The 230,686-nt window shown below is 64.0% G+C and carries 201 protein-coding genes, 6 pseudogenes and 1 riboswitch; of the genes and pseudogenes, 92 read left to right on the plus strand and 115 right to left on the minus strand.

All coding sequences use genetic code 11. The features are described 5' to 3' along the window. The 4 genes from U5768_RS21900 to U5768_RS21915 all read right to left on the minus strand — a co-directional run. Window positions 1-897 (minus strand): ABC transporter transmembrane domain-containing protein (locus tag U5768_RS21900; RefSeq protein ID WP_322032486.1); only part of this gene is annotated, 897 nt, incomplete at its 3' end. Window positions 898-1,082: 185 nt separating this feature from the next. Beyond that, a complete protein-coding gene (locus U5768_RS21905; RefSeq protein ID WP_322032487.1) occupies window positions 1,083-1,349 on the minus strand; it encodes a hypothetical protein in 267 nt (88 codons plus the stop codon). Window positions 1,350-1,830: 481 nt separating this feature from the next. Beyond that, window positions 1,831-2,307, minus strand: a complete 477-nt coding sequence (gene bfr, locus U5768_RS21910) for a bacterioferritin (RefSeq protein WP_322032688.1) — start codon at window positions 2,305-2,307, stop codon at window positions 1,831-1,833. 155 nt (window positions 2,308-2,462) lie between these two features. Continuing rightward, complete coding sequence (locus U5768_RS21915; protein ID WP_322032488.1) at window positions 2,463-3,692, minus strand: MFS transporter; 1,230 nt, start codon at window positions 3,690-3,692, stop codon at window positions 2,463-2,465. A gap of 87 nt (window positions 3,693-3,779) precedes the next feature. Between U5768_RS21915 and U5768_RS21920 the strand changes: the two genes are divergently transcribed. Beyond that, window positions 3,780-4,415, plus strand: a complete 636-nt coding sequence (locus U5768_RS21920; protein ID WP_322032489.1) for a TetR/AcrR family transcriptional regulator — start codon at window positions 3,780-3,782, stop codon at window positions 4,413-4,415. Here U5768_RS21920 and U5768_RS21925 read toward each other — a convergent pair. The 10 genes from U5768_RS21925 to U5768_RS21970 form a co-directional block, all read right to left on the minus strand. Beyond that, a complete protein-coding gene (locus tag U5768_RS21925) occupies window positions 4,412-5,035 on the minus strand; it encodes a DAK2 domain-containing protein (protein ID WP_322032490.1) in 624 nt (207 codons plus the stop codon). The genes U5768_RS21920 and U5768_RS21925 overlap by 4 nt on opposite strands. Beyond that, the gene (locus tag U5768_RS21930; protein ID WP_322032491.1) at window positions 5,032-6,060 is read right to left on the minus strand and encodes a dihydroxyacetone kinase subunit DhaK; all 1,029 of its coding nucleotides are present in this window, start codon (window positions 6,058-6,060) and stop codon (window positions 5,032-5,034) included. Before U5768_RS21930 ends, U5768_RS21925 begins: the two co-directional genes overlap by 4 nt. A 57-nt stretch (window positions 6,061-6,117) precedes the next feature. Beyond that, on the minus strand, window positions 6,118-7,122 hold the full coding sequence (locus U5768_RS21935) for an ABC transporter permease (protein ID WP_322032492.1): 1,005 nt from the start codon (window positions 7,120-7,122) through the stop codon (window positions 6,118-6,120). After that, window positions 7,119-8,645, minus strand: coding sequence for a sugar ABC transporter ATP-binding protein (locus tag U5768_RS21940; RefSeq protein WP_322032689.1), 1,527 nt, complete (start codon window positions 8,643-8,645; stop codon window positions 7,119-7,121). Before U5768_RS21940 ends, U5768_RS21935 begins: the two co-directional genes overlap by 4 nt. Window positions 8,646-8,730: 85 nt before the next feature. Then, complete coding sequence (locus tag U5768_RS21945) at window positions 8,731-9,840, minus strand: sugar ABC transporter substrate-binding protein (RefSeq protein WP_322032493.1); 1,110 nt, start codon at window positions 9,838-9,840, stop codon at window positions 8,731-8,733. 103 nt (window positions 9,841-9,943) lie between these two features. Then, on the minus strand, window positions 9,944-10,621 hold the full coding sequence (locus U5768_RS21950) for a class II aldolase/adducin family protein (protein ID WP_322032494.1): 678 nt from the start codon (window positions 10,619-10,621) through the stop codon (window positions 9,944-9,946). Further along, window positions 10,618-11,694, minus strand: a complete 1,077-nt coding sequence (mtnA, locus tag U5768_RS21955; protein ID WP_322032495.1) for an S-methyl-5-thioribose-1-phosphate isomerase — start codon at window positions 11,692-11,694, stop codon at window positions 10,618-10,620. Before mtnA ends, U5768_RS21950 begins: the two co-directional genes overlap by 4 nt. Before the next feature lie 46 nt (window positions 11,695-11,740). Beyond that, window positions 11,741-13,000, minus strand: a complete 1,260-nt coding sequence (mtnK, locus tag U5768_RS21960; RefSeq protein ID WP_322032496.1) for an S-methyl-5-thioribose kinase — start codon at window positions 12,998-13,000, stop codon at window positions 11,741-11,743. Window positions 13,001-13,037: 37 nt separating this feature from the next. Next, window positions 13,038-13,727, minus strand: coding sequence for a GntR family transcriptional regulator (locus U5768_RS21965; RefSeq protein WP_322032497.1), 690 nt, complete (start codon window positions 13,725-13,727; stop codon window positions 13,038-13,040). A 137-nt stretch (window positions 13,728-13,864) separates the two neighbouring features. After that, complete coding sequence (locus U5768_RS21970; protein WP_322032498.1) at window positions 13,865-14,545, minus strand: MarC family protein; 681 nt, start codon at window positions 14,543-14,545, stop codon at window positions 13,865-13,867. A 165-nt stretch (window positions 14,546-14,710) separates the two neighbouring features. Between U5768_RS21970 and U5768_RS21975 the strand changes: the two genes are divergently transcribed. Further along, the gene (locus U5768_RS21975) at window positions 14,711-15,808 is read left to right on the plus strand and encodes a serine hydrolase (protein ID WP_415913955.1); all 1,098 of its coding nucleotides are present in this window, start codon (window positions 14,711-14,713) and stop codon (window positions 15,806-15,808) included. Between the two features lie 15 nt (window positions 15,809-15,823). Here the strand turns inward: U5768_RS21975 and U5768_RS21980 are convergent, their stop codons facing one another. The 6 genes from U5768_RS21980 to cyoA form a co-directional block, all read right to left on the minus strand. Further along, window positions 15,824-16,441, minus strand: coding sequence for a histidine phosphatase family protein (locus U5768_RS21980; protein ID WP_322032500.1), 618 nt, complete (start codon window positions 16,439-16,441; stop codon window positions 15,824-15,826). Between the two features lie 396 nt (window positions 16,442-16,837). Further along, complete coding sequence (locus U5768_RS21985; protein WP_322032501.1) at window positions 16,838-17,026, minus strand: CsbD family protein; 189 nt, start codon at window positions 17,024-17,026, stop codon at window positions 16,838-16,840. 136 nt (window positions 17,027-17,162) lie between these two features. Next, window positions 17,163-17,525 carry a cytochrome o ubiquinol oxidase subunit IV gene (gene cyoD / locus U5768_RS21990; protein ID WP_322032502.1) on the minus strand — a complete coding sequence of 121 codons (363 nt, stop codon included), beginning with the start codon at window positions 17,523-17,525 and terminating at the stop codon, window positions 17,163-17,165. Continuing rightward, window positions 17,522-18,121 (minus strand): cytochrome o ubiquinol oxidase subunit III, encoded by a 600-nt coding sequence (gene cyoC, locus U5768_RS21995; RefSeq protein ID WP_322032503.1) that lies wholly within the window; start codon window positions 18,119-18,121, stop codon window positions 17,522-17,524. Before cyoC ends, cyoD begins: the two co-directional genes overlap by 4 nt. A 3-nt stretch (window positions 18,122-18,124) precedes the next feature. Beyond that, window positions 18,125-20,134, minus strand: coding sequence for a cytochrome o ubiquinol oxidase subunit I (gene cyoB / locus U5768_RS22000; RefSeq protein WP_322032504.1), 2,010 nt, complete (start codon window positions 20,132-20,134; stop codon window positions 18,125-18,127). A 7-nt stretch (window positions 20,135-20,141) separates the two neighbouring features. Beyond that, window positions 20,142-21,143: a ubiquinol oxidase subunit II gene (gene cyoA / locus U5768_RS22005; protein ID WP_322032505.1), complete on the minus strand. Its 1,002-nt coding sequence runs from the start codon at window positions 21,141-21,143 to the stop codon at window positions 20,142-20,144. 172 nt (window positions 21,144-21,315) lie between these two features. Here cyoA and U5768_RS22010 point away from each other — a divergent pair, with 172 nt between their 5' ends. The 3 genes from U5768_RS22010 (at window position 21,316) to U5768_RS22020 (ending at window position 24,675) form a co-directional block, all read left to right on the plus strand. After that, entirely contained in the window at window positions 21,316-22,710 is a 1,395-nt protein-coding gene (locus U5768_RS22010; RefSeq protein WP_322032506.1) for a PLP-dependent aminotransferase family protein, read from the plus strand. Between the two features lie 202 nt (window positions 22,711-22,912). Then, the gene (locus tag U5768_RS22015; RefSeq protein WP_322032507.1) at window positions 22,913-23,809 is read left to right on the plus strand and encodes a fructose bisphosphate aldolase; all 897 of its coding nucleotides are present in this window, start codon (window positions 22,913-22,915) and stop codon (window positions 23,807-23,809) included. A 140-nt stretch (window positions 23,810-23,949) separates the two neighbouring features. Beyond that, a complete protein-coding gene (locus tag U5768_RS22020; RefSeq protein ID WP_322032508.1) occupies window positions 23,950-24,675 on the plus strand; it encodes a transglycosylase SLT domain-containing protein in 726 nt (241 codons plus the stop codon). A gap of 199 nt (window positions 24,676-24,874) precedes the next feature. On the opposite strand, the gene U5768_RS22025 is transcribed toward U5768_RS22020, so the two are convergent. Further along, entirely contained in the window at window positions 24,875-25,822 is a 948-nt protein-coding gene (locus tag U5768_RS22025; RefSeq protein ID WP_322032509.1) for a ProQ/FINO family protein, read from the minus strand. A gap of 211 nt (window positions 25,823-26,033) precedes the next feature. On the opposite strand from U5768_RS22025, the gene U5768_RS22030 reads away from it, so the two are divergent. Further along, window positions 26,034-26,810, plus strand: a complete 777-nt coding sequence (locus tag U5768_RS22030; RefSeq protein ID WP_322032510.1) for an SDR family oxidoreductase — start codon at window positions 26,034-26,036, stop codon at window positions 26,808-26,810. Window positions 26,811-26,826: 16 nt separating this feature from the next. On the opposite strand, the gene U5768_RS22035 is transcribed toward U5768_RS22030, so the two are convergent. The 10 genes from U5768_RS22035 to U5768_RS22080 all read right to left on the minus strand — a co-directional run bounded on the left by U5768_RS22035 (window position 26,827) and on the right by U5768_RS22080 (window position 36,838). Then, window positions 26,827-27,915: an OpgC domain-containing protein gene (locus tag U5768_RS22035; RefSeq protein ID WP_322032511.1), complete on the minus strand. Its 1,089-nt coding sequence runs from the start codon at window positions 27,913-27,915 to the stop codon at window positions 26,827-26,829. 519 nt (window positions 27,916-28,434) lie between these two features. Continuing rightward, window positions 28,435-29,160 (minus strand): amino acid ABC transporter ATP-binding protein, encoded by a 726-nt coding sequence (locus U5768_RS22040; protein WP_322032512.1) that lies wholly within the window; start codon window positions 29,158-29,160, stop codon window positions 28,435-28,437. Window positions 29,161-29,196: 36 nt separating this feature from the next. Beyond that, the gene (locus U5768_RS22045; protein ID WP_322032513.1) at window positions 29,197-30,168 is read right to left on the minus strand and encodes an amino acid ABC transporter permease; all 972 of its coding nucleotides are present in this window, start codon (window positions 30,166-30,168) and stop codon (window positions 29,197-29,199) included. 36 nt (window positions 30,169-30,204) lie between these two features. Further along, entirely contained in the window at window positions 30,205-31,491 is a 1,287-nt protein-coding gene (locus tag U5768_RS22050) for an FAD-binding oxidoreductase (protein WP_322032514.1), read from the minus strand. A gap of 79 nt (window positions 31,492-31,570) precedes the next feature. Further along, complete coding sequence (locus tag U5768_RS22055; protein WP_322032515.1) at window positions 31,571-32,404, minus strand: transporter substrate-binding domain-containing protein; 834 nt, start codon at window positions 32,402-32,404, stop codon at window positions 31,571-31,573. Window positions 32,405-32,590: 186 nt separating this feature from the next. Next, the gene (locus tag U5768_RS22060) at window positions 32,591-33,481 is read right to left on the minus strand and encodes an amino acid ABC transporter permease (protein ID WP_322032516.1); all 891 of its coding nucleotides are present in this window, start codon (window positions 33,479-33,481) and stop codon (window positions 32,591-32,593) included. Further along, window positions 33,478-34,122: an amino acid ABC transporter permease gene (locus U5768_RS22065; protein WP_322032517.1), complete on the minus strand. Its 645-nt coding sequence runs from the start codon at window positions 34,120-34,122 to the stop codon at window positions 33,478-33,480. Before U5768_RS22065 ends, U5768_RS22060 begins: the two co-directional genes overlap by 4 nt. A gap of 28 nt (window positions 34,123-34,150) precedes the next feature. Then, window positions 34,151-34,990: a glutamate ABC transporter substrate-binding protein gene (locus U5768_RS22070; protein ID WP_322032518.1), complete on the minus strand. Its 840-nt coding sequence runs from the start codon at window positions 34,988-34,990 to the stop codon at window positions 34,151-34,153. Window positions 34,991-35,069: 79 nt separating this feature from the next. Continuing rightward, window positions 35,070-35,822 (minus strand): amino acid ABC transporter ATP-binding protein, encoded by a 753-nt coding sequence (locus U5768_RS22075; protein ID WP_322032690.1) that lies wholly within the window; start codon window positions 35,820-35,822, stop codon window positions 35,070-35,072. Then, on the minus strand, window positions 35,819-36,838 hold the full coding sequence (locus U5768_RS22080) for an asparaginase (RefSeq protein ID WP_322032519.1): 1,020 nt from the start codon (window positions 36,836-36,838) through the stop codon (window positions 35,819-35,821). The genes U5768_RS22075 and U5768_RS22080 overlap by 4 nt, the downstream gene beginning before the upstream one ends. A gap of 99 nt (window positions 36,839-36,937) precedes the next feature. Here U5768_RS22080 and U5768_RS22085 point away from each other — a divergent pair, with 99 nt between their 5' ends. From U5768_RS22085 to U5768_RS22135, 11 genes are all read left to right on the plus strand, one after another. Next, window positions 36,938-37,876: a LysR family transcriptional regulator gene (locus tag U5768_RS22085; protein WP_322032520.1), complete on the plus strand. Its 939-nt coding sequence runs from the start codon at window positions 36,938-36,940 to the stop codon at window positions 37,874-37,876. Window positions 37,877-38,322: 446 nt separating this feature from the next. Beyond that, a complete protein-coding gene (locus U5768_RS22090) occupies window positions 38,323-39,336 on the plus strand; it encodes an alpha/beta hydrolase (protein WP_322032521.1) in 1,014 nt (337 codons plus the stop codon). Window positions 39,337-39,590: 254 nt separating this feature from the next. Beyond that, entirely contained in the window at window positions 39,591-41,951 is a 2,361-nt protein-coding gene (locus U5768_RS22095; protein WP_322032522.1) for a bifunctional salicylyl-CoA 5-hydroxylase/oxidoreductase, read from the plus strand. A gap of 2 nt (window positions 41,952-41,953) precedes the next feature. Continuing rightward, window positions 41,954-42,733 (plus strand): SDR family NAD(P)-dependent oxidoreductase, encoded by a 780-nt coding sequence (locus U5768_RS22100; RefSeq protein WP_322032523.1) that lies wholly within the window; start codon window positions 41,954-41,956, stop codon window positions 42,731-42,733. Beyond that, a complete protein-coding gene (locus tag U5768_RS22105; RefSeq protein WP_322032524.1) occupies window positions 42,730-43,293 on the plus strand; it encodes a MarR family transcriptional regulator in 564 nt (187 codons plus the stop codon). Before U5768_RS22100 ends, U5768_RS22105 begins: the two co-directional genes overlap by 4 nt. Window positions 43,294-43,326: 33 nt before the next feature. Further along, window positions 43,327-44,181, plus strand: coding sequence for an enoyl-CoA hydratase family protein (locus tag U5768_RS22110; protein WP_322032525.1), 855 nt, complete (start codon window positions 43,327-43,329; stop codon window positions 44,179-44,181). A gap of 1 nt (window position 44,182) precedes the next feature. Continuing rightward, on the plus strand, window positions 44,183-45,370 hold the full coding sequence (locus tag U5768_RS22115) for an acyl-CoA dehydrogenase family protein (RefSeq protein ID WP_322032526.1): 1,188 nt from the start codon (window positions 44,183-44,185) through the stop codon (window positions 45,368-45,370). Between the two features lie 31 nt (window positions 45,371-45,401). Further along, window positions 45,402-45,818, plus strand: a complete 417-nt coding sequence (locus tag U5768_RS22120) for a RidA family protein (RefSeq protein ID WP_322032527.1) — start codon at window positions 45,402-45,404, stop codon at window positions 45,816-45,818. 50 nt (window positions 45,819-45,868) lie between these two features. Then, the gene (locus U5768_RS22125) at window positions 45,869-47,506 is read left to right on the plus strand and encodes an AMP-binding protein (RefSeq protein WP_322032528.1); all 1,638 of its coding nucleotides are present in this window, start codon (window positions 45,869-45,871) and stop codon (window positions 47,504-47,506) included. Window positions 47,507-47,717: 211 nt separating this feature from the next. Continuing rightward, window positions 47,718-47,993: a helix-turn-helix domain-containing protein gene (locus U5768_RS22130; protein WP_322032529.1), complete on the plus strand. Its 276-nt coding sequence runs from the start codon at window positions 47,718-47,720 to the stop codon at window positions 47,991-47,993. Next, entirely contained in the window at window positions 47,990-49,225 is a 1,236-nt protein-coding gene (locus U5768_RS22135; RefSeq protein ID WP_322032530.1) for a type II toxin-antitoxin system HipA family toxin, read from the plus strand. Before U5768_RS22130 ends, U5768_RS22135 begins: the two co-directional genes overlap by 4 nt. Before the next feature lie 39 nt (window positions 49,226-49,264). Here U5768_RS22135 and U5768_RS22140 read toward each other — a convergent pair whose 3' ends face one another. Next, the gene (locus U5768_RS22140) at window positions 49,265-51,946 is read right to left on the minus strand and encodes an ATP-dependent Clp protease ATP-binding subunit (RefSeq protein WP_322032531.1); all 2,682 of its coding nucleotides are present in this window, start codon (window positions 51,944-51,946) and stop codon (window positions 49,265-49,267) included. A 198-nt stretch (window positions 51,947-52,144) separates the two neighbouring features. Next, window positions 52,145-53,242, minus strand: a complete 1,098-nt coding sequence (gene ydiK, locus U5768_RS22145) for an AI-2E family transporter YdiK (protein WP_322032532.1) — start codon at window positions 53,240-53,242, stop codon at window positions 52,145-52,147. 159 nt (window positions 53,243-53,401) lie between these two features. Here ydiK and surE point away from each other — a divergent pair, with 159 nt between their 5' ends. Continuing rightward, complete coding sequence (gene surE, locus U5768_RS22150) at window positions 53,402-54,190, plus strand: 5'/3'-nucleotidase SurE (RefSeq protein ID WP_322032533.1); 789 nt, start codon at window positions 53,402-53,404, stop codon at window positions 54,188-54,190. Window positions 54,191-54,204: 14 nt separating this feature from the next. Here the strand turns inward: surE and U5768_RS22155 are convergent, their stop codons facing one another. Next, the gene (locus tag U5768_RS22155; RefSeq protein ID WP_322032534.1) at window positions 54,205-54,642 is read right to left on the minus strand and encodes a thioesterase family protein; all 438 of its coding nucleotides are present in this window, start codon (window positions 54,640-54,642) and stop codon (window positions 54,205-54,207) included. 55 nt (window positions 54,643-54,697) lie between these two features. Continuing rightward, window positions 54,698-55,288: a YSC84-related protein gene (locus U5768_RS22160; protein ID WP_322032535.1), complete on the minus strand. Its 591-nt coding sequence runs from the start codon at window positions 55,286-55,288 to the stop codon at window positions 54,698-54,700. Window positions 55,289-55,667: 379 nt separating this feature from the next. Here U5768_RS22160 and U5768_RS22165 point away from each other — a divergent pair, with 379 nt between their 5' ends. Together U5768_RS22165 and U5768_RS22170 are read left to right on the plus strand one after the other, a co-directional pair. Next, window positions 55,668-56,111, plus strand: coding sequence for a hypothetical protein (locus U5768_RS22165; RefSeq protein WP_322032536.1), 444 nt, complete (start codon window positions 55,668-55,670; stop codon window positions 56,109-56,111). 184 nt (window positions 56,112-56,295) lie between these two features. After that, window positions 56,296-56,958, plus strand: a complete 663-nt coding sequence (locus U5768_RS22170; RefSeq protein WP_322032537.1) for a response regulator transcription factor — start codon at window positions 56,296-56,298, stop codon at window positions 56,956-56,958. Between the two features lie 24 nt (window positions 56,959-56,982). On the opposite strand, the gene U5768_RS22175 is transcribed toward U5768_RS22170, so the two are convergent. After that, complete coding sequence (locus U5768_RS22175) at window positions 56,983-57,306, minus strand: hypothetical protein (protein ID WP_322032538.1); 324 nt, start codon at window positions 57,304-57,306, stop codon at window positions 56,983-56,985. Window positions 57,307-57,579: 273 nt separating this feature from the next. Here U5768_RS22175 and U5768_RS22180 point away from each other — a divergent pair, with 273 nt between their 5' ends. Next, the gene (locus U5768_RS22180) at window positions 57,580-57,939 is read left to right on the plus strand and encodes a hypothetical protein (protein WP_322032539.1); all 360 of its coding nucleotides are present in this window, start codon (window positions 57,580-57,582) and stop codon (window positions 57,937-57,939) included. A 27-nt stretch (window positions 57,940-57,966) separates the two neighbouring features. On the opposite strand, the gene U5768_RS22185 is transcribed toward U5768_RS22180, so the two are convergent. Together U5768_RS22185 and U5768_RS22190 are read right to left on the minus strand one after the other, a co-directional pair. Then, a complete protein-coding gene (locus U5768_RS22185; protein WP_322032540.1) occupies window positions 57,967-58,677 on the minus strand; it encodes an SDR family NAD(P)-dependent oxidoreductase in 711 nt (236 codons plus the stop codon). A gap of 107 nt (window positions 58,678-58,784) precedes the next feature. Beyond that, window positions 58,785-59,705 (minus strand): sterol desaturase family protein, encoded by a 921-nt coding sequence (locus U5768_RS22190; RefSeq protein WP_322032541.1) that lies wholly within the window; start codon window positions 59,703-59,705, stop codon window positions 58,785-58,787. 341 nt (window positions 59,706-60,046) lie between these two features. Between U5768_RS22190 and U5768_RS22195 the strand changes: the two genes are divergently transcribed. The 5 genes from U5768_RS22195 (at window position 60,047) to U5768_RS22215 (ending at window position 64,422) form a co-directional block, all read left to right on the plus strand. Next, entirely contained in the window at window positions 60,047-60,937 is an 891-nt protein-coding gene (locus U5768_RS22195; protein ID WP_322032542.1) for a hypothetical protein, read from the plus strand. A 102-nt stretch (window positions 60,938-61,039) separates the two neighbouring features. Next, window positions 61,040-61,342 (plus strand): EF-hand domain-containing protein, encoded by a 303-nt coding sequence (locus U5768_RS22200; RefSeq protein WP_322032543.1) that lies wholly within the window; start codon window positions 61,040-61,042, stop codon window positions 61,340-61,342. 16 nt (window positions 61,343-61,358) lie between these two features. Beyond that, window positions 61,359-62,072: a response regulator gene (locus tag U5768_RS22205; protein ID WP_322032544.1), complete on the plus strand. Its 714-nt coding sequence runs from the start codon at window positions 61,359-61,361 to the stop codon at window positions 62,070-62,072. Then, the gene (locus U5768_RS22210; protein ID WP_322032545.1) at window positions 62,072-63,466 is read left to right on the plus strand and encodes an ATP-binding protein; all 1,395 of its coding nucleotides are present in this window, start codon (window positions 62,072-62,074) and stop codon (window positions 63,464-63,466) included. Before U5768_RS22205 ends, U5768_RS22210 begins: the two co-directional genes overlap by 1 nt. Window positions 63,467-63,654: 188 nt before the next feature. Continuing rightward, a complete protein-coding gene (locus U5768_RS22215) occupies window positions 63,655-64,422 on the plus strand; it encodes a DUF4410 domain-containing protein (protein ID WP_322032546.1) in 768 nt (255 codons plus the stop codon). A 69-nt stretch (window positions 64,423-64,491) separates the two neighbouring features. Here U5768_RS22215 and dld read toward each other — a convergent pair whose 3' ends face one another. The 5 genes from dld to U5768_RS22240 form a co-directional block, all read right to left on the minus strand. Continuing rightward, window positions 64,492-66,225 (minus strand): D-lactate dehydrogenase, encoded by a 1,734-nt coding sequence (gene dld, locus U5768_RS22220; RefSeq protein ID WP_322032547.1) that lies wholly within the window; start codon window positions 66,223-66,225, stop codon window positions 64,492-64,494. Window positions 66,226-66,350: 125 nt separating this feature from the next. Further along, window positions 66,351-67,250: a LysR family transcriptional regulator gene (locus U5768_RS22225; protein ID WP_322032548.1), complete on the minus strand. Its 900-nt coding sequence runs from the start codon at window positions 67,248-67,250 to the stop codon at window positions 66,351-66,353. Window positions 67,251-67,365: 115 nt separating this feature from the next. After that, complete coding sequence (gene hpnR, locus U5768_RS22230) at window positions 67,366-68,910, minus strand: hopanoid C-3 methylase HpnR (protein ID WP_322032549.1); 1,545 nt, start codon at window positions 68,908-68,910, stop codon at window positions 67,366-67,368. 99 nt (window positions 68,911-69,009) lie between these two features. Beyond that, entirely contained in the window at window positions 69,010-70,500 is a 1,491-nt protein-coding gene (locus tag U5768_RS22235; RefSeq protein ID WP_322032550.1) for a GntP family permease, read from the minus strand. Next, window positions 70,497-71,525 carry a patatin-like phospholipase family protein gene (locus U5768_RS22240; protein WP_322032551.1) on the minus strand — a complete coding sequence of 343 codons (1,029 nt, stop codon included), beginning with the start codon at window positions 71,523-71,525 and terminating at the stop codon, window positions 70,497-70,499. The genes U5768_RS22235 and U5768_RS22240 overlap by 4 nt, the downstream gene beginning before the upstream one ends. Window positions 71,526-71,744: 219 nt before the next feature. On the opposite strand from U5768_RS22240, the pseudogene U5768_RS22245 reads away from it, so the two are divergent. Together U5768_RS22245 and U5768_RS22250 are read left to right on the plus strand one after the other, a co-directional pair. Further along, window positions 71,745-72,362, plus strand: a pseudogene (locus tag U5768_RS22245) (uracil-DNA glycosylase family protein); the annotation flags it as partial. A gap of 42 nt (window positions 72,363-72,404) precedes the next feature. Continuing rightward, window positions 72,405-72,773, plus strand: coding sequence for a DUF488 domain-containing protein (locus tag U5768_RS22250; RefSeq protein ID WP_322032691.1), 369 nt, complete (start codon window positions 72,405-72,407; stop codon window positions 72,771-72,773). A 48-nt stretch (window positions 72,774-72,821) separates the two neighbouring features. Here the strand turns inward: U5768_RS22250 and U5768_RS22255 are convergent, their stop codons facing one another. Continuing rightward, entirely contained in the window at window positions 72,822-74,144 is a 1,323-nt protein-coding gene (locus U5768_RS22255) for a TIGR00366 family protein (RefSeq protein WP_322032552.1), read from the minus strand. A 267-nt stretch (window positions 74,145-74,411) separates the two neighbouring features. Between U5768_RS22255 and U5768_RS22260 the strand changes: the two genes are divergently transcribed. Continuing rightward, window positions 74,412-75,113: an SH3 domain-containing protein gene (locus U5768_RS22260; protein ID WP_322032553.1), complete on the plus strand. Its 702-nt coding sequence runs from the start codon at window positions 74,412-74,414 to the stop codon at window positions 75,111-75,113. Between the two features lie 35 nt (window positions 75,114-75,148). Here the strand turns inward: U5768_RS22260 and U5768_RS22265 are convergent, their stop codons facing one another. The 8 genes from U5768_RS22265 to U5768_RS22300 all read right to left on the minus strand — a co-directional run bounded on the left by U5768_RS22265 (window position 75,149) and on the right by U5768_RS22300 (window position 81,098). Continuing rightward, on the minus strand, window positions 75,149-76,105 hold the full coding sequence (locus U5768_RS22265; RefSeq protein ID WP_415913958.1) for a hypothetical protein: 957 nt from the start codon (window positions 76,103-76,105) through the stop codon (window positions 75,149-75,151). Window positions 76,106-76,401: 296 nt separating this feature from the next. Continuing rightward, entirely contained in the window at window positions 76,402-76,563 is a 162-nt protein-coding gene (locus U5768_RS22270; RefSeq protein WP_322032555.1) for a hypothetical protein, read from the minus strand. Window positions 76,564-76,721: 158 nt separating this feature from the next. Beyond that, window positions 76,722-76,934, minus strand: a complete 213-nt coding sequence (locus tag U5768_RS22275) for a hypothetical protein (RefSeq protein ID WP_322032556.1) — start codon at window positions 76,932-76,934, stop codon at window positions 76,722-76,724. A 233-nt stretch (window positions 76,935-77,167) separates the two neighbouring features. After that, entirely contained in the window at window positions 77,168-77,599 is a 432-nt protein-coding gene (locus tag U5768_RS22280; RefSeq protein WP_322032557.1) for an Hsp20/alpha crystallin family protein, read from the minus strand. Between the two features lie 254 nt (window positions 77,600-77,853). Further along, window positions 77,854-78,600 (minus strand): acetoacetyl-CoA reductase, encoded by a 747-nt coding sequence (phbB, locus tag U5768_RS22285; RefSeq protein WP_322032558.1) that lies wholly within the window; start codon window positions 78,598-78,600, stop codon window positions 77,854-77,856. Beyond that, the gene (locus U5768_RS22290) at window positions 78,590-79,126 is read right to left on the minus strand and encodes a hypothetical protein (protein ID WP_322032559.1); all 537 of its coding nucleotides are present in this window, start codon (window positions 79,124-79,126) and stop codon (window positions 78,590-78,592) included. The genes phbB and U5768_RS22290 overlap by 11 nt, the downstream gene beginning before the upstream one ends. 356 nt (window positions 79,127-79,482) lie before the next feature. After that, entirely contained in the window at window positions 79,483-79,944 is a 462-nt protein-coding gene (locus U5768_RS22295) for a universal stress protein (protein WP_322032560.1), read from the minus strand. Window positions 79,945-80,111: 167 nt separating this feature from the next. After that, entirely contained in the window at window positions 80,112-81,098 is a 987-nt protein-coding gene (locus U5768_RS22300; protein ID WP_322032561.1) for a zinc-dependent alcohol dehydrogenase family protein, read from the minus strand. Window positions 81,099-81,432: 334 nt separating this feature from the next. On the opposite strand from U5768_RS22300, the gene U5768_RS22305 reads away from it, so the two are divergent. Beyond that, the gene (locus U5768_RS22305) at window positions 81,433-83,868 is read left to right on the plus strand and encodes a phosphoketolase family protein (RefSeq protein WP_322032562.1); all 2,436 of its coding nucleotides are present in this window, start codon (window positions 81,433-81,435) and stop codon (window positions 83,866-83,868) included. A 16-nt stretch (window positions 83,869-83,884) separates the two neighbouring features. On the opposite strand, the gene U5768_RS22310 is transcribed toward U5768_RS22305, so the two are convergent. Continuing rightward, window positions 83,885-84,862, minus strand: coding sequence for an acetyltransferase (locus U5768_RS22310; protein WP_322032563.1), 978 nt, complete (start codon window positions 84,860-84,862; stop codon window positions 83,885-83,887). Window positions 84,863-85,021: 159 nt separating this feature from the next. Between U5768_RS22310 and U5768_RS22315 the strand changes: the two are divergent. Next, window positions 85,022-86,754: pseudogene (locus U5768_RS22315) on the plus strand (AAA family ATPase). A gap of 47 nt (window positions 86,755-86,801) precedes the next feature. On the opposite strand, the gene U5768_RS22320 reads toward U5768_RS22315, so the two are convergent. Next, window positions 86,802-87,206, minus strand: coding sequence for a transposase (locus U5768_RS22320; RefSeq protein WP_158760179.1), 405 nt, complete (start codon window positions 87,204-87,206; stop codon window positions 86,802-86,804). Between the two features lie 184 nt (window positions 87,207-87,390). Here U5768_RS22320 and U5768_RS22325 point away from each other — a divergent pair, with 184 nt between their 5' ends. Together U5768_RS22325 and U5768_RS22330 are read left to right on the plus strand one after the other, a co-directional pair. Then, complete coding sequence (locus U5768_RS22325; protein ID WP_322032564.1) at window positions 87,391-88,209, plus strand: DUF72 domain-containing protein; 819 nt, start codon at window positions 87,391-87,393, stop codon at window positions 88,207-88,209. 158 nt (window positions 88,210-88,367) lie between these two features. Beyond that, window positions 88,368-89,735, plus strand: coding sequence for a cation:proton antiporter (locus U5768_RS22330; RefSeq protein WP_322032565.1), 1,368 nt, complete (start codon window positions 88,368-88,370; stop codon window positions 89,733-89,735). Here the strand turns inward: U5768_RS22330 and U5768_RS22335 are convergent. The 3 genes from U5768_RS22335 to U5768_RS22345 form a co-directional block, all read right to left on the minus strand. Beyond that, on the minus strand, window positions 89,705-90,340 hold the full coding sequence (locus U5768_RS22335) for a TetR/AcrR family transcriptional regulator (protein ID WP_322032566.1): 636 nt from the start codon (window positions 90,338-90,340) through the stop codon (window positions 89,705-89,707). The two genes, U5768_RS22330 and U5768_RS22335, sit on opposite strands and share 31 nt — an antisense overlap. 222 nt (window positions 90,341-90,562) lie before the next feature. Further along, complete coding sequence (locus U5768_RS22340) at window positions 90,563-92,095, minus strand: RNA polymerase factor sigma-54 (protein ID WP_322032567.1); 1,533 nt, start codon at window positions 92,093-92,095, stop codon at window positions 90,563-90,565. A 60-nt stretch (window positions 92,096-92,155) separates the two neighbouring features. Continuing rightward, window positions 92,156-92,434 carry a hypothetical protein gene (locus tag U5768_RS22345; RefSeq protein ID WP_322032568.1) on the minus strand — a complete coding sequence of 93 codons (279 nt, stop codon included), beginning with the start codon at window positions 92,432-92,434 and terminating at the stop codon, window positions 92,156-92,158. Here U5768_RS22345 and U5768_RS22350 point away from each other — a divergent pair. Next, window positions 92,433-92,777: a BON domain-containing protein gene (locus U5768_RS22350; protein ID WP_322032569.1), complete on the plus strand. Its 345-nt coding sequence runs from the start codon at window positions 92,433-92,435 to the stop codon at window positions 92,775-92,777. The two genes, U5768_RS22345 and U5768_RS22350, sit on opposite strands and share 2 nt — an antisense overlap. A gap of 82 nt (window positions 92,778-92,859) precedes the next feature. Here U5768_RS22350 and U5768_RS22355 read toward each other — a convergent pair whose 3' ends face one another. Next, entirely contained in the window at window positions 92,860-93,903 is a 1,044-nt protein-coding gene (locus U5768_RS22355) for an aldo/keto reductase (protein WP_322032570.1), read from the minus strand. A 259-nt stretch (window positions 93,904-94,162) separates the two neighbouring features. On the opposite strand from U5768_RS22355, the gene U5768_RS22360 reads away from it, so the two are divergent. Further along, entirely contained in the window at window positions 94,163-98,788 is a 4,626-nt protein-coding gene (locus U5768_RS22360; protein WP_322032571.1) for a DEAD/DEAH box helicase, read from the plus strand. Between the two features lie 42 nt (window positions 98,789-98,830). On the opposite strand, the gene U5768_RS22365 is transcribed toward U5768_RS22360, so the two are convergent. Beyond that, on the minus strand, window positions 98,831-101,302 hold the full coding sequence (locus U5768_RS22365) for a heavy metal translocating P-type ATPase (protein WP_322032572.1): 2,472 nt from the start codon (window positions 101,300-101,302) through the stop codon (window positions 98,831-98,833). An 82-nt stretch (window positions 101,303-101,384) separates the two neighbouring features. Here U5768_RS22365 and U5768_RS22370 point away from each other — a divergent pair, with 82 nt between their 5' ends. Next, window positions 101,385-101,870, plus strand: a complete 486-nt coding sequence (locus U5768_RS22370) for a Cd(II)/Pb(II)-responsive transcriptional regulator (RefSeq protein ID WP_322032573.1) — start codon at window positions 101,385-101,387, stop codon at window positions 101,868-101,870. Between the two features lie 15 nt (window positions 101,871-101,885). On the opposite strand, the gene U5768_RS22375 is transcribed toward U5768_RS22370, so the two are convergent. Beyond that, a complete protein-coding gene (locus U5768_RS22375) occupies window positions 101,886-103,346 on the minus strand; it encodes a M20 family metallopeptidase (RefSeq protein WP_322032574.1) in 1,461 nt (486 codons plus the stop codon). 171 nt (window positions 103,347-103,517) lie between these two features. Between U5768_RS22375 and U5768_RS22380 the strand changes: the two genes are divergently transcribed. Both U5768_RS22380 and U5768_RS22385 read left to right on the plus strand, forming a co-directional pair. Beyond that, entirely contained in the window at window positions 103,518-103,838 is a 321-nt protein-coding gene (locus tag U5768_RS22380; RefSeq protein WP_322032575.1) for a superinfection immunity protein, read from the plus strand. 121 nt (window positions 103,839-103,959) lie between these two features. Next, window positions 103,960-104,592, plus strand: a complete 633-nt coding sequence (locus U5768_RS22385; protein WP_322032576.1) for a LysE family translocator — start codon at window positions 103,960-103,962, stop codon at window positions 104,590-104,592. Window positions 104,593-104,689: 97 nt separating this feature from the next. On the opposite strand, the gene U5768_RS22390 is transcribed toward U5768_RS22385, so the two are convergent. From U5768_RS22390 to U5768_RS22415, 6 genes are all read right to left on the minus strand, one after another. After that, window positions 104,690-104,977 (minus strand): YodC family protein, encoded by a 288-nt coding sequence (locus tag U5768_RS22390; RefSeq protein WP_322032577.1) that lies wholly within the window; start codon window positions 104,975-104,977, stop codon window positions 104,690-104,692. Window positions 104,978-105,577: 600 nt separating this feature from the next. After that, complete coding sequence (locus U5768_RS22395) at window positions 105,578-106,144, minus strand: carboxymuconolactone decarboxylase family protein (RefSeq protein WP_322032578.1); 567 nt, start codon at window positions 106,142-106,144, stop codon at window positions 105,578-105,580. 115 nt (window positions 106,145-106,259) lie between these two features. Continuing rightward, complete coding sequence (locus U5768_RS22400; protein ID WP_322032579.1) at window positions 106,260-107,606, minus strand: aspartate aminotransferase family protein; 1,347 nt, start codon at window positions 107,604-107,606, stop codon at window positions 106,260-106,262. Window positions 107,607-107,634: 28 nt separating this feature from the next. Next, window positions 107,635-108,729, minus strand: a complete 1,095-nt coding sequence (locus U5768_RS22405; RefSeq protein WP_322032580.1) for a C45 family peptidase — start codon at window positions 108,727-108,729, stop codon at window positions 107,635-107,637. 233 nt (window positions 108,730-108,962) lie between these two features. Beyond that, window positions 108,963-109,823, minus strand: coding sequence for a MurR/RpiR family transcriptional regulator (locus tag U5768_RS22410; protein ID WP_322032581.1), 861 nt, complete (start codon window positions 109,821-109,823; stop codon window positions 108,963-108,965). A 91-nt stretch (window positions 109,824-109,914) separates the two neighbouring features. Continuing rightward, window positions 109,915-110,658 carry an H-NS family nucleoid-associated regulatory protein gene (locus U5768_RS22415; RefSeq protein ID WP_322032582.1) on the minus strand — a complete coding sequence of 248 codons (744 nt, stop codon included), beginning with the start codon at window positions 110,656-110,658 and terminating at the stop codon, window positions 109,915-109,917. Between the two features lie 189 nt (window positions 110,659-110,847). Here U5768_RS22415 and U5768_RS22420 point away from each other — a divergent pair, with 189 nt between their 5' ends. Next, complete coding sequence (locus tag U5768_RS22420; RefSeq protein WP_322032583.1) at window positions 110,848-111,066, plus strand: hypothetical protein; 219 nt, start codon at window positions 110,848-110,850, stop codon at window positions 111,064-111,066. Window positions 111,067-111,132: 66 nt separating this feature from the next. Here U5768_RS22420 and U5768_RS22425 read toward each other — a convergent pair whose 3' ends face one another. Genes U5768_RS22425 through U5768_RS22440 form a run of 4 tightly spaced genes read right to left on the minus strand, consistent with a single transcriptional unit; the run spans window position 111,133 to window position 115,243 of the window. Next, window positions 111,133-112,494, minus strand: a complete 1,362-nt coding sequence (locus U5768_RS22425) for an MFS transporter (RefSeq protein WP_322032584.1) — start codon at window positions 112,492-112,494, stop codon at window positions 111,133-111,135. Between the two features lie 36 nt (window positions 112,495-112,530). Beyond that, complete coding sequence (locus U5768_RS22430) at window positions 112,531-112,848, minus strand: RidA family protein (protein ID WP_322032692.1); 318 nt, start codon at window positions 112,846-112,848, stop codon at window positions 112,531-112,533. A gap of 52 nt (window positions 112,849-112,900) precedes the next feature. Further along, entirely contained in the window at window positions 112,901-114,229 is a 1,329-nt protein-coding gene (locus U5768_RS22435) for an FAD-dependent oxidoreductase (RefSeq protein ID WP_322032693.1), read from the minus strand. A 51-nt stretch (window positions 114,230-114,280) separates the two neighbouring features. Continuing rightward, window positions 114,281-115,243, minus strand: a complete 963-nt coding sequence (locus tag U5768_RS22440; RefSeq protein WP_322032585.1) for a LysR family transcriptional regulator — start codon at window positions 115,241-115,243, stop codon at window positions 114,281-114,283. A 296-nt stretch (window positions 115,244-115,539) separates the two neighbouring features. Here U5768_RS22440 and U5768_RS22445 point away from each other — a divergent pair, with 296 nt between their 5' ends. Both U5768_RS22445 and U5768_RS22450 read left to right on the plus strand, forming a co-directional pair. Further along, window positions 115,540-121,023 carry an AAA family ATPase gene (locus U5768_RS22445; protein ID WP_322032586.1) on the plus strand — a complete coding sequence of 1,828 codons (5,484 nt, stop codon included), beginning with the start codon at window positions 115,540-115,542 and terminating at the stop codon, window positions 121,021-121,023. Window positions 121,024-121,116: 93 nt separating this feature from the next. Then, window positions 121,117-122,358, plus strand: a complete 1,242-nt coding sequence (locus U5768_RS22450) for an MFS transporter (protein ID WP_322032587.1) — start codon at window positions 121,117-121,119, stop codon at window positions 122,356-122,358. A 44-nt stretch (window positions 122,359-122,402) separates the two neighbouring features. On the opposite strand, the gene U5768_RS22455 is transcribed toward U5768_RS22450, so the two are convergent. The 4 genes from U5768_RS22455 to U5768_RS22470 form a co-directional block, all read right to left on the minus strand. Next, the gene (locus U5768_RS22455) at window positions 122,403-122,957 is read right to left on the minus strand and encodes a phosphoglycerate mutase family protein (protein ID WP_322032588.1); all 555 of its coding nucleotides are present in this window, start codon (window positions 122,955-122,957) and stop codon (window positions 122,403-122,405) included. Between the two features lie 73 nt (window positions 122,958-123,030). After that, window positions 123,031-123,342: a hypothetical protein gene (locus tag U5768_RS22460; RefSeq protein ID WP_322032589.1), complete on the minus strand. Its 312-nt coding sequence runs from the start codon at window positions 123,340-123,342 to the stop codon at window positions 123,031-123,033. Window positions 123,343-123,560: 218 nt separating this feature from the next. Further along, window positions 123,561-123,818: a CsbD family protein gene (locus U5768_RS22465; protein WP_322032590.1), complete on the minus strand. Its 258-nt coding sequence runs from the start codon at window positions 123,816-123,818 to the stop codon at window positions 123,561-123,563. A 127-nt stretch (window positions 123,819-123,945) separates the two neighbouring features. Beyond that, window positions 123,946-125,781 (minus strand): ABC transporter ATP-binding protein, encoded by a 1,836-nt coding sequence (locus U5768_RS22470; RefSeq protein ID WP_322032591.1) that lies wholly within the window; start codon window positions 125,779-125,781, stop codon window positions 123,946-123,948. A gap of 305 nt (window positions 125,782-126,086) precedes the next feature. Between U5768_RS22470 and U5768_RS22475 the strand changes: the two genes are divergently transcribed. From U5768_RS22475 to U5768_RS22490, 4 genes are read left to right on the plus strand one after another with little or no spacing between them, the layout of a single operon-like run. After that, on the plus strand, window positions 126,087-129,581 hold the full coding sequence (locus U5768_RS22475; RefSeq protein WP_322032592.1) for a response regulator: 3,495 nt from the start codon (window positions 126,087-126,089) through the stop codon (window positions 129,579-129,581). Between the two features lie 25 nt (window positions 129,582-129,606). Next, complete coding sequence (locus U5768_RS22480) at window positions 129,607-130,455, plus strand: CheR family methyltransferase (protein ID WP_322032593.1); 849 nt, start codon at window positions 129,607-129,609, stop codon at window positions 130,453-130,455. A gap of 30 nt (window positions 130,456-130,485) precedes the next feature. Beyond that, window positions 130,486-131,151: a chemotaxis protein CheB gene (locus U5768_RS22485; RefSeq protein WP_415913956.1), complete on the plus strand. Its 666-nt coding sequence runs from the start codon at window positions 130,486-130,488 to the stop codon at window positions 131,149-131,151. 4 nt (window positions 131,152-131,155) lie between these two features. Next, complete coding sequence (locus tag U5768_RS22490) at window positions 131,156-132,265, plus strand: hybrid sensor histidine kinase/response regulator (RefSeq protein ID WP_322032594.1); 1,110 nt, start codon at window positions 131,156-131,158, stop codon at window positions 132,263-132,265. An 18-nt stretch (window positions 132,266-132,283) separates the two neighbouring features. Here U5768_RS22490 and U5768_RS22495 read toward each other — a convergent pair whose 3' ends face one another. Further along, window positions 132,284-133,201, minus strand: a complete 918-nt coding sequence (locus U5768_RS22495) for an AraC family transcriptional regulator (protein WP_322032595.1) — start codon at window positions 133,199-133,201, stop codon at window positions 132,284-132,286. Window positions 133,202-133,330: 129 nt separating this feature from the next. Here U5768_RS22495 and U5768_RS22500 point away from each other — a divergent pair, with 129 nt between their 5' ends. The 3 genes from U5768_RS22500 (at window position 133,331) to U5768_RS22510 (ending at window position 136,513) form a co-directional block, all read left to right on the plus strand. Next, window positions 133,331-134,116: a class II aldolase/adducin family protein gene (locus U5768_RS22500; protein ID WP_322032596.1), complete on the plus strand. Its 786-nt coding sequence runs from the start codon at window positions 133,331-133,333 to the stop codon at window positions 134,114-134,116. Between the two features lie 52 nt (window positions 134,117-134,168). Then, window positions 134,169-135,365 (plus strand): DNA polymerase IV, encoded by a 1,197-nt coding sequence (dinB, locus tag U5768_RS22505; protein ID WP_322032695.1) that lies wholly within the window; start codon window positions 134,169-134,171, stop codon window positions 135,363-135,365. Between the two features lie 191 nt (window positions 135,366-135,556). Further along, complete coding sequence (locus U5768_RS22510; RefSeq protein ID WP_322032597.1) at window positions 135,557-136,513, plus strand: AraC family transcriptional regulator; 957 nt, start codon at window positions 135,557-135,559, stop codon at window positions 136,511-136,513. 17 nt (window positions 136,514-136,530) lie between these two features. On the opposite strand, the gene U5768_RS22515 is transcribed toward U5768_RS22510, so the two are convergent. From U5768_RS22515 to U5768_RS22530, 4 genes are all read right to left on the minus strand, one after another. Continuing rightward, window positions 136,531-137,772, minus strand: coding sequence for an MFS transporter (locus U5768_RS22515; RefSeq protein ID WP_322032598.1), 1,242 nt, complete (start codon window positions 137,770-137,772; stop codon window positions 136,531-136,533). A gap of 150 nt (window positions 137,773-137,922) precedes the next feature. Then, window positions 137,923-138,726 (minus strand): methylmalonyl-CoA decarboxylase, encoded by an 804-nt coding sequence (scpB, locus tag U5768_RS22520; protein WP_322032696.1) that lies wholly within the window; start codon window positions 138,724-138,726, stop codon window positions 137,923-137,925. 4 nt (window positions 138,727-138,730) lie between these two features. Then, window positions 138,731-139,984 carry a CoA transferase gene (locus tag U5768_RS22525; RefSeq protein WP_322032599.1) on the minus strand — a complete coding sequence of 418 codons (1,254 nt, stop codon included), beginning with the start codon at window positions 139,982-139,984 and terminating at the stop codon, window positions 138,731-138,733. A 39-nt stretch (window positions 139,985-140,023) separates the two neighbouring features. Further along, window positions 140,024-141,343: an MFS transporter gene (locus tag U5768_RS22530; protein ID WP_322032600.1), complete on the minus strand. Its 1,320-nt coding sequence runs from the start codon at window positions 141,341-141,343 to the stop codon at window positions 140,024-140,026. Between the two features lie 153 nt (window positions 141,344-141,496). Between U5768_RS22530 and U5768_RS22535 the strand changes: the two genes are divergently transcribed. From U5768_RS22535 to U5768_RS22545, 3 genes and pseudogenes are all read left to right on the plus strand, one after another. Further along, window positions 141,497-142,438: a LysR substrate-binding domain-containing protein gene (locus tag U5768_RS22535; protein WP_322032601.1), complete on the plus strand. Its 942-nt coding sequence runs from the start codon at window positions 141,497-141,499 to the stop codon at window positions 142,436-142,438. Between the two features lie 11 nt (window positions 142,439-142,449). After that, window positions 142,450-142,733, plus strand: a pseudogene (locus U5768_RS22540) (proline racemase family protein); the annotation flags it as partial. A gap of 70 nt (window positions 142,734-142,803) precedes the next feature. Next, on the plus strand, window positions 142,804-143,157 hold the full coding sequence (locus tag U5768_RS22545; protein ID WP_322032602.1) for an H-NS family nucleoid-associated regulatory protein: 354 nt from the start codon (window positions 142,804-142,806) through the stop codon (window positions 143,155-143,157). Between the two features lie 6 nt (window positions 143,158-143,163). Here the strand turns inward: U5768_RS22545 and U5768_RS22550 are convergent, their stop codons facing one another. Together U5768_RS22550 and U5768_RS22555 are read right to left on the minus strand one after the other, a co-directional pair. Continuing rightward, window positions 143,164-143,844, minus strand: a complete 681-nt coding sequence (locus tag U5768_RS22550; RefSeq protein WP_322032603.1) for an NUDIX hydrolase — start codon at window positions 143,842-143,844, stop codon at window positions 143,164-143,166. A 1-nt stretch (window position 143,845) separates the two neighbouring features. Continuing rightward, window positions 143,846-145,024, minus strand: a complete 1,179-nt coding sequence (locus tag U5768_RS22555) for an MFS transporter (protein WP_322032604.1) — start codon at window positions 145,022-145,024, stop codon at window positions 143,846-143,848. Window positions 145,025-145,128: 104 nt separating this feature from the next. Between U5768_RS22555 and U5768_RS22560 the strand changes: the two genes are divergently transcribed. Beyond that, on the plus strand, window positions 145,129-146,034 hold the full coding sequence (locus tag U5768_RS22560; RefSeq protein WP_322032605.1) for a LysR substrate-binding domain-containing protein: 906 nt from the start codon (window positions 145,129-145,131) through the stop codon (window positions 146,032-146,034). A 12-nt stretch (window positions 146,035-146,046) separates the two neighbouring features. On the opposite strand, the gene U5768_RS22565 is transcribed toward U5768_RS22560, so the two are convergent. The 4 genes from U5768_RS22565 to U5768_RS22580 form a co-directional block, all read right to left on the minus strand. Then, window positions 146,047-147,267 carry a PLP-dependent aminotransferase family protein gene (locus U5768_RS22565; RefSeq protein ID WP_322032606.1) on the minus strand — a complete coding sequence of 407 codons (1,221 nt, stop codon included), beginning with the start codon at window positions 147,265-147,267 and terminating at the stop codon, window positions 146,047-146,049. Window positions 147,268-147,290: 23 nt separating this feature from the next. After that, the gene (locus U5768_RS22570; protein ID WP_322032607.1) at window positions 147,291-148,463 is read right to left on the minus strand and encodes an FAD-binding oxidoreductase; all 1,173 of its coding nucleotides are present in this window, start codon (window positions 148,461-148,463) and stop codon (window positions 147,291-147,293) included. A gap of 106 nt (window positions 148,464-148,569) precedes the next feature. Then, the gene (locus U5768_RS22575; protein ID WP_322032608.1) at window positions 148,570-150,069 is read right to left on the minus strand and encodes an aldehyde dehydrogenase family protein; all 1,500 of its coding nucleotides are present in this window, start codon (window positions 150,067-150,069) and stop codon (window positions 148,570-148,572) included. Window positions 150,070-150,173: 104 nt separating this feature from the next. Next, entirely contained in the window at window positions 150,174-151,325 is a 1,152-nt protein-coding gene (locus U5768_RS22580; RefSeq protein ID WP_322032609.1) for a branched-chain amino acid ABC transporter substrate-binding protein, read from the minus strand. Window positions 151,326-151,557: 232 nt separating this feature from the next. Between U5768_RS22580 and U5768_RS22585 the strand changes: the two genes are divergently transcribed. After that, the gene (locus U5768_RS22585) at window positions 151,558-152,181 is read left to right on the plus strand and encodes an XRE family transcriptional regulator (protein WP_322032610.1); all 624 of its coding nucleotides are present in this window, start codon (window positions 151,558-151,560) and stop codon (window positions 152,179-152,181) included. A gap of 10 nt (window positions 152,182-152,191) precedes the next feature. Here U5768_RS22585 and U5768_RS22590 read toward each other — a convergent pair whose 3' ends face one another. Beyond that, on the minus strand, window positions 152,192-153,217 hold the full coding sequence (locus U5768_RS22590) for a DUF1338 domain-containing protein (protein WP_322032611.1): 1,026 nt from the start codon (window positions 153,215-153,217) through the stop codon (window positions 152,192-152,194). A 132-nt stretch (window positions 153,218-153,349) separates the two neighbouring features. Here U5768_RS22590 and U5768_RS22595 point away from each other — a divergent pair, with 132 nt between their 5' ends. From U5768_RS22595 to U5768_RS22610, 4 genes are all read left to right on the plus strand, one after another. Next, window positions 153,350-154,261 (plus strand): LysR family transcriptional regulator, encoded by a 912-nt coding sequence (locus U5768_RS22595; RefSeq protein WP_322032612.1) that lies wholly within the window; start codon window positions 153,350-153,352, stop codon window positions 154,259-154,261. A gap of 103 nt (window positions 154,262-154,364) precedes the next feature. Then, window positions 154,365-155,606 carry an FAD-binding oxidoreductase gene (locus U5768_RS22600; RefSeq protein ID WP_322032613.1) on the plus strand — a complete coding sequence of 414 codons (1,242 nt, stop codon included), beginning with the start codon at window positions 154,365-154,367 and terminating at the stop codon, window positions 155,604-155,606. 60 nt (window positions 155,607-155,666) lie between these two features. Continuing rightward, the gene (gene lhpI, locus U5768_RS22605) at window positions 155,667-156,575 is read left to right on the plus strand and encodes a bifunctional Delta(1)-pyrroline-2-carboxylate/Delta(1)-piperideine-2-carboxylate reductase (protein ID WP_322032614.1); all 909 of its coding nucleotides are present in this window, start codon (window positions 155,667-155,669) and stop codon (window positions 156,573-156,575) included. 114 nt (window positions 156,576-156,689) lie between these two features. Continuing rightward, window positions 156,690-157,757, plus strand: coding sequence for an asparaginase (locus tag U5768_RS22610; protein ID WP_322032615.1), 1,068 nt, complete (start codon window positions 156,690-156,692; stop codon window positions 157,755-157,757). A gap of 33 nt (window positions 157,758-157,790) precedes the next feature. Here U5768_RS22610 and U5768_RS22615 read toward each other — a convergent pair whose 3' ends face one another. Both U5768_RS22615 and gltA read right to left on the minus strand, forming a co-directional pair. Beyond that, entirely contained in the window at window positions 157,791-160,070 is a 2,280-nt protein-coding gene (locus tag U5768_RS22615; protein ID WP_322032616.1) for an amylo-alpha-1,6-glucosidase, read from the minus strand. Between the two features lie 251 nt (window positions 160,071-160,321). After that, a complete protein-coding gene (gene gltA / locus U5768_RS22620) occupies window positions 160,322-161,623 on the minus strand; it encodes a citrate synthase (RefSeq protein WP_322032617.1) in 1,302 nt (433 codons plus the stop codon). Between the two features lie 412 nt (window positions 161,624-162,035). Here gltA and U5768_RS22625 point away from each other — a divergent pair, with 412 nt between their 5' ends. Beyond that, the gene (locus U5768_RS22625; RefSeq protein WP_322032618.1) at window positions 162,036-162,437 is read left to right on the plus strand and encodes a hypothetical protein; all 402 of its coding nucleotides are present in this window, start codon (window positions 162,036-162,038) and stop codon (window positions 162,435-162,437) included. A gap of 82 nt (window positions 162,438-162,519) precedes the next feature. On the opposite strand, the gene U5768_RS22630 is transcribed toward U5768_RS22625, so the two are convergent. From U5768_RS22630 to U5768_RS22640, 3 genes are all read right to left on the minus strand, one after another. Further along, window positions 162,520-163,305, minus strand: a complete 786-nt coding sequence (locus tag U5768_RS22630) for an alpha/beta hydrolase (RefSeq protein WP_322032697.1) — start codon at window positions 163,303-163,305, stop codon at window positions 162,520-162,522. Between the two features lie 167 nt (window positions 163,306-163,472). After that, complete coding sequence (locus U5768_RS22635) at window positions 163,473-164,528, minus strand: rod shape-determining protein (protein WP_322032619.1); 1,056 nt, start codon at window positions 164,526-164,528, stop codon at window positions 163,473-163,475. A 374-nt stretch (window positions 164,529-164,902) separates the two neighbouring features. Further along, window positions 164,903-165,553 (minus strand): alpha/beta hydrolase, encoded by a 651-nt coding sequence (locus U5768_RS22640; protein WP_322032620.1) that lies wholly within the window; start codon window positions 165,551-165,553, stop codon window positions 164,903-164,905. Window positions 165,554-165,756: 203 nt separating this feature from the next. On the opposite strand from U5768_RS22640, the gene U5768_RS22645 reads away from it, so the two are divergent. The 19 genes and pseudogenes from U5768_RS22645 to U5768_RS22735 all read left to right on the plus strand — a co-directional run bounded on the left by U5768_RS22645 (window position 165,757) and on the right by U5768_RS22735 (window position 186,575). Further along, entirely contained in the window at window positions 165,757-167,328 is a 1,572-nt protein-coding gene (locus U5768_RS22645) for a DHA2 family efflux MFS transporter permease subunit (RefSeq protein WP_322032621.1), read from the plus strand. Window positions 167,329-167,439: 111 nt separating this feature from the next. Next, on the plus strand, window positions 167,440-168,366 hold the full coding sequence (locus tag U5768_RS22650; RefSeq protein ID WP_322032622.1) for a glutaminase: 927 nt from the start codon (window positions 167,440-167,442) through the stop codon (window positions 168,364-168,366). A 123-nt stretch (window positions 168,367-168,489) separates the two neighbouring features. Next, complete coding sequence (locus tag U5768_RS22655) at window positions 168,490-168,822, plus strand: DUF2282 domain-containing protein (RefSeq protein ID WP_322032623.1); 333 nt, start codon at window positions 168,490-168,492, stop codon at window positions 168,820-168,822. Window positions 168,823-168,892: 70 nt separating this feature from the next. Beyond that, entirely contained in the window at window positions 168,893-169,780 is an 888-nt protein-coding gene (locus U5768_RS22660) for a DUF692 domain-containing protein (protein ID WP_322032624.1), read from the plus strand. After that, a complete protein-coding gene (locus U5768_RS22665) occupies window positions 169,777-170,754 on the plus strand; it encodes a hypothetical protein (RefSeq protein WP_322032625.1) in 978 nt (325 codons plus the stop codon). The genes U5768_RS22660 and U5768_RS22665 overlap by 4 nt, the downstream gene beginning before the upstream one ends. 7 nt (window positions 170,755-170,761) lie before the next feature. Next, window positions 170,762-171,679 carry a DNA-binding domain-containing protein gene (locus U5768_RS22670; RefSeq protein ID WP_322032626.1) on the plus strand — a complete coding sequence of 306 codons (918 nt, stop codon included), beginning with the start codon at window positions 170,762-170,764 and terminating at the stop codon, window positions 171,677-171,679. After that, a complete protein-coding gene (locus tag U5768_RS22675; RefSeq protein ID WP_322032627.1) occupies window positions 171,676-172,179 on the plus strand; it encodes a DoxX family protein in 504 nt (167 codons plus the stop codon). Before U5768_RS22670 ends, U5768_RS22675 begins: the two co-directional genes overlap by 4 nt. A 173-nt stretch (window positions 172,180-172,352) precedes the next feature. Next, window positions 172,353-172,625: a YtcA family lipoprotein gene (locus U5768_RS22680; RefSeq protein ID WP_322032628.1), complete on the plus strand. Its 273-nt coding sequence runs from the start codon at window positions 172,353-172,355 to the stop codon at window positions 172,623-172,625. A gap of 30 nt (window positions 172,626-172,655) precedes the next feature. Continuing rightward, entirely contained in the window at window positions 172,656-173,696 is a 1,041-nt protein-coding gene (gene mdtN, locus U5768_RS22685; protein ID WP_322032629.1) for a multidrug transporter subunit MdtN, read from the plus strand. 8 nt (window positions 173,697-173,704) lie between these two features. Further along, the gene (locus U5768_RS22690) at window positions 173,705-175,798 is read left to right on the plus strand and encodes an FUSC family protein (protein ID WP_322032630.1); all 2,094 of its coding nucleotides are present in this window, start codon (window positions 173,705-173,707) and stop codon (window positions 175,796-175,798) included. Further along, the gene (locus U5768_RS22695) at window positions 175,782-177,254 is read left to right on the plus strand and encodes an MdtP family multidrug efflux transporter outer membrane subunit (RefSeq protein WP_322032631.1); all 1,473 of its coding nucleotides are present in this window, start codon (window positions 175,782-175,784) and stop codon (window positions 177,252-177,254) included. The genes U5768_RS22690 and U5768_RS22695 overlap by 17 nt, the downstream gene beginning before the upstream one ends. A 98-nt stretch (window positions 177,255-177,352) precedes the next feature. Beyond that, the gene (locus tag U5768_RS22700; protein ID WP_322032632.1) at window positions 177,353-178,381 is read left to right on the plus strand and encodes an AraC family transcriptional regulator; all 1,029 of its coding nucleotides are present in this window, start codon (window positions 177,353-177,355) and stop codon (window positions 178,379-178,381) included. 231 nt (window positions 178,382-178,612) lie between these two features. Continuing rightward, window positions 178,613-179,671, plus strand: coding sequence for a helix-turn-helix transcriptional regulator (locus U5768_RS22705; RefSeq protein WP_322032633.1), 1,059 nt, complete (start codon window positions 178,613-178,615; stop codon window positions 179,669-179,671). Window positions 179,672-179,888: 217 nt separating this feature from the next. Then, a complete protein-coding gene (locus U5768_RS22710) occupies window positions 179,889-180,209 on the plus strand; it encodes a hypothetical protein (RefSeq protein ID WP_322032634.1) in 321 nt (106 codons plus the stop codon). 119 nt (window positions 180,210-180,328) lie between these two features. Continuing rightward, window positions 180,329-181,429 carry a hypothetical protein gene (locus tag U5768_RS22715; protein WP_322032635.1) on the plus strand — a complete coding sequence of 367 codons (1,101 nt, stop codon included), beginning with the start codon at window positions 180,329-180,331 and terminating at the stop codon, window positions 181,427-181,429. A gap of 240 nt (window positions 181,430-181,669) precedes the next feature. Continuing rightward, entirely contained in the window at window positions 181,670-182,404 is a 735-nt protein-coding gene (locus U5768_RS22720) for a helix-turn-helix transcriptional regulator (protein WP_415913957.1), read from the plus strand. Window positions 182,405-182,456: 52 nt separating this feature from the next. Then, window positions 182,457-183,266, plus strand: coding sequence for a siderophore-interacting protein (locus U5768_RS22725; protein ID WP_322032636.1), 810 nt, complete (start codon window positions 182,457-182,459; stop codon window positions 183,264-183,266). Window positions 183,267-183,326: 60 nt separating this feature from the next. After that, the gene (locus U5768_RS22730) at window positions 183,327-184,592 is read left to right on the plus strand and encodes an MFS transporter (protein WP_322032637.1); all 1,266 of its coding nucleotides are present in this window, start codon (window positions 183,327-183,329) and stop codon (window positions 184,590-184,592) included. 821 nt (window positions 184,593-185,413) lie between these two features. Then, a pseudogene (locus U5768_RS22735) lies at window positions 185,414-186,575 on the plus strand (IS30 family transposase). Between the two features lie 7 nt (window positions 186,576-186,582). Here the strand turns inward: U5768_RS22735 and U5768_RS22740 are convergent. Next, window positions 186,583-186,765 (minus strand): annotated as a pseudogene (locus U5768_RS22740) (transposase); the annotation flags it as partial. 245 nt (window positions 186,766-187,010) lie between these two features. Then, a riboswitch (FMN riboswitch) is annotated at window positions 187,011-187,178 on the plus strand. Window positions 187,179-187,253: 75 nt separating this feature from the next. Here U5768_RS22740 and U5768_RS22745 point away from each other — a divergent pair. Further along, complete coding sequence (locus U5768_RS22745; RefSeq protein WP_322032638.1) at window positions 187,254-187,751, plus strand: 6,7-dimethyl-8-ribityllumazine synthase; 498 nt, start codon at window positions 187,254-187,256, stop codon at window positions 187,749-187,751. A gap of 66 nt (window positions 187,752-187,817) precedes the next feature. On the opposite strand, the gene U5768_RS22750 is transcribed toward U5768_RS22745, so the two are convergent. The 9 genes from U5768_RS22750 to U5768_RS22790 form a co-directional block, all read right to left on the minus strand. Continuing rightward, the gene (locus tag U5768_RS22750; RefSeq protein ID WP_322032639.1) at window positions 187,818-188,612 is read right to left on the minus strand and encodes a glucose 1-dehydrogenase; all 795 of its coding nucleotides are present in this window, start codon (window positions 188,610-188,612) and stop codon (window positions 187,818-187,820) included. A 25-nt stretch (window positions 188,613-188,637) separates the two neighbouring features. Beyond that, on the minus strand, window positions 188,638-190,107 hold the full coding sequence (locus U5768_RS22755; protein ID WP_322032640.1) for an FGGY family carbohydrate kinase: 1,470 nt from the start codon (window positions 190,105-190,107) through the stop codon (window positions 188,638-188,640). A 21-nt stretch (window positions 190,108-190,128) separates the two neighbouring features. Further along, complete coding sequence (locus U5768_RS22760) at window positions 190,129-191,211, minus strand: ABC transporter permease (RefSeq protein ID WP_322032641.1); 1,083 nt, start codon at window positions 191,209-191,211, stop codon at window positions 190,129-190,131. 19 nt (window positions 191,212-191,230) lie between these two features. Continuing rightward, window positions 191,231-192,787 carry a sugar ABC transporter ATP-binding protein gene (locus tag U5768_RS22765; protein WP_322032642.1) on the minus strand — a complete coding sequence of 519 codons (1,557 nt, stop codon included), beginning with the start codon at window positions 192,785-192,787 and terminating at the stop codon, window positions 191,231-191,233. After that, a complete protein-coding gene (locus U5768_RS22770) occupies window positions 192,784-193,443 on the minus strand; it encodes a DUF2291 family protein (protein WP_322032643.1) in 660 nt (219 codons plus the stop codon). Before U5768_RS22770 ends, U5768_RS22765 begins: the two co-directional genes overlap by 4 nt. A gap of 66 nt (window positions 193,444-193,509) precedes the next feature. Then, window positions 193,510-194,454, minus strand: a complete 945-nt coding sequence (locus U5768_RS22775; protein ID WP_322032644.1) for a D-ribose ABC transporter substrate-binding protein — start codon at window positions 194,452-194,454, stop codon at window positions 193,510-193,512. Window positions 194,455-194,529: 75 nt separating this feature from the next. Beyond that, entirely contained in the window at window positions 194,530-195,327 is a 798-nt protein-coding gene (locus U5768_RS22780; RefSeq protein WP_322032645.1) for a GolD/DthD family dehydrogenase, read from the minus strand. A 53-nt stretch (window positions 195,328-195,380) separates the two neighbouring features. After that, window positions 195,381-196,325 (minus strand): transketolase family protein, encoded by a 945-nt coding sequence (locus U5768_RS22785; protein ID WP_322032646.1) that lies wholly within the window; start codon window positions 196,323-196,325, stop codon window positions 195,381-195,383. Then, window positions 196,318-197,172 (minus strand): transketolase, encoded by an 855-nt coding sequence (locus tag U5768_RS22790; RefSeq protein WP_322032647.1) that lies wholly within the window; start codon window positions 197,170-197,172, stop codon window positions 196,318-196,320. The genes U5768_RS22785 and U5768_RS22790 overlap by 8 nt, the downstream gene beginning before the upstream one ends. Before the next feature lie 184 nt (window positions 197,173-197,356). Here U5768_RS22790 and U5768_RS22795 point away from each other — a divergent pair, with 184 nt between their 5' ends. Beyond that, complete coding sequence (locus U5768_RS22795) at window positions 197,357-198,124, plus strand: DeoR/GlpR family DNA-binding transcription regulator (RefSeq protein ID WP_322032648.1); 768 nt, start codon at window positions 197,357-197,359, stop codon at window positions 198,122-198,124. 372 nt (window positions 198,125-198,496) lie between these two features. Beyond that, window positions 198,497-198,778, plus strand: a pseudogene (locus U5768_RS22800) (substrate-binding domain-containing protein); the annotation flags it as partial. A gap of 25 nt (window positions 198,779-198,803) precedes the next feature. On the opposite strand, the gene U5768_RS22805 reads toward U5768_RS22800, so the two are convergent. The 14 genes from U5768_RS22805 to vgrG all read right to left on the minus strand — a co-directional run bounded on the left by U5768_RS22805 (window position 198,804) and on the right by vgrG (window position 219,119). Further along, complete coding sequence (locus U5768_RS22805; protein ID WP_322032650.1) at window positions 198,804-199,820, minus strand: DUF4139 domain-containing protein; 1,017 nt, start codon at window positions 199,818-199,820, stop codon at window positions 198,804-198,806. Continuing rightward, a complete protein-coding gene (locus U5768_RS22810) occupies window positions 199,789-200,403 on the minus strand; it encodes a DUF4140 domain-containing protein (protein WP_322032651.1) in 615 nt (204 codons plus the stop codon). The genes U5768_RS22805 and U5768_RS22810 overlap by 32 nt, the downstream gene beginning before the upstream one ends. 70 nt (window positions 200,404-200,473) lie before the next feature. Beyond that, window positions 200,474-202,645 carry a hypothetical protein gene (locus U5768_RS22815; RefSeq protein ID WP_322032652.1) on the minus strand — a complete coding sequence of 724 codons (2,172 nt, stop codon included), beginning with the start codon at window positions 202,643-202,645 and terminating at the stop codon, window positions 200,474-200,476. Window positions 202,646-202,778: 133 nt separating this feature from the next. Beyond that, entirely contained in the window at window positions 202,779-203,279 is a 501-nt protein-coding gene (locus U5768_RS22820; protein WP_322032653.1) for an OmpA family protein, read from the minus strand. Between the two features lie 86 nt (window positions 203,280-203,365). Further along, the gene (locus tag U5768_RS22825) at window positions 203,366-204,379 is read right to left on the minus strand and encodes a hypothetical protein (RefSeq protein WP_322032654.1); all 1,014 of its coding nucleotides are present in this window, start codon (window positions 204,377-204,379) and stop codon (window positions 203,366-203,368) included. A 49-nt stretch (window positions 204,380-204,428) separates the two neighbouring features. Beyond that, window positions 204,429-205,058 carry a type VI secretion system lipoprotein TssJ gene (gene tssJ, locus U5768_RS22830; RefSeq protein ID WP_415913959.1) on the minus strand — a complete coding sequence of 210 codons (630 nt, stop codon included), beginning with the start codon at window positions 205,056-205,058 and terminating at the stop codon, window positions 204,429-204,431. A 32-nt stretch (window positions 205,059-205,090) separates the two neighbouring features. Further along, entirely contained in the window at window positions 205,091-206,185 is a 1,095-nt protein-coding gene (gene tssG, locus U5768_RS22835; protein ID WP_322032699.1) for a type VI secretion system baseplate subunit TssG, read from the minus strand. Window positions 206,186-206,196: 11 nt separating this feature from the next. Continuing rightward, on the minus strand, window positions 206,197-207,996 hold the full coding sequence (gene tssF / locus U5768_RS22840; protein WP_322032656.1) for a type VI secretion system baseplate subunit TssF: 1,800 nt from the start codon (window positions 207,994-207,996) through the stop codon (window positions 206,197-206,199). Further along, window positions 207,974-209,113, minus strand: a complete 1,140-nt coding sequence (locus tag U5768_RS22845; RefSeq protein ID WP_322032657.1) for a hypothetical protein — start codon at window positions 209,111-209,113, stop codon at window positions 207,974-207,976. Before U5768_RS22845 ends, tssF begins: the two co-directional genes overlap by 23 nt. After that, window positions 209,113-212,712 carry an ImcF-related family protein gene (locus U5768_RS22850; protein ID WP_322032658.1) on the minus strand — a complete coding sequence of 1,200 codons (3,600 nt, stop codon included), beginning with the start codon at window positions 212,710-212,712 and terminating at the stop codon, window positions 209,113-209,115. Before U5768_RS22850 ends, U5768_RS22845 begins: the two co-directional genes overlap by 1 nt. After that, window positions 212,709-213,866 carry a hypothetical protein gene (locus U5768_RS22855; RefSeq protein WP_322032659.1) on the minus strand — a complete coding sequence of 386 codons (1,158 nt, stop codon included), beginning with the start codon at window positions 213,864-213,866 and terminating at the stop codon, window positions 212,709-212,711. Before U5768_RS22855 ends, U5768_RS22850 begins: the two co-directional genes overlap by 4 nt. Before the next feature lie 138 nt (window positions 213,867-214,004). Beyond that, window positions 214,005-214,607 carry a hypothetical protein gene (locus U5768_RS22860; RefSeq protein ID WP_322032660.1) on the minus strand — a complete coding sequence of 201 codons (603 nt, stop codon included), beginning with the start codon at window positions 214,605-214,607 and terminating at the stop codon, window positions 214,005-214,007. A 3-nt stretch (window positions 214,608-214,610) separates the two neighbouring features. Further along, window positions 214,611-216,392 (minus strand): peptidoglycan-binding domain-containing protein, encoded by a 1,782-nt coding sequence (locus tag U5768_RS22865; RefSeq protein WP_322032661.1) that lies wholly within the window; start codon window positions 216,390-216,392, stop codon window positions 214,611-214,613. 12 nt (window positions 216,393-216,404) lie between these two features. Beyond that, entirely contained in the window at window positions 216,405-219,119 is a 2,715-nt protein-coding gene (vgrG, locus tag U5768_RS22870; protein ID WP_322032662.1) for a type VI secretion system tip protein VgrG, read from the minus strand. Between the two features lie 294 nt (window positions 219,120-219,413). Between vgrG and tssC the strand changes: the two genes are divergently transcribed. The 12 genes from tssC to U5768_RS22925 all read left to right on the plus strand — a co-directional run bounded on the left by tssC (window position 219,414) and on the right by U5768_RS22925 (window position 229,917). Further along, entirely contained in the window at window positions 219,414-220,769 is a 1,356-nt protein-coding gene (gene tssC / locus U5768_RS22875) for a type VI secretion system contractile sheath large subunit (RefSeq protein WP_322032700.1), read from the plus strand. Between the two features lie 43 nt (window positions 220,770-220,812). Then, window positions 220,813-222,159 (plus strand): type VI secretion system baseplate subunit TssK, encoded by a 1,347-nt coding sequence (gene tssK / locus U5768_RS22880; RefSeq protein WP_322032663.1) that lies wholly within the window; start codon window positions 220,813-220,815, stop codon window positions 222,157-222,159. Further along, window positions 222,156-222,821: a DotU/TssL family secretion system protein gene (locus U5768_RS22885; RefSeq protein WP_322032664.1), complete on the plus strand. Its 666-nt coding sequence runs from the start codon at window positions 222,156-222,158 to the stop codon at window positions 222,819-222,821. Before tssK ends, U5768_RS22885 begins: the two co-directional genes overlap by 4 nt. Window positions 222,822-222,828: 7 nt before the next feature. Next, window positions 222,829-223,260 (plus strand): type VI secretion system baseplate subunit TssE, encoded by a 432-nt coding sequence (gene tssE, locus U5768_RS22890; protein ID WP_322032665.1) that lies wholly within the window; start codon window positions 222,829-222,831, stop codon window positions 223,258-223,260. A gap of 40 nt (window positions 223,261-223,300) precedes the next feature. Continuing rightward, window positions 223,301-223,576: a PAAR domain-containing protein gene (locus U5768_RS22895; protein ID WP_322032666.1), complete on the plus strand. Its 276-nt coding sequence runs from the start codon at window positions 223,301-223,303 to the stop codon at window positions 223,574-223,576. Window positions 223,577-223,871: 295 nt separating this feature from the next. Further along, window positions 223,872-225,563 (plus strand): hypothetical protein, encoded by a 1,692-nt coding sequence (locus tag U5768_RS22900; protein WP_322032667.1) that lies wholly within the window; start codon window positions 223,872-223,874, stop codon window positions 225,561-225,563. A 38-nt stretch (window positions 225,564-225,601) separates the two neighbouring features. Then, a complete protein-coding gene (locus U5768_RS22905) occupies window positions 225,602-226,783 on the plus strand; it encodes a hypothetical protein (protein ID WP_322032668.1) in 1,182 nt (393 codons plus the stop codon). Between the two features lie 31 nt (window positions 226,784-226,814). Next, window positions 226,815-227,396, plus strand: a complete 582-nt coding sequence (locus U5768_RS22910; RefSeq protein ID WP_322032669.1) for a hypothetical protein — start codon at window positions 226,815-226,817, stop codon at window positions 227,394-227,396. A gap of 77 nt (window positions 227,397-227,473) precedes the next feature. After that, a complete protein-coding gene (locus U5768_RS31995) occupies window positions 227,474-227,671 on the plus strand; it encodes a putative peptidoglycan-binding domain-containing protein (RefSeq protein WP_415913960.1) in 198 nt (65 codons plus the stop codon). Between the two features lie 35 nt (window positions 227,672-227,706). Continuing rightward, window positions 227,707-228,327 (plus strand): hypothetical protein, encoded by a 621-nt coding sequence (locus U5768_RS22915; RefSeq protein ID WP_322032670.1) that lies wholly within the window; start codon window positions 227,707-227,709, stop codon window positions 228,325-228,327. A 242-nt stretch (window positions 228,328-228,569) separates the two neighbouring features. Then, complete coding sequence (locus U5768_RS22920; protein WP_322032671.1) at window positions 228,570-229,109, plus strand: hypothetical protein; 540 nt, start codon at window positions 228,570-228,572, stop codon at window positions 229,107-229,109. 19 nt (window positions 229,110-229,128) lie between these two features. Beyond that, window positions 229,129-229,917 carry a hypothetical protein gene (locus tag U5768_RS22925; RefSeq protein ID WP_322032672.1) on the plus strand — a complete coding sequence of 263 codons (789 nt, stop codon included), beginning with the start codon at window positions 229,129-229,131 and terminating at the stop codon, window positions 229,915-229,917. Window positions 229,918-230,686 lie beyond the last annotated feature (769 nt).

Here is a 230,686-nt window from a genome sequence, read left to right on the forward strand (position 1 = left end):
GAGCGTGAGCCACACGCTGTAAAGACACATGACACCGATGAACACGAACGAGAACGCAATGTCGATGACGGCGGTCAGCGCCTGGCCGGTGAGGAAATTGCGGATGTTCTCGAGTTCGCGCACGCGGGCCACGGTGTCGCCCACGCGGCGTGCATCGAAATAACCGAGCGGCAGCGCGACCAGATGGCGGAACAGGCGCGCGCCCAGTTCGACGTCGATGCGGTTCGTGGTGTGCGCGAACACGTAGTTGCGCAGGCCCGTGAGCAATACTTCGAACACCGAAGCGACGAGCAGCGTGAGGCACACCACGTTCAGCGTGCTGTAGGTGCGGTTCACGAGCACCTTGTCCATGACGACCTGGAACATCAGCGGCGAGACCAGGCCGAAAAGCTGCAGCACGAGCGAGACGCCCAGCGTTTCGAGCAGCAGCCTGCGGTAACGCACGATGGCCGGAATGAACCACGAGAAGTCAAAACGCGCGAGTTCGCCCGCGAGCGAGGCGCGTGAGGCGAACAGCAGCATCTCGCCGGTGCTGCGTGCGGTGATTTCCTCCAGCGGCCGGATGACGGGTGCGGGCGCACCGGGTTCGAGGATCAGCGCGGTCTTGCCGTCGGATTTGGCGAGGATGAAGTGGTTACCTTCGCGGTCAAGCACGAGCGCAGGCAGCGGCGTGCTGCCCAGCCGCTCCACACGCAGGGCAACGATGCGCGCCTTCAGGCCCAGGCTGCGGGCCGAGAGCACGAGGTCTTTTGCACTGAAGCGCGCCCTGCCTGTGGCGGCAGCGTGTTTGAGCTGCGCCGCATCGGCGGCGAGGTTGTGGAAGCGGGCAATGGTCACAAGGGCGGCCAGGCCCCGATCCTCTTCGACCCTTGCTTCGTTATCCTGATTATTATTCATTAGACTGCCACACGACGATACGACACGATCTGTTCCCTGTGGTCATGCTGTCGCAGAGGGGATTGCATCCAGGCACTTCACGAGGAAAACATCAGGAACTGTAGCGGGAGATACCGGTCCCCCACCCTGTTCAACGCAAGCAGACAGCGGCGCTCACTCAGGTGAGCGCCCGCCTGAAGCGCCTGTTAATGCGCGCAGGCCAGCAGGATCGGCGATTGTGCGGAAGCCACCACGGGCGATGCAACACAGCAGCACGAGGCCGTGCTGTACGTTGCCATGGCAGACACGAGTTGCGTCACTTCAGTGGCAGGCGTGGTGTTTGCCGTGTTCGGGCCGGAACCGGGCATATTCGAAATGACGGTGGTAGCACCCGGGGCCACGTTCCCCGTAAAACCGAAATAGTAGACCGGGGCACCGATCGTTGCGCTGGTTTGCATGACTGCATTATTCATAAGGATTCCTTGACGATTTTGGGGATAACTCATTGCGAATGGGGAACGGCAACCCCGTACCCCGACGAGACGACGCGAATTGAATACATGCCAAACAACGGCAGCAGAATAATCGAACCCCAATTAAATGGGAACCGCGGAGCGATGAAAAATACAGACACGTCGGAAATATTCCACCGATGATTCAACATTGATCAAAGTCTGCCTGATCGCGCAAGCCGTTTGCAATGCAAGGCTGTCAGATAACTTCTGACTCGATCGCGGGAAGTGGCGCCCTGTGATCGCGGGGGACGGCGCCCCGGGGCGCAGGAACCGGATGTCTTGTCGAATCGATGCGACTAAAGAAGCGCCCGCGCGGGTCCCGGCGTAAACGTTCCGCCATGCTTGCTCACAAGATTACAGTCGAAGTCCTCACCAACGAAAACGTGCACGCCAAAATCGCCAATACGTTTTGGCCGCAAAAACAAGCACGGACTCCTCGTTAGCTAACCGAGCCCATCGCAGACTGCTGATAGTTTTCCAGGCCGATCTTGTCGATCAATCCAAGCTGGATTTCCAGCCAGTCGATGTGATCCTCGGTATCGTCGAGAATTTCGACGAAAATTTCTCGCGTCACGAAATCACGAACGGTTTCGCAGTATGCAATCGCTTCCTTGCACTGCGCCTGCGCAATGCGTTCGAGCTTGAGATCGCATTCGAGCGCTTCGCGCACGTCCTCGCCAATCAGTAGTTTGCTAAGGTCCTGCAGATTCGGCAGGCCGTCGAGCATGAGAATCCGCTCGATCAGCTTATCGGCGTGCTTCATCTCCTCGATCGACTCGTCATATTCATGTTTGCCGAGTACCGCGAGGCCCCAATGGCCGTAAAGCCGTGCGTGCAAAAAGTACTGATTAATCGCCGTCAGTTCGTTCTTTAGTTCCGCATTGAGATATTCGATAACTTTTGGATCGGATTGCATGGCTCCCTCCAGATTAATGCGCCGCTGCCACGTCGGGACAGTTAAAACGAGAATAGACATTTGGCAAGCGCATCGCACGAATGAGAGCGTCAATGAGAAGAATTCCGTGTTTTATCTGCGCGATTAACGCAGAGGAATGACGCCCGACACGCGCCTTAGCCCAGCTCGATGTCGATGCGGTCCGCTTTTCTGATGGCGGGAAACGCGATCATCCAGGCCGCCGCGGCAACGATCGCTGCAACGCCGCCAAGCGCCACGGCGGGCACCGTGCCAAGCCACGCGGCGGCCACACCCGACTCGAATGCGCCCAGTTCGCTTGATGCGCCGATGAACAGCGCGTTGACCGCCGACACGCGTCCGCGCATCGCGTCAGGCGTCGCAAGCTGGATCAGCGATGTGCGGATATTGACGCTGACCATGTCGCTCGCGCCCACCACGGCGAGTGCCAGCCACGACACCCGGGCGGAGCGCGAGAACGCGAACACCAGCGTCGCCGCGCCGAACACGATGACTGCCGCAAAAAGCTTGGGGCCGACGTTACGTTCCACCGGAAAGCGGGTCAGCAGCAGTCCGACGAGACATGCGCCAACGGCGGTTGCGCTGCGCAGCATGCCGAGTCCTTGTGGCCCCACCTTGAGAATATCTTGCGCGTAGACCGGCAGCAAAGCCGTCGCGCCGCCTGGCAGCACCGCACACAGGTCGAGAGAAAGCGCGCCGAGCACAACCGGTTGAGAGCGCACGAACGCAAACCCCTCCTTCACGCGTGCGATTCGCCCTTGAAGCGGCGTCCGTTCACGGCGCGACTGCCGTCCACGCAAAGTGGCCGCGCCCGCCATCGCCGCGAAGAAGGCAAGCGCGCACACCAGATACGCGACGAACGAGCCCACTGCATAGCAGAGGCCACCCGCGACCGGCCCGAGGACCACCGCCATCTGCCAGACGGTGGAACTGGATGCGACCGCGCGCGGCAACCGGTGCGGTGGCACGAGCAGCGGCAACAACGCCTGTGCGGCCGGTTCGGCGATCGCGCGCGCCGTGCCGAGCAACAACAGCACGCCGTAGAAAAGCCACAGCCCCGCATGCAGCATGGCCAAAACGAGAAACGCGAGTGCGCAACCGCATTGAAGCGCAAGACCTGCCATGAGGAGCGGGCGCGGCGACAGGCGATCGCAAAGCTCTCCGGCGGGCAGCATCAACAACACGGCCGGAATGAATTCGACGATGCCCACGATGCCGAGCGCGAGCGGCGTTTGCGACACCGTGTAGATGGTCCATCCGATGACGACGGACAACGCGAGCGTCGACGCCTCCGCAAGGAACCGCACGCCGAGGCATACCGGCAGATCTCGTTGTCGATAGGGTTCTGTGCTGGCGTGCGCGTTCATCGATCTCTCCGGGCGCCACGAATCGCGTGCGCTGGACTCGCACCGGGAATGCGAGCATATTGCTCATGTTCTCACCGGAGCCCGCACATGGCTACTCGCATAACCCGAACCTCCGGCGCCATGCGCAAAGCCCCAAAACAGGCGCGTTCGCGGGCCACCATCGACGCCATTCTCGACGCGGCGGCTCACATTCTGGGCGAGCGCGGCTGGCCCGTATTCACGACCAACGCGGTGGCCGAGGCAGCGGGCGTGAGCATCGGCTCGCTCTATCAATACTTTCCCGACAAGCTCGCGCTGATCGACGCTGTACGGCGGCGGCATTTCGACGACGTGCTTGCGGTGCTGCAATCCGCAGCGAACCCGGAGGTTCCGCGCACGCGCCGAATCGCGGCGCTCGTGGACGGCATGATTGCCGTGCATAGCCGCCATCCGGCAGCGCATCGGGTATTGATGGAGGAAAGCCCGCGTGGCGACACGTCGCGCGGCGCGCACGACCGCTTCGAAATCGAGTGCCGGAAAGCCTATGAGGCGCTGTTCGTCGCGAACGCAGGGGGCACGCCCGATCACGTTCGCCTCGCGGCCCAGGTGCTTGCGGGCGCGCTCGCGGGCGCCGTTCACGAGGCGGCGCGACAGGGGCAGCTTGCGTCGCCGGTACTAAGATGGGAACTCGTTACGCTCGTGAGTGCATACCTGTCGCGAGCGCGGCCGGTGAAGGCCGCCTAACCACGCCACGCTTCGAGAAATCTGAGCCACGCCGTCGCGCCCGGGTCGGCGTGGCCGATGCTGCGTTCCTGCACCCATGCCGCGCGCCCTTTCTTCGACTGCAAGGCAGCAGTGGCGCGCACCTGTTGATCAGCAGTCCCGATCATTGCGTCGAGTAGCGCGCGCTCATCGCCACTGTCCGGCGCGAATGCTTCGAGTGTGTCGAGACTCGGCACGAGCGCATCGAGCACGGTCTTGTCGCCGAGCTGCGTTTTGCCCCGCTCCGCAATGCGCGCGGCCGCCGCGCGGCCTATGGCAACGGCTTCGGCCCTGCCGGCCTCCTGCCGACCTGCCACCGTCTTCGCAGCCGCGAGCAGGCCGCCGCCTGCGAGCGCGCCGAACGTCGAGGGATTCGCCGTGGAAAATGCCTTGCCCGTGGCGATCAACACGTCGCCTAGCGCGGCGTCGGGCGGCAGTTTCGCAATGGCGTCCGACGCGGCGAGCGAGCCCGCTTTCACGGTCACGCCCAGGTCGCCGTCGCCAAGCGCCGCGTCGAGTTCGCGCAGTTCTTCGGCGCACGCAGGCATCGCGTTCAACGCGCCGATGAGTCTCACCCTTATTTCGTTGACCGAAAGACTCATCGCGCGCCTCCCGCATCCACGCGCCACCCTTCGCGCCAGAACGGCGAGCGCGCGGGCGCGTCGAGCAGCGTGTCGAGTTCTTCGTCGAGTTGCATCACGGAAATCGATGCCCCCGCCATTTCGAGGCTCGTCACGTACTCGCCGACATAAGCGCGCGTCACGCGCAGTCCTGCGTCAGCCACGGCCCGCGCGGCGCGCCGGTACAGCAGATACAGTTCTTCGAGCGGCGTCGCGCCGAGCCCGTTGACGAGCAGCGCCACGCTCGTCCCCGCCCGGGCCTGCAAGTCGCCCAGGATCGCGCCCGCAAGACGCTCGGCGATCGCGTCCGCGCTTTCCAGCTTGCCGCGGTGCGTGCCCGGCTCGCCGTGTATGCCAATGCCAATCTCCATCTCGCCATCTGGCAGCGTGAAAGTGGGCTTGCCCGCCGCCGGCAGGATCGTGGGCGAGAGGCCCACGCCCATCGTGCGCGTCGCGCCGTTCGCCTTCGCGGCAATGCGCGCGACTTCGTCGAGCGTGTCGCCGCGTTCTGCGGCTGCGCCCGCGCACTTGAAGCCGAACACCATGCCTGCCACGCCGCGACGGTCCGAGGCGCGTTCGGGCGGCGCCGAAGCGACATCGTCGGCGACGAGCACGGTGCGGGTCTCGATGCCGTCCGCATCGGCGAGGTCGGCGGCGAGATCGAAGTTGAAGACGTCGCCGCCGTAATTGCCGTACAGGTAGAGCACGCCCGCGCCGCCGTGCACCGCCTTGGTCGCTTCGTAGATCTGCTCCGACGAAGGCGAGGAAAACACATTGCCTACGGCCACGCCGCTTGCGAGCCCCTTGCCCACGTAGCCGAGAAAGCCGGGCAAATGCCCTGAGCCGCCGCCCGTCACGATGCCGACCTTGCCCGCGTTCGGCGCGTCGGCGCGCACGAGCGCGCGGCGGTCGGCCGTGACGGGCTTGAGCCAGCCCGGATGGGCGAGCAGCAATGCATCGACCATCTCGTCGACAAAATGATCAGGATGATTAATTATCTTTTTCACGTGCCGCGTCTCCTGTATGGATGGCCTTCGCACCATCGCTCACGTTGACTTCTGCGTTCAAAGCTTGCGCCGTTGGCTCAGCGCGTCGAGCAACACCGCCGCGAGAATCACGCCGCCCTGAATGAACTGCGTCCAGAACGGATTGACGCCAAGGAGCGAGAGGCCGACATTGATCACGCCGATCAGCACGACGCCGATGAATGTGCCCACGATCGAACCGCGCCCGCCCGCAAGCGAGGTGCCCCCGATCACCACGCCCGCGATCACCTGGAGTTCGAGCCCGTTGGCCGCCGAAGGCAGCGCCGAATTGAGCCGTCCCGCGAGAACGATGCCCGCAATCGCAGCGGTCACGCCCGCGAACATGTAGGTGAGAAAGATCACGCGGCTCACAGGAATGCCCGCGAGCCGCGCCGCCTCCTTGTTGCCGCCCACGGCGAACACCTGATGACCAAATTCGGTCTTGCGCAGCAAGACATGGCCGATGACGAATACGGCCAGCATCACGAGCATCGGCGCGGGCAGCCCTGCAAACGTCTTCGCGCCGAACGCGGTAAACACGTTGGGGAAATCGAATTTCGTGCGTCCGTCAGAAATCGCGAGCGTGAGGCCGCGCCCCATCGCCATCATCGCGAGCGTGACGATGAACGGCACGAGCCGCAGCCACGCAATGCCGAAGCCGTTGAGCGCGCCTACGGCCGCACCGGTGATTAGCGCAATGACGAGCCCTGCCACACCGAGACCAACGGCGTCGGGACTCGCGCCGGCCATCACGGTCGCGGCCACCATGCCGCTCAACGCGACGAGCGAACCTACGGAAAGATCGATGCCCGACGTGATGATCACGAACGTGCCGCCTACCGCCGCGATGCCGACCACGGACACCTGCACCATGATGTTGGTGAGGGTGCTCGTCGTGAGAAATTCGGGCGAAGCCAGCGAGAGCGCGATGCAGATAAGCACGAGCGCCGCAATGAGCGGCCCGAGGCCGCTGCGTAGCTGGCGCAACACGCGCTGCTGAAGGGTTTGTGCTTCTTCATGCGGTCGAACCGTGGTGGACGTCATGCTGCAACTCCAGTGGTAGCCCATTGAATGATCGTTTCGGAGGTGGCGTGTTCGCGCGCAACCTCGCCGACGATGCTGCCGCGATACATCACGAGCACGCGGTCGGACATGCCGAGCAGTTCGGGCAGTTCGGAACTCACGAGCACGACGGCCGCGCCCGCGCGCGCCATGGCGACGATATGCGCGTAGATCTCGGTTTTCGCGCCTACGTCGATGCCGCGAGTAGGTTCGTCGAGCAGGATCACGGCGGGCGACGTGGCGCTCGCGCGGCCCAGAATCACCTTCTGCTGATTGCCGCCCGAAAGATTGCCCGTGAGCGAAGCGACCGAAGGCGCGCGGACCGCAAATCGCTCGACCGCCTCGCGTGCAAGCTTGCGCTTTCTCGCGGCGCTCACGAATCCACCGCGTACCAGCGCGCGCAAGCTGGAAAGCGCGACGTTTTCTTCGATGCTCGCTTCGAGCACGAGCCCTTCGAGCTTGCGGTCCTCGGCGGTGTAGACAATGCCTGCGCGCATGCCTTGCGCGGGCGAGCGCAGCGCAAGCCTGCGTCCGCGCAGCCGCAATTCGCCGCGGGTGAGCGGAAGCGCGCCGCATAACGTCTTCAGAAGCTCGGTGCGCCCCGCACCCGCAATGCCGCCAATGCCTACGATCTCGCCCGCGCGAATGCTCAGGCTCGCGTCGCGCAGCACGGGCGCGCTCGCCACGTTGTGCGCTTCGAGCACCACGTCGCCATAAGGACGCGCCTCCCACGGGTAGAACGAGTCGAGATTGCGCGCGACCATCGCCTGCACGAGCGCGGGTTCGTTCCATTCGGACATCGGCCGCGCGCCGACCGTTGCGCCGTCACGCATCACCACGGCCGAATCGGCGAGTTCGAACACCTCTTCCAGATGATGCGAAATGAAGATGATGCCCATGCCCGCCGCGCGCAAGCGACGCACCACCGCGTAAAGGTGCTCGATATCGTGATGCTGGAGCGCGGCCGTGGGCTCGTCCATCACGAGAATGCGCGCATTGCGCGCGAGCGCCTTCGCCACCTCCACGAGCTGGCGCTTGTTGAGCGGCAGATCGCCCAGGCGCATGGCCGGCGGCACGCCTTCGAGCCCGACCTGCGCCAGCGCCTCGCGCGCCATGGCGTTCGCGCGGCGGTGATCGACGAGACCATGGCGCCGCGGCATGCGGCCAAGAAAGAGGTTCTCGGTCACCGTCATGTCGTTGACGAGCGAAAGCTCCTGATAGATCACCGCCACGCCCGCGTCGATCGCGGCCTGAGTGCCGCGCGCGAGACGTATGCCGTCGATCTCGATCGTGCCTTCGTCGGGCTCGTATGCACCCGAAAGCGTCTTGATGAGCGAGGACTTGCCCGCGCCGTTTTCGCCGACGATCGCCATCACGTGGCCCGCGTGCAATTCGAGGCTCACGCCGCGCAGCGCTTTCACGCCGGGAAAACTCTTTACGATGCCGCTCATGCGCAAAAGCGGCGGCGCGCCTGTATTCGTGGCTGTTTCCTGCGATACGTGCATTGCCGAACCCGATTCGCGTTTCATCTGTTCATTCCGCGCGCCGGCGCGCGCTGTGCGCGCGACCGGCGCTTAAGACCACTACCTGTCATTGCTTGACTTCGAGCGCCCACAGACCGTATTGCTTCACGCCGTCCGAATCGATATTCGATTTATCGATCAGATATGTCGGCCATGCGTAATTCGCGGGCACGTCCTTCTTCGCCTCGTAGTCGGTGATGAACGTCATCGCCTTCGCGGACATGCCGATCGGGTTCTGCGAGATCGTGGCGTCCTGCTTGCCCGCGCGGATCGCCGAAAGCGCCTGCGCCGTGCCGTCCGCACCGATCACCATGATGTGGCCCGGGTCGCCGAGCGGCTTGTAGCGGCCTGCGTTGTCGATGGCCTTTTCGGCGCCCACGGTGTTGTCGTCGTTCGCGCCGAATACCGCGTCGATCTGCGGATACTTTTGCAAGATGCTCGTCATCGCGTTGAGCGACTTTTCCTGGTCGAAGCCGCCTTCCTGGCGCGCAACGACCTTGATGTCGGGATACTTCGCGATCTCCTGCGAGAAGCCCTTCTCGCGATCCGTCGCCGCTGTGGTGCCGATCAGGCCGATCAGGTCCACCACGTTGCCTTTGGGCGAACCGTAACGCTTGCTCAACTGGTCGGCGATCCACTTCGCGCCGGTCGCGCCAAGCGCTACGTTATCCGAAGCAACGAACGAGGTGACCTTGCCGCCGTCCGAGCCGCGGTCGAGCATGAAGACTGGGACGTTCATCGAGTTGGCCTTCTCGACAGCCGGAATGATCGCCTTCGAATCGATCGGATTGAGCACGATCGCCTGCACGCCCTGGCTCAGCAGGTTGAGCGTGTCGTTGACCTGCTGCTGCGCATCGCCGTTTGCGTTCGTCTGCACGAGATCGAAGCCCTGCTTTTCCGCGCCGCGCTCGACACCATTCTTCAGTCCTACGAAGAATGCGTTGTTGAGCGTGGCGATCGAAAAACCGACCTTGATCTTCGTGACGGGCGCCGCCGCGGCCTGCGCCGGCGCGCTCGCGGCCGCGGCGTCCGAAGCCGCAGCCGTGGTCGAGGGCGACTCGCTCTTCGAACAGCCTGCCAGCATTGCCGCCGCCGCGAACATCGTCACGCCCGCTGTTGCGCCCAGGCGCGCGCCGCGCGCCACCCATCCGTCGAATCCTGCTGAACTCCACGCCATCACCGTCTCCTGTCTTTGATCTGCTGGTTTTTGACCGACCTGCGAACCGCCAACCGACTGCGTAATCCTTTCTACCGCGCTTTCCACCGCGTGCGCCCGCGTATTACTTGCGCGGGCCGTAGCCCTTGAACTTCTCGATGACCTCCTCCATTTGCGCGTCCGAAAGCAGCGGCGGCTCGCCCAACTGGCAAGCCAGCAAATACTGCTTCGCGAGCACTTCCACTTCGTTGGCGAGCCACAACGCCCGCGCGAGGTCGCGCCCAAGCGCAATGACGCCGTGATGCGCGAGCAGGCATGCAAGGCGCTCGCGCAGCGCTTCGAGCGCGTGATTGGAGAGTGCCTGACTGCCGAAGGTCGCATACGGCGCGCAACGGATCGAATTGCCGCCCGCCGCGGCCACCATGTAGTGATGCGCGGGAATGCCGCGGCCGTGAATCGCGAGCGCCGTGGCGGCATGCGAATGCGTATGGACCACGGCGTTCACGTCGTCGCGCGCGCGCAGGATGTCGCGATGAAAACGCCATTCCGAGGACGGGCGCTGCGCTTCGAAAAGCGGATCGTCGTCGTTCACGTCGAGCGGCATCCACACGATGCGCTCGCCTGCAAGCGCCGCGCCCGGCACGCCGCTCGGGGTAATCAGGAGTCCGTCATGCCAGCGCGCGCTCACGTTGCCCGACGTGCCCTGGTTGATGCCGAGGCGCTCCATTTCGCGCGCGGTATCGACGATCTGCTGACGCAGTTCGGTCTCCCCAACGCGGCGGCTATCGTTTTCGCCGCTCACGCTGCCGCTCCGGTCGCGAAAAGCGCCGCGAGATTCGCCTCGAACGGCGCGCGCACGATACCCCGCTCCGTCACGATGCCGGTAACGAGCGCATGCGGCGTCACGTCGAAGGCCGGGTTGCGCACCTGAATGCCCTCGGGCGCGGTGCGCTGCCCCGCGAGATGCGTCACCTCCGCCGCGCCGCGCTCCTCGATCACGATGTCCGTGCCGCTCGCGGTGCGCAGATCCAGCGTGGACGAAGGACAGGCCACGTAGAAGGGAATGCCGAAGTGCTTTGCCGCTATCGCCACGCCGAGCGTGCCGATCTTGTTCGCCACGTCGCCGTTCGCGGCCACGCGGTCCGTGCCGACGATCACGAGATCGATGAGCCCTTGCGCCATCAAGGTGGGCGCCATGCTGTCGGTGATCAGGGTCACGTCCAGCCCTCCCTGCTGCAATTCGTAAGCGGTGAGCCGCGCGCCTTGCAGGAGCGGCCGCGTCTCGTCCGCATAGACGCGAAACGCCACGCCGTCGCGATGCGCGCAGTAGAGCGGCGCGGTGGCCGTGCCGATGCCCGCCGTAGCCAGCGCACCGGCATTGCAGTGCGTGAGCACGCCGCTGCCGGGCGCGATCAGGCTGCGCCCGGCTTCGCCTATCCGCGCACAGAGGTCGATATCTTCTTGATGAATGCGCTTCGCCTCGGCAACGAGCGCCTCGTAAAGCGCGGACCCCGTCGCGCTCGACGCCGCGCGTGCATGCGAGAGCATCCGCTCGAGCGCCCAGCGCAGATTCACCGCAGTGGGCCGCGCGCTGTCCAGATACGCGGCGTGCGCTTCGAGCCGCGCGAGAAACGCCTCGCGCGAACCGGCTGGCTCGCGCCGCATCGCCACGCACAGGCCATAGGCGGCCGCGACGCCAATCGCGGGCGCGCCGCGCACGCGCAATTCGTGTATCGCGCGCCAGACCGCCTCCACGCTTTCCACGGCTTCGACCACGCATTCGCGCGGCAAACGCGTCTGGTCGAGCAGATAAAGAATGCCGTCGCGCCACTCGATGGTGGGCGGCAAACTCGATTGTTGCGCATGCAACGTCATACGTTCTCCGTCGATGCTGGTTGTATCACGCGTCAGTCCGTTTCGCTTACGCCGGCTCCGCGAGCACCTGAGCGGCCAGCGCGGTGACCGCCTCGATCGAAGCCAGCTCGCGCCGCCGCACCAGCAGCGCTTCGGCCAGTTTCAGGCAACGCACTTCGATCCGCGCGCGCACCGCTTCGTCCTTGATGCTCGTAATCTCCGCCACCTTCGCCATGCCGACGATGCGCCGGATCATCTTGCAGCCCGCAAAGCCGAGCGTATCGGCGAAGAGCCGCTTAATGAAGTCCTCGCGGAAGGCTTCCGCCGCACGCGCGCCCGGCGGGCCGCCGATGTACGCGTGGCCGGCCTCGTCCTCGTGCGCGCGCCAGATCGCGCCGAATTTTTGCGCGAAGGCGTTCCACACGGCGTCGACCTGATCGAGCAACCAGCGTTGGTAAGCTGCCGGGTCGCATCCCGCCTCGCGGTCATGCCAGTCGCGCGCGTAATACGCGAGCAGCAGGTTGGCGATGAATGCGCCCGTATCGAAGCCCATCGGTCCGTAGAACGCGAACTCGGGGTCGATCACATACGTCTCGTGCTCGTTCGCCATGATCGAGCCGGTATGCAGATCGCCGTGCACGAGCGTTTCGGCATGGTTCATGAAGGCCCACTTCATCTCTGCGGCCGCGAGGCGCAACGGTTCGTTTGTGCGCAGCCGTTCGACCGCCGCAGCGGGCAGCGCCGGACTGTAGACATTCGAAGGATGATCTTCGAACGGAAAAGTGAAGACCAGTTCTTCTGTAATCCTGCACAATTCCGTGTTGATGTCGCCGCCCACGGCCGCTTTCTTGGCATCGGGCGCCAGATACAGATCGGAGCCGTGGAACAGCGTGCGGGCGAGATACGTGGAAATGTGATCGGCCAGGCGCGGATACACAATGCCGTCGATCAGCCCGCCGCGCAGCACGCGATGCGCGTCGAGCCGCTGCATCACCATGAGGAATTTCTCGCTGTCCGCGTGAAAAACGCGCGGCACATGCTCCGGGCACAGCGCGCCGAAGCGCCTCAACGCCGCCACTTCGCGTTCCATGCGCTCGCGCGGCAAGGGCCACGCTTCGCCTACCAGTCGCAGATACGGCGGCGCCTGCTTCACCACGACGCCCCGGCGCGGGTCGCGCACGCTGCTCACGAAGTAGACGTAATTCAGGTTGCCGTCGCCCACCTCGACGACCTGCAATTCGCTGTCGTCGCCAAGCCTTGCGCGAACGGCCGGAATGCCCAGCAGATACGCAGTCAATTCGGCAGAGCTGAAAGCTTCGAAGTGCATACGTTTTTCCTGTCCGGAAACTGGGCGCGAGGCCCGCCTAACGTCGTTTTCGCACGAGATCGAACTTGAAAATGCTGGCGTTGTAATAGTCGTTGCTATAGCAGACCGCGCGGCCTGTTTCGTCGAAATCCACTTCGTCGATCAGCAGAAACATGCCAATGTTCTCCTGCAGTTCCGGCAAATCCCGCGGCGTGAGAATGGTCGGCTGGATCGAACTGTGGGTGTGGGAAAGCCGAACGCCCGCGCGCTCCAGCGTGCCGAACAGCGACTCGCCCAGTTCCTGCCCTTCGAGCAACGCCTTCGGCACGATGTCGATGCAGTACGCGGCAATCGCGTCGTCGGCGCGGCGCACGCGTTCGAAGCGCACGCAGGGATCGCCTTCGGCGAGGCCGAGTTTTTGCGCGAGACTGCCGGAAGCCGCGATCGTCCTCACCTGCAAACGGCTCGTGGAAGGCACTGCGCCGACACTACGTATCATGTCCGTTACAGACATCAGATCATCCAGACCGCCTTGCAGCTTGAGCGTGATATGTCTGACGAAGGTCCCCCTGCCGTGCACGCGCGTGAGAAGACCGTGGGAAATCATCTGCGCGACCGCTTCCCGCAGGCTCGAGCGGCCCACGCCCAACAGTTCGCAAAGTTCCGGCTCCGGGGGAATTTGATCGCCCGGCTTGAGCGAGCGCTCGCGGATCATTTCCAGCAGCGAATCCTGGATTCGCTCGCACATCGACTGATCGACGCTCAGGCGCATGTTTGCCGCAGGGTTGCGTAAGTTGGATACGTTGGGCTCCAATCTACATCAGACGTCTGATGTCAAGCGCTCGTGGTTTTCCCTTTCATGCAGCGCAACATGCACGCGCGGCGCTATTTGATGCTCATCGAAAGCGGCACCGAGCCGAGCAGGTCTTCGATCCCGAGCCACAAAATCTGCAGGCCGATGCACAGCAGCACGAACGCGAGCAAGCGCATCATCACTTCGGTGCCGACCGGGCCGAGCCGCTTGCCGACGTGTCCCGCGAAACGCACGCACAGGTAGATGCAGCCGCAAAGCGCGATCAACGCGAGCAGCACGCCGACGATATTGACGAGTTGCACCTCGCCGCGCGGCCGCCCCGTGCCAAGCGCAATCGCGACCGCAATCGACCCCGGCCCAACGGTGACGGGCAGCGTCAGCGGATAAAACGCTCGCGCGTGCAGCGACGCTTTGCGCACTGAATCCGGCGGTGCCGGCGAGGCCGAGCTGTCGCCGCCATCGGACGACTTGTGCAGCAGGTTCCAGCCGGCGAACGCGATGACCAGGCCGCCCGCGACGCGCAAAACCGGTATCGATATGCCAAAGAACGAGAGCACGTACGCGCCCATGATCAGCGAACCGAGCAGGATGAAGAGGCTGTTGATCGCGATGACGCGCGCGAGAAATGCGCGTTCGCTGGCCGTTGCATGCGGCAGCATGCTCAATACGATGAATCCCGCCGCGGGCGGATTGAGGACGGGAAAGAGTCCGGCGAAGACGAGCAGGAAGCTGTCGGAGAGGTGATTGAGCATCTATGTTTCCCTTGGCATCACGGTATATGCGGGCCCTACGACGGTGGCCCCTGCGAATGACGATTATGGAGCCGCGATGGAACTTCATCGGCCAAGGTGGCTCGAACAAAGCCGCCAAAATTCCGACGCGCGCCGCGCCGATCCAACGTTCGAGCCCCTCTGTCGATGCCCCCTGCTTCCCGACTTCGATTGCTGCCCAGTCTCCTCGTCCTGGTTGTTGCGGGCCTCGCGGCGGGTGCGCCTCCCGCGTTTGCCCGCACCGCCGCTCAACACACGGCGACCGAAAAAACCGTCCACGCAACGCCCAAAAAGAAAAAGCGGGTCGCGCGCAAGCCCGCGCATCGCTCGACGCCTGCGCACGCGCCCACCACCCGAATTTCCGGGCCGAAGCGCCGTACCAAACGCGCGAAGCCGGGGCATGACTCGCCGCCCTCCGCGCAACACGACGCCCACGCGAGCGCCAGAAATACACACGCTCCGCGCCTGCTCGCCCGCTGCGGCTTCACGCCGGCGTCGCGCAAACAGCTTTTTTCGCATGCGATCTACGTCGTAGACGAAAACACTCACACGCCGCTTTACGCGCGCCATGCCGACGCGGTCGCGCCCATTGCATCGGTGTCGAAGCTCATGACGGCCATCGTCTGGCTCGACAGCGCGCATTCGCCCCTGCAACAACGGCTCCCGGTCACGACCGCCGATCTCGACACGCTCAAATTCACACATTCGCGCCTCGACGTGGGCGCGTCGCTCACGCGCGCGGACATGCTGCACGTGGCGCTAATGTCCTCGGAAAATCGCGCGGCTTCTGCGCTCAGCCGCGACTACCCCGGCGGCCGGCCTGCGTTCGTCGCGGCGATGAATGCGAAAGCGCAGCGCCTTGGCATGACGCACACGCAATTCGTCAACGCGACAGGGCTCTCGCCGCAAAACGTTTCAACCGCGCGCGAACTGGCGACTCTCGTGCGCGCGGCCAATGGCTATCCGCTCATTCGCCGCTATTCGATCGACCATCAGAAACGCGTGACCACCGGACGCGGGCAATTGCAGTATGTGAACAGTAACCGGCTGGTGCGCTACGGGCAGGTGCGCGCGAGCGTGCAGAAAACCGGCTTCATTAACGAGTCCGGTCACAATATGGTGATGCGCGTAATGGTGCACGGACGGCGGCCCGTGATCGTCACCCTCCTCGGAAGCGCCACGCCGGAGGGCTCGCGACTGGACGGCGTGCGGATCGCCCACTGGCTTTCGTGCTCGCTGCGCTAAGCGGGCGCGCAAGATTTACATCAACGCGCGGCGCTCGCCGAGCGCATTCCAGCGGCGTAGGGCGCGGCTTTCGTGATCGAAGCCGAGAATGCTCACCGAAGCCGTGTCGAGATACAGGTGCTCGCCTAACGCCGCCGAACTGGAAATCCAGCAGCCCCCCAATGCGCGCAGAAAATGCGCGTGCGAAAAAAGCGCCACGCGGCCTTGCATGGCCAGCAGACCCTCGATCACCGCCGCCGCACGCGCCTGAACGCGCGCGAGGTCCTCGCCCTGGGCGACGGGGGAATGCCACACGCTCCAGTTGGGTTCGGTCTTGCGGATATCCGCTGTCTTGAGGCCTTCGTAAATCCCGTAGTCCCACTCGTGCAGATCGGCAGAAATCGTCATTTGGCCGCCGAGGCCCGCAAGCTGGCACGTCTCGATGGCGCGCGACATCGGACTGCTGAGCACCGCGTCGAAGCGCTGCGTGGCGAGCGATGGGGCCAGCGAGCGCGCCTGTTCGCGTCCGTGTTCGGTGAGCGGGATATCGGTGCGCCCGGTGTGCTGCCCGGAGAGACTCCATTGCGTTTCGCCATGACGAATCAGCCAGACTTCGCGCAGTCCGGAGGACATACCGGCAGGATTGACAGACATCGGGAACTCCACGTTCGTGTCCCGCGCGGGACTTGCGGGCTGCCAGCAGCATACCTGTTTCGGGTCGATTTCGCCGCGCGTGTGTCTTCTCGCGTGGGGCAACATGAGGGCAGATTGAAAGCGGCGCGGATGGCGTGCCACGCGGCCCTACCATTGCCTGGCACTCCCTGGGATTTGCCTGAGAAGGCGTAGGAGATGGCTCGTACCGCGAGCGTCTGCGAAGGATCAGGCGTCATGACGGAAAGAGTCACGACGAAAATACCGGGCCCGCGCATCGTCGCCTGGCCGTAGTTACTCATTCCGATAAGGAGTCTGGCAGGAAACCCCTGCCACGTACACAGCATGACGCCGCCGCCTCTTGCGAGGCGGCGGCGCTCTATCAGTCAACCATCGTTATCAGTGATGGCGCTTCGTCGTGTCCTTCACGGCCTCCTTCATGTCGCCAACGTTCTTGCGAGCCTGGCCGGCTTCTTGCTGGAGGTCGCCCTTCAATTCACGCGCCGGGTTGTCGGTTGCGCGGCCCACGGCCTCATTGACCTTGCCCTTCACCTTTTCAGCCGTGCCCTTCACCTGGTCCTTGTTCATGGTCACACTCCACGTAAAAGCGACGGTACGTCGCGACGCCCTCTATACCGCATGTGCCGTGCCCGAGGTGTGTGACGGCCGCAAACGGCGGCATTCCGGAACGTGCCTATTGAGGGACGCAACATGGAATCGCCCGTCAATCGTGGGCCATGGCGCGGTCGATGGAGATTTGCGTGGGCATCATATTGACGTTCGCGTTATGCATGACCCACAACGAAAGCCCGACGATCACTGCAATCAGAAAGGCCGTGCAGATAAAGATTGCCGTATTCGAACGCTGCTCGCGCGACGCACCGATTTGCAAGAAATACACGAGTTGCACGACGAGCTGCGCGATGCAGAGCACGACAATGGCTGCGAGCCCGATGCCCGGCGAAACGACTCGAAACATCACGACGCCGAACGCCGCGAGCGTAAGCACGAGCGAGAGCGCCGTGCCGGTCATGTAGCCAGTGAGGCTGCCGTGCGACGCGTCGTGAGTAACATGAGATTGGCTCACAGAAAACCTCGCAGATAAACGAATGTAAACACGCAGATCCACACGAGATCGAGAAAGTGCCAAAAGAGGCTCAGGCACGCGAGGCGGCGGCGAACCGTGCCGCTCAGGCCAAATTTGAAGGTCTGGTGCATCATGATCGCGATCCACAACAGACCCGCCGTGACGTGCAGGCCGTGCGTGCCGACCAGCGTGAAGTACGCCGAAAGATACGCGCTGGTGCTGGGCCCCGCTCCATCGGCGATGAGTTTGGCGAACTCGTTCACCTCCATCGCGACGAAGCCCGCGCCGAACAGGAATGTAACGGCGAGCCACACGATCACCTGGCCGCGCCGCTGCGCGTGAAGACTCAGCATCGCCATGCCGAACGTGACGCTGCTTGCGAGCAGCAGTAGCGTTTCGCCTAGCACGTACGGCAGTTCGAACAGATCTCTCGCGCCCGGACCGCCTGCCGTCGCGTTCGCGAGCACGCCGAAAGTGGCGAAGAGCGTCGCGAAGATGAGGCAGTCGCTCATCAGATAGATCCAGAAGCCCAGTGTGGTTTTGGCGCTGGCGTCGTGACCGTGGCCATGGGCGTGAGTGGTAGCAGCGTGAGCCATGGTTTAAGCCATCTCCTCGATTTGCCCGGATCGATCGAAACACTGGATGCCGAGTTGCCTGAAGCGCGCGTTCTCGATGCGCTCGACCTCGGCGGCCGGAACCCAGTAATCCACGTCCTGGTTGTAACTGCGCGCGATGAACGTGGCGATCATGCCCACGAGTCCCACCGCCGCGAACGGCCACATGTGCCACACGACCGCAAAGCCGAACAGCAGGCTGAACGCCGCGATAATGAAGCCCGCGCCCGTATTGCGCGGCATGTGGATGTCTTCGTACTTGCGCGGCTGCACGTAGGCACGGCCCGCTTCCTTGTTGTCCCAGTGCTGCTCCATCGAGGTGATTTCCGGCAGCACGGCGAAGTTGTAGAACGGCGCGGGCGAAGCAGTCGACCATTCGAGGCTGCGGCCATCCCACGGGTCGCCGGTCAGGTCGCGGCTCGCTTCCCGCTCGCGCAGGCTCACCACGATCTGCACGATGAACGCGAAAATGCCCAGCCCCACGAACACCGCGCCCACGAGCGCCACCACGAGCCACGGATGCCATTCGGCCACTTCATAGTGGTTCATGCGGCGCGTCATGCCTTCAAAGCCGAGAATGTAGAGCGGTGTGAACGCGAGCCAGTATCCGGTCAGCCAGCACCAGAACGACACCTTGCCCCAGAACTCATTGAGCGTGAACCCAAACACCTTGGGGAACCAGAAACTCACGCCCGCAAGACAACCGAACACCACGCCGCCGATGATCACGTTGTGAAAATGCGCGACGAGAAAGAGCGAGTTGTGCAGCACGAAGTCGGCGCCCGGCACGGCGAGCAGCACGCCGGTCATGCCGCCCACGGCAAACGTCACCATGAAGCCGATGGTCCAGAGCGTGGCGCTGTGGTAACGAATGCGGCCGCGATACATCGTGAAGAGCCAGTTGAAGAGCTTCACACCGGTCGGAATCGAAATAACCGTGGTCATGATGCCGAAGAACGCGTTGACGTTCGCGCCCGAACCCATCGTGAAGAAGTGGTGCAGCCACACGAAGAACGAGAGAACGCCAATCGACGAAGTCGCGTAAACCATCGACTTGTAGCCGAACAGCGGCTTGCCCGAGAACGTCGCGATGATTTCGGAGTACGCACCGAATGCGGGCAGAATGAGGATATACACCTCCGGATGACCCCAGACCCAGATGAGGTTTATGTACATCATCGCGTTGCCGCCCAGTTCGTTCGTGAAGAAGTGCATGTCGAAGTAGCGGTCCATCGTGAGCAGCGCGAGCGTGCCGGTCAGCACCGGAAACACCGCGACGATCAGGATGTTGGTGATGAACGCCGTCCACACGAACACCGGCATCTTCATCATGTCCATGCCCGGCGCCCGCATGCGCAGGATCGTCACAATGAAGTTGATGCCCGAGAGCGTGGTGCCGAGCCCCGATAGCTGAAGCGACCATATGTAGTAATCCATACCAACGCTCGGGCTGTAGCCGGGTTCCGAGAGCGGCGGATACGCCACCCAGCCCGTGGCCGCGAAGTCGCCCACGAACATCGAGACCATCACGAGCACCGCGCCCACTACGGAGAGCCAGAAGCTCAGCGAGTTGACGAACGGATAGGCCACGTCGCGCGCGCCGATCTGCAAAGGCACGACCACGTTCATCAAACCGAGAATGAGCGGCGTGGCCACGAAGAAGATCATGATGACGCCATGCGCCGTGAAGATCTGGTCGTAGTGATGTGGCGGCAGATAGCCCGCCGAGTCGCCATACGCGATGGCTTGTTGCGCGCGCATCATGATCGCGTCGGCGAAACCGCGCAGCAGCATGACGACCGCGAGAATGATGTACATGACGCCAATGCGCTTGTGATCGACCGACGTGATCCACTCGCGCCACAAATAGCCCCACTTGCCGGCGATCGTAATCGCGACGAGCAAGGCGAGGCCGCCGAGCGCCACGGCGGCGCCCGTGCCCATGATGATGGGCTCGTGCCAGGGAACGGCGTCGAGCGTGAGTTTTCCGAACATGGTGTGATTACTCCGCTGCCAGAATGGCGCTACGGTTGAGCGTGAGCGAAGGAGCGCCCGTGCCTGGGACTGCGCCGCAAATCGGATTGCCGTGCACGTCGCGCATGTATTTGCCGACCACGCCGTCGAACAGGCCGGGCGCGACGTTCGAATAGAGCGTCACCGGCGTTTTCTCGCCGGGCAGTGCGAGCCGTTCGTAGGCCGCGCGGCTGAGCATCGCGGGCGACGCCTTCGCCTGTGCGATCCACGCGTCGAAGCCGGCGCGGCTCTGCGCGAGCGTTTCGAAATGCATGTCGGAAAAGCCTGGTCCGCTAAAGGCCGCCGAGCGCCCCGCATAAACGCCGGGTTCGTTTGCGATGAGATGCAGCTTCGTCTGCATGGCCGGCATCGCGTACACCTGGCTGCCCAGTTGCGGGATGAAGAAGGAGTTCATCAGCGACTCGGCGGTGAGATTGAACTCAACGGGCGTATCCACGGGAATCGCGAGCTGGTTCACCGAGGCGACGCCGTAATCCGGATAGATGAAAAGCCACTTCCAGTTGAGCGCCACTACGTCCACGCGCACCGGCTTCGTTTGCGATTCGATCGGGCGATACGGATCGAGCGAGTGCGTGGTGCGCCAGATCAGCACGGCGAGCGTGAGCACGATCACGCAGGGAATCGTCCACACCACCACTTCGATGGCCGTGGAATGCGACCAGCGCGGCGCGTAGATCGCGTTCGTGCTGGAAGCGCGGTAGCGCCACGCGAACCACAACGTGAGCGCGATCACCGGAATCACGACAAGCAGCATCAGACCGAGCGCGATCAGGATCAGATGCTTTTCCTGCATGCCGATGTCGCCCTTCGGAGCGAGCAGCGCCATGTTGCAGCCGCTCAGCAGCAAGAGTGGCGCGCCTGCCGCGCCGAGGCAGGCGGGGCGCAGGATGCGGACGACAAAAGAGGGAAGGTGCGAACGAGGCGGCCCGGCCGTAGAGGGCCGTCCCGAGCGAGGGTCTGGATTGCGCATGTCTGGTTCCAAGGTTGACATTCGCGCAAACCCATCCATACGTGCTCGCTCTGTAGCCGCACGAACGGCCCGGGAAGACCGGTCCAGACGCCATACATAGCCTATATGTATGGATTTACGCGCTTCATGGACGCATGCTAAAGTAAGACATAATGCATACATCCGCGACGGAATGACACACAACCAGGCTGCCGAAGGCGGCGGAAAAATCAATGCGTGGACCACGGCGATGCAGGCAAACAACGGTCCGCGCTACTTGCGGCTCGCCGATTTCATAGAAAGCGCGGTGGCGCAAGGCACGCTACGCCCCGGCGAACGCGTGCCCGCCCAGCGCAGTCTCGCCACCCTGCTTTCGGTCGATCTGACCACCATCACGCGTGGTTTCAACGAGGCCCGGCGGCGCGGATTGATCGAGGCGCGCGGGCCGCTCGGCACGTTCATCGCCGCGCCGCGCGCCGAGTTGCTGCAGCGCGTGGACCTCAGCATGAACATCCCGCCCGCGCCCGTCGGCCTCGACATGAATGCGCTGCTGCGCGAAGGCATGGCGCGCGTGCTGACGCGCAGCGACGCCGATCTGCTCATGACCTACCACGTGGGCGGCGGCGGCCGCGCCGACTGGCAAGCGGGCGCGAAGTGGCTGCAACCCATGCTGGGCGCGGTGGAACCCGCACGCGTGGTGGTCTGTCCCGGCGCACAGGCGGCGCTGGCCGCGCTCATCGTCGCCTTCACGCAGCCGGGCGACGTCATCCTCGCCGAGCCGCTGCTCTATCCGGGCCTGCCGCACGCGGCGGCGCAACTGGGCCGCCGTATCGAACCCGTTGCCGTCGATGCCCACGGCATGCGGCCCGACGCGCTGGAAGCGGCTTGCCGCGCGCACGCGGCGCGACTTGTCTACCTGAATCCCACGCTGCAGAACCCGACCACGGCGACCATGCCCGAGGCGCGCCGCCTCGATATCCTGAAGGTGGCCGAGCGCTGCGGCGCGCGTATCGTCGAGGACGATCCGTACTGGCGCTTCGCGCCCGATGCGCCCCCGCCGCTCGCGCGCCTCGCGCCCGCGCAGGTCTGCTATCTCGCGACGCTGTCCAAAACGCTCTCGCCCGGTTTGCGCACGGCCTATCTCGCGCTGCCCGACGAGGAGGCCCATACGCGCCTCGTGAGCGCGCTGCGCACGTTCTCGCTCATGGCCGCGCCGCTCACCAACGCGCTCGCCACGCACTGGATCGAGGAAGGCGTGGCCGAGCAGCTTTTCGCCGGCGTGAAGGCCGAGGCGCGCGAGCGTCAGCGCATCGCGGCGCACACGCTGGGGTCGTCGGCGGCCGCGGGCATTCACCTCTGGTACGCGCTGCCGCGCTACTGGCAGGCGCGCGAGCTGGCTGCCGCGGCGAGCACCGAAGGCCTGGCCGTCGCGCCCTCCACGGCGTTCCAGCAAGGCCCGGAAACCGCGAACGCAATCCGCATCTCGCTCGGCGCGACGGGCGGCCGCGAACCGTTGCAGGCCGCGCTGCGCAAACTTTCGGCGCTACTCGCGGACGACCGCAGCGCGCAGGCGCAAGTCATCGTCTAACGGCGCGTGTGACGGCGCGAGCGGCGATTTATCCGCGGCATCGCAATTGCTATCGTTTCCCTTCTTCAGTGCGGCTGCGCGGGCGAGCCCACATAATGGCAAAGACGCGGCCGGGCGGCGCAAGTACACTCGTCGCAGCAGCCGGCGACCGGATTCGAGTAACCGCGCCCGCGAGGGCGCTCCAAATGCGGGAGATACGACGATGGCAAACGAGCAAATGCTTGCGCAGATGCGCGACAAACCGGGCTTTATCGCGGCGCTGGACCAGAGCGGCGGTTCGACGCCGGGCGCGCTGCGCCAGTACGGCATCCCCGAAAGCGCGTATAGCGGCGACGCCGAAATGTTCCGCCTGATGCACGAAATGCGCGTGCGCATCATCAGCGCGCCTGCGTTTACGGGCGAAAAGGTAATCGGCGCGATTCTCTTCGAAGCGACCATGGACGGCCAGGCGCAAGGCAAGCCCGTGCCCGCCTTCCTCTGGAACGACCGCAACGTCGTGCCCTTCCTCAAGGTCGACAAGGGACTGGAAGCCGAAGACGACGGCGTGCGCCTCATGAAGCCGATTCCCGGCCTCGACGCCCTGCTCGAACGCGCCGTGAAAGCCGGCATTTTCGGCACCAAGATGCGTTCCGTGATCGAGCACGCGTCGCCCTCGGGCATCGCCTCGATCGCCGCGCAGCAGTTCGCATTCGGTTCGCAGATCGCCGCGCACGGACTCGTGCCGATTCTCGAACCCGAAGTCTCGATCAAGGCTCCGGACAAGGCCAAGGCCGAAAAGCTCCTGCGCGACGAACTGCTCAAGGGCCTGGACGCGCTGCCCGAAGGGCAGAACGTGATGATCAAGCTCACGATTCCCGACACGCCCGACTTCTACTTGCCGCTCATCGAACATCCGCGCGTGGTGCGCGTGGTGGCGCTCTCCGGCGGCTATTCGCGCGCGGATGCGTGCGCGCGTCTCGCCACGAATCATCGAATGATTGCAAGCTTTTCGCGGGCGCTGATCAACGACCTCACGAAGTCGATGAGCGACGCCGAGTTCGACGCCGCGCTCGCCGCGAGCATCGACGAAATCTGGAAGGCGTCGGTGCAAAAGACTTGAACCTGGTGTCAAGCCGCGCCGGGCGCGAGGCCCGGGCCTGACGCCGGTCAGGAATGTGAAAACGAGATGACACGCAGCCGGCCTCATTAATCGGGGCCGGTTATACTTGCGCCTTCTTTTTTCTTTCCTGTGCACCGGCCATGAGGCAGTTACTCTGCCTGCTCGCCCTGTTGCCGGGCCTCGTGCAAACCGCGGCCGCGCAGGCGCAGCAGGCGCCCGCAAGCGAAGTCGTCAGCGCATCGGCTGCGAGCGATGTTGATCCGGCGAGTTCACCCGCTGCTTCCAGCGCCGTTTCGAAATACCTGACGCGGAAGTTCGGCATCGCGAAAGAAAAGGCCGCGCTCATTTCGCAAGCCGTCACGGGCGCCGCGGAGAAGTATTCGTTGCCGCCTGCCGTGTTGCTCGCCATCATTTCCATCGAGTCGCGCTTTCGCGAGAAGGCGCATGGCGCGAACGGCGCAACGGGACTCATGCAGGTCGTGCCCTCGGCGCATCGCAATATCCTGCATAACAAGGACCTCACCGATCCCGAGGTCAACATCGACGTCGGCTCGTCGATCCTCTACGGCTACCAGCGCGCCGCCGGCGGCGACCTCAACGCCGCGATGAAGAATTACGGCGGCTCGAAGGCCTATGCGGAAAAAATCCGCACGCGCGCCGTGGAGTTCAGCCATGTGCTCGATACCGCTAGCGCGCCTGCCGCGAGCGATCCACCCGCAACCGCCGGACTCGCGGCTTCGGCGGCTTCCGCCTTTGCGGTTGCGGCGGCTTCGGCTGCGCTTGGGCCGTCCATGCCTGCCGTTGCGTCTTCCGCCGCCTCCGCGCAGGCTCCTGTACGAGACGCTGCTTCAAACAGCGCGCGTTAAAACCGCTTCCTGCTTCGCTCAGTCCTGCCTTGCGCCGAATCGGCGGCTGCGTATACCCCGAAGAACGCCGAAGATTGCGTGCGCATCGATCGGCTGCGCGTTAGTTCGGCGCGCGCCGAAACTCGCGGACGTGCAAAAGCCCTCGCGCGGCGGTGCCGCGAGAGGGTTGTTTCTGCAGGGAAAATTCCGGCGTTGGGGCTCAGGCGCCCGTCGCGGGCGTCTCGCCGTTTTCCGGCTGCTGCACCGCCGCTTCCGGCGCGTCGGACGCGGCCTGCGATTCTGCGCTCGGCGCTTCGGACTGGGGCGCGGCTTCGGCCTTCGCTTCGGCCTTCGCCTCGGCCTTGACCTCCGGCTGGGCCTTGCCCTCTTCGCGCGCCTTGGCTTGCGCCTCGGCCTTGGCCTTCTGACGCGCAAGCGCCGCATTCGCACGGCCCACGTGCGACGGATCGATGCCCGGGCCTTCCGAGGCCGCACCGTCGAGCTCGTAGCGCGAGCCGCCCGCGGCCACACGCTCGTGATAGCGCGGATGATTCACGTGGCGCTTGAGCACGGCGACGATCATCGTGCGCTCGTACTCGGGATGGCGCGCAACGAGATCCTCGGCCACGCCGATCTTCAGCGGCAAGCGGTCGCGGAAAGCCGGATAGTGCTTCGCGAACACGTTCCAGACCGTGTTGAGCTGGCGGTTGCGCTCGATGCGCGCCTTTTCGGCCTCGCTCAGATTCGCGGCCGGCGGCTGCTGGGGACGCGCCGGGCGGCGACGCTGCTGGGCGCCGCGCTCACCCGCCTCCGGAGCGCGCGCGGGCTTCGCCTGCTGCGGCCGGCGCGGCTGCTGGGCGCGCTGCCCCGCTTCGCCCGGGTTCTGCTCCTGCGCTCTCGCGCCCTGAGGCCGGCCATGGCGCGAGCGCGAACGCTCGTCCTTGCCGCCGGCCGCACCCGCAGCCGCCGAACCGTCCCTCGGAGCACGCGGGCCCTTGGGCGCGTGCGAGCCGCCATGGCCCTTCGCGCCCTTGTGAGCGGGCTTGCCTTGCGATTTTTGCGCCTGTTCTTCGGCGGGCTGGCCTGAGCCGCCCCCCATGCTCTTCTTGATCTCAAGAAGACCTTCCTTGAAGCTCAGGGTACGGCGTTGTTGCGATGCGGCTTTCACGTCCAGATCACTCTTCCATATGGAACCGGACGCTATGATACCGAAAACGCGACCGCCCCAACCGGGCAATCACTGGCCGGGCCCGGTTTTGGGTCTGCCATCGCGCGCCGCGTCACGCCGCGAGTCCCTGCGGCGCGCGGCAAAATCCCTCGAATTTCATGCGCCCAGCCCTTGCACGTGCGGGGATCGCATCCTCTTTCATGACGACACCATGACGATTTCGACTTCCGCCCCCCGTTCCGCCATTCGCGCCATCGTCACCGGCCATACGCGCGGATTGGGCGCCGCGCTCGCTCAATTGCTGCTGCAACGGGACATCGACGTGCTCGGCCTCGGCCGCGGCGCCCACGAAGAACTGGCCGGCCGCCATGCCGCGCGGTTCACGCAAGCTGTCGTGGACCTCGCCGACCCGAGCGCGCTCGAACGCTGGCTGGCCGGCGACGCACTCGACGCTTTCGCGCGCGGCGCGCAATGCGTGCTGCTTTTCAACAACGCGGGCACCGTCGAGCCGATCGCGCCGCTCGGCGAGCAGGACGCGCTCGCCATTGCGCGCGCCGTCACGCTCAACGTCGCGGCGCCGCTAGTACTCGCCAATGCGCTCGCTGCCACGGCCGCCCTCGACGCGACTGCGTCGCGCCGCATCGTGCACATTTCGAGCGGCGCGGCGCGCAACGCGTATCCGGGCTGGAGCGTGTATTGCGCGACCAAGGCCGCTCTCGACCATCACGCGCGCGCCGTCGCGCTCGACGCGCCCGCGGGCGTGCGCATCTGCAGCATCGCGCCGGGCGTGATCGACACGGGCATGCAGGAGACGATTCGCGCGACGAGCGTCGACCAGTTCCCCATGCGCGAGCGCTTCGAACAACTCAAGCAGAATGGTTTGCTGTCCACGCCCGAAGCCGCCGCGCAACAACTGATCGACTATGCGTTGAGCGACGCATTCGGTTCGGCGCCAACTGCCGACGTGCGGGAACTCGGCAAGGCGTGAGCGCGCCGCAGCGCTTTCACGTGAGCGCGACGCGCGGCCGTACGGCTTTCAGCCGACGCACGCCACCGGCTAGCACGAGCAGCGCGCCGACCGCGAGCACGTCGCCTGCGAGCCGTGCGGGCAACGAGGCCGTGACGTGCGTGGCACGCAACAACGTATCGATCGCATTCGAAACCACCGCACCGCCCACAAAACATACGAGGCCTTGCTGCCCCACGGTGACGACGGCGGGCAACCGTTGCGCGAGCCATGCTATCCAGCCCTTGCGCACGGCCTGCGCGGCGAGCCACGCCACAGCGGCGAAATTCACGATGCGCACACTCGCGAGGTTCTGCTTCATGTAGCCGGGCTGAGGCTCCAGATCGGCGAATAGCTGGACGAACGCGAAAATGGCAACGAGCACCAGTGCGAACGCGGTCAAGGCGCGGCCTGTCAACGAGACCTGAAACGCGCGCGGCACAGGATAGATGCGACACAACAGGCCCAGCATGAACATGGCCTGCCAGGCAAACGGGTTGAAGGGCCAAATGGCGCCCGGCGCGGCCGGCAGATAACCCACCAGCCAGCATCCGCCGAGCCACAGCACGAAACTGCCGACAAGCACGAGATCGGGCGAACGGCGCGCAAGCGGCATCACGAACGGCAAGACCATCACGAGCACGATGTACATCGGCAGCACGCCAGCCAGATAGGGCTGATCGCGAAAGATGGCGATATTGGCGAGCATCGCGAACGGTTGCGCGGCGAAGCGCGGATAACCCGATGCGGCGACCAGTGGCGAGTCCACGCGCAGCATGACCGCGGCGGCGCCCGAAAGCAGCATGAGCGCAGCCGTGCACAGGTAAGCGCCGTAGATCTCGCGCCCGCGACGCCAGAATCGCCGGTTGGCCGCGTCGTCGCCCTTGCGCCCGGCAATGGCGAGCCAACTCGCCGCGCATACATAGCCGCTTACGAACACGAAAATTTCCGCGGAGTCGCAGAACGCGAAGTTGTGCAGCATCGCGTGCGAAAGCACGCTGGACGGAATGTGATCCAGCGCGATGGAGATCAATGCGAAACCCCGGAAAAAGTCGATTTCGATCGATCGCTTCGCTGTCTGGCTCATGGATGACGACTCCCGTTCGTGTCGAAGATTACGATTGAAGGGGTGTGCGACCGCGACTCGACCTGGCTGTCAGCTTGATTGATGTTTTTGTAAGGACGCCTGATCGATTCGTGGTCACACGTGCTACGCATGAAAGGGAGCCGTAAAGGCTACGCGCATGTGCTGCGTCGCCATGCGACTTTCATGCCTGCTCGACACGAATTGTGGCTGCGTGACCCATGGTAAGCATTTCGCGCGCTTGATGCCTTCGCGCGGTCGCACGCAATCCCTCTGGATGGTGCGCGTTATGCACAGTGAGTCGGCGACCGCCCTTTTCTGGTGCCACATCCGGTGCGCTCCCTTTGCTCGCGTCATGGCGAGTTGACGCCGGGCGGCGCCAAGGGTTCCGGAAAAATTCAGATGTTAGCGGCCGCGCCCAGAGTCGACGAGGAAAATGAAAGGTTCGTGGAGGATTGGGGGGGGCGCGGCGCGATGCGCTTAAGCAGGGCGCTTGATGAGTTTGATGATGCCGGGAGCCTGCTAGTGAAGAATCTTCTCCAGAAATTCCTTGGCGCGCTCCGACTTGGGATGCGCGAAAAACGCATCCTTACTATCGTTTTCGACAATCGCACCTTTGTCCATGAAGATCACGCGATGCGCCACCTTTCTCGCGAAACCCATTTCGTGGGTCACGCACATCATGGTCATCCCTTCCTGCGCGAGTTCGACCATCACGTCGAGCACCTCGTTGATCATCTCCGGGTCGAGCGCCGAGGTCGGTTCATCGAACAGCATGGCCACCGGGTCCATGGATAGCGCACGAGCGATCGCCACGCGCTGCTGCTGACCGCCCGAAAGCTGCGCAGGAAATTTGTCGGCATGCGCACGCAGACCGACGCGGTCAAGCAGTTTCAGCCCCTTCACCGTCGCTTCGTCCTTCGAGCGGCCGAGCACCTTGATCTGCGCGAGCGTGAGATTTTCGGTAATCGACAGGTGCGGAAACAGTTCGAAGTGCTGAAACACCATGCCCACTTTCGCACGCAGTTTCGAGAGATTCGTTTTTCTGTCACCGACGGATTGCCCGTTGACGATAATCTCGCCCCGCTGAAACGGCTCTAGCCCGTTGACGGTCTTTAGGAGCGTAGACTTGCCCGATCCTGACGGCCCGCACACAACCACCACTTCGCCCTTGTTCACTTTCGCCGTGCAGTTGTTCAGCACCTGAAAGTGACCATATGCCTTCGATACGTTTTTAATCTCGATCATTTTCGCCTCTGTTTAGCGTCTCGTTCAAGGCTCTCGCTAGCGCACCGCCTTGCGAAACTTCTTCTCGATGCGCGACTGCACGAGTTCGAGTGCGAGCGACATCACCCAATAAACCAGTGCCGCGCTGATCAGCATCTCCATGTGGCGGAATTCCTTTTGCCCTTCCGTCGTGGCAACGTACGTCAGTTCCCAGACACCGACAACCGACACCAGCGCGCTGTCCTTGAGCATGGCGATGAACTGGTTGCCAGTGGGCGGAATGATCACACGCATGGCTTGGGGCAGGATAATGAGCCGCATCATCTGGCGCGGGTTCAAGCCGAGCGCGCGCGCTGCGTCCCATTGGCCGCGCGGAATGCTCTGAATACCCGCGCGGAAGATCTCGGTCATGTAGGCGCCGTAACACAGCGAAAGCGCCGTTACGCCGGCTGGAATGGGATCCACGATATACCCGAGCTGCGGAAGCCCGAGGTACAGAATGAAGATCTGCATGAGCAGCGGCAAACCGCGAAACAACGACGTATAGAACGTAGCGATGCCGATGGCGATGCCGCTCGACGACAGCTTGGCGAGCGCCCCCATCAGCGCAAGCACGAACGCAATGGCGATGGAGACGGCGGACACGAACAGCGTCGTCGTCGCGCCCTGAGTGATCAGGTATCCGAATTTTCTGTGAATGAACTCGAAGCTCAAGTCGAACGTCGACAGAAACGCCGCGAGCAGGAGCAACAGCTCGCACCAGACAATACCGATCTGCACGCGCGAAGGCAGGCGTGAGAGCAGGTATCCATTCGCGACGAGCGCCGCGATAATGCCTGCGAGCACCACGAATTTGCGCGACGCCCCTGTCATCGCGTCGAAACCGGAAAAGCGCGGCAGATTCAATGCGGACGCCCAGTCGGGTGCGATGTGGGCAAAAGCAAAAACGGCTGCGGCCAGTACGACGATGGCCGCAATCGCGGTCCCTCGCCAGCCCTTTTGTTCGCGCGGCATCGGTTCGACAAGCATGATTCCTCCTGATCCTGAGAATGGGCGCAGCGCCGCTCAAGCAGCGCGCTCGCGCATGTAGTCCATCACCTGGTAGCTCCAGTACGTGAGCTGAGCCGCAGCGACCCCCGCATAGCCGCCATTCCATGGCAGCCCGAAAGCCGAGAACAACTGGTAGCGACCGGATTCGCCGGTAATGCCCTGCGCGATCACCCGGCCACCAATTGCCGTCGTGTTCATGCCGTGGCCGCCAAATCCCATGCAGTACCAGATGCCGGTTTGAAGTCGTCCGATCAAGGGCATGAGATGGCGCGCGTAGGCCATCTTTCCCGACCAGGCGATCTGCACCTCGAGATCGGCGAGTTGCGGGTACGTATCGACCATGCGTGCGCGCAGATGATTCGCAAGCTGGCTCGGGTCTGAGCGGCGTGTCGTGATCATGCCGCCCCACAGCACGCGCTCTCCCCCATCCACGAGCCGGTAGTAGTCGCTCGAGCGGCGACTGTCTCCAATCGACGCGCGCGTACGGATTGCCGAAGCGATGACACCGCCGGCCTTCTCCGTGAGCATCATGTAAGTCGAAATGGGCAGATAGCTGCGTGCCAGTTTCGGAACCAAACGCCCCGTATAACCGCCCGACGAAAGCACGACATCGCGTGCGGTCACGCTCCCGCGCGCCGTCATCACGCGTTTGCGGCTACCCTGGTCGCGAATCGCTACGACTTCCGAGTCCTCGAACACGCGCCCGCCCAGCCGTTCGATCTCACTCACCAGCGCGCGCGCATAGTTCAGCGGATGAAAATGGAACGCACGCTCGTCGAGCAGGCCCTGGCGATATTTATCTGTAACGAGTAGTTGGCGCACGTCAGGGGTCGAAAGATACTCGACCTCGTAGCCGAACTCGCGCGCAAGCCACTGCCGCTGGGTGATCATTTCCGTGGCGCTGTCGTGGCGCGAGAGGCGCAAGACGCCGTGGATTCGATCTGCTTCACTGATCTTGAGTTCGCGGATGTTCGCGTCTACCATATCGACGCCTTCAATCGACATCTGGTAGAGCTTCTTCGCATTTTCAGCGCCGATATGCCGCGCAATGCTGTCGAAGCCGGTCGAATAGCCGGGACTCACCACCCCGCCGTTTCGCCCCGACGCTCCCCACGAAACGCGATTCGCTTCGACAAGCACCACGGGGCGGCCACGCCGAAGCAGTTCGAGTGCGGCCGTGATGCCCGCCATGCCCGCACCGACGATGCAAACGTCGGCAGTGAGATCGCGGTCGAGCGACGCTCTTGCTTTTTCGTTCTGGAGCGTGCGCGAATAATACGTATCCACGTAGGCGGCGTTCATTCAAATCCCCAAGTCGTGCTTTCGTACAGACGTGAGCGCACCGCATTCGTCATCACGAATGCGGTGCGCCACGGTGACTTTATTTCGTATAGTCTTTGCCGAACCACTTGACGCTGATCTGCGCCAGCGTGCCGTCCTGCTTCATCTGGCCGACTGCGTTGCCGACCGCCTTGTCCCAGTCGGCGTCGCCCTTGTCGGCGACGATGGCGAGCGGTTCACGGAATGCATAGTCGCCCGGCACGATCTTCACGGGGAAGCCATTCCTGATCGCATTGAGCGCGGTTTGCTCGGGCGTCACGATGGCATCGAGACGTTTTCCGTCTCCAAGACGCAGGTCTTCATACGGCAGCATCGAATTGCCATACGTCTTGACCTGTTTCGGCGGCTGCGGAAGGTACTGGAATGCGGGAACTTCAGGCCCCGCGATATTGAGGCTATGGTTGACGTAGTCTTCCGACGTAGTGCCGCCTTCCACGCCAATCACCTTGCCGGCCAGGTCAGTGCGCGAAGTCACCTTTGAATCTTTGTTGACGACGAACACGTACGGGCTGTAGTAGTAGACCGCCGGGAAATCGAGCAACTTCTCGCGCTCTTTCGTCGGCGTGACCGACAATACACACAGGTCCCAACGGCCATGCCAGTGGCCTCCCGTCATCAGATTGAATTGCGGCGTTTCGAAGGCCACCTTCACGCCGAGGCGGCGGCCAATCTCCTTCGCGACGTCGATATCGAATCCTTCGAATTCGTGCTTGTCGTTCAGATACGCCTGGGGCGGCCACTTCGCGCTCGTCACCACCGTCATGCTGCCGTGCGCTTTCACGCGATCGAGCGTTTCGCCGGCATGGGCGGCGCTTGCCGCGTACACAAGCGTTGCCACCCACGCGAGATGTTTCAGTGCTGTACCGAATTTCATCTATTTCGTCTCCTTTGATTTTCTTTATATAAGCACTACCCATATCTTGACGAGAAATCTATCACGCCCCCATTCCCCCTAATATTGATGAAATCTCAAGACTTCGTTCCTTCAGTGCATCAACATTAATATAGCTATCCTAAATATATGGGATATGAAAAAAGGCGCCTCCTCAGGCGCCTCTCTTCACGCTTTCTGCGTACCACCCGACGATACGCTCCCGGCCGCTCCGTCCGCCGTGGCCGGCAACGCGGGTGTCGGGCCAGCGCGCCGCACCGGGCGGCTCTGGCGGCGCACCACCCATCGCTTCACATAGAGCAGCAAAGCGCTCACCACGCCATACATCATCGTCACGACGAAGGCCGCCTGCAGCAGCGATTCCGGCGCGTAGCTCGACACGTCCTGCGAACGGTGCAGTAACTCGTCATAGGGAATGACGTAGCCGAGCGACGTGTCCTGAACGATCGCGAGCAGCGAGCTGATCAGCGCCGGCAACATGTTGCGCAGCGCCTGCGGCAACACGACGTGCAGCATGGCCTGCCAGGGGCGCATGCCGAGCGCGAGCGCTGCCTCGCGTTGGCCGCGCGGCAGCGAAAGAATGCCCGCACGGACCACTTCCGCCGTAAGCGCGCCATGGTGAAGCGCCATCGCCACGACAAGAAAAGCGAGCGCGGGCCAATCGAAGCCGAGTGCGGGCAGCTCGATCACCATGAAGAGAATCAACAGCAGGAGCGGCACCGCCCGAAACAGTTCGACATAGGCGCCCGCGAGCGTGCGAATCCATCGGTGCGCCGAGAGACGGCCCAGCGCGAGCGGCAACGCCAGCAAGAACGCGAGGAGCGCCGAGCATGCCGCGGCTTCGATCGTCGAGAGCAGCCCATCGAGTAGAAACTTCGCAGTGCCCCAATGCCAGAAGATCGCCCATTTTTCGGCGTCGAACTGTCCGGTCGATTGCAGGCGCATGCCCGTAGCGGCAAGCAGACCCAGCACGGCGAACGCGCTCAGCACGGAAAAAACCCGTTGACGCATGCGTGCACGCGGGCCCGGCGCTTCGTAGAGCGTAGTCGAGCGCATCATCGCGTCACCGCCATTTTTTGTTCGAGCCGACGCATCAAGAGGCCGAGCGGGACCGTCAACACCATGTACGCGAACATTGCGCTCGCGAACGTCGGCACGGCTTGCGCCGTTTCGAAGTTGACGCGCTGCGCCGTGTAAGTGATATCGAACACGCCGATCGCCGCAGCAATCGACGACGCCTTGATCTGATTCACGAAGAGATTGCCGAGCGGCGGAATCACCGTGCGCACGGCCTGCGGAATGACGATATTGGCGAGCACCTGCGTAAAGGTCATGCCAATGCTGCGCGCGGCTTCGATTTGCCCCGGCGGCACGGCGTTGACGCCGGCACGCAATACCTCGGCAATCCACGCGGCTGTGTAGAAGCCAAGCACGAGCACCGAGGAGGTCACGAGCGAATACATGAAGCCGAGCTTTGGCAAGCCGAACACGAACAGCAGCAGCAAAGCGAGCAGCGGCGTCATCCGCATGATTTCGACGTAGGTCGCCGCGAACCAGCGCAGCGGCGCGAGCGGGCCGACTGCCATCACGGTCAGCGCGACGCCGAGAACGAACGCCATGGCGAACGACAGTAACGACAGCTCGATCGTGACGCCCATCCCCTGGACGAAGCGCCACGCAAACGATAGCAAGGCATCCATGTATTACGTGTTTCGCGTCAGGAAAGCATCAAGGTTCGATCGCCGGCACTTGCGGCTTGCCCAGCGTGCCTTCGAGATTCTTCGCGTAGAGCTTGTTCCACGTGCCGTCCTTGATCGACTGCTCGAGTTGCGCGTTGATCCAGTTGCGGAACGCCGGATCGTCCTTCGCCACGCCCATGCCCCACGGTTCCTGCGTGAACGGCTTGCCGACAATGCGGAACTTGCTCGGCTGGCGCAGCGCTTCGCCCGCGAGCGTCGCGCCATCATCCACGTAGGCGTCGAAGCGGCCGTCGGCCACGCCTTCCACGCACGCTGCGGTGTCGTTGAACGTCACGAACTTCGCCTGCGGCACAAGCTTCTTCACGTTGTCCTCGACAGTCGTACCGTTGAGCACGCAAGCGGTTTTACCCGCCAGGTCGGTCACGCTGCGGATGCTGGTGTCCGCGTGGCGCGTGAGGATGTCCTGGCCTGCGACGTAATACGGGCCCGCAAAACCAATGACTTTCCTGCGCTGATCGTTGATCGTGAGCGTTGCGATCACCACGTCCACGCGGCCGTTCTGGACGAACGGCAAGCGGTTCTCCGTTGTCGTCTTGACGAATTCGACGTTATCGGCCGAGCCCGTGAGCTTTTTCGCGAGCATGCGTGCGAGATCGGCCTCGAAGCCTTCGGTCTGCCCTGACATCGGGTTGCGAACCGAGAACATCAGCGTGTTCAGCGATGTGCCCACCACGAGCTTGCCGCGCTTCTGGATTTTCGCCATCGTCGAGTCGGCGGGAAAGCTGTCCGCTGCGTGTGCGGGAACCAGCGCAGCGAAAAACGTACCGGCGACGCAGGAGGCCATGACGGCAAGTTGTTTGAGTTTCAAGGTAGTCTCCTCTCTATGTAAATGAGCGGCCGGGCTGTGGCCCGCGAGCACGAAAACAGCGTAAAAACAGGCAAAAAAGCTAGTGAGCCAGAATGCTGGACAGAAAATCCCGGGCGCGCCCGGAACGAGGTCCGGCAAAAAACGCCTCGGGTTCCGCGATTTCGACAATGCGTCCGCCGTCCATGAAAACGATGCGATCTGCCGCCTGGCGTGCGAACCCCATTTCGTGCGTGACGACGATCATCGTCATGCCGCTCTTCGCAAGTTCCAGCATCACGGCGAGCACTTCGCTGACCATTTCCGGATCGAGCGCCGAAGTGGGCTCGTCGAACAGCATGAGTTTGGGGCTCATCGCTAGCGCACGGGCCAGCGCGACGCGCTGCTGCTGGCCGCCCGAAAGCTCCGCAGGCGCGGCATCGGCCTTGTGCGCGAGCCCGACGCGCGCAAGCAGACGCCGCGCGTTGGCTTCAGCCTCGGTGCGCGAGTGGCGCAGCACTTTACGCGGCCCCATCGCCACGTTTTCCAGCACAGTGCGGTGCGAAAACAGATTGAACTGCTGAAACACCATGCCGATCTGCGCGCGCATTGCCGCGAGCGCTCGCCCTTCCTGCGCAAGCGGCTCGCCGCCAATGAGGATATCGCCCGAGTCGATCGTTTCGAGCCGGTTGATGCAGCGGCACAGCGTGGATTTTCCCGAGCCCGACGGCCCGATGACCACTACGACCTCGCCCGGCACGACGTCGAGATCGACGTCGAACAACACCTGTTGCGCGCCAAACGACTTGTTCAGACCACGCAGCGAAACGAGCGGCGTGGCCGCGCCGTCCGTCATGCCCATGTCAGTTCCACCGTCGACTCGAGCTGCCCCACTTCGGCGCCGCGCACGTTGCGCAGCGCCGGATCAGCCCATTTGGCGAGCGCCGTGCCTTCCGTTTCGAGCGGCAGGCCGAGTTGCTTGAGCACCGCAATCGTCGTTGCATACACGGCGCCAAAGTCGCCATCGGCAATCTTCACCGCCACGCCGATGCCCTTGCTGCGTACGCCGATGCCGTGCACGCCATCTGCGCCGACCTTGGCGACCCAGTCGCCATCCGAGGCCTGCGCGAGCGCGAGGTCGCAGCGACCGGTGCCCGACACCATCATCGGATGCGCGGCCATGGCGGAATAAATGCGCTTCAATGCGGACTCGGTGCCGGCGCCCTCAGGCGAAGTGCCCGTTGCGAGCCGTGCCCACATGAGCGCGAGGCGATTGAGCGGCATGCCGAAATTGGGCGCGCTGCAACCATCGACGCCGAACCACATTTCCTTTTCCGGCATGCCGGCGAGGCTCGCCACGTCACGCGAAATTTGCTGCTGCAACGCGTGCTCACGGTCGAGATACTGCGCGCGCGGGTAGCCATGCATGCAGCAATAGCCGAGAAAACCCGTGTGTTTACCCGAGCAATTGTGATGGCGCTGATCGAAAACACTCCCTCGCGGCGGCAGATTGTTTTCGTTGTAGTAGTCGGGAATATGCACGCCGCAACGCAGGTCCGACTCCGGCACGCCGATCCTGGCGAGCATGCTTGTGACCGCATCGACATGTACCTGTTCGCCGCCATGGCTCGCGCAGGTCAGCGCAAGCTCCGCGTCGGTGAAACCAAAATGGTCCGGTCCGCCATCGCGCACGAAGGCGAGCGCCTGAAACGGCTTGAGCGTGGACCGGGAAAACACGAAGGCATGCGGGTCGCCGGCATAAGCCAGCAGCGCGCCATCTGCGTCGACCACCGCCACGGAACCCCAATGTACCCGCTCGACGTGAGTATTCCGGGTGGCGACGGCAAGCGGGACATGCGAAGGGAGAGTCATTGCGTTGTCAGGTTGAGGCGTTGCTGCGAGTTTAATTATTGCAAAAAACTGTGTTCCAGAGTAATTTCGAAAACCATTTTGCACTGGACGCAACACCAAATGACCCGAAAAAAGGTGACGGATAACGGCATTGATCACCTGGGTGCGATGCGCGCGCTGCTGCGCATTGTCGAGCTAGGCAGCCTTTCGGCCGCGGCGCGCGAACTGAAGGTTGCGACCTCAACGATTGCGCGCAAGATAACGGCGCTGGAGGAGATGCTGGGCGTGCCGCTGCTGCACCGCTCGACCCATCACGTCGCGCTCACCGAGGCGGGCAGCCTGTATCACGCGCGGGCCGTTTCGATGATCGCGGACCTCGACGACACGTTGCGCGTGGTGGCTGAACTCGACGCCGCGCCGAGCGGACCGCTCAAACTGACCGCACCCGTCGCATTCGGAAGGCGCTACCTGGCGCCGCTCGTCGCGCCGTTTCTGGAGCGCTATCCCGGCATTCAGCTCGATTTGCGCCTCACCGACAATCACAACGACATGGTGTCGGGCGGCTTCGACCTCGACATTCACGAGGGCGAGAATTACCTCGATAACCTGATCGTGCAGCCGATCTCGCGCAACGACAGCATTCTGTGCGCGTCGCCCGCCTATCTCGCGCGGCGCGGCAGACCTTCGAGCCCCGGCGATCTCGCACAGCACAATTGTCTGCGCTATCTGCACCCGGAAGGCGACCCGCGTTGGCACCTGACGACCGGCAAGCGGGCGGAGTCCGTGCTTCCGCTCGGCAACCTGCAATCGGATCATTCGGAACTGCTGCTGGAAGCGACGTGTGCGGGGCTCGGCATTGCCGAGTTCGAAATCTGGCTGATACGCGACCTGCTGGTGAGCGGCACGCTCGAAGTTGTATTGCCCGACTACCGCCTCGATAACGCGCTCACGGGCAAGCAGATTTACATGGCCTATCTGCCGAACCGGCGCTTTTCGACCAAAGTGCGCGTGCTGCGCGAGTTCCTCGCGGAACGATTGAAGGGCATCGGCGAGTTGTAACGCCGTTGCACAACACCTTGCACATTGCATTGGCCTCTTGTGAGGGCACCCCGATTGAACTGACGAATGGGCGGCCCGCAGCGCGATCCGCCGCGCCGCCCAGGGTTGATGGCAAAAATAAAAACTGTCAGTGATGCACACAGACGTACCGCAGTTTTGAAGTCGGTACGAAAGTGTCAAAGCGCCCATTTTATTGCGGCTCACAGCGAGAATTGGCCGAAAGAGCGACGGCGAGCCCGGCGCCAAAACCATCTGGCGCGGCTTTGACCAAGTTCTCACTGCCGCCGACACGTTACGTGCGCTTCGCGAATGGCTCAACTGACTTATGTCTAACGCTATGGTTTATCGCGGTTCTCAAGCGTGAATTTGGCCGCAATATCTCGTGTACACTCCAACAACTCAAATTGAACTAATCACGGTTCAGCAGCTTGAGGAGACGCATGCCGATGGGTTATGCAATCGCCGCATTTCTGTCGCATTATCTGATTTTCCCGCTCATTGTCCTCGCCTGCATCCTGTTCGGTGGCCCAAGGAAGTCCCGCGTCATGGCTAGCATGATCGAGAAATGCCAGACACAAGATTATTCAGATTTGCCCGAGATTCAGTCATTTCACGCGCGCGACCAGTCGGCCCTGGCCTACCGCGCCTATGCGGCGAGCGGCGGCAGCGCTCAACCCCATGCCTCCATTGTTCTCGTTCATGGCTCGTCGGCAGACAGCCGCAGTCTGCATGTGCTGGCCAAAGCCATTGCACGTGCAGACTTTGCCGTTTATGCGCTCGATATGCGCGGCCATGGGCAGTCTGGCCAAAAAGGCCTGATCGATTATGTGGGCCAACTGGAAGATGACATTGAAGATTTCCTGCAGTGCATCTCCGAAGACGGACCGCGCGCGCTGGTAGGGTTTTCGTCCGGTGGCGGCTTTGCACTGAGGATTGCGGGTGGAAAACTGCAGTCGCAATTCGACAACTACTTGCTGCTTTCCCCATTCATCAGCCACGACGCACCTAGTTCCCGCGCAAGCAGCGGCGGCTGGGTCAGGATCGGCCTGCTGAGAATTGTCGGACTCACTATCCTGAACAAGCTGCACATCCGCGCGCTGAACAAATTGCCAGTACTGCGCTTTGCTATCGACGACGCGAACCCAAGCAACCTGACGACCCAGTATTCCTTTAACCTCGCGACCAATTTCCGGGCCTTGTCGAGCTATCGGGAGAACATTCGCCGGCTCAAGCAACCGATGCGCATTCTTGCTGCGCAGAACGATGAGTGTATTGTTCCGCAAGCATACGAAGGCATATTCGGCCAGGCCCCTATCCACGTTCCCGTGACGATCGTCGCCGATGCAAGCCATATCGACATGATCGTCGACAGCGCGCCGCTCAATGCGGTCGTTACCAACCTGCAGGACATGTTCGCAGTGGCTGAAATGGATACGACATCTCGTCTTGTCAATAGCTAGATCTGCCGTTTCTCAGCACAACCGTTCGCGACGCATTTGTCTTCGCTACCAAGATCTCTGCGACCAGCAAAGCGCGCCCCGGGCTTGACCATGACGAGGTCATCTGTCCGCTTCTTCTAATCCTGCGCTTGCTGACACTTCTTGTTTCCAGGCCCAGCGTAATCCCGCCCTCGTCCGCAAAACACCGGCAAATTACTTGACATCTAAAGTAATTAGACCTACATTGCCCTTGCAGACCGAACGAAGGAGCGAGCATGCGCATTGTTTGTATTGGCGGTGGCCCGGCCGGCCTCTATTTCGGCCTCTTGATGAAACGCCGTCACCCCGACTACGAGATCACCGTGATCGAACGGAACCGCCCGTACGACACGTTCGGCTGGGGCGTGGTGTTCTCCGACCAGACGCTGGGCAACCTGCGCGCGGCCGACCCCGAAAGCGCCGACGAAATTCTCGACGCCTTCAATCATTGGGACGACATCGAGATTCACTTTCGCGGCAGCGCGGTCCGCTCTTCCGGCCACGGCTTCTGCGGTATTGGCCGCAAACGCCTGCTCAACATCTTGCAGGCGCGTTGCGAAGCGCTCGGCGTAAAGCTCGTATTCGAGTCGCAGATCACCGACGACGACGTCGCCAACGCCGACCTCATCATCGCCAGCGACGGCCTGAACAGCGCAACGCGCCAAAAATACGCGGCCACGTATCAGCCTGATATCGATTTGCGCGATTGCCGCTTCGTGTGGCTCGGCACATCGAAACTTTTCGACGCCTTCACGTTCGCCTTCGAAGAAACCGAATGGGGCTGGTTCCAGGCGCACGCTTACCGTTTCGACGACAACACGTCGACGTTCATCGTCGAAACGCCCGATCACGTGTGGCGCGCGGCGGGCCTCGACACCATGAGCAAGGAAGAGAGCATCGCATTCTGCGAGAAGCTGTTCGCGCGCTATCTCGACGGCCACGCGCTGCGCTCGAACGCATCGCATCTGCGTGGCTCGTCGCAATGGATCCAGTTTCCGCGCGTGGTCAATCGCGAATGGGTGCACTGGAAAACCGCGGCCGGCGGCAAGGAAATACCCGTCGTGCTGATGGGCGACGCGGCCCACACCGCGCACTTCTCGATCGGGTCGGGCACGAAGCTGGCCCTAGAAGACGCGATCGAACTCGCCAACAGCATGGAAGCGCATCCGGCCGATCTGCGCGCGGCGCTCACGCACTATACGAACGTGCGCAGCGTGGATGTCCTGCGTATCCAGAACGCCGCGCGCAATTCCACCGAGTGGTTCGAGCACGTGGACCGTTACGCGAAGTTCGATCCGGAGCAGTTCGCTTATTCGCTGCTTACGCGCTCGCAACGCATCTCGCACGAAAATCTGCGCGAGCGCGATGCGCGGTATCTGTCCGGCTTCGAGGCGTGGCTCGCGCAGCGCGCGGGCGGCGAAGCGCGTGCCGTGCCGCCCATGTTCACGCCTTATACGGTGCGTGGCGTAACGTTAAAGAATCGCGTGGTCGTCTCGCCCATGGCGCAGTATTCCGCGCATGACGGCGTTGCCGGCGACTATCACCTGATGCATCTGGGCGCGCGCGCCATGGGCGGCGCGGCGCTCGTGATGACCGAGATGACCTGCGTCTCGCCCGAGGCGCGCATTACGCCCGCCTGCCCCGGCATGTATGCGCCCGACCATTTGCAGGCGTGGAAGCGCATCGTGGATTTCGTGCACACGAACTCGGACGCGAAAATCGGTATGCAGATCGGCCATTCCGGCGCCAAGGGCTCTACGCGCGTGGCGTGGGAAGGCATCGACCAGCCGCTCGACAACGGCAACTGGCCGCTCGTTTCCGCCTCGCCGCAGCAGTATCTGCGCGGCGTGAGCCAGTGGTCGCACGAAGCGAGCGCCGAGGAGTTGCGCGAGATAACGGCGCAATTCGTGCAGGCCACGCAAATGGCCGATGAAGCGGGCTTCGACTGGCTCGAACTGCACTGCGCGCACGGCTATCTGCTTTCGAGCTTTCTCTCGCCGCTTACGAATCAGCGCACCGACGAATATGGCGGTTCGCTCGAAAATCGTCTGCGTTATCCGCTCGAAGTTTTCAAGGCGATCCGCGCGGTGTGGCCCGACGACAAGCCGGTTTCGGTGCGCGTTTCGGCGCACGACTGGGTGGAAGGCGGCAACACGCCCGACGACGCCATCGAGATCGCGCGTGCATTCAAGCTGGCGGGCGCGGACATGATCGACGTTTCTTCAGGTCAGGTCAGCAAGGAGGAAAAGCCCGTGTTCGGCCGCATGTTCCAGACGCCCTTCGCCGACCGCATCCGCAATGAAGCGGGCATCGCGACGATTGCCGTAGGTGCGATTTCCGAAGCGGATCACGTGAACGGCATCATCGCGGCCGGGCGCGCAGACTTGTGCGCCGTGGCGCGGCCGCATCTGGCCAACCCGTCGTGGACGCTCACCGAAGCCGCGCGCATCGGTTATCTCGACATCAAGTGGCCGAATCAGTACACAGCGGCCAAAACGCAACTCGAACGCAACCTCGAGCGCGAACGCGCGGCCGCGGCAGCAGCAGCCGGACTTTCGCCGATCGAGCGTGCGCAACGCGCCGAAGGAACCGTGTGAGCATGAACCTGGCAATCCTTAACGATCGACATGCGGTCGTGACCGGCGGCGGCAGCGGCATCGGTGCGGCAACGGCCGCCGCGCTTCTGCATGCGGGCGCCCGGGTCACGCTGATGGGCCGCGACGCCGCGCGGCTCGACGCGCAGCGCACGGCGCTCGGCGGCGGCGAGAACGTGGCTTGCGTGAGCGTGGACATCACCGACGAAGACGCCGTGAACGCGGCGTTCGCGCAGGCGGCCGAAATGCTCGGCGCCGTCGATATCCTCGTGAACAACGCGGGCCAGGCCCAGGCCGCTCCCTTCGCGCAAACCGACCTCGCGCTGTGGAAGCGCATGCTCGACGTGAATCTCACCGGCGCGTTTCTGTGCACGCGCGCGGTGCTGCCCGCCATGCTTGCGCGCAAGGCGGGCCGCATCGTCAATGTGGCGAGCACGGCGGGTCAGGTCGGCTACCCGTATGTGGCCGCCTATTGCGCCTCGAAACACGGCGTGATCGGCATGACGCGCGCGCTCGCGCTCGAAGTGGCCACGCAAGGCGTGACCGTGAACGCCGTGTGCCCCGGCTACACGGAAACGGAACTGCTGCAGGCGTCGCTCGAACAGATCACGCGCAAGACTTCCCGTAGCGAAGCCGAAGCCCGCGGCATCCTCGTGCGCCACAATCCGCAGCAGCGTTTCGTCACGCCGGAAGAAGTCGCCAACGCGGTGCTGTGGCTCTGCGCGAGCGGATCGTCGGCGATCACGGGCCAGTCCATATCCGTTTCCGGTGGAGAAATCACATGACGTCGCCCGCATCCGTTCGCAAGAATGCCGCCGCGAAAGCAGCAACGAAAGCACCGCGCAAGGGCGTTGAAAAGCCGGCAGAGAATGTCGTCGACATGGAGATGAGCACGGGCGCCGACAGCCACATGGGCCTGCGCCTGTGGCTGCGCCTGCTCACCACGACGAACCTCGTGCAGGCCGAACTGCGCCGCCGCCTGCGCGTCGAGTTCGACACCACGCTGCCGCGCTTCGACCTGATGGCGCAGCTCGAACGCCATCCCGAAGGGTTGCGCATGACGGAACTTTCGCGCCGCCTCATGGTGACGGGCGGCAACGTCACGGGCATTACCGATCAGCTCGAAAAAGAAGGCCTCGTCGTGCGCGACGTCGCGCCTGACGACCGCCGCGCCTTCGTCGTGCGCCTCACGCCCGAGGGCCGCGCCCTCTTCGACCGCATGGCGGCCGCGCACGAGCAATGGGTGGTCGAATTGTTCGGCGGCCTCTCGCTCGACGATAAGTCGAAGATGCACGAGCGGCTCGGCAAGCTCAAACAACATCTGCGCAACGGCCTCGAAGGCTGACGCGGCATAGAGCCAACATCCGGGAGACTTATCTTGACGACACGTTCCAGCGCCGCGGCGCTCCTGGCGGGCAACCGCATAACGCTTGCCGGCTATGAGGCGAAACACTTCGGCTGGTCGGTGCAAGGCCGTGTGGCGACCATCACGCTCAATCGCCCCGAGCGCAAAAATCCGCTCACGTTCGAATCATATGCAGAACTACGCGATCTGTTTCGTCAGCTTGCCTATGCAACCGATGTAAAGGCCATCGTGCTGCACGGCGCGGGCGAAAACTTCTGTTCGGGTGGCGACGTGCACGACATCATCGCGCCGCTCATCGATCTGCCGATGCCCGACCTGCTGATGTTCACGCGCATGACCGGCGACCTCGTGAAAGCCATGCGCCACTGCCCGCAGCCGATCATCGCAGCCGTGGACGGCGTGTGCGCCGGTGCGGGCGCCATTCTCGCCATGGCTTCCGACATGCGCTACGCGACGGCGCGCAGCAAGCTCGCGTTTCTCTTCACGCGCGTGGGGCTCGCGGGCTGCGACATGGGCGCGTGCGCGATCCTGCCACGCATCATCGGTCAGGGCCGCGCGGCCGAACTGCTCTATACGGGCCGCTCCGCAAGCGGCGAAGAAGGCCACGCCTGGGGTTTCTACAACCGCATCTGCGAACCGCAAGCGCTCCTCGCCGACGCGCAGAAGCTCGCCGCCGACCTCGCGTCCGGCCCGACCTTCGCGCACGGCATCACCAAGACGATGCTGCATCAGGAATGGACCATGAGCATCGACGAAGCCCTCGAGTCCGAAGCGCAGGCGCAGGCAATCTGCATGGCTACGCGCGATTTTGGCCGCGCCTATGAGGCGTTCGCGGCCAAAACGCGTCCGGTTTTCGAAGGGGACTGAATTGAACGCTGCCGTTGAAACCAATCTGCACGACGCACTTGCGTGGCCGTTCTTCGAAGATCGCCATCGCACGCTGGCCGTGGGAATCGAAACGTGGGCGCGCGAACATCTGGCGCACGTGCCGCACGACGATGTCGATGCGACCTGCCGCGCGCTCGTGCGCAAGCTCGGCGAAGCCGGCTGGCTGCGCTACGGCGTGGGCGGCACCGCTTACGGCGGCCATGGCGATACCATCGATACGCGCGCGGTCTGTCTGCTCCGCGAAACGCTCGCAAAGCACTCGGGCCTCGCCGATTTCGCGCTCGCCATGCAGGGCCTGGGCTCCGGCGCCATCTCGCTGGCAGGCAGCGACGCGCAGAAGTCACGCTATCTGCCGCGTGTGGCGCGCGGAGAAGCGATCGCCGCGTTTGCGCTTTCCGAACCGGAAGCGGGCTCCGACGTCGCCGCAATGGCGCTCGCCGCACGCGCCGAGGGCGACGGCTACGTGCTCGACGGCGAAAAAACGTGGATCTCGAATGGCGGCATCGCCGACTTCTACGTGGTATTCGCCCGCACCGGCGAAGCGCCGGGCGCGCGCGGCATCAGCGCGTTCGTGGTCGATGCCGATACGCCTGGGCTCGAAATCGCCGAACGCATCGATGTGATCGCGCCGCACCCGCTCGCGCGCCTGCGCTTCAGCGGCGCGCGCGTGAAGCGCAGCCAGATGCTCGGCGCGCCCGGCGAAGGCTTCAAGATCGCCATGCGTACGCTCGACATTTTCCGCACGTCGGTTGCCGCGGCATCGCTCGGCTTCGCGCGCCGCGCGATGGCCGAAGGACTCGCTCGCGCGGCTTCGCGCAAGATGTTCGGCCAGACGCTCGGCGATTTTCAGTTGACCCAGGCAAAGCTCGCGCAAATGGCGCTCACCATCGACAGCAGCGCCCTGCTCGTGTATCGCGCGGCGTGGCTGCGCGACCAGGGCGAGAGCGTCACGCGCGAAGCGGCCATGGCGAAATGGCACGCGAGCGAAGGCGCGCAGCAGGTAATCGACGCCGCCGTGCAGCTTTGGGGCGGCATGGGCGTGCAAAGCGGCAATATCGTCGAGTCGCTTTATCGCGAGATTCGCTCGCTGCGCATTTACGAAGGCGCGACGGAGGTGCAACAACTCATCGTCGGGCGCGATCTGCTCAAGGAATACAACGCCGCGTAAGCGAGTGCTTTTCTAAAGAACTGGACGAGACATGAAACAAGCCCTTCTTCCCGCAGGCTGGGTCAAGCCGCGCGGTTATGCCAATGGCGTCGCCGCGGCCGGCACCCAGGTTTATATCGCCGGCCAGATCGGCTGGGACGAAAACGCGCGCTTCACTAGCCGCGAATTCGGTGCGCAAGCCGTTCAGGCGCTGCGCAATATCGTCGCCGTGCTCGCAACGGCGGGCGGCAGGCCCGAGCATCTCGTGCGCATGACGTGGTATGTCACCGATAAGAAGGAGTACCTGGCATCGCTAAAAGAGATCGGCGCTGCGTTTCGCGAGCTGATCGGCGACTACGACATCGCCATGAGCGCGGTGCAGGTGGTGGCGCTCATGGAAGACGACGCAAAGGTGGAAATCGAAGCGACGGCTGTGATTCCGGACGACGCACGGCTCACGCGCCAATAGACCGCCGCCCACGCAACACACGATAGCTCATACAGACAGCCGGAGACGCCATGCAACCCACCGCCCATGTCGATACGTTCGCACGCGATCATCTGCCGCCCGAGTCGCAGTGGCCCGACATGCTGCTCGACAATCCCGACGTCGCCTACCCCGCGCGCATGAATTGCGCGGTCGAGTTGCTGGACCGCGCGATCGAGGCCGGGCATGGCGAGCGCCCGGCCATCTGGTCGGAAATCGACGGCAAGCCGCAAGCCACCACGTATGGCGAGTTGCTCGCGCTCGTCAATCGCAGCGCCCGCGTGCTGGTGGAGGACATGGGGCTGCAGCCGGGAAATCGCGTGCTGTTGCGCGGGCCGAACACGTTACAGATGGCGGTGGCGTTTCTCGCGTCGCTCAAGGCCGGCCTCGTGGTGATTCCCACCATGCCGCTGCTGCGCGCGAAGGAACTCAAGCAGATCGCCGACAAGGCGCAGGTGTGCGCGGCGCTTTGCGACGTGCGGCTTACCGAAGAACTCGCGCGCTGCATGGATCCCGCCGACGAATTCTTTTGCGCAGGCATCAAGCAGGTCTGCTACTTCCACGACGAAACGCCGGGGTCGCTGGAGGCACGCGCGGCCGGCAAGCCCGCCGACTTCACCGCCTGCGACACGGCCAGCGACGACGTCTGCCTGATCGCCTTCACGAGCGGCACAACAGGCATGCCCAAGGGCTGCATGCACTTTCACCGCGACGTGATCGCCATGTGCGACCTGTTCCCGCGCCACATCCTGAAGCCCACGGCCGAAGACGTTTTCTGCGGCACGCCGCCGCTCGCGTTCACGTTCGGCCTGGGCGGCCTGCTGTGTTTTCCGTTGCGCGTCGGCGCCTCGACGGTGCTGATTGAAAAGCTCACGCCGGCGCTGCTGCTCGGCACGATCCAGCGCTTTCACGCGACGATCGTTTTCACGGCGCCCACGTTCTACCGGCAGATGGCGGCACTCGTCGCACAGTACGACCTCGCGAGCCTGCGCAAGACGGTATCGGCCGGCGAGGCTCTGCCCCAGGCCACGCGTGACCTCTGGCGCGACGCGACGGGCATCGAGATGATCGACGGCATTGGCGGCACCGAACTGATTCATATCTTCGTCTCCTCGGCGGGCGCCGATGTGCGCCCGGGCTCGATCGGCCGCGCGGTGCCCGGCTACATCGTGCAGGCGCTGGACAATGACCTGCAGCCGGTGCCGCCCGGCGTGACGGGCAATCTCGCGGTGCGCGGCCCGACCGGCTGCCGCTATCTCGCGGACGAACGCCAGGCGGTCTTCGTGCGCGGCGGGTGGAATTTGCCCGGCGACGCCGTATCCATCGACGCCGACGGCTACGTGTTCTATCAGGCCCGCTCCGACGACATGATCGTTTCGTCGGGCTACAACATCGCGGGGCCCGAGGTCGAGACGGTGCTCATGCAGCACCCCGCCGTTGCCGAGTGCGGCGTAACGGGCGTGCCCGACGAACTGCGCGGGCAGGTGGTGAAGGCGTTCGTCGTGCTGCGCCCCGGCTTCAGCGCGGGCGACGCCCTCGTCGGCGAGTTGCAGAACTTCGTGAAGAACGCCGTGGCGGCGTACAAGTATCCGCGTTTGATCGCGTTTATCGACGCACTCCCGCGCACGGAGACGGGCAAACTCAAGCGGTCCGCGTTGCGCTCGATGTGACGCCTGTGCAATGAAAAATATTACGTAAACCGGTTAATTCTTAATCATCGACGTCCCCGATCATCCCTCGACATGCGCATGATTTTGCGCATGTCGAGGGATGATCGCTAGTTTGCGCAAAATTATGCGCATTCCCCCGTAGAAGCCCGCTGCATTCGATGCGCATAATTATGCGCAAACTCGTCGCCCGCGACCTATAATGCGCAATATGATGCGCAAAAATCCCGCGAACCTCTCGATTTCCAATGTCGAGCGCCTGTCCGAAGACCTGCGAGCGACGCGTCGCGAGCGCAAGCTGACCCAGCAGGCGCTGGCCGAGCACGCGGGTGTCGCGCGCCGCACCGTCACGAACGCGGAACACGCGGGCAATGTAGGAATACGCGAACTCTGCCGTCTCGCGAACGCGCTCGGCTATGAACTCGTGCTTCGCCCCACGGCCGCCGTGGTTCTGGAGGAGCTAAACGACATATTCAGGGACGACGAATGACAGCCAGCGCCTCATTCGACCTCGAGCGGCTCCTGCGCGAAATCCGCACTCTGGAAGTCCATACGCCGCAGGGTCCGAGCGGTTTGCTAGCCCGCGAAAGCCGCTTTGTCTTCAATTACGGCGACGTGCCGGACATGGCCGCCGTATCGCTAACCATGCCGGTGCGGCGACAAAGTTACGCGAGCGGCGACCTGATGGGCATCTTCGCGATGAACCGGCCAGAGGGCTATCTGCGCTTCGTCATCGAGGAGCGGCTCGCGCGTTACGGCGCGCCGAGCGACATGTTTCTGCTCTTTCTCGCGGGCACCAATCAAATCGGCCGGCTCACCTACTCCGTGCCGGGCGAGCGCGTGCCGCAAAGCGAAGGCGAGCGTCTCGACGAACTGCTTTCCTCGCCTTCGGGCCGGCTGTTCGAGCGCCTGATCGACCGTTACGCGCTCGGTTCGGGCATCTCGGGCGTGCAGCCGAAAGCGGTCGTTCCGCTCGCGGCGCAACCCGCCTCGCGCCCCGCCGAGCACACGGCGCTGCCCCTGCACACGGTGATCGTGAAGGCCGAAGGCGACGACTTTCCCGGCCTCGCGCGCAACGAATACTTCTGCATGTCGGTGGCGAAAGAGGCGGCGCTCGAAGTCCCCGACTTCTGGCTTTCCGACGACGGCCAACTCTTCGTGATGTCACGCTTCGACCGCGAGGCAAACGGCGCGCCACTCGGCTTCGAGGACATGAGCGTGCTCACCGGCAAGGCCAAGTACGAAGGCAGCTACGAGATGATCGCCAAGGCCGTAGACATCTATACGCGATCGGACCCGGCGCAAAAACGCCGCCTTTTCGAACGCATCGCCCTCTCGTGTCTGTTGCGCGATGGCGATGCCCACATGAAGAACCTGGGAATCCTCTATATCGATCCGACTGGACCGCGCCGTCTTGCTCCCGTGTTCGACGTGGTCTGCACGGACATCTATCCGGATCTCGACGGGCGCATGGCGCTGAGCCTCAACCGGAGCAAGACGTTCCCGCTGCCGGCGGAACTCCATGCCTTTGCCCGGCGCCTCGATCTGCGGCAGACCGAGAGTGAGGAGATCATGAGCCGCCTGCACGACGCCTATCTCACCGTTGCCGAGCGCCTCGCCGACGACAGCCGCTTCCACGAAGGCGACCTGCTCGCGAAGATCCGGCGCGCCGTCGAACGGCCGGGCGTCAAACCCGTCTCACGCCCCAAAGTGGTTCGCTAGGCGCGCGAGCAGCGGCGTCGACAGCCCCTGCCGCCCGCATCAGCCGTTACCCGCGTCCTGCAACGCGAACGCCATGCGTTTGTCCGCCGCGTCGTAGCGGCACACGACCTTCGCGCCCTCCTTCACACCGCCCTTGAGCATTTCCTTCGCCAGTTCGTTTTCCACCGCCTGCTGCATCTTGCGCTTCAACTCGCGCGCGCCGAATTCCGGCCGATACCCTTCCGTCGAGAGGTAATCGATCACGCTCTCGTCGAACGTCAGGTCGATGTCCTGGCTGCGCGCCATGCGCCGGACCTGGTCGAGTTGCAACCGCACGATCGAGCGCAACTCGTCGCCGCTAAGCGGCTGGAACACGATGATCTCGTCGATGCGATTCAGGAACTCGGGCCGGAAATGCTGGCGCAACTCGCCCATCACGGCGCCCTGCATCGACCCTTCGGCGCTCGACAAAAAGCCCGGTCCCGAGCGCTTCTGCCCCGAGGCGGCGTCGGAGCCGAGATTGCTAGTCGCGATCACGACCGTATTGCTGAAGTCGACCACGCGTCCCTTGCCGTCGGTGAGGCGCCCGTCGTCGAACACCTGCAGCAGCACGTTGTAGACATCGGAGTGCGCCTTTTCGATCTCGTCGAGCAGGATCACGCAATAGGGGCGGCGGCGCACCTTCTCGGTCAACTGGCCGCCTTCGTCATAGCCGACATAGCCCGGCGGCGAGCCGATCAGCCGCGACACCGCATGGCGCTCCATGTACTCGCTCATGTCGATGCGCACGATGGCGTCTTCGTCGCCGAACACCACTTCGGCCAGCGCCTTCGCAAGCTCGGTCTTGCCCACGCCGGTCGGCCCGAGGAACAGAAAAACCGCCGTGGGCCGCCGCCCGCGCCGCAGCCCGGCGCGCGAGCGGCGCACTGCGTCGCTTACCGCGACGATGGCCTGGTCCTGGCCGATCACGCGTTCGTGCAAGCGCTTTTCCATTTCGAGCAAGCGCGTGCGCTCCTCGGCGGTCAGTTGCGTGACCGGCACGCCCGTGAGTTTCGAGACGATCTCCGCCACATCTTCGCTCGTCACGTCGGAAGTCACGGTGCCGAGCTGCCCTTTCCAGTCGCTGGTGGCTTGCCCGAGCGCCTTTTCCTTGCCGGCAATCGGTTCGTCGAGCGTATGGGCGCGCTCGAAATTCTTGCGCGTCGCCGCGTAGTCCTGCTCGCGCCGCAACTGTGCCAGTTCCGCTTCGAGTTCGAGGATGGCCGCGGGCCGCGAGGTGGCCGAAAGATGCACGCGCGCCGCCGCCTGATCGACCAGATCGATGGCCTTGTCGGGCAGGAAGCGCCCCATCACGTAACGGTCCGATAGTTCGGCCGCCGAAACGAGCGCGTCGTCGCGAATGGTGACGTGGTGATGCACTTCGAGCTTGTCGCGCAGCCCGCGCAGGATGTTGATCGTCTGGTCGACGCTCGGCTCGGAAACGAACACGGGCTGAAAGCGCCGTTCGAGCGCCGCGTCCTTCTCGATGTACTTCTGGTACTCCGAGAGCGTCGTCGCGCCAATCAGGTTCAGTTCGCCGCGCGCCATGGCCGGCTTGAATACGTTCGCGATGTCGAGGCCGCCTTCGCCGCCGCCCTGACCCGCGCCCACGATCATGTGCACTTCGTCGATGAAAAGCACGAGGCTCTCGCGCTGCGCCGCGATTTCCTCCATCACGCCCTTCACGCGCTCCTCGAATTCGCCGCGATACTTCGCGCCCGCAATCAGCGCGTTGACGTTGAGTTCGACGAGCCGCCGCCCGCGCAGCGATTCGGGCACGTCGCCGTTGAGCATGCGTTGCGCGAGCCCTTCGGCAATCGCCGTCTTGCCCACGCCCGGTTCGCCGATGAGCACCGGATTGTTCTTGCGCCTTCGCGCGAGCACTTCCACCACGGTCTCGATCTCGCTCGAACGGCCGATCACGGGGTCGAGCTTGCCCTCGCTCGCAAGCGCCGTGAGATCGCGGCTGTACTGATCGAGTTGCGGCGTGGCGCTCTGGCCTTTCGCGGCGGGACGCTCGCGCTTGTCGCCCTGAGCTTCCACGAGTCCCTGCAACACCTTCTGGGGCGTGACGCCGTAGCGGCCCAGCAGATGGCCCGCAAAACTTTCCGGCACCTGCGTGAGGCCGAAGAGCAGATGCTCGGGCGCGACGTAGCTGTGGCCCAGTTCGCGCGAGACGAGGAATGCGCGGTCGAGCGCGCCCTTCAGCCGTGGCGACACGCCGATACGGCCGTCCTCGGGACCCCGCGCGCCCTCGCGCTTCTGCGCGTTGGCGTCGATGAAGGCGCGCACGTCGTCGGGCTGAACGCCCAGACGCTTGAGGATCGCCGCGCCGGCGTCGTTGCCCGCGAGTTCGTAAAGCAGATGCTCCGTGTCGACCTCGCTGCGCCCGAACTGCACCGCGCGCTCCGCCGCGCGCTGGAGCAATTCACGCGCAACGTCGCTGAAATAACGCTCGACAATGGCGCCGTCGCCCGCTTCCACCGCCTGCGGCGCGGGCTCGCCCGTGGGGGCGCCGGCGTTGTCCGCCTGCTGCGAGGCGCGAAACAGCGCCTCCAGCGGGCTCAAGGTGCGTTGATGCCGCGTAAGTTGCGCATAGTGATAGTCGCAGACATCGAGAAAGCGCCGCCTGCCGTCCTGCAATACGGCGACCCGCACCGTCGCGGGGCGCACGCCGCAGATATCGCAGTTGAACTGAGCCATTTCGTCTCCTTGAAAGCCGTGCGCGGCGCGCGCGAGTGCGCCGCCCGCCGCCAGGAATGGCACGAGGCACGCGCAAGCGAGCGCTGCTTGAATGCTCTAACGAATGCCGAAGCGAAGTTCAGACGTCATCGTAACGTCGAATCGAACTGCGCGTCGTCAAGGAGACGTTTGCTAATCGGGCATGTCGGCTGCACGGACTCAAACGTCCCGGCCGGCCGCCGCATTCGCTTCATCGCGGGCTTGCGGCGCCGGGTCGCGTATCCACGCCGTGAGCAACGTGGACGACACCGCAAGGATCACCGGTCCGATGAAGAGCCCGACGATCCCGAAGGCGAACAAGCCGCCGAGCACGCCGGAGAGAATCAGCAGCATCGACAGATTGACGCCGCGCCGGATCAGCACCGGACGCACGAGGTTGTCGAGCATGGCGACCATCACGGACCATACCGCGAGCAGGATGGCCGCGATATGCGCGTCGTGCATGAACAACCAGATCACGCCGCCGAGCAGCGGCAAGGTAGGACCGATCTGCGCGAGACACAGCATGAGCATCACGGCCGTGAGCACGCCCGCGCCAGGCACGCCGGCCACCCACAGGCCAATGCCGCCGAGCGCGGACTGCAGGATCGCCGTGACGACGATGCCGAGCGCCACCGCGCGAATCGAAGCGCCCGCGAGCTTGACGGCCTGCTCGCCGTAAGCAGGCGCCACGCGAACGGCAAAGCGCGTGACGTAGTCGGCGGCATGCTCGCCCTTGCTGTAGAGAATGCCCGTGATGATGACCGTAATGAACATGTGCATGACGAACACGCCAACCGAGGCGGCATGGCCGATCAACCAGTGCGCCGCGATCGACACGTACGGTTCGAGCTGCGCGAGCAGGCCGCCCGGCCCGGCATCGGAAAACTCCTGCCACTTGCCGGCAATGCGGGAGCCGACCACGGGAATGTCGCCGACCCACTGCGGCGGCGCCGTCAACGCGTAGTCGGGCAGCTTGCGGATCAGCTCCATGATTTCGCCGCCATGCAACGCGAGCGTCGAGATGGCTTCATAGAGCGGCAGCACGATCACGACCAGCAGGATCAGCAGCATCACGAGCGTGGCGAGCCAGCGGCGGTTGCCGCAGCGCCGCTCGATGGCTTTCATGGCGGGCCACGTGGCGACGACGATCGTCGTCGCCCAGATCAGTCCCGGGAGGAACGGGCGCATGACGTAGAGGCTGCCGACCGTCAGCGCGCAGAGTATGGCGACAACAAACAGAATGCGGGCTATGTCCGGCGTGGCTTGCGGCTTCACGTACTTCTCCTCACAGAGGGGCGCGCCTCATTGGCGCCGACGCGCTAGTCTATATCGGATACGTTACGAATCCGTTTTAAAAGTACCGCAGCGCCGCCGCCCGGAACGGCCTCTGGAATAATGACCTTTCCCCGATCTTGCAACGAACACGAGCCAGCCATGACCGTAACCGATACGAAACTGCCCTGCGTGCTCCTCACCAACGACGACGGCATCGACGCGCCCGGCCTCGCCGTGCTCGAAGCCGTGGCCGCCGAACTCGCGCACGAAGTGTGGGTCGTCGCGCCCGAACACGACCAGAGCGGCACCTCGCACTCGATCAGCCTGCATACGCCGCTGCGCGTCTCCCGGCGCGGCGAGCGGCGCTTCGGCGTGCTCGGCACGCCGGGCGATTGCGTGGTGATGGCCGTGCGCCAGCTCATGGGCGACGTGCGCCCTTCACTCGTGCTCTCGGGCATCAACCGCGGCGGCAACCTCGGCGTGGAGACGATGTTCTCCGGCACCGTTGGCGCGGCCATGACGGGTCTTTTGCTCGGCCTGCCGTCCATCGCGTTGAGCCAGACCTTCCGGGACCGCGAGCGCGTGCGCTGGGACACCGCCCGCGCGCTCGCGCCGGACGTGATTCGCCGCCTCGCCGCCGTAGCGCACGATGCACCCGTCTGTCTGAATGTGAATTTCCCCGACATCGACGCGAGTGCGGCCGGCCCGCTCACGGTCACGCGCCAGGGCGTCGGGCTCGTGCAGGGCATCGACGTCGTGCCGCAGATCGATCCGCGCGGCATGGACTATCACTGGCTGCGCTTCAATCGCGGTCCGCGCGAGAATGGGCCCGACAGCGAAACGGCCGTGGTGAATTCCGGCCGCGTGTCGGTCACGCCGCTGCATTTCGAGCGCACCGACGAAAAAACCTTCGTGACGTTGCAGGCGGCGCTCGGCGCTGCCGCCTGAACACGACCCGACGATCATTCGCGCGCGGCGGCCGTCATCGCCCGTGCGATGGCCTCGCGCAAGTCCTCAGGAATGCCAATCGACTTGTGAGTGTCGAGCGACGTGGTGACGATGGTCTGGCGCGCCGCCATGCGCACCACGCCGTCCACGCCCGTGCAGGCCCACGCAAGCGTGAGCGACGCGCCGCCGAGGCGCTCGACGTCGAGCGAAAGCCAAACCTCGTCGCCCATTTTGCTGATCGCCTTGAAATCCACTTCGAGCCGCACGGTCGGCATGCCTACGCGGCGAGTGCCTATCACGCCGTGGTAGCCCTCCTGCGGCAGCAATTCGTCGATCCACGACTCGATGAGATCGTTGAAGAGGACGAAATACTGCGGATAGAACACGATGCCGGCGGGATCGCATTCCGAGAAGTGAATCTTGTGTTTGCGGCGGTACGTGGGCGTCGCCATGCGTGTGTCTCCTGTCATGCCTGCTCGTCTCGTCTCGTTACGGCGCGCGGCGGCGTCAGATCACGAGCCGCGACACCTTCACGCCTTCCAGCGACACCCCGGCCATGAGGCCCGCGTTGGTCAGCACGAAGGCTTCCACGGGGCTCGTCGCGGTCGAGGTATCGACATTGCCGTTCGCACCCACCGTGACGAGCGCGACCGTGGCGTCCGCACCGGCCGACCAGCCCTGACTGCTCGTGAAGTCGTTGAGGGCGACCGGATTCATGAACGCGAAGATGATGGCCTTCGACTGCGCGCCGATCTGCAGGCCGAACGACCCCGCAATGGTGCTGTAGTAGCCGGTCGTGCGGCCGTCCACACGCAGCGCGCCGGTGCCGTACTGGCCGCCGATCCAGAAGCCCGCCGAGAGCACCTTTGGAAAGACGAGCACCCCGCTCGACTTCGAGATCAGTTCCTGCGACCCGCTCACCGTGCTGTAAAGGCGCGCGAGCGTGGCGTCGACGGCGGCGTCGATCGAATTGCGCTTTGCCGTGTTCTGCGCGGCGCTGTTCTGCGAGCCGAGCGGCGTTGTCGTACAGCCGGCGAGAGCCAGTCCGCCGGCGGCGAGCGCGGCGCTGGAGCTGAGAATGAATTGACGTCGGCGCATGAGAGGGTTCCTGTGCAATGGGGCTTCGAATGTCGGCGCCGGCCCGGCCGTGGACATCCGGGCCGCGCAAAGCGCTACAGGATAGCGCGCATGGCCGTCGCCGGGGAGAACCCGCAATCCGGCGCGCGGGCGCCGGGCCCCGCTGCGGCGGCCATGACCACGCATCCTTGGGGGGATAGGACCATGCGGCGGGCATCGAGTTCGCGCTCGAATGTAAGGAAATCTCGGCTGCTCGCGCTTCGATGCAGCGCAACAAGGGCGGCCCTTTCGAATTCGTTCGATATCGGCAGGCGGAGCGCATCGCTAAATTGTGGACATGTCAGGACGCCCGTTGCCATTCCTCAGCAGCGGCGCCCGCCTCATTCCCGCACGAGACGCCATGTTCCCCACCACGCCAGATCGATCGTCGCAACCGCGCACGCCAATGCTCACGCGCGCCTGCGATCGCATGAGCGTCGCCGGCGTCTATCTGCTGCCGCCGCTCTACGTGGGTTTCGCCGTCATGCTGTTTCTGCTCTGCCGGGCTCCCGCCGGCGCCTTCTGGCTGACGGCCGCGGCAGGCGTGCTCGCCGGGGCCATGGGCATCTGCTCGGTTGCCTTCTATGCGGCCAGCGCCGCGCGCGCCGCCCCGCTGAAGCCGGCCATCGCCCGCGCCACGGCTTTCCGCGGCGCCGGCCGGCCGATGCCGCAGCGCTTCGTGCAGATGACCACGCGCCCGTGCAGCCAGCAATGCGGCGGGGCCGATGGCGCGCGCACGCGGTTCACGGTGTCGTGCTTTCATGCGCAATGCCAGGCGGGCGGCACGGCCAAAGAGCCCCGCTGAGCGATAACCGCGCGGGTGACTGCGCCGCCGCGCTGCGCGCCCCACGCCAGGCAAACTCCGACAACGATAAGTAATGCCTGACTTATAATGAGCCAAACCATGACAGAGCAAAGCACGCGCTGACGCCGCGCTCTGCAGGTCTCGCCCTCCGGCCTATCCGACTTCAGGCGACACGCTCACGACCATGACGAAAGCAGCGCAAGATGTGCGGATCGTGGTGGCCGACGACCATCCGGTCGTGCTGACGGCAATCAGCGGTTACCTCGACTCCCTGCCGGGCTTCAGGGTCGTCGCGAAAGCCACGACGGGCGCGGAACTCATCGACGCCTTGCGCGACACCGGGTGCGAGCTGATCATCACGGACTTCTCGATGCAGGGCGACGTCGAGGACGAAGACGGCCTGCGGCTCGTCAGCCGCTTGCGGCGGCTCTATCCCGATACGCCCGTGATCGTGTTCACGATGGTCACCAACGGCGGCATCCTGCACCAGCTTGCGCAGCTTGGCGTGGCCGGCCTCATCGGCAAGGACGAGCCGATTCCCACGCTCGGCGACGTCTGCCGGCGCGCGCTCGCCGAACCGGGCACGGCGCTTTCCGCGCGGATTGCTGAGCGCCTCGCCAGGGAGGGCTCGACCGTCGACGAATTTCAGCGCAACCAGCCGCTGTCGCCGCGCGAGCTGGAAGTGGTGCGGCTCTTCGCGCTCGGCCTGAGCGTCACCGAAATCTCCAAACGGCTGAACCGCTCGGTCACGACCGTCGCCACCCAAAAGCGCGCGGCCATGCGCAAACTCCATCTCGAATCGAATGCCGATCTCATCCGTTACGCGGGTGAGCAGGGATTTGCCTGATCGCGCGAAGGGCTGCCTTCGCGCTCAGCGCGCACGCCGGAGCAAAACGGGCGCTTCGGCGGGCGTTTCCCGCGGGCATGCCTCGTTCTGCAGGCGCACGCACCACTGACGCAACGCGGTGTCCTCGAGCGGGCAGCACACCGGGTTGCGCGGCGTGACGTGGCGGTGCGCACCGAGGCGCAGCGCGAAGCGCTCCGGAAGCGCGATGCCGCACGGCGTTTGGCTCGTGCCGCGCGCGAGCGGGGCGAACTCCTCAGGCAGGCCGGGCTCGTGGCCCGCGCGACGACGCTGCGGCGGACGCGGCGTCCAGCGCACGCCGGGCGCGCGTCGGAAAGAAAATGCGGACATGGGCGTTTCCGCCCTCTGCGGGCGGCTCCTGGGTCATATCGAACAGATCCGATATTCGTCCGCGCCTTGCGCCCGATCCATAGAATCCCTTCTAAAAGCGCCTATCGGTTGAACTCGCCATAGGGCTCATCGTGCTTGCGCCGCTCGTAAGCCACCTTGCGCCCTCGCTTGCGCGCGCAAGGCAAAGAAAGCCGCGGCGGTAATCTGCGGACACAATTGCGTCTGAACCCGGTTGCGCGAACTGGTTTCAAACGTATATCTACGGAGATCATCGTGTTGCGGCTCATTTCGTCACTTGGCGTAGCCGCGGTACTCGCGGGCTGCGCTGTCGCGCCTTATCCGGCGTACCCCGGCTACTACGGCTACGACTACGGCTACCCGTACTATTCAGGCTATCCGTATGCGTACGGTTACGACTACTACCCCGGCTATTTCGGCGGCGGCTATGGCGGCATCGCCATCTGGGGCGGCGGAGGAGGATGCTGCTATCACCATGGCTGGCACGGCGGATGGCATGGCGGCGGGTGGCACGGCGGCGGTGGACACGGCGGCTGGCATGGCGGCGGTGGCGGTGGCGGCATGTGGCACGGCGGCGGCGGTGGCATGGGCGCCGGCGGCGGCCACGGCCACTAGCCGTCCACAGCGCGACGGGAGTCGCGGCTACACGCGCCCGTTCACGGGAATCAGCGCGCCCGTCACCGCCTGCGCGTCCGCGCCCAGCAAAAAGGCGATCACCGCCGCGATCTCGCGCGGCTGCACCCACCGCGTGAAATCGGCATCCGGCATGTCGGCGCGGTTTTGCGGCGTGTCGATGATGCTCGGCAAGACCGCATTCACCGTCACACCCTTGTCCTTCAACTCTTCCGCGAGCGCTTCGGTCAAGCGCGCCACGCCCGCCTTCGAAGCCGAATACGCCCCCATACCCAGCCCCGCCCTGGAACCCGCGCCCGCGCCGATGTTGACCACTCGCCCCGCGCCGCTCTTCACCAGATGAGGCAGTGCGGCCTTCGAGGCATTGAGCGCCGTCTTCACGTTCAGATCGAACATCAAATCCCACGTGAGCGGGTCGCCGTCGCCGATGGTTTCCCAGCGGAACGCGCCCGCCACGTTGACGAGCGCATCGAGCCCGCCCAGCTTCTCGTGCAACGCGCCAAACGCCGCCTGGGCCGCCTGCGCGTCGGCGAGATCGACGCCGCCCATGCACACCTCGCCCGCAAGCGCGGCGGGCAGCCCGGCCGCTTCCGGGGCCGCGCCCCGGCCGATCAACGCCACGCGGGCGCCGCGTTCGGCCAGCAATTGCGCCGTCGCCAGACCCAGGCTGCCGAATCCGCCCGTCACCGCGACCGTCTTGCCGCTCAAACCGTTTTGCATGCTCTTTTTCCTTCACTAACCTGATTTCGATGGCGTCCGCGCGACCGGTGCGGACGCCGCTGGCGCCACGTTACGCGAGGCGCGGCCTTCCATCAACCCGCGCCCGTTCATCCGTGCCGTGCGTCGGCGCCCACCGTGGCAAGCGCGCGCCGCTTGCGCAGGTTCCCGGTCGTCTCGCCGCCGCCGTCAGCGCGCCAGCCCGGCGGCAGGAACACATAGCGCACGGCAGTCCAGATGGTCTTCGCCGTCGCGACATCGCGTGCGAGCGTCGCCCAGTGCTCGAACTCCACGACGAACGGATTGCGCGAGCGCACGGGCGTGACGAGACCGTAGTGGCACGGCTCGTCTGCGCGTTCCTGCACCCAGGTGCCGAACAGGCGGTCGAAAACGATCAGGACTCCGCCATAGTTCGCATCGAGGTAATCGACGTTCGAAGCATGGTGCACGCGATGGTTCGACGGCGTATTGAACACCCGCTCCAGCCATCCGAGCCTCGGAATCCACGTGTTGTGCAGCCAGAACTGGTACAGCAGATTCAGCGAAAGGATGGCGAGCACGACTTCGGGGCGCACGCCGAGCCACACGAGCGGCGCGAAGAACATGGCAGGGCCGGTAAGCTTGCCCGTCCATCCCAGGCGGTACGCCGAAGAAAGCGTCAACTGGTTCGGCGAATGGTGCACGGCGTGCGTGGCCCAGAAGAACCGGATACGGTGCGACGCGCGGTGATACCAGTAATAGCAGAACTCCTGACCGATGAAGACCAGCAGCGCTAGTGGAACAGTGTCGATATTCAGCGTGAAGAGGCGATGCTCCCACGCGAAATCGAAGATGGGCGCGGCGAGCGAAAGCGGCAGGAGTGCGAAGAGTTTGCGGCCCGCGAGGTCCGCGAGCGAGAGCCAAACTTCAGACCAATCGAACGGCTGCTCGTTTTCGCGGCGCTTCATAAAGGTGAGCGCACACGCCTCGATCAGCGAGACGACAACGACGAATAGCGTGACGTAGAACGCGAGTTTTTCTGTAGTGAGCATGATGGGTCGTGTGCAATAAGCGCGTCTTGCGCGGTGAAGAAAGACGCGTGTTGCTCGGGGGAATCCCGGCGTCGCGTCGGTTGAAGGCACTCTAGTGGCGCGAGGAAGGAAAGACCACGCGCGAAGTATGTCGGGATATGTCACGCGCGCAGCGCGCGAAACGCGCCTGATGCATGTCAGGCCTGCAGCCGCGCCGCGCGAATGTGACAGCAGCGCCCAGAGCCACGCGACGTGTAACACCGCGACATGGTTTATGACGCGACTCGCGCAAAGGTCCGCCCTATAGTTCGTTCCGCTGACACGCCACAGCGTGCCCCTGAAACGAACCGCAAGGACTTCTGATGAAAACGCTTTCCCTCGTCGCCGCCGCGCTCATCGGCTTCGCCAGCGCACCCGCGTTCGCCGGCTGGTCCGGCCACGGCACGGCTTACACGCCGCACGGCACGTACAACGGCGCGCACTACGGTTCGTGCAGCGGGGGCACCTGCTCGCATGCGGGCGCCGTGGCCGGCCCGTGGGGCGGCGTCGCCACCAATAGCGGTTCCGTCACCCGCACCGCGCCCGGGCAGTTCAGCAACACCGGCACGGCCTATGGCCCGAACGGCCGCTCGGTCCAGCATTCGGGACAGACGAGCTGCGCCGACGGCACCTGCGCGCACACCGGCTCGCTCAACGGCTCGGAAGGCCGCAGCGCCAACACCTCGGGCAGCGTGACGCGCACGGCGCCCGGCCAATACTCGTCGACGGGCACGGTCACGACGGGCAACGGCAACACCCATGGTCATTCTGCGTCTACGTCCTGCGCGGGGAGCACGTGCTATCGCTCCGGCACTGCGACCGGCTCGCAGGGCGGCAGCGTCTACCATTCGGGCAGCGCGACGGGCGTCGGCACCGGCGTGGTGACGACGGGCAGCGGTACGACGGTGGTGCATGGCAGCACGGTCACGACAGCGGGCGCGACGGTTGCCGTCGTTGGCGCAACGGTCCAGGCACCCGCGCCGGTTGTCGTCCCGCCGCCGCCCAGCACCACGGTGTATATCGCACCGTCCGCACCTCAGCCGGCCACACCTCAGCCGGCCGCACCGAAGGTGGTCTACGTAGCCCCGCCGGCGCCCAGGGTCGTCTACGTGGGCCAACCGCTGCCGCGCGCCGTGTACGTCGCGCCGCGCCCCGCCGTGTGGATTCCTGGCCACTGGGTCGGCCGCGTATGGGTGCCCGCCCACTGGGCCTGAACCCTCGCGAGCGGCTACGCCCTCGCCCGAAGCGAAACCGCCCGCTGCATTCGCACCGTCAACCGGCCGGCAAACTACGTCGGCCACCTCACGGAGAACACCATGAAGAAGATGATCGCTGCCCTCGTTTTGTGTATCGTTTCAGCAGCGGTTTGCGCCCCGGCATCGGCTCAGGCGTTGCCGGGCGGTGCAGGCAACGCGCGCGCCGAACGCATGATGGCGCAGTTGCAGGGCCGCTTCGCCGCCGCGAACACGACGCACGACGGCAAGCTCACGCGCGAACAGGCGCAGGCAGGTATGCCGATGGTCGCGCAGCACTTCGACGAAATCGACGCGCAAAAGGCCGGCTTCGTCACCCTCGCGCAGATCGAGGACTTCATGCGAGCGCGCGCAGCAGCCCGATGAACGCCGGAGGCGGCAGATGGAGCAGGCAAACAGGATCATCGTGCTCGACGACGAAGCCGAACTGCGCAACATGCTGCAGCGCTTTCTCACGAGCCAGGGTTTCGAGGTGCGCGCCGCCGCCGACGGCAAGCGGCTCGACCGCCTGCTTCAGCGCGAGCCCTACGATCTGCTCGTGCTCGATCTCATGATGGAGCCCGAAGACGGCCTCACGGTGTGCCGCCGCCTGCGCGCCGAAGGCCAGACGCTGCCGATCCTCATGCTCACCGCCAGGGGCGACGCCGCCGACAAGGTGATCGGCCTGGAAACCGGCGCCGACGACTACCTCGCCAAGCCCTTTCTTCCGGACGAACTGGTTGCGCGCATTCGCGCGCTGCTGCGCCGCCAGAAGATGGCCTCGGGCGAACCCACTGTGACCTCGCAGATGCTGCGCTTCGGCGACTTTCAGTTCGACGTTGGCAAACAAACGCTCTATCGCGAAGGCGCGCCCGTCGAGGTGCATTCGGCGCAGATGCTGCTGCTTCACGCGCTCGGCTCGTCGCCCAACCGCGCCGTGAGCCGCGAAAACCTGCTCGCCCGCGCGCGCGGACGCGATCACAACGCGCTCGACCGCAGCGTGGACGTGCAGATCCTGCGGTTGCGCCAGATCGTCGAAGACGACCCCGCCAGGCCGCGCTTCATCAAGACCGTCTGGGGCATCGGCTACATGCTGGTGGCCGGCGTCGAAGCGTAATGCGCCTGCCGCTGCCGCGCTCCCTGCTTTCGCGCAACATCGCGCTGCTGGTGGCGCTCGTCGCGCTTTCCCAGATCGGCTCGCTCGCCGTGTTGCTGCATTTCGTGCAGCGCCCGCGCATCGAACGCGCTTCGATCATTTTTGCCGACTACGTAAAGCTGCTCGACACCACGCTCGCCGCCATGCCGCCCGACGAGGGCCGCGCCGCGGCCGCCCGGCTCGAAACGCGCGACACGGCGCCGCCGGAAGCGCCCGCGCAGACGCATCCGAGCCTCGTCGACTTTTTTCGCACCTGGCAGCGCGACGTGTTCGTCGAAGCGCTGCAACGCCATCTGCCGCCCGACTTGCTGGTGCGCTGGGACGCGAGCCGCGCGCAGGCCGAACCCGCCGATGGCGAAGCGGCGCAGGAACGTCTATGGATTCGCCTTCACGCGGCGGGCCAGCCGGTATGGGTCGCGCTTCCCATGACGGCGGACGCGCGCGCGAGCGGCATCACCACGGCGTTGATTCTTTCCGCCGCGCTCGCGCTGCTCGCGGCGCTCACGGGCTATCTGCTTCAGCGCCATATCAACCGGCCGCTGCGCAAACTCGCGCGCGCGGCGCGGCGCGTGAGCGCCGGCGAAACGCCGCCGCCGCTGCCGACCCACGGCCCGACCGAAATCGCGCAGGTCAGCCTCGCCTTCAACCAGATGACCGAGGCGCTGAAACAGGCCGAAGCCACGCGCGCGCTGATGCTGGCGGGCGTCTCGCACGACATCCGCACGCCGCTCACGAAGCTGCGCCTCGCGATCGCGATGGCGTTGCCGCGCGGCAGCAACGACGCGCTCGTGGCCTCCTCCGGGAGCTATCTGGACCAGATCGACACGATCCTTCAGCAGTTCATGGACTACGCGGGCAGCGGGGAGCGCGAAGCGCCGCAACCGGGCGACCTCAATGCGCTCGCGGGGCAACTGGTTGCCGACTTCGCGGGGCTCGGCCATGAATTCGACTTCCACGAAGGCGAGCTGCCGGTGTTCGCGTTCCGGCCCATCGCCGTTATGCGTCTGCTGATGAATCTCATGCAGAACGCTGTGAACTATGGGCGCACAGGTCTGACGATTCGCACCTGGCGCGACGGCGACGCCGCCTGTGTAATCGTCGCCGACCGCGGCAACGGCATTCGCGCCGAGGAACTGGAGCGCCTCAAATCGCCCTTCAGCCGCGGCGCGAACGCCCGCACGCATTCGGGCGGCTCGGGCCTGGGGCTTGCCATCGTCGAGCGGATCGCGCGGCTGCACGGCGGCTCGCTCACGTTCCGCGACCGCGAAGGGGGCGGCCTCGAAGCGGTGGTGCGCCTGCCCCTGAACCGTCCCTCGTCGAGCCGGAACGGCGCGCCGCACACCGCGCGCGCGTGACATGAATCGACATAATTCGCGCGTGGATTTCACGCGCCCTTCCCCCCATACTTGCGCCTGAGCCTGAGCAACGGAACGAAGCAAACCGGAGCCCGGACGCCAAAGCACCACGGTCGATAGTTCGCCATCCTGAATGATTTGCGAGTATCGGCAGACACGAGACACTCTTTCACGCAAAGGACATCGACATGCAAACGATCATTCACTTTCTCGTCAGCAAAGCCCGGCGCGTCGCGGGCACTGCGTTTCTCGCGGGCGCGCTCTTCGCGAGCGGCTGTGCATCCGCGGCACCGGTCGTTCGAGCGAGCGAACCGCTGCCGCAACTGCATGCCGACGTCGTCTACGTCTACACGTTCGACGTCGCCGCCGACCAGGTGCAACTCGACAACACCGGCATGCTACGCAAGCTCAAGACGATGGCGAGCGGCGATTCGTCGGCGCAGCAGCAACAGCAGGCCGCGCTGCAAACGCGCGAGCATCTTGCCGACGAACTCGTGAGCGAACTTCAGAAAATGGGGCTGCCGGCCGTGCGCATGGACGGACCCGCGCCCGCAGGCCGCAACGCGCTGATCGTGGAAGGCCGCATCGACACGATGGACGCGGGCAATAGCCGCCGCCGCATGCTGATTGGACTCGGCGCCGGCAAGAGCGAAGTGGGCGCGACGATCGCAGTGCTGTTCCAGCCCGCGGATGGCGGCGATCCGCAACCGCTCATGAGCTTCCAGACGGACGCGGATAGCGGCCATATGCCCGGCGTGGCCGTAACAGCGGGCGTGGGCGCGGCGGCGGGTCACGTCGCGACGGCGGCGGTAGTGGGCGGCGGTCTGCACGGCGCCTCGGAGGCGAAGCGCGACACGCTCTCGTCGGATGCCGGCAAACTGGCCCGCTCGATCGCGAAGGAAGTCGCACAGATCAGCACGCAGAACGGCTGGATGGCTGCACCAACGAAGAGCTAATACGGGGGAAGCGCGCAGCACAGCGCGTTCTTGGGCGGCGGCGGTTCGATACCGCCGCCGTCTTTTTGCTTACCGCGCCTGCGGTTCGCGATAATGCGCGAACTTCGACGTATGCCCGATACCCGGATTGAAGCAGTTGCATGGATCAAGCGTTTCGTAAAACGACTTCAGCGCGGGCTTCGCATCGTAGAGATGGCCCACGTTGTGCTCAGCGGGATATTCGGCGCCGCGCGCGTCGAGCAGCTTCCACATCTCGTGTTCCAGCGCGAGGCAATCCGTGCCCTTGCGTACGATGTAGTCCTGATGAAACACGTGACAAAAGAAGTGCCCGTAATAGAGCTTGATCGCGATGGGCTTTTCCACCGCCTCGGGCAGCTTCTCGAACCAGTCGCGATCGTTGCGCCGAAGCGCGATATCGAGCGCGACGATGTCCTCCACTTCGTCGCCGTGCACCGCGCGATAGCGCACCGCCGCACCCGCCGCCGCGAAACGATGAAGAAACGCCTTGCTGCCCTCTTCGTCGGTGCATTCGAAAAAGTCGCCGCCCGCCGCGCCGAAAAAAGTCTTCAGGTAGGCGCGCGTTTCGTCGACCATATCGGCGGAAACCTTGAGCATCAGATGATGTTCGTAGCGCTGCCGGTAGTCCTTGAGCCGCGCGGGCAGGTGGTCGGGGAAGCATTGGCTTACGGCCTGCGCCACGCGGTCGGTGAAATGCGCGGGTAAGAACGGCAGCCGCTCGAACATCGCGTCACAGCGGCTCTTGAAGGCGAACAGCGCGGGCAGGCGCCGCGTACCGAGATGCTGGATCAAGAGGAACATGTCCTTGCCGTACCGCTCGGCAATATCGAAAGCGTCTCGATGCAGGTATTCCCCTGCTATCGGCAAATTCGGCAGCTTTGAAAACTTGCCCAGCATGTCGCGGCGAAGGTCGGTGAGTTCAGCCGTCTCGTTCGTGCCGATGTAGAACACCTTCGCGCCGCGCTCGATGGGAAACGTGTCGAGCCGCACCGCGAACACCATGACCTTGCCCGCCGAACCCGATGCTTCGTGCAGCCGCAGCGGATCCGCGTTGTAGCGCGCGGGCGTATCCGCTTCGATGTCGCGCACGTGATCGGCGTAACCATGGTCGGACGCCGCGCCCGCGTCGTGGAGGATGTCGGCTTCGTGCAGCTCGCCGCGATCGAGTCGGCCGAGCACGTCTTCCGGCGTCTCGCCAAGCCGGATGCCGAGATGATTCACGAGCGTCAAACGCCCCGCCGCGTCCACCCGCGCAAACACAGTCATTTCCGTATAGGCCGGCCCGCGCCGCACGAGCGAGCCGCCCGAGTTGTTGCACACGCCGCCCACGACCGATGCGCCGAGGCACGAGGAGCCAATGACCGAATGCGGCTCGCGCCCGAGCGGCTTGAGCGTCTGTTCAAGCTGATCGAGCGTCGAGCCCGGCAGGCAGACCACCTGCTTGCCGCCGTCGATCACGTAGACCTTGCGCATGCGCGTCATGCTCACGATCACGACGTCGCGGTCGTAATCGTCGCCGTCGGGCGTGGAGCCGCCCGTGAGGCCCGTATTCGAAGCCTGCGAGATAACGATCGCATTCGCGGCCACGCAAGCCTGCAAAACCCGCCACTGCTCGACTAGCGTGCCTGGCCGCACGACCGCCGCGACCTTCCCTTCGCCGAAGCGAAAGCCCTTGCGATAGCGCCGCGTGGCTTCGTCGCCGGTCAGCACGTGCTGGCGGCCGGCAACGGCTCGCAACGACGCGACAAGCGGCTCGCGCGCGGCGCTACGGTTCGTGGTGGACATGGGAACCGCTCCTGCGGAAAACGATGATCGCGGAAGGATAAAACCGGCAATCCTTAACGTCCAATACCGCGAACACGCTCGATCAAGACGAAAAACATATGGATCGACTCCTGGGCCAGCCGGAATCATCCCCGCGACACATGCCGTGCCGCGTCCCGCACGATGCGCACGAAGTTCTGCACCGTGGGCGCTTTTTCGCGCGGACGATGCACGAGCGCGATGGTCGTGTGCAGCGTGCCGCCCTTGAGATCGTGATACGTCACGCCCTTGGCCTGGATCTGGCGCATCGAAGAAGGAATGAGCGTGACGCCGAAGCCCGCCGCCGCCATGTTGACCGTCGAGGAAATCTGCGGCGACTCCATGCTGATCGCCGGATTGAATCCCGCCTCACGGCACGCGCTGATGATCGAGTCGTAAAGATCGGGGCCGATGGGGCGCGGAAACAGGATGAGCGGGTCGCCCGCCAGATCGGCGAGATCGAGACTGCGGCGGCGCGCGAGGCGATGGCGCGGCGGCAGCACAGCAAGCACGTCCTCCTCCACGAGCGCCTGCGTGGCGAGGCCGCGGCAGTCGAGCGGGAGGCGCACGAACGCGGCATCCACCTTCGCCTCGGCCACGCGCTCGAGCAGCACCGAACTGTTGCTCTCCTCGCAGCCGATCACGACGCCCGGATACGCGCTGCGAAAGCGTTGCAGCACGGTCGCGACGAGCGGATGAAACACCGTGGAACCCGCGAAACCGAGCACGAGCCTGCCGGTCTCGCCACGCCCCGCGTTTTGCGCCTCCGCGAGCGCCAGATCCGCGTCGTCGAGAATGCGTTGCGCACGCTCGCGAAAAAGCCGCCCGGCCTCGGTCAGCTCCACGCGCCGCGAGTGGCGAACGAACAGACGCGTGCCGATTTCCCTCTCCAGCTTGAGGATCTGCTGGCTGAGCGGCGGCTGCGCAATGCCGAGAAAGGCCGCCGCCTCGCTGAAATGCAGATATTGCGCGACGGCGAGAAAGTAGCGGAGTTGCCGGAATTCCATATTTTTTTCGTCTTGATGCAACCGGTGGATTGTGAACCTGCCAGCGGTATGCATCAAGACGCCTGCGCCTCGGCCGAAAGGCCAAAGCGCACCCCAAACACTCACCCCAAACAGCTCAGCCGAGACCCATGCGCGTCTCGTCGACGAACTTCTCCGTGGCGTCGTCGATCCTGCGGCCCTTGCGGCCCGTGGGGCCATGAATGTAGACGGTCTTCATATCGACCTGCTGGGCGCCGCTCATGCCGGGCGGCGGCGTCATCTCGTAGTGGACTTCGCGCGCGTGATCGGCCATTTGCAGGCGCGGATCGAACACCGAGTTGAAGCGCCACAGCATGCGCACGAAATTGGTCTGGCCGCGCAACAGCAGATGCGCGGCCTGCCCGGCCGCGCCGCGCAGCGCGGTCCAGCCCAGGTGCTTGCGATTGAGCACCTGCTGGGTTTTCACGAGTTCCGCGTAGAACTCGGACAGCGGGAGCTTCGTGGGCACCACGGCGTGCTGGATGTCGTAAAGCCGGTAGTCGAGGCTCGTGAGCCGCCGCGCCTCGCGTTGCCAGTTCTCGGTGCCCGGGTATGGTGTATTCACGCTGATATTGACGATCTCCGGAATTTCCAGGCACCACTGACGAATCGTCGCGAAGCGCTCACGGTCCCAGTCCGGGTCGGCGATCAGGTTGACCGCAACGGTAATGCCCAAGGAACGCGCGAATTCCAGCGCCTCGAAATTCCGGTCGAGGCTGATCCGTTTGCGAAACGCCTTGAGCCCTTCCTCGTCTATCGCCTCCAGACCGAGGAACATGTACTTCAGGCCAATGGACTCCCACAGGCGGAACACGTCCTTGTTGCGCAGAAGCACGTCGCCGCGCGTTTCGAGGTAGTAGCGCTTGTGGATGCCACGCCGCTTGATCGCCTCGCCGATCGCCATGCCATGCTCGGCATGCACGAACGCCACATCGTCGACGATGAACACGCCCGGCTCGCGCAGCGCGGCCAGTTCGTCCACGACGACTTCGGGGCTGCGCGTGCGGTAGCTGCGTCCGTAGAACGTCCATGCGCTGCAGAACGTGCAGTCCCACGGGCAGCCGCGCGCGAATTCGATGGAGGCGCAGGGATCGAGCGTGCCGATGAAATATTTGCGGCGATGATGCAGCAGATCGCGCGCGGGCCGCACGGGGTCGAGATTCTCGACGAAGCGAGGCGGCGGCCCCGAGCCATGGCTCGTCAGCACGCCGGGCACGGCGAGCAGATCCGTGCCGTGCGAAACCGCTTCAAGCAGTTCGTTGACCGAAGCTTCGCCTTCGCCGCGCAGCACGCAGTCGATCGCGCCTTCGGCGTGGCCCAGCAGATCGGGCGCGGTGAACGACACGCTATGGCCGCCCACGAACACAAAGCACGAGGGCAGCGCGGCCTTCACGGCCTTCGAAAGGTCGATGATCTCGGGAATGTTGGCGAGGTAGTTGCCCGAAAAGCAGAGCGCCTCGGGCTTCCAGGTGCGCACGAGGCGCAGGAGATCGCGGTGCGTCTGAACCTGCAGATCGAGAAGCCGCACGTCGTGGCCGGCGTCGCGCGCCGTGCCCGCCACGGATTCGAGACCGAGCGGCTCGAGCCGCAGGAACACGCGCGTGTACATCAGTCCGCTCGGGTGGACAGCAAGCAATTTCATGAAGCCTCCTTGCCGCCTTGCGAAAGGCCGCTGCTTCGCGAGAGTCTACGCGCGTTGGCGGATCGCCGCGCCGCGGCGTGTCTCGCGCAGGAGCCACGTTCAGAAACTGCCGAACAGCGACCCGAGCACGATCACCACGGCCAGCGCAATGAGCGCGCCGACAATACTCACCACCACGAGGTCGCGATAGCTTTCGCGATGCGTCGAGCCGCACACGGCCAGCAGCGTGACCACGGCGCCGTTGTGCGGCAGGCTGTCGAGCGTGCCCGAGGACATCACGGCCACGCGGTGCAGCAAACCGGGATCGATACCGTGCTGGGCGGCGAGTTGCATGTAAGTGCTGCCGAGCGCGTCGAGCGCGATGGTCAGGCCGCCCGAGGCCGAGCCCGTGAGCCCGGCGAGCAGGTTCGTGGCCACGGCGAGCGAAACGAGCGGGCCGCCGCCGATGCCGAGCACCCAGTCGCGCACGGCCTCGAACGCGGGCAATGCGGCGATCACGGCGCCGTAGCCCACGAGGCTGCCCACGCCAAGAACCGGCAACACCGACGCGTTGGCGCCCGCATCGACGCTCTCGCGCAGCGCGCCGAGCCGCCCGCGATTGAGCGCGACCAGCACGATAATGCCAAGCGCGAGCGCAACCGAAACGCCCCACACGCCGGCCACCGCGGAAAGCGTGGTCGAACCCCAGCGCGGTTCGGCCAGGTAGGAGGCGTCGATGCGCGGGAACACCACGACGTTCATCACGAAATTCATCGCCACGACGACCACGAGCGGCGCGAGCGCGGCGAAAGGCGACGGCGGCCCGGCATGGGCCGATGGCGCCTGGCCGTTGCCGATCTCGGCGGGATCGAAGGCTTGCGCGACGGTCGCGCGTTCGCGCACGAGCGCGGACTGGCCGCGATCTTCGTCGTCGGCGCCGCCGTTCTCGGGCTCGACGAAGCCTTCGCCGTTGCGCCGCGCCGCCGCCGCCGCGCGTCCCAGCCACCAGAGGCCGAAGCCCGCCATCACGACGCTCGCGATCACGCCGAGGCCCGGCGCCGCGAACGGCGTCGTGCCGAAAAACGGCATGGGGATGGCGTTTTGCAGCGCGGGCGTGCCGGGCAGCGCCGACATCGTGAAAGTCGCCGTGCCGAGCATGATCGCGGCGGGCATTAGCCGGCGCGGAATATCGGCGGAGCGAAAAAGCGCCTGCGCCATGGGCGCGAGCACGAAGAACGCCACGAACAGGCTCACGCCGCCGTAGGTGACGAGCGCGCCGCCCAGCACCACGGCCACGAGCGCGTGGCGCGTGCCGAGCTTGTCGATCATGAGGCGCGCGACGGCGTCCACCGAGCCGCTGTCCTCCATCAGCTTGCCGAACAGCGAGCCGAGCAGAAAGAGCGGAAAGAACTGGGCGAGAAAGCGGCCCGTGCTCGACATGAAGGTTTGCGTCCAATGCGCGAGCACCGGCTCGCCCGAAATGAGCGCGGCCAGCATGGCGCACAGCGGCGCGAGCAGCAGCACGCTCCAACCGCGATACGCGAGCCAGATCAGGAGCGCGAGGCTCGCGAGCATGCCTCCGAGGCCGATGACCAGCGTGCCCGCGCTCATTGCAGCACCCCTTCTAGCAGCGCTTCGAAATCGAACGTGGACGCCTCGCCAAGCTGCGCGTCGTGCTGCGCGAGGAATTCATCGGCGCAGCGGCGGCCTTCGTCGCGCAGCATCGTGATGAACGACCACTCGGCGTTCAGCTTCGACGACGAACCCAGCGTGACGAGCTTTTCGCTATGCACGCGATGCAGGCGCATGTGCGCCCAGCGACGGCCCTCCTCGCTGCCCGCGTCGGCGACCTTGTGCAGCAGCGCCATCATGCGCAGTTCCTTGATGAGCGGCGAGTTGAACGCAATCTCGTTCACGCGGTTGATGATGTCGCGCGCCGAGCGCGGCGTGCCCGCGCGCTCCACGGGATTCACCTGCACGAGGATCGTGTCGATCGAATCGGTCTCGCGGATCAGCGGCGTAATGGTGGGATTGCCCGCGTAGCCGCCGTCCCAGTAGGCTTCGCCGTCGATCTCGACAGCCTGGAAGAGCGTGGGCAGGCACGCCGATGCGAGCAACGCGTCCGGCGTGACGTCGGCGTTGCGGAACACGCGCGCCTGGCCGTTGGAAACGCGCGTGGCCGTAACGAAAAGCTTGATGCGCGAGCGCCGCAGCGCCTCGAAGTCGATGGTGTCGGCGAGGATCGTGCGCAACGGGTTCACGCGCCCGGGATTCAGATCGTAGGGAGAAACGATGCGCGCCATCATGTCGAGCGCGACGAACACGGGTGAATGGTCGAGCGTCCAGCGGCCGAGCAGGATGTCGACAGGACCGCGCCGGAACGGGCTGAAACGCGCGGCATCCGACACGCGGCGCCAGAAGCGCTCTAGCGCCTCGCGCGCGCCGGCCGCGCCGCCCAGCGCATGGCCGCTCGCGAGCACGGCGGCGTTCATCGCGCCGGCCGAGGTGCCCGAAATGCCTTCGATCTGCAGCCACGGCTCTTCGAGCAGGCGGTCGAGCACGCCCCATGTGTATGCGCCGTGAGAGCCGCCGCCTTGCAGCGCAAGATCGATGAGCAGGGGCTCGGTGCGGGTCATGCGGGTTGACGTCTCGGCTTCGGCAGGCATTGCGGCTCCGTTCCAGATCGACCACGGGCGAGATTACAGGAAAAGCGGAAATGGCCGCGCGAAAATGACGCAGCGCGCAATGGATTGCGGATTGCGCGCGGGCCGTTTGCTGCCGGCTTGTTACCGGTTGCTGCCCGGCTCGTTACCGTTTGGTAGACTGAATCTCCCCTCACGCTTTCGCGCCTTGCCGTGCCGACTGCTCGTCCGCTCCATGGGCCGCTTTCGCTCTCCGGCCCGCTTCCCGCCCTGCTCGCCGAAATCCGCGCCTGCCACGCCTGCGCCGACGCGCTGCCGCTCGGCCCGCGCCCCGTGCTGCAGGCGAGCGAAACGGCACGCCTGCTGATCGTTGGCCAGGCGCCGGGCGCGAAGGTGCATGCCTCGGGTGTGCCGTGGGACGACGCGAGCGGCAAGCGGCTGCGGGCGTGGCTCGGCATCGACAGCGAAACGTTTTACGACGCCGCCCGGGTCGCGATCGTGCCGATGGGCTTTTGCTACCCCGGCCGTGGCGGCGGCGGGGACAACCCGCCCCGCCCCGAATGCGCCCCGCTATGGCACGCGCGGCTCGTCGAGCAGTTGCACGGGGTGCGCCTCACGTTGCTCGTCGGCCAGTATGCCCAGCGCTATTTTCTCGGCAGCGAGCGCCGCGGCTCGCTCACGGAAACGGTGGCGGCGTGGCGCGACTACGCGCCCGGTTTCGTGCCGCTCCCGCATCCGTCGCCGCGCAACCAGGCATGGTTCAAGCGCCATCCATGGTTCGAACACGACGTTCTGCCCGCCCTGCAGGAGCGCGTGCAGGCGTTGCTGGCGTCCGGGCGGCGCCACGCGACATCCACAAAAAAGGAACCGACGATGGCAAAACCGGCAATCGATATCCAGCGCGTCTACGAGCCGCTGCCCGAGGGCGGGCGCCACTGCTTTCTGGTTGACCGGCTGTGGCCGCGCGGCCTGAGCAAGGAAAAACTCGCGAACGTGGAGTGGGCAAAGGAAGTGGCGCCGAGCACCGAACTGCGCCAATGGTTCCACAAGGACCCGGAGCAATGGGACGAGTTCAGGAAGCGCTATCTGGCCGAGTTGAACGCCAGGCCGGACGTCTGGCATCCGCTCGCCGAAGCCGCCGGGAAGGGGCACATCACCCTGCTCTACGGCTCGCACGACACGGAGCACAATCATGCGATCGTGCTGCGCGACTATCTGGCGAAGCATGCGAAGCACAAGTGAAGGGCGGCGCGCACTCGCCGCCCTTCACCCGCTACGCGAAAGGCACGCTCAGAAAAGGTACATCCCCGCGACGAACACCAGGCCCGAGAACAGCAGCGTGGTCACGCAGTAACCCATGATGTCGCGCACGCCAAGGCCCGCGATCGCGAGCGCGGGCAGCGCCCAGAAGGGCTGCGCCATATTGGTCCACGCTTCGCCGTAGGCGATCGCCATCGCCGATTTGCCGAGGTCCGCGCCCAGCGCCTGCGCCGCCGGCATCACGAACGGCCCCTGCACGACCCAGTGGCCGCCGCCCGAAGGCACCGCGAAGTTGATCACGGCCGAGCTGAGAAACACGAGCAGCGGAAACGTGTGGACGTTCGCGATATCGACGAACCACTTCGTGATGACGCCCGCAAGCCCCGAGTGGTCCATGAGCGCCTGAATGCCCGCGTAAAACGGAAACTGGATCATGATGCCCGAGGCGCCCTTCGCGGCGCCGGCCACGGCGCGCGCGTAGGCCATCGGCGTTTTGTGCAGCACGAGGCCTGCCGCGAGAAACACGAGATTCACGGTGTCGATGTCGAGCGCGAAGCCCTTCGCGTGAAAACGGATACCGAGGAATACGAAGCACAGCGCCGCCACCAGCAACGAGAGCGCGCGGCTTTCCTCGATGCGCTCGGCGAAGGTCGCGTCCGGGCCCGGTTTGCGCTCGACGCTCGGCGGATCTTCGAGCAGCGCGGGGTCGACCGAAACGACGTCTTCGGGCTTCGGCATCATGAGGCGCACGAGAATCGGCAGCAGCACGATCAGGCCGAGCGTGATGAACGCGTTATAGCCCGTGAAGATGGTTTGCGAGACCGGAATCAGGCCAATGGCCTTTTCCATCGGGTTGCCCTTCGTGGCGGCCACGAGCGGCACCGAGCCGGAGAGCCCGCCGTGCCACGTGAGAAAGCCCATGTACGCGGCGGCGACGAGCAGCCGGTAGTCCGTGCCGCGCACGCGCCGTGCCACTTCGCGCGAGAACATCGCGCCGAGCACGAGGCCGAAGCCCCAGTTGATCGCGCAGGCAATCGCGCCCACGAACGCCACCAGCATCACGCCCTGGCCCGGCGTGCGAGCGCAACTCGCCAGCGCGACCAGCATGCGCTTGACCGGGCCGGAGCTGGCGAGCGCGTGGCCGGTCACGAGAATCAGGACCATCTGCATCGCGAAGGCGAGCAGATTCCAGAAGCCCGAACCCCACATCATGACGAGCGCCTCGGGCGGCTGCGGCGTGAGCGCGAACGCCAGCACGAAGGTCACGACGGTGAGGAGAATGGCGAAGATGAGCGGATCCGGCAGGAACCGATGCACGACGCCGGTAAAGAAATGGGAAATACGCTGAATCACGGTGGTCTGCTCCTCGTCTGCTGATACGGAATCGGCCGCTTGTTTTCGTTGATGCGAACCGAGGCCGCGATTCTTGCACAGCGCGGCTCAATGCGTACGCGGCGCCGGCAATGGCCCAAACGCCGCCAGGCGCGCTGAACGCCGCGCCCGACCCGTCGCGATGGTGAGACGTTACATGCTCAAACGCGCCCTAAAAGTCTTATCTGGTACCGTAGACGTTGCTATCTCAATAAATCTCCGGGTCGTTCCACCCAGTGGGAGGCAGCAATGCGCAAGCAGTTTCCCGGTGTCGTGCTCGCCGCGCTCGCCGGCATGTTCGTGGCTTCGCCGCCCGCGCACGCCCAGTCGCAGGCATTCACGAATCAAGCCGTCAATCTCTACGCGGGGCCTGCCGCCGACTTTCCCGTGGTCGCGCAGATACCGGCTGGCTCGGCAGTGACGGTGTGGGGCTGCGTCACGGGCTTTAGCTGGTGCGACATCGGTTTCCCGGGCCTGCGAGGCTGGGTCTATGGCACTTTCATCAGCTATCCGTGGCAGGGGCAGCGCGTGCCGGTAATGAGCTACGGCCCGCAACTCGGTCTGCCCATCGTGCCGTTTGCGCTCGGCACGTACTGGGGCCAGCACTACCGCGACCGGCCGTGGTATTCGAATCAATATCGCTGGGCGCGCCATCCCTCGCCTCGGCCGGTGCCGCCGCCGCCCGTGCGGCCGCCCAGCGGCGCAAGGCCGCCCTACCATGGCGGCGGGCATCGGCCGCCGAACCATGCGGGTCCGGGAAACCGGCCACCCGGCGCGGGCGGCGGCAATAACAATGCGCGACCGCCGGGACCAGGGAATGCCCGGCCGCCTGGCCCGGGCGGCGGGCCTCCGGGACAAGGCGGCGGAAGGCCGCCCGGTGGCGGGAACAATCGGCCGCAAGGTGGTGGTGGTGGCCCCGGCGGCGGCGGTCGTCCGCCTCCGGGCGGTTGACGCCTCGGCCGTCGCGCCGGTTACGTCACCCTCGATCAGAACCGATAGCCGATACCGCCGAGGATCACGTCCGTATCGCGGCTGTAGCGCGTCACCACGCGGTTCCACGTGACGCGCGCGGCCCAGTGCTGAGTGAAGCGATAAGAAGCCGAGACGGAGACGAGCCCCGAGAGAATCCCGTCGCCGGTATCGCGCTCGTCGGGGTGCGCGCCATGGTGAATCGCCGCATAGAGGCCCGCGCCGAATCCCAGCGTGAGACGCTCGTCGAAGAATGCGCGCGTGAGCCAGAGCTGCGCCGTCGCGCCGTCGCGCCGCGCCGTGATGCCGTTGCCCTCGTGCAGATAGCCCACGGTGGCGTCGAGAAAGGAGTTCAGACCGCGCCGGTACTCGATCGCCTCGGCCGCAGAGGACCGCGAGTCGAGGCTGTTGAGGATCGTCTCGCCCGCCATCAGCGTGATCTCGTTGTTCGTCACCTTCTGCGTGCGCGGCAACGCGAAATCGCGCGGACCCGGCGTGCCGGGCGCGTCGAGCTGATAGCCCACGCCCAGCATGAGCGATGTCGTCGACGGGCCGCGCGACACCTGCACGCGGTTGAGCTGCAGGTTCGCCGTCCAGCGATGCGCGGAGTACCACGTGGCGCGCGCACTGTAGAGAATGCCCCAGCCGTGCGTATCGGCCCAGCCATCGCCCTGCGCCGCGGCTTCCGTATCGAAATAGCGATACGGCCCGACGCCCAGCGCGAACACGAGGCGGCGCTGCGCGAGCGGCAAGCGCGCCCACGCCTGCACGGCCTGGCCGTCGCGGTGATGATTCGGAATATGACCTTCGTTCAACCACGCAATGCTACCGGCAAAATATTGGCCGAAACCTTCCGTGTAATCCATTTGCCACGAATAGGTATGGTCGGCGCCACTCCTGAGCGGCCCCGCGTAGAGCGTGAACTCCTGCGCGCGGACCGACCCCGAAGCCATGGCGAGCGCGCTGACGGCCATACCGGTTGCGGCTAGCGACGTGATGTTTTTCATTGCGTGCGTGGGCGCCTGGGGTTCGCTTGTGGTTCGAATGGTAAGGCTCGCTGCAAGGAAACTGTATGCGACGCAACGCAGAGCATACCCTGCCGCAATATTTTTTTGTGTGAACCCGCTATTTCAATCAATTACGGAACGTTGCCGCTTCATTTCCTGATATTTATTTCGCACTTTCCGTTGCACGATAAAAAAAACGCCGCACGAAAGTGCGGCGTCACGTCCTGCGGTCAGCTTTGCAATCGGCGCGTTTTCAGCGCGGATCAGCGCACGTGATGGCAGACACGCTCAGCGTGATGGTGAACGTGCTCGATATGGCACACCTCGTGGTGATACGGTGCGGCGACGGCTGCGAGCGGCGCGAAAAGCGCGGCGCAGGAAATCAGGGCGAACAGACGGGCGACAGGCTTGGTAAGGGCGTTCATGACTCGGCTCGTGCGTGTGAAAACAGTGTGGGTTGAAACCAAAAGCCAGCACTGTATCGCAGAGCGTTGCGCGGCGTATTACACGGATGTAACGGGCGTAGCGCTCGATGAAAGGCTCTTGACACGTCCTGCCGCGCAAGCCCCGCAGCGGCCGCCGTTCAAATACTGCGCTCGCCGCCCTCTTCATGCGTGAGCCGCCGCAGCAGTTCGCGGCCGCGCGTAGTGAGGCGCAGCGTGGGGTCGCCGCCGGCGGCGTCCATCTCGACGAGACGGTAGCGCTGCAGCGCGAGGAAATCGGAATCGAGCGTCTGAATCGGCGCGTCCGCGTCACGGATCAGCAGCAATGTCGCCAGTTCGTGATGGCTGAGCATCGGGTCTCTCCAGTGGTTGGCAGGCGCGGGCGAGTCCTTGCCGGTTCCTGCCGCATGCCCGAAACGCATTCGACCAAAGGGCCATGGGCTTGAGTCCCTCAGCATAGCGAGTCAATCGTACAGTTTCGCTACAGTCGTGTTTCGCTGTGTTACGCGTCAGCGTCCAAAACGAAAAGCGGCGCGCATCTGCATGACATGCAGTCTGCGCGCCGCCCGCTCACCAACTTTCTGCCTTAGTTGATTTCAAGGCGCTTACTGGCGGCCGCCGCCCGCTTCGGCAGCGCCAGGGTCAGCACGCCGTCCTTGTATTGCGCGCTCGCCTTTTCGTCGTCGATTTCCGCGGCAAGCGTGAACGCGCGGCTCACGCTGCCCGCATACCGCTCGCGACGCACCACGCGCTCGCCTTCCTTCAACTCACTGTCACGCTCGACCTTCGCCGCGATCGAAACGAGATTGCCATCGATCTTCACGTCGATGTCTTTCCGGTCGACGCCCGGCATTTCGGCCTTCACCGTGAAGCCGGCCTCGTCTTCCGTCACGTCGATGCGGATGCTGGCCGCCTGCCCTTCCACGCCGCTCGTGGCGCGCAACGGCCTGAAGAGCCCGTGAAACAGATCGGGCACAGTGTCCATCGAAAACGGATCGTAACGCGAGATAGTGCTCATTGATGCCTCCATGGGCGGAATGTTTTCCTCGTCGATGCAACGACATCCATTACATCGGACTCCTGAATTAATCCTCCGGTCGGCGCAAATGCATAACGCCCTGGCTGGGCCAACGACGGAGAATTGCCGGCAACGAAACGCGCCGCTCGCGCGGCGCGGTCGCTGCTGCTTACCGTTCCAACATGAAGGCGCCTCGCGCGTTTGCAAGTCCCTTTTTTCGCGGCCGCGAAATTTTCGCGTCACGGCGCGGCGCGTCAGTGCATGTGCATGCCGCCGTTGATCGCGATATCGGCGCCGGTGATGAACGCCGCATCGTCGGAGCAAAGGAACGCCACGAGCGCCGCAACCTCGCCCGGCTGGCCGAGGCGGCCCATCGGAATTTGCGGCAGGATACGCGCGTCCAGCACGTCCCTGGGCACGGCCTCCACCATTTGCGTGGCGAGGTAGCCCGGCGAAACGGTGTTCACCGTCACGCCTTTTTTCGCGACTTCCAGGGCGAGCGCCTTCGTGAAGCCATGCATGCCCGCCTTGGCCGCCGAATAGTTGGTCTGCCCGAACGCGCCGCGCGAACCGTTGACCGAGCCGATGTTGACGATGCGCCCGAAGCCGCGCTCGATCATGCCGGGCAGGAACGGCTTCGTCACGTTGAAGAGCGCGTCGAGATCGGTGCGCAGCACGGTGTCCCAATCGGCTTTCGACATCTTCACGAAGCTGCGGTCGCAGGTAATGCCCGCATTGTTGATGAGCACGTCCACCTGGCCGAGATCGTCGAGCGCGCGCTGCGCCGCGCGCTCGCAGGCCTCGCAATCGGCGACGTTCATTTGATGACAGCAGAAGTCGCGGCCCGCCGCGCGTTCGGCTGCCAGCCATGCGTCGGCGCGCGTGTTCGCGGCCGAGCACGACACCGCGACGATCATCCCCGCGTCGTGCAGGCGCCGGCTGATCGCCTCGCCGAGTCCGCCCATGCCGCCCGTGACGAAGGCAACGCGCTTAGTGGCCATGCTTGCCTCCGCCCGTGCTTGCGCCCTGTGTGTGCGCGGCTTGCGCTGCCGGGCCGCCCACGCCACCGCCGGCGCTGTTGATCGCGCGCTCGAAGGCGTTCATCCATTCGCGCATCGGCAGCGCGCCGGGCGACCTCGCCGCGCTGGCCTCTTGCCACTGCTGCGTGACGTCGCGCGCGCTGTCCGACCATGTGCTCGCGCCCTGCATCGCCGCCGCGACGCTCTCTTGCCAGAGTGTCGTGCTCGCGCCGAGATAGTCGCGCCAGACCGATTGCGTGGCAACCGCGAAGTCGGTCCAGTCGCGTGCGGTGCGCAGCGATTCGAGCAGCCCTTCGACCGCCGCGCGGTCGCGCTCGATGCGGCGCTGTTCGAGCTTCAACACCTGTTCGCGCCATTGCTGCTGCCCGGCCAGCAAGCGCAGCGCGGCCGATGTGCTGGCGCGATACGTGTCGAACGAGGCGCCCCATGATGAGCCCAGCGCGGCGCCGGACGAGGTGTCGAAAGGGAAAGGGGAAGCGGTAGCCATCGTCATCTCCTCCGTATGTAGCTTTCCCCCGCCGCCGGTACGTTAGCTGCCGTTCACGCGCGGCGATGAGAGACGGGATAGTTCGGAGTGCCGCGTGTTCGCAATACACCCGGCTCAAGCCAACATCATAGGCAGAAGACGGCACCCCGCGCGACGAATGGGCGCTTTGCCGCTTGGTAAACGTCACAAATCGAGATAGTTGATGCGTGGCGCTTCAAAACCTGGCTTGCTTTGCAGGTATTTCGCGACGGATCGCGACGACGGCCAAAAACGACGGCCAAAAAAATCGCCTGCGAAAATGCAGCCGGCCGGTCGAACCCTCGCGGCCGACCGGCCGGCGGAACCGGGCGTGCCGCTCAGGCGGGCGGCGCCTCTTCGTCGCGCACCAGCATGACCGGACGGTCCGCCATGCGCAGGAACGATTCGGCCACGCTGCCGAGCAACAACCGCTTCATGCCCGACAAGCCGCGCGTGCCCATCACGACGAGGTCGGCGTCTTCCTCGGCGGCGATGCGCGAAATCACCGTGGCAATCTCCTCGCCGCTCGCGTCCGCTGCGCGCGTGGAGCCCGGCACCCCGGCTTGCGCGAACACCTGTTTCGCCTCTTCGAGCGCGGCCGTCGCGGCGTCGTTCTCCGCCGAGTTGCGCGCCTGTTCCTCGGCGAAGCCCGAACTCACGTCCACGAGCCGCGCCGGATGCCGCACGACACACAGCGCCTTGACGGCGCCGCCGGTCGCCTGCGCAATCTTCACGGCTTCGTCGAGCGCGCGCCGGCCGCTGCGACTGCCATCGACCGCTACCAGAATCTGCTTGTACATCGTTGACCTCCCGGGTTTTACCAATATGCGCGCCGGCTCCCGGCGCACGCGATCCAAAGATCGTTGTATCGCATTCAGTTGCGCATGCGCGCGCTTGCCAGTGCGGCGCGTTGTCTCCAGTCCGGCGGAATCGCCGTCCTCGCCGCCCATCGCGAAGGATGGCACGCTCAGCCCATCGTCAACACCGCCGCGCCCGTGAGCCTTCCCTCGCGCAAATCGGCCAGCGCCTCGTTCGCACGCGCGAGCGGGTACGGCGTGGTCTCGATTTCGAGCTTGTGACGCGCGGCGATCGCCATGAAGGTCGCGCCGTCCTCGCGCGTGAGATTCGCCACCGAGACAATGCGCCGCTCCTCCCATAACCACGCGTACGGAAACGACGGAATGTCGCTCATGTGGATGCCGCCGCACACGACCGTGCCGCCCTTCGCGAGCGAGCGCAGCGCGGCGGGCACGAGCGCGCCGACCGGCGCGAACAGGAGCGCCGCGTCGAGTTCCTCGGGCGCGCGCTCGTCGCTGCCGCCGGCCCACGTTGCGCCGAGGCGCCGCGCGAACTGCTGCGCCGCGCCATCGCCCGGACGCGTGAACGCGTAGACCGAGCGCCCCTGATGACGCGCGACCTGCGCGACGATATGCGCCGCCGCGCCAAAGCCGTAAATGCCGATGCGCCGCGCATCGCCCGCCATCGCCAGCGAGCGATAGCCGATGAGCCCCGCGCAGAGCAGCGGCGCGGCTTCGACGTCGCTGTACTGGCGCGGCAGATGGAAGCAGTAGCGGGCGTCGGCGACGGTGCGCGTGGCATAGCCGCCGTCGATCGTATAGCCCGTGAAGCCGGGCGCGTCGCAGAGGTTCTCGCGCCCTTCCGCGCAGAAGCGGCAATGGCCGCAAGTCTGGCCGAGCCACGGCACGCCCACGCGGTCGCCCCGCGCGAAACCCGTTACGCCGGCCCCCAACGCCGCGACCGTGCCGACGATTTCGTGCCCCGGAATGACGGGCCTTTTCGGGTGCGCGAGATCGCCGTCCACCACATGCAGATCGGTGCGGCACACGCCGCACGCGCGCACGTCGATCAGCAGTTCGCCTGCGCCCGGCGCCGGGTCGGGTAAATCGGCTTCACGCAGCCGCGGATTCTCGCCGTCGAACAGCATTGCCCGCATCGCCATCCTCCTCGCCAGAGTGCGGCTCGCGCGCCGCATCGATCGCCATAAAACCATCTTATGCAATCGCGCCCCGGGCTGTCGCGCCCCGGGCTGTCGCGCCCCGGGCTGTCGCGCGCTGCGCGCGGCTTTGCCGCGGGGCATTCAGACGTGGCGCGCCGCGCGAACGTGGCAACATAAGACGATTCCCGCAGGACCACGAGGCGCCCCTGCCCGGCCATGCGCGCGGCTCTCACCGCCGCGCGTTCCCGGCTCGCGCCAGTCGCCAGGCGTTGCCGCGCCGCGCGTAGTCCGCCTCGGTCCGTCTTTCGCCGCCGCGCAACCGGAGCCTTGCATGAACGCCACCGATACCCCCGCCCACCCGCCGCTTTCCGACGACCTGCTGCGCCGCATGGACGCCTGGTGGCGCGCCGCCAACTATCTATCGGTGGGACAGATCTATCTGCTCGCCAATCCGCTCCTGCGCGAACCGCTCCAGCTCGCGCACGTGAAGCCGCGCCTGCTCGGCCATTGGGGCACGACGCCGGGTCTGAACTTCCTGTACACGCATTTGAACCGCATCATCAACGCGCGCGACGTCGACGTGCTGTTTCTCGCGGGGCCGGGACACGGCGGCCCCGCCGTCGTCGCGAACACGTGGCTGGAGGGCACCTACAGCGAGACCTGGCCCAACGTGCCGCTCGACGTGGAAGGCATGGCCGCGCTCTTCAAGCAGTTCAGCTTTCCCGGCGGCGTTCCCAGCCACGTCGCGCCGCAAACGCCGGGCTCGATCCACGAAGGCGGCGAACTCGGCTACGCGCTCTCGCACGCCTACGGCGCGGTGTTCGACAACCCGGATCTGATCGTGGCCTGCGTGGTGGGCGACGGCGAAGCCGAAACCGGCCCGCTCGCCACGGCGTGGCACTCGAACAAGTTCCTCAACCCGGCCACCGACGGCGCGGTGCTGCCCATCCTCCATCTGAACGGCTACAAGATCGCGGGGCCGACCGTGCTCGCGCGCATCGGCGACGACGAACTCGCCTGGCTCTTGAAGGGCTACGGCCACGAGCCGATCTTCGTGGAAGCCGAAGAGCCCGAAGTCGCGCATCGTCTGATGGCCACGGCATTCGACACGGCGTTCGACGAGATCGCGCGCATCCAGAAGGCCGCCCGCGAACTGGCCGACGAGCACGGCAATCTGCCGCCCGGCTACACGCGCCCGCGCTGGCCGATGATCGTGATGCGCACGCCCAAGGGCTGGACCGGTCCGAAGACCGTCGACGGCCAGAAAACGGAAGGCTCGTGGCGCTCGCACCAGGTGCCGCTCGCCAACATTTCGAAGCCGGGACATCTCGCGCTGCTGGAAAGCTGGATGCGCAGCTACAAGCCCGAGGAACTGTTCGACGCGCAAGGCCGCCTCGTGCCCGAAATCGCCGCGCTCGCGCCGCAAGGCGAAAAGCGCATGAGCGCGAATCCGCGTTCGAACGGCGGCGGCCGCGTGCGCGAGTTGCGCGTGCCGCCCTTCGAGCATCACGCCGTGGACGTGCCCGCGCCCGGCCAGGTGGACGCCGAAGCCACGCGCGTCATGGGCGCGTTCCTGCGCGAAGTCATGCGCGTGAACGACCCCACGCGCAACTTCCGCATCTTCGGGCCCGACGAAACGGCCTCGAACCGCTGGAGCGACGTATTCGAGGTAACGTCGCGCACGTGGCTCGCCGAAGTCACGCCCGACGACATCCAGCTCGCCACCAACGGACGCGTGATGGAAATCCTCTCCGAGCACACCTGCCAGGGCTGGCTGGAAGGCTATCTGCTCACGGGGAGGCACGGCTTCATGTCGTGCTACGAGGCGTTCATCCACATCATCGATTCGATGTTCAACCAGCACGCGAAGTGGCTGAAGGTAATTCGCGAGATTCCGTGGCGGCGGCCGCTGCCCTCGCTCAACTATCTGCTCACCTCGCACGTGTGGCGTCAGGACCATAACGGCTTCAGCCATCAGGACCCGGGCTTCATCGACTATGCGGTGAACAAGAAGTCGGACACCGTGCGCGTGTATCTGCCGCCCGACGCCAACACGCTGCTAGCCGTTACCGACCACGTGCTGCGAACCTGGAACCGCATCAACATCGTCGTGGCGGGCAAGCAGCCGCAGGCGCAATGGCTCGACATGGACGCCGCCATTCGCCATTGCGCGGACGGCATCGGCATCTGGCAATGGGCGAGCAACGACGACGGCGGCGAGCCCGACGTGGTCATGGCCTGCGCGGGCGACGTGCCGACCATGGAGACGCTCGCCGCCGTGGACCTGCTGCGCAACTGCCTGCCCGAGCTAAAGATCCGCGTGGTCAACGTGGTGGACCTGATGACGCTCGAACCCGCCGACCGCCATCCGCACGGCCTGCCCGACGCCGATTTCAACGCGCTCTTCACGACCGACAAACCCGTGATCTTCGCGCACCACAGCTATCCCTCGCTGATCCACCGGCTCACGTACCGGCGCGCCAATCACGCGAACATTCACGTGCATGGCTTCATCGAAGAGGGCACGACGACCACGCCGTTCGACATGACCGTGCTCAACCGGCTCGACCGCTACCATCTGTGCGAGGCCGTGATCGACCGCGTGGATGGGCTCGCGCAGCGCGCCGCGCACCTGCGCCAGACGCTGCACGACAAGCTGGCCGCGCACCGCCGCTACGTGGACGAATACGGCGACGACATGCCCGAAATCCGCAACTGGCGCTGGCCGGAGGCACGCCGCACGCAGGGCGGCGGCGAAACGGCCTGACGATGCCCGCCGCCGCTCAGGCGGAAGCCGGTTTGGTGCGCCCGAACACGCGGGCGAACGCGGTGACGAACGCGTCGAGCCGGTTCGATTCGAGGCAGTCGATGCCCGCCGCGCCCACCCGGCCGTTGCCGCCCGGGAACGCGCGGCAGAGTTCGTCAGCGCCGCGCGGCGCGGCGAGCGGCGCACGCACGCTCACCGCGTAGTTGCCGTCCGTGTTCACGCTCAGTACCGCATGCGCGCGCGACGGTTCCTCGTTCGCGAGCACGTTGGCGAACACGCCGCGCACCCGGCGCGCCCACGGCTCGTCGGGCAGCACGCAGACACTGCCGTACTGCAACGCGATGAGCGGCGCGATGGCCTGAGCCAGTTCGAGATCGTCGTGGCGGCAACTGGCGAGCTGGGCGACGATGGGCTCAGCGGCGACGAAATCGAACGGGTCGCCATAAGGCTTCATCGCCGCGTACAGGTCGAGCGGCGCGATCACGAGATCTTCGACGCAGTCGCCATAGGCGTTGTAGTTGATCGACTCGCCAAGCTCGCGCAACTGGTCGGCCTGCGCGGCGTCGAGCCCGGCCTGCTGCGCGAGCGCCTGCGCCGTGGCGGGCAGATTGTCGCCCCACGCCGCCGCGACCGCCCACGGCCGGTAGCGGCCCGCAAGGTGCCGGTCGACGAGCACGCTCGTGCAGACCTGCGCCGTGGTGTCGATGTGCGCGACGAGATTCCTCGACATAGGCAGCTCGCCCGCGTGGTGATGGTCGAAATATTCGACCGCGACGTCTTTCGCGAGCAGTGCGGTGAGCGCTTTGCGGTTCACGTCGAACGAAATGTCGAGCACCGTGAGCGAGTCGCCGGGCCGGGCGGGCACGCGCTCGACGAGGGCGATGTCGCGCTTCGCGCCGGTGATGAGCGTCGCTTCGCGCGGCCTTGCGAGCCGCAGTTGATGCAGCGCGCAGATGCCGTCTGCGTCGCCGTTGAATACGTCGAAATGCGCCATGTCTCCGAAATTCCGTTGGGTTGAACTTGACAGTATCGCGCAGCCTCGCCGGATTCCACAAAAGGTGCAATAAGCCGATGCCCATGCAGGCCGTTTCGATCAAGGCCGCGACGCGACGCGCAGCGGGCTTCCCGCGCTGGCTCGCCAGGATTCGCGTGTATGCTGGCTACGACGATTATCGCCCCGCCGGCCTTCATTCCCACGGTAGCCACGCCGATGTCTGACCCGCCGATCTCACGCCATGCCCTCAACCGTCAGCGCGCGGCGCGGCGGCGCAGTCGTCTCGTGGACGCCGCGCTCTCGCGCGCCTCGACCTACGCGCACCCGGCCGGGCGCATCGTGCGGATCGAAACGCATATTTCGGTGGTGTATCTGGCTGGGCGGTACGCGTACAAGACCATGAAGCCCGTCGATTTCGGCTTCGTCAATTTTGTGCGGCTCGATGCCCGGCTTCGCTGCTGCGAAGCTGAGATTCGTCTGAATGCGCCGTTCGCGGGACCGATCTATCGCGACACAGTCGAGCTAATTCATGATGGCGGGCGTTGCAGGCTCAGGCGCGCGCATGCTCTCTCGCGCGGCAACGCGAAAGTCATCGACTACGCGGTTCGAATGTGCCGCTTCGACCAGCGCCTGCTGTTCTCAAACCTGCTTTCGCACGGCGAATTGCGCACGGCCGATATCGATGCTGCCGCAACCAGGCTCGCGGCGAACCACCGGCATGCACGCCGCGCCGGCCGTGGGCCGCAGGAGCCTGCGGCGCACCTCGGCTCGGCGGCGCTGCTGCGCGAACAGGTGCTGGCGGCGCTCGCGCCGCTGGAAGCGGATGCGCGCACGGCGCACGCTGTAGAACGCGCCGCGTTGCGCGCCACCTGCGAAAGCGAACTCGCGCGCCTGGCGCAGCACCTCGACGCACGACGCGCGCACGGATTCGTGCGCGCCTGCCATGGCGACCTGCATCTCGACAATCTCGTGCGGCATGGACGTCACGTGCTGATGTTCGATTGCATCGAGTTCAGCGATGCGCTGCGCCGATCGACGTGACCTGCGATCTCGCGTTCCTGTTGATGGATTTGCGCGCGCACGGCCACGCGGCATACGCGCACCGTTTGCTCGATCGCTACCTCGAAGCAACAGGCGATTTCGCGGGGCTCGCCGCGCTGCGGCTTTATGTCGCCTATCGCGCGATGGTGCGGGCGCTGGTGGCGCTGCTCAAGGCGGGATCGCCCGCGCGGCACGGCGCGCAAGCATGCGATGCGGACGTTTCGCGTTACCTCGCGCTCGCCGCAAGCGAAGCGCGCGCCATGCGCGAACCGGCGCCCCGGCTGCTGCTGTGCCACGGCTTTTCGGGCTCGGGAAAGTCGGTGGCGAGCCGCGCGTTCGCTGGGTTGAGCGGAGCGATTCGTGTATCGAGCGATATCGAACGCAAGCGCCTCGAACCCTTCGCGCCGCCCGCGTCAGGTACGCTGCCGGCGAGCGCCTACACGCAAGCCGCGCTCGATGCGCATTACGAACGCCTGATCGGCCATGCGCGTGACGTGCTCAATGCGGGCTACACGGCGCTCGTCGATGCGACGTTTCTGAAGGCGGCGCATCGCGCGCGCTTTGCGGCGCTTGCGCGCGAGCTAAACCGGCCCATGCTGATCCTGAACTTTCACGCGCCGCAAGCGCGGCTAGCGGAGCGCATCGACACCCGCGCACGCGGGCCGCGCGATGCTTCCGACGCGGGCGCCGAAGTGCTGGCCGCCCAGCTCGCACAAGCGGACCCGCTCGATGCGCACGAACGAGAGCGCACCGTCGATCTCAATACCGATGTGGAAATCGACGCCTTCTCCCATGAGTCATGGTGGGCGCCGCTATTCGCACGCCTGCGTGCGGAGGATGGGGAAATGTGATTTGGCGGCGGGCTCATAATCCGCCGCCAACGTCCTGCGCTGCCCGCTTATCGTTCCACGAACGGCCGCACGAGGGGCCAGCGCAGCGTGGACGCCACCGGATAGCGCGGCTTGCGCCCAACTGGCGCGCGCCACGGCTGCATACGCGAGGCCATTGCGGTGCACAGCGCGAGGCCTTCCTGACCGTATAGACGCTCCATGGCGTGATGCACGAGCCCGGCGTCGAACCACAGCTTGAAACGACGATGGCACGTGCGGAAATCGGGATATTGCTCGGGCAGCTTCGACCACACAGAGCCCGTTGCCAGGACCCAAAGGATGCCGGCGAAAACGAGCCGCGGGTTGTGCGCGGGACGCCCGCGACGACGGCCGTCGACGCGGATTTCGTGAAACATGGGCTCAATGCTGCGCCACTGCGCATCGGTGAGTTCCGGAGATATGCGGGAAGACATCTGATGGTCCCTGTGAGGTTATCTGACACAACATGACTAAAGTAGCCTCACAGCCCTCAAGAACATATCGGACTATGCCTAAAAATCGAGATGAACTCGCATGTCCGGCGTCGGGGCGCGAACCGGCGGCCATGAGCGCGGCTGCGCTACACTGCGACATCGCGGCTTCGACGGCGGATTTCCGATGGCGCCCACATCCAGTTCAAAAGCCCGGCCCGGCCGGATTCGCGTCGGTATAGGGGGCTGGATCTATGCGCCCTGGCGCGGAACGTTTTATCCCGATGGCCTGGCGCAGCGGCGCGAACTGGAATATGCGAGCCGCCATCTCCCGACGCTGGAAATCAACAGCACCTACTACGGCGCGCAGCGCCCCGAAAGCTTCGCGCGCTGGCACGACGAAACACCCGACGACTTCGTGTTCTCGCTGAAAGCCCCGCGCTTTGCGATGAATCGTCGCGTGCTCGCCGAAGCCGGAGACACGATCGAGCGCTTCCTGACCGGCGGCGTGCTGAACCTGCGCGACAAGCTCGGGCCGATCAACTGGCAGATTTCGCCAGGCAAGCGCTTCGATCCAGAGGACTACGCACGATTTCTCGAACTGCTGCCGGGCGAGGCCGAAGGCCGTCCGCTGCGCCACGCACTCGAAGTGCGCGACGAGAGCTTCTGCACGCCGGAATTCGTCGCGCTCGCGCGCAAGCATCACGCGGCAATCGTCGTCTCCGGCGATTCCAGCTACCCGCTGATCGGCGACACGAGCGCGCCGTTTGTCTACGCCCGCATCATGGGAACCGCCCAGGACCACCCGCACGGCTACGCCCCCGCCGATCTCGACCTCTGGGCCCAGCGCGCGCTCGCCTGGTCGCGCGGCGAAACGCCCGACGATCTCGCCACCTACGCAAAGCCGCTCGCCGCCAAAAGCCGGGATGTGTATCTCTACGTCATCAGCGGCTTCAAGGAACGCAACCCGGCGGCGGCCATGGCGCTGATCGAGCGTCTTGGTTAGTGCGTGCGGGCTATCGCGCCCTAAAAGATGACTCAGTGGCTCGTAAAAGTCCGTAATGGTGTCGTAATGCCTCTGTCAGCGGGAAGTTGATATACGTCAACATGCTATGTTGCAGCGCAGCGGGATACTGCGTCGACGCACTTCGGAGTTTCCCGCCTTTGCAAACCGCAATCGAATTCACCATCCGCACCGGCGTCCTGCTGCTCGTCATTGCGCTCTGCCACGCCGCCGCCCAGCGATTCCGCCTCTCCGATTCATTCGGCCTGACCACCGCGGGCGTCCTGCTCGGCGCCGGCTACCTAGCCCTGCAACACTTCGCGCCCGGCTTCACCGCGTCGAATGTCGTCCCCTTCCTCACGCCCGCGCTTCCGCCCGAGGCTTATCTGTGGATATTCCTGCCGCCCATCCTCTTCGAAGCGGCGTTGCAGGTCGATACGCGCGGGCTTCTCGCCGATCTCGGGCCCATTCTCCTGCTCGCAATCGGCGCGGTAGTGGCCGCCGCGGCCGGCGTTGGACTCGCCACATGGATCAGCAGCGGCGAGAGCCTGATCGTGTGCCTGCTGCTCGGCGCCATCGTGAGCACGACGGATCCTTCCACCGTCATCGGGCTCTTTCGCAACAGCGGCGCGCCCGAACGCCTGATCCGGCTGATCGAGGGCGAAAGCCTCCTTAACGACGCGGCGGCCATCGCCATCTCCACGCTTCTCACCGGTGCGTTGATGCTCACGCCCACCGCTGCGAACGCGCACGGCCATCCGCTCGCAGTCTTCCTCGTTTCGCTCGTCGGCGGTTGCGCGTTCGGCGCGCTCGCGGGAGCGATTTTCGTCGCGGCGTCGAGCGCGCTGCGCAGTCTGCCCTTTTCCGAATACGCGCTTTCGCTCGCGCTGCCCACGCTGCTTTATCCCGCCGCGGAAAGCGGGCTGCACGTTTCCGGCGTGGCCGCTGTGGTGTGCGCGGGTCTCGCGGCTAACCGGCTCATGCGAACGCGCCGCTCCCCCGCGAGCCAGGCCCTGTTTCGCCAGCTATGGACGTATCAGGCGGGCATCGCGTCCGCAGCGGTCTTTCTGCTCGCGTCGGCGCGCGTGCCCGCCCTGATGGACAAGCTGGACATGCGCGATGTCTTTCCGCTCGCGCTGGCGCTGGTGGCCGCTTTTATAAGCCGCTTCGGTATCCTTACGATATTTTTGCCGCTGCTGAGCCGCCTCGGTATATGCGAGCCGCTGCCGCGCGCGCATCAATGGCTGATCGCATGGGGCGGCGTGCGCGGGCCCGTCACGCTCACGCTGGCCATTTGCGTCGCGCGCAACGAGGCGCTTTCGCCCGACACGCGAGCGTTCGCCGCCGCCATGGCCGCGGCCTTCGTGCTGCTGAATCTGCTTTGCAACGGCCTCACCTTGGGGCGTGTGGCGCGGCGGCTCGGCATCGCGCCACAACAGGCCTCGCCCGCACGCGCCACGCTGCGGAGCGCCGACGCAGGCAAACGAGGCCGCATGCGTTACTCGCCGCGCTCGGTGCGCCACAAATAACCGATCGCCGCCCGCGTGACGCGCGCTTCGAGTGCCTGGGCGTCGGTTTCGCCGCGCTCGCCCGCCGCGTCGACCATGCCGCGCACGATGGCGATTACGTCGAGTGCCGTGGTATGCCGGTCGTCGATAGCCGGGGCGTCGGGGAGTTCGAACGCATCGACGAGCACCGCGTGAATGCGCTCGCTCACGCGCGCGTCGCGCTCGCCAAGCGGCAGACGCCGCTCCTCAAAATCGAGCAGGCGCGCGAGTTCCGGGCGCCGCATCTGGTGCGCGACCGCCGCGCGAATCAACTTGAGCAGTGCTGCCTCGCAACTCGGCGCCGCGGCGGCGGCGTCGACCTCGGCCAGAAGCGGTGCGCTTTCGCGGTCGATCAGGGCGGCGGTCAGCGCGTCGCGGTTCGGAAAATATTGATAGAGCGAGCCGACGCTCACACCCGCGCGCGCCGCAACGGCGTTCGTGGTGTAGCCAGGGAGCCCCGCGCTTTCGAGAATGCGGGCGGCGGCTTCGAGGATCGCGTCGACGGTCGCGGCAGAACGGCGCTGCACGGGCCGCTTGCGCGCCTCCAACGGCGCGGCGCGGTTTTTTCCGCGGAGGGTTTGGGTCATGGCGGAATCAGGCGGGATCACAAAAGGGCATCGAATACGAGCAATGGCTCGTATTTTACCGACTCGCCGGAATCCCCGCACATGCATCGAAGCAGCGATTGAAGCAGCGCGCGTAACGCAACGTGGTGGTGGCACTCTCTGCCTCACGTCGCATTACGCCGGTCACGCGCCGCTGACCTCCCCCCGCTTTTTTCGCGGATAAAACCGCGCAATCCGTACGCCTTAAATCTGGCGACGCATTTCCGCTGCCGGCAGCTTCATCATTTGCCGGTATTTCGTCACCGTACGCCGCGCCACCTGCACGCCCTGCTTTTCGAGTTCCTGCGTGAGGATGACGTCGGAAAGCGGGTCGCGCGGATCTTCGGCGTCGATCATTTCCTTGATGAGCGCACGCACCGCAGCCGCCGAACACGTGCCGCCCGTGCGCGTCTCCAGTTCGCGCGGGAAGAAGCGCTTGAACTCGAAGATGCCGCGCGGCGTAGCCATGTACTTGTTGCCCGTGGCACGCGAAACGGTCGATTCGTGCAGGCCCAGTTCGTCGGCGACGTCGCGCAGGAGCATGGGCCGCAGCGCAATTTCGCCGTACTGGAAGAACGCCTTCTGACGTGCGACGATGCACTCGCCCACGCGCAGGATCGTCTCGCAGCGCTTGTGCGCGTTGCGGATCAGCCAGCGCGCTTCCTGCAACTGTTGCGCGAGCGGCGAACGGCTCGTCTGGTCCGAGCGCGCGAACATCTCCGCATAGAGTTTGTGAATGCGCGCGCGCGGCTCGATGGCCGGGTTCACGCTCACCACCCATTTGCCGCGCACCTGACGCACGATCACGTCGGGAATCACGTAGCCGCCGTCGGCGCGGCCATAGTGGTTGCCCGGCTTCGGATCGAGGCGGCGCACCAGTGCGCTCGCGGCCTGCAGCGACGCGGCGTCGCAGCCCAGTTGACGCTGCAGCTCGCCGTGTTCGCGGCGCGCGAGGCGTTCGAGATGCTGGGTGACGATCTGCATCGCCAGTTCGCGATGCGGCGTGTCGTGAGGCATTGCGTTGAGTTGCAGCGCGAGGCATTCGGAGAGCGAACGGGCGCCGATGCCGGGGCGATCGAGCGTCTGCACCACGCGCAGCGCGACACGCAGGCGGTCCTCGTCGAGCGTGTCGCCCTCGCCCTCCTCGTCGGCGAGATCGGCCAGGTCCTGACGCAGATAGCCATCGTCGTCGAGCGCCTCGATCACGACCTGCGCCGCGATGCGGTCGAGATCGTCGAGCGGCGAGAGGCGCAGCGCCTCATGCAACTGTTCGCGCAGCGTGACCGGCACGCGCACCCAGTCGGAAGCTTCGGAGTCGCCGTCTTCGCCGCCGCGATAGCTCGACGTACGCAAGGCGCCGGCCATCGGCATCTCGGCGGTGTAGCCGGAACCTTCGTCGCCGTAGCCGCCTTCGGCATACGACGTGTCGCCATAAGGCGAAGCGTCCTGGCCCATGCCACCGTCGAGACCGGCTTCGCCCCCGCCTTCGGTTGCCATGGCCGGGGCTTCGGCCACGGGCGCCGCCGCGGAGCCGATGCCCGCTGCGCCACCGGCCCCTTCGGCGGCCTCACCGGCCTCCGAGGCGCCCGGCACATATTCGAGGAACGGATTGGTATCGAGCGCTTCGCGCAGCTCCTGCTGAAATTCCAGCGACGACAGTTGCAGCAGCCTCACCGCCTGCTGAAGACGCGGCGTGAGCGCCAGATGTTGGCGCGCGTGTAACGCGATGGAAGGCATGGCAATCCCGGTTTGTTTAATTGAGTGGTGGCTCACCCTATGCAACAGCCATGCCAGCTTTTACAACACCCTGTTTTGAAACGGGATCGGCGCTTGCACGCGCCCCCGCGCCCGCTTGTTTTCCGACCCCGCCGTGGAGATTTTTACAAGGGTGCGGAAAAAATTGTTGCGCAGGCAAGCGCCGAAAAACGTTGCCGCGCGAAGGGGCTGCGAGCCCGCGCCCGAGGCGATTCCGGCGGCTTCCAGCCGGCTTTCAACGGCGCGGAGTGCGAGCGGGGACGGGGCGAGGCACGCACCTTGCTCAGGAGTCGGGACCACAACCAGAAAGGGAGTATCCATGAAGCGCATCCTCATCCTCAAGACCGCGGCCGGCGCCGCTTGCATGACGTTCGCACTGCTGGCCGGTGCGCAGACCACGACGAATTCCGCGCCCTCGGGCAGTTCGGAATCGGTGGGCCAGCACGTCGACGACGCCACGATCACGACCAAGGTCAAGGCCGAGTTGCTGGGCGCGAAGAATGTGAAGTCCGAGCACATCCACGTGAAGACGCATAACGGCGTGGTTTCGCTCACCGGCACTGTGCCGAGCGCCGAAGACCGCGACAACGCCAAGCAGGTCGTGGAAGGCGTCTCGGGTGTGACCTCGGTTAAGAACCATCTGAAGGTCTCGGCAGCCAGCTAATCGACCGCCGTAAACGTTCAGTCAAGTTTCAAGCTTCATCGCGCCGGCGGGTCCTCCCGCCGGCGCGCTTCATTTCCGCCCCTTATTCCTCTTTTTCCCTGAGCTGCGCAAGCCGTTGGTCGCCCTGACGCGCGAGCATCCAGCCCGGATACTCGGCCGGCAAACCGCTAGCCTCGCCCAGCACACCTAACTCTTTGACACTGAGCTTCACCTTCGTCGCGGCAATGTTGTCGTCGAGCTGGTCCACGCGTTTCGCGCCAACGATGACCGATGTCACGGCCTTCTGATGCAGCAGCCACGCAAGCGCGATCTGCGCGACCGAAGCGCCCTTGGCCTGCGCGATCGGCCGCATGGCGTCGATGCAGTCCCACGCGCGCTCGCGGTTCACGGGCGGAAAATCGAAGGTCGTGCGGCGGCTGCCCGCTTCTCCCTGCTGATCGCGCCCGTACTTGCCGCTCAAGAGTCCGCCCGCGAGCGGACTCCAGACCATCAAGCCGAGGCCTTCGCTTTCCAGCATCGGCACGATTTCGCGTTCGAGATCGCGCCCCGCGATCGTGTAATACGCCTGCAACGATTCGAAGCGCGCGAGCCCTTCGCGCTGCGCGATGCCGAGCGCCTTCACAATCTGCCACGCCGCCCAGTTCGACACCCCCACGTAACGCACGTGCCCCTGCTGCACGAGCGCATCGAGCGCGCGCACCGTCTCCTCGATGGGCGTGACGGGATCGAAGGCATGAATCTGATAAAGGTCGATGTGATCGAGCTGCAGGCGCTTCAGGCTCGCCTTCACGCCATCCATGATGTGATAGCGCGTGGCGCCGCGCTGGTTCGGCGACGAGCCCATTTCGCCGAACACTTTGGTCGCGATCACCACCTGCTCGCGCGAGACCTTGAGATTCTTGAGCGCCTGACCGGTGATCTGCTCGGAAACGCCTTGCGAGTAGATATCGGCGGTATCGATGAAATTGATGCCGGCATCCAGCGCGCGGCCGACGAGACGTTCGGCGTCGGACTGCTGGAGATCGCCGATCTGGTTCCAGATGCCTGCGCCGCCGCCGAAGGTCATGGTGCCGAGGCACAGTTCCGAAACGAGCAGGCCGGTGCGGCCCAGTGTGTTGTAGCGCATGGTGTGACTCCGTCGTGGGTCGAGGGAAAGTGCAACGCGGCGAGGATACTGCGTTCGCGCCGCGCCTGCCGGGCGGCCGCCATGGCTTGAAACGCCGCAGTCCGGCCGTACATGCATTACCTGCGCGCTGCGACGCCCACGCGGCTTCCCGGCCCGCGCCAGGCAGGCGCGCACGAAAGCTGCGAGACTGGCAGATGCCGCAGTCCCCTTTTTGCTGCTGCCTGCTATCCGCACGACCACGATTCGCCCGACCACGCGCATGACATCGTCTCCGCCCGTATCCGATCCGCACGCCCCGCAAGCCGCCGCCAATCGCGCCGGCGCGGAAGGCGACGCGCTCGCGCGCTTCCATCCGGCCGTCGCCGGCTGGTTCCGGCGCAGCTTCGACGCGCCCACCGCCGCGCAGCGCGCCGCATGGCCGCTCATCGCGAGCCGGCGCGCGACGCTGGTGGCCGCCCCGACGGGCTCGGGCAAGACGCTCACCGCCTTTCTCGCGGCGCTCGACGAACTCGTGCGAGAAGGCCTCGCAAACGGCGGCGCGCTGCCCGACACGACACTCGTCATCTACGTGTCGCCGCTCAAAGCGCTCTCCAACGACATTCGGCTCAATCTCGAACGGCCGCTCGAAGGCATCGCGGCGGAACTCGCGCGGCTCGGCCTGCCGCCGGTCGAAATCCGCAGCGCGGTGCGCACCGGCGACACGCCGCAACCCGAACGCGCCGCGCTCAGAAAGCGCGCGCCGCATATTCTCGTGACGACGCCCGAATCGCTTTACGTGCTGCTCGGCTCCGAATCGGGCCGCCGCATGCTGGCGAGCGCGCGCAGCGTGATCGTCGACGAGATTCACGCGCTCGCGGGTAACAAGCGCGGCGGCCATCTCGCGCTGAGTCTCGAACGGCTCGACGCGCTGTGCGGCGCGCCGCTGCTGCGCATAGGGCTTTCGGCCACGCAAAAGCCGATCGAAACCGTCGCGCGCTTTCTGGTGGGCATGGGCGAGGCGGCGCACGATCCGCAGGCGAAACCGCCCGCCTGCGAGATCGTCGACGTGGGCCACACGCGCACGCGCGACCTCGCGATAGAAATACCGCCGGTGCCGCTCGAAGCCATCATGGCGAACGACGTGTGGGAGCGCGTGTACGACCGCATGGCCGAACTCGTCGCCATGCACCGCACGACGCTCGTGTTCGTCAACACGCGCCGCATGGCCGAGCGCGTGGCGCGCCATCTCACCGACCGTCTGGGCGCGCAGGCCGTGGCCGCGCACCACGGCAGCCTTGCGCGCGAACATCGCTTTCTCGCCGAGCAGCGGCTCAAGAGCGGCGATCTGCGCGTGCTCGTGGCCACGGCCTCGCTGGAACTGGGCATCGACATCGGCGACGTCGATCTCGTGTGCCAGATCGGCTCCCCGCGTTCGATCGCAGCCTTTCTCCAGCGCGTGGGCCGCTCGGGCCACCATGTCGGCGGCGTGCCGAAGGGGCGGCTCTTTCCCACTTCGCGCGACGACCTGATCGAGTGCGCGGCGCTACTCGACAGCGTGCGGCGCGGCGAACTCGATCGCCTCACGCCGCAGCACGCGCCGCTCGACGTGCTCGCGCAGCAGATCGTCGCGGAAGTGGCCTGCGAGGCCTGGGAGGAAGACGCGCTCTACGCGCTCGTGCGGCGCGCCACGCCGTGGGCCGCGCTCGAACGCGCGCAGTTCGACGCCGTGCTGCGCATGCTCGCCGAAGGCTACACGAGCCGGCACGGGCCGCGCGCGGCGTATCTGCATCGCGACGTGGTGAGCCGCACGCTGCGCGCGCGGCGCGGAGCGCGGCTCGTCGCCTTGACTTCGGGCGGCACGATCCCCGACAACGCCGACTACTCCGTGCTGCTGGAGCCGCAAAGCGTGCAGATCGGCACCGTCAACGAGGACTTCGCCGTCGAAAGCCTCGCGGGCGACGTGTTCCAGCTCGGCAACGCCTCGTACCGGATTCTGCGCATCGAGGCGGGCCGCGTGCGCGTGGAAGACGCCCAGGGGCAGCCGCCCAACATCCCCTTCTGGCTGGGCGAGGCGCCGGGGCGCAGCGACGAGCTTTCGCTCGCGATCTCGCGGCTGCGCAAGCAGGTCGAAGCCGCGTTGATCGATGCGGGCACAGGCACCAGGGCGGACGACGATACCGCATCGCCCCCGGTGGTCGATCGCGCCACCGCCGCGCTCGCCGCCGCGCTCGAAATGGACGACGCCGCCGCGCGCCAGATCGTCGAATACCTCGCGCGCGCCCGCGCCGCGCTCACGGTGCTGCCCACGCAGGACACGCTCGTCATGGAGCGTTTCTTCGACGAAGCGGGCGGCACGCAGCTCGTGATCCACACACCGTTCGGCAGCCGTTTGAACCGCGCGTGGGGCCTGGCGCTGCGCAAGCGTTTTTGCCGCCAGTTCAATTTCGAACTGCAGGCGGCCGCGACCGAGGACGCCATCATCCTCTCGCTCACGGGCGCGCACAGTTTCGCGCTGGACGAGGTGTGGCGCTATCTGCATTCGAATTCCGCGGAGCATCTGCTCGTGCAGGCGCTGCTCGACGCGCCGCTCTTCGGCGTGCGCTGGCGCTGGAACGCGACCACGTCGCTCGCGTTGCCGCGTCAGACCAGCGGCCGCAAGACGCCGCCGCAAATCCAGCGTATGCGCAGCGAAGACCTCCTGGCGGCCGTGTTCCCGGACCAGGCGGCGTGCTTCGAGAACATCGCGGGCGAGCGCGAAGTGCCGCGCCATCCGCTCGTCGACCAGACGCTCGACGACTGCCTGCACGATGCTATGGATACCGAAGCATGGCTCGCGCTTCTGCGCCGCATCGAAGCGGGCAAGCTAACGCTCGTGGTGCGCGAGTTGCCCTCGCCCTCGCCGCTCGCGGCCGAAATCCTCACCGCGCGTCCTTACGCGTATCTCGACGATGCGCCGATAGAGGAACGCCGCACGCAGGCGGTGCTGTCGCGCCGCTGGAGCGATCCCGAATCCACCGACGACCTCGGGGCGCTGGACCCGGAAGCCATCGCAAGCGTGCGCGAGGAAGCCTGGCCGCAAGTGCGCGACGCCGACGAAATGCACGACGCGCTCACGAGCCTCGGCGCGCTGGCCGAAAGCGAGGCGCAACAGGAGCCGCAGTGGCTCGCATGGCTCGCCGATCTGGCGGCGGCGGGACGCGCTACGCGGCTGCCGGTCGCGGCGAACGACGCGGAACACGACGCGCTGTGGGTCGGCATCGAGCGGCTTGCGTGCGTGCGGGCCATCTACCCGCAGGCGAAGTGCGAACCGCCGCTCACGCCGCCGCCCGAATACGCGAACGCGTGGACCGAGGACGCGGCGCTCGTGGAAATCGTGCGCGCGCGGCTGTCGGGCTTCGGGCCGCTCACGGTCGCGCAGGTGGCGCGGCCGCTCGCGCTGGAGGCCAGCGTGGTCGCGCTCGCGCTCACGAGCCTCGAAGCCGAAGGCACCGTGATGCGCGGACGCTTCACGCAGCAAGCGATGAGCGGCGGCCAGGAGGAATGGTGCGAGCGCCATCTGCTCGCGCGCATCCACCGCTACACGGTGCGCAAGCTCCGGCGCGAGATCGAGCCGGTCGAGCGTCACGACTTCATGCGCTTCCTCTTCGAGTGGCAGCGCGTGGCGCCCGGCATGCGCGGCTCGGGCCGCGATGCGCTCGCCGCCGTGCTCGACCAGCTCGAAGGCTGGGAAGCTTCGGCGCTCGCGTGGGAGGACGAAATCCTGCCCGCGCGCATCGACGATTACACGCCGATGCTGCTCGACGAGCTGTGCCGCTCGGGGCGCCTCGCGTGGGCAAGACTGCCGGCGCGAGCGGCAGCCGGTTCAACGGTGCGCAGCACGCCAGTCGTGCTCCTCACGCGCCGCGAACTCACGCGCTGGATGGCGCTGGTCGAATCGCCCGACACTGCGGGGCTTTCGGCGCGCGCCCAGCGTGTGTACGAAGCGCTGTTGCGGCACGGCGCGATGTTCTTCGACGAACTGGCCGCCGATGCGCATCTGCTCGGCGTCGAGCTGGAGAACGCGCTTGGCGAGCTGGTGGCCGCTGGCCTCGTGAATGCGGACAGCTTTGCGGGGCTGCGCGCCCTCGTGAGGCCGGCGGCGCAGCGCAACGCGCATCACAGCAGACGCCGGGCGCGCGGCTTCGGCGCGCTCGCGGGCGGCATGGCCGACGCGGGGCGCTGGGCGACGCTGCGGCGCGTGCAGTTGACTGGTGCGTTGGCCCGTGCGTTGGCCGACGAATCAGCGGACGAGCCGCTTGCGGTCGCCGGCGATATGCAGGCGCTGGTCTCGACGGAATCGGCCGCGTCGAATACCCGTGTTGCGCCAGGTACGCGCTCGCAAGCGCTTGCGCACGCAAGACAGACGACCGCCAGCGCGTCGCGCCGCCCACCCGCCGACCCGGAACTGCTGGAACACGTCGCCAATGTGCTGCTGCGCCGTTACGGCGTGGTCAGTTGGCATCTGCTGGGACGTGAGGCAGCGTGGTTGCCGCCCTGGCGCGATCTGCTGCGCGTGTTGCATCGCATGGAGGCACGCGGCGAGGTGCGCGGCGGCCGCTTCGTGACCGGCATTTCGGGCGAACAGTTCGCATTGCCCGAAGCCGTGGCGCTGCTGCGCGAGGTGCGGCGGCGCGGACCGGCGCAAGGCGACGGCGCGGCGCTCGTCTGCGTGAGCGCCGCCGATCCGCTCAATCTCCTCGGCACGCTGTTGCCCGGCGAGAAGGTGCCGGCGCTCGCCGGCAACCGCATCGTGTTCCGCGACGGCGTGCCGGTCGCGACCCTGATAGCAGGCCGCTTCGGCTTTCTCGGCGAGTTCGACGAAAGCACGCGCGCCGAGCTTCGCGCGCGCCTCGCCAGACCCTGGTGAGGCGCGTTCGACGTCGGCGGGCGAGCTTGGCTGTTAGTTGCGTTAAGCTGTCGCTGCGGAAGATTTACGCCTAACGTCGAAATGCCGGCGCACGCGCAGACCGTTCGCCACCACGAGCAGGCTCGCGCCGACATCGGCGAACACCGCCATCCAGAGCGTGGCTTCGCCGGCCATCGCAAGCACGAGAAACACGGCCTTGATGCCGAGCGCCAGCGCGATGTTCTGCTTGAGCACGGCCGCCGTCTTGCGTGACAGGCCGATAAACGCGGCGATCTTGCGCGGGTCGTCGTCCATGATCGCGACGTCGGCCGTTTCGAGCGCGGTCGCGGTGCCCGCCGCGCCCATCGCGAAGCCGATGTCGGCGCGCGCGAGCGCGGGCGCATCGTTCACGCCGTCGCCGACCATCGCCGCCATGCCGTACTGTTGCGAGAGCGCGGCGACCGCGTCCTGCTTGTCCTGCGGCAGCAGATTGCCGCGCGCGTCGTCGATGCCGAGTTGATCGGCAATCGCGCGCGCGGTCGATGCGTTGTCGCCGGTCAGCATGACGGGCGCGACGCCAAGCGCACGCAAGGCCTGCACCGCAGGCGCGCTCTGCGCGCGCAGCGCGTCGGCCACGGCGAATACGGCAACCGCCTCCTGCGGCGCGCACAGCACGATCGCCGTCTTGCCCGCCTGCTCCAGCGTCGCAAGCTGTGCTTCGAGTTCGGGCGAGCACAAATCCAGCTCCTCGACCAGCCGATGATTGCCAAGGCTCCAGAGCGTACCGTCGATGCGGCCTTGCACGCCGCGACCGTTTAGCACCACGAACTGATCGACCGCGAGCAGGCGTGCATCCGGCTGACGCGCCCGCCAGCCTTCGACCACCGCACGCGCGACGGGGTGCGTGCTTGCATCGTCCAGGCTCGCGGCGATGCGCAGCGCCTCTTCGGCAGAAAGTTGCGCGTCGCCGGGCGCGCCTACGGTGGCCGCCGCCCGGACGAGCGGCGCCGCAAGCGCGTCGGTCAGGACAGGCTCGCCCCGCGTGAGGGTGCCGGTCTTGTCGAGCGCGACGGCCTTGAGCAGCCGGCCGCGCTCGAGCCACACGCCGCCCTTCACGAGCATGCCGTGGCGCGCCGCGGCGGCGAGGCCGCTCACGACCGTCACCGGCGTCGAAACGACAAGCGCGCACGGGCAAGCGATCACGAGCAGCACGAGCGCCTTGTAGAGCCACGCGCTCCACGCGCCGCCGAACACGAGCGGCCCGGCAAGCGCGATGACGACAGCGAGCACGACCACGGCGGGCGTGTAGTAGCGCGCGAACTCGTCGACGAAACGCTGCGTGGGCGCGCGTTGCGCCTGCGCTTGCTGCACGGCAGCGGCGATGCGCGCGAGCGTGCTGTCCTGCGCGGCCGCGGTGACGAGCGCCTCGACCACGCCATCGACGACGATACTGCCCGCATACAGCGCAGCGCCGGCCTCCTTGTCGACAGGCAGGCTCTCGCCCGTGATCGGCGCCTGATCGAGCGCGGCGCGGCCGGCGACCACGCGCGCGTCGAGTGGCACGCGCTGCCCGGTGCGCACGCGAATGCGGCTGCCGACAGCCACATCGCCCACCGCGTACTCGCGCCATTCGCCTTGCTCGGGCGCACTCTCGCCGGCCTGCCACACCTCCGCCGTTTCCGGCGCGAGCGCGGTGAGCGCGCGGATGGCCTGACGGGCGCGTTCGAGCGAAAGCGCCTCGATTTCCTCCGCGAGCGCGAACAGGAAAACCACCATCGCCGCTTCGGGCCACTTGCCGATCGCAACGGCGCCGATCAACGCGAGCGACATCAGGAAGTAAATGTTGATCGTGAAATTGCGCAGCGCGATCCAGCCTTTGCGCAGCGTGGGCAACCCCGCGCACAGGATCGAGACGACCGCGCAGGCGAATACCGCCACGCTGGTTTCCTGGCCCGTGGTCCATGCGAGCACTTCCGCGCCGACGGCTGCCACGCCGCTCGCCGCCAGCAGCAGCTTCTGTCGCAGCGCAAGGCCAACGGCCGCCGGCGGCGCGGTTTGCGCGAACGCGCTGTCGTCCAGCTCGCGCGGCGCCATGTCGAGCGCACGCAGCGCGGCGACCACGGACTGGGTATTGTCGAGCCGGTGATGCACGGTCAGCTCGCGCGCCAGCAGATCGAAGTCGAGGCGCACGACGCCCGGCATGGGTTCGAGCCGGTTGCGGATCAGACGCTCCTCGGTCGGGCAATCCATGTTTTCGATGCGCCAGCGCGCGCGGCGCGTACCGTCTGGCGGCGGTGCAGTGCGGCGTGGGGTTTGCGACTGCGCGCCGTCATGACAGCAGGCCGGTCCGTGCGTGTGACATTGCTGCCCGGCTACGGCTTGGGGATCGACGGCGGCCACGCTGCTGCCGCACTCGCCGTGCTCGTGGTTATGCTCGTGGCCGCCAGCCGCGTGAGCGCCGCCCCCGGCCCCCTCCTCTTCACGCGCGCGCAGGCGCTGCGCAATGCCGAGCCGCGACAAGTAACTCCGGTTCATAGCCGGTTTCTCCCGAAAGTGACACAATCATTGAACAGCCTGTAGCCACTACAGGGTCAAGTCATTCGGGAGAACCGCGACCATGAGAATCGGTGAACTGGCGCGCCTCGCGCACTGCGACGTGGAAACGGTGCGCTTTTACGAGCGCGAGGGCCTGCTGGACGAGCCTGCGCGCGAAACCAACGGGTACCGCAGCTACACGGCCGTGCACGCGGCGCAACTCAACTTCATCCGCCATTGCCGGTCGCTGGGCATCGGGCTCGCGGACATCCGCATGCTGCGCCGCTTCCAGGCCGACCCGAGCCAGCCCTGCGACGAAGTCAACGAACTGATCGACAGCCAGATCGAGCGCATTCATCAGCAGATCGAATCGATGCGCGTACTTGAGCAGCAATTGCGCACGCTGCGCGAGAGTTGCCATGCCTATCAGCGCAGCAGCGCCGAATGCGGAATCATGAAGAGCCTTGAACAGCCCATCGATGATGAAAGCTGCTCATGCCATGGCGACGGGCACGCGGCGCAAGACGCGCCGCCCGCAGACGGCGCGCACGTCCTTCATCGCCCATAAAAACTCACGAAAGACTCACGGCGCCGCGGCGATCACTTCGGCCACCGTGGCCGTGAGTTTCTTCGCATAGGGCACGTGCAGGAACTCGTTCGGCCCGTGTGCGTTGGACTTCGGGCCCAGCACCCCGCACACCATGAATTGCGACTTGGGAAAGCCCGCCTGCAGCACGTTCATGAGCGGTATCGTGCCGCCCTGACCGAGATACGCACAGTCCGCGCCAAAATGCGTGCGCGAGGCGGCGTTGAGCGCTTCGGTGAGCCACGGCGCGAGTTCCGGCGCGCTCCAGCCGTTGGCCGCGCCCGCGTCCGGCCTGAAGGTGACCTTTGCGTTATAAGGCGGATCGAGTTCGAGCAACGCCTTCAGTTCCGCCACGGCCTTCGATGCCTCGACCAGCGGCGGCAAACGCAGCGAGAGTTTGAACGCCGTGCGCGGCCGCAGCACGTTGCCGGCGTCGGCGAGTGCGGGCAGGCCCGCCGCGCCCGTCACCGAAAGCGAGGGCCGCCACGTGGAATCGAGCAACGCCTGTTGCGGGTCCGTGGTGGTAGGCAGCACGCGCCGGCCGTCCTGGCCGCACGCCCACGGCATACTCTTCCAGACGTTTTCTCCAAGGATCTTCGCCGTGGCTTCGGCTTCGCTCAAACGCTGCGAAGGAATCGCGCAATGAAAGCCCTTGGGCAGCAGCGTGCCGCTCGCTGCGTCTTCGAGACGCTCGAAGAGCTGCCGCATCACGCGAAAGCTGGAAGGCGCAATCCCGCCGTAAGAGCCCGAATGAATGCCCTCCTCCAGCACTTCGACTTCGAGATCGCCCGCCACGAGCCCGCGCAGCGACGTGGTGAGCCAAAGCTGGTCGTAGTTGCCCGCGCCAGAGTCGAGACAAACGACGAGACCGACGTTCCCGAGCCGCTCGCGCAGCGCATCGACATACGGCAGCAGGTCGTAACTGCCTGACTCCTCGCAGGTTTCGATGAGACCCACGCAGCGCGGACGCTCGATACCTTGCGCGTCGAGCGCGGCGAGCGCCGTGACGCTCGCGTAGATCGCGTAACCGTCGTCCGCGCCGCCGCGACCGTAAAGGCGACCGTCTTCGAGCTTCGGCGTCCAGGGACCGAGGTCGTTGCGCCAGCCCGCGAATTCCGGCTGCTTGTCGAGGTGGCCGTAGAGCACGACGGTCTCGCTGCTGCCGGAGCGCGTGGCGGGCGCCTCGAAAAAGATCACCGGCGTGCGACCGGGCAGGCGCACGATCTCCAGCTTCAGCCCGCGCACCGGCTGCTGCTCCGCCCACTTCGCGGCCTCCTGCACGACACGCTCCAGATAGCCGTGCTGCTCCCACTGCGGGTCGAACGCCGGACTCTTGGCGGGAACCGCGATGTAGTCGGTCAAGGCGGGCACGATCTCGTCATGCCATTTACGTTCGACGAAGACGCGCAATGCTTCGTGGTCGAGTTGACGGGTGGCCTCGGACGGGTCGGAAATCATGATGTCAGTTCCCTGCGATGAAAAACCCGATGATAGACCCGAACCCCCGCCAGCCGACACCCCTCGCGTTCACCGTTGGCCGTTCGGCCAAGGCATGGCGTGCGCTAACGGCCAATCCGCGCGACAATGATGAATCAGTCATATGCCGCCCTTTTTTCTGGAGAATGAAATATGGTGAGCCGTTCCGTCTTCGAGATCGTCGTTCTCGCAGCGGTGGTCGCGCTCTACTTTCTCCCCGCGCTGATCGCCGACAGGCGCCGGCGTCATGACCTGCTGGTCATCGCGGTATTCAACGCCGTGCTCGGCTGGACCTTGCTCGGCTGGCTGCTGGCGCTCTTCTGGGCGCTTCAACCGAATCCGCCCAAGGATCTCGGCGGGCAGACCAAAGCTCGCAGCCGCCGGTTGGGCATGCTGCTCTTCTCGCGCCGGCTCGACGATCGGGTCCACGCACGCGAAACGCGCGCCGCCGAGCAAAAGCGCTCCTCGCATTGAGGCCGCCTCGACTTGTCCGTCCGGCTAACGTCGCGGGTCATGGCGCGCACGCGCCGCCTTCGCATGAAATAATCTCCACTCCTGCCAGTCACATCAGTCACATTTCACACGGAGCCCCGTCATGCCACACGCCGCCCCGCTGCTCGCCTTTGCCGCCGTCGCGCTCGGCATGGCGCTCACGCCCGGACCCAACATGATCTATCTGATCTCGCGCTCGATCTGCCAGGGCCGCAAGGCAGGGCTGATCTCGCTGGGCGGCGTCGCGCTCGGTTTCGTGTTCTACATGCTGTGCGCCGCATTCGGCATTACCGCGTTGCTCATGGCCGTGCCCTTCGCTTACGATGCGCTGCGCCTGGGCGGCGCGCTCTATCTGTTCTGGCTCGCGTGGCAGACGCTCAAGCCAGGCGGCCGCTCGCCTTTCCAGGTGCGCGATCTGCCCGCCGATCGTCCGCGCAAGCTCTTTCTCATGGGCTTCGTCACGAATCTGCTGAACCCGAAAATCGCCATTCTGTATTTGTCGCTGCTGCCGCAGTTCATCGACCCGCATCACGGCAGTGTGCTCACCCAGTCCATCGTGCTCGGCAGCGTGCAAATCGCGCTTTCGATCAGCGTGAACGCCGCCGTTGCCATGACGGCGGGCACGATTGCGACGTTTCTGGGCGAGCGGCCGGGCTGGCTCAAGCTTCAGCGCTGGCTCATGGGCACGGTGCTGGCCGGGCTCGCGGTGCGCATCGCTGCTGAAGGCCAGCGATAAAGCAAACGGCCGGGCGCTTTGGCCCGGCCGCTAGTTCGTGTGTGTCCGGCATGTCTGCGGCGCGTGGCGCGCCCGCAGCTCTGCCAGGATCGGCGCTTCAGATCCCGCCGATGGCTTTTCCGCCAGCCGGACTGCGCATCTTGACGAATGCCGCCGGAATCGAACGCGGTTCGATCTGCACCATGTCCTGGGCGAACATGTCCTGGCGCAGTTCGCCGTGTTCGTCGAACCACTGGCAAATCAGCCAGTGGCCGCTGGCAAAGCCAACCGGGCCGGCATACATGACGGTCATGCGCGGACCTCCCGATTTCAGGGTGACAACGTCGCCAATTCCGGCCATGGCAGCGAGTGGCTTTTCGGCTACGTCGATGGTCGTATCAAGCATGATGTTCCCCGTTGAAAAAGTCGCACAGAGAAAAAACGGTGGTTAGCGCCCTGGCGCCTGCCGCCCTTTCGATAATGAGAATGAGGCGGGCATTAATAAGTTTGGCAAGACTAACAACTGCAATTAATGCGCGCAAGTGATTTCCATAATACCTGCTGAAAACCCTGTTATTCGATGCATTCCGGAACTTCCGCTTAATCGCGGCCCGCACAATTTACGCGGAAAGCCGTCCGCGCCGGGAAAAGCTACCGGAAACGCTTCCTCTCCTGAACAGTCATATTATTTCGCGCCATTGCTGAAAATGACGCGCTGCAACCGCAGTAAAAGCAAGCCAGCTTCCGCTTTAACGATTACCGGCAAAAATGCGCGGCAGAAGTGGAAACGTTTTCTCCAACAAAAAAACCAGTCGTTCGATTAATTTTGCTGCGACCGTGCGCACGCCTCGTGGCAATGATTTTCACGTTTTAGCCGAGCGGTTATAGGAATTATGCGGTTGAAATACCGCTGTCATCTAAATGGAATTGCACTGCGGCGCAAAAAAGCCCCAACCGGCAAAACCGGATGGGGCTCGCGTATGCACAGCGCGGTCTGGCCGCGCACTTATTCCGCGAACGGCAATGTCGCCTGGCCCTCGGCGCGCATACCGAAGACGTTGAGCGTCATGGCGACAAGCGCGTAGTAACCAAGCAACCCGACCAGGTTGATCGTGGTTTCGTGGCCAAAGCGCTCGACAGCACGCGTGTAGGTCGCGTCGGAAACACGCTTCGAGTCATATAGCTCGGTCGTGAACGCGTAGATCAGCGCGTCGTCAGGCTCATCGAACTGAGGGATGGCGCCGGTGCGGATCTGCTCGGCCAGCGCCGCGGGCACGCCCGCCTTAAGCGCGATGGGATAGTGGATGTACCACTCGGCCTGTGCTTGCCAGCGCGCGGCCGTGACGAGAATCGCCAGTTCCGAGTGGCGTAGCGAGAGGCCGGTCTGGTATCGGCAGAATGCGCCGAGGCGCTGTGCATGCTGCGCCAGTTCCGGGCTGTGGATCCAGCCGAGAAACGGTCCGTTCAGGTTGCCGCGCGGACCGGAAAGGATCTCGTCCAGCACGGCCTTCTGCTCTGGCGACGCTTGAGCCGCGTCGAATGCGGGAAGCCGCGAGGTCGGATTTTGCGTCATCGTTGGACTCCGTTACGGTTCATGGCTGTCCGCGCGCGACTGCTTGCGGTCGCCGCGTTTGCGATCGGCGTCAGCGGCGGACAGTTAGTTGCACATCAATCACATACGGCGAAGCTTATGCGGGACGCGCCACGCCTGTCGCGTCGAGCGCACCGTCGACCGCTGCCGCGAGCCGCTCGACGATCGCGTCGATGTTCTGCGCCGTGCAAATGAACGGCGGCGCCAGCAGCACATGATCGCCGTTGCGGCCATCCACCGTGCCGCCCATCGGATAAACCATCAGGCCGCGCGCGAACGCCTCGCGCTTGATCGCCGCGTGCAGCTTGAGCGCCGGGTCGAAGGTGGCCTTCGTGGCGCGGTCCTTCACCAGTTCGACGCCCACGAACAGGCCGCGGCCGCGCACGTCGCCCACGTACGGATGGTCCGCGTAACGCTCACGCAGACGCGCACGCAGTTGCTCGCCGCGCGCGAGCACGTTGTCGAGCAGCTTTTCTTCGGCGATCACGCGTTGTACTTCGAGTGCCGCCGCGCACGCCGTGGCGTGGCCGATATAAGTGTGACCGTGCTGGAAGTAGCCGCTGCCGCCCACGATCGTCTCGTAGATGCGCCGGCTCACAAGCGTCGCGCCGATCGGCTGGTAGCCGGCGCCGAGGCCCTTGGCGATCGTCAGCAGGTCGGGCGAAACGCCGTCTTCTTCGCAGGCGAACAAATAGCCCGTGCGCCCCATGCCCGACATGATCTCGTCGAGGATCAGCAGCACGCCGTAGCGGTCGCACACTGCGCGGATCTTGCGGAAATACTCGCGCACGGGGGGCACCGCGCCGGCCGTTGCGCCCACCACGGTCTCCGCGACGAACGCCGCGACCGTGTCCGGGCCGAGTTCGAGAATCTTCTGTTCGAGTTCGTCGGCGAGGCGCTGCGCGTAGGCCTCGTCGGTTTCGCCCTCGTGGCGCTCGCGGTACGCGTAGCACGGACTCACATGATGCGATTCGATCAGGATCGGCAGGAACGGTTCGCGCCGCCACGCGTTGCCGCCTATCGCGAGCGCGCCGAGCGTGTTGCCGTGATAGCTCTGGCGGCGCGCGATGAAATGGCGGCGAGCCAGTTCGCCCTTCTCGACGAAATACTGGCGCGCGAGCTTGAGCGCGGCCTCGATCGCCTCCGAGCCGCCAGACACGAAGTACACGTGGTCGAGCCCCTCGGGCGCGGCGGCGATCAGGTGATCGGCGAGCTGCTCCGAGGCCTCGGTCGTGAAGAACGAGGTGTGCGCGTACGGCAGTTGCTGCGCCTGACGTTTGATGGCGTCGATCACGCGCTGGTTGCTGTGGCCGAGGCACGAGACGGCGGCGCCCCCGCTTGCGTCGATGTAGCGCTTGCCCGTGGAATCGACGATTTCGATGCCCTCGCCTGCCACTGCGACGGGCAGGTTTTGCTTCGGCGTCCGATGAAACACCTTGGTCATATGTGTCCTCGATGAAGTCCGTGAATGATTAGCGTGCCGCGCCGTTTGCATGACGCGCGTTCGAATCGATAAAGAGGTCGAGCACCTGCGCTGCGCCCTGCCAGACGCCGAACGCCACGCCGCGCGGTTCGATTCGCATGCAGGCCGTGGCGAGCGTGTTTTCGTCGTCGGGGTCGTGCGGGTCGTCGCGGAAAATCGGCAGGCCGGCGTCCGCGCGATCTTGCAATGCCTGCACGAAGGACGCACCGTCGGGCTGCGCGCCGAGCGCGGGCAGCAGTTCGGCGAGGCGGATCTGGCGATCGCGCGACGAATCGGTGACGATTTGCGGCTCACGCTCGCAGCCCGCGTGAATGAGGTGATTCGCGTGCCCCGAAGGCTTACCCACTTCGAGCACTGAAGCGCGCTGCGCGGTCGCTTCGACGCTGTACACGCGCACCTCGCCCGCGGCGTCGGTCCCGCCGATCGTGTGGTGGAAACCGCTCGCGCGCGGCGTGTCGCGCAGCAACGCGAGGGCTTCTTCGAGCGTCGCGCAATCGAGCACGGCGCGCGCGAGAATCATGCGCGGCACACCCGCGCGCGGCTCGCGGATGCGCACGTTGTTGATCGCTTGCGCCAGGCCCGCGCGCGTGGCCGCGAAGGTGTGGCCCGGAAGCGAGCCCGGATAGCAGAAGCTCACGAAACCGGGTTTTCCTTCGGGTTCGACCTCGACCACGCTGCAGCGGCCATGCAGCCACGGGTCGCCGTCTTCGTTGTGCGCAATGAGGCCTGCGGCAGACGTGCGCGCGGCCAGCGTCGTGCAGCCGTCCGGCGCGTTGTGGATCAACTCGCCGCGGCAATTCCAGAGAAACAGGTCGTCCGCGGACCAGTCCAGCGCCTGCGCCATGGCGTCGATTTCCGCGACATAGGCCGGGAAATGCCGTACCGCTGCGGCGCGCAATTGCCGCGCGAATGCGCTGCCGCGCCAACGGCTCACCGCCTCCCAGGCGCGGCTTTGCGCCATGTAGTCGGCAAAGATCGGCTTCACGTGCGCGCCGAGTTGTTGCCCGATTGCCTCGGGCGAGCCCGTCACACGGATGGCCGGCCCCCGGATGGCCGGCCCCCGGAGGATATTCAGTTCCTGCATAGGTTTTCTCGCTTCGCGACCACTATCGGTCATCCCATAGTGCGCTTTATACGCCCCAACAACATATGTTGTCAATTTAAATATATATAACAACAAATGAAATGAATCTGGGCGAGACAAGGCCGCATGCGGTTTCGCAACGGCATCTTCGAGGGGAACAGCTAAGCGGAACAGCTAGCGTGAAATAGAGCGTAAATGCCGGGGCAACGCGCCCGGGGAACTTAGGGCAGCCCTTAGGGCACGTAAGCGCCGCGTGCGTTCAGCGACCGCTCGGCCTGTTCGAGCTGGGCGATCGCGCCCGAGCCTTCGAGCGCAAGCAGATGGGCGACGAGCGATTCGGCCAGCGCCGTCGCCGCCACGAGCGAGGGGAAAAACGACGGGCTTTCGTGCGTGAAGATCAGCGCCTTGTCGGCGTTCAGCGCGATGGGCGAAACAGCGCTATCGGTAATCGCGATCAGGCGGCTGCCCTTGGCGAGCGCGGCTTCGGCCACGCGCACGGCCTCGACCGAGTACGGCGCGAAACTGACAACAATCGTTGCGCTGTCACGCTCGATGCCGAGCAACTGCATTTCCAGCGTACCCGCCTCGCCGCCCAGCAAGGAAACCGAAGGCCGGAACAGGCGATAACCGTAGACGAGCCCGAACGCCACCGCATAGCACGAGCGAAAGCCCGCCACGTGCACATGCTTCGCGCGGCGCAACACGCGCGCCGCCTCGACCATCGATCGCGTGTTGTGCGCGGCGCTCGCCTCCAGATTGTGCTGTTGCGCCACGAGCAGATCGCGCGCGAGGCCGTCTTTCGCGCTGCCCGCGACGAGCGAGCGCGCCCGCGAGGAAAGCGGCTCCGGCCGCGTGCGCACCCGCGCCACGAACAGGTCCCGCAGTTCGTTCCAGCCCGGAAAGCCCAGTTGCTGGGAAAGCCGCACGAGCGAAGCGGGCTGCACGTTGGCCCGCTCGGCCACCTTGCGCATGGACGAGACGGCCACTTCGTCGGGATGGTCGAGCAGGAAAGCCGCGCCGGTCTGGAACTGCGGACTCAGGTCGGAAAAGCGCGCGCGGATCAGCGCGGCGAGCTGGTCGAAACTGTCTGGCATGCGTCGCTCGGGCAGTGGGTGACAACAAATGTTACCACTCGTGTTGCCAGATGTTGCAAGTCGGGACAGATTCAACCGGCGCCGTCGACCCTCAAGCCGCAGCGGCCGTGCTCGCCACCTCCGGAGCCGCCTGAGGCGCCGCGCTTTCAACCGGCGCCGCCGACTTCACCGCGGACTTCGGCGCACGGACTTTCCGCGCTACCGCACTGCTCTTCGGAGCGGTCTTGCGTGCCGGCGCTGCCTTCTTCGCAGCAACCTTCCGGGTTGCCGTGCTCTTTTTTGCAGCGGCCTTCTTCGCTGCCGGCGCCTTGGCCGTCTTCGCCGCAGCCTCGGTCTTTTCGATCAAAAACTTCGACCGGTCGCGCGCGCCTGCGAGCCAGGCCGGTGCGGTGCCACGACCGGACCACGTCGCGCCGGTTTTCGGGTCGCGATATTTCGGCGGCTGCGGTCCGCGCACATAGTTGCCTGCCTTGGGCGTTTTCACCGCGCCAGCCGACTTCGGCGACGCGCCTGCAGCGCCTGTAATCAGGAACCTGCTTCGGTCCTTCACACTGGCAATCCACGCGGGAGCACGGCCCCGGCCGGTCCAGGTCGCACCCGTTTTCGGATCGAGATACTTCGCGGCCGGCGAGCCCGGCTTCTTTGCAACGGTCGTTCCCGGTTTGCGGCCGCGCCGCTTGCCGACGAATGATTCAATATCGGCCAGTGTCACGGCATGCTTGTCCATCAAGCCGCGGATCTTTTCGAGTACCGCCGTCGATTTCGTTGACGCCAACGATTCAGCCTGAGCCTGGAGCTTTGCGATTTTTGCCTGAATTGATTGGAGCGTAGCCATTCGTGGTTTTTCCCTTGATGAGATAATTTTTTCCACTATGCCACATCGGACGACGAATACAACGTTCGGCGCCGAATTACTTTGCGCCCAGCCGTAAGAAACATTACTGTCTCTTTCTGACCCATTCGCAACGCGGCTCCGAATTGGGCCGGTGAGTGAGTTGGGCACGCCTCTCCGTTTGGACAATATATGGAAAGAGAGACCTACAAGGGATACGTTTTGTGGGGCCACGCTATCGCGCAGCAGGCGGACATTCTCACGCCTGAGCGCTACGCCGGAAGCGGCACCGTGACCCGGGACAACAAACTCATCGACGCTTCAGGCGTTCTGGATGTGTTTAACTCCGAAGACGCTGCGCAGGAGGCGGGACTCGCGTGGGCGCGCGCCTGGGTGGACACCAACGGGTAGCGCCGCATCTGCCGGGCGCCGGCGTCACTCTGAAGCGACACCGGACGCCTCGGCGAATCACTCGGGTTACTGCTTTTCGGCGCGAGCCTTGAGTGCGATATGCCCGGCGTTGCCCACCGGCTCCGGTTCGGACATCAAGCCCGTATTGCGCGTTTCGGGCGCAAACAGTTGACAGACTACGCCGCCGGCAACCAGCGTTCCCACGCAGAAGAACAGCGATTCCCGAATCCCGAACTGCTGAACCGAGATCGGCAGAAGGAAGGTCGCCGCCGCCGAACCCAGGCGACTGCATGCAATGACGAGACCCACGCCGGAGGCACGCAACTCAGTCGGAAAAAGTTCCGGCGTGTACACGTACTCCAGATTGGCCGCACCGGAGAGAACGCAGGCAAAAAGCCCGAACAGAACAATGGTGACGATCGTGCTTTGGCTATATGAGGCCAGCGCAAACAAAATTGCGGCGCACAGATAAAACGAACCAACCAGAAATACGCGCCGGGGAATCCGGTCGATGATCATGAGACCGATCAGCGATCCCACAATGAGCAAGACGTTATAAACGACCGCGCCCAGGTAATTGTTGTGGACATTGAGCGACTCCAGAACCTTGGGAGTAAAAGTCCCCAACGCGAAATACGGGATCACCTGGCAGGTGAAGAAAACGCATCCGACGAAGGTATTGCGCCGCAGCCGCGCCGAGAACAGCGTGCTGTAACCGGCACGCCCGCTCGCGACATTGCTGACCGGGCCCAGCGTAGCCGCCACGTTTTCGCCGAATTTCCTCAAGATGATGCTTGCCGCCTCCGCCGCCCGCGCCTTCTTGATCAGCCAGATGGGAGACTCCGGAATGCCGAGCCGGAAAGGAAAGATCAGAAGCGCCGGCACGCCGCTCAGCGCGAGCATCAGCCGCCAGGAGTCGGGGGCAACGTCTTTCAGCAAGAGCCCGGCGATATAGGCGCTCACGTAACCCGATGCCCACGCGATGGAAAGCGTGCTGAGCAGTCTTCCCCGGTAACGACGGGGCACATATTCGACGATCAGCGCTTTGCCGACCACATAATCGGCGCCGAGAATCACGCCCAGCACGATCCGGAATATGAAAAGCTGAGTCGGCGAGGTGGCGAAGTATTGAGCGCCGGATACGACAACGAATAGCACCATGTCGTAGCTAAATATCCATCGACGTCCGAACCGGTCGGCCAGCGGACCGGCGATCAGGCTGCCCAGGAAGAGCCCGATCAGCGAGCCGGCGCCGAGCAGGCCCATCCAGAACGCGCTGAGATGAAGCGGTACGGCGGCAATGCTCACCGCGATGCCGACGATACCGAGTACGAAGCCGTCGCTGAATACGCCACCCGTTCCTGCAAATGCAACGCGGAGGTGAAATCTGCGCAGAGGCAAATCCTCCATGAGTATTGGTCTGTTCACGCTGTCTCCTTTCTATTCACTTTACGCCGCCGCCCTTCAGGACGCCGACGCCGTCACCACCACTTCAATCAACTTCTTCGGCGAAGCCAAAGCCGCGCCAACCGTCGCTCGGGAAGGCGCATGGCCGGCCATCACCCAGTCGTCCCAAACCGCGTTCATCGCGGCGAACTGCGTCATATCCGCGAGGAATATCTGGCAGAAGAGAATGCGGGAGCGATCCGAGCCGTGCTCCTTGAGCAATTCGTCGACGCAAGCGAGCACCTGGCGCGTCTGCCCCGCCATGTCCTGTTCCACGTCGGTCGCAACCTGGCCCGCGAGATACAGAACATCTCCATGCCGCGTGACTTGTGACATCCGCTTGCTTACGCGGCTACGTTCGAGAATCGACACTGATTTCTCCAAAGGGTTAGCGTTCCGGGCCCGCTACCGCGGCCTGATACCGGATTGCCGAAGTAACGGCGACTTTGCGAATGGGCTCGGGCGGCAGCCATGTCGGCCCTTCGAAACCGAGTACGTCAGTCAGGTAGGTCGAACCGACGCCCATCGCCATCTCGCCCAGCAACTTTCCAAACACGCTTCCTTTCAAAACACCGGCGCCGTTGCAGCCCACCGACGCATACAGGCCCGGCCGAAGTTCGCCAAAGAAAGAAGCGCCGTTGCGCGTGAGCGCCGTCGTGCCGCCCCACATGTATTCGAACTCGTGCGAATTCATCTGCGGATACCGGCGCTTGTAGCAACCCGTCAGCAACGCTCTGGTTGTCTCCGGTGCCTGTTCGCGCTCGTACGAATACGCGCTTCGAACCATCAGCCTGCCGTCCTGAATGCGACGCAGCGTGGTGCCGAGCCTGTTGGCGGGAATCACGCCCCATTCGCGCGAATCACCGAGTTTCGCGAGTTCCGCGTCGGAAAGCCGGGGCGTAACGGCGGCATACGTAAAGATCGTAAAAAGACGATCACGAAGCACGCCAAGGTGCCTCGCGAAGCCGTTGTTGGCAATGATGACGCGATCGGACGTGTACTCGCCGTTCGCGGTCTTGACGACGAATGGCGACGAGTCGTCAAGCGCGAATACCGCTTCGTCTTCCCGGATCGTTACGTTGGCCGGCAATGAATCCGCCAGGCCTCGAATGAGCGCCGCAGGCTGAACGAACACGTTGTTGGGGGAATGAAACCCGTACTGATAATAAGGTGTCCCAATTTTCTGGTTCAAACCTTCACGATCGAACTCGGTGAACGATATGCCCCACTCCCGGTACTGGTTCAGAACCGCGCGCAAGCTCGCAGCACCTTTGTCGCCTGCGGCGGCATGATATTTACCGGCCGGATTCCATCCGCACTCGATGCCGTGTTCGCGCACCAACTGTTCGAGCCACAGTTTGCCGGCGTCGTACATGCGAATCTGCTTTCGCGCGACTTCCAGCGGACTCGTGTGGCCGCCCATCTTCGTATTGTGAGGAAGGTCGATGATGAAGCCGGAATTCCTCCCCGCCGATCCCTCGCCGATCGTCGACGCCTCGATCACGAGGACCGCCTCGTCCGGGCGCAACTCCGCGATACGCCGGGCGGCTGCAAGACCGGTATAGCCGCCGCCGATGACGATGGTTGCGTACCGCGACTGCGGGGGCCGCGACTGCCGGACCCGTTCCGGCAACATGGCGTTCCAGCCGGAGCGGTGCTTGTAGACCGGCGATACGCCAGCCGATCTGCGGTCCTGAGAAGATGGTTGGATGTTCATCACTGAGTTACTTTCAATAGGGATATAACCGGGCGGTTCGTGTCCGACGAATCAACTGAGTTGCAGCTTCAACCCCGTATCGGGGAGCAAACTTTTAATCTCCGGAAAAACCGTGCTTTCCAGTACCCGCCGACTAGCCTGATAAAAGTACTCGGCGGTTTCTTCATACTCTCCGGAACGCGACACTTGATAGATGGTTCGCGTAAGCGCAGGCCCGCTGATCGGCAGCACGCACACGTCCTTCAGATAACCGCGACTTTGCAGAAGGACCAGCGGCGTAGCGATAGCCCATCCAAGGTCGGCGGCGACCATGGATAAAACGACGTCCGACGCATCGATTTCCAGATGACGCTTTGCCGAAATGCCGCAACGTCTCAGGTATCGCTCGGTCAACGCGCCATAGTGCGAACTCGTGCTGAAACGTACCAAAGGCAACTGGCGCGCAATATCGGCAATGACGCCTTGTTTAATCTTGTCCTTTTGCCCCGCGGGCAAAACAACCATAAATGGCTCGCTGAATAACGGACGTCTGACCAACCGATCCATATCTTCGAGCGCATCGGAAGTCACGATCAGGTCCAGTTGCCGCTGCAAAAGGGCCTGCGAGTGACGGTAGGCGAGACCCGCCCACAAAACCACCTGATGCCCCTGGCGAATCGCCTCTTTCACGACTGCCGGTCCAACCGTGGCCGCATACGAGTCGATCATCCCGATTCTGATTTCGGGGCGATTCGCCGCGTCGGCTTCCCGGGCATTCGCGAGCAGCCTGTTCATCTCCTCCACGACCGAATGCGCGTCTCTCCTCAGTGCGATTCCCGCAGAAGTCAGCCGGATCGGGCGACGGCTACGGTCCAGCACCTTCGTTCCCAGGACTTCTTCAATCTGGGCGATCGTCTGGGAAACAGCGGACTGCGTCACGCCAAGCCGCGATGCCGCCGCGGATACGCTGCCTTCAGCCGCGACCGCTTCGAAAACCTGAAGCGCCCGGATTTCCAGGCGGGAGAGTTCTGCCATTGCGATACCTCATATAAGGCATGTTAATTTGTACCCGTCATTTTGCTAGTTTTTTTGCTAAACATTAGCGACTCTAATATTAAGTATCGAATCCGGCTGCATGCAGGGTAGTAGAAACCCTCGCTCGCCGAAGAACGTTCGGGGCCGCGTCGTGCCGACGAGATGCAGCGAGTTCCGTCGCGGGAATGCCCGCGCCACGGCTCAATACGTTGCACTCGCAACCATTTTCGCCACGAATCGCGCCATAACGAAGAACGTGTATGCTATCCGTAATAGATAATCTCAATGCAGCGTCGATGGATAAAAGCGTAAAGGTCTTGTGGGACGATGGAGAGCGTGTCTTCTGGAGGGAAGAATCCTCGACGCTAGCTGGCCAGAATGTATTGCTTGCGCGGCTTGCCGCCGAGCAGCCCATGCCCGCCAGCCTCGATCGCCTCGCCCGCGAGTTCGGGCTCAGAGACGACCTTGACAGCGAATGGGCGGTGCGCCCGCTCAAGCTGGTGCGCGAAGGCGCCCAGCCGTGGCTGTCGTTCGAGGACCCGGGCGGCGAGCCGCTCGCACAGCTGCTCGGCGCTCCACTCGAAACCGGCTATTTCCTCGAACTCGCCATTGGCATTGCCGCCGCGCTAGGCAAGCTGCATCAGCGCGGCCTGATCCACAAGGACCTCAAGCCCGCGCACATCTTCGTGCATTGCGCCGACGGGCAGCCGCGGCTCGCCGGATTCGGCCTGGCCTCCCGCCTGCCGCGCGAGCGGCACGCACCGGAGGCTCCCGAAACCATCGCCGGCACGCTCGCCTATATGGCGCCCGAGCAGACTGGACGGATGAACCGCTCGGTCGATTCGCGCAGCGATCTGTATTCGCTCGGCGTCACGTTCTATCAGATGCTCACGGGCGTCCTGCCATTCGCCGCCAGCGACGCGATGGAATGGGTGCACTGCCATATCGCCAGAACGCCGACGCCGCCCCACGCACGGGTGGATGCGGTCCCCGCGGCCGTTTCGCGCATCGTCATGAAGCTGCTAGCCAAGACAGCCGAGGAGCGCTACCAGACCGCTGCGGGCGTCGAGCACGATCTGCGGCGCTGCCTCGCGCAGTGGCAGCGTCACGGCCATATCGACGACTTCACGCTGGACGAACACGGCGCCCCCGGCAGGCTGATGATTCCCGAGCGGCTTTACGGGCGCGAGCGCGAGGTGGACACCCTCGTCGCCACGTTCGCCCGCATTCTCGAGAACGGCGCGCCGGAACTGGTGCTCGTCTCCGGGTATTCGGGCATCGGCAAATCGTCGGTGGTCAACGAGTTGCACAAGATACTCGTGCCGCCGCGCGGATTGTTCGCGTCCGGCAAGTTCGACCAGTACAAGCGCGATATCCCCTATTCCACGCTGGTTCAGGCGTTCCAGGGTCTGGTGCGCATGCTTCTGGGCAAGTCGGAAACAGAGTTGGCAAGCTGGCGCGCCGCATTGCTCGAAGCCCTGGCGCCGAACGCGGCGCTCATCAGCGACCTGATTCCCGAACTCAAGCTCATCATCGGCGAGCCGCCTCCGGTTCCCGAATTCGAGCCGCAGCAGGCGAAGCAGCGCTTCCTCCAGGTGTTCCGGCGCTTCATCGGCGTATTCGCGCGCGCCGAGCATCCGCTGGCGCTATTTCTCGACGACCTCCAGTGGCTCGATGCGGCAACGCTGGACCTGCTAGCCGATCTGCTGGGCCAGCCGGACCTGCGCTACCTGATGATCGTCGGCGCGTATCGCGACAACGAAGTGGACGCCACGCATCCGCTGACCGTCCGGCTCCAGGCCGTGCGGAACGCGGGCGCGAGGGTGGAGGAAATCCGGCTTGCGCCGCTCACGCGAGCGCACATCGGCAATCTGATCGCGGACGCGCTGCACTGTGCGCCCGAATCGATCGAGCCGCTCGCGCGCCTCGTGCGCGACAAGACGGGCGGCAATCCGTTCTTCGTCATCCAGTTCCTCCAGGCGTTGGCCGAAGGCGATCTTCTGACGTTCGATCACGATGCGCGGCAGTGGCGCTGGGACACCGAACGCATCCATGCGAGGGGTTACACCGACAACATCGTGGACCTGCTGGCCGGCAAGCTCACGCGCCTGCCATGCGCGACGCAGCACGCGCTGCAGCGGCTGGCGTGCCTCGGAAACGTCGCGGACATCGCGACCCTCGCGGCCGTGCTCGGCATGCAGGAGGCACAGGTTCACGCCGTGTTGTGGGAGGCGGTACGCCAGGAACTGGCCGTGCGGCTCGAAGGCGCTTACGCCTTCGTTCACGACCGCGTCCATCAGGCCGCCTATTCGATGATCCCGGAGCCGTCGCGCGCCGAGGCCCATCTGCGGATCGGCCGTTTGCTCATTGCGCGGACGCCGGAGGAAAAACGCGAGGAAGCGATCTTCGAGATCGTCGGGCAACTCAATCGCTCGGCCGCGCTGATCGACGACCCGAACGAGCGCGAGCAACTGGCCGAACTCAATCTGCTCGCGGGGCAGCGCGCCAAGGCGTCGACGGCCTATGCCTCGGCGCTCGCCTATTTCGCGACCGGCGCGGAGCTACCGGGCGACGACTGCTGGCAGAGTCGGCACGACCTGCTCTTCACGCTGGAGTTGAACCGCGCCGAATGCGAAATCCTGACGGGCCAGTTGCGCGACGCCGAAGCGCGCCTCGCGGCCGTTTCGCTGCGCGCCACGACCGCGCCCGAACGCGCGCAGGTCGCGTGCAGGCAGATGGACGTCTACGTGGTTTTGCGCCAGACCGACACCGCGATCGCCGTCGGCCTCGCCTTCCTTCGTCATGTGGGCATCGCGTGGTCGCCCCATCCGGACGTGACGACGGTGCGCAGCGAATACGAGCGCATCGGTTCACTGCTCGGCGAGAGGACGATCGAAGAACTCGTCGATCTGCCGCCAATGGAAGACGCGACCGCCCTGGCGACCATCGAGGTGCTGACCAGCCTCGCCCTGCCTGCCATCGACACCGATGCGAACCTCGCCTTCCTGACGCTGTGCAAGGCAATCAATCTCAGTATCGAGCACGGTAACGCCGATGCCTCATGCGTGGCGTACGCCCGGTTCCCCCGCTTTTCCGTCCTGCTTTTCGGCGACTACGAGGCCGGGTTCCAGTTCGGCCGGCTCGGCTGCAAACTCGTGGAAGAGCGCGGCCTCGAACGGTACGAAACGCGCACGTATCTGTGCTACTGCCTTTACGTCGCACGCTGGGCGGAACCCGTGCGCGCGTGCGTCGATCAGTTGCGCCGCGTTTTCGACTCGGCGAACCGGACCGGCGACCTCACTTACGGCGCGGTCTCGTACGCTCACCTCGTTCAGACGCTGCTGGTCATCGGCGACCCGCTGCCCGAGGTGCAACGGGAGGCCGAATCGTGCCTGGCGTACGCGAAGAAAGTGCAGTTCGGGATCACCGTGGACTTTATCGAGGAAAAGCTCGCGTTGATCCGGACGCTGCGCGGCTTGACGCCCGTATTCGGCAGCGTCGACGACACGCCGTTCAATGCGTCGGGCACGGAACCCCACGCGCCGCAAAGCTCCGGTGCGAACGCAAGATGGTACTGGCTCCACGAACTGCAGGCGCGCTATCTCGCCGGCGACCACGAGGCGGCCGTGGCTGCGGCGTCGAACGCACAAGGGCTGCTGTGGATCCCCTACGTGTACAACGAGGCGGCCGAATACTACCTTTACGCCGCGCTTGCGCAGGCAGCGTGGTGCGATTCCCTCGCGGCCGGCCAACTTGCGCCCCACATGGAAGCACTGAAGGCCCGTTACGACCAGTTGCGCATGTGGGCGAATCTGTGCCCGGCGAACTTCGCAGCCCATGCCGCGCTGGTCGGCGCAGAGATCGCCCGCGTGGAGGGCCGCGTGGTCGACGCCGAGATGCTCTTCGAGCAGGCCATCGATTCGGCGAAGGAAGGCGGATTCACGCACCACGAGGCGCTGGCCAACGAACTCGCGTCGCGCTTTTATGCGGCCCGCGGTCTTGGCAGGATTGCGCGCGTGTACATGCAGGACGCGCACTACGGCTATCTGCGCTGGGGCGCCAACGGAAAGGCGCGGCAACTGGAGGAAACATACGGCTACCTGCGGACCGAAGAGACTACGCCCGGACCGACCAATACGATGGCGGCGCTCATCGGGCACCTCGAACTGGCGACCGTGATCAAGGTTTTGCAGGCGGCTTCGGGCGAAATTCACCTGGACAGACTGATCGAGATGGTCATGCGCACGGCCATCGAACAGGCGGGCGCGCAGCGGGGCCTGCTGATCCTCCGCGCTGGGGACGATCATCGAATTGCCGCGCAAGCCACGATCGCCGGCGACGCGGTCAGCGTTCAGTTGTCCGATACATCGGTCACCGCGGCTTCGTTGCCGGAATCGATCCTCAATCATGTCCTGCGTACGCGCGAGAACGTCTTCCTGGACGACGCCGCGACGGACCCCAAGGCGAACGCCGATCCTTACGTCCGCGAGCATCGCGCGCGCTCCATTCTGTGCCTGCCGCTGATGAACGGCGCGAAGTTGATGGGCGCGCTCTACCTGGAAAACCATCTCACGGCCCGCGTGTTCAGCGCGGGCCGGATCGCCGTGCTCAAGCTGGTGGCCTCGCAGGCGGCGATTTCGCTCGAAAACGCCCGTCTGTATCGGGACGTCGCGGAGCGCGAAGCAAGAATCCGGCGCCTGGTCGACGCGAATCTCATCGGGATTTTCATCTGGGTGATGGACGGACGGCTTATCGACGCCAACGATTCGTTTCTCCACATGCTTCAGTACGAGCGCAAGGATCTGGAGGCCGGGCTTCGCTGGTACGACATGACGCCTCCCGAGTGGCAGGAGCGCGTGCCGCGCGAGCTGGAAGAACTCAAGACGACCGGCGCCTTGCAACCCTGCGAAAAGGAGTTCTTCAGGAAAGACGGCAGCCGGGTGCCCGTGCTCATCGGCGGCGCGGCATTCGAAGATCAGCCGAACCAGGGCGTGGCGTACATTCTCGATCTGACCGGGCAGAAGCAGGCGGAACAGAGAATTCGCGAGAGCGAGGAACGCTATCGCGAGATACAGGCGGAACTCGCGCATGCGAACCGTGTTGCGACCATGGGGCAACTCGCGGCGTCGATTGCGCACGAAGTCAATCAGCCGATTGCCGCGACGGTGAGCTATGCCGAGGCCGCATTGCGATGGCTGAACCGCGAGCCCGCCAACCTCGACGAGGTCAGCCTTGCGCTAAGCGGGATTGTCAGGGATGGCAACCGCGCCGGAGACGTGCTCTGGCGGCTGCGGCAACTGATCAGAAAGGCGCCGCGAAAAAAGGAGCCGGTCGATATCAACGAGGCGATCCGCGAGATTGCCGAACTGGTCCAGGGAGAAGCCAGAAAGAGCGGCGCCCAACTGGAATTGCAACTCGCGAAAGATTTGCCGGTTATCGAAGGCGACCGCGTGGAACTGCAGCAGGTGCTGCTCAACCTCGTCATCAATGCGCTGGAGGCCATGCGCAGCCTCGATGGTGTACGGCACGTGCGCATCAGCACCGGCGAAGCCGAAGATGCCTGCGTGATCGTGACCGTGCGCGACTCGGGCCCAGGCTTCGGCCCGAATGCCGATAGCGCGTTCAACGCGTTCTACACCACGAAGGAGACCGGGCTCGGCATGGGGCTCTCGATTTGCCGCTCGATCATCGACGCGCATGGCGGGCGGCTCTGGGCAACCGACTGCACGCCGCGCGGCGCAGCGGTTCAATTTACCGTGCCCCGGCATCCTGCCGCCTGATTGTGTTCGATTGCCGGGCGCTCGACCCGCCGGGCGATCCGGAAACGCGGCGTTGGTAGAATGGCGCGAGTCCAGACAGCGCAAATGGTGAGTATGCCGGCAACCCAATCGACCGTCCGCAATTCTTCGACCGGAACGCGCCGCGACTATGCGTTGTGGGCGCTCACGCTCGGGTACCTCCTCAGCCAGTTCTTTCGCAGCTACGTCGCGGTAATCGCGCCGCAACTGATTTCCGACTTTGGTTTTACGCCAGGAGAATTCGGACTCTTTGCCGGTTCGTTTTTCTTCATCTTCGCTTTATTGCAATTACCTTTGGGGCTAGCGTTCGACCGCTTCGGCATCGGGCCGCCCGTCGTCGCGTGCATGGCAGTCGGCACAGCGGGGGCCGTCGCATTGCCGATGACGCATAGCGCAGCGTACGCACTCGCGGCGCAAGCAGCGCTCGGCTTTGGGTGTGCGCCGATTTTCATGGGCCTGCTCAACCACGTGTTGAAGTCGGGGTATGGCGCAAGACAGGTCCACGCCGTGACCACCGCGAGCGCGATCGGCATCGTGGGCGCGCTGCTCGCGGCGCTTCCGCTTGCATGGTCGTCGGCGAGGCTTGGCTGGCGCGCTTCGATGGGCATTGCGTCCGCCGGCATGCTGCTCGCCACCTGCGCTGTCGCGCTGGCGTTCAGGACGCAGACCGGCGTGACGAAGCGCGACAAGCGCGAAGTCACTGCCGCGCCGCCGGTTGCGGCTCCGCGCCGCGCGTTCCTGACGCTGCTGCCCGTCTGTTTCGCCATGTCGGCGGGCGGCGTATTCCGCACGTCATGGGGCGGCCCTTATCTGGCGGACGTGTTTCATCTGGATATCGTCACGCGCGGGCAGGTCATGACGGCAGCAAGTCTCGCGGCGTTCGCCGTATCGCTGCTGATTCCGTTTGTCGTCCGGCTGGTCACGGCCAAGACGCTGTCGCTCGGCTGCATGGCAACGGGACTGCTGGCCGCGATCATCCTCGCCGTCCAGCCCGCGCACAGCGTGCACCTCAGCGTTGCGCTGATCTGCGTACTGTTCAGTGTCGGCGCGATTCACCCGCTGGTGATGTCGCAGGCGCGGTCGGTCACGTCGCCGGGACAACTCGGCCTGCGGCTCGGAATTCTCAACAGCATGGTGTTTCTCGGAGTGGCCGTGACGAGCAACTGCTTCGGCTGGATAGCGGAAGCGGCGTTGCGCTCGGGCTTGCCGGCAAGCGGCCTTTACGCCCAGCTATTCCTGTTCACGACTGCCCTCCTGGCAGCGGGCACCCTCAGCTATATTTTCAGTCCGCGACTTCACACTTCTTCGAAATCGTGAGCAACGCTAAAGGATATTTCCGGGCGTGAGCGCTGGAGGGTCTGCTAGGCAATAGGCGATGCACTGTCGCCAGCAAGCAGCAATTGCGGCTGTTGCGTGAACGACCATCCGTGCGAGGCACGATCGAGTATCCAGATCATGTCGAACCGGTCATCGGGCCAGGCGGAAGGAACAACGGGCGCATCCGGCAAGCGCGCGACGAGCGACGGCAATACTTTGTGCTCCCAGGCAATCAGGATCACGCCGGTCTGCATGAGCACATCGGCCATTAACGCAGCGCCGTCGTCTTTGGCATAACCCGTTTCGTACCTGAGTGGCTCGCTCGCCTGCAACAGGGCCACGAGCGGCGCCACCGTCTGCATCGAACGCTTGCTTTGGCTACCCTTGCCCAGGCCCGCCGCGTATACGGTGGCAAGCCCGGCAGCAAGCCGCAGCGGCCCGTCGTGCGCTCCGAAGCGCTGCGTCAGCGCCCCGGCGCGCTGCCAGCCTCGTACGGCGAGGCTTTCTTCGTCGGGGCGGCCATCGGCATTCACGCCGCCTCCGAACGCGGCGCCCGGTTTCTCCGCGTGCCGGATGAAAAGAATGCGATGCGGTCCCATCGTGGCCCCCCATCCCCGCGCGCCGGGCGCCGCAGCGCCTGGCGCGTTCGTTCACGCGTTCATTCGGACGAAGTCATTCGGACGAAGCGGCTGCCGGATGCGACGCCTTGTGGTGCCGCATGGTCTTCGTGGATGCGCCCGAATTGCCCATGGTGTTGTGGCCCTGAGCGTTGGAGGTCGTGGCCGTGTCGCCGTTCGAATTGGGCTCGCTCATACCCGTGCCGCCCCCGCCGCCACTACCGCCGCCAGCCCCGCCGCCTGTGCCGCCACTGCCGCCACTGCCCATGCCACCGCCGCCGCCACCTCCGGCTCCTGCCGCAAACGCCCCGCCGGAAAGCGCAAGACACGCCAGTGCTGCCACAAGCCGAATCTTCATCGTCTTCATGATTGCCTCCGTCCTATCGATTGGAAAACCCATGACTGGAAAACCCAAGTCGTCTCACGACGTGGACGCCACCGGGATTGACTGGCTAACCACTGCCGTTACGATGCAGGGCGCGGCGGTCGGCATCTCGTGTAGCTGAAGTCCCATTCCGCAAGGCCTGTGCCGCATAGGACAAGCGGATTCCAGCGCTGCGTTCACCGCTTCCAGGCGCGCGGAGGTCAGGACCGGCCCCTCGCCCACAACGCCCCGATGGCAACGCCGACCCCAAGCGTAATGGCCAGCACGCGCAACGGACTCTCCGCGATGGCGTCGCGCGCGACTGCCGCGGCGTCGGCGACCATCTGCTGGGATTGGCCGCATAGCGCCTTGGCCTTGCCCGAGAGTTCCATGGCCGGATCGCCCAGCACGGCGCCGGCCTTCTCCTTCAAATCGCCCGCGGCTTCTTTTGCGACGCCTTCCAGATCGGTGGAATTCATGATTTCGCTCCCATGTCAGTGATGCCCTTCGCGGATTGATCCCCGGCCTGAGCCGCCGCGGCGGCCGCCCGTGGACCTCGTTAGCCGGGACAGCAATCGTTATGCCGCGCGCGGCACGGCGGCGTACTCAGGCTTGCATCGCCGCAGCGCGCCGTTCGTGGCGCAGCAGCACGTCGCGATAGATGCCGGCACGGCGCGCCAGTTCCGCCGGCGCGCCGTCGTCCACCAGTCTGCCGTGCTGGACGACGACGATGCGGTCGAAGTTCTGCAGCGTCGAGAGACGATGCGCGATGGCAACGACCGTACGCCCCTTCATGAGTTCGTCCAGCGCGGCCTGGATCGCCGCCTCGGACGCGCTGTCGAGCGACGAGGTCGCCTCGTCCAGCAGCAGGATCGGCGCGTCTTTCAGGAAGGCGCGGGCAATGGCAATGCGCTGCCGCTGGCCGCCGGAAAGGCGCGCGCCCCGCTCGCCCACGATGGTCTGCAAACCATCGGGCAACGAGCGGATCAAATCGAGGCAGCCCGCATGCTCGCAGGCTTCCAGCACCTCCTCTTCCGTCGCCTCGGGACGCCCGTAGCGCAGGTTATCGAGCAGCGAGCGATTGAACAGCGAAATGTCTTGCGGCACGAAACTCACCGAATCGTGCAGGCTCCTCAAACTCACGTCAGATAAACGCTGGCCGGAAATGCACACGGCGCCCGCCCCCGCCTGCGGATCGAACCAGCGAAGCAGCAGCGCGAGCACCGTGCTCTTGCCCGCGCCGGAAGGCCCGACCAGGCCCACGCGCTGTCCCGCGTCGATATGAAGGCTGAAGTGGTCCAGCACGCGGCGCCGGCCGGGGTACGAGAACGAGATATTCTCGAAATCGATATTCGCGTCGCGGACCTGCAGGTCCGGCACCCCAAGCCGCTGCTCCATTTCCCGCGGGACCAGCAACGCCTGCGCGGCCTCGGCCAGCCGCGCGACGTGCTGCGTCATATCCACCAGCGATACGGCCAGGTCGCGCGTGCCGTGCAGGATGGCGAAGCCCAGCGAGCTGACCAGCACGACGTCGCCCGTGGTGGCGCGCGCCTCGGTCCATAGCCAGATGACCCAGCCCAGCAGCAAACACGACAGCACGACCGTGAGTACGGCATGCACCAGCCGCAGCTTTTCAAGGTGACGCAACGAAGACTGGCGCGAGCGCACCTCGTTGTCGAGAAAGTTGCCGAAGCGCAGGCATTCGCGGGCCGTTGCGTCAAACGCCTTGATGGTCGTCATATTGCCGATCAGGTCGACCAGTTCTCCGTCCACGGTCGCAGCGCGCGTGGCGAAATGCAAATGGCGCTCGGAGCCCGACTTAGCGAGCCAGAAGAGAAACAACGTCATCACGGCGGAAATGACGACGAGCGCAAGCGCCATCCCTATGCTCACCCAGCCGATGAGCACGACCGAACCCAGCACGGTCAAAAGTGTCGGAATAGCGCGCCACGCCGAGGTGTTTTCGATCGTGAAGATAGCGTTGGCAGTGGCCGAAATGCGGCTTGCCAGCGTTCCCGGCTGCACGTTCGAAAAGTAAGCGGGCGAATGACCTGTCAGGTATCCGAATAATTCGCGCCGCACGTCCCCCGTTACCGCCACGAAGGTTCGCACCCCGGCCACACCCGCGAGACGCCAGAACAGGTTATCGACGAACAACAGCACGACGATGACGAGAAACGCGTCCACCACAGGGGCAGGATGCGCACGCCCTTCGGGGAGCGCATCGATGAGATTCTTGATCGCGAACTGCGCGGCCAGCGAACACCCCACGGCCGCCGCGATACTCGAGAGCACGACCGCATGGCCATAAGGGTGCGCCCAAACGTAGCGCAGAAGCAGGCGAATGGGTTTGCTCGCATATTGGGCAAGCACTTTCGAGCGTCGCCCGCGCGTATCGAACCGGCGGCCGCCGTCTGCAGTGTGTGTATCTGAAGTAACCATACCGGAGCCCCCGTTTGCCGCCGTGCCGGAGGCACGCACAGATCGTTCCTGGCAATGCCGCCCAGATCGCCCCCGGAACGCCTGAATTCGCTCCGTCCCGGATCCGGCTCCATACCGGCATTCACACTTTAAGAAGGAATTCACGATAACGGGCCGCCCGCGCGATCCGAAACCTTTTGTATCATTGCGGGTGCCTCGATTTCGCCCGAAATTGCCGGGCCGGACAGCGAAAGCAACGTTCGGCCTCGCGCAATCCGGGCGATATTTCCGACACACGCCCAACGACAGACGACTAACCGGAAAAAATGTCCGCCCCGACCGCCATCGACCCGCTGCGCTTCAGACGCATCATTCAACGCAACGTCGCTTTGCCGCTGCTCGCGGGTGTGGCGACCGCCGTGGCCTTCCTGGCGCTGATCGCCTATCTCGTCTCGACGATGAACTGGGCCGAGCACTCCGAACGCGTGATCGCCCAGGCCTATGAACTGATACGCGTGCAGGCGGATCGCGAATCGAGCCTGCGCGGCTTCCTGCTCAACGGCGAAGAACGCACGCTTTCCCAGTACGACGTGGGCCGCCCGCGCTTCGACGCGCAGATCGACAACCTCGCTGCGCTCGTGGCCGACAATCCGCCCCAGGTCGAGCGGCTCAAACAAATCCGCGCCATCTCGGAGCAGTGGGACAGCTATGCCCGCGACGCGATTCGCTTGCGGCGCGGGCACGACGCCGATCTCGCCACCGTCCAGATCGATCGCGGCGTGTCGAGCGCGAATGCCATCCGCAGCGAATTCGCCGATTTCCTCGACGTGGAAACACGCTTGCGCCAGGAGCGCACCACGGCCGCCCGGAATCTCACGCTCTCGACGGTCGGCATTTTTCTTGCCCTCACGGTGATCGTGAACGGTCTGCTTGCCTGGCTCGGGCGCCGCGAGATGACGTCGCTCTCGCGCACTTACGACGACGCGCTGCGCGCCCAGGCGGAACAGGCGCAAACATTGTCCGAGCAGGTCTGGTTTCGCACGGGGCAGCGGTTGCTGGTCGAAAGCGGCGTGGGAAAGGAAGCGCTCGCCGACGTGGGCGCCGCGATGCTCGACTGCCTGGCGGGCTATCTGAGCGCGAACGTCGCCACGCTCTATCTGCGCGACGCGGGCGATTCGATGCTGCGCCGCGTGGCGACGTTCGGTTTCGGCGCGGAAAGCGCTTATAACGTCTCCGAACTTCAGGGAGCCCAAACGCTCGTGGGCCAGGCCGCCGTCTCGCGCCGTCTGATCGAACTGCGCGAAGCGCCCGCGGGCTATCTCAAGGTCGAATCGGGGCTGGGCAGCGCCACGCCCGCTTCGCTGATTATCGCGCCCCTCGACACCGCGGGCCGGACCAACGGCGTCGTCGAGCTTGGCTTCATGCGCGCGCTGTTGCCGCGCGACGTCGAATTTCTCTCGCGTGTGGCGAATACGATGGGCGACCTCGTCGAAGCCGCGATCTCGCGCGAGCGTCTGGAAGCGTCGTACACGGAATCGCAGCAACTGAATCACGAGTTGCAGGTGCAGCAGGAAGAACTGCGCGTGGCCAACGAAGGGCTCGAAGAGCGCGGCCGCGCGCTGATGGATACGCAGGCGCGGCTAGAAGCCCAGCAGGCCGAACTGGAGCAGACCAATGTCCAGCTTGAAGAGTACGCACGCCGGCTCGAAACGCAAAAGAGCGAACTCGTGCGCGCCCAGGACGAACTGACGAAGAATGCCGAGCGCCTCGAACAATCGAGCCGCTACAAGTCCGAATTCCTCGCCAACATGTCGCACGAGTTGCGCACGCCGCTCAACAGCTCGCTGATTCTCGCGAAGCTGCTGCAGCAGAACCGCAGCGGCAATCTCAGCGACGAACAGGTGCGTTACGCCGCCACGATCCACGCGTCGAACACCGACCTGCTCGCGCTCATCAACGACATTCTCGACCTTTCCAAGGTCGAGGCGGGCCAGGTTCAGCTCGTGCTCGAAACCGTGAAGCTCGACGACGTCACCGCTTCGCTCAAGGAGACCTTCGGTCCGCTCGCGCGCGAGAAGAACGTTGCGCTCGCAATCGACCGGCTGCCCGGCGTGCCCGACACGCTGCAGACCGACGGCCAGCGCGTCCTGCAAATCCTGCGCAACCTGCTTTCGAACGCGCTCAAGTTCACGGCGCACGGCGAAGTCGCGCTCACCGTGTCGACCGTCAACCCGAACCTGCTTCGCTTCGACGTGCGCGATACCGGCATCGGTATCGCGCAGGAAAAGCTCGACATTATCTTCGACGCCTTCCAGCAAGCGGATGGCTCGACGAGCCGCGAATACGGCGGCAGCGGGCTCGGGCTCTCGATTTCGCGCGAGCTTTCGCGGCTGCTCGGCGGGCGCATCGGCGTGGCGAGCGAACCGGGCGTGGGCAGCGTCTTCACGCTGTGGCTGCCGACGGACAGCACGGCCGCCGTGCACGGCGAAACGCTGGCAAGCTCCGGCGCGGCGAACCCGAGCGCGCCCCCCGCGCGCCAGTCCGACGCGCTCGTGCGCTCCGCCGTTCCGTCCGCCATCGCCGCGCTCCAGCAGCAGCCGCGCGCGGACCAAAGCCTGCCCGACGACCGCGAGCGCCGCGCGCACGGCAACCGCGCGATTCTCGTGATCGAGGACGATCTGGCCTTCGCGGAAATCCTGCGCGATCTCGTTCACGAACTGAACTTCGATTTCCTGCACGCTGTCGACGCGGCAACCGGCTTCGCGATGGTGAAGGAAGAGGCGCCCGTCGCGGTGCTGCTCGACGTCGGCTTGCCCGACCGCTCGGGACTCTCGGTGCTCGAATGGCTCAAGAGCGATGCGCACTCGCGCCATATCCCCGTGCACGTAGTTTCGGCCACCGATCACGCCGACAAGGCGCTGCATCTTGGCGCCGTCGGCTACACGCTCAAACCCACGGCGCGCAGCACGCTCGAAACGGCGATCCGGCGGCTGGAATCGCGGCTCGAACAACGCGTGAAACGCGTGCTCGTGATCGAGGACGACCACGCGATGCGCGAAAGCATCCGTGCGCTGCTGGTGGGCGACGGCGTGGAAATCGTCGCGGTGGGCTCGCTCGCCGACGCGTACGCGCAGATCGCGCAGGGTGCGTTCGACTGCATCGTCACCGATCTGACCTTGCCCGACGGCACGGGCTACGACCTGCTGGAGTCGCTGGCCGGCGATTCGGGCTACGAGCCGCTGCCGGTCATCGTGTACACGGGGCGCAACCTTTCCGACGACGACGAGCAACGGCTGCGCCGCTATTCGAAGTCCATCATCATCAAGGGCGCGCGCTCGCCCGAGCGCCTGCTCGACGAAGTCACGCTGTTCCTGCACAGCGTGGAATCGTCGCTCGCGCCCGAGCAGCAGCGCATGCTGCGCGCCGTGCGCCAGCGCGACGACACTTTCGAAGGCAAGACCATCCTGCTGGCCGAAGACGACGTGCGTAACATCTTCGCGCTCTCGCACGTCATCGAACCGCTCGGCGCGACGCTCGTGATCGCGCGAAACGGCCGCGAGGCGCTCGACCTGCTCGGCGCGTCGCCGAAAATCGACCTCGTCCTCATGGACGTCATGATGCCCGAAATGGACGGCATCACCGCCATGCGCGCGCTGCGCGAAGACTCGCGCTTCGCGCGGCTGCCCGTTATCGCGCTCACCGCGAAGGCCATGGCCGACGACCGCCTGCGGTGCCTGGAGGCGGGAGCGGACGACTACGTTTCCAAACCGATCGACGTGGACAAGCTGGTGTCGCTGTGCCGCGTCTGGCTGCGCAAATAGCATGGATATGCCGCAGGAATCCACCATGACCGAACCTGTACCGGGCAACGCGCGCAGGACGATGAGCGATTTCGACATCGAACTGCGTCTGCTGCTCGAAGCCATCTACCTGAAATATCAGCACGATTTCAGGCACTATTCGCTGCCCTCGCTGCGCCGGCGGCTCGAGCAGGCGCGCCAGGATTTCGGCGTCGCGACGCTCAGCCAGCTTCAGGACCGCGTGCTGCGCAGCTCCGCGGACTTTTCGCGCCTGTTCGGCTACATGACTGTTCAGGTGAGCGAAATGTATCGCGATCCTCAGTACTTTCTCGCGCTGCGCAGGCACGTGCTCCCGGTGCTGCAAACCTATCCTTCGCTGAAGGTATGGGTGGCCGGCTGCAGCACGGGCGAAGAACTGTGGTCGCTGAAAATTCTCTTCGAAGAGGAAGGGCTTGCCGACCGCACGCTTTTCTACGCGACCGATATCAGCCCCGAGGCGCTGGAGCGTGCCGAGTCCGGCATCTATGCCGTGGAACGCATTGCCGGGTTCAGCCAGAACTATCTGGCCTCGGGCGGCCGGCGCACGCTCTCCGACTACTATCACGCGGCTTACGGCGGCGCGCGGCTCGCGAGCGCGCTCAAGGAGCGCGTGGTGTTCGCGGACCATAGCCTCGCCACCGACGAAGTCTTTCTCGAAGCGCACCTGGTGTCGTGCCGGAACGTGCTGATCTATTTCGACCGTCCGTTGCAGGACCGGGCCATCGGCCTGTTCGAGCGCGCGCTCGTGCGGCGCGGCTTTCTCGGCCTCGGAAGCAAGGAAAGCCTGCGCTTTTCGAAACCCGACGCGGCATTCGACGAGTTCTGCGCGCATGAGCGCATCTATCAGAAGCGCTAACCGGCACATGCCACAAAGGCCCGCAAGATCATGACCCGCTCACGCCCCCACGCCATCGCCTCACGCCGCGCCGCGCACGGCGCGGCCCGGCGCGCGCGCAGCGGGCCCTTCGACGCCGTGGTGATCGGCGCTTCGGCGGGCGGCGTGGAAGCGCTGATCCAGATCCTCCCGCAGGTGCCGCCCGCGTTCGACGCCGCCCTGCTGATCGTGATGCACCTCGCGCCCAGCTCGCCCAGCTTCCTCGTGGAAGCGCTCGCCAGCCGTTGCGCGCTGCCCGTTTCCGAGCCGGACGCGGGCGAGCCGATACTCGCGGGCCGTGTGTACATTGCGCCGCCCGACTATCACATGTTCGTGGACAGCGACGCGAGCATCGCGCTTTCCACCGAGCCGCCCGTGCGCTTCTCGCGGCCCTCGATCGACGTGCTGATGCAATCGGCGGCCGCCGTGTACGGGCCGCGGCTGCTCGGCGTGGTGCTGAGCGGCGCCAACGACGACGGCGCATCCGGGCTCGCCGCGATACGCGCGGCGGGCGGCACCGCCTGGGCGCAGACGCCCGAAAGCGCCATCGCGCCGCAAATGCCGGCGGCGGCCATCGCCACCGGCGCGGTGAATGAAACCATGACCCTCACTACCCTCGCCGCGCGGCTTGCCGCGTGGCCGGCTGCCAACCGAATGACAAGGAATGACCGGGATTGACCGCATGACACAGCCAACCGTCAATGTTCTGATCGTCGACGACATCGAACACAATCTCACGGCGCTCTCGGCCCTCCTTGCTGGGCCCGACGTCCGGTTGCTGCTCGCCCGCTCAGGCGTCGAAGCGCTCGAACTGCTGCTCGAACACGACGTCGCGGTGGCGATCCTCGACGTCAACATGCCCGGCATGAGCGGCTTCGAACTCGCCTCGCTGATTCGCGGCAGCCCGCGCACCTCGCACGTGCCGATCATCTTCCTCACGGCGACCTCGCAGGACGCGATGCGCACGTTCCAGGGCTACGACGCGGGCGCGGTGGATTTTCTCTACAAGCCGATCGAGCCGCGCATCGTCCAGTCGAAGATCGCCATTTTCGTGCAACTCGAACTGCAAAAGAGACAACTCGCCGAGCAACTCGCGGCAACGCGCCAGATGCTCGAAGCGAATGAATTGCTGATGGCCGTGCTGAGCCACGATCTGCGCACTCCGCTTTCGGCGGTGATGGCTTCGGCCGAGTATCTAAAACGCGCTTCGGCCGACGAAAAAATCGTCACCGCGGGGCAGCGCATCGAAAATTGCGGACGGCGTATGACGCGCATGGTCGAGCAGTTGCTCGACCTCGCCCGTTTGCAGGGCGGGCGTTTGTCGCTGAGCCGCACCACCGTGCAGCTCGATGCGCTATGCCACGCCGTGATCGAGGAATTCGCCTCGAATGCCCCGGCCGGGAGGGTGCGGTTCGAGCGTCACGGCAACCCCGTCGGCCGCTGGGACGCCGATCTGATCGCCCAGGCCATTTCGAACCTCGTGAGCAATGCGCTCACGCACGGCGAGCGGGAGACGCCCGTGCACGTCAGCGTGTTCGGGGAATCGCCCGCGGAAGTGCTCGTGACGGTGCAGAACCGCGGCGTGATTGCGCCGGATGTCGTGCCCCTGCTATTCGATGCGTTCGGGACCGCGCCGCATGTCCGTCAGCACGGCTCGGGATTAGGGCTCGGCCTGCATATCGTGCGCCTCATTGCCCGCACGCACGGCGGCGAGGTGACAGTGCACTCGAACGATCAGCATGGTACGGCGTTCACGCTGCGCCTGCCGCGCGCGGAGCATGCAAACCAGTAAGGACGCCGATTTATCCGGTCAACGAATCGAATCGGCCGACGCCGAACGATACTGGCCGGGCGTCACGCCCATGACCGCCTTGAATACGCGGGTCAGATGCGCCTGGTCGGCGAAGCCCGCTGCCCCGGCAATATCGGCGAGCGCTTCGCCGTTGCGGAGCATGCGGTGACAAGCCCGGATTCGCGCCTGCATCTGCCAGGCGTGCGGCGACATACCGACTTCCTTCTGAAAGGCGCGCAGCAAGCGAAACCGGGGAAGCCCCGCGATGGCGGCGAGCGTGTCGAGGGAAACCTTGTCCGAGAGATTCTGGTCGAGAAAATCGCGCGCGCGACGTACGGCGTCGGGCTCATGCGACGCGCGCGGCAACGTCAATGCCTGGTCGGCATGGCCGGTCAGCAATCGCGCAATCAGGGCGACGAGGCGTGCTTGACGGCGCAGCGTCGAACCAGAGGACTCCGATAGGACATGGAGTTCGTGCAGGGACCTGGCCGCGGATGGATCTTCGAAGGTCGGACTTCGAAAGCCAATCGCGGAGGTTCGACCAAAGGCTTTAAGTTCATCTGCAGTACTTAAAACTATCGCCTGATTCAGATGAATCGTGCGGCACGTCCAGCCTTGCCGCGAGGCGGGCGCGCCGCTGTGCGCCTCCTCCGCGTTGACCAGCACGAACGAGCCGGCTTTGGCGATGCCCCGGCGCGTAGGCGTGCGCAGTTCGATCGCGCCGCTCAGCACCAGTCCGAGGCTGATTTCCTCGTGCGAATGCCAGGGATAAGCGTGCCGCGCATAAACGCCCTTTAGCATTTCGGCGTCGTGCGCTTCGGCCATTCGCCAGATTTTTACGCTATTCGCGTCGTTTGCTTTGGACATGGTTCCAGCCCGGGCGCCAGGGCGCTGTTGAACACCTCGACAACACCCGGCGATGCCCGTTTGTTCCATCCTCTTTGTTCCATCCTCTTTGTTCCATCCTCTTTGTTCCCGCCTTGCAAGATTCTTCAAGACGCCCACGCGCAACGGGACTACCGTTGCGTTCGCGGGCTTCTCCGCGCCCTCTCTCACGGAACAACCATGGACTCCGAAACACTGCACCGCATCCTCGCGCGCCGAAAAGCGCAGCGTCATTCGATCTGCGAAGCCGAGTGGGCCGCGCGCGTCGAACTGGCCGCCTGCTACCGGCTCGTGGCGCACTACCGCATGACCGACATGATTTACAACCACATTTCGTTGCGCGTGCCCGGAACGGACGACCAGTTCCTGATCAATCCGTTCGGCTTGCTCTACGAGGAAGTCACGGCGTCCAGCCTCGTGAAGGTCGACCAGAACGGCCAGCTAATCGACGACGACGGGCTCGATGTCAACCCGGCCGGCTTCGTCATCCATTCCGCCATTCATATGTCGCGCCACGACGTTGCATGCGTGATGCACACGCATACGCGCGCGGGCGTGGCGATCGCCGCGACGAAACACGGCCTCCTGCCGGTCTCGCAGCATGCGATGCGTTTTTTCAACCGTATTGCGTACCACGACTACGAAGGCATCGCGCTCGACGTGGACGAGCGCAGCCGCCTCGTCGCCGATCTCGGCAGCCTCCCCACGTTGGTGCTTCGCAACCACGGCCTGCTCACGACCGGCGCAAGCGTGCATGCGGCGTTCGAAAACATGTATTACCTCGAAATGGCGTGCCAGATCCAGACTTCGCTTGCCGGCGGCGCGGAGGACTGGATACTGCCGCCGCCCGCCGTTTGCGAACGCACCGCGCAACAATTCGAGCGCTCGCTCGACTTCCTGGAGCAGCGCGACTGGCACGCGTTGCTCAGGCTCGTGGAGAGGCTCGATCCGGGGTATCGCGAATAACGTCGATTCGGCGCGGCGCGGGACCTTGCGCGATCGCGTGGCCGTCAGTAAGATGCTGTATGGATATACAGCATTCATAACCGTCGACGTGAATAACCCACCGGTACGTCGCATCGCGCATGTCGACATGGATGCGTTCTACGCATCCGTAGAACTGCTCCGCTATCCTGAGTTGCGCGGCAAGGCCGTTGTCATCGGAGGCGGCAGCAACGCCGCACCGGAGCTTCAAGCCGACGGCACGCGCCGTTTCGCGAAACTGCGTGACTATGCGGGAAGAGGCGTCGTGACGACCTCGACTTACGAGGCGCGAGCGTTCGGCGTATTTTCCGCCATGGGCATGATGAAGGCCGCGCAACTCGCGCCGGATGCCATTCTTTTACCCACCGACTTCGAATCGTATCGGCGTTATTCGCGCCTGTTCAAGGACGCCGTGCGGACATTCACCGACCGCATCGAGGACCGGGGAATCGACGAAATCTACGTCGATCTCACGCACGTGGAAGGCGAATCGCGAGCGCTCGGCCTCGGCATCAAGAACGCGGTTCGAGAAGCCACGGGCCTCACGTGCTCCATTGCAATCGCGCCAAACAAACTGCTTGCCAAGATCGGCTCCGAACTGGACAAACCCGATGGGCTCACGATTCTCTCATTGCCGGACCTCGAGTCGCGTATCTGGCCGCTAGCCGCAAAAAAAATCAATGGCATCGGGCCGCGCGCGAACGAACGTCTGGCCGCCCTCGGCATTTTGACGGTGGGCGATCTGGCGCGCGCCGACCTCGGGCTGTTGCAGGAAAACTTCGGGCGTACCTACGCCGCATGGCTGGCGCGAATCGCGCACGGCGTGGATGACCGTGAAGTCGTCGTGTCGTCGGAGCCGAAGTCAATGAGCCGCGAAACGACTTTCGAGCGGGACATGCACGTTGGGCGGGACCGCGCGATCCTGACGCCCGCGCTCACTCGCCTTTGCGAGCGCGTTACCGAAGACTTGCAGCGCAAGGGATATCGCGGCCGAACGGTGGGCCTGAAAATCAAGTTCGCCGACTTCAAGATCGTCACTCGCGACCTCTCGCTGCCGGAACCGGTGGCGGACACCGCGTCAATCCGGCGAGCCGTCGGCGAATGCCTGAAGCGGGTGTCGCTGGACCGGCGCATCCGTCTGATAGGCGTACGCATCGGCTCTCTTGAGCGCGCCACGGGCACGCCGTCTGCCCCGCTGCCATTGCAGGGCGAATTGCCTTTCGACCGCTGATGCGTGTCGATCCGAAACAGGTCTTTTCGAAAAATTCACGACGCGCAGATTTTCGGTTAGATTCTCAAAGCGTCTATTCCAGAAGACTTGCAGGCCCATTTCGGTAAAGACTTCTTCGCATGAATCCCCGCGTACCCACGGTCGGCGCCTTTCGCCCGCTCGAACAAGGCATGACCCATAGTCATTTCAGCGTGCAAGGCGAACCGCCGCAACGTCGTTTGCTCGCGTGGCGGGATCGGGTGGGTCATATTATCGATGTGCTGCCGTCGCTATCCGACCTGGAGAAACCGTTTCAGGCTTCGATCGACCGCTATCAGATAGGCGACCTTGTTTTCACGGATTGCCGCTCCGACCTGCTCTTACTCGAGCGCTCGCAGGCGCGGATTTCAACGGACCGGGTGCGCGATTTCGTTTTTCATGTGTTTCTGGCGGGCGCGGTCGAGAATGTCGCCGCGCGCGGCTCGCAGCGCAAAAGCGCGCCCTCGTCCGCGAGCATTCTTGCGCTCGATATGAACCAGCCCGTTCGCATGCAACGCCTGCCATGCAGGGTGATCACGTTTTTCGTGCCGGCTGCGCTGGTGCAGGAAGTCTTTCCCGATCCCGAGGCCATACACGGCCGTATGCTTCATGCATCGATGCCTCTTGTGCCGCTGATCATCGAACACGTTGCGGCGCTCAGCGCGAAAATCGCCAGCATGGGTGCAGCGGAAGCCGCCCGCGCCATACGCGCGGCAGCCGAGCTACTCATTGCCGCGTTCGGACGGCAAGCGGGCCTGAGCGGCGACACGCGCGCGGCCGCCCGGGCAGCGGTATTCGCTCAGGTCCGGCGCTATATTCACGCGCACCTGACTGAAAGCGATCTCTCGCCCGAAAGCGTACTCGGCGCGCTCGAATTTCCTCGCCCCACCGTGTACCGCCTGTTTCAGCACGAAGGCGGTCTAGGCGCGTATATCCGAAACCTGAGGCTACGCCGCGCGGCCGATGAACTGATCCGGTATCCGCACGTCACGGTGATCGAAATTGCCTACGGGCTCGGCTTTAAAAGCGCCTCCGATTTCACGCGCGCGTTCCGGCGGGCCTACGACATGGCGCCCCAGGATTTTCGGGCTCTGGCCAGCAAGAGGATTCAGTCGCGGCAACGGGTATGAATCCCTGCGCGGCGCGTTCAGGTTTCGACGCGCCGCTCCCTGAACAGCATCAACGCGCAAAAGCTCACGCCACATGCCGGCGCGACATACCAGGCTGCCGACATGGGATCGCCGGTCCATTTGATCAAACCGGTCACGATGAACTGCGCGGTGCTGCCGAACAAGGCCACGCTCAATGCATGCGAAACGGCCATGCCGCTCGCCCGCACCCGCGCGGGCAGCGCTTCGAGCACAAGCAGCGCGACGGCTACGGCGCTGAACGCCATCGTGATGCTGAAGAGCGCGACGCCAAACAGGATCGGCGCCATGCTCCTGGCGTGGGCCAGCATGAGAAAGACGGGATAGACCAGAAGCGCCGAACACCCCGATGCCACGAGGGCCAACGGCTTGCGGCGGCGCAGACGGTCCATGAGACGGCCAGCCAGTGGCGGAACGACGACCAGCAGGAGCGCGGACACCGCGGAAGCGATGAAGCCGGTCATGGCGGGCATGTGCATCACGCGAGCCGCATAGCTCGGCATGAAGTAGACGATCGCGTAGACCGGTATGGTTTGCCCCATCGTCATCAGCGTCGCCAGCAGGATCGTCGCTCCGTGTTCGCGATAGAGTTCGGCTAGCGGCGTGCGGGCATGCCGGGCCGTGTCGGTAGCAGCTGGGTCGTCGCGCAGCCGTAGGCGAACATACAGCCCGACTGGCGCGATCAAAAGACCGAACACGAACGGGATTCGCCAGCCCCACGCCGCAAGCGCCAGGGGTGACATCGTGCTGCTAGTTAGCATTCCCAGGGATGCGCCCAGCAACGCGGCCGCACCCTGGCTCGCGAGTTGCCAGCTAACCAGATAGCCGCGACGCGATACGGGCCCGGCCTCGAGCACGAACGCTGCCGCAACGCCGATGTCGCCGCCGACGGCGAAGCCCTGCAGCGAGCGACCGGCAATGATAATGAGCGGCGCGATCACGCCTATGCTGGCAAACGAAGGGCACAGGACGAGCGTGGCGGTTCCCAGCGCCATCATCCAGCTTGTCCTTGCCATCGCCGCGGGTCGTCCCACGCGGTCCGCATAAGCGCCAATGACCATCGCGCCAACCGGCCGCATGAAAAAGCCGACGCCGAACGTACCGACCGCCCACAGCAACGACGTCATCGGATCGCGCGCCGGAAAGAACCGGTCTCCGATGATCACCGCGAAAAAACCGAATACGGTGAAATCGAACATTTCGAGGCCGGTCACAAGCGACGCGGCGACGACGGTTCTCAAAAGTTCACGGGGATGTTTCCGGTTGCCGGCGGGCGGCTCGCACGTCGCGAAGTGAGGCGTGGACATTCTTTTTATAGGGTGGTCGGTATTGGCGCACGAGTGTCGCGCTGAAACGTGTTGCACGATACCACGCGTGCGCCCTCGCCGGCGCTATCGACCGCGAAACTCCGGCGCGCGTCGCTGCGCGAACGCCTCCAACCCTTCGCGCATGTCGTCGCCCGTGCATGCCGCCCTGCGAAGCTCCGCGATTCTCTCCATCGCATCGACGGGCACCGGCACGATGTCCTCGAGAATGCGCAATTGCTCCTTGACCGCCGATATCGCCAACGGCGCTTTGGTGGCAATCCCTCTCGCCATCTCCATAGCCGCCGCTTCGACGTCCGCTGGCTGAACGAGGCGATTGAGCACGCCGTGGCGCTCGGCTTCCTCGGCCTCGAGCGGTCGCGCGCAGAAAAACATTTCCTTCAGGATATGGATGGGCAGGTTGTTGATGAACCGGAGCAAGCCGCTCGTGCTGTAGGGAAGACCGATGTTCGCGGGCGTCATGGCGAAGCGCACCGTCGTGTCGGCCACAACAAGGTCGCAACTCATCACGAGATCGACCGCCCCGCCCCACACGGAACCCGACACCATTGCGATTACCACGCCAGGATACGCGCGCACCTGCCTGAGCACGCGCTCCAGCGGCTTGCCCCACGCAATCGGGTCATGGTCGGATTCGAGTTCGCCGAGATCGTGCCCTGCGCTCCACACCTTCTCGCCCACGCCGCTCGTGAGGATCACCACCGGCACGCCCTTCGATGCAAGCACCGTCAGTTGGTGCTCCAAGGCGCCCAGCAATTCCGCATTCAACGCATGGTGTCTGGAGGCGTTGCGAAAGACCACTTTTGCAATGCGCTCTTCAATGATTTCAGCGCTGACTTTCACACATTCTTCGGGTGCAATCGCACTCATTTCGTTACTCCACCTGTTGCGCCAGACCGCGCTCGGCCCCCGGCACGCGGGGAATTTGATAAAGCACTCCCGCGCAGAGTAGCGCATGGAGTTCCGCTTCGCTAAAGCCGGTCTCGCGCAAGACTTCGACTGAGTGCTCGCCCAATGCAGGGGGCGCATGGCGGGTCGCTTCGCGAGCGGCGGGTTCTCCCTCCTTCGACGCATTGAACACGGGAGTCGGGACCTGGCGCACCTGACCCAGGATGCGATGATGCACCTCCTCGACGAGACCGCAATGCTGAACCTGCGGATCGGCAAACACTTCATCGAGCGTGTTGATGGGGCCGGCCGGCAATCCCGCATCGACGAATAACGCCGTCCATTCGCGTTTGCTTCGGGTCTTCAGCCGGCTTTCGATGATTTCCTTCAACTCGCCGCGATTGGCCACGCGGGATTCGTTGGTCGCGAAGCGCGGGTCGCCCGGCAGTTGCGGAAGGTCGAGAAGTTGGCACAGCCTGCGCCACATCTCCGTCGTGATCGGCGCGATATTGAGCGGGCCGTCCGCGGTTTCGAACACGCCGTACGGCGCAATGACCGAATGCGCATTACCCGTACGCGCGGGCACGTTGCCGAGGCTCAGATAGCGTTGGGCATGCACGCTCAGCAGGCCGACCAGGCTCGCGAGCAACGACGTGCTCACATGCTGGCCCTGGCCTGTGCGCTCGCGCTCGAAGAGCGCGGAAATCACCGCAATGGTCAGCCAGAGGCCGGAACTCAGGTCTCCGATGGCCGTACCCGTGCGGGTGGGCTCGCCTTCCGGGAACCCTGTGAGACTCATGAGGCCCGAGTAGCCCTGGGCGATCTGGTCGAAGCCCGGCCAGTCCTTGAGCGGGCCCGAGTCGCCAAATCCGCTGATGCTCGCCATCACGAGGCCCGGATTGCTCGCACGCAATACATCGTAGCCCAAGCCCATTTTTTCCATGGTCCCGGGCTTGAAGTTTTCGAGCACGACGTCGGCGCCTTCGATAAGCCGTTTGACTGCGTCCAGTCCACGCGAATCGCGCATATCGATACATAGCGCGCGCTTGTTTCGATTACATGATAAGTAGTACGTACTAACGCCGCGGTCGAACGGTCCCCACGCGCGGCTCATGTCGCCGTCCGGACCGCTTTCGACCTTGATGACGTCGGCGCCGAGGTCTGCGAGCACCATCGCGCAAAACGGTCCCGAGAGTGCGCGCGTCAAATCGATGACCCTGATTTTCTCCAACGCTTTCATTCGATGTCTCCAGTTGCAATTTTCGTGTTTCAGCCAAGGTTACTCCGGCAGGCGCGCGTGGCGTGTCTCGGTAGCAAAGGGCAAGATGAGAATTCCCAAACCAAAGGCTGCCGCGGTCCACGCGACCGGCGTACCCAGCGAGCCTTGCCAGTTGATCGCGGCGGCGAGGACGAAATTGACGCCTGCGCCAATGAAGCGGCCAACCGATGCATTGAATGCAAAGGCGGTCGCGCGTATGCGCGTCGGATACTGTTCCGGCAACCACAGCGAGAAAATCGCGAAGTTTCCGCCGAAGAATCCCAACAACGCGAGGGACGCCATGAATAGACGAAGTCCGTCGGGCAGATAGAACGCCCATCCGAACGCCAGTACGATGGAGCCCGCCATCCCGGCGAAATACAAACCGAGTGCGGTTCTACGCCCTAATTTCTCCGCGATATACGGCGCGACCAGACAGCCGATAATCGTGCCAACAGAAAGAATGGCCGCGCCCACCGATGCAAGATGAATCGCGTCGACTTTACTCAGTCCGGCACGCGTCGCGAGACTCACGACGGCGCTCGCTTCATAGACTGAGCCCGCCCACAACCCCACGATCGCCACGCCGACGAGCGCGGCGCTGCTGATGGTGCGGCGCCGGAATTCAGGGGCGAATATCAGCCGCAATGGCGAGGCAGCGTGTTGCGTGTTAGCAGCGCGGCGCGCAGCTTCACGGTCCCATTTTCCCGGCTCCTTCACTTTGAATACGGTGAAGATGGCGAGGAGCGCCGGCGCCAGGCCGCAAAGGAACATGGCGCGCCAGCCGTATTGCGCGCCGACCGTGTAATTGAGCCACGCGGCAATGAAGAAACCCAGGTAGTAGCCGGTTTGCAGGTAGCCCGCGCCCATCTTTCTGCGGTCCTCGGGCCAACTCTCCGCGATGTAGGTGCCCGCAAGCGCCCACTCGCCGCCAACGCCGATGCCCGCGACGAGACGGAACACCCCGAGTTCCCACACGTTGTGCGCGAAGGCCGCGGCGCCGGTGAAAATCGAGTAAATCAGAATACTGGCCGCCAGCGCTCGAACGCGCCCGTAACGGTCGGCGAGCGGGCCCCAGATGAACGACATGCCCCAGCCGATCAGGAACAACGCAAACAGGATCGAGCCGTACATCCCGAGATTGCCGGGCGTCGGTTCGATGCCGGAAAGGGGAAGCAATTCCGTGAGCGCGGGGATAAGTACCAGTGCGTAGATGACCGAGTCCACGCCATCGAGAACCCAGCCGAGGTACACCGCCCAGAAGCCGCCTATTTGCTCCCGCGAAAGCGGCGTCCGCCGCGACCTCGCTTCATCCGAAGCTGTCACAAGGGTTTTCTGCATGCTCGTCTCCATTTGTATTCGCCGTCCGGGCATGGAAGTTCGTCGTTCGGCGGCGGTTATGTGAGGCGAGTATAAGAAGTGACGCAATCGATGAAAAATATGATATTCCTCTCACGCAAGAAGAAAATCTTATGGCGAGACAGGAGACCTGGCATGGACCTGAAACAATTGCGGTACTTCGTGAAGGTCGTGGAATACGGCAATGTCACGCGCGCCAGCGAGGCGCTTCATGTTGCACAGCCCGCCGTCAGCCAGCAGATACGCAATCTGGAAACCGAACTCGGTACTCTGCTGCTCGAGCGAAGCACCCAGGGCGTCGCGCCAACGGCCTCCGGCAAAACACTGCATCGCCATGCGCTGGAACTCTTGCGGCAGGCCGACCGCACGAGCGAACTCTTGCGACAGGACGCCGAATCTCCCGAAGGCAAGGTTTCAGTCGGGCTTCCCTCGAGCACATCCAGGGTGCTCGCCATCCCGCTTGCGCAGGCTGTGCGAGCGCGTTATCCGGGCATCGTGATCGAACTCATCGAGGCGCCCACTGCCGATTTGCACAACCTGATTGCAGGCGGGCGTGTAGACCTGGCAATCGTCGCGGATGCTGTGGAAACCCATGGCGTTCAAGCCGAACACCTGTTGTCCGAGGCGTTGTATCTGATTGCATGGCCAGAGTTCGAGCTTCCCCGGCAGCCGATTGCGTTGAACGCACTCGCGACAATGCCGATGGTGCTGCCAAGCGCGCCGAACACCATTCGCAGCCGCGTTGAATGGGCGCTGCGCGAAAAAGGATTGGCGTGCAAAATACTTTTCGAGGCCAGTTCGACGGCATTGCTATTCGCCGCGGTCATGGCAAAGCTCGGCGTGATCGTTCTCCCGTGGACTGCCGCTCACGTGGAACTGGACGAGGGCAAACTGAAACTCGCACCGCTGAATCACAGCCTTTTCACGCGTGATCTTTCTCTTTGCTGGAAAGACACGCCGCTCGTGAGCAACGCCGTTCTCAAGGTCAAGGATACAATGCGCGATCTGGTGGCGGCATTGAGCGCGCGTCCTGAATGGGCGGCGGGTAATGTTCGGCGTGCGAAGCGCGCGCAATAAGCCTTCGTTCAGTGGGACGGCGAACACGCGGACAAAGTTCGACGCAAGCCAATTGCTGTATAGTTGCCAACCGGGAAGTGGACCGCTCGCCAGCGGGCGCGGCGAACCCGGCAAAGGCGACACGCTCATCAACGAAATCATTATCGGCACGGTTTTCAAAGGGCGTATGCCTGGCGAAACGACCGCCGGCGACTTCAAAGCGTTCGTTTATGGTTTTGCGACCTGGATCGTGGACAACAGTGACCCGTTGACTTACGGATTCCTCGTGCGGCAAGCCACTCCCCAAGGGCTGTGATATCCTGGCGGCACGCGACTTGCGCTATATTCTGCTCAAGAGTTGCATTCAGAGCGAAACATAACTGGAAATGGACGAACGAAAACGCGAAAGCATCGTGGCCTATCTGCGTCGCCGGATGGCCGAATTTGGAATCGAACCGGACGATATTGCCGCCTCCCTGGCCGCGGATGCCGAGCAACGGCGAGCCGCCCGCTACCGCGATGCGGCCGGCCACACGTGGGACGGCAAGGGCGACGCGCCCCGTTGGGTGGTGCAGGCAACCAGCGCGGGACAGTCGCTCGACCATTTTGCCATCGGCGAGACGACCCAAGCGGAGCCGGCCAAGGCCCCCGCCGTGGACTGGCGGCAGGACCCGTTTGCCGGCAGCCGCCTGGAAACCGTCAGAAGCGAAATCAGAAGCGGGCACACCGGCGCCGCCTGAAAACCTTTAATCGAACTCGACGCTAGCGCTATTGCGCAGTTCGTCCAGTCGTCGAATTTGTTCCGGCAGAATTCGATCCAGCGACAAGGCCGGAAGGTTATCGATATCAAAGAATTGAGCGGCGTTGGTTTCCACTCCTGATAATTCGCCCGCCCGGATTATTTCCCCAAGGAAAACCAGCTTCCAGATGTGAAACAGGGAAGGCGGATGACCGTGTTTGAGCATGTCCCACACGGCCAGCAGACGAACGACGTTCACCGTGTACCCGCTTTCTTCGCGAACCTCTTTTGCCGCGTTTTCAGCGGGCGAAACGCCTACGTCGGCCCAGCCGCCGGGCAGCGACCACAACCCGTCCACGGCTTCCCGCACGAGAAGGATTTCGCCGGCCTGATTAAAGACGGCGCATCGCACATCGAGTTTCGGATTGGCGTATCCCGTCTCCCGAGCAAAAAGCGCGGCAACTTCGCCGGCTTCCAGGGTTGCCATTTCCGCGAGTTGCCGATGCGCGATGTCCGCGATTTCCGCATACCGTTCCTTGTCGAATGCGCTCGTCGCGTAGTGCAAACCCGTTTGCGCAAGCGCCAATAGCCGACGAGCCTGCGCAAGACGGGTTTTGAGCGATTCCTGACCGGAAGGCATCATTGCGGTCATGGCGTGAGTTGCCATGCGATTGAAGCGGAACTTCATTTTACGTCACCGAAACCCCGCTAACGCGCGCGCCGCGCTCGGGCCGCCAGAACGCGAGCACGAGCGCCCCGACCAGCGCCTGCGCGGCCACGACGAACGCCACGCACCCCGCCCAGCCCCAGCGATGCCATGCGGGAATGGGCAACACGGAACCGAGGCTGCCGCCGAGGTAATAGCACGAGAGGTAGATGCCGATCGCCGTGGTTCGGGCCCCCGCCGCGGCATGGGAAATAAACGCGTTGGCGCAGGCCTGCTCGACGAAAACCGCCGTCGAACCGAGCGCGAGGCCAATGAGAATCGCGCCAATGCGGTCGGGCAGCGTCAGCAGGCTCCCCGCAACGGCGAGACCCACCGCCGCGAGTGCGAGGTCGCGCGGGCCCCGGCGCCGCGCCATACGGCCCGAAAGCGGTGTAACGACCACGGCCACCAGGAACACGGCATAAATCGCGCCGACGCCCGCCGTCGAAAAGTCGAATGGAGCGCACGTGAGCCGCAGGCCGACGAACGTGAACGTCGCGACCTGAGAGGCGAGCACACATGCACCCACGGCGAACGCGGCGAGCACCGGGCCGCGCATCGCGAGTTTCCATTGCGCCTTCGCTGCGCCAGCGCCTTGCGCGCGCACGGTCCCCGCAGCGGGTAAGTTCGCATAAATCGCGAAACCCGCCGCCAGGCCGAGCATTGCCACGATGTCGAGCGCGTGGCGCCAGCCGAGCATCGACGTCAGCAGGTTCGTGACGAAGCGTCCCGCGAAACCGCCCAGCGTGGTGCCGGCCACGAAAATCGCGCTCACTTCGGTCGCGTCCTCGCGACGATAGCGTTCGCCGATATACGAAATCGACAGGGCGAAAATGAACGGCATTAGCAGGCCAACAGCGAAGCGGGCCGCGAGAAATGAAGCAAAACTCGTGGCGTGCGCGGACCAGACAACGGGGAGCGCCGATGCGAGCGCGGCGGCGACAATCACGTTGCGCCTGTCGAAGCGCGCCGCCAGGGCGCCGACGAACGGCGCGATAATGGCGACGGCCAGCGTCGTTGCGCTCACGCCCTGCCCGGCGCGTTCCGCGCTCACGCCGAACGCCGCGGCGAGTTCGCGCAAAATGCCTTGCGTGGCGTAGAGATTGATGAAGGCCGCGAAGCCGCACAGGAAGAACGCGGCTCGAATGGATTTGTCTTTCACGCTTGATGCCCTGTCTGGTCCAATCGACACAATCGACAGTCTGAAGACCGGCCAGCGCATGCGCCAATACCGATTTCGTCGCCATTGATACCGCCAGAACAAGAATGCTCGATTTGCGCCGCCTCCGCTATTTCGTCACCGTCGCCGAAGAACTGCACTTCGGGCGCGCCGCGGTGCGCCTGAACATCGCGCAGCCGCCGCTCACGCGCCACGTCGCGGCGCTGGAAACCGAACTCGGCATTCGCCTTTTCGAGCGTTCGACGCGCGCAGTCAAACTCACGCCCGAAGGCGCATTGTTCCTTGAGCGAGCGCGTAGCGTGCTGCACGCCGCCGGCGAAGCGCAGGCCACCGCTCGCAAGCTCGCACAGGGCATGACAGGCCGCATCGCGATCGGCTATACGAGTTCGATTCCGATGTCCGATGCGTTCGCGCAAATCGTGCGCAATGCGGGCCGCGCGCTGCCCGAGGTTGAACTGACGTTTCGCGAAGTCGCGAGCGCGAATCAGCATCGGCAGATCGTTGAGGGCGCACTCGATATCGGTTTTGGCTGGTCGGCGGCGAGCGCGCACGAAGACGGTGTGCGCTCGCTCGTGATCGCGCGCGAGCCGCTTGTCGCAGCCGTGCCGGGCGGCAGCGCGCATGCGCGCAAGAAGTCGCTCGACTTCGCCGAGCTTCGCGACGAGTCGTTTCTGGTTCTTCCGCCGGGATATGGGTCCGCGCTGACCGCGGCGCTCGATTCGTTGTGCGCGCAATCAGGTGTCGAGCCGCGCATCGGGCCCACCGCTTCGCAGACGGCGACGCTCATCTCGCTCGTCGCGGCCGAGCGCGGCGTCGCCATCGTGCCGGCCTTCACGATGGCGCTGCGACGCTCGGGCGTGACCTACGTGCCGTTGAGCGGCGCGCCGGTACTCGACCAGACGGTCTCGTGGATCGAACCGTTCACATCGACATGCGTGCAGCGATTCGTCGAGCTGGCGCAACCGGTTGCGCGGCGCTCGAATCGCTCATAAGCCGCAGGCTTTTCAAACCGATGCAGACGCCGCGCTCGCCGTTCGCGTGGCCTGCGCGGCCCGCTTCAAACGCGCCACGCCTTCACGAATCTCATCTACGTTCGGCGCGGCAAACGAAAGGCGCAGCGACGCGGCGTCGGGCTCGTCAGCGAAAAACGCCTTGCCGGGCACGAAAATCACCTTGTTCGCGATTGCATTCGGCAAGAGCGCATCGATCGCCGCGCCGGGAATGCGCGCCCACACGAACATGCCGCCTTCGGGTTGATGAAACGCGATTTCCTCGCCGAACTGCGCGCGCAAGCCATCGCAAAGCGCCTCGCATTTGCGCCGATACGCCTGCGCGATGTGCGGAAGATGCCGCTCGAGCGAGCCCGCTTCCAGATAATGTGCGGCAATCGCCTGCGTCCACGGCGTACTGCACAGATCGACGGTCTGCTTGGCGATCATGCAGCGGCGCGCGATTTCGGCGGGTGCGATGGTCCAGCCGACGCGCAAGCCAGGCGCGACGATTTTCGAAAGACTCGAGAAGTGCACGATCCAATCGCGCGCGCCCTGCACTTCGCTTGCCAGCGCCAGCATCGTCGGCACCGCATTACCCGCGAAACGCAGATCGCCGTACGGATCGTCCTCGATTATCACGAAACGGTACTGAACGGCGAGACGCAGGAGCGCAAGGCGCCGCTCGCGCGTGAGCGTGGCCCCGGTGGGATTGGCAAAGGTCGGCACCGTGTACAGGAGCCTCGGCCGCGCAATCGCGCCCGAGGCGAGCCGCGCCGCGAGTAAGTCCACGTCGAGGCCGTCGCCGTCTACGGGAACGGTCACGACATGCGCTTGCTGAAGCCTGAGCGCCTGCAGCGTGGCAGGATAGGCCGGCTGCTCGGTCAAGGCCGTATCGCCCGGGCTGAGCAGCACGCGCAACAGGAGATCGAGACCTTGCTGCGATCCGGTCGTGACGAGCATTTCCTCGGGCGCGCAAGTCGCGCCACGGCGTGCCATCAGCGCGAGCAGTTGCGTCTTCAACTCGGGCAAGCCGTCGGTCGGGCCATACTGAAGGCAGCGCGTGGGAGCCTGCCAGGCCAGGGCCGATGCCGCCTGGAGTCCAGCGGCGTCGAACAGGTCGCTGGCCGGATAACCGCCAGCGAACGAAATCATGCCTGGTTCTCCCAGGTATTTGAAAAGCTCGCGAATCGGCGAACCGGCTGGGTGCTGAAAAGGCGCGGTGAAGTCGTACATGGTTTGGAGAGCTAACTGAGCCGTCACACAACATTCTTTTCGACGATCGGCCGGTTTTCCAGCACGCGCGACCAGTCGAGCGAAGAAAGATCGAGCGTGGCGTACCTGCCATTGAGAATCAACTCGCTCACGCCCCGCCCCGTGGCCGGCCCCTGCTGCAAGCCGTGCCCGCTAAAACCATTGGCGAATATGCAATTGTCGACGGCTGGGTGGTAACCGATGATTGCGTTCTGGTCGAGCACGTTGTACTCGTAATAGCCCGACCAGCAGTTCTCCACGCGCAGCGCTTCGAACTCCGGCACGCGATGCGCGAGCGTGGGCCAGATCACGTCGTCGAAGATGGCGTGATCGACTTCGTCGAGCGGCAGATCGTCGGGGTCGTTCTCCGCGCCCGGCGACGTTCCGGTGATATACGTATTGCCCTCCGGGCGGAAATACACGCCCGACGGGTCGATCAGCAACGGGCAAGCGGCAAGCCGCGCGGGCGACGATACGTTGAAAATGCTGCGGCGGCGCGCATAAACGGGAATGTCGATGTCCATCATTTCCGCGAGCTTGCGCGCCCACGCGCCGGCGGCGTTCACGACCGTATCGCACGCATGGCGTTCGCCATCGCTCGCGATTACGTGCGTGATCTTGCGTCCGCTGCGCACGACGCCCGTTACCTCGGCCGCCACATAGCGCGCGCCGAGCGACTGCGCCTTCTTGCGCAGCGCCTGCACGAGGCCGTAGCCGTCGAACCAGCCTTCGCCGCTGCGCCCATAAGCGCCGCTTGCGAGATCCTCGACATTGAGCCAGGGAAACTTCGCGCGCAGCGCGTCGCTCGACATGAGTTCGATGTCCGCACCGAGGCTCGTTTGCAGCGCGTGATTCTCGCGCAGCGTGGCGTCGCCCGCGTCCGTCGCGAGGAAAAGATAGCCGCCCTCGTGCAGATCGATCGACGGACGGCTGCCGTTCACTTCGAGCCGCTCGCCAATGCCGCGCAGAAACTCGATGCCGAAGAGCGACATCTGGATCGACAACGGCGTGGAAAACTGCTGCCGGATCGACGCGGCAGAAAGCGCCGACGACGAGCGCGCATAACTCGGGTCCCGCTCGAACACGGTCACGGAAACCGTTGGATCGGCCGCGCGCAGAAAATAAGCAATAGAACTACCGATTACCCCGCCGCCAACGATAACGACTTGAGAACTCACGACTGGCTCCAGATTGCGGATAACTGCGGCGCGCAGCGATTGGATTTGCGCGAATCGATCCCTCGGCCGGGCGCGCGATGCGCCCGGTCGCGTACACCAAACGCGCTTATTCGACGTTGAAATCGATGCCCTGCGCGAGCGGCAGCGCCGACGAATAATTGACCGTGTTGGTCGCGCGGCGCATATAAGCCTTCCACGCGTCGGAGCCCGACTCGCGGCCGCCGCCCGTTTCCTTTTCGCCGCCGAACGCACCGCCGATCTCCGCGCCGCTCGGCCCGATGTTCACGTTCGCAATGCCGCAATCGCTGCCCGATGCCGACGTGAAGCGTTCGCTCTCGCGCAGGTCCGTCGTGAACACGCACGAAGAGAGGCCGTGATGAGCCGCGTTGTTCGCCTCGATGGCGTCGCCGAAATCGCTGTACTTGAGCACGTAAAGAATGGGCGCGAAGGTTTCCTTCAGGACAACTTCGGTTTGCGACGGCATCTCGACAATCGCCGGACGCACGTAGAAGCCCTTTTCGTTGCCCGCCACCGTGTGGCGCTCGCCGCCGAACACCTTGCCGCCCTCCTGCTTTGCCTGTTCGAGCGCCGCCTGCATGCGCGCGAACGACTGCTCGTCGATGAGCGGTCCCATCAGCGTGCCTTGCTCCAGCGGATTGCCGATCACGACCTTGCCGTACAGCGTCTTGAGCCGCTCGACCGCCTTGTCGTATACGCTCTCGTGCACGAAGAGGCGGCGCAGCGACGTGCAGCGCTGACCCGCCGTGCCCACCGCCGAGAACAGAATGCCGCGCAGCGCGAGTTCGAGATCGGCGGTTGCGGAAACGATGCCCGCGTTGTTGCCGCCCAGTTCGAGCAGCGAGCGGCCAAAGCGGCGCGCGACTTCCACGCCTACCGTGCGGCCCATTTCGGTGCTGCCCGTTGCGCTCACGATGTTCGAACGCGGGTCGGCCACGAGCTTCGCGCCCACGTCGCGGCCACCCACCACCAGAGCCGTGAGGCCTTCGGGCGCATCGCCGAATTCCTTCAGCACGTCCTGCATGATCTTGTTGACGGCAACCGCGGTGAGCGGCGTTTTTTCCGAAGGCTTCCAGACCACGGCGTTACCGCACACGAGCGCGAGCGCGGCGTTCCACGACCACACGGCAACCGGGAAGTTGAACGCGGAAATGACGGTGCACACGCCCATCGGGTGCCAGGTTTCCGCCATGCGGTGGCCGGGGCGCTCCGATGCAATGGTCAGACCGTAAAGCTGACGCGAGAGACCAACAGCGAAGTCGCAGATGTCGATCATTTCCTGCACTTCGCCCAGGCCTTCCTGGAAGATCTTGCCGGTTTCCAGCGAGACGAGGCTGCCGAGCGCGCGCTTCTGTTCGCGCAGCTTGTTGCCAAGCAGGCGCACGAGTTCGCCCCGGCGCGGCGCGGGCACGTTGCGCCAGGTCTTGAACGCCTCCTGCGCCTTCGCGAGCACGGCGTCGACGTCGGCCGCCGACTGGCTCGCGACGCGGCCGATCAGTTCACCGTTGATCGGCGAATGCACGGCGATGTCACCGGCTTCCGCGAGCTGGGAAATACCGAGATCCGAGAGGATGGAGGAGGCTTTCATAGGTAGAATCCCTTAAAAATTTCCGATACGAAACATTGATACTTTAGGAAACTATACACGCGCAATTTTTCGGCGACAACACGAAGCAGCAACGGGTGTCCAGGTTAGTCGGCCGTACGCGTCGTGACCGGCACCCAGGCGACGTTCTTGACCTGGTACAGCGTCGAACTCGGGCTCTTCAGGTCGCCCTGCGCATTGAATGCGATCTTGCCCGTGATGCCGTCGTAGTTCGTGGCCTTGAGCGCCGCGTTGAACTGCGCCGGCGTCGCGGAGCCCGCCTTCTCCATCGCCGAGATGGCGACCCACGCCGCGTCGTACGCGAACGGCGCGTAGGCGAGCATGTCGATCCCGTACTTCTGCTTGAACTTCGCCTCGAAACCGCGGCCCTTGGGCAGCGTGCCGAGCGGCTGGCCGTATTCCCACACCGAAGCGCCATCGGCGGAATCGCCGGCGAGCTTGATGAAGTTTGCGTCCATGACGCCGCCGCCCGCGAGGAATTGCGCTTTCAGACCAAGCTGGCGCATGCGCTTGACGATCATGGCCGCCTGCGCGTCGAGGCCGCCGAAGAACACGAGGTCGGGATTCGTGCGCTTGATGCTCGTGAGTTGCGCGCTGAAATCCACGGCCTTGTCGTTCGTGAACTCGCGCGCGACGATCGTGCCGCCGCCCGCCTTCACGGCCTTTTCGAACTCGTCGGCTTCGCCCTGGCCGAAGGCCGTGCGGTCGTCGATGATGGCGATGCGCTTCGCCCTCGTCACCGTTGCCGCGTAGTTGCCCGCGTTGCCGGCGTTTTGCGAGTCGGTGGCGATCACGCGGTAGATGGTCGGCGCGCCGCCCTGCGTGATCGCCGGATTGGTGGCGGCCGGCGTGATCATCGGAATGCCCGCCTTCGCGTAGATCTTCGAGGCCGGCAGCGTCGTGCCCGAATTGAAGTGGCCGATTACGACAGCCACGTTGTCGTCCACGAGTTGCTGCGCGACCTGCACGCCAATGCGCGGGTCGCTCTGGTCGTCCTGCGAGTCGATCACGAACTTGACCGGCTTGCCGCCGATGGTGGGATGCGCCGCGTTGGCTTCGTCCACGGCCAGACGCACGCCGTTCTCGATGTCCTTGCCGTACGCCGCGCCGCCGCCCGTGAGCGGGCTGGCCACGCCGATCTTCACGACCATTTCCTGCGCGCTGACCGCGCCGGCCACCAACATCAACGACGCTGCGATCGCGCAGCCACGACGAGAAGCGAGGAAACGAGCTGGCATACGATATTCCTTCGGTATCGGAAAGGGGACGTGCGAGGATTGTCGGCAGCGGTTTCGCGGGCATCAAACGAAATCTAATCACGACGTAATGCGCTTTTCTCATCAAGCCCGCCAGGACGCGGAATACGGCGAGGCGTGACGCAGCATCGGCAAATGCCAGACAACACGCGAATGTTATGATCGGAAACATAGAGTACGATACGAACAAATCAGCAAGCACCCGAGTTCCCGAATGGAAATCCCGTCCCTCAAGCCCGCCGAGCATGCTTCGGCGGAACTGGGCAAGCGCGTCAAGGCGGCCCGGCTGAAGCACGACTACACGCTCGAGGCCGCCAGCCGCGCATGCGGCGTGTCGCGCTCCACGCTCTCGAAGGTGGAAAACGGCGTCATGTCCCCGACGTTCGACGTGCTGCAGAAGATCGTTCACGGCCTGAAGATCGACCTTGGCGAACTGTTCGGCTCGGCGCCCAGGCCGCGCGCGAGCGGACGCCGCGCGCTCACCCGCAAGGGCGGCGGGCAGCAGCATTCGGCGGGCTGCTATCAGATGGAACTGCTGGCGACGGAACTCGCGCACAAGGCGATGTATCCGTTTCGCATTCGCGTAACGGCGCATTCGCTCGATGAGTTCACGGAATGGGGCCGCCACGAAGGCGAAGAATTTCTCTTCATATTGAGCGGCTCGGTTTGTCTGTACTCCGAACTTTATGCGCCCACGCATCTCGCCGCCGGCGACAGCCTCTATTTCGACAGCCGCACCGGGCATGCGGCCGTTTCCACGAGCGAGGAAGACGCCGAAGTCCTCTGGCTCATCAACGAACCGCACCCGGACACGCACGAAGGCGCGCCGGGCGTTTGATCCGCCATGCTTACGCGGCGTTCGCGGTCATTTTGAAAATGCCGGTGGCGTTGCCCGCATCGAAACGCAAATCGGTCTGCCAGCGCCGCGTGGCCTGATCGAACGTGCGCTTGCGCGTAATGAACTCATAGAACGATCCCGGCACCTCACGCGTCACGCGCCGGCCATCGGCCGCGCGGAATTCGCGCTTGACGGTATCGGCCCGATACGCGGTCTGAAATACGCGGCCCGAGCGCGAGGTCTCCACGCTGGGTTTCATCGGGCGTCCCTTGGCCTTTTCGTCGTCCGAAAGCTTGAACACGTCTTCCACGCGGTCGGTCGCGTGATTGAAGGCGTTGCCTTCCGTTGCGATCCATGCCATTTCCGCGGACTCTTCCAGCAACGTCTCGTAGTCCGAAATAGATGGCACATCGTGCTGCCGCGCGAACGCGCCGACGATCACGGGCAGCAGCTTGAGCGCCGCGTCGAGCGGCAGCGAACCGTCGCGTTCGAGTTCGGAAAGCTGCGCAATGGCCAGCGGCGTAAGCGGGTCTTTCGACGCGCCCACCACGTTCGTCACGGCTTGCTGGAACGCGGCCGAAAAGCGCTCCGGGTGCAGTTCGCTCACGAAGAACTGTGCGATTTCGTCGGGCGCGTCTTCGTGGGCATAAGCGCGTCCCGTCATGCCGAGCTTGTCGAGCGGATAGCGGCCGTTAAGCCGAAAACCGAGCGGGCGCAGAATGCGCGTGAACGCCGCTTCGCCGGGCGGCAGCGCGCCGTTTTGCGCCCAGCGCACCGTGCGCAGCGCGCCGTGGTCGAAGTACACCGCACCGCCCTGCGCCACTGCATCGTTCGTGTACGTGCGGCCGTTGGGCGAGCGCTCCAGCAGGTCTTCGAACAGCGCCATGTTCATCGCCTGGGCGAGTTCGGCGCGCGTGACGGTGCCGCTTTCCCAATCTTCTAGCATCGAAGGAAAGTTGAGCGTTGCAAAGAGGGTTTCGGTTTTCTCGCGGCCAAGCAGCGCGGACAACAGGCGTTCTACGTTCGAATTGCGCATCACCAATCTCACAGGAAACGGCCGCCTCAGCAGCAGTCGTTGGGCAAGTTATACGTGGAATGCATTATTCGAATGGTTGCGCCGTGCGTAAAGCGAGATTAAATTGTCACTTGATGAGTTTCTGGAATCAACATGCGCAAGTTCAAGATCCCGAACATCGGCGCGCTCACGGCCTTCGAAGCCGCCGCGCGGCACGAGAGCTTCACGCACGCCGCCAAAGAGCTGTTTCTCACCGAAAGCGCCGTGTCGCGCCAGATCGCCACGCTCGAATCGAATCTCGGCGTGCGCCTCTTCGTGCGCGCCAAGCAGCGGGTGGTGCTCACGCGCGCGGGCCGGCTCTATAGCACGCAGGTGCGCCGTGCGCTCGAAAATCTGGATCGCGACACGCTTTCGATCATCGCTCACGGCAGCGGCGGCGGCTATCTGGAACTCGCCGTGCTGCCGACTTTCGCCTCCGAATGGCTGATTCCGCGCCTCAAGGACTTCTACGACCGCACGCCGGACGTGCGCGTGAACATGGGCGTACGCACGGAGACGTTTTCGTTCGAGGAATCGCATTTCGAAGCCGCCATTCACTACGGCAAGCCCACCTGGCCCGGCACATCGTCCGATTTTCTGTTCGGCGAGGAAGTGGTGCCTGTTTGTTCGCCTTCGCTGCTGGCGCGGCCCATCAAGAAAGCGCATGAACTACTCGCCTATCCGCTGCTGCATTCCACCACGCGCCCCGACGCATGGACGCGCTGGTTCTCCGACCTCGGCGTGGAAGACAACGCCACCATGCACGGCGTACGCTACGAACTGCACACGATGCTGATCGCAGCCGCGGCGGCCGGGCTCGGCGTGGCGCTCGTGCCGAAGTTCTTCGTGGAAGGCCAGCTAGAGCGGTTCGGCGTCGTTGTTCCGTTCGAAGCGCCGGCCATTGCCGATGGCGGCTACTACTTCGTCTATCCCACCGAACTCAGCCACGGCAAGCCGCTGGAACGGTTTCGCGCGTGGCTGCTGGAGCAGGCTGGCGCCTACAACGCGTCCCAAGGCCACGCCTGATATGCGGCTCGATCACACGAGATACACGATCAGAAAAAAGTTTCCTATAGGAAATTGATGGGTTAGCATCGAAGCACAACCACTTCTTCGTCGCGAGACTGACATGGAAGACGTCGTCGTCATCGGTGCGGGCATCGTCGGGGCATGCGCCGCGCTCAACCTGGCGCAACGCGGCATGCGCGTGCGTGTCGTCGACAGCGCGCCGCCGGGCTCGGGCTGCTCGTTCGGCAACGCGGGGCTGATCGCTGTCGATCATGTCGCGCCGCTCGCAAGTCCCGAGACGATGGCGGGCCTCCCCCGCATGCTGCTGCGTCGCGACAGCCCGCTACGGCTGCACAAGCGCAGCCTGCCGCGCATGGCGCCGTGGGTGCTGGAATTCGCCGCTCAGGCGCAGCGCCCGCGTTTTCGGCGCAATACCCGCGCGCTCGCTAGCCTCGTGACCAACGCGGCGCAAGCGTGGCGTCGGCTTCTAAGTCAACAGATCGCCAACGATCTCTTTCGCGACGTCGGCTCGCTCTACGTGTTCGAGCAACCCGTTGCGCACGCAACGGAGCGCGCGCAACTCGATCTGCTCGACCTGCATGGCGTGCGCTATGAAACGCTCTCGGCCGGGCAGGTGCGGCGCGATTATCTGCCGTCGCTCACGCCTCATATCAGCCACGCGCGCTACTTTCCGGGCATGGCTTCGGTCACGAATCCGCAGCAGGTCGTCGTGCGCATTTTCGACGCCGCGCTCGCGGCGGGCGCGAGCTTCACATGCGCCGCCGTCGATGCGTTGCGCGCCCTGCCCGATGGACGTATCGGCGTCACGCTCAACGGCGAAACACAGCCGGCCGCGAAAGTGTTGATCGCGGCGGGTTCGCACAGCGGCGAACTCGCGCAGCAGCTTGGCGCAGGGATTCCGCTGACCAACGAGCGCGGCTATCACGTGCAACTCGCCGCGCCGTCGCAAGACACGCCGCGCGTGCCCGTGAGCTTCGTCGAACGCGGCTTCACCTGCAACCCGATGGCGCAAGGCATACGGCTTGCCGGCACCGTCGAGCTTGGCGCGCGCGGCGCGCCCGACTGGCGCCGCGCCGACTTGCTCGCCACGCAGTTCCAGACACTCTTTCCCGGCGAGCCAGCCCCGCAGGTCGCGAGCCGCTGGTACGGCGAGCGCCCCACGCTGCCCGACTATCTGCCGATGATCGGCGAGATTCCCGGCGCGCGGAATGCCTTCGTCGTGACGGGCCATCAGCATCTGGGCCTCACGCTCGGACCGCTCACCGGCGAACTCGTCGCACAATTGATGGCGCGCGACACGCCCGCTGTCGATCTCGCACCGTTTCGCATCGACCGCTTTTGAGGCCGGGGCCGCAACTCACGCGGTCCCGCCCACGCATCGTTCATCAGGAGAGAATATTCGATGGAGCCCATTGCGATTTACGACGCGACCGCCACGGCGCGCCTGCTCGACTACGGCGTGCTGCTCGACGCCCTCGCCACGGCCGCGCAGGACCACGACGCGGGCCGCATTCACGCGCCCGTGCGCACCGGCGTGCCGCTGAAGGGCAACGGGGTCATGCTCTCGATGCCCGCGAGCGCCGACGACATCGCCATCCACAAGCTCGTGAGCGTGTGCCCGGCCAACACGGCGCTCGGCATGCCGACCATCTTCGGCGCGGTGACGGTGTGCAACGGCTCGACGGGCCAGCCCGAATTCATTCTCGACGGGCCGACCGTCACCGGGCGGCGCACCGCGGCGCTTTCCATGCTGGGCGTGCGGCTCTTTCACCCGGGCGCGCCGCGCGCATTTCTCGTGATCGGCACCGGGCAGCAGGCGCGTTTTCATGCCGAGGCGATTGGCCAGCTTTATCCGGCGGCGACGCTCTACGTGAAGGGCCGCACGGAGGCGTCCGCGGAAGCTTTTTGCGCCCGGCTTGCGCAGTCCGGCGTGCGCGTGACGCCCGCGCGCGGCGACATGGCCGGGGAAGCCGACACGGTCATCGCGGCGACCACGAGCAAGACGCCCGTGTACGATGCCGCGGCGCGCGAGGACCGGCTCGTGATCGGCGTTGGCGCCTTCACGCCGGACGCCGCCGAAATCGGGCAGGAAACGGTGCGCGCAAGCCGCGTGTTCGTGGACGATCTGGCGGCAGCGCGCGAAGAAGCGGGCGACCTGCTGCAGGCCGGCATCGACTGGGCGAATGTGCGCACGATAGGCTCCGCCGTGACGGACGGCGCGAAGCATGATGGCGCGCCCGTGCTGCTCAAAACGGTCGGCAGCGGCGCGTGGGATCTGGCAGCGTGCCGCGTGGCGCGCGAGGCGCGTTAAAGCGCGTTAATCCATCATCGGAATGCGCGGATTAGAATCGCACATCGATCGGCGCATCGATTGCACTTCGATCGCGCATCACGATCCCTATCCCGGACTCAAGGCAGACCAACGATGACGACGAGCGCTCCCCAACCCGCCGTAAAAGTCTTGCGCGGCGGTGTAATCGAAACCACGCATATCGCCCACATTGCCGTGGTCGACGCGCAGGGCCGCCTGCTCTACGCGTTCGGCGACCCGCATCGCATGACGCTCGTGCGCTCGGCGGCCAAGCCCGCGCAGGCGCTCGCCGTAGTGGAGACGGGCGCGCTGGAGCGCTTTCACTTCGACGACGCCGATCTCGCGCTCATGTGCGCCTCGCACAGCAGCGAGAACCGCCATATCGAGCGCACGCGCGCGATGCTCGCCAAGGTGTCCGCAACCGAATCGGACCTGCGTTGCGGCGGCCATCCGCCGCTCTCCGACGCCGTGTACAAGGCATGGATCAAACGCGACTTCACGCCCGGCGCGGTGTGCAGCAACTGCTCGGGCAAGCACGCGGGCATGCTTGCGGGCGCGCGCTCCATCGGCGCGGCGCTGGCCGATTACCATCTGCCTTCGCATCCCTTGCAGCAGCACGTAAAGCGTGTCGTGGCCGAGGTCTGCGATCTTCCCGAAACGGGCGTCGAATGGGGCGTCGACGGCTGCAATCTGCCCACGCCGGCCTTCCCGCTCGACCGGCTCGCGCGCCTTTTCGCGAAGCTCGCCGATGCGCAGGATCATGCGGACCCGGCCAACGATGCCCGCTCGCAAGCGCTCGCCCGCATCTATCGCGCGATGACGTCGTATCCGGAACTCGTGGCAGGCGAAGGCCGGTTCTGCACGGCGCTCATGCGCGCGTTCGAGGGCGCGCTGGTCGGCAAACTGGGCGCGGCGGGCAGTTATGCGATTGGCGTGCGCGCAGGCGCGGCGAGCGCGGCACATACCGGCGGCCCGGCATTGGGTATCGCGGTGAAAATCGAGGATGGCGATCTGACCGCGCTCCATGCCACCGTCGTGGAAGTGCTGAGGCAACTCGGCGTCGGCACGAAAGAACAAATTGCAGAACTAAGTAAATTCGATGCCCCGCGTATCTTCAATACGATGGGCGTCGAGACCGGTTACGTTACGCCGCAGTTCGAACTGCGGCGCGTCGATCGATAACGAGGCGCGGGCTTCGAAGGCCCGCGCCAACCCTCACAGCAACGCCACCACCTTCACGTCGCTGCGATCCGCCGATGCCACGACCTTGCCGTCCACGCGACGGAACATGAGCGTCACCGTATTGTTGCCCACGCGCAGATCGCTCACTTCGATCCAGTCGATGCCTTCCGGCAGCATGGGCTGCTCGACACGCACTTCGTTGCGCGCCGCGTCGATCGTCACGCCAAGACACGCCTCGAGCATCATGAACGGCGAGCCCGCGGCCCACGCTTGCGGCAGGCAGGCCACCGGATACGCCGTGGGCGGCTCGCCGCGCCGGCGCGGGAAGCCGCAGAAGAGTTCAGGCAGACGCATGTCGAACGTCACCGCGGCCTCGAACAGCGCCTGCAGCAACCGCACCGCCGCGGCCTTGCGGCCGTAGCGCGCGAGACCGCGCGCGCACAGCGCGTTGTCGTGCGGCCAGACCGAACCGTTGTGGTACGCCATCGGGTTGAAGCGCGCCTGACCCGCCGCGAGCGTGCGCACGCCCCAGCCCGTATGGAACAGCGCCGATTCGAGCCCTTCCGCCACGGCACGGCCGCGCTCCTCCTGGGGCAAGCCGAATGCAAGCAAATGGCCCGCGTTCGAGGCGAGCACGCGGCAAAGATCGCCGTGGCCGTCGAGCGCAATGCCGTAGAACTCCGCCTCCGGCATCCAGAACTTCTCTTCCACGCAGCGGCGTATTTTCGCGGCGCGCGCGGCGTAGCGCGCGGCGTCTTCCACCTGGCCGCGATGCGTGGCGAAGCGCGACATCGTTTCGAACGCCGAACTGGCGTACGCCTGCACTTCGACGAGTGCGATGGGACCATCGGGGAAACGGCCGTCCGCGTGGAATACCGAATCGTGGCTGTCCTTCCAGCCCTGGTTCGCGAGGCCGCCTTCCGATTCGCGCCGGTAGTCGAGCAGACCGAGCTTGTTACGGTCGCACACCCCTGCAACCCAGCCCGCCGCGCGTTCGAGCGCCGGCCATAACTCGTCGATGAGCGAAACATCGCCGGTGCGCTCGACGTATGCGCCCGCCAGCACGACGAAGAGCGGCGTGGTGTCCACCCCGCCGTAGTAGAGCGCGAACGGCACTTCGCCCGTGGCGGCCATTTCGCTCTTGCGCATTTCGTGCATGATCTTGCCGACCGCCGCGTCGCGGAACGCCGAGTCCTCGCGCGCCTGGTGCTCCGCGAGAAAACGCAGCACGCCGCGCGCGAGCGCGGGCGTGAGCCACAGCGTTTGCAGCGACGTGATGACCGCGTCGCGGCCGAACGGCGTGGAGAACCACGGAATGCCCGCGTACGGATAGGGGCCGGTCGGCAGGTCGGTGGTGAGCAGCCCCAGATCGGCGATCGAGCGGTTGATCCACGCATTGAAGAGCGGATTGCTCGAACGCAGACGCGCCGCCGCGCGGCGGCGCTCGCGCATCACGATATGCGAGTCGACCAGCGCGGCGCGCACGGCCGCGCGGCCCACGCTCTGCTCCTGCGAGTTCGCGAGGCAATAAGGCGGCTGAAAGACGCCCGCGCTCTGCGTGCCGGGCGCGGCGTCGGGCAGCGCCTCGACTTCGATGGCCACTGTGAGGTAGATCGAGACGCAGGCTTGCGCGGGCAGATCGACCGTGAAGTCCGCGCGATCGGCGAGGAGTTGGCTCGGCGTGGGCGAGAACTCGATGCGCACGCGCCGCGCCACCTTGTCGAGGCCGAGATATTCGAGCCGCACGTCGCCGTTTTCCACGCGCGGCGGCATGAGCGTGCCGCGTTTTTCGCGCTTCAGGCCGCGCACTTCGAACATGTCGCGGAAGTCGCTCGCGAACGAGATGGAAAGCGGCACCACAGCGTCTTCCGTGCCGTAGTTCGTGAGTTCGATGGCCTCGGTCATCATCGTGCCGGAGAGCACGCGCTCGCGCTGCACGTGAATCACGCCTTCGGGCGTGGTGGTGCCGCCGAGCGGCGGCAGCGGACGATTGGTGAGGTGAGCCGTGAATACGGCGTTGTCGCTGCTCACGCTGCCGGAGAGCAGCGAGGGCACGCGGCCGCCGAACGTGAGACGCAGCGACGAGAGCACGCGCGTGTCGTTGACGAAGAGGCCGTCGTCGATGCCGGTGATGTCGCCTAGCGGATCGTTGACGATGAAGGTGCCCCCCGACTTCAGCACATGCTGGTCGGCGCTTGCGACCTCGGGTGATTCGGGCGCGATGAACGCGCTGTCGGTTTCCCGCGGTTCTTGACCGGGATGATCCACGCCGCTTGAGCGCGTGACGCCGCCGAGTGTTTCAGGATCCTGCATTGCGTGCCTCCTGGGTCCCATGCAAAGGGTTACGGTACGGTTCGCTTGCGGTCGATTGTAGTGGCTTCGGCGCGTGCGTTGGCGGCGAATGCGCGAAGAAAATGCGACGCAAGTGCGGCAAATCAGTGGCAAATCGCGATGCGAGCAAGGAACGTGCGCGGAAAAAATTGCGGGCGCCGGCACGCTTCGAACGTGCGGGCGCCCGTGAAAGGCAATCCGGCGCGCGCCAGCAACGGCGCGCGTTGCGAGGATCAGCGCTGCGAAATCGGCTTGGCTTCGCGCGACGTTTCGCCGATGAAGAGCTGGCGCGGACGGCCGATCTTCTGCTCGGGGTCGGCGATCATTTCGTTCCACTGCGCAATCCAGCCCACCGTGCGCGCCATCGCGAAGATGCATGTGAACATCGAAGTGGGGATGCCCAGCGCGCGCTGCACGATGCCCGAGTAGAAGTCCACGTTCGGATACAGCTTGCGCGACACGAAGTATTCGTCTTCCAGCGCGATCTTTTCGAGCTGCATGGCGAGCTTGAAGAGCGGGTCGTCGTGCAGGCCCAGTTCGTTGAGCACTTCGTAGCACGTCTCGCGCATGAGCTTCGCGCGCGGATCGTAGTTCTTGTACACGCGGTGGCCGAAACCCATCAGCTTCACGCCCGAGTTCTTGTCCTTCACCTGCTCGATGAACTTCGGGATGTTATCGACCGAGCCGATTTCTTCGAGCATGTTCAGCGCGGCTTCGTTCGCGCCGCCGTGCGCCGGGCCCCACAGGCACGCAATACCGGCCGCGATACACGCGAACGGGTTCGCGCCCGACGAACCCGCGAGGCGCACCGTCGAGGTCGAAGCGTTCTGCTCGTGGTCGGCGTGCAGGATGAGGATGCGGTCGAGCGCGCGCACGAGCACGTCGTTGACCTTGTACTCCTCGCTCGGCGCGGAAAACATCATGCGCATGAAATTCGCGCTGTACGAGAGGTCGTTCTGCGGGTACACGAACGGCTGGCCGATCGTGTATTTGTACGCCATGGCAACCAGCGTCGGCAGCTTCGCGATCATGCGGATCGCCGACACCTCGCGATGCTGCGCGTTATTGATGTCGAGCGAGTCGTGATAGAACGCGGACAGCGCGCCCACCGCCGCCACCAGAATCGCCATCGGATGTGCGTCACGACGGAACCCCCGGAAAAAGAAGTGCATCTGCTCGTGAACCATCGTGTGGTTCGTCACCGAGGCCACGAATTCGTCCTTCTGCTGCTGCGTGGGCAACTCGCCCTTGAGCAGGAGGTAGCAGCTTTCGAGGAAGTCGGCGTTTTGCGCGAGGTTGTCGATCGGGTAGCCGCGATAGAGCAACTCGCCCTTGTCCCCGTCGATGTACGTGATCGCCGAGTTGCACGCCGCCGTGGACATGAAGCCCGGGTCGTACGTGAACATGCCGGTCTGGCCGTACAGCTTGCGGATGTCGATCACGTCCGGGCCGATGGTGCCCTGGTAGACCGGCAACTGAATGCTCTCGGGCTGGCCGGGAATCGTGAGCGTGGCGTGTGTCTTCGAATCGATCATTGTGTGTCCTTGAGTTGCTTTTACATCGCAAACTGCGCGCAAACCGCGCACAAACTTCCCGCAACAAGACGCAGCCAGTCGCTGCGACCGCTTGCCGCATTCTACGGCGCGGCGCAGCGCCGATTGATAGCGAAGCCAGCAACAATCCCTCTTCCAGCCCGCAATATTGCGAAGCTTGCGACTTCCTTAACATCGATTTCTGCAACAATATTTTGCTATTGCAGTGCAACATGCCGCACCCCAACTTTGCGATACTGCTTGACATGCAGCGACTTCCCCTGTCGTGGCGACCGAAGTTTGCGCACCTACGCCGACTCCGGCCACTTGCATGGCAGTAGACTTGCGGCCCGCCTTCACCGGCGGGCCCTTTCCTCGCCACACGCGCTTAAAGCAAAACGTAAGGAAGCAACAGATGAACATTTCGGTCGACACCCTGTTCGCAGAAGACGAACAAGCAGAGGGCGCCGTCGTCACGGCACTCAATCACCAGGACATCGTGGTCGCGCTGTCGGCTGCGCTCGCCAACGAACGCGTTGCCGTGCTGCACATGCTGTATCCGCGCACCGACGCGCGCACGCACCGCAGCCTCGATCACCTCGTGGACGCGCTCAACGGCCACGGCCTGCACCAGGTCGCGCGCCTCGTTTCGCAGGAAGCGCACTATCTCGTGTTCAAGGACCCCGTGAAGGCGTGGAAGGCCTTTCACGAAATCCGCAACGACTCGCTCGCGATCGGCGTGCATCTCTACTATGCGGGCCTCGTCGGCGAGGCTGCCGAGAACAAGCTCGACGCGCACGCGCACGGCCGCGACTAAACGCAGTTCGTTCGGACTGCGATATTTCTCGCGGTAATACAGATGGCGGCCACATGGCCGCCATTTTTGCATCGGCGTGCTTTCAGCGCCCGTGGCCGCTTACGAATCGATCGATCAGTTCGTTGAAGGCCGCGGGCCGCGCCAGATTCATCCCATGCGACGCGCCCGTCACCGTCGCGCGGCGCGCGTCGGGCAACCACGCTTCGAGCGCGGCCACGGCGCGGTGAAACACCTCGGGACTCAATTCGCCGTCGATCAGCAGCACGGGGCATTGCACCTCGGCGGCCTGCTCGCGCGTGTACGCGGGCAGCGGATCCTGAAACTGCGGCCCGAGCGTATGGGCGTTGTCGGCGGCCATGCGGCGGAACCCATGCGTGCTCTTCGCCCAGAAGCCGGGCCGGCTCACCGAATCGACGAATAGCTGCAGCCCCGCGTCCACGTTACCCGACTCGATCAGCGCCACGGCGCGGGCGCGCAACGCGTTGACGGTCTCGGGCAACGTGGCGAGCGTCTGGCCCGGTTGCTGCACCGGGCCGCCGGGGTCGGCGAGCGTGAGCGTGCGCACGTGCTGCGGATGGCGCCGCGCGAACTGGAACGACACGAGGCCGCCGCGCGAATGCCCGACCACGTGCGCCGGCCCCGCGCCCAGCGCTTCGACGAACGCGGCAAGTTCGTCCGCGTGCTGCCGCCAGCTAAACGGCTGGCCGCGCGCGGCATCCCCGGCGGGCCAGTAGTGCGTGAGACTCACCGACACACAGCGATATTGCTGCGCGAGGCCAGCGAGCTGCGGCTGCCAGTAGCGGTAATCGCACAGCGAGCCGTGCACGAAGAGAAGAAGTTCGCCCTCGCCGCGTTCGACGTAGGGCATGGGCAGGCCGCCGGGCAGTTCGATGAACGTGCCTGGGGCCGGAAAAGCGGCTGGATTCACGGCTGGACGATGGGCGGACAACGGGACAGCGGCGTATTGTCCCACGCCCACGCCCGCGCCGCAGCCGCCCGCCATGGCGGCGCTTCGACGTCAGTCGGCTTGCGTGGTTATTCGACGAATTCGAATGCGTGCTCGCTCATGAGCGAAGCCGCCGCGCCCGCGCCGCGCACCGCGCAGGTGAGCGGCTCGTCGGCCACGCGCACGGTCACGCCGAGTTCCGCGGCGAGGCACTGATCGAGCCTCACGAGCAGCGAGCCGCCGCCCGTGAGCACGATGCCGCTATCGGCGATGTCGGTGACGAGTTCGGCGGGCGCCGTCTCGAGCACCTGGCGCACCGCGTTGATCACCACGCGCAGCGGCGCGGCCAGCGCGTCCGCCACGTCGTGGCTCGTGATCTCGACCGTGCGCGGCAGGCCGTCTTCCATGCTGCGCCCGGTCGCGCGCATGCGCTCGATGGGTTCGCCGTGGAGCGCGCAGCCAATCGTCTTCTTCACGTGTTCGGCGGTTTGATCGCCCAGCACGACGCCATAGAGCGTGCGCACATGATCGACGATCGCGCGATCGAACTGGTCGCCGCCCACGCGCACCGAACCGCTGCACGCCACGCCGCCGAGCGCGACGATGCCCACCTCCGTCGTGCCGCCGCCGATATCGACGACCATCGAGCCCGTTGCGGCATGCACCGGCAAGCCCGCGCCCAGCGCGGACGCGAGCGACTCGCCGATCAGGTTCACGCTCGCGGCTCCGGCCGCGAAGGCGGCCTCGCGAACAGCGCGGCGCTCCACGCGCGTCGCGCCCGCCGGCACGCACACCGTGAAGGCGGCGCGGCGGCCGAGCAGACGGCGCGGCTGCGCCATCGCCACGAAGCGGCGCATCATGTGTTCGGCAGCGGAAAAGTTGGCGATCACGCCGTGCGAAAGCGGCCGCACCGTCTCCAGATTGTTCGGCGCGCGGCCGAGCAGATCCTTCGCCTCGCGGCCCACCGCGGCCACCGTCGTCTCGCTCGCGCCCGCGCGGCGCTCGAAGCAGACCACGGAGGGCTGGTTCAGCACGATGCCTTTGTCGGCGGTGTAGATCAGCGTGTTGGCCGTACCGAGATCGAGCGCCACGTCCTGGCGCAACAGCCTTTTGGAAAAAATGGAATGCGGCTTGGCTCGGGCCATATTGGTCTGATGTGCGGTTTTTTTGGCGACCCGGCAGATGAGGCGCCGACGGATGGCATTCCCGATGGCGGCATCATCCACGCAGCGCGAACCAGCCGCGCGCCGGGCGGAACGGGCCTACGCGGCCCATAAGGTCGCGGCGACTCCCCGTATTAACGGCCGCAACCGGCGCGAACTTTAGCCGGTCCAAAAACCGCTGCATAGCTTATCCGGAAAATATGGCCGAAATACGACACTGCGGGCGTGTGAGACTGCCCTTTTATACCGATTTAGCTGCCGCAGTGCCCTCGCCGGGCCCTCGTTTCCGATTCATTTTCGCGGTCTTGCGGCGCCGGATGTCGCGGTGCGCGAAGGCTCTCCGGACAACCGCTCTGTCAGCCGCGCGCGAGTGCGCGCACCAGCGCGTCGCGCCCGAGCATGACGCCCTGCGGCGTGATCGTGTGTCCCACGCCGGGCAGCGCGAATGCGGTGAGCGCGAATCCCGCGTCGCTGAACGCGGCGGCGGCGCGCTCCAGTTCGCTTGCCGGAATCACCTCGTCGTCCTCGCCGTGCACGAGCGTGAGCACCGTGCGGCTTTTCGCGACCACGGGCGTGACGAGCCGCCCCGCATAGGCGACCACGGCCGCCGCGCCCGACGCCTGGGTGGCCACGTGATAGAGCGACATGATCGAGCCTTGCGAGAAGCCCACCAGCGCGAGCGCGTCGTGACCGAGCCCCCAGTGGGCGAGTTCGGCGTCGAGCCGGCGCTCGAACACCTGCGAGGCGGCCACGACGCGCGCCTCGCGATTGCTTTCGCCGATGTCGCGCAGACTGAACCACTGGCGTCCGCCAAAGCCGCCGTCGAACGGCTCGCTGCCGTCGAGCGACGCGAACGCGGCGCCCGGCAGCGCATCGCGCCATACGTCGGCGAGCGGCGTCAGATCCTGTGCGTTGCTGCCCACGCCATGCAGCAGCACGACGAGCGCATGCGCGGCGCCATCGGCCGGCGCCAGGCGCCAGCCCCCTTCGAATGCTTCCCAGCTCATGGTCGGACCTCCCCTGTGACTGACGACTGTATTGTGGGTCCAGCGCACGCTTTTTGCGCGGCGCGCGGCACGCGCACGACCCGCACGCGAAAGCCATCCGCAAGCTCATGACCCTGCGCCGCCTGGGGATGCTCCGCGGCCGGCCATGAAAAAGGGCGATTGCAGGTATCCTGTGCCGCAAACCGGATTCGCGGAGAACAAGCTTGAACCAGCCCGCCGCTTCATCGTCGCCGCCCGCACCGCCGCCTCCGCTCGAAGGCGGCAAACTGATCCTCGCGACCGTCGCCGTCGCGCTGGCGACCTTTATGAACGTGCTCGACACGTCGATCGCGAACGTCGCCATCCCGACCATCTCCGGCGACATGGGCGTTTCCGTGGACGAAGGCACGTGGGTCATCACCGTGTTCGCGGCCGCCAACGCAGTCTCCATTCCGCTGACCGGCTGGCTGACGCAACGCTTCGGCCAGGTGCGCCTGTTCGTCGCCTCGATTCTCTCCTTCGTGGTGGCCTCGTGGCTGTGCGGCATGGCGCCCACGCTGCCGATCCTGCTCATCGCCCGCGTACTGCAAGGCGCCGTGGCCGGCCCGCTCATTCCGCTTTCACAGGCCGTCCTGCTCGGTTCCTGGCCCAAGGAAAAATCGTCCACCGCCCTCGCCTTCTGGGCCATGACCACGACTGTCGGGCCGATCGCAGGCCCGGCGCTCGGCGGCTGGATCACCGACAGCTACAACTGGTCGTGGATCTTCTACATCAACATTCCGGTGGGCCTCTTCGCCGGCTTCGTCACGTGGACAATCTACCGCAACCGGGAAACGCCCACGCGCAAACCACCCATCGACGTCGTGGGCCTCGGCCTCCTCATCACCTGGGTCGCCTCGCTGCAGATCATGCTCGACAAGGGCAAAGACCTCGACTGGTTCAACTCGCCGACGATCGTTACGCTCGGGCTCGTCGCGCTCGTCAGTTTTTCGTTCTTTCTCGTCTGGGAACTGACCGAGGAGCACCCAATCGTCGATTTGAGGCTCTTCGGGCAGCGCAACTTTCTTGGCGGGACCATCGCGATTTCCGTGGCGTACGCCGTGTTCTTCGGCAATCTCGTGCTGCTGCCGCAATGGATGCAAGAGTACCTGAACTACCGCTCGGTCGATGCGGGCCTCGTGACCGCGCCGCTCGGCGTGTTCGCGGTAATCCTGTCGCCCGTCGTGGGACGCCTCCTGCCGCGCTCCGACGCGCGCATCATCGCCACCGTCGCGTTCGTACTGTTCGCCATGGTGTTCTATATGCGCTCGCGGTACGTGATCGAAATCGACACGTTCCACCTCGTGTTGCCGACGCTGCTGCAAGGCATCCCCATGGCGCTCTTTTTCGTGCCGCTTACCGCCATCATTCTCGCGGGACAGCCGCCGAGCCGCGTGCCGGCGGCGGCGGGCCTCTCGAACTTCGTGCGCGTGTTCTGCGGCGCGGTGGGCACCTCGATCGCGACGAACGCCTGGAACAACCGCACGATCCTGCATCACGCCCGGCTCACCGAGCAGGCTTCGATCAACAACCCGACCTTCGTCCAGGCGATCGACCAGACCCGCAAGGTGCTGAACCTGAGCGAGCCGTCCGCACGCGCGCTGTTCGATTTTCAGCTCACCTCGCAGGCCGCCATGATGGGGCTGAACGACATTTTCTATATTTCGGCGATCATCTTTCTCGTGATCATTCCGCTCATCTGGATCACGAAGTCGACGAAGGGCGGCGGGGGCGGCGGCGCGGCGGGCGCGCATTGACCCGCGTGGTTTAGCCGGCGTGGGCGGCGAAGCTCACGCGGTCGCTCGGGGCCGCTACAATCGCGAGGACCGCGGCGGGCGCTCCGCCGCCGCCACTGCCCTGCGCCGCCCATGAATCACACGTTCGACTACACGCCCATTCTCGACGCCATCCATCGCGACCTGCAGCCGCATATCGGCACGGGCCGCGTTGCCGACTACATTCCCGAACTCGCCACGGTGCGCGCCGATCACTTCGGCATGGCCATCGTGACGGTGGACGGTCAGGTATATCGCACCGGCGACGCCGACGTGCGCTTTTCCATCCAGAGCATTTCGAAGCTGTTCGCCTGCACGCTCGCCTTCCAGTTGCTTGGCGACGCGCTGTGGCAGCGCGTGGGCCGCGAGCCTTCTGGCACGGCCTTCAACTCGCTCGTGCAGCTCGAGTTCGAGGCGGGCAAGCCGCGCAATCCGTTCATCAACGCGGGCGCGCTCGTCGTGACCGACGTGCTGTGCCGCCGCTTCGTGCAGGCGCAAACCGCGCTTGTCGAGTTCGTGCGGCGGCTCTCGGGCGAGCCCGGCATCGACTACGACCTGCGCGTCGCGCAATCGGAACTCGCGCACGCCGAGCGCAACCGCGCGATGGCGCATTTCATCGCGAGCTTCGGCAACCTCGAAATGCCCGCCGATACCGTGATCGACGCCTATTGCCGCCAATGCGCGATCTCGATGAGCTGCGTGGAACTGGCGCGCGCCGCACTGTTTCTGGCAAACGGCGGCGTTTCGCCCGCGAGCGGCGAACGGGTGCTCGACGCGAGTTCGGCCAAGCGCCTTTCCGCGCTGATGCTGACGTGCGGCACCTACGACGCGGCGGGCGATTTCGTGTACCGCGTGGGCTTGCCCGCGAAGAGCGGCGTGGGCGGCGGGATTATCGCGGTGCTGCCCGGCGAATTCGCGGTGTGCGTGTGGTCGCCGGGGCTCGACGCGACCGGGAATTCGCAGGTGGGTTCGCTGGCGCTGGAGTGGTTGACGACGCGCACGGGGCGGTCGATCTTTTAACGCCCAAACACGCCATCCCCGGCACGCCGACCGCAATACCAGACCAAACCGCACAAGACCAGACAATCCGCGGACGCCGGCATTCCATACGATCGGGGCTCCTACCCGACGTGGAGAAACCACATGGCAGATCGCACATTCGAGACGCTGGTCGCCGGGGCCCTTGCAACTGCGCTGGCCGCCATCGCAGCCGCCCCCGCGAGTGCTCAGGAATTCACCGACGCGCAGAAGAAGATTCAGGCCGAGCACACCGCGCTCGTCAAATCGGGCAAGGTCGAACCGTGCTTCGGCACCGCACTGAAGGGGCAGAACGACTGCTACGCGGGCGCCGGCACGACCTGCGCGGGCACGAGCACACAAGACTACCAGGGCAACGCGTTCCGGCTCGTCCCCAAAGGGACGTGCGCGAGCATCTCCACGCCGAAGGGGGCGGGCAGTCTTTCGCCCAAGGTCTGATTCCGGTCGCGGTACGGGTCTCGCGCGAGGCCCGCACAGCGCGCTCCTACCGTCACCACACGGGCCGGCCATGTCTGATTCATCGCCCCTTTCGCCGTCTGTTCCTGGCGGCCCGCCGCCGCGTGCCGGCGTTGGCCTCAAGGCCGAACACTATCGCGCGATTCTCGAAACGCAGCCCGACATCGGCTTCTTCGAGGTTCATGCGGAGAACTACATGGGCGCCGGCGGGCCGCCCCACCGCTTCCTGACCGCCATCCGCGAGGCCTACCCGCTTTCGGTTCACGGCGTCGGCCTGTCGATCGGCGCGGACCGCGCGCTCGACCCGGCGCATCTGCAACGCTTGCAGTCGCTGGTAAGACGCTATGCGCCTGAACGCTTTTCCGAGCATCTGGCCTGGTCCAACCATCCCTGCGGTTTTCTCGACGACCTGCTGCCGGTGCCCTACACCGCGCGCAGCCTCGCCCGTGTCGTGGAACATATCGACCAGGTGCAGGAAGCGCTCGGGCGCCAGATGCTGCTCGAGAATCCCGCGACCTACCTCGCCTTCGAGGAGAGCACCTATACGGAGGCCGAGTTCATCGCTGCCGTCGCGCGGCGCACAGGCTGCGGCCTTCTGCTCGACGTCAACAACGCCTACGTCGCATCGGTCAACCAGCAGTGGGTTCCCGCGTCCTATATCGATGCCCTGCCGCTCGCGGCCGTGCAGCAGATCCATCTGGCCGGCCATGTGCAGCAGTCGGATAGTCAAGGCCGGCCGCTTCTCATCGACACGCACGACCGCCCTGTCGCCGACATCGTCTGGGATCTTTATTCTTATACGATCCGCGCGTGCGGCCCGCTTCCCACGCTGATCGAATGGGATGCGGATCTGCCCGACTGGGACACGCTCGCCGCGCAGGCCGCACACGCTGACGCCGTCATGCGGCAGGCGTCGCCAACCAGGGTACAGACGCCATGAACAAGCGCAAAGTTCTTGTCTACTACGCGTGGAGCCGTCCGGGCGAAAGCGGCGCGCCGCTCGACGTGATTGAAGATCGTTTCCCCGCGCTTTTCGAAAGCCGCCGGATGGGCTTTCCGAGGTTCCACGAATATGCCGACGCGACCCGCTTCGACCAGGGCATCGCGGGCTTCCTCGACCACATCATGAAGCGCAACTTCACGCTGTTCGTCGAACTCGCGACGGCGCTCTGCGGGCAGCCGGTCACGGAGATCGAGCGCGTCGCCGACGACGGAACGCTCGCTCCGCTCGACGCCCGCACGCTGGACGGCGTCGATACGCTGATCGTGATCAGCTTCGATTCGCTTCGCACCGCACAAACAGCCGATAGCGGCGAAATCGACGCGGTTCGCGCGTTCCTCGCGCAGCCCGACCACCTCGCCTTCGTCTGCCCGCATCACGACATCGGCGACGTGGAGGGCGCGGACGAAGACGAACTGTTGCGCCGCCAGCTCGCGGAATTCGAACATCACGGCGACAAGACCATTCCGCCGCGTCAGCGCTTCGGCGGTCTCGCGCGATCGCTGCTCGCGGGTCTCGGCGTGCCCGTGGAAAACCGCTTCGGCCTGCGGCCCAAAGCTACGGCGGACGGTTCGCCCTTCCCCATCGAAGCCGGGACGCAAAGCGATCGATCAGGCATCCTCAGGAATGTCGCGACCTTCAATCTTCACCCGCACCTGCCGCAGCTCGAACGTGTCGGCGACGCGGTAAGCAAGCTTGGTGTCCTCGCCCGCCAGCACATCGACCTCGCCGCCCCGCCTCACCCGTTTGCGCTTGAGCGGTCCACATTCGATGCGCTCCTGCAATCGCGGGAAGACACCTTCGCGGGTACGCTGCTGGTGAGCGACGCCACGCTCTGGAGTTCGACTGCGGGCGGCGTCGATAGCCTTCAACAGTTGTGGACGAACGTCGTGCAACGGCCGTTGCGTACATGAGGCCGACATGACACTGCGCTCAGCCTCGCGAATGCACCCGCGCGCTTCGTGCCACGCCGCGCACCGTGCGCGCCCGCACGCGCGCTGCCCGCGCGATCGGCAGAAGGACTTCGCAGCCGCGCTGCTCGATCCGGCCATGCCGATACCGCGCGGCCTCGTGGGTCCCGACGGGAAGCCGGATGCCAAACGGTTCAACGTCTATCGCAACAACGTCTTTACCGGGCTGATCGACGCGCTGAAAGCGGCCTTTCCCGCGGTGCGGCGCATCGTGGGCGACGAGTTCTTCACCGCGATGGCGCGTATCCACGTCGCTCTCGATCCGCCCGGCTCGCCCGTCATGCTCGAATACGGACACGCGTTCGCGGGCTTCATCGAAACGTTCGAGCCCGCGCAAAGCGTGCCGTATCTCGCCGACGTCGCGCGGCTCGAACGCGCATGGGCAGAGGCTTATCACGCGGCGGAACCCGCACCGGGCGCGCTCGCGGCACTGGGCGCAATGGGCGCAACCGGCGCAACCGGCGCAATCGAAGCGCAACGGCTTGCGCACGCACGGTTCGCGCTGCATCCGTCGCTGCGGGTCGTCCGCTCGACCTTTCCCGTGGTCGACCTGTGGCGGATGAATATCGACGGCGGTGTTCCCGCTGCCATCGACGTCTTCGGCGGCGGCCAGCACGCGCTCGTCGTCCGCCCGCATGCCGAAGTCGAGGTCCGCCGGATGACAGAGGGCGCGGCGACGTTCGTTCAGCGTCTCGCCGCGGGGGACTCGATTGCAGCGGCCGCTTCGCTGGCCCAGGACGACGATCCGGGCTTCGACCTGGCCCGCGCGCCGGGCGACCTGTTCGCCACGGGTGCAATCGTGGGATGGAAGCTACCGGACAATCCGGATGTGCCACGCGACGTTCTCGCGATACCGGGGCGCCCATGAGCCAACACGCACCGCCGGCGAAAGCCCGCGTCGAGCTGCTGGTCCGTGCCATGCTGGACCGGCTGCGCGAGGCGGCGTGGTGCATCGCGCCACCCTTGCTGCGGGTCGCGCTTGCGCTGCCCTTCCTTCGCTCCGGGCGCACACGATGGGACGGTTTTCTCTCGCTGTCGCCAGCCACGCTGTACCTGTTCGAGAATCAGTTCAAGGTTCACCTGCCCGGCGCGGTCTTTGACTTCCCCGCGCCGGACACCGTCGCCCTTTTCGTCGCCGTGGCGGAAATCGCGCTTCCCGTCCTGCTCCTCCTTGGGCTCGCGACACGGCTGACGGCCCTCGCGCTCCTCGTGATGACCGGCGTCATTCAACTCGTCTTTCCCGAAGGTTGGGCGAACTTCCACCTGTACTGGGCATCCCTTGCTGTCGGGATCATCGCAATCGGTCCGGGCGCGCTGTCCCTGGACCGGCTGATCGACCGCCGGTCGTACCGCCGCAGCCCGCCGTAGTTCCACGCTCACTTGCGCGAGAAACCCGCCGTGAAGCGCAACTCCTGCGGAGCGACAACGCGCACGAGGTAGCGCCGCCGGCATCGAAAGCATCAATCGTCCAATTCGAGCAAGAAACGGCAAGCCAGCCGGGGGCAGGCCGCGTAACGTCGCGAGAAATCTGGAGAGCAACGATGCGTTCGCGACGACGACGCGGCCTGCGCGCGGCAGGCGCCGCCGCCCTCTGCGGGCTCGAAACGGGCTGCGCCCCATCGACAAACGTGCTGGGCGCCTATTTCCCGGACTGGTTGATCTGCATGGTCGCGGGCGTCGTACTGACCGTCGTCGTCTACGCGGCCCTCGCGCGCCTGGACGAGCGGTACCGGCCCGTCGCGCCCGCACTGACCTGGCCGGCGCTCGCCACGCTCCTTACGCTGGCCGTCTGGCTGGTCTTCTTTCGACAATGAACGCGATCCATGGGGACGAAGCGGAATTTCATGGTCAAGCCGGGCGCCGGGGCGCCGGTCGGACGATACCTGGCACTCCTGCTGGTCGTGGCGACGCTGCTCGTCATGGCTTTCGTGATTCGTCGCGTCGACCGCGAGCCGCGCACCGACGACGCCTACGCGTACGCCGACACCATCGACGTCGTGCCCGAAGTCAGCGGGCGCATCGTCGATCTCGCGGTACGCGACAATCAGGCGGTCAAGCAAGGCGACCTGCTGTTCCAGATCGACCCGCGTCCCTATGAAGAAGCGCTGCTGCGCGCGAACGCGAGCCTCGTCGCGCTCGACCGGCAGATCGCGTTGACCCAACGCACCGTCACGGCGCAGCAATACAACGCGCGGTCCGCGCACGCGGCGGTGGAGCGCGCACGCGCCGCGGCCGCTCAGGCGATCGACACGCTGCATCGTACGGAACCGCTGCTGCCGCAAGGCTACGTGTCGGCGCAGGACGTCGATCTCGCGCGCACGGCGCAACGCGCGGCGCAGGCCGATCTCGCCGCCGCCGAGTGGCAGGCGCAACAGGCCGAGGCCGCCGTGAGCGGCGTCGATGCGCTCGTCGCACAACGCGCCGTCGTCCAGGCGGATATCGCCATTGCGCAATTGAACCTGGCGTTCGCCACCGTGCGCGCGCCGTTCGATGGGCGCGTCGTCTCGCTGCATACCTCGACCGGGCAGTTCGCTTCCGCGCTCAAGCCCGTGTTCACGCTGATCGACACGCGCCGCTGGTACGTCGTCGCCAACTTCCGCGAGACCGAGTTGAAGGACATCCGCGTCGGCACACCCGCTGCCGCGTTCTTGCTGAGCGACAGCGGGCGGCGCTTTCGCGGCACCGTCGATTCGATCAGCTATGGCGTGCTGCCGGACGAAAGTGGACTTGCGTTGCCAGGCGGCCTGCCGCGCATCGAGCGCACGCTCAACTGGGTCCACGTGGCGCAGCGCTTTCCCGTGAAGATTCGCATCGACAACCCGGATTCCGACCTGTTCCGCATCGGCACGTCCGCCGTCGCCGTGCTGTATCCCGGGCGTCGTTGAGGACTGCGATGAGATTCCCCGACATGCTCCCGGATACGCTGCGCGACGCTTGCGCGTTCCTGCGCGCCGAGCTTGCGCCGTTCCCGGGCCGCATCAACGTGATGATGCGCGCCATGCTGACCAGCGCAATGGTGATCGTCGTTTCGCTGACGCTCGAGGTGCCCGAGCTGCCGCTGTCCCTGCTCGTGGTGTTCTTCGTCACGCAGGCAAACGTGGTGCTCACGCGGCTTGTCGGCCTGCTGTTCATCGTCGGCTCGACGCTCGCCATCGGCAGTTCGATCCTGCTGCTGAAATACACGTTCGACTATCCGCTGATGCGCATCGTCATTGCCAGCGTGCTCTTTTTCGGGAGCGTCTACCTGATGCGTGTGCTGAAGACCGGTGTCGTCTTCTTCATTGTCGCGATCGTGATCATCTACGTACAGAGCTTCGTCGATCAGACCGACCAGGCCGAACTGCTCGTGCGCGCCCTGCTGTGGGTGTGGGTGGCGGTCAACTATGCGATCGCCCTGACGCTCGCGATCAACACGCTCCTGCTGCCTGCGGAGCCGCAGCGCCAGTTGAAGGCGGAAATCCAGCGGCAACTGAACGCGGTCGATAACCGGCTCGCGCATCTGGCCGGCGCCCGCGAACCTGCGCCCATCACGCTGCAAAGCGTTCAGCACGGCGCGATCACGCTACAGAAGCTGCTCAAATTCGCCGCGATGCGTGACAGGCGTTACCGCGAAACGCGGGCATGGCACCTCGCGTCGATTGCGACCGTGTCGCGGCTCTATCTGGCGGCGAGCACGATGCAGGCGCCTCGCGAAGCGTTGCCCGCCAGCGGGCGCGCGATGCTCGACGCGCTGCGCGCAAACTGTCGCGCGCTCGCGGCGGCGCTCGCCTCCGATACGCCTTATCGCCTCGTGGAAGATCTGCCGCTGGCCGCCGCAAGCACGCCTGGCGCTATCGCGGAGATGCGGCAGGCGTTGCGCGGGTTCGCCGGCGTCCGGCTGCACGGCGAGCCGGAGAACGGAGCGCAGGCGCAAGAGCCGATGATCGCGGCCGACGCATGGACGAATCCCACGTACGCCCGTTTCTCGCTGAAGACCCTGCTTGCCGTGTTGATCTCCTACACGTTCTATAACGCGACCGACTGGCAGGGCATCCATACCATCATGCTGACCTGCCTGATCGTCGCGCTGCCGAGCCTCGGCGCATCGACGCAACGCGCGCTGCTGCGCGTGGCGGGCGCACTCGGCGGCAGCGCGCTTGCGCTAATGGTGGTCGTTTTCGTGATTCCGGGGCTCGACAGCATAGTAGGACTCCTGCTCACCGTGTTGCCGATCGCCGCGGCGGCCGCGTGGATCGCGGCCGGATCGGAGCGCATCGCCTATGCCGGCGTGCAGTTGCTGTTCACGTTCTCGCTGGCCGTGCTGGGCCAGTTCGGACCCAGCACCCATCTCACGGAAATCCGCGATCGCATGGTCGGCATTCTGCTGGGCGTCGCCGTCGCGACCGTGGTGCAGATCGGCTTTTGGCGCGAGGGCGAAGGCGATACGCTGCGTGCGAAGCTCGCGCAGGTCCTGCATCCCCTGGCCGCCCTCTTGCGCACGCCGCAAGCCGGCGCGACGCATACGGCGCCGGAGCCCTATGCGCAGCAGCAGTTGCAGACGTGGAGCGCACTCGCCGACTGCGAGGCCATGCTGGCGCGCGTGGCCGTCGAGCCGGGCTGGGAGGAAGGCGAGGCGCCTCGCTTGACGGTGCGCGCGCAGTCGGTCCTCGCCCAGGCCCGCGCGATCATGCTCGCCGGCAACGCGCTTCGCGTGTCACTCGATGGCGCACGCACGCCCGATGCGGCGATGGACGCCCTCCGAAGCGTGCAGGACCAGATCGCCTCTTGCATCGACCGTTACGCGGATGCACTTTCGGGCAGCCCGCCTGCTGCTCGCCGCCCACCGCCCATCGCGCTGCCGGCGCTACCCGGCGACGCCGCGCACGCGCCGCGCTGGTCCGCATTGCGCCGTCTGGCAAACGAAGTCGAGGCGCTGCCGGACTGGGACCTGACCACAGCGCGGGCCTCCGCAAACATCGAGGCAGGCACCCATGATGCCGCGACCTAGCCACGCCGGTGCGCGCGCGCTGCTCGCGTGGGCGATCCTTTCGGCCTCGGGCTGCGCGCTGATCCACCACGACAGTCCGCCGGCCTCGCCCATTTCCGGCGCAGCGATCCGCGTTGCCGGGAACATTCGCCTGCCGCCCGGCGACTGGCCGTCGTCGCACTGGTGGACGGCCTTCGGCGACGCGCAACTCGACGCGCTGATCGACCGCGCGCTCGCCGATTCGCCCACCATGACCGTTGCGCGCGCACGCGTAGCCCAGGCGGGATCGGACGTGGAGCGGGTGCAGGCCGGTTCGGGTCTCCAGGCGGTGGCTATCGGCGTGCTCAACCGCGAGCGCGTATCGTCCAACGGCTTTCTCGGGCCTTACGCACGCAACGATCCGGCGGCGGGCGTTACCGGGCCGTGGTACACGCAGGGGATCGTCGGCATCGGCGCCGGGCTCAATCTCGATCTCTGGGGCAAGCAGCGCGCGCAGGTTGCGGCGTCGCTGGGCGTACAGAACGCGCGGCGCGCGGAAGCGTCGGCCGTCGAGCTGGAGATCTCCACCGATATCGCACAGATTTACTATGGAATCCAGACGATCTATCAATCCATCGATCTGCTCGGGCAATCGGACCGTGTCGCCGTCTTTGCGGTCGCCGCGCACGGCTCGCGCGCCGCGCGCGGCCTCGAGTCGCGAACGGCGGTCGAAACGGCACGCGCCCGGCAACTGGCCGTCGAGCGGGAGATCGCCGACGCGCGGGCGCAGATCACGCAGTTGCGCGAATCGCTGCGCGCGCTGGTGGGCGCAGGCGCCGACACGCTGGCGGCAATCGAACCGGCACCGCTGCCCGTCTCGCACGCGGCGTTGCCGCCCACGCTTTCCTATGAACTGCTCGCGCGCCGTGCGGACCTGCAGGCGCTGCGCTGGTACGTTCAGGCATCGTTCGACCAGGTCGATGCCGCCAAAGCCGCGTTTTATCCGAGCTTCGACATCAAGGCATTTTTCGGCTTCGACGCACTGCATCTGGGCATGCTGTTCACCCGCGCAAGCCAGCAGATCAATCTCGTTCCCGGCCTGTACCTGCCGATCTTCGACAGCGGCCGGCTCAATGCGAACCTTGGGGGAGCGCGCGCCGCAAGCAACGTGCTGATCGAACAATACAACCAGGCGGTGCTCGACGCCGTGCGCGACGTGGCGCAAACGGGCAGCCGCCTGCAGGCGTTGGATGCGGAAGTCCAGCTTCAAACGGAGAAGGTCAAAGCCGTGCAGTTCGCGCGCAAGAGCGCCGAGGCGCAGTGGGAGCGCGGGCTCGTCAGCAGGCTCGCCGCCGTCGAGGCGCGCGAGCCCGTCATCGCGGAGCAGGCGGCGCTGCTCGATCTAAACGCGCAGCGCGTCAGTCAGGCCATTGCGCTGACGAAAGCGTTGGGCGGAGGGTATCGGGCCGACTCGCCCGTCACATTGCGGCCCCATTAAGGCGTCGCTCATTCCCGTCGCGACGCCGCGCCAGTTGTGCCAGACTAGTCGGGCACCACGCCCGCTGTGCGAATCCGGACCCGCTGAAGAGAGACTCGATGATCCCCGCGTTCGACCCGCTTGCCGCCCCGCCTCGGCAGCGCCGCCGCAGCGGCGACGCCTTGACGCCCGATCACCCGGAGGCCGCGGAAGCCGCCCCACGGCACGGGGACGCGCCCCACCTGATCACAATCGACGAGATTCTCCATGCCCGGCCGCAGCGGCCTGTCGCGACTACGCGCGGCCGCGGCTGGAGCGGCGTGACGGTCGATGTCCACCGCCCCTACTTCGACTGCTCCGAACGCTATGCCGGGCTCGATCATCACCTGATTGGCTACTGCCCTTCGGGCAGCGCCAGACTGGTGCAGACGCGGGCCGGCGCTGTTCATAGCGGCACAATCTCGGCTGGCACCGCCTACCTCATGCCGGCCGGCTGCGACTCGGTGTGGGAAGGCGACTCCGGGCAGTCCGTGCGCATGCGTGTCTCGCCTTCGCTCGTTGCGCTCGCCGGCGAGCAACTCGGCCGCGAGCACGTGCCGGTCGAAATCCGCAGCGTATTTCTCGTGCGCGATCTCGTGATCGAACGGCTGGCCCAGAGCTTCGTCCACGAAATCGGAATGCCGGCGCATCCGGCTCAGATGCTCATTGTCGATTCCTTGTCCACGGCGCTGGCGGCTCACCTCCTTCGCGCCTACAACGCGTTCGAACCCGCCGGGTCCACGCCGGAGCGCTCGCTCGGCAAGCTCGAAGTCGCCCGGCTGACCGAATTCATCGAAGAAAATCTCGACCGCCCCATCTGCCTCGAAGATCTGGCGGCACTCGTGAACGTGAGCCGGTTCCATTTCAGCCGGCTATTCAAACGCACCATCGGCGTCACGGCGATCAGTTACGTGGAGCAGTGCCGGATACGCCGCGCGAAATCGCTGATTCTCGAAACCGCGTTGCCGCTTGCGCAGATCGCGCTGGCCGCAGGCTTTGCCGACCAGAGCCATTTCACCCGGCGTTTTCAGCGCCACGTCGGCTGCACGCCGGCCGCATTCGCGCGCGAACAGGGTCAGCGCCGCACGGGGCCGCGAACGGGGCGGTAAAACCTGGCACTGCCGAACACTGCGAATCGATCGATGCGCGGCGGCGTCGGGCGCTTCGTAAGTGCGCTTGCGCACGTTCCCGCCTTTCGTCGGGACTTCCGTTGCCTTAGGATTGCCGAAGCTGTCCGTCAAAACTCACCCAGGCGCCGCGCCGCCCGCGGCGGGCTCGCGCACACGAAGTCAAGAAAAACGGAGACTGCCATGGGACCGAATCCCCATCTCAGAGAGGCGATGGAGGCGGCGCATCATATCGCCGACCCCGCCCCGCCCTGGGAAGGCATTCTCGCCAGCGCCGCGCGACTGGTGGGAGCCGACAGCGGTACGCTCATTCATTTCGACGGCGATAACGAACTGGTCAGCGTCACTTCGATCGGCCATGGAGAAGACACCGCGCGCGATTACACCCGTTACTTCTGCAACATCGACATTGTCGCGGAACAGGCAAAACAGTCGGGTGCGGGAACCTGGGTCGATACCAACGCCATGATGTCTTCGCAGGCGTTGCATCGCACCGAGTATTACGCAGACTTTATGTGCAAGCACGGTATGGCGCAAAGCTTCGTGCTGCCATTGGTCGAATTGCCGTCGCTGCGCGTAGGGCTCGGCTTCCAGCGAAGCACGATTCTGCACGACGCTGGCCGTAAGCTCGCGAGCGGCGCGACCGGCGAATATTTCCGCTTGCTTCAGGATGCATTTCTCGAGCGGCACCACGCGTTCGACGTGCATGTGCAAACGCTCGAAGCCACTTTCGCCGGACTTGGCGACGCGCTATGCCTCGTCGGCGCGAACGGCAGCGTGCTGCGCGTATCCGCACTTGCCGGAGCGTTGCTCGCCGAGGGGCCGGGACTCGCCATTCGTCGCGGCAAACTTTGGCATAGCGAGCCGCAGGTCCTGCAATACGTGACGCGAGCGATCGGCGCGGTCGCGCGCGGCGGCGTCAGGACAAGAGTGCACGTACCCGGCGGATGGGGACACGTACTGAGCATCGATATCGCAATGGCCCCTCCCCGCCTGCGCCTGACGAGCGAGACGGCCTTCCTGCTTCGGCTGCAGAAAAATAGCGCGTTTACCGAAGCGAACGCAGACGAACTGGCCGGTTTCTTTCGCCTGACCGTCGCCGAATCGCGCGTCCTCGCAGCGCTCGCCAACGGCCATGCGGCCGCCGACTATGCGGCCATGAATGGCGTATCCCTCAATACCGTGAAAAACCAGATCCGGGCGCTGATGGAGAAGATGCAGTGCTCGCGGCAAGTGGAACTCGTCAAATTAGCATTGCTTATTAAAGCATAAGCTTTCCTCATCTTTTGAACGGCTGGGCGATCCCCACGGCCCCGCGTCGTGTGTCGCCCGAAGTCCGCATAAGCGGCGCCCCCAGAATCGCTCCTGGCAAGACCCGAATCCATAGTTCGATCTGACTATGGACCCACTGTGCCGCGTAACGCACGCTCTGAGCACGGGATAACGACGAGTTTCCGCAAACACTCGACGAAAACGAGGAGAAGCCACGATGAAAAAGCACCCTGTTACTTCCGTTCTGGTAGCCGCACTGTTTGGGCTCGCCTGCCACGCCGCCGTTGCCACCCCAGTCGACGGCGAAGAGAAGTGTTCGCCCAACGGGCATGTCTTGCGTTACCGCGACTACAACCAGAGTTGGAACGACACCTATGCGCGATGCTCGGGCTCCGGCGGTTCCGGCGAAGACGGCCGTCGCGGTTACAGCAGCAATGGCCCGACCGACGGCGATGAGAAGTGCTCTCCGGATGGGCACGTTTTACGTTATCGGGACTACAACCATAGCTGGAACGACACTTACGCACGTTGTCGCTAAGCAGCCCTCCGCGGCCAATGCGCCGAGCCAGAACGGGACGACTAACGACCATGAACTCATGTCAGGAAAATCAGCGCCGGGCATCGCTTCATCGCGGCCCTTTCAAATGGACGTTCGCAATGACCGTCGCCGCATGGCTTCTTGCGGCGTGCAGCGGCGGCGGCAACAACAGCAACAGCGATCCCACACCCGCTGCCGCGGACTACGTGAACTGGACCAACAGCGCCAACGGCACCGTGGTGAAGGACTGGGCCAATCACGACTTCAGGGTACGCGCCAGCGATCGTGTGGTCGTCGACGCGAACAACACGGTCTATGCCGGCGCTGTCGTCGATGCTTCGGCGCAGCTTTCCTTGAACAGCAAAATCATCGGCAAGGTCTCGCTGGCAAAATCCTCGTCGGGGACCCAGATTGCCGTATTCGCCTGCACGGACGGGAGCGGTCTCGTATGGGGCAACTCGAACGGTTCGTACTCCTACAACTGCATGAGCAGCGACTCCGGCAGCAGTTCGGGCGGCGCAGGCTCGACCTCGCAGCCTTCGCCTGGGACCACGTATATAAGCTGGTCAGGCAGTGCGAACGGCGTGACCGTCGTCGATGCGAACAACGCGCAGTTCGAGGTCCGCGCATCCGACGGCACCGTCGTCTTCGGCAACAGTACGGTGCTCAACGGCGCGGTGGTCAACGGCAGTAGCCTGAGCATCGGCGGCAACGCGGCGGGCAATGTAACGCTGGTAGACGGCAGCGGGGGCAGCAAGATCGCGGCGTTCACCTGCCCTTCCGGCGATCTGCTCGCGTTTTCGCTTTCCGGCAGCACCTATAGCTGGAAATGCCCGAGCGCGGCGTCCACGTCCTCCGGTAGCGGGTCGGGCGGCAACACCTCGTCGGGAAGCTCGACCTCTAGCGGAGGTTCGTCCGCGGGTAATACGGGCAGCGTGAATTTCACGGTCCTCAGCAACGCGTGCGGTGTCTACGGCGGTGGTCCGTACAATTCATGCATCACGCAGATCCAGAACACCGGAACCGTGCCGATGAGCTGCGTCGTCAACTATTACTATTCGTATGTGGACAGCACGTCCGCGCTGCAAGCCGATCAGGAGGCCGAATCGACTGGACGCGTAGTGGTCGGATCGACTGGCAGCACGCAATTCGGCCTGGCGGACCGGAACATTTCGCTGACCAGCTACAGGGTGAGTTGCAGTGCGTGGCCGTTCAATTGACAGCGGAGAGGGCGGCGCGGGATTTGTCCCGCGCCGCCGGGGCTGAAAGCAATCTCAATATCGAAACCGGGCGCCACACGTCGATCACGCGCAGGCCCGGTTAAAAGGTGCGGAAAGCGGTTTTTGACTGCGCCACGTCCTGCCGCGCGCCGATAGACCCCCAAATATTCTCTTTGACAAACACTCTTACGATATATATCTTAAGACATGTTTTAAGACACTCAAGAGATAGGAGGCCCTATGCGCCACGCTCCTCACTTCGGTCAAACCGGCCGTCACGGCCACTTTGGGCGCGATCCGCGCGACTTCTTCGGCGGCCGGCACCCGGCCATGCAGATGCTTCACGCGCTGCGCCACGCCATGGGCCGCCATCGCGGCGGCGAAGGCCCGGGCGACTTCGGCGACCGCTTCGGCGAAGGTTTCGGCCGCGGTTTCGGCGGTTTCGGCGACGGCGACGGTTTCGGCCGTGGCCGCAAGTTCACGTCCGAAGACCTGCAACTCATGCTGCTCGTGCTGCTCGCCGAGCGTCCGAGCCACGGCTACGAACTCATCAAGGCGCTCGACGCGCGTTCGAACGGCTTCTACAGCCCGAGCCCCGGCATGGTCTACCCGGCCCTCACGTATCTGGAAGAACTGGGTTACGTGAGCGTGACGCTGGAAGGCAACCGCAAGCGCTACGAGCTTTCGCCCGAAGGCCGCGCGCACCTCGAAGCCAATCGCGAACGCGCGGACCTGATCCTCGCGAAGCTCACCCACTTCGGCCGCAAGATGGAAGTCATGCGCCGCGCCATGGCCGGCGAAGATCCCGCCGAAGGCAGCGGCTGGGTGCGCGAGCTGATCGAGGCACGCCGCGCGCTCAAGCGCGCACTGCTGCGACGCTCCGACGTCTCGCCGGACGAGCAGCGCCGCATCGCCGCGATTCTTGCGCGCGCTACCCAGGAAATTGAAAGCGGCAGCGAAAGCGAAGGCGTTTGATACGCCGTTTCCCTTCTCCACGCGCCGCGCCACCCAAACATCGGAGTCCTGCATGCATAACCCGTCTCAACTCGAAGTCGTCCGTGTACGTCACCCGCTGAAGTTCCGGCTGTTGCGCGTGGCGCGCGTCACGGCGCTCTCGCCCTCGCTCGTACGCGTTACGCTCACGGGAGATCTGGGCGATTTCGTTTCGGCGTCTTTCGACGACCACATCAAGGTGTTTTTCCCGGCCGCTGGCGAGGAAAAGCCAGTACTGCCAACTTTTGGCCCGGATGGCATCGTGTTTGCCGAAGGCGTCGAGCGTCCCGCCGCGCGCGACTACACGCCTCGCCGCTTCGATATCGAAGCCGGCGAACTCGATCTGGAATTCGCGCTGCACGAAGCCGGCCCGGCCACGGCTTGGGCCGCGCAGGCGCAGCCGGGCCAGTATCTCGGCGTGGGCGGCCCGCGCGGCTCCATGGTGATTCCCACGGGTTTCGACTGGCATCTGCTGATCGGCGACGAAACCGCGCTGCCCGCAATCCAGCGTCGTCTCACGGAGTTGCCGCCCGGAGCGCGCGTGGCCGTGGTTGTCGAAGTGGCGAATCGCGCGGCCCGAATCGACTTGCCTACCGAGGCCGATCTGTACGCCATCTGGTGTTATCGCGAAGAAAGCGACGCGGAATATCCGCTGCTCGACGGCGTATCAGAAGTGTGGCTGCCGCCGGGCGAGGGTTACGTCTGGGCCGCCGGCGAGGCCTCGGCGATCCGCGCCGTACGCGCGCATTTGTGCAATGAGCGCGGCGTGGACAAGAAGCGTATCCGCGCATCGGCGTACTGGCGGCGCGGCGCGCAGGCGGCCCACGAAACGATCGACGACTGATCGATCCTGCTGGCGCGGCAACCCTGCCGCGCCTTTTTACTTTCAGGCTCAAAGCCCTACATGACCACTTCCCTTGCTCCGCTGCGCGAACGCACCCTGCTCTGGCTGCTGGCGCTCACGCAGTTCACCGTCATCATGGATTTCATGGTGATGATGCCGCTCGGCCCGCAAATCATGCACGCATTCGCGATCACGCCCGCGGCGTTCGCGACGGCCGTTTCCGCGTATTCGCTCTGTTCGGGTTTATCAGGACTCCTTGCTGCAACGTATATCGACCGCTTCGATCGCCGCCGCCTCCTGCAAGTGGCCTACGCGCTCTTCGCACTCTCCAATCTCGCCTGCGCGCTCGCCACGAACTTTCATCTGCTGCTCGCCGCGCGTGCGTTCGCGGGGCTCACCGGCGGCGTGCTCGGCTCGATCGTGATGGCGATCGTGAGCGACGTGATTCCCGTCGCGCGCCGCGGCGCGGCCACGGGGGTCATCATGACGGCGTTCTCCATCGCGGCCATCGCGGGCGTGCCGGCCGGTGTGCTGCTCGGTGCGCATTACGGCTGGAGCGCGCCGTTCATGCTGCTCGTGGCGCTCTCCGTGGCGATCTGGATCGCGGGCTCGCGCGTCGTGCCTTCGCTCACGGAGCATCTGGGCCACCGTACGCCGCTCGCGCACGTGCTGCCGAACCTGTGGCAACTGCTCACGTTGCCGCGCCATCTGAAGGCCTTCGCGCTCACCTTCACGATGATGGCCGGTCACATGCTCGTGATCCCGTTCATCGCGCCGATGCTCGTCGGCAATCATGGCATCGCGCCGCAGCAGCTTTCGTGGCTCTATATGGCGGGCGGCGCAGCGACCTTCATGACTTCACGCGCGGTGGGCCGTCTCGCGGACCGCTATGGCAAGCGCCGCATTTTCCGCGTGATGGCGCTCGTATCGCTCGCGCCGGTGCTGTTCGTCACGCATCTGCCCGCGTTGCCTTTCATTGCGCTCGTGGCATTCTTCGCGCTGTTCATGATCGCGATGTCGGGCCGCATGATACCGATGCAGGCCCTGCTCACCACGATTCCCGAGCCCGCGCGGCGCGGCGCGTTCCTGAGCGCCAACAGCGCGGTGCAGGCGCTCGGCACGGGCATCGGCGCGTGGCTGGGCGGCCAGTGGCTCACGAATGGCGCGAACGGCGCGATCATCGGCTTCGGGCAGAACGGGTGGATCGCGGCGGCGCTGACGTGCGTGGCCGTGCTGTGGGTTTCCCAGGTGCGGGGCGCGGCGGAAGACGCGCCGAATGAAGTCGCCGCGCCGGCCGGCGTCGCGCCCGTGGCTGCGAAATCCTGAGCCGCAAAAAGAAAACCGGTTCGCGGTGCGTGGCGCGCCTCATGAGCGCGCCACGCACCGCGAACCGGTGGTGCTTCGGGTAGAAAGCGGTTGAAACGCGGCCCACGGATATGGCCCGCGCCTCGTCGTTCCGCGAAGGAGCGATCAAATCAGGCTTAGAACAAGGCCGGGCATCTTTATCTGTCAATAGAGCCCTAGATCGTTATTTAACAATGTACACAGAGGATCTGTCATATAGTAGATGTATCTAAATCTGCTATATCTGGCCGTTTTGCTTACGTTTTTGGCCCAACGGCGTAGCCGATCTGCTGCTTTGCTTCTTGCTTTTCAGTCTCGGAAATATCTCTCCTCGCTTTTAAGGGGGTGCAGGGGAGCGGGACGCAAGTTATCCACAGATCTCTCGCGGTGGGGAAGCCGCACACCACTACTATCGGCGCAGCTGCTGGCATAAGGGCCAGGGTACCGTCTCGCGCTGTAAAGTCGAAGCTACCCCGATCGGCGACCGTTCTGACCGGTGCTGCGCCATCCTCCCATTGCGGAGATCAGAGATTCACGATCTAGCACCCCGCCGGCGATAATGCCCCCTTCTCGTGGGCGGCCTGCCCTCGCCTGATCCTGAGACCGGGGCATCCGGCCAATGCCTCGTGCGCCCATTTGACCGGGATGGCGCTACTGGCTGCCGGCCGGCTGGTTCAGAAGTCGGCCATAGCCTGCAGTTCGGCGACCAAAGAATCCTGACGTTGGAACGACCGCATTGCCCGGCGGATTCAACCGGTCGATGCAACACAATGAACGCTGCGTGAGCAGCGGGAGTGTTGCAAATGAAACAGAGGCGCCGGATCTACTATAGCGAGAAGCCAGAAGGCGTTGATGTGGGAGCGCTGGCGTGCCGGCGAGTCGCTGCAGCATATCGCCCAGCTTTTAAATCGCGATCATTCGTCGGTAGGGGGAATTCTGGCGCAAACTGGGGGAATCCAGCCTGCGCCACGGCGACGATCGAGGCTGGCACTCACGCTTGCTGAGCGCGAGGAGATCTCGAGAGGCCTCGTGGCGGGCGATTCGATCCAGTCAATTGCACGGCGACTGTCGCGATCACCTTCCACGATCTGCCGCGAGATCAAGCGCAACAGTGGAGCGAAAGGCTACAGGGCGAGCCATGCCGACCAGCTTGCATGGGAACGGGCACAGCGCCCCAAGGTCTGCAAACTGGTCAGGCATCGGGCGCTGGCCCATATCGTTGCCGACAAGCTCCAGTTGCAGTGGTCGCCTCAGCAGATTGCTGGATGGCTGAAACATGCCTGGCCGCGCGACGAGGATCACCACGTGTCACACGAGACCATTTACCGCAGTCTCTTCATTCAGGCACGGGGCGCCCTGAAGAAAGAGCTGCTGGAACATTTACGGCGCACCCGAGCCATGCGTCGCTCGCGGCATCACACCCAGAAGACGGACGATCACGGCAGGATCCGTGACGCGATATCAATCAGCGAACGGCCGGCCACAGTGGAAGACCGCGCGGTGCCTGGTCACTGGGAGGGAGATCTGCTGTGTGGCAGCAGCGGCAGCCGGATTGCAACACTCGTAGAGCGCCAGACGCGTTACGTAATGCTGGTGAAGATCACCAGCAAGGACAGTGAGACGGTAGTCAATGCACTGATCAAACACGCCAGCAAGCTCCCGCACGAACTCTATAAATCGCTCACATGGGACCGGGGGACGGAGATGGCAGGCCACAGACGATTCACCATTGCCACCGACATTGCCGTGTACTTCTGCGATCCGAAACACCCCTGGCAACGTGGTTCGAATGAAAATACCAATGGTCTCTTGAGGCAGTACTTCCCGAAAGGTATCGATCTGTCGGTCTACTCACAGGCCAAACTCAATGCCGTGGCAAGGAGGCTGAATGAGCGTCCGAGGAAGACACTGAATTACGAAACGCCGGCTGAACGGTTCCAGCAAACGATTGCATCGACCGGTTGAATCCGCCTTCTTCAAGTTGCCGAAGGCGCCGTGTTTCTGACACATCCATGCCGCCGTAGCGGCTACGCCAGGTATAGAACGTCGCGTCCGATATGCCGTGCTTTCGGCATACGTCCGAGACCTTCATGCCTGCTTCGGCTTCCTTCAGCACCCCGATAATCTGTTCTTCGCTGAACCGCGACTTCTTCATGACAAGGTTTCTCCTGCCGCCTTGCCGCTAACTTTACATTGGGATACTTCAGAGGGGAAAGGTCAATCTTCCAGTTGCCCAAAACGAGTTTGCGGTGCATTCCATTCATCCCGTTCAGATTCCGCCGCCGCGCATGGAGCAACATGGCCGCACCATATAAGTGCCCGACTTGAAGCACCGCATGCCCCTTATGTCGCCATGCACAAAAATGCGATTCGTGCTACCGTACACCCCGTTCGTCAAGAACGCGTTCTCGGGGCGGGGTGCAATTCCCCACCGGCGGTAATCGTCATTTACCACGACGTAGCCCGCGAGCGCTCCGTTATTGCAGGTAGCACGATGCGATAACGGAGGTCAGCAGACCCGGTTGGATTCCGGGGCCGACGGTATAGTCCGGATGAAAGAGAACAGGTCGGCTTGCGTCTATTCGCGTCGCGCGAAGGTCGCGGCCGTCCTTCGCCCTGTTCACACAAAACAGGCTGAAGTCCATGAACATTTCCACTTCCTTCGAATCGCAAGCAGTCGCAACATCTTCCAAACGTCCGCGTATCGCTTTCATCCAGGCCTGCTGGCACCGCGACATCGTCGACCAGTGCAAGACCTCCTTTCTGCAGTCGATTCAAAAATACGATTACACCGCAGAAGACGTCGATCTGTTTGAAGTGCCCGGTGCCTTCGAAATCCCGTTGCACGCCAAACGACTCGCGCAGAGCGGTCAATACGCTGCCATCGTGGCAGCCGGCCTCGTCGTCGACGGCGGCATCTATCGCCACGATTTCGTCGCCACGGCCGTCATCAACGGTCTCATGCAGGTCCAGCTCGAAACAGGTACGCCTGTGTTCTCCGCCGTGCTCACGCCGCATCATTTCCATGGCGGCCAGGAACACGTCGGATTCTTCCGCGAACACTTCCTCGTGAAGGGCGCAGAAGCGGCGCACGCCTGCGCCGATACCGTGAGCAAGCTCGCTGCCCTGCCAGTTCGCTAAGTCACATAGCACCGCGGCTGCGCACGCAGCCGCGGGCGGTGCCGATGTCGAACCCGGCAACGCAACTCACGACATGAACATGCCGCCGTCCACGTTGATCGTCTGGCCCGTAATGTACGAGGCGTCGTCCGAAGCCAGGAAAGTCACAAGGCCTGCCACATCCTGGCCGCTGCCAGCTCGCTTCATCGGAATGTTGTCGACCCACTCCTTCATCAGTTCGCCCGGCTTGTAGTCGCCAAGCAGCTTGCCCCATGCTTCGTCGTTGTACGCCCACATGTCCGTGGTGATGATGCCCGGACAAAACGCGTTGACCGTGATGCCTGTGGGCGCGAGTTCCTTCGCGAGACTCTGCGTAATGCCAAGCACACCGAATTTGCTTGCCGCATAGTGCGGCGTGTAGACGAAGCCCTGTCGAGCTTGCCCCGACGCGGTGTTAATGAGACGGCCGCCCTTGCCGGCGCGCAGCATGCGGGTAGCGGCTTCCTGGCAGCACAGGAACACGCCCTTGGTGTTCACGGCCATGACCTTGTCCCACTCGGCTTCGGTCAGATCCGGCAGCTTCGCGATCGTGATCACGCCCGCGTTCTGCACCGAGATATCGACTTCGCCCAGCTTCGCTCCTACTTCGTCGTAAAGCGCAACGACGTCCGCCTTGCTGGTCACGTCCGCCTCGACGGCGATGGCCTCGTGACCCGCTTCACGCAGCCTGGCCGCCGCATCATGGACGCACTTCTCGTTTGCCGACACGCAGACCTTCGCGCCTTCCTGCGCAAAGCGCTCGGCAATACCGAATCCAATGCCACGGCTGCCGCCCGTCACCACCACGACTTTGTTCGAGAACCGCTTTGCTTCGTATGCCACGTTGCTTTCTCCAGAATCCGTTCATTTAAAGACGTCCAATCCATTCCAGCCACCGCGCGTGATTTTCTTCGGCGGCTTGCACTCCCGCGCCCGGCTCGACTCGCCGCGCGATCACACGGTTTGCCCGATGCGCATCCAGCGAAGGAACCAGGCCCGTTTCGAACAGCGCCAGTGCCGCTGCGCCTGCCGCCGATATCTCGCTGAGCGCCAGCGTGCTGACCGGCCTGTTCAAGGTATCCGCCAGGTACTGAAGCAGGAAGGGCCGCTGCACCAGGCCGCCATCGAGATGAAGCTCGCTGAGTTCAACGCTGGCCGCCTGCTCCATCACGGTGATGACGTCCTTGATCTGGTACACGATCGACTCATAGGCCGCGCGCGCGACGTGCTCCCATGCCGTCGAAAACTTGAGCCCGACGATCTGTGCGCCGCCGGGATACTTCCAGTGCGGACAGCCGATGCCCGAAAACGCCGGAATGAGGAACACGCCGCCGTTGTCGTACTCCGTGAACGCGCGCTCGGCCTCGGCGAAGTCGCCGAACAGGTTCAGCTTCTCCTTAAGGAAGGCCGGCGTCGAACCCGCGCTGATGACGATGCCTTCCATCGCATAGTCAACACGTGAGTGAGTCGCAAAGCACAACGTGGAGACGAGGCCGTGCGCAGGCGCCTGGGGCTGGCTGCCCACGTTCATCATGATCGACGAACCCGTTCCCATGGTCGCCATCGCCACGCCAGGCGTCAGGCAACCTTCGCCGACTGCGGCTGCATGCGAATCGCCGATCATCGAAACGATGGGAACGGGACGCGCCAGCAGGCCATTGAAATCCGTTTCGCCGAAGTTCGACGCCGACGGCTTGAGAGCCGGCAGACGCAAGCCCTTCAGGCCGAATTCCGCGACCAGTTCCTGGTCCCATTCGAGCGCGGCGAGATTGAACAGCATCGTGCGCGACGCGTTCGTATAGTCGGAACAATACGCTGCGCCATTCGTGAGCCGGTAAAGCAGCCAGCTGTCGACCGTGCCGAAGTGGGCCGTGCCTCGCGCAATGTGTTCGCGCACGCGGGCGTCGTTTTCATTCAGCCAGATGAGTTTGGTGCCGGAGAAATACGGGTCGATCAGCAGCCCGGTCTTTTGCGCGATGTGCGGCGCGAATCCGTCACGCTTGAGGCGTTCGCAGATGGGCAGCGAACGTTGGCACTGCCAGGAAACAGCCGGGACAATCGGCTTGCCGAGTTTGTCCCACAGCACGACGGTTTCGCGCTGGTTTGAAATGCCAACGCCCACGATGTTGCGCTTTTCGCCAGTAAACGCGGCAAGGCACAATGCGACGGCCTGCAAAACCGAGTCGTAAAGCGCGTCGGCATCCTGCTCGACGAACCCCGCCTGGGAATGCGTGCACGCAACGGCTGCAAACCCGCGTGCATGAACCTGCCCTTCAGCATCGAAGACAAGCGCCTTCGTCCCGCTCGTACCCTGATCGACCGCCAGTACGTATTGCATATCAGTTTCCGGGGAATGAGGTTAGGCGGTCATCGCAACCATGCGCGACTGCAAGCGCTGCTGCAACTGGTCGACCACGACCGCGAAGATGATCACGAGGCCCTTGATCACCATTTGCCAGAAGTCGCTGATCCCGCACATCACCATGCCGTCGCCGAGAATGCTGATGACGCAGGCGCCCACCACCGAACCGAACACCGTGCCGCGGCCGCCCATCAGCGCGGTGCCGCCAAGCACCACGGCTGCAATGGCGTTCAGTTCGTACGTTTCGCCCGTGAGCGGATGAGCGGTCTGCAACTGCGCTGTAATCACGAGCCCGACGATTGCCGCGCAAAAGCCGGAAAACGTATAGACGAACAGTTTCACGCGAGTGGTGCGAATGCCCGAGAACCGCGCTGCCTGCTCGTTGCCGCCGATTGCGTAAATGCGTCGACCCAACGGCGTTTTGCGTGCGATGAAGATGGTGACGACGGCCAGCGCCAGCATGATCCACACCGGCACGGACAGGCCAAGAATCGTGCCGTTGCCGAGAAATTCGAAACCCATATTGCCAAGCGCGGGATTGCCCTGGAGATCGGCAAAGGTGCTGCCATTATTGACCAGCAGCGCCGCACCGCGGACCACGTACAGCATGCCGAGCGTGGCAATGAACGGCGCCACATTGAGCGCCGTGATGAGATAGCCATTCACGGCACCGATGAGCGCTCCGAGGAGACACGCAATCAGCGTGACGCCGAACACATTGAGGAACACGACATGATGGCCAACGTGAATACCCTCTAGCAGCATATAGCCAGCGGCCATGCCGCTTATCCCCACGATGGACCCCACCGAGAGATCGATTCCTCCGGTCAGGATCACGAGCGTCATGCCAATGGACAGAATGGCGACGATGGTGACGTGTTTGGCCATGATCAGCATGTTGGCCGTCGAGAGGAAATTGTCCGCTGTAAGCGAGAAGACAACGAAGATGACAAAGAGCGCGATAAAAATGCGCAACTTGAGCAGATTCACCGCGACGCGCGCGGCCATGTAGGCGCTCTGGCGGTTGTGCTTCGTGTGCACCGGATGCAGCGAAGGATTGCTGCTGTTGGGAGTATTCATGGTGTCTACCTCGGTTGCCTCAGACCACTGCGGTGGCTGGTGTCGATGCGCGGACGATGCGTTCGCTGTCAAACTGGGAACGTTCCATGATTGCCGTCAGCTTGCCGCTGGCCATCACGAAGACTCGATTCGAAACCGCCACCGCTTCATCCAGTTCGGACGTCGCGTAGATGACGGCAATGCCTGACTTCGCGAGCAGGCTGATAGTCTTGTAGACGTCTTCCTTCGCGCCCACGTCAATTCCTCGTGTGGGCTCGTCCATAAGTAACACTTTCGGCGAGGTCAGTAGTGCCTTGCCGATTACTACCTTTTGCATGTTGCCGCCCGAGAGCGACGTAATGGGCGCGTCCACTGAAGCCGCCTTGATGGCCAGACGTTTCACAATGTCGTCCGCGGCTTGAACCTGCTTCTCACGCTTGAGTGCGCCGAATTTCAGCCAATTGGCGAATTTTCCGAGACTCGACAGCGTCATGTTTTCCAGGATCGTCATTAACTGGATCATGCCCTGCTGCTGTCGGTCCTCGGGAACCAGTGCGATGCCAGCTTCGATGCGCTTCGGAATCGGCAGGTCCTCGATGGCCTTGCCAGCCAGCTCGATCTCACCCAGAGCGTGCGGCTGCGCGCCAAGCAGCGATTCGAGCAGTTCGGTGCGACCCGCGCCCATGAGTCCGTAAATTCCGACGACCTCGCCTGCACGCACCGAAAATGAAACATGGTCGACCGCATAGATGCCGTTTGGCCGCTTGAGCGACAGGTCATTAACCTTCAGCACTTCCTCACCAATGCCGTGCTGCTCGAAGGCGAAGCGCTTCTTCGACGAACCCACCATGGCTTCAATGATCCACGGGATGTCAATATTGGGGATATCGTCTTGCGCCACGAGTCGGCCGTTGCGCAGGACCGTGATGCAATCTCCAATCGCCATGATCTCTTCAAGGCGGTGTGATATGTAGATCACCGTCACGCCTTCCTCCTTGAGCTGGCGAATGATCTTGAAGAGAATCTCCACCTCGTGCCTGGAGAGCGCCGAAGTGGGCTCGTCCATGATCAGCACCTTGATGTGCCTCGAAAGCGCCTTGGCAATCTCAACAAGCTGCTGCTGACCGACGTACAGGTCGCCGAGGCGCGTGCGAGGATTGACGGCAATCTGCAGACGATCCAGCAGCACTTTTGCCTGATGGATCTCGTCTTTCGTGCGAATCACGCCGGCGCTCGTGAGTTCGTTGCCCGTGAAGATATTCTCGGCAACGCTCAGGTCGGGAAACAGATTCAGTTCCTGGAAGATGATGCCGATACCGTGTGCCTCGGCACTGCGCACATCGTTGATGGAGGCAACCTTGCCGTCGATACGGATTTCGCCCGAAGTCGCGGTCTCCGCGCCCGCGAGCAGCTTCATCAAGGTTGATTTTCCCGCACCGTTTTCGCCAATCAACACGTTGACCTTGCCGCGCCGGACCTTGTAGTCGACCTCAACGAGTGCGGCGGTGCCGGGATAGGTCTTCGACAGCGCGCGCGTCTCGATGATGTTCACGGCGTTCGTGACGCGCGCTTCGTTCACTTCGATCGTCTCGTTCATTTCCATGCCACCGGTATCGCCCGAATTTCACCGGCCGGCTCGCTCCAGCTGCTGTAGACGGCAGCGACATCCACGGTCTGGCCTACCCTGAGCTTGAGCGAATCCTGCGCGCGGGCCACAACGAGCTTGTTGATTTCCTGGCCAAACACTGCAAATTTCGACTGATCATCGAAATCGCTATATTTCACTCCGGGGAAGCCATCGCGAACGCCCGTTCCAATCACCACAGGCCCGGTTTCCAGCGCGACGTGAACCGGTTCGCCACCGTTGGGCGGCGTCACATCCACATACGCGCGGCCCACACGCGAGGTCGTGTCGATACGCGCCACCTTGCCCTGAACGCGAATCCAGAAATTGCACGGAAACGCGGAGCTTTGCCGAAAACCGTACTGCTTGCATGCATCGTCGAAATTCTGGTTGAGCGCACTGATGACCTGCGCCGCCGGCTTCGCATTCTTGTCGGCGTACGGAATCATCTGATCGTTGAACATCTTGACCGGGTCGGGACCGTGGTGCTGACCCTGCGCACGAATGGCCGCGAGTTCCTGGTCGGTCACGACGTGACACCCTGCCACCGAGACAACCCCCAACACGACGAGCACGCTCCTCACAGCATGGCCGAACGCGGACCGTGCTGCGCAAATCGAATGAACCATGACGACCTCACTTGAATACGTTCACGGGCGCGGCGCGTGCCACGCCCGTTCGACACCCCACGCCCGTTATCGGGTGTAGAAGAAATCGTTCACTTTCGAGGCGTTGTCTTTCGTGATCAGGATGCCGCGTGTGAGTTGACGCTCGGGTTCGCCGGTCGAGCCAGTGCGGATGGATTTGTCGAGCAGGTCGACGCCATGCATCGCAATGCCCTGCGCCTGCAGCATGACCGTTGCGTTGAGCTTGCCGGCGCGGATCGAGTCGCGTTCGTCGTTGCTGCCGTCAATGCCCATGACGATCACATCCTTGCGGTTCGCCGAATTGAGCGAGGCGATCGCACCCAGTGCCGCCGGGCCATTCCCTGCTATCACGCCCTTGATGTGCTGATGCTCCTGCAGGATGGAATCCATCGCCTGCTTGGCCGGCAGGAGCGAGCCCTTGGTGTCCTGCCGCGCGACCATCTTCAGGTCGGGATACTGGTCGAGCACCTGATGGAAGGCCTGCGAACGGGTCACGCAGTTCTTGTCGGCCAGATTGCAGGTCAGCTCGACGTACTCGCCCTTCTCGCCGATGGCTTCGACAAAACGCTGTGCCACTTCCGAACCCGCTTCGAGATTGTTATGGCTCAGCTGCGCGATGGCGATGCCATCCCTGGGAATCTCGCGATTGATCAGCACCACCGGCACGTGCTTTTCCTTTGCGGTGCGAACGGTGGCGACGCTGGCGTTCGAATCGGCGTTATCCAGAATGATGCCCTTCACGCCCTTGCCGATGACGAGATTCACCAGTTCGTTTTGCTTGTTCACGTCTTCGCCATGCGAAAGCACGATCGTGTCGTAGCCAAGCTTTTTGGCTTCGGTGTCGGCACCTTTCGCTTCCGCCGCATAGTACGGGTTGTCGAGTGCGTTCACGAGAATCGCGATGGTGCCTTTACTCGCTGCAAACGCGAGGGGCTGCATGGCCGCAACGCAGGACGCAGCAGCCGCGGCCGTGAGTGCAAGCTTTTTCCACATGTTTTGTCTCCAGATAGAACTTCTTTTATTCAAGAAGCGGCTCGCACCGTGCGAAGTCGCACCCACACTGCAGGGTCAGCAAATGGTGTAGCCGCCGTCGATCATGATGTCGGCGCCGGTAATCATGTCCGCACCGTTCGACAACAGAAACAGGATGGCCGCGGCAATCTCGTCGGTATACGCGAAGCGGCCAACTGGAATCAGCTTCTTCATGGTCTCGCCCTTCTCGCCGTCCCACGCCGCCGCGCCCATTGGTGTGAGCACAACGGTCGGCGAAACCGTATTCACCGTGATGCCACGTCCGGCCCATTCCTTCGCGAGCACCTTCGTCATCCCGATCAAACCTGCCTTGGCCGACGTATAGGCGCAGTGCTGGTCGATGGCGACGGTCGCTGCCTGCGAGGCGATATTGACGATCTTGCCGCCGTGCCCGCTGGCCAGCACGTGACGCGCGAAGTGCTTCGAGCAAAGGAAAGGGCCCGTGAGATTGACGCCGATCTGCCTCTGCCATTCGTCGTAGCCAATGTCTTCTGCCGGGGTGAGCGTGATGCAGCCCGCCGCGTTGACCAGCAGGTGGATATCGCCAAAGTGCGCAACCGCGGCCTTGATGGCACGCTCGACATCGGCTTCGTTGGCCACGTCGCACGCGAACGCCTTCGCGTTCGCAGCGCCGAGTGCTTCGACGGCCGCCTGCACACGTGGCTCTTCAAAATTCGGGTAGAGAATGGCGACGCGCGCGCCCTTTGCTATCAAGGCCGCATTGGTTGCCATGGCGATGCCGCCGAGGCCGCCGGTCACCACCGCGACCTTGCCGTGCAGACGAAAATCGAAATCGACGCCGTGGCGCAGCGACATGTCGTATTGAATGCTCACTTCGAGTCTCCTTCCTGGTCTCTATCGGCTGCTACAGGCTGACCGTGCCCCGCTCAGCGCGCGAATTGTGCGAGCAGCGCGTCGGCGATGCCCGCGGCGTCAATGCCGTAGTGGCGGCGAATGCCCTTGCGCGTGCCGTAATGCGCGAATTCGCCTTCGGTCACGCCAAGCGTGGTCAAACGGCGATGAATGCCGCGCCGTGCCATCAGCATCGCGACCATCGCGCCGATGCCGCCATGCAACGAATGTTCTTCGACCGTGACGACGGCGTCGTGGCGTTCGATGATGGCAGCAAGCGCATCCAGGTCGAGCGGGCGCAACGACGAAAGATTGACGAGCGTCGGATTGTCGTTGTGCTCCTGCTGCAGGCGCTCGCAGGCTTCGAGTGCCTCGCCGACGACCGAACCCAGCGCGATGACCGCGACGCCGGTGCCTTCGATCAGCACGTCGGGGCGCCCTGGGTGGAAGCGGTACGACGCGTCGTGGACAACCGGGAACTTCGCGTTGTCGAGGCGGATGTAGATCGGGCCCTCGACCGAAACCGCATAGTCGATCATCTGCGCGACTTCGACCTGGTCGCACGGCGCAAAGATCTGCACGTTGCCAAAGCCGCTCATGATCGAGATGTCGTCGATGGCGTGATGCGTGGAGGCGAGCGGGCCGTACGCGAATCCTGCGTTGAGGCCGAGCATCTTTACGTTCGTCGCGCTGTAGCAGACGTCGTTCTTGACCTGCTCGTTGGCGCGCGCTACGAGAAACGGCGCGGCGTTCGCCGTGAAAACCGTGTGGCCGCCCAGCGCGAGGCCCGCGGCCATCCCAACCATGTTCTGCTCGGCAATACCGACGTTGATCACGCGCTCGGGATACGTCTCCAGGAACGGGCCGATCTTCGAGGTCGAGGTCGAGTCGGCCACCATCACGATGATGTCCTCGCCCGCGGCGGTCAAACGGCTCAGCGCGTTCACCGCACCATCGCGCAAATCGGCGAGGTTACGCATGGTCCAGTTCCTCCAGTGCCTGCTTCAGTTGCTCTTCGTCGGGGAATTTGTGATGCCAGGCCGGCACGTTCTCCATGAACGACACGCCGCGGCCCTTGATGGTGTGCGCGATGACGACCTTCGGCTTCCTGTTTTCGTAATCCAGACTTTCTATTAGTTTCCAAATTGCGTCGACATTGTTTCCATTGACGCCGTGAACTTCGAAACCGAAAGCGTGAAACTTTTCATCGAGTGGATCGAAATCCATGATGTTGTGGGTGAAGTCGGCCAGTTGCAGACGGTTGCGGTCAACGATCACCACGAGGTTGGCCAGCTCGAAATGCGCGGCGGCCATGGCGGCCTCCCAGTTCGAACCTTCTTCGAGTTCGCCGTCGCCGGTCAGGACGAAAACGCGGCCCGTCGGGGTTTCCGTGCGGGCGGCGTGGCGCTGCTTGGCCATTGCGAGCCCGGCTGCGATCGGCAGGCCGTGGCCCAGGGCACCCGTGTTGACGGTGACCCAGCCAGGAAGCTTCTGCCTGACCGGATGGCCCGGCAGGCGCGAGTCGTCCTGCAGGTACGAGCGCAGTTCGCTGGCTTCGAGCCACCCGAGTTCCGAGAAACAGGAATACAGACCGCCCACGCCGTGGCCCTTGCTCAGGATGAACTCGTCTTGCCACTTGACGCTGCGGTCCGCCTTGACCTCGTAGCGGAGCACATGGAAATACAGCGCGGCGAGAATGTCGGCCTCCGACATGTCGCCACCGGTATGGCCGCTCTTTGCCGCCGAATTCATCACACAGATTTTCTTGCGGATCTCCTGCGCGCGCCGGTGCAGCGGCGCGCCAGACTGCCTGTAGGGGTTTTCCATTCCCTGCTCCCGAACTTCCTGTTTGTGTGTTTCGAAGTTTCTTTTACTTTCTCTAGAAAGTCAAAAGGAAATCAAAGCAAACAGGGAAAACACCAGGCGAGGTCGCAGCGACCGCTCGATTCGGGCAAAATACAGCCCATAACGTTCGGCTTTGCTGGCGCGGGCGGCTCGGGGGGGAACGCAAATGGATCAACGAACCAGAACGGAAAAGATTTTCGAGAGAGTGCAGACGGCCAAGCTGGTCAAGCTTTCAGAGCTTTCCAGCGAATTCGGCGTATCGATGCCCACCATTCGAAAAGACATCGACGAACTGCAACGCCTCGGACATGTCGAGCGCGTGCATGGCAACGTGCGGCTGAAGTCCGTGCAAAGCGAGACGTCGCGCACGACATCGGGCACCGTCGTTCTTCCGACGAGTGAAGAGAAAGCGCTGATTGGCCAGAAGGCAGCGAGCCTCATCGCGAACGGCGATGCGGTCATCCTCGACTGCGGCGCGACGACTACGGAACTGGCGAAGAACCTGCTGGACCGTCAGCACCTGCGCATCGTGACCAATGCCCTGAATATCGCGATCCTGCTTGGCGCAGAGCCCACCAACCGGGTCATGCTTACCGGAGGCATCTTCAAGGCGGAGACCATCGCCGTGTCCGGCGAGAAGGCATCGACCTTTTTCGAGGGCATGTTCGTCGACAAGCTCTTTCTTGCGGCCGGAGGGGTCTCAATGGAGTCCGGGATTTCGTATCCCGACTTTATCGATATCCACGTCAAGCGTTCCATGATCGATGCGGCAAAAACCGTCTATCTGCTCGCCGACTCGAAGAAGTTTGGCAAGCGCGAGTTCGCGACCTTCGGCGCGATGGACCGGATCGATTTCCTGATCACGGACGACGGCCTGGACGCTGAGTTCGCGAACTGGGTCACCGGCCTCGGCATCCAGATCATCTATGCGTAGGCGCGCGGCGCGGCGATCCCGCGGACTTCTAACCGTCTTCAACATCCCGCTGTCGACGAAATGCGTCGAGCCGACGCTGTAGCTCGCCCGCTCCGAACACCAGGGAGTATCGCCTCACGTGCCATAAAGCCCTGCGTCGTCAAAATGCCGGCGCCGGCCGAGATAACGATGACCCATCCGATCCCGCCAAGGAAGGGAAAGCCGATCGTGCCAGGCAGTCACAATGCGGCCCGCAGAAACTGGCTGACGCGAATCAGCCTGACCGGCGAAACGCGATCGCACATGACTCCACATAACGGAAACGCTGCGAGCAGTACCGGATAGCGGATGCCCGCACGCAGGCACAGGTCGCGGCGAGCGGGCACTCTCCAGTGCCTGGCGAGCGGCCTCCGGATTCCGGAAGATATGGCCTTTGTCGGGTTCGACAACATTGCCGTTGCTGCCAACGCCATCCCTCCCCTGACCTCCCTTTCGGTCGACAGTTTCGATCCTGGCTATCCTGGCGTACAGCGGGTCATCAACGGCACCGGCGCCGGACCGGCATCGCTGGTTCCCGTTCAACTCGTTGTCAGGGCAAGCACAAAGATCCGGGCGCAGAACAGCCTGCCGGACAAGCGCGCACCGCGTGCCGTGCGGGAGAACAGCGTCCGGTGACGCGACTGCGGCGCCCCGGCAAGACTCAGGGCAGGCCGAGAATCGTCCGGTCGCCCGGATATTGCACCGTGTAGCTTGCGCCGACACGGGCCTCGCCGCCGGCAGCCAGCGTGCGCTCCCACGCGACCACGCCCTGATGACCCTGCCAGGCCGTATCGTCCGGTTGTGGCGTGAAGTTCGACGTCACCCGGATGTCGGCCGACTCGCTGACGGGCGCCGACTCGACAATCTCCACGTCGATCGGCGTGCGATGCCGGTTCCTGACCGTGTAGCGCGCGCTGAGTGTTTTCGCTACATTGCCGCCCGACGTTTTCACCGTGCCGGTGGAATCGGGACCATCGTCGCTGGTCGTGGAGACCTGCTCATCGAGACCGAACGGCAGGATGAGATTCTCGCCCTGAACGGCTTCCGACCAGCGGGTTTCGCCAACCGGGGCGCCATCGCGGCGCAACTGGACGCTGCCATCGGGCCAGACGCCGTCAGGTCGATCTGCTTTCGCGACGAGCCATGCGCGCGTGGACTGGCTGGGGATCACGCGCGCCACCAGCCTGGCCGGCGTGGGCCTGCGGTTTAGCGTGAAGGCGACCTTCTGCGCGTCGGATGCAACATCGATCCTCCCTGGGATGTTGAATTCCGTCAGGAACGCGCCTTCTACAACGGTTGGGGCAAACAGGGGCGTGTTGGCATCCCGGCGCTCGTTTGACATGGGAGGTGGTGCCGATGGTTGAGGGCTCATGGATGGCGCGGGTGCTTCCGCGTTATTGCGGCGCGGCTGCTGAAGGTCCAGCCGCCACGTGCGGGGCTGTGGGGTACGCATGTTCTGGACAGGCGTGGCGGTCGTCAACTGCAGCTTGACGCCATGCCAGTCTTCGCCGGTCGCCTGCGCGACGAGTGCCCGACGCTCCAGCGTAACCTGTGCGCTCGAGGTGTCGAGGCTGGCCTGATACGCGGGGATCCACCCGGCGCGCTGCGTCTCGTAGATCAGCGTGAGCAGTCCACCGCGCGGCGCGTCAAGTGCGATGCGCAGGGTACGTGTGGGCACAGGTCCCCCGGGCGTCACCGCGAAGCGCATCGAGCCGGCGCTGGACGTCTTCCTGTTGCTGCTTGATCTGGTCTCGCTGTGCATACACGGCAATGCCACTTTGCTGCAACGCGCGCGTCACGCTGGGCATCGAAGCGTTGCCGTTCGCGCCGGCACCCTGTTCGCTGGCATTCTTCAGATACTGTGCCGAGAGTTCAACGGCCTGTGCGCGTGCGTTCAGGTCCGCGAGCTGTGCCTGCAACGCGCTGATACGTTTGTCGCTGGATGTTCTCGCGCAGCGCTGGTTTGATGGCTCATCGCCAGTGGCCACGTCTTCGATGCGATAGTCGCCAAGCTGGACGTTGGGCGGTGCGATCAGACGCAGGCTCTGGGGATCGAATGAAGCCGGCAGGCAGGTCACTTCGATGCGCGAACTGCCGGCGGCGATCGGGATCTGCCGTTCGACGGTTGCCCCGCCGGGGTAGACCGTGATTTCCGATATGGTGGAAAGCGCTGCACTGGCTTGGGCCGTCGCGAGGACACCGCCAAGCATCACCGCCAAAGGACCCGGGGACCATCGACGGAGTATGGATTGACTGGACATCGTTGAAACCTTCTCCCTGAAAGAGAGTGCCGACACATTGCACAACGTGTGCATGATGACTGCGTTTCCGTCAGAAGTAGTACTTCGTTTGGTGCGCCGCGGGCGTAAAGAAATAAAACCGGTGCAGCAGGCGAAATGCTGCACGCGATGCCCTGGTTTCGTTGGCGTAGCGCGTTGTCTCGACAAATCTCGCCAGATTTGTCGCGTTGCTCAAGTCGAACGGATGCAGGTGGACATGACGTACAAGGGCGTCGCTCATATACCCTGACCCCGTTCTGAGCTGGTTGAGTCGATCAATCTCCCCTTTGGCTTTCGGAATGTCGCCAGCGCTCTGAAACAGGATCGGATGGCTCGCATCGAAGGGAAACGATTGGTTCGACATCTTGTTCTCGTAGCGTATGAACGGAGTGAGACTTCCGTTCCATGGCACCCAGCCACCATCGGACAAAACGGCAGACAAGCTTCCCTGATCACGTAGAAGAGCGATAGTTAGCCAGTACGGCTTGTCGGCGGCGCTCGCATCAAGATATTCATCCACTGCATCCCCTACTTTCGGATGGAGCTGCCTGAATGCGGTGGCAAGCAATCGTGTAACGTCATCTCGCTGAAGCAGCGCCGCGCGCGTCCAGAGCATTGTTGTCAGGGCATCATGCGCTGGCCCTTTTGTTTTGTTGCTCGCCTCCCACAGGGTAAGCAGCTGGTCGATGGACATGCGCATCTGGATGTCATCGGCAAACTCGACCGGGATACCTGCCCCCGAACTGTGCTCCGGCACGTTGGCAGCAAACTTCGTCTCTTCCGGTGCTACAACCCATATCTGCTGCATGAACTCCGCGGGCGAGCGCGTGTGTTCTGCCCAAAGCTGGTGAAGACGGTTCACGTCGCGGCCGGGGAAGCGGTCACGATGCAGCGCGAGCAGCGCAAATATATCGTTCACGATAGCTGCGTCGAGTGTGGCTGTATTTTTGCCCGCTGCGTGTAGCCGCAGGATGTTCTGGTCGCGCAGATCGAGTAACCGGTACTGGACCGCCGCAAACGCGGGGCTTGCCGGTGACACCGACGTGGCGGCGTCGAGCAGGCCTGCCGGGACCTCGTGAAGGGATCTGGCTGCGGCGAGAGACGCTACCAGCCACGCCTCGGAGTGGGTTGATTGCCACTGACGTAAAGCATTGGCGAACATGTCCGCTTGGCGTTTGTCTTGCGGGTCTGCCTGCATCGTGTATAGCCAGTCAGTGAGTCCACCGCGCGGCACAATCCGGATGACAGGCGACCGAGAAAGTTCGTCATCACCGGCGTGGCTGTCGCGGTTAAGCGCAAAAACGTAGTCTTTCAGATCCTGCGCGGTGTCCGCCGACCAGGCGCCCGTTGCGATCCGCGACTCGATGGCGCGGAGTTCATCCTCGGGGTTGGCCGTGTAGCGTCCGCGGCGTTCCAGGGCCGATAACCTTTTCACCTGCTGCGCCGGCACCTGCGTTTTCGCCTGATCGATACTGTTTGCCGCGTCTGCGAAAAGCTGCGCGCGTATGTCTCCCGTGGCAGCCTGTGCCTTGGCCAATCTCGCACGCTGTACGAGGTACAGAGCCAGACTATGCCAGCGTGAGTGCGGATCCTCCGCAATCTGTCCGAAGAGGTCGATTGACTCATCGAGCCGGTTCGCATAGAAGAGTGCCGCCGCACGCTGGTAGCGGCGATCATCCCTGAACCAGCCTGGCGCATCGTCGGCGGCCAGCGACGGTACTTTGGCATCCTTGCCCGCACAAACGGCGAAGACCTCATCCTGCGTCCTGGCCCAGTCATTAACAAGCGGGTTGGTATTGCCAAACTGGTCCGAGATCCGTTGGAGCTCTTTCGTTGCGAGGTTAAAGGCATCGGCCTGACATGGCACGGCTGGATTGCTGGATATCGACGCTCCACGCTCGTCCTTTGCGCCGAGCACCGAATCGCGTGCCTTGTTCCAGTTGTTTTCGGGCTCCCACGTGTCAATCCATGCGGTGGGGACTGTGGAGAGCATCGCGAGATCGGCATTGCTTACCTGATGACCGGTCAACACGCGGTAAGCGACGGTCAGCGTCAGCGGCCCGTAGTCCTGAGACAGGATGCCGAGATTGCCGCGTGCATAGTCGCGAAAGTTGAAGGTGGGCGCTTCGTTCGGATACGGGTACTGCAAAACAGTACCCAGTGCGGTGCCACATGAGAAAATCACCGGGGCGATGGACAGAAAAATACGCTTTCGAAGATTCATGTTTCTTTTTTGTGTCGGCTGACTGGCGCAATGTTTTATGGTCGGCAAGCCGTTCAGCGCCTATCGTTACGCAAGGATTGGCCGGTCCGTTTGGCTTGTTGCCATGCCCGCGATGGCGATTTCTCACGCCCATTCACCTACCCAGGATGCGGTCTTCCGATTCGCCGACGATCACAATCTCGGTGCGGCGGTTGCGGGCCCGACCTTCAGGCGTGTCGTTGCTTGCCACGGGACGGTCGTACGCATAACCTCTTGTCGTGATGCGTGACGCCGGGATGCCACGCTCCGTGAGCGCCCCGGCGACGGTAGTGGCGCGTGCTTCGGACAACTGCGTGTTGTACTCGTGCGTACCGACATTGTCGGTATGCCCTTCGACGATCACCGGCTTTTCGCTACGCCTGAGCAGCACCACGGCACGGTTGAGCGCCGGCGTGGCGTCGGCGCGCAGTGCCGACTGGTCAAAGTCGAACAGCACCTTTTCGGGCAGGCGCAATTCGACGCCATTTGGGCCCTGTGTGACCTCGATGCCGGTGGCCTGGTTCAGTGCGATCTCGTGGTTGCGATCGAGACCCGAGCAGGCCGAGAGCAATGCGACCAGACTGAGGCTGGTGCCCAGTGAAAGCAGTTTTTTCAAGTTATCCTCCTTCAGGAAGTGGAAATACAGGGGACTTAACCTGGTCGAAATTGGCACGTGGTTGTTCAATATGAGTGCACGGACGTCTAGAACGATGGAACAGGATTGCTTCCCTCGACGAGTTGGTACCGACCGTTTTCGATACGATAGACTGCAACTCCGTCGACGCTCTTGACCTGGGTGCTTGAGTTATTTGTCGCCGTGGCCGATCCACTAAAGCTGAGAGTCACATCACCAGGGCCGTTGATGCCAGGTATGACGGAGATCTGGCTGTCGACGTCAAAGCACTGTGGAGAACCACCAGTTGACTCACCGTGGGGGGCGAATTTCGATGCAAGGAAGTCGCCGTCGCGCTTCAGGATTTTTTCGCACTCTTCCTTGCCGCCCAGGTTGCTCGCGGCGGTCCTGATCCCGTCTGCCAGCTTGTCGACACGACCTGGAGCCAAATCGTAGATGTTGAGCCACGACCCGCAATAGCCCTGCCAGCAGCTACCGCTTTCGAGCAGCAAGCCAAACTCGCGAGGCGAAAGCCTGACCACGCGTGACTGACCATAGGTACCCATAAAGCCGGCGTAGTCGGTGCCGTCAATGCGACGCTCGAGAGTCCATCTACCACCGTCCAGGCGGAAGAAGTAGGCGCCAAGCCAGGCGCCAGAGGAGTGCGAATCCACGGGCGTGTCGTCGTCGCCGATTTCGACGCCCTCGGTAAGCATGACGGCGTGTGTGTCATCGAGTCTGATGACCTCGCGGGGACGAATATCAAGCCGTTCACTGCCAAAGTTTTTCGCGAGATGGCCCCCGTCGTCGCGATCAGGAACGTCCGCATCGAAGATCCGTTCCTTGCCTTGCCGTGTATCGCGCCACCCCGGAAAGACTGCCCGCATCAGATCCGTTCGCTTGAGGCTTGGCGAGGTTGCCGCAGAATCAGGCTGCTTCGATGACTGTTCAGCGGGTGCATCTGCATGCGAAGCGGCATGGGTCATCTGCGGGGCTGAAGCATGCCGGTTGCAACCGCAGGCGAAGATCGTGGCGAACAACAGAAGGCCGTACAGGCTCGTCTTCGTGTTGACCGCGTGGCGGCGCAATATGCCTTTCAACATGGAATTTCCCGGCAAAATTGCATAAAAGAGCTTGATCTCACAGTACCGCTTAACCTTGCTTGCGATCGCCGGATTGCATGCCCGGCGCCGACGCCGGATTTGCCGGTACGGCCTGCTGCGGCGCTTCGTGTTTGACGGACTGCGATTCCGCGCCGACCAGCACCAGTTCGTTACCGTTGACCTCGATCTTCACAGGGTCCGTCTTCTTCCATTGTTTCTTCGGCACAGCGAGCTTCCAGACCCTGTCCTGCACCGGTTCGCGAAAAAATGCGACTACCCCCACGACCTGGGCATCCGGATTCATCGGCTCGGCGAGACTGGCATTCGCGCCCGGACGAAGCACGACATCTTTCGTGGCCAGCAGATCCACCTTGAGGAGGTTCAGGTCGTCCGACTGGAGTTGCAAATACGTCAGTTGTGCGAATGTTTTCGCATCCTTGAGCTGGTAGAACCGCACCACCGTCGAGAGTGATTGCCCCTGGACGTCAGAGTTGATCGACGCCCGGCCGCTCAGATCGACGCTCATCGTCTTGACCTGGGTGGTGAAAGCCCACTTCGCGGCATCCACGGTACTGTCGCCGACCGCCTGTGCAACACCGCACCCGGCCGTGACGACGGCCCCGAGGATCGCGATCGCCAGCGTTGCGCGGTGTGCCGCGTATGTCATTTTTTTGTTCATTGCGAGGATGCCCCCGTTCATTGTGCTGTTCTTCATGCGTGTGCTTCCGCCGCCCCGTCCCAGCGGCCGAGCTGCACGCGTGTGATGCGCGCCTGCGCGCCGGCGGCGGACCTGACCGGTGCTTCCAGTTGCGCGGTAAATCCCAGATTCGTCTGGCGTGGCTCCAGCGTGGGCTTTGGCATGAGGTCGGGCCGCACATGCATTTCCAGATCCGCTTCGCTTTCGTAGCCCAGATAGAAGCGCAGCAGCGCCATGATCTCCCTGTGCGCAGATTGGCCCGGCACCAGCGCCAGCACCGTCTCGCGCGAAGCGGGCGTGATGACGACGCGCACCGTGTTGCCCCGGTCGTAGAAGCCGCGGCCGAGCAGACACTGCTCACCCAGCGCCGCAGGCTCAAAGACATTCACCTCCCGCCACACCGGATGGAATTCCTCAACCGTGATCGTGGCGTCCGGCACGGCATGCCGCAGTACGCCGGCTAGCCCTTCCGCCGTGCGGGTTCGCTGCATGGCCAGGCCGAGCATCGACAGCAGCCGTCGCTTGTCGGCCACCTTCGTGAGCATCTGGCGCGCCGTTGAGGTTTCCCGCCCGGGCGACGCCGGGGTTCCCCCCGGTCCAGGTCTGGCAATTTGCGCGGAGGTGCTGAATCCAAAACCGGCGAAGCTGAGAAGGTAACGCGACACTGGGTCCGTGCCATCGCGCCGGAAGCCAACGGGATACCGGTACTTGCGCGCGATGCGGTAGTACTGCGTGATGATGCGGTGATGGAACAGGTCAAGGAACACCGACAGGGGCTCCGCGCCATCCCGGTTCTGTGCCACCTCGTCGGCAAAGTACGCGGGCATGCGCGCATCGACGCCGTAGAACCCGAGGAACGTCGTCACGACCGACGGTGGTGCCGCCGGATTGTCAACGTCGTATCGGACGGAGTCGATTTCACGCCCCGGAAAACCCAGCTGCGCTCGCGAGCGGAACCGGACGGGGTCCGCAGTTGCCGAATCCGTCGTGCCGAGAGACGGCGCATCGGGCGCGGCCAGCTCGAGCAGCTCGCAAAAGCGGATAAAATTCATCCGCGTCGCGTCATGGAGGATCGCCGGCAGCAGCAGCGGTGCGTCCGCCGTCGGCATCGTGGGTGCGTTCAAAACGGTGCCTCCTCGCCTTTCGTTTCAGGCCACTCGATACGGCGCCCGGTCGGCATGGCGACAATCACCAGCTTCGTGTAGAGATTCACCGTCGCGTACAGGCCCAGGAACCGGTTGAGCATGCTGCCGAAGAGATCCAGATCGCCCTCTCCCGCGAAGCGGTTGCTGTCGAGCGTCACGGTGATCTCCACGCCGCGCATGAGGCCGCCCTTCACGAGCTTGCTGAGCGGCCGGTGCCGCACGTCGGTGATCGCGTTGATGCGCCGGGCGTTGAGTTCGCCATCGGTCCAGTCGTAGAGGGCAAGAGAACCGCGCAGGATCTCGGCGTCGAGGAGCGACAGGTAGTTCGGCGCCAGGTGGGACAGCACGCGCCACTGGTACCGGTCGCCAGTTGGCGGATAGACCGGGAGCGTGGGCGCTGTGAGGTTGCGCACCGCGCCGATATTGGTGAAGCCGCCGCGCATGTGCGTGATGCCCGCCTCGCGCAGTGCCTTGCGTGGCAGCATGCCGTTGGTGCCGGTCACCGCAAGTGTCAGCGTTTCAGTGGGTAGCGTGCTTGCCTCATCCCAGGCGTGGCCGCCGAGCACCAGCCAGGTGTCGAAGCGGCCCGACGGGCCGCGGCGCATGCGGGTGTGGTAATACCGTTCCGGCATGTCGTGGCGCAGCATGCCCCCGCGATGACGAAACGCCGCGAAGGGCACGTATTCGTGACGCTTGCCGCGCTCGAAATATTCGACACCATCGACCGAATAGATGTCGATAAGCGAGCCGTGTTCGGCGCGCGCACGCACGCGATATTCGGTTTCGTGCTGCGTGACGTTAACCGGGTCGGCGCCCACCGTGAAGAGGTTGATGACCGGTGTGCAGTACAGTCGCACGTTCTCCGCCGTGAAGCGCATGTCGTCCGGATACGGTCGCTCGAGCACGATCTCGACGTCGAGCGAGGTGGCCGATGCGGGGATCGCCTGGATGTCGAGCCCGAGCAGGTCGACGAACATGAACTTCTCGGGGAAGGTGAAGTATTCGAGCAGGAGCTGGTAACCGCCAAACGCGTTATCCGCCTTGGGCCAGAGCCGCTCTTCGGCCGCGAAGCCGGCGGGCGCGAGACGCAGGCCCGGCATCGTCACCGGCGCACCGGGACGGTCTTCGGGCCATCCCGGCACACGCACGTGCATCGCGACCGGTTTTGCCGTGAGCGCGGCGTAGAGCGCGAGGGCGACGGGTCGATCGGCGTTCAGGTACAGGCGCAGCCGCGGCACCTGCAGCCGGTCACGTTCGGTCTGGCTCTGAAACGCCAGACGCAGACGGATAACGGAGCGTCCGTCCTCGCGCGCATAGACGCCCGCCTCGGAGAGGGCCAGCGGATACAGGTCAACCGTCTGGGTGGTGCGGTAGACGCACTCGATGGTGGCGTCGCCCTCTCCCACCGGATCGGACGTCGCTTCCAGTCCCGCCTCGAGCGTTTCGTGCTTCTGCAACGCGCCCTTTTCCGGGATGAGTTCGAGAATGGAGAGCGACGGGATCATGCGCAGGTAATGCGGCCACAACATGCTCACGAGGCCCTCTGTCAGCTCGGGCAACTCGTCGTCGAGCTTGTGGCGCAGCCGGCCCATCAGGAAGGCGAATCCTTCGAAGAGCCGCTCGACATGCGGGTCGCGCTCGCCGACGCGGTCAAGGTCCAGTTCGCGTGCGCGATCGGGAAACGCGCGCGCGAACTCCTTGCCGCCTTCGCTCAGGTAGCGCATTTCTGCTTCGAAATACCGCAGGATTTCGTTATCGCGGGTGGGATCTGTCATGGTCGGGAAATCGATGGTTGCCGGCGTCACTCGCATGAAGCCGGTCTGCGCGCACGAGCGTGGGCGCGATGAAAATGAGCTTGCGCAGCGAAAGCTGCGGGCCGTGTGCCTGCATGCGCAGGTGCCCGCGTCGCCAGTGCGGCGCAACTTCACTGGCGGCATACCGGATCAGTTCAGCCGGCCCCACGATGATCCGGTTGTAGCGGCTGGCCAGCCGGCGCTCCAGCTTCGACGCCTTGCGATTGCCTGCACGCACAAGCCGCGCGGCCGCATCGTGCTGGCGCAGGTCATCGATGCGCACGGCGCCGGCAGTCTGCATGTAAAGCAGAACCTTGGCGCACATCTGCACCATGGGGATGGCTGAGCTTCTGGGGTCCGGCAGGGAGCGCCGGGCACGGCATACATGGTCGATCAGGGAATCGTTCATGTCGGCGAAACAGAGCTGCAGCGACATGGGCAATTCCTGATCGTGCTCCAGCGTCGTGCCCACGGCGACAAAGACAAGGTCGCGGCGCCCCTCCACCAGGGTCTCAAAAATATAGACGCCCGATGTGGTGAATTCCCGGTCGACATCCGCCCAGAGCGACGGATCGACGACGCGCGCCATCTCCGGGCCGAAGCGTATGAAGACCGCCGGCATGGGAAGCTGGAACAGCGACACCGGCACATCGTCGCCAATATCGGTCTGCGCAAGCCACGTCTGCAGGGCGTCGGTCGGCTCGATGACCGCATGCGGGCGAACCTCGTAGAGCGCCGCCGCGCTGGCCAGCAGCACCGGTCGTTGCACCTCTCCCTGGGTCAGGGTGGCATGAAACGCGGGATTGTTGACCCGGATGGCTTCGACAAACAGGTCGGTCGCGGCCTGCCCTGCCTGGGGTGGCCCATAGTCGGCCCTGGCAGACAGCCGCAACCGGTCGAGGCGTTCGCCTCCCCACGCTTCAAGCACCCTGACCCAGTCGTTCCATGCAGGCACGAGTCCGAGACCTGCCGCCCGTACCGGGGGCAGTTCGCGGCTGGTAATGCGTGTGTTCCAGAATGCGACAAGGAAGTCGCGCGCGCTGCGCGCAACTTCGTGTTCAAGACGCTCCTGGGTGAACTGGCGAACCGGACGCTTCATCAGGGAACCGTTCCTCCAGGCAGGGAGACCGCTGCGTGTTTGGCGGCCGCGATGGCCGCCCTGGGCAGTGGCGGCGGACCCGCGGGTACGGACTGCCTTGCGGCCGGCGCCGGGCGATCGATAAAGATGCGCGAGGGCAGCGTAAAGCCCCGGAGCGCCAGCAGTTCGAGCGGTCCCCTGCCCACATCCGTGCGGATCAGGTAGCGCAGCGGGTGCGTCATGCCCGCTGGTGCGGGCGCGAGCGGCTCCTGGGCCACCTGCGCCGCGATATCGGCAAGCCCTTCCGTCGTCGTCGCGGCAGGCTTCGAATCCGTGTTATCGGGCCTCGTCTGCCAGGTTAGCTGGTACGTCGCGCTGTCCACCGGCTCGACCTTCGCCCGCTCGAGCATACGCACGAGCGCCCAGCGACCGCTGAACTCGAAGTTCCTGTTCGTGCCCGCCGTGTCCGTCTGCCATTCGAGCCGTGTGCCGGCCTTCTGGGGCTCACCGGAGGGCCACGTCATCGTGCTCCATGTCTCGACCTGGTTGTAGTAATGCAGCGTCTGGCCGTCGAGCGTGAGCAGCGTGTCGGCCACCCCGGGCGTCGGCACGGGTTTGAGGCTGAACACGTACTGCGGCTCGCCCTGGGCGAGCAGGTGACCGGCCACCTGCTGCAGGGTATTGATGGCCTTCAGGAACGCTGGATCGAACGCGATCGCCGTGCTCCCCCCTCCCGCGCCGCCCGAGGTGGCGACCCACTGGTCACCCTGCAGTTGCAGCGCGCCGGCGAGCTGTGTGGAAAGGAAGGTGTCGATGAGACCGCCCTGCGGCCGCAGGAAGCGCGCGAGTTCAGGCAGCGATGCGTCATTGGTCGTGCTGGCAAACGGATAGCGTCCGGCGAACGAGCGGTTCCACGCGGCGACGACCGTCTCGCGCCACGCATCGTTCAGGCTCGCCTGCGCAGGCGCCAGTACCGTACGGGTTGCCTGCGTGACCGGCTCGACGAAGAGCGCGTTGCCCATGCCGGCCCACTGCTCGCCGAGACTCGCGGCGATGAGCTTTGCGTAGGCGAGCGTATCCGAGAGATCCGAGCCCTTGCCCTGATAGAGCGCCTGCGCGACCTGTCGCGCCTGGTCATCGGAATCGGCGCTGTCGCTGATCTGCTGCAGCTTCAGGCGCAGCGTCATCACGCGTTCCGTGAAGCGCTCCATGCTCAGGTCGCTGCCGGCGGGCGGTACCGAATTGCCGCCGTTGCCTGCCTGGCCAACGAGCTTGACCACCGGCCCGAATGAAGCATCGAGGGGGCCGGCCGGCATTGCCTGTGCGTTCTGCGGCGCATCGTCCTTTTTGCCGAAGAAGTTCTGCGCCTTCGTGACCAGCGCATCGGAGAGCGAGGCCTGCTGCGTGCCCGCTCCGCCCTGCCAGGCGAGTGACTTCATCAGCGCGAGGAGCGGCGACTGGCGTGCATCGGCGATGAGCTTTAGCTGCCCGACCGCCGCAGGCAGCGTGGGGGCTGCGGCGCACCGGATGCTGTTCATGAAGTTCTGCCAGTGCTCCGCGTAGTCGTCGAAGTAGTGTTTGCGCAGGGCCGCGCGCAACGCCTCCGGCGTCTGGGCATCCGGGCCGGCCTGCGCATTGCCGGTGCCAGCGGCATTGCCGAGCACCCAGTTGGCCGTGACACCGTTCTGCTTCGCCGCCTCGTCGATCGTCGCCTCAATGGAGCCTTCCCACGCCTGACGCGTAAAGACGCCAGGCACGGTCGCTGACGTTGAAAAGAGGCCGCGTGTATCGGTACCGGCGGTCAGTGAAGCGAGCGTCTGGTCCGGATACTTGTGTCCCACCGAGTCGAGGATGCCCTGGTAGATCGTGTCCTCGGAGTTCTTGACGCCGATGATGGCGAGCAGCGTCTGGCGCGCGTTGCCGACCAGATCCTCGCGCGCCTGGATGCGCCAGTCCGGATGCGTGGGAAAGTGTTGCGCCCAGAAGCCCATCAACTGTGCGGAGAGATCGAGCTTTTCGCCGGGCCGCAGGCCCGTGTCGAGGTTCCAGTGACGCTCGAGCTGCGGCGTCATGAACGCCGCATCGGCACGTTGTGGATCGGCCATCATGAGGTAGGTCTTGAGCGCCTGCTGGCCGTCCTGCGCCATCTGGCTGCTCTGGGTGTCGACCTGGGCCGTCTGCATCTGGCCGAGATCGACGAGCTGGCCTTCGATATCCTGCTGGACCGGGGAGACGAGCAGCGGGCGGGCGGCGCGCGCGTAGGGCGTCCACAATGCGTCGAGGACGGCCCTGTCGTGGTTCAGCCCGAAACGGGTGAGCAGCGGCGTGTGCTCCTGCACACGCGCCTCGTGCAGGCCGATGCGTTGCTGGAGCGCAAGCAGGGCACGCAGCCGTGCGGGGGTATCGCCCGCGCGGTCGAGCGCCTGCAGGGATTCTTTCGTCAGCATGACCTCGTGCGCGTTGTTCATGCCCGAGAAAAGCATGCCGACGCTCCACAGGCCGATGAAAGCCAGCGCAACGATCGCGGCCACGGTGAATGGACTTGAGAGCGTGCGGCGCCCGGGCGTGCGGCGGGTGGCGTCGGCAAGATGGCGCCACAGCGGCAGCCTTGAGCTGTCGGAACCCGCTGCCGCATCACTGGCGGCCCACGGGGCGAAGAAGGCGCCCGCCACCGGCAAAGGCCTGCGTTGCCAGTCCGTCAGGCCTGCGATCCAGCGCGCGAGCGGCGCACTGCGCTCGTCGAGCCGCTTCGACAGTTCCGTGGCGTAGGTGTTCTCGCCGTTATCCGCGAGCTGATACACACTGCGGTCGGCCAGCCTGTCGCGCAGCTCGAGCAGCCGGGTTTCAATGACCGGCGCGTCCAGCGGACGGGAGAGTTCACATCCGGTCACGGGCGTATCAAAGCGATGAACGGCATCGGTGCCGGCAACGTCCAGAACGTACACCGGCGCGGACCAGCGCAGGAAGCTGGTGATGCGCTCAAGGTAACTGCTCCAGGCGGTTCTCTCACCTGCTGCGCCCGACAGGGACGTCTGGTCGTCCGTCACAAGCGCAATGGCATCGAGTGGCTTGCGCCAGCGCATCCAGCGAATCTGGCGCAGCCACGGTTCCTCAGGTTGGCCATCTTTACCGGCACCGCCCCATAGCAGCACGGCGGCATCGGTGATCAGAAAACCCTTCGTGGCAAGCAGCGGCATCCAGGCAGTCACAGTCGCGCTCTCGCCTGCGACCAGTATCCACGGCCGGGCGTATTCCCAGTTAAACCAGGGAAACCTGTTCCTTTGTTTCAGGTCGGCCTTCAGATTCTTAGCCCAGGTGACGACCTGCTCAGCCCTGTCCCTGGAGGCATCTGCAGCAGGATCAGTCTGTTCCTTCGGCTCCAGCCCCTGTTCCTTCGATTCCTGCTGTATCGCGATCTGCTTCTGCTTGCGTCCCGGAATAAAAAGCCATATCCCAAACCCGATCAATATCGCGGCGAGCAACGGGATTGTCCAGTTGTGGAGCAGCCACCCGGCCGGGTCCTTCCGATCCACGAAATGAGCGAGCAGCCATACGCCACTGGCGATGAGCACGGCAGCAGCTATCCGGCGCATCCATGCATGAACTTTTTCGTCTTTCAAACCGTTGTTTCCTTTTGAGGCACTGGCGAGATCGCGCACAGATACAGGGATTCGGAGTTGGGCTCGCGCCAGGCCACGAGTTGCGGCCCGGCACCACGCATCGCTTCCATTGCGATCGCCATGGCAATCCAGCCGCTGGCTGGCCCCGGGTTGCCAAGAAATTCATCGAGCAGGTGCTCGGAAACAGGATCCTTCGGGTTCTTCTTAAGTATCGAGCGGAGGGCAGACGAGTCGGAGTACTCGCAGCCTGCAGACCACACATCTGTCAGCTGGCTTGGCGACGTCTGGATCTTTTTGATCTGGGAAAGTCCTGTTTCCAGCGTGTCGCGGTCGCTGATCATGGGACGCCAAATCGCGCCAGCTTTCGATGCATCAGGCACGATGAGAAATGCAGCAGCACCCTCGCTGAATTTATGCTCTTCCTCCCCGTCTGCCCAGAGCTGTGCAGCGATCACAAGTCGCGTTGCCGGGTCGATCCGATCCGCCAGTTGAGTAATCCACCGCGCACCGTTGGTTGCCGCTTGCGTCTCGACGCGAAATTTCACACCGGGGGCCATGCACCCAAGCATCCGCATCGCGCGCCGATTCCAGACGTCAGTCTGCTTAAGTGATTCGTCGTCCAGCATCAGCGTGACGATGACGTCTCTCTGGTTTTGGAGCACTTCAGCAAAACGCATAGCGACCAGGCGCAACAGCCGTATACGGCGAAACACCGCCGAACGGCCCTTCGCCCACTCGAATCCGATGTTACGGTCAGTGCTTGTTGGCAGATCGATTTTTTCCGAGGCGAATCTAGTGATTTCGTTCGTGGCCGCTGGAAATGTCGCGATATCGACTACACGCAAATGGCGGCGAGTCCAGCGGCGCCACAAATCGCGCAGCCTAAGCTGCTCTCCTTCGGCCACCTCTGCGTCGGTTTGCTCCCTCCTCCAGAGGCACCATCTCACGCCAAACGTCAACATACAGGCACCCAGCGGTGCCCCGATCAACGCGCTCCAGAACGGATACGCGTCGGTCGGCTTGCCGTGCGGCCAGACCAGCACTACAGCGGTGACCGCGCAAGATGCAATGGCAACAAGCGACGGCAGCCACACACGCAGAGAGATCGGCTTAGGGTATTCGATCTTTAAGAAAACTGGAATAGGCCAAGACATGGGCAAGCTATATATAGCGATCGATCATCGTCGATATCGACTGACACACATCTGAACATCAATCAATATATCGGGTGTGTCGACATTCAAATGTCGACAATTGTGGAAGCTAATAGATATTCCAAAATTTAACTGGATCTACCTAGACGAATTTGCAGAACCTACTGGCAAGGCCAGTTCTGCGTCGCTGCAATAGTGCGTCAGTTTCGGGTTGGAATCCGGAGGGCCGTACCTCCTCTTTTTCGGATCAAACACGATGGTGTAGCTACGTTCTTGCGTGTCGGAAATGCTGTCGTTATAGCAATCACGAGTGACACGGAGTTTTAGCCAACCCGTCGTCCTGTCCATCGCATCGGGCCTGAGGTTAGTAAAGAAGTCATCTCCAACTTTCACAAAGTTGCCGTCACGACACTGCGCGAACAGCATGAAATGAGTCACGTCGTTATCGCCATATGAACCCGACAAATCCTTAATAACGTAGTCATGTAAACGATCGGAATTTAGATGAAGACGATTGTCCACAAACGTCTTGCCGAAAGCCTTTGTATAGAGACAGTCCCCAACACCATCTGCGCGACACACGCTTACAAGTTTGTTGTCATACTCCCTAATGGCAAATTTTACATCACCACCTTTGTTGCACTCGTCGCCAATGCCCGTTGCCGCTCGACTCGTCGGGCCTATCAGACTGCAAACGCTAATCGCGAGAGCGGAGAAAAAGGTCAACGTAATGATTTTCATGAGTTATAGACCCGTTGAATCAAGACTAAAGGAATTTCTGGTTTCCCGGAGACTACCAAGCTCGTCGCCCAACGCGTAGTGTCTATCAGCTCTTCCGGTATATGAAGGCCAGGCTGCCAAAAGGGCTTGGGTGGGATTAACTGCCGTGGCGTCGGCCAGAAGTCGTGACGTCAATGCGCTCTCATGCGCATCTGTCCATTGTGCCGGCGGAAGCGTCCACGCAAGTGTCGGGCTGGCGTTGATCGCACTTTGTATTGAACTACTGACCCGTTGTCCAGTAACATGCGCCGGTCGATAGATGTGCCACCGCAGCAATATGGCTACCGCCTTTTCCGAAGTGAATATATGACCAAGTGTAGACACAATTGCTGAAGGCCCCGAACCAGCACGTACCGGAACATCAAGAACGTCTCGGAGGCGATACCGCACCATATCCCACATTGCCTGCTGAACTTGGGCGACAGTGCGTCCGGCCATGATCATTCGGAAGAACCAATGCCACGTTTTGAAATAGTTGGCTTCATCTGCGGCTCGATTTACGTCCGTAAGATTCTGAATATTATTAGGAGCTTGCGCAGGATCGGTATTGTCGTTATGGGTTTTTATCCAACCATTGAATGTCCGTTGGTGGCGATTCCACAACGTCCCGCGGTTGGTAGCGGTCCAGTCACTCGAGCGCGTCCACGCTTCTGAAGGGTACAGGCCAAAGTTACCGAAGGCTAGCAGATAACTGTCTCGATCTTTGGAGAGTACGTAGGCCAGAAAGCCCGGTAACTCACCGTTGTGGTATCCATGCTGAGGCATCAAACCCATGGTCCAATGGCACGGCCCTAGGGAGATCAGTGCGTCGTCGTATGCATTGATTGAGTCGAATGCCCCCATGCACTCCTGCTCTGCGGCGGCGCGAACGACGCGGTAGGTTGAAGTTGTCGCGCCATTTTGGTCAGCTTGAAGCGAGGCTAGGGTGGTTGTGGGGCCAACCAGTAGCTCAGGCATCATCTCGGCTTGCGACCATGTGTGTTTGGGTACGATGCTCGCAGGTCCACCGTAGGTGCTGTAGTGGTAGTAGGCTCCCAAGACTTGGTACTCGTTGGGATTGCAGCCATTGGGATAGGAATAGTAACCAGAGAAATCGCGGTAAAACACGCGAGGACCGCCACTGGTTATCTCGTTATATCTCCAGACATTAGTCCCGTGTCTAAATATTGATGTTCGCTGACCGTGACGGTTGATTTGCCAAGCTTCGATGACTACCGGGCAACGAAAATTGTTGGAAAGCCAATGATCGATGGCCGTTCGCGTTCGTGCATTTACAATGCCACTAATGGGACCAGTATATAGCGCATCGTTGGATACGGAGTCCAACGTTCCGACGTAGTAGGACTCTGGTGGGTTAGCCCCCTGCCGCGCACCGAGTGCGGAGACATCAACTGCTGATTGGCCAGTTTGCGGCGAGTACTGTTGCAAACGCTGAGCATTCAATCTCGCAACAGTTCGCATGCGCGCGTAGCATTGGAATTCCTTTACTGCCCATTCGGTATACCGATCAAATTTCCCATTTGGCTCTGGAATGATCATGAAGCCAAGGGACCGCAAGTCTCGCTGCAATTTCTGCACATATTGCGGCACGTTGAAAGTCGCACCACCCGCCTCCTGCGGGGTTTGGGCAGATTCTCCTGCGGGTGGTGGGGGGTTGTCAACGCCACCCCAGCGCGGAGGATGACTTTGATTTTGGCTGCCATCGTGGTCGTCACGCTGCAAGTTAAAGTCGCCGTACAAGTCCATTTCTTCCCCACTTTAAATATCGTGACCAGAACCTAAGGCAGTCAACGCATCCGGTTTTAAATCCGCGTGGGACTGCCTGTCAGACGCCTCCTGAAAGCGTTTCCATGCCACCTGACTCTTGGGACCAAAATCGCCGTCAACCTTTCCGTCGTAGAATCCAAGGTTCTTCAACCGCGATTGAATTCCCCTATGGTCATCGGTTTGTCCCTGCTGGCATACCTCGAGGTTCCATGTCCACGGGTGACTGTTCGGCCCGAAGGGGAACACAGTCAACTTGCCATTGGTTACCCCTTTGGGTATCGGATGATTGATGATGCCGTCGGCAGGCACTGTTCCCTGGTAGGTCTGCGCACCCAGGTGAAGGGTGTAAGGCTTGCCTGCGAACGTTGAATTCTCATAAGGTCGGGAGAGGCGCACGACGAACTGTTCAAGGTCCGACTGGTTGGGTAAATAGGCCGGAATAGATAAGGATGCCTTACCCTGCTTCTGGATCGTGATAACCTTGAAGAACAGATCGGCAGGACCACCAAGCGTCACATTGCCGTCCTTCAACTGGACGAATGCACCACCACATTCGAGGATAAGCTCATTTTTCGCGCTGACGCGCACTGTTCCATTGACGCTCGTCACGGAAACATCCTGATCGGCGAAGAGCGACATCGCATCGCTCTGCGCCTGGATCTCCACTGGACCCTTCGCCGCAAAAATCTTGATGCCGAGCTTCTGGGCGAACAGAGAAATGCGTTCGCCAGCCGCGACCGTAAAGCGTTTGAGCACGCTGAAATCAGCGTTCTTCCCGGCCACGGTGCTGATGTTGCCCTGCGCCGAGAACTGCATGCCCTGTCCCGTCACAACCCCCGCAGAAGCCGGCGTACTCATGAGCAGCCCGGGTTCCTTCAATCCGTCGAAGTCGGCCTTCATCTGCTGCTGGGCGTCCGTGTCGGCTGGGTCCGCCTTCGCACTGGTCGCAGAAGCCGCGAGGGCCTTTGCAGTGGCAAGCGCGCTTTCGAGTTGTGCAATGGTCTCCTGCATGTCGAGCTGCTTGCCCGCCGCGGCCGGGCGATCGTACGCCGTCAGATGCAGGCCCTTGCCTGCGCGGTTGACGCCGTAGCCCGATGTCCGAAGCTCATAACCTTCACCGCGATACTCGAGCTTCTGGTTCACCAGATAGCCCAGATTCAGCTGTGATTTCCCAGAGTGCTCCGTGCTAAGCTTGATGCCTTCCTGGCCCGACCAGTCTTCCATGCGCAGCTTGTTATTGCTCTGCGTGCGGATCATGTTGCGGGAGAGCCAGCGACGGTCGTTCGTGATCAGATCGCGCGCCTGGCTATGGTGGTGAAAGGCCGTAATTTCCGGCTTGTCAGGGTCGCCATCCCGGAATGAAATGACTGCCTCGTCATTGTCCAGTGCGACGAAGTGCAGACCGGTCTGCAGCTTGCCGGCGAACGGTTTCGCCAGACGCAGCGGCACGCTTTCACCGCCCTTCGGCCAGTCAGCAAAATCTACATCGAAGCGAACGACGTAATACCCGACAGAATTGAGATAAGCGTAGGTGTATTTGTCAGGACTGCAAATTCTTGCGCTGAGTGTGCCCGCGATTCTGGGCCAGGTGTCCGGTCTCAATTCAAGACGGAAGCGGCGGTCGGCGGGAATTGCCTTGTAGCGGTTGGTATAGGGCTTGTCACGTGCACCGCTATGCGTGATCTCGGTAATCATCTGCCCCTGTGGGGCATCGGGCAGCACGATGTCGGACTCAAGCACGCGCGCGCACTGCAGCTCGAGCACGTTGCTCTCGCCTTCATACACGACCTGGCGGGCGAGCGCCGCCTCGTGCCGCAGTTGGGCTTCCCATTTCGCCCCGGCCTGGTTGAGGTGGTGGGTGCCGTATATGTACGGCTGACCGTACGTGGTCGTATCCTGTGGCGCCAGATTGGCGCTATCCCTAAATCTCTCCCAGGCCGATTCCGGGTTGTAATCCGCGACGGTGTAGCCCTGTGCCACCGTCACGTTGTGGGTCTTGAGCGAGGTGATCGCTTCCACGCCACCGGATTCCAGACCAGCCGCTTCGCGGTACGGCACCGTCAGACGGGGATCGTAAATATAGTGGTCGATGTCATCGGCGAAGACGACCTGATCGCCGTACTCCGTTTCGACGATATAGCAGTAGATGCCCGACTTCTGCATCAGCATCTGGACATAGCTCAGATCGTCGACGCGGTACTGGAAACGGAACAGGTGCTTGAGATACCGGTTCCTGAGCCGGAACGACATCTGGTGATCCTTGATGCCGTGACGACGCAGGATGGCCGCGATGATGTCGGGCGTCGACTGGTGCTGATAGATCTGGGTATTGTGGACCGCGGCGAGCCGTCCAAAATGCGACTTCACGATGATCTCGTATTGCGAGAGATCCCTCGACGTTTTCACATTTGAAATGCGGTCGATAAAGCCCGAGATCTTCTTCGGCACACCGTCGTCTGGCACGATGGTGAATACCGCATCGAGATTCAGGTAGTCGGCGCGGGCAAGCTGCTGCGGATGGGTCGCGACAATGCGCAACACGGTCGGCGCGCCCATGACTTCCGTCGCCTCGAACTCCACGACCGAAAGCTCCTTCGCGCTTTCCGTTCCCGGCACATCCAGAAAATACGCCTGACGCCCCGGGATTGCCGTCAGCTTGTTGATGAACTCTTTCGCTTTTCCCGCTTCGTCAAACAGGCTTGCCATCTTTGCTGACCCCTCACCTGATTAGCACTACGTCACAAGCGACATGCGCAGCGAATATCGTTGCGCGCGCAATCGTGGAGGATAGACATTACCCACCTTCATTCTGCGGGTGAAGGGTCGGGGACAATAAACGTGAAGCGTTCATTGTTCTTGATCAGGTAATGACAATTGTTCACCGTGCAGCGTGGTTTTGAGACGGGATGCATGTTAAACATGCCCGGTTAAGCGATGCCGGTACCGACCAGGACCTGAACAATGAGCGCAAGCTTCCAGAGCAGCACGCAGCGGGACGTCATGGCCGCACCACCCGGCACATCTGAATGGCAGGTGGATCTGCCCGAGTGTGTGGATACGCTGCTCATTGATCACGACCTCGCGATTCTTGACCGGATGCTCGGGCGGCAGATCGACGCCATCCTTCACCATCCCGCCTTCCAGGCTCTTGAAGCTGCGTGGCGAGGCCTGCAGTTCCTGGTCGATCGCACGGAGTTTCGCGGCGACGTCAGGGTGTACATCGAGGTGCTGGACGTTTCCAAGGAAACCCTGAGAGAGGACTTTGAGGATGCGCCGGAACTGATCCAGAGTGGCCTGTACCAGCACACGTATGTCCAGGAATACGACACACCCGGTGCGTGGCCCGTCTCGGCCGTCATCGCGAACTATGAGTTCGGCGCCGGTGCACCGGACATTGCCCTGCTGCGCAATCTCTCGAAGGTGGCGGCCGCGGCGCACATGCCGGTAATCGGAGCAGTTTCACCGGCCTTCTTTGATCGCAACTCCATGGAAGACGTTGCGGGCATACGCGATCTGCACGGCTACTTCGAGCGCGCGACTTACCTCAAATGGAAAACCTTTCGCGAAACGGAAGACGCGCGCTATGTCGGGCTCACGCTGCCCCGCTTTCTAGTACGTCTGCCGTATGGGCCGGAGACGAATCCGGTGTGCGCCTTCAACTACACCGAAGATGTCCGCGGCGGCGGCCGGGATGCGTTCCTGTGGGCCAACGCAGCCTTCGCCTTTGCCGTGAATCTGGTCAGAAGTTTTGTGCGCAACGGCTGGTGTCTCCAGATTCGTGGCCCGCGCGCAGGCGGCCTGATCCGCGATTTGCCCACGGACCTTTACGATCTCGATACGGGCCGGCTCGGGAAGATCGCGACCGACGCGCTGATTCCGGAAACCCGCGAACACGAATTTGCCGAACTCGGTCTCATCGCGCTTTCGTACACCAGCAATCACGACTACGCGTGCTTTTATTCTGCCCATTCGACACAGAAGCCTGCCGTCTTTGATACCCGCGAGGCCTCGGCCAACAGCCGCATCAATGCGCGCCTGCCGTACATCTTCCTGGCCTCACGTATCGCGCACTGTCTGAAGATGATCCAGCGCGAGAATATCGGCACCACCAAGGACCGCCGCGTGCTTGAGCTCGAGCTGAATAACTGGATCAAGGGCCTTGTGACCGAGATGAAAGATGCCGGCGACGAACTGCAGGCTTCTCATCCATTGCGGCATGCCAAGGTCGAGGTGGAAGACATCGAGGACAATCCGGGCTTTTTCCGCATCAAGCTTTTTATTGTCCCGCACTTCCAGATCGAGGGCATGGACGTGAGCCTGTCGCTCATGTCGCAGATGCCGAAGAAGAAGAACTGAATTTCGCCCACTCTCCTGACGTGAACTCCGACCCATTTCAACGATGAAGATAACGAAACCCCTGTGGGCACGTGGCATTTTCATGACGCCGCAGCACTTCCAGCAGCAGGCGCTCTGGGAGCAGTATGCCAATGACCAGAACGCCCGCATGTCCAGCCCCGACGCGTGGGGCGTGGTCGACGTCGCACTGGATTCGAAGGCCCTCTCTGTCGACCGGCTGCAACTCACGAAACTCACGGCGCGCCTGCGCGATGGCACGCTCATTGACAGCGAGACGGCTGACTGGCTGCCTGCTGCACGCAGTCTGGCCGACGTGCCCGCCGATGTGGAGGCGGTCACGGTATTCGCTGGCGTGGCGCTCATCGATCCGCAGGGCGGCAACTGCGTGGAACCCGGCGAGAAGCCGGCGCGCCCGCGGCGATCGACCCGCGAATTCGTTCACGCCGTCGATATCAACGGAGAGGGAAAGGAAGAGATCAGCGTCGAGCGGCAGGTAATCGTGCTTCTGTTCGATTTCGAGAAGGCGGGCGACTATGTCGCATGCCCCGTTGCGCGCCTCATACGCACGCCGCAGGGTCGTTTCGAGCAGGATGAGTCGTTCGTGCCGCCGTGCCTTTTCCTGTCTGCCAGCACGCGGCTCACGCAGCGCATGCGGCGCCTGTCTGAAATCCTCACGGCCAAGAGCGCAAGTCTTGCGGTGCGCCGCAAGGAGCGTTCGGACCAGATCGCCGATTTTGCGGTATCCGACGTCGCGCTCTTCTGGCTGCTGAATTCAGTGAACGGCACGTGGCCGGAACTCGCGCGTCTCGCCCAGGCCCCCGACCAGCATCCTGAGCGACTCTATGCCGTGCTCGCGCGGCTGGCCGGATCGCTCCTCACATTCTCGACCACGGAGACGCTGCAGGCTATTCCGGCGTACGACCATCACGGGCCAGAGCCGGTGTTTGCGGAACTCGAGTCCCTGATCCGCGTGCTGCTGGATGCGGTGATTCCGTCGCGCGTGGTCCCTATTGCTCTCGAGCGCCTGCGCCCCTCGATGTGGCTGGGCCGCATCAACGACGACCGGCTTACCCAAGACGTCGACTATTACCTTTCGGTGCGCGCCACGCTGCCCGCCCACGCCCTTCTGGAGCAGTTGCCGGCGCTTTGCAAGATGGGCGCACCGGATGAGGTCGAACAGGTGGTCAATTCCGCGCTTGCCGGCATCACCCTGCGAGCGGTGTCGCGGCTGCCGGCTGCCATTCCCGTGCGCATCGAAAACCAGTATTTCGCGGTGGACAGTTCCGACCCGGCGTTCAAACGGATGATCGCTGCACGCGCCTGCCAGATATACCTGCCGTCGTCGATTCCCGAAGCCGAGCTTGAACTCTACGCGGTGCTGCCGTCATGAAGGCCTCCACCGCACAACCTGTCACGGACCTGCTGCCCGTTGCCCTGCGCGATACGGCCCATACCGTTATAGCACTTCGTAAAGGGAAGCCGCCTTCGCTGCATATGCTACGCGGAGAATGCGATGACCAGGTCATCCGCCTCCGTGAGGAGTTACTGCGGCGCGGACAGCCTAATGACGTGATCGATGATGCGCTCTATGCGCAATGCGCCCTGCTCGACGAAGCCGCGCTCAGGGGCCTGCGCGGTGAAGCCCGCGATGATTGGGAGCGCGAACCGCTGCAGGTGGGCGTGTTCGGTCGCAACGATGCGGGTGAGGAGTTGCTGCGCCGGATTGGCCAGCGGCTGCGCGAGCCCCGGCCCGTGCTGCCGCTGCTCGCGATTTTCGCCGCTGTGCTCAAGCTGGGCTTCACAGGCCGCTTCGCCGTGAACGAGGCCGAAGCGCGCACGAAGCTTATCCGCGCGATTGACGGGCGCCTCGAGCGCGCCGTGGGCGGTGTCATGCCAGACCGCTCCGGTCCGGTGGTGGTGACGCCGTCTCGCGGGCGAAGACGTCTCCTGTCACCGCTCGCGTGGGTAGCCATTGCATGCATTGCGGCCGGTCTCGCCTGGTTCGCCATCGACCGGTGGCTGCTGTCGTCCATAGCCGCTATGGGACGGTGAGGCACCGATGCGCACAGGACCTGGACTCTTCGAGCGGATCACTGGGCATTTTGCCGACGGTGCGATCGTGAAGGACTTCTCGCCGGAGGACCAGACGTTCCTTTCCGTGCGGGACAACATCGAGCGCATCCTGAACAGCCGGCGCGGCTCGCTCGCTCACCTGCCCGACTTCGGGCTCGACGACCTGTCGGAGATCTACCGGCATCTGCCCTCATCGACGCACAGACTGCGCAACGCGATCGAGTCGACGCTGCTCAAATACGAGCCGCGTCTGAAAAAGATCGAAATCGAGGTGCAGACCCCGGAGCCCGGAATCATGGTCAGCTTCACGATGAAGTGCCACCTGCGCAGGGAAGGGCTGGTGCGCTTTGACACGGTATTCACACCTGACGGCAGGACGCGCCTGAAGATGCTGCAGGCGGCGCTTGACCGGTATTGAGGCAGTACGGATCTTTTTCAACCCACGAAGGAGAAATGGCATGGCAACGATGCTGGCAGTCAAGGGCAACAGAACAACAACCGGGGGCGAGGTGCTGGACGGCGACGAGTCGTTCTCGGACGAGAACGGGGCGCTCGCGCCGGATGGCGGAATGGCGTCCTGCGGCCGCTGCGGGCACAACGGGCCAATGCTGGGGACAGCGAAGAACTGGGGGCTGACGGGCACAACGGCTGTCAAGGACAACGATATCGTGGCGTGCCAGTGCCCACGCGGCGAGAATCGCGTGATCGCCCGCTCCGGGTTCTACGACGAATAGAAGTGCCACCCGGTCTGGCCTTAAGTGAATCGACTGCGCTGCCAGCAGGAGGAACCCCTCTTTTCGTACTTGCGACGCGTCAACTGATGTTGTGTTTTCTGGCTGGACGGCGTCGGCGCAAGTAATCCCGGCGTTATAAGTCCCGTGGGACCAAACAGGGTTCATATCGCGGTCGCGCGCACGCGTGAAGTTGCCAGATCAGTGCCGCCGCCCTCGCGCGCTCGCTGACAGTCGGAACCACGACGCGACGCGCGAGAGCCAGCCCACCCCGAACTGAGAGGAACAGGCAAAATACATGGCTCATCCCCATCACCCGCCTCATCCGGCAGCACCCGACACCCACACCTCCGCCAGCACCGCAATGGCAGCCGCTGAACTGGAGCTTCGCGTTTGCACCCAAAGGCGGCAATTCAGCCGCCCCCCAGCCTGGCTCCATGCGCTCGCGGGTGCCGACGGCGGCTTCTATCCACTGGGTCGAAACGGCATGTTTCACGGCGGCATCCACTTCGACTCAGGCACTGGCAGCGACCTTAAGCAGGCCGATGGCGTCAAGGTCATTGCCGATGGGGAGGTGGTGGCCTACCGGCTGGATTCAGCGTATCCCCAACTAACCTATCCGACGACGCCACCCCGCTACGCGCTGTATTCGACCGGGTTCGTGCTAGTGCGTCACAAGCTTGTACTGCCCCCCGAGCCAAAGCCCGCCGGTTCCCCGGCAGGCGCTGGCGGCGCGCAGACCCCGCAAAATGACCCGCCGGCCGCCGACGAGGTGCTGGAGTTCTATAGCCTTTACATGCACCAGCTTGACTGGGCGGGTTATCAGGCAGCCGAACAGGCGGACAGCGATAGCACAAAGACTGCCCCTTCGGTTCACCGCTTGCCTTTCTGGCGAGGCGACCGGCTTTTCTGGGTCGGCGCGAAAGCGAAGGACAATTTGTCTGCGCCGCCAGTCGATCCGCCTAACGGCGCTCAGCCTGCCGCGACGCCACAGACCGGCATCAATATCCGCGACCGTGCATCGGGATCGGTAATCGGCCTGCTGCCTAGCGGTGGCGAACTCACCATCGTTGGCGACGCCACAAAAGGCTGGGCACAGATTGCAACCATCACGAAGGGCACACCGGTTGCCGCCATTGCTGGCGGGACGGCAGACCCGAGCGCCGCCACGGGCTGGGTGTATCTCGACGAACTCGACGCGATAATTGACCCGAAGCCGCTGGATACCGTCGTCGTGCTCGATACGCCGTACAAGGTTCGCGCGGGCGATGTGGTCGGCTACCTTGGTGAGTACCAGAACTCCACCCAGTCGAGCGTGCTTCCGCCGCAGCCGACGCGTCCGGTGCTTCACGTCGAGGTCTTTACCGGCGCACAGATCAACGATTTCACCACCAAAAGCCGGGCGCGCGCGAACAAGCTGGGCGACAAGGTACCTGGCGGCAAGTCTCTGCTGGTGATCCAGCCGGGAACCAAATTCGTCAAACCCTCCGATGCACAAAGCAACAGCCAACTGGCAGGCCTTACGCTCGCACTGTCATCGGGCGATCCTGGCAAGGGATACTGGGCCAAGGTGCAGCCAACCCGGATTGCGGCACAGCCCGGCGCGCACGGCCATAAACACCCCGCGAGTGGGACGCCCGTAGGCAATCCGCTATGGGTTGAACGCCGGTACGCGGGCAAGGTAGCCGCTGCGACGGTCCAAACCTGGGCGAACTTCCCCTTACAGCTTGCCAGTGCCCAGGGTTCGGTGGTCGGCTACCAGGAGGTATTTTCACGCGCCCAGCTTGACCAGCTTTCCGATAACAGCCGGGCGTCGGATGAGAACAATGGCCAAGGCACATCTGCACAATGGTGGGAGATTGATGCGGGTGACAGCGATGGCAAGCCGATCTATGGCTGGGTGTGTGAGAAGGCCACCCGAATACGGAATGGCAAAGCCCGTGGTCCTGGCCAGGTTTTGATACGGTCGATACGACCGGAATCTCGGTAGTCGACCTGTACCGCCGCAACCTGTTTGAGACGAAACAGTTGCTCGACGGCGAGGAACAGGCATTCACCCCGGTTGCTGCGAAGGTCAACGCCACTCCGTTTATCGCGAAGCTGGAGAAGGCAGCCATGCGCGGGGGCAGCGGCAAGGGGAACCTGGTGGTTCCAGCTGACCTGAAAGATGCATTGACCGTGCCATGGCTGGCGGAGGTGGTCTCGCACCTGGTCGTCAGGTACGAAAGCGAATGGGGCGGCGACATGAGCAAGTGGGAAGCGTTGTCACCGCTGATGGGCGACGACGGCAAGCCCATCTGGCAGGCCGAGCTTGAGCGCATCGAAAAGCTGAAATGGTGGGACAAGGTGAGCGCGGTCGCTGGCTTTCCCGCCAGTCCGGCCGTTTGGCATGTTCACCCGATCGGGTTGGTGGGGAATTTTATTGATGCGTCGGTTTGCATTCCATTGCCCAAGGCGCAATTGCTTGCGCTCACTATTTCTTCGGGTTTCGAGGGAAATCATCCGATGGACTATGCCGCTACCGCTGGCAATTTTGACGGAATGGGCATGTCGTATGGTCTGATCCAGTGGAACGCTGGTTCCGGAACGCTAGCTCCGGTTCTATCAGCAATGCGTAGCGCTGATCCTGTTTCCTTCAAGGCCGCATTTCCGCCGGCATCGAACTACGCCGCATTGGATAGCGCGATAACAAGCGGTAATAGTGGAGATTTATATAATTGGGCAGTCAATCAGGAATCAAAGAATCCAAGCGGCTGGAAAGTACCCTTCCAGAACTTGCCCAACACTCAAGCGTTCAAGGACATTCAGCTTGCGACTGCTGTAACGGAGCGCCACCACCATGTCATGGCCATGATCGAATTTCTTCGGTCTTTGTCGCCCGATTTGATGAAGAAAATTGAACTCGTTTCATATTGTGCGCTGTTCGATGTCGCCGTTCAGCAACAGTCACTTACGCCAGCCGCTCAGGCAATCAAGTCCAGAGTGGCGAGCGACCATCCGGCAAGTCAATCTGCTCTTGTGCGCATTGCGGTTGAAGAGCGGGCGAAAGCAGCAAAGCACCTATATGTTGCAGATTGTATGAGCCGCCGAATTGGAATTCTTCAGCAGTCGCCGTACTCGTACACCGCCTACGGGAAGACAAGCCAAAGAACAAACACGAATTTCGATCTCATTTCCCAGGATGCCCATGCATATGTGTGTCAAATCTAGGCTCGCTGCGGTGCTTACTCTGACTCTATCAATGAATGCGCTCGCGACAACGCCGTCGCTCTTTGGGGGTTGCGACAGCAACGGAGAGTGCTCCGCAATTTTCAGCAGTTCATTACCGGAAGCGAAATCGCTCTGCGGAGAACGAACTGCGTTCATCGCATGGAGAAAAGATTCCAAGCCGATTTTGTTGCAGTGCATGGGTTCCGCGACTGATGGGGAGGACAACGTAAGCTACATAGTCAACGGGAGCGATGTGGTGGGCCTGAATTATGGCCGTTACGTAAAAATCAACTTTTTGCAACAGAACCCTGCTGCGTCGGTACCGGGCAAGTTTGGCACAACGCCGGTTTGCGCTCCAGCGAACTTGGAGAAGCTGCATAAGAGCACATTTGCATTACTGTACAAGCGACCTGATGATACTGCGGATTATTACTGCTATGACGTTGCGTATCTGAGCGCATCAAGTGGCGGTGTTCGGTTGGACACCAATGCGACAACCGTGAGCGCCTCCGACAAAAACTATTTTTCAGGACCTGCCTCTGCTCGGACAAGACTGCGCGTCAAAAAGTTGACTCAGGTGTTCCAAACATGGCGCACCGATCAGTCTAACTGAGACATCCGGCGTCTGATCGCTTTTCGGTTTCGCACCCGGCTCCGAATAATCTCACAAATCAGAGATATCACTCAAATATCGTAGAGGATGGCGGCACGGGAAAGCAAACGGTCGATGCGATCAATGCCGCTCCCGATCAGGAAGCATTGCTTGATGATATAGCGTCGATTCGGCGACAGTACTACACAAATCTAACGATCAAGAACCCAGGCCAGATTGGTAATCTCAAGGGCTGGTTGAACAGAGTTAGCGATTGGTTGCAGGTGCAAGTATGAACATGCGTAAATGCATTACCTTTTTGATAGTGGCAGTGAGTACGCTGCTTGCCTACTTGATGCCAAGGGCGGCCGAAGGGAAATTTTCGGGCGATTGGGAATATATAGAACACATAGCAGGTTCAAGCAAACCGTATTCAACGTTTGAAATAAAACTCGGTGAATCACGCGATGGCGCTCTGACTGGCTCTTATTGTTTTATCACGCAAAATGGGAACCGAATTGACTGTGACACGAACGGGGCAAAAAATATCTTTGGACGCGTCCGCGAGGACGGAGGTCATGCAGAAGTTCATTTTCACTCCTTTTTCGGCGCAAAAGACGGTTTGGCAGACATCACTAGTAACGGTGATAAATTAATGTGGAGGGTTACGAAGAACCCAAAGGGAGATTTTTTCTATGGGCCTTACTCGGCAACCCTGACCCGGAAACATATCGACGCCCATCAAGGCGAGCACCAGGTAATTGCAGACAAAGCCTACTTGTATCCTACGCCATCCGAAGCGAAAGTTAATATGTATATCGTTAAAGGGGAATACGTTAAATTGATAAATATTTCGGATAATATGAAATTCTGGAAAGTTTCATATTCTAAAAAAAACGGAGTCACCATAGAGCGCTGGATTGATTGTCGCGCCATCGATTTCTGTCCTTAAGCCAACTTTGTATGCACTGTCAGGGACTTCAGCTATTCATTCACACCGCAACATGCGCCCCATGTTCGCGCTCAATTAATCTTCCAGCTGATGTCAACAATGTTTACGGAGGGACGCACGCGATAAACCCAGCGTTAAAGGACTTTGCTCGACGGAAATCTGCCGCTCAGAGGGCTTTTACTGCATTAAATAAAGGCAATCAGCCCTGCAAGCGAAATTGGGATTCGACTCTTACGATGGTCATGAAAGCAATTAAAATATTTATGACACTGCTGGGTTTGGCATGTGCGGTGGCGCCATGTTACTCTCGGGATGAACTACCAGCCAGTCTCCCCGCCGATGTAATTCGAGCTGGTTGCTCAATATTTTTTTCCAAAGATTTTCACCCCATCCAAGATGATCCATTGAGCAATCCGCCTTTCTCTATTGTCAATTCATGGAGATGTCGTGATGGCGAGAATTTACCAATTGATAAATATGAAATAAATGGCTCAAGCCCCGATGTGGTAACCGTTTTTTATTGGCGGCGGCGCGATATTTTGGTGCTCGTGAGGTGGCAGGTAAATTCCGAAGCAGCCGATTACGCTGGCAATTATTATGAACTCTTCGCCTATACGCACTCGGATAAATTCGGATCGCCAAAATTTACAAGAGACAATGGGATAATGAAATATTTTCCACCCGGATTTGATGGGGTTGATAAAAATGGAGTTCCAGTTATTTATCCATTCAAGGATGTGCCCTCAATACGAAAAAAACTTCGATCTGTTTACCTTAACTAAAGCTTGGAGTATTGCTTTCGTGAGAGTGCTGCCCCTTCATCTGGTAAGGAGGCTTTTGCTCCTGCTTACCTTTGGGATGCTCGTTGCGTCCAACAGCGCGCTGGCGGAATCAGTGAACGGGAGGTTTTTCACTGGGCAGGGATACAGTGGGGATACTCCATCCTGGAAGGCACCAATACAGACGGAATGCGGATCAACCACGTGGGCCGTGCGACTGGCGATCGGCGCAGAAAAGAATTTATTGCTTTACACATATGTTGCGGACGACATTCCTACTATAAGAGCAAGTGAAATGGGTTTCCTGTCAATCATTACCAATTCAGGCGGAATGGAAGGAAGTGTCACGTATAATTATGTAATCCCAAACCACGACTCATTAATTTCAATTGGTACTATCCAGACGACACTTCATCTTGGAAAAACTGAGAACATCGATGTGCAGCGAAACAAGGATCTGGGAATAAATGAAATCAATGGATTTATAGAGCGGATCGCAAAATTCAACCCCTCCGCATTATCGGATCCGTTGAATGCGTATCCCGCAGCGATGCTATTACTCCTTGGTCAAGGGAGATATTTGACACCGAAAGATGACCTTGATCTATCAGCGCTTTACAAAAACAAGGAAATAGTTGATGACCCCGTTTTGCTGCGGACGCTCAAAAGAGTGATCGACCCAGATACGCAAGGCGCTGAGAATATTTCCGCATCAAGTATAAAAACCGTTATCAGTAATAGAGCATATTATTTAACTCCACCACTTCGTCCGGTATCGATAGATCGTATCTCATTAAAGGTGACGGCGTGAATTTGGTAAAGAAATCAGATAACGGTCGATATTGGCTCGTTAACTATGTGTCGTCGCACGGTCTAAGAACAGAAGAATGGCTCCGCTGTGAGGATATAGGCTACTGTCGTTGACAAAAAATATCAGTAGCCACGCAGAACAATCACAACTTTCAAGGAAATTCCCCACCAAGCCGAACAAAGAGGCAACGCATCACAACATCGCGTGGCACATAGGGCGGAAATATGCAAAGGAAGATGTGGGCGTTCGCCCCGACATCTCTGCGCAATAAGGAGAACAGGGTATCCATGAACGACGGAGTCCGGCATGCACGGGCATCCGGATACACGCGCCAGGTCAAACGAGGATCGGTACCCGCTTCCCGCTCCTGCCTTGCCTGCGCGCAATACGCCGGCGCTCATGCGCGCACTCGGGGCACCAGCTCCCGCGCCAGACGCTGTTGACCGTCGCATGCCACACATGCCCCTGCCCGCACAGCCATTCGAACTTGCCGTGAGTGCCAAGATAGACCGTCGACTGGCAATGGCCCCCGCGCGAGTGTGCGAGGTCCTGCATCTGTTCAATCGTGCGTGTGCGCGCCTTCACGGCGCAGAGATGGCACCACCGCCCCTTGCTTACCCGGGACCACGGCGCAAGCCACGTGTGACCTTCGGCGCATTCCCATTCAAGCGGCGTTTCCTTGTCGACGTAAGCCGACAGGCAACGGCCGCCTGGTTGAGCGTTTCCTGCTGCGACTTGATGCGCTGGAAATGACACGTCCGGCACAGTC

It is taken from the genome of Paraburkholderia sp. J76, from assembly GCF_905220295.1.
Lineage (GTDB): Bacteria > Pseudomonadota > Gammaproteobacteria > Burkholderiales > Burkholderiaceae > Paraburkholderia.

Excerpts from the sequence above, each read along its gene's own strand:
- U5768_RS21920 (WP_322032489.1), top strand. The coding sequence starts at position 3,780 with ATGGCTACTCGCATAACCCGAACCTCCGGCGCCATGCGCAAAGCCCCA.
- U5768_RS22155 (WP_322032534.1), bottom strand. The coding sequence starts at position 54,642 with ATGGCGACGCCCACGTACCGCCGCAAACACAAGATTCACTTCTCGGAA.
- U5768_RS22675 (WP_322032627.1), top strand. The coding sequence starts at position 171,676 with ATGAGCCAACACGCACCGCCGGCGAAAGCCCGCGTCGAGCTGCTGGTC.
- U5768_RS22440 (WP_322032585.1), bottom strand. The coding sequence starts at position 115,243 with ATGGCAGAACTCTCCCGCCTGGAAATCCGGGCGCTTCAGGTTTTCGAA.
- U5768_RS22770 (WP_322032643.1), bottom strand. The coding sequence starts at position 193,443 with ATGGTTCATTCGATTTGCGCAGCACGGTCCGCGTTCGGCCATGCTGTG.
- U5768_RS21940 (WP_322032689.1), bottom strand. The coding sequence starts at position 8,645 with ATGCACGTATCGCAGGAAACAGCCACGAATACAGGCGCGCCGCCGCTT.
- U5768_RS22725 (WP_322032636.1), top strand. The coding sequence starts at position 182,457 with ATGCATAACCCGTCTCAACTCGAAGTCGTCCGTGTACGTCACCCGCTG.
- U5768_RS22270 (WP_322032555.1), bottom strand. The coding sequence starts at position 76,563 with ATGAACGCCCTTACCAAGCCTGTCGCCCGTCTGTTCGCCCTGATTTCC.
- U5768_RS22660 (WP_322032624.1), top strand. The coding sequence starts at position 168,893 with ATGTCTGATTCATCGCCCCTTTCGCCGTCTGTTCCTGGCGGCCCGCCG.
- U5768_RS22855 (WP_322032659.1), bottom strand. The coding sequence starts at position 213,866 with ATGTCTTGGCCTATTCCAGTTTTCTTAAAGATCGAATACCCTAAGCCG.
- U5768_RS22600 (WP_322032613.1), top strand. The coding sequence starts at position 154,365 with ATGGAAGACGTCGTCGTCATCGGTGCGGGCATCGTCGGGGCATGCGCC.
- hpnR (WP_322032549.1), bottom strand. The coding sequence starts at position 68,910 with ATGAAATTGCTTGCTGTCCACCCGAGCGGACTGATGTACACGCGCGTG.
- U5768_RS22765 (WP_322032642.1), bottom strand. The coding sequence starts at position 192,787 with ATGAACGAGACGATCGAAGTGAACGAAGCGCGCGTCACGAACGCCGTG.
- U5768_RS22295 (WP_322032560.1), bottom strand. The coding sequence starts at position 79,944 with ATGTACAAGCAGATTCTGGTAGCGGTCGATGGCAGTCGCAGCGGCCGG.
- U5768_RS22205 (WP_322032544.1), top strand. The coding sequence starts at position 61,359 with ATGGAGCAGGCAAACAGGATCATCGTGCTCGACGACGAAGCCGAACTG.
- U5768_RS22635 (WP_322032619.1), bottom strand. The coding sequence starts at position 164,528 with ATGGCCCGAGCCAAGCCGCATTCCATTTTTTCCAAAAGGCTGTTGCGC.
- U5768_RS22690 (WP_322032630.1), top strand. The coding sequence starts at position 173,705 with ATGAGATTCCCCGACATGCTCCCGGATACGCTGCGCGACGCTTGCGCG.
- U5768_RS22760 (WP_322032641.1), bottom strand. The coding sequence starts at position 191,211 with ATGAATACTCCCAACAGCAGCAATCCTTCGCTGCATCCGGTGCACACG.
- U5768_RS22775 (WP_322032644.1), bottom strand. The coding sequence starts at position 194,454 with ATGTGGAAAAAGCTTGCACTCACGGCCGCGGCTGCTGCGTCCTGCGTT.
- U5768_RS22885 (WP_322032664.1), top strand. The coding sequence starts at position 222,156 with ATGAAGGCCTCCACCGCACAACCTGTCACGGACCTGCTGCCCGTTGCC.
- U5768_RS22450 (WP_322032587.1), top strand. The coding sequence starts at position 121,117 with ATGCCGGCAACCCAATCGACCGTCCGCAATTCTTCGACCGGAACGCGC.
- U5768_RS22335 (WP_322032566.1), bottom strand. The coding sequence starts at position 90,340 with ATGACCCAAACCCTCCGCGGAAAAAACCGCGCCGCGCCGTTGGAGGCG.
- U5768_RS22235 (WP_322032550.1), bottom strand. The coding sequence starts at position 70,500 with ATGAGCGCGGGCACGCTGGTCATCGGCCTCGGAGGCATGCTCGCGAGC.
- tssJ (WP_415913959.1), bottom strand. The coding sequence starts at position 205,058 with ATGAACAAAAAAATGACATACGCGGCACACCGCGCAACGCTGGCGATC.
- U5768_RS22090 (WP_322032521.1), top strand. The coding sequence starts at position 38,323 with ATGGGTTATGCAATCGCCGCATTTCTGTCGCATTATCTGATTTTCCCG.
- U5768_RS22490 (WP_322032594.1), top strand. The coding sequence starts at position 131,156 with ATGACACAGCCAACCGTCAATGTTCTGATCGTCGACGACATCGAACAC.
- U5768_RS22265 (WP_415913958.1), bottom strand. The coding sequence starts at position 76,105 with ATGGCCGTCAGCGCGCTCGCCATGGCTTCGGGGTCGGTCCGCGCGCAG.
- U5768_RS22865 (WP_322032661.1), bottom strand. The coding sequence starts at position 216,392 with ATGGACTTGTACGGCGACTTTAACTTGCAGCGTGACGACCACGATGGC.
- U5768_RS22300 (WP_322032561.1), bottom strand. The coding sequence starts at position 81,098 with ATGCGGGCAATGCTGTTCGACGGCGAGAATCCGCGGCTGCGTGAAGCC.
- U5768_RS22670 (WP_322032626.1), top strand. The coding sequence starts at position 170,762 with ATGACACTGCGCTCAGCCTCGCGAATGCACCCGCGCGCTTCGTGCCAC.
- U5768_RS22215 (WP_322032546.1), top strand. The coding sequence starts at position 63,655 with ATGCAAACGATCATTCACTTTCTCGTCAGCAAAGCCCGGCGCGTCGCG.
- U5768_RS22320 (WP_158760179.1), bottom strand. The coding sequence starts at position 87,206 with ATGTCTTCCCGCATATCTCCGGAACTCACCGATGCGCAGTGGCGCAGC.
- U5768_RS22210 (WP_322032545.1), top strand. The coding sequence starts at position 62,072 with ATGCGCCTGCCGCTGCCGCGCTCCCTGCTTTCGCGCAACATCGCGCTG.
- U5768_RS22895 (WP_322032666.1), top strand. The coding sequence starts at position 223,301 with ATGGCAACGATGCTGGCAGTCAAGGGCAACAGAACAACAACCGGGGGC.
- U5768_RS22015 (WP_322032507.1), top strand. The coding sequence starts at position 22,913 with ATGGCAAACGAGCAAATGCTTGCGCAGATGCGCGACAAACCGGGCTTT.
- U5768_RS22695 (WP_322032631.1), top strand. The coding sequence starts at position 175,782 with ATGATGCCGCGACCTAGCCACGCCGGTGCGCGCGCGCTGCTCGCGTGG.
- U5768_RS22120 (WP_322032527.1), top strand. The coding sequence starts at position 45,402 with ATGAAACAAGCCCTTCTTCCCGCAGGCTGGGTCAAGCCGCGCGGTTAT.
- U5768_RS22175 (WP_322032538.1), bottom strand. The coding sequence starts at position 57,306 with ATGTCCGCATTTTCTTTCCGACGCGCGCCCGGCGTGCGCTGGACGCCG.
- U5768_RS22545 (WP_322032602.1), top strand. The coding sequence starts at position 142,804 with ATGGACGAACGAAAACGCGAAAGCATCGTGGCCTATCTGCGTCGCCGG.
- U5768_RS22535 (WP_322032601.1), top strand. The coding sequence starts at position 141,497 with ATGGACCTGAAACAATTGCGGTACTTCGTGAAGGTCGTGGAATACGGC.
- U5768_RS22910 (WP_322032669.1), top strand. The coding sequence starts at position 226,815 with ATGAATGCGCTCGCGACAACGCCGTCGCTCTTTGGGGGTTGCGACAGC.
- U5768_RS22395 (WP_322032578.1), bottom strand. The coding sequence starts at position 106,144 with ATGACGCAAAATCCGACCTCGCGGCTTCCCGCATTCGACGCGGCTCAA.
- surE (WP_322032533.1), top strand. The coding sequence starts at position 53,402 with ATGACCGTAACCGATACGAAACTGCCCTGCGTGCTCCTCACCAACGAC.
- U5768_RS21975 (WP_415913955.1), top strand. The coding sequence starts at position 14,711 with ATGCCCCCTGCTTCCCGACTTCGATTGCTGCCCAGTCTCCTCGTCCTG.
- U5768_RS22795 (WP_322032648.1), top strand. The coding sequence starts at position 197,357 with ATGGATCAACGAACCAGAACGGAAAAGATTTTCGAGAGAGTGCAGACG.
- U5768_RS22380 (WP_322032575.1), top strand. The coding sequence starts at position 103,518 with ATGGTGAGCCGTTCCGTCTTCGAGATCGTCGTTCTCGCAGCGGTGGTC.
- U5768_RS22785 (WP_322032646.1), bottom strand. The coding sequence starts at position 196,325 with ATGCGTAACCTCGCCGATTTGCGCGATGGTGCGGTGAACGCGCTGAGC.
- U5768_RS22790 (WP_322032647.1), bottom strand. The coding sequence starts at position 197,172 with ATGGAAAACCCCTACAGGCAGTCTGGCGCGCCGCTGCACCGGCGCGCG.
- U5768_RS22345 (WP_322032568.1), bottom strand. The coding sequence starts at position 92,434 with ATGGATACTCCCTTTCTGGTTGTGGTCCCGACTCCTGAGCAAGGTGCG.
- U5768_RS22390 (WP_322032577.1), bottom strand. The coding sequence starts at position 104,977 with ATGCTTGATACGACCATCGACGTAGCCGAAAAGCCACTCGCTGCCATG.
- U5768_RS22455 (WP_322032588.1), bottom strand. The coding sequence starts at position 122,957 with ATGGGACCGCATCGCATTCTTTTCATCCGGCACGCGGAGAAACCGGGC.
- cyoC (WP_322032503.1), bottom strand. The coding sequence starts at position 18,121 with ATGGCTCACGCTGCTACCACTCACGCCCATGGCCACGGTCACGACGCC.
- U5768_RS22135 (WP_322032530.1), top strand. The coding sequence starts at position 47,990 with ATGACAGCCAGCGCCTCATTCGACCTCGAGCGGCTCCTGCGCGAAATC.
- cyoA (WP_322032505.1), bottom strand. The coding sequence starts at position 21,143 with ATGCGCAATCCAGACCCTCGCTCGGGACGGCCCTCTACGGCCGGGCCG.
- mdtN (WP_322032629.1), top strand. The coding sequence starts at position 172,656 with ATGGTCAAGCCGGGCGCCGGGGCGCCGGTCGGACGATACCTGGCACTC.
- U5768_RS22165 (WP_322032536.1), top strand. The coding sequence starts at position 55,668 with ATGTTCCCCACCACGCCAGATCGATCGTCGCAACCGCGCACGCCAATG.
- U5768_RS22610 (WP_322032615.1), top strand. The coding sequence starts at position 156,690 with ATGACGACGAGCGCTCCCCAACCCGCCGTAAAAGTCTTGCGCGGCGGT.
- U5768_RS22100 (WP_322032523.1), top strand. The coding sequence starts at position 41,954 with ATGAACCTGGCAATCCTTAACGATCGACATGCGGTCGTGACCGGCGGC.
- U5768_RS22630 (WP_322032697.1), bottom strand. The coding sequence starts at position 163,305 with ATGCCCTACGTCGAACGCGGCGAGGGCGAACTTCTTCTCTTCGTGCAC.
- U5768_RS22370 (WP_322032573.1), top strand. The coding sequence starts at position 101,385 with ATGAGAATCGGTGAACTGGCGCGCCTCGCGCACTGCGACGTGGAAACG.
- U5768_RS22900 (WP_322032667.1), top strand. The coding sequence starts at position 223,872 with ATGGCTCATCCCCATCACCCGCCTCATCCGGCAGCACCCGACACCCAC.
- U5768_RS22400 (WP_322032579.1), bottom strand. The coding sequence starts at position 107,606 with ATGACCAAGGTGTTTCATCGGACGCCGAAGCAAAACCTGCCCGTCGCA.
- U5768_RS22580 (WP_322032609.1), bottom strand. The coding sequence starts at position 151,325 with ATGCCAGCTCGTTTCCTCGCTTCTCGTCGTGGCTGCGCGATCGCAGCG.
- U5768_RS22565 (WP_322032606.1), bottom strand. The coding sequence starts at position 147,267 with ATGTACGACTTCACCGCGCCTTTTCAGCACCCAGCCGGTTCGCCGATT.
- tssC (WP_322032700.1), top strand. The coding sequence starts at position 219,414 with ATGGCCGCACCACCCGGCACATCTGAATGGCAGGTGGATCTGCCCGAG.
- U5768_RS22525 (WP_322032599.1), bottom strand. The coding sequence starts at position 139,984 with ATGAAAGCGTTGGAGAAAATCAGGGTCATCGATTTGACGCGCGCACTC.
- U5768_RS22055 (WP_322032515.1), bottom strand. The coding sequence starts at position 32,404 with ATGAAATTCGGTACAGCACTGAAACATCTCGCGTGGGTGGCAACGCTT.
- U5768_RS22385 (WP_322032576.1), top strand. The coding sequence starts at position 103,960 with ATGCCACACGCCGCCCCGCTGCTCGCCTTTGCCGCCGTCGCGCTCGGC.
- U5768_RS22585 (WP_322032610.1), top strand. The coding sequence starts at position 151,558 with ATGGAAATCCCGTCCCTCAAGCCCGCCGAGCATGCTTCGGCGGAACTG.
- U5768_RS22460 (WP_322032589.1), bottom strand. The coding sequence starts at position 123,342 with ATGAAGACGATGAAGATTCGGCTTGTGGCAGCACTGGCGTGTCTTGCG.
- U5768_RS22065 (WP_322032517.1), bottom strand. The coding sequence starts at position 34,122 with ATGGATGCCTTGCTATCGTTTGCGTGGCGCTTCGTCCAGGGGATGGGC.
- U5768_RS22700 (WP_322032632.1), top strand. The coding sequence starts at position 177,353 with ATGATCCCCGCGTTCGACCCGCTTGCCGCCCCGCCTCGGCAGCGCCGC.
- U5768_RS22325 (WP_322032564.1), top strand. The coding sequence starts at position 87,391 with ATGGCGCCCACATCCAGTTCAAAAGCCCGGCCCGGCCGGATTCGCGTC.
- tssF (WP_322032656.1), bottom strand. The coding sequence starts at position 207,996 with ATGACAGATCCCACCCGCGATAACGAAATCCTGCGGTATTTCGAAGCA.
- U5768_RS22615 (WP_322032616.1), bottom strand. The coding sequence starts at position 160,070 with ATGCAGGATCCTGAAACACTCGGCGGCGTCACGCGCTCAAGCGGCGTG.
- U5768_RS22650 (WP_322032622.1), top strand. The coding sequence starts at position 167,440 with ATGAATCACACGTTCGACTACACGCCCATTCTCGACGCCATCCATCGC.
- U5768_RS22160 (WP_322032535.1), bottom strand. The coding sequence starts at position 55,288 with ATGCGCCGACGTCAATTCATTCTCAGCTCCAGCGCCGCGCTCGCCGCC.
- U5768_RS22080 (WP_322032519.1), bottom strand. The coding sequence starts at position 36,838 with ATGACTCTCCCTTCGCATGTCCCGCTTGCCGTCGCCACCCGGAATACT.
- tssK (WP_322032663.1), top strand. The coding sequence starts at position 220,813 with ATGAAGATAACGAAACCCCTGTGGGCACGTGGCATTTTCATGACGCCG.
- phbB (WP_322032558.1), bottom strand. The coding sequence starts at position 78,600 with ATGGCCACTAAGCGCGTTGCCTTCGTCACGGGCGGCATGGGCGGACTC.
- U5768_RS22410 (WP_322032581.1), bottom strand. The coding sequence starts at position 109,823 with ATGCCAGACAGTTTCGACCAGCTCGCCGCGCTGATCCGCGCGCGCTTT.
- U5768_RS22470 (WP_322032591.1), bottom strand. The coding sequence starts at position 125,781 with ATGGTTACTTCAGATACACACACTGCAGACGGCGGCCGCCGGTTCGAT.
- U5768_RS22815 (WP_322032652.1), bottom strand. The coding sequence starts at position 202,645 with ATGAATCTTCGAAAGCGTATTTTTCTGTCCATCGCCCCGGTGATTTTC.
- U5768_RS22465 (WP_322032590.1), bottom strand. The coding sequence starts at position 123,818 with ATGAATTCCACCGATCTGGAAGGCGTCGCAAAAGAAGCCGCGGGCGAT.
- U5768_RS22745 (WP_322032638.1), top strand. The coding sequence starts at position 187,254 with ATGAACATTTCCACTTCCTTCGAATCGCAAGCAGTCGCAACATCTTCC.
- U5768_RS22755 (WP_322032640.1), bottom strand. The coding sequence starts at position 190,107 with ATGCAATACGTACTGGCGGTCGATCAGGGTACGAGCGGGACGAAGGCG.
- U5768_RS22730 (WP_322032637.1), top strand. The coding sequence starts at position 183,327 with ATGACCACTTCCCTTGCTCCGCTGCGCGAACGCACCCTGCTCTGGCTG.
- U5768_RS22075 (WP_322032690.1), bottom strand. The coding sequence starts at position 35,822 with ATGACGGACGGCGCGGCCACGCCGCTCGTTTCGCTGCGTGGTCTGAAC.
- U5768_RS22405 (WP_322032580.1), bottom strand. The coding sequence starts at position 108,729 with ATGCAGGAACTGAATATCCTCCGGGGGCCGGCCATCCGGGGGCCGGCC.
- U5768_RS22085 (WP_322032520.1), top strand. The coding sequence starts at position 36,938 with ATGACCCGAAAAAAGGTGACGGATAACGGCATTGATCACCTGGGTGCG.
- U5768_RS22260 (WP_322032553.1), top strand. The coding sequence starts at position 74,412 with ATGCGCAAGCAGTTTCCCGGTGTCGTGCTCGCCGCGCTCGCCGGCATG.
- U5768_RS22590 (WP_322032611.1), bottom strand. The coding sequence starts at position 153,217 with ATGCGCAATTCGAACGTAGAACGCCTGTTGTCCGCGCTGCTTGGCCGC.
- U5768_RS22340 (WP_322032567.1), bottom strand. The coding sequence starts at position 92,095 with ATGCCTTCCATCGCGTTACACGCGCGCCAACATCTGGCGCTCACGCCG.
- U5768_RS22575 (WP_322032608.1), bottom strand. The coding sequence starts at position 150,069 with ATGAAAGCCTCCTCCATCCTCTCGGATCTCGGTATTTCCCAGCTCGCG.
- U5768_RS22825 (WP_322032654.1), bottom strand. The coding sequence starts at position 204,379 with ATGTTGAAAGGCATATTGCGCCGCCACGCGGTCAACACGAAGACGAGC.
- U5768_RS22190 (WP_322032541.1), bottom strand. The coding sequence starts at position 59,705 with ATGCTCACTACAGAAAAACTCGCGTTCTACGTCACGCTATTCGTCGTT.
- U5768_RS22550 (WP_322032603.1), bottom strand. The coding sequence starts at position 143,844 with ATGAAGTTCCGCTTCAATCGCATGGCAACTCACGCCATGACCGCAATG.
- U5768_RS22355 (WP_322032570.1), bottom strand. The coding sequence starts at position 93,903 with ATGCGCTACAACACACTGGGCCGCACCGGCCTGCTCGTTTCGGAACTG.
- U5768_RS22250 (WP_322032691.1), top strand. The coding sequence starts at position 72,405 with ATGGCAAAACCGGCAATCGATATCCAGCGCGTCTACGAGCCGCTGCCC.
- vgrG (WP_322032662.1), bottom strand. The coding sequence starts at position 219,119 with ATGGCAAGCCTGTTTGACGAAGCGGGAAAAGCGAAAGAGTTCATCAAC.
- U5768_RS21970 (WP_322032498.1), bottom strand. The coding sequence starts at position 14,545 with ATGCTCAATCACCTCTCCGACAGCTTCCTGCTCGTCTTCGCCGGACTC.
- U5768_RS22475 (WP_322032592.1), top strand. The coding sequence starts at position 126,087 with ATGTCCGCCCCGACCGCCATCGACCCGCTGCGCTTCAGACGCATCATT.
- U5768_RS22140 (WP_322032531.1), bottom strand. The coding sequence starts at position 51,946 with ATGGCTCAGTTCAACTGCGATATCTGCGGCGTGCGCCCCGCGACGGTG.
- U5768_RS21945 (WP_322032493.1), bottom strand. The coding sequence starts at position 9,840 with ATGGCGTGGAGTTCAGCAGGATTCGACGGATGGGTGGCGCGCGGCGCG.
- U5768_RS22195 (WP_322032542.1), top strand. The coding sequence starts at position 60,047 with ATGAAAACGCTTTCCCTCGTCGCCGCCGCGCTCATCGGCTTCGCCAGC.
- U5768_RS22095 (WP_322032522.1), top strand. The coding sequence starts at position 39,591 with ATGCGCATTGTTTGTATTGGCGGTGGCCCGGCCGGCCTCTATTTCGGC.
- U5768_RS22710 (WP_322032634.1), top strand. The coding sequence starts at position 179,889 with ATGAAAAAGCACCCTGTTACTTCCGTTCTGGTAGCCGCACTGTTTGGG.
- U5768_RS21935 (WP_322032492.1), bottom strand. The coding sequence starts at position 7,122 with ATGACGTCCACCACGGTTCGACCGCATGAAGAAGCACAAACCCTTCAG.
- U5768_RS22810 (WP_322032651.1), bottom strand. The coding sequence starts at position 200,403 with ATGTCCAGTCAATCCATACTCCGTCGATGGTCCCCGGGTCCTTTGGCG.
- U5768_RS21915 (WP_322032488.1), bottom strand. The coding sequence starts at position 3,692 with ATGAACGCGCACGCCAGCACAGAACCCTATCGACAACGAGATCTGCCG.
- U5768_RS22595 (WP_322032612.1), top strand. The coding sequence starts at position 153,350 with ATGCGCAAGTTCAAGATCCCGAACATCGGCGCGCTCACGGCCTTCGAA.
- U5768_RS22680 (WP_322032628.1), top strand. The coding sequence starts at position 172,353 with ATGCGTTCGCGACGACGACGCGGCCTGCGCGCGGCAGGCGCCGCCGCC.
- U5768_RS22665 (WP_322032625.1), top strand. The coding sequence starts at position 169,777 with ATGAACAAGCGCAAAGTTCTTGTCTACTACGCGTGGAGCCGTCCGGGC.
- scpB (WP_322032696.1), bottom strand. The coding sequence starts at position 138,726 with ATGAGTGCGATTGCACCCGAAGAATGTGTGAAAGTCAGCGCTGAAATC.
- U5768_RS22845 (WP_322032657.1), bottom strand. The coding sequence starts at position 209,113 with ATGAAGCGTCCGGTTCGCCAGTTCACCCAGGAGCGTCTTGAACACGAA.
- U5768_RS21925 (WP_322032490.1), bottom strand. The coding sequence starts at position 5,035 with ATGAGTCTTTCGGTCAACGAAATAAGGGTGAGACTCATCGGCGCGTTG.
- U5768_RS22045 (WP_322032513.1), bottom strand. The coding sequence starts at position 30,168 with ATGCTTGTCGAACCGATGCCGCGCGAACAAAAGGGCTGGCGAGGGACC.
- U5768_RS22560 (WP_322032605.1), top strand. The coding sequence starts at position 145,129 with ATGCTCGATTTGCGCCGCCTCCGCTATTTCGTCACCGTCGCCGAAGAA.
- dld (WP_322032547.1), bottom strand. The coding sequence starts at position 66,225 with ATGTCCACCACGAACCGTAGCGCCGCGCGCGAGCCGCTTGTCGCGTCG.
- U5768_RS22445 (WP_322032586.1), top strand. The coding sequence starts at position 115,540 with ATGGATAAAAGCGTAAAGGTCTTGTGGGACGATGGAGAGCGTGTCTTC.
- U5768_RS22040 (WP_322032512.1), bottom strand. The coding sequence starts at position 29,160 with ATGATCGAGATTAAAAACGTATCGAAGGCATATGGTCACTTTCAGGTG.
- U5768_RS22050 (WP_322032514.1), bottom strand. The coding sequence starts at position 31,491 with ATGAACGCCGCCTACGTGGATACGTATTATTCGCGCACGCTCCAGAAC.
- U5768_RS22350 (WP_322032569.1), top strand. The coding sequence starts at position 92,433 with ATGAAGCGCATCCTCATCCTCAAGACCGCGGCCGGCGCCGCTTGCATG.
- U5768_RS22715 (WP_322032635.1), top strand. The coding sequence starts at position 180,329 with ATGACCGTCGCCGCATGGCTTCTTGCGGCGTGCAGCGGCGGCGGCAAC.
- U5768_RS22365 (WP_322032572.1), bottom strand. The coding sequence starts at position 101,302 with ATGAACCGGAGTTACTTGTCGCGGCTCGGCATTGCGCAGCGCCTGCGC.
- lhpI (WP_322032614.1), top strand. The coding sequence starts at position 155,667 with ATGGAGCCCATTGCGATTTACGACGCGACCGCCACGGCGCGCCTGCTC.
- U5768_RS22060 (WP_322032516.1), bottom strand. The coding sequence starts at position 33,481 with ATGATGCGCTCGACTACGCTCTACGAAGCGCCGGGCCCGCGTGCACGC.
- U5768_RS22655 (WP_322032623.1), top strand. The coding sequence starts at position 168,490 with ATGGCAGATCGCACATTCGAGACGCTGGTCGCCGGGGCCCTTGCAACT.
- U5768_RS22420 (WP_322032583.1), top strand. The coding sequence starts at position 110,848 with ATGGAAAGAGAGACCTACAAGGGATACGTTTTGTGGGGCCACGCTATC.
- U5768_RS21985 (WP_322032501.1), bottom strand. The coding sequence starts at position 17,026 with ATGAACAAGGACCAGGTGAAGGGCACGGCTGAAAAGGTGAAGGGCAAG.
- U5768_RS22495 (WP_322032595.1), bottom strand. The coding sequence starts at position 133,201 with ATGGAACAAACGGGCATCGCCGGGTGTTGTCGAGGTGTTCAACAGCGC.
- U5768_RS22125 (WP_322032528.1), top strand. The coding sequence starts at position 45,869 with ATGCAACCCACCGCCCATGTCGATACGTTCGCACGCGATCATCTGCCG.
- U5768_RS22500 (WP_322032596.1), top strand. The coding sequence starts at position 133,331 with ATGGACTCCGAAACACTGCACCGCATCCTCGCGCGCCGAAAAGCGCAG.
- U5768_RS22275 (WP_322032556.1), bottom strand. The coding sequence starts at position 76,934 with ATGCTCAGCCATCACGAACTGGCGACATTGCTGCTGATCCGTGACGCG.
- U5768_RS21905 (WP_322032487.1), bottom strand. The coding sequence starts at position 1,349 with ATGAATAATGCAGTCATGCAAACCAGCGCAACGATCGGTGCCCCGGTC.
- U5768_RS22375 (WP_322032574.1), bottom strand. The coding sequence starts at position 103,346 with ATGATTTCCGACCCGTCCGAGGCCACCCGTCAACTCGACCACGAAGCA.
- U5768_RS22415 (WP_322032582.1), bottom strand. The coding sequence starts at position 110,658 with ATGGCTACGCTCCAATCAATTCAGGCAAAAATCGCAAAGCTCCAGGCT.
- U5768_RS22130 (WP_322032529.1), top strand. The coding sequence starts at position 47,718 with ATGCGCAAAAATCCCGCGAACCTCTCGATTTCCAATGTCGAGCGCCTG.
- U5768_RS22310 (WP_322032563.1), bottom strand. The coding sequence starts at position 84,862 with ATGGCGCATTTCGACGTATTCAACGGCGACGCAGACGGCATCTGCGCG.
- U5768_RS22105 (WP_322032524.1), top strand. The coding sequence starts at position 42,730 with ATGACGTCGCCCGCATCCGTTCGCAAGAATGCCGCCGCGAAAGCAGCA.
- U5768_RS22200 (WP_322032543.1), top strand. The coding sequence starts at position 61,040 with ATGAAGAAGATGATCGCTGCCCTCGTTTTGTGTATCGTTTCAGCAGCG.
- U5768_RS22010 (WP_322032506.1), top strand. The coding sequence starts at position 21,316 with ATGACACACAACCAGGCTGCCGAAGGCGGCGGAAAAATCAATGCGTGG.
- U5768_RS22030 (WP_322032510.1), top strand. The coding sequence starts at position 26,034 with ATGACGATTTCGACTTCCGCCCCCCGTTCCGCCATTCGCGCCATCGTC.
- U5768_RS22640 (WP_322032620.1), bottom strand. The coding sequence starts at position 165,553 with ATGAGCTGGGAAGCATTCGAAGGGGGCTGGCGCCTGGCGCCGGCCGAT.
- U5768_RS22280 (WP_322032557.1), bottom strand. The coding sequence starts at position 77,599 with ATGAGCACTATCTCGCGTTACGATCCGTTTTCGATGGACACTGTGCCC.
- U5768_RS22020 (WP_322032508.1), top strand. The coding sequence starts at position 23,950 with ATGAGGCAGTTACTCTGCCTGCTCGCCCTGTTGCCGGGCCTCGTGCAA.
- U5768_RS22430 (WP_322032692.1), bottom strand. The coding sequence starts at position 112,848 with ATGTCACAAGTCACGCGGCATGGAGATGTTCTGTATCTCGCGGGCCAG.
- U5768_RS22035 (WP_322032511.1), bottom strand. The coding sequence starts at position 27,915 with ATGAGCCAGACAGCGAAGCGATCGATCGAAATCGACTTTTTCCGGGGT.
- cyoB (WP_322032504.1), bottom strand. The coding sequence starts at position 20,134 with ATGTTCGGAAAACTCACGCTCGACGCCGTTCCCTGGCACGAGCCCATC.
- mtnK (WP_322032496.1), bottom strand. The coding sequence starts at position 13,000 with ATGCACTTCGAAGCTTTCAGCTCTGCCGAATTGACTGCGTATCTGCTG.
- U5768_RS22920 (WP_322032671.1), top strand. The coding sequence starts at position 228,570 with ATGAAAGCAATTAAAATATTTATGACACTGCTGGGTTTGGCATGTGCG.
- U5768_RS22225 (WP_322032548.1), bottom strand. The coding sequence starts at position 67,250 with ATGGAATTCCGGCAACTCCGCTACTTTCTCGCCGTCGCGCAATATCTG.
- U5768_RS22485 (WP_415913956.1), top strand. The coding sequence starts at position 130,486 with ATGACCCGCTCACGCCCCCACGCCATCGCCTCACGCCGCGCCGCGCAC.
- mtnA (WP_322032495.1), bottom strand. The coding sequence starts at position 11,694 with ATGACGTTGCATGCGCAACAATCGAGTTTGCCGCCCACCATCGAGTGG.
- U5768_RS22480 (WP_322032593.1), top strand. The coding sequence starts at position 129,607 with ATGACCGAACCTGTACCGGGCAACGCGCGCAGGACGATGAGCGATTTC.
- tssG (WP_322032699.1), bottom strand. The coding sequence starts at position 206,185 with ATGCCGACGGCGGACGCACCGCTGCTGCTGCCGGCGATCCTCCATGAC.
- bfr (WP_322032688.1), bottom strand. The coding sequence starts at position 2,307 with ATGCAATCCGATCCAAAAGTTATCGAATATCTCAATGCGGAACTAAAG.
- U5768_RS22625 (WP_322032618.1), top strand. The coding sequence starts at position 162,036 with ATGAACATTTCGGTCGACACCCTGTTCGCAGAAGACGAACAAGCAGAG.
- tssE (WP_322032665.1), top strand. The coding sequence starts at position 222,829 with ATGCGCACAGGACCTGGACTCTTCGAGCGGATCACTGGGCATTTTGCC.
- U5768_RS22290 (WP_322032559.1), bottom strand. The coding sequence starts at position 79,126 with ATGGCTACCGCTTCCCCTTTCCCTTTCGACACCTCGTCCGGCGCCGCG.
- U5768_RS22720 (WP_415913957.1), top strand. The coding sequence starts at position 181,670 with ATGCGCCACGCTCCTCACTTCGGTCAAACCGGCCGTCACGGCCACTTT.
- U5768_RS22705 (WP_322032633.1), top strand. The coding sequence starts at position 178,613 with ATGGAGGCGGCGCATCATATCGCCGACCCCGCCCCGCCCTGGGAAGGC.
- U5768_RS22170 (WP_322032537.1), top strand. The coding sequence starts at position 56,296 with ATGACGAAAGCAGCGCAAGATGTGCGGATCGTGGTGGCCGACGACCAT.
- U5768_RS22860 (WP_322032660.1), bottom strand. The coding sequence starts at position 214,607 with ATGAAAATCATTACGTTGACCTTTTTCTCCGCTCTCGCGATTAGCGTT.
- U5768_RS21965 (WP_322032497.1), bottom strand. The coding sequence starts at position 13,727 with ATGTGCGAGCGAATCCAGGATTCGCTGCTGGAAATGATCCGCGAGCGC.
- U5768_RS22435 (WP_322032693.1), bottom strand. The coding sequence starts at position 114,229 with ATGAACATCCAACCATCTTCTCAGGACCGCAGATCGGCTGGCGTATCG.
- U5768_RS22530 (WP_322032600.1), bottom strand. The coding sequence starts at position 141,343 with ATGCAGAAAACCCTTGTGACAGCTTCGGATGAAGCGAGGTCGCGGCGG.
- U5768_RS22240 (WP_322032551.1), bottom strand. The coding sequence starts at position 71,525 with ATGACCCGCACCGAGCCCCTGCTCATCGATCTTGCGCTGCAAGGCGGC.
- U5768_RS21980 (WP_322032500.1), bottom strand. The coding sequence starts at position 16,441 with ATGTCTGTCAATCCTGCCGGTATGTCCTCCGGACTGCGCGAAGTCTGG.
- U5768_RS22185 (WP_322032540.1), bottom strand. The coding sequence starts at position 58,677 with ATGCAAAACGGTTTGAGCGGCAAGACGGTCGCGGTGACGGGCGGATTC.
- U5768_RS22360 (WP_322032571.1), top strand. The coding sequence starts at position 94,163 with ATGACATCGTCTCCGCCCGTATCCGATCCGCACGCCCCGCAAGCCGCC.
- U5768_RS22305 (WP_322032562.1), top strand. The coding sequence starts at position 81,433 with ATGAACGCCACCGATACCCCCGCCCACCCGCCGCTTTCCGACGACCTG.
- gltA (WP_322032617.1), bottom strand. The coding sequence starts at position 161,623 with ATGATCGATTCGAAGACACACGCCACGCTCACGATTCCCGGCCAGCCC.
- dinB (WP_322032695.1), top strand. The coding sequence starts at position 134,169 with ATGCTGTATGGATATACAGCATTCATAACCGTCGACGTGAATAACCCA.